Annotated in this window: 185 protein-coding genes, 1 tRNA gene and 18 pseudogenes (1 of these 204 running past the window's edge); 102 read left to right on the top strand and 102 right to left on the bottom strand. The window is 69.3% G+C overall.

Annotated features, from left to right (window positions below; translation table 11 throughout):
* Positions 1-983 precede the first annotated feature (983 nt).
* Positions 984-1,607, top strand: coding sequence for a response regulator (locus ACN28I_RS38805; RefSeq protein WP_420946929.1), 624 nt, complete (start codon positions 984-986; stop codon positions 1,605-1,607).
* A 93-nt stretch (positions 1,608-1,700) separates the two neighbouring features.
* Positions 1,701-2,453, top strand: coding sequence for an SH3 domain-containing protein (locus ACN28I_RS38800; protein ID WP_420946928.1), 753 nt, complete (start codon positions 1,701-1,703; stop codon positions 2,451-2,453).
* Positions 2,454-2,523: 70 nt separating this feature from the next.
* Here ACN28I_RS38800 and ACN28I_RS38795 read toward each other — a convergent pair whose 3' ends face one another.
* Positions 2,524-3,258 carry an Imm52 family immunity protein gene (locus ACN28I_RS38795; protein WP_420946927.1) on the bottom strand — a complete coding sequence of 245 codons (735 nt, stop codon included), beginning with the start codon at positions 3,256-3,258 and terminating at the stop codon, positions 2,524-2,526.
* Between the two features lie 12 nt (positions 3,259-3,270).
* Positions 3,271-4,692 (bottom strand): Tox-REase-5 domain-containing protein, encoded by a 1,422-nt coding sequence (locus ACN28I_RS38790; RefSeq protein WP_420946926.1) that lies wholly within the window; start codon positions 4,690-4,692, stop codon positions 3,271-3,273.
* A 782-nt stretch (positions 4,693-5,474) separates the two neighbouring features.
* Here ACN28I_RS38790 and ACN28I_RS38785 point away from each other — a divergent pair.
* Positions 5,475-6,452 carry a hypothetical protein gene (locus tag ACN28I_RS38785; protein ID WP_420946925.1) on the top strand — a complete coding sequence of 326 codons (978 nt, stop codon included), beginning with the start codon at positions 5,475-5,477 and terminating at the stop codon, positions 6,450-6,452.
* 94 nt (positions 6,453-6,546) lie between these two features.
* Here ACN28I_RS38785 and ACN28I_RS38780 read toward each other — a convergent pair whose 3' ends face one another.
* Positions 6,547-6,843, bottom strand: a complete 297-nt coding sequence (locus ACN28I_RS38780) for a hypothetical protein (RefSeq protein WP_420946924.1) — start codon at positions 6,841-6,843, stop codon at positions 6,547-6,549.
* Positions 6,844-6,943: 100 nt separating this feature from the next.
* Between ACN28I_RS38780 and ACN28I_RS38775 the strand changes: the two genes are divergently transcribed.
* Together ACN28I_RS38775 and ACN28I_RS38770 are read left to right on the top strand one after the other, a co-directional pair.
* Complete coding sequence (locus ACN28I_RS38775) at positions 6,944-7,450, top strand: hypothetical protein (protein ID WP_420946923.1); 507 nt, start codon at positions 6,944-6,946, stop codon at positions 7,448-7,450.
* A 286-nt stretch (positions 7,451-7,736) separates the two neighbouring features.
* Entirely contained in the window at positions 7,737-8,123 is a 387-nt protein-coding gene (locus tag ACN28I_RS38770; protein ID WP_420946922.1) for a VOC family protein, read from the top strand.
* 71 nt (positions 8,124-8,194) lie between these two features.
* Here the strand turns inward: ACN28I_RS38770 and ACN28I_RS38765 are convergent, their stop codons facing one another.
* The 3 genes and pseudogenes from ACN28I_RS38765 to ACN28I_RS38755 form a co-directional block, all read right to left on the bottom strand.
* Positions 8,195-8,983, bottom strand: coding sequence for a hypothetical protein (locus ACN28I_RS38765; RefSeq protein ID WP_420946921.1), 789 nt, complete (start codon positions 8,981-8,983; stop codon positions 8,195-8,197).
* A gap of 150 nt (positions 8,984-9,133) precedes the next feature.
* Positions 9,134-10,081, bottom strand: a complete 948-nt coding sequence (locus ACN28I_RS38760; RefSeq protein ID WP_420948913.1) for a toxin-antitoxin system YwqK family antitoxin — start codon at positions 10,079-10,081, stop codon at positions 9,134-9,136.
* A gap of 102 nt (positions 10,082-10,183) precedes the next feature.
* A pseudogene (locus ACN28I_RS38755) lies at positions 10,184-10,279 on the bottom strand (mononuclear molybdenum enzyme YedY); the annotation flags it as partial.
* Between the two features lie 163 nt (positions 10,280-10,442).
* On the opposite strand from ACN28I_RS38755, the gene ACN28I_RS38750 reads away from it, so the two are divergent.
* The 3 genes and pseudogenes from ACN28I_RS38750 to ACN28I_RS38740 all read left to right on the top strand — a co-directional run.
* A complete protein-coding gene (locus ACN28I_RS38750; protein WP_420946920.1) occupies positions 10,443-11,408 on the top strand; it encodes an HNH endonuclease in 966 nt (321 codons plus the stop codon).
* Positions 11,408-11,854, top strand: a complete 447-nt coding sequence (locus tag ACN28I_RS38745; protein WP_420946919.1) for an SMI1/KNR4 family protein — start codon at positions 11,408-11,410, stop codon at positions 11,852-11,854. Before ACN28I_RS38750 ends, ACN28I_RS38745 begins: the two co-directional genes overlap by 1 nt.
* Positions 11,855-12,016: 162 nt before the next feature.
* Positions 12,017-12,225, top strand: a pseudogene (locus tag ACN28I_RS38740) (transposase); the annotation flags it as partial.
* Between the two features lie 123 nt (positions 12,226-12,348).
* Here the strand turns inward: ACN28I_RS38740 and ACN28I_RS38735 are convergent.
* The 4 genes from ACN28I_RS38735 to ACN28I_RS38720 all read right to left on the bottom strand — a co-directional run bounded on the left by ACN28I_RS38735 (position 12,349) and on the right by ACN28I_RS38720 (position 16,522).
* Positions 12,349-12,972 (bottom strand): sulfite oxidase heme-binding subunit YedZ, encoded by a 624-nt coding sequence (locus tag ACN28I_RS38735; protein ID WP_420946918.1) that lies wholly within the window; start codon positions 12,970-12,972, stop codon positions 12,349-12,351.
* 5 nt (positions 12,973-12,977) lie between these two features.
* Positions 12,978-13,964 carry a protein-methionine-sulfoxide reductase catalytic subunit MsrP gene (gene msrP / locus ACN28I_RS38730; protein WP_420946917.1) on the bottom strand — a complete coding sequence of 329 codons (987 nt, stop codon included), beginning with the start codon at positions 13,962-13,964 and terminating at the stop codon, positions 12,978-12,980.
* Between the two features lie 33 nt (positions 13,965-13,997).
* The gene (locus tag ACN28I_RS38725) at positions 13,998-14,735 is read right to left on the bottom strand and encodes a fatty acid desaturase (RefSeq protein WP_420946916.1); all 738 of its coding nucleotides are present in this window, start codon (positions 14,733-14,735) and stop codon (positions 13,998-14,000) included.
* Positions 14,736-14,809: 74 nt separating this feature from the next.
* Positions 14,810-16,522 (bottom strand): dipeptidyl-peptidase 3 family protein, encoded by a 1,713-nt coding sequence (locus ACN28I_RS38720; protein ID WP_420946915.1) that lies wholly within the window; start codon positions 16,520-16,522, stop codon positions 14,810-14,812.
* 266 nt (positions 16,523-16,788) lie between these two features.
* Here ACN28I_RS38720 and ACN28I_RS38715 point away from each other — a divergent pair, with 266 nt between their 5' ends.
* Together ACN28I_RS38715 and ACN28I_RS38710 are read left to right on the top strand one after the other, a co-directional pair.
* The gene (locus ACN28I_RS38715) at positions 16,789-17,271 is read left to right on the top strand and encodes a hypothetical protein (protein WP_420946914.1); all 483 of its coding nucleotides are present in this window, start codon (positions 16,789-16,791) and stop codon (positions 17,269-17,271) included.
* Positions 17,272-17,307: 36 nt separating this feature from the next.
* On the top strand, positions 17,308-17,709 hold the full coding sequence (locus tag ACN28I_RS38710) for a hypothetical protein (protein WP_420946913.1): 402 nt from the start codon (positions 17,308-17,310) through the stop codon (positions 17,707-17,709).
* A 321-nt stretch (positions 17,710-18,030) separates the two neighbouring features.
* Here the strand turns inward: ACN28I_RS38710 and ACN28I_RS38705 are convergent, their stop codons facing one another.
* Both ACN28I_RS38705 and ACN28I_RS38700 read right to left on the bottom strand, forming a co-directional pair.
* Positions 18,031-18,624, bottom strand: coding sequence for a CPBP family intramembrane glutamic endopeptidase (locus ACN28I_RS38705; protein WP_420946912.1), 594 nt, complete (start codon positions 18,622-18,624; stop codon positions 18,031-18,033).
* Positions 18,625-18,688: 64 nt separating this feature from the next.
* Complete coding sequence (locus tag ACN28I_RS38700; protein WP_420946911.1) at positions 18,689-19,939, bottom strand: NAD(P)/FAD-dependent oxidoreductase; 1,251 nt, start codon at positions 19,937-19,939, stop codon at positions 18,689-18,691.
* A gap of 202 nt (positions 19,940-20,141) precedes the next feature.
* On the opposite strand from ACN28I_RS38700, the gene trpD reads away from it, so the two are divergent.
* From trpD to ACN28I_RS38660, 8 genes are all read left to right on the top strand, one after another.
* Positions 20,142-21,158, top strand: coding sequence for an anthranilate phosphoribosyltransferase (trpD, locus tag ACN28I_RS38695; RefSeq protein ID WP_420946910.1), 1,017 nt, complete (start codon positions 20,142-20,144; stop codon positions 21,156-21,158).
* 75 nt (positions 21,159-21,233) lie between these two features.
* Positions 21,234-21,944 carry an indole-3-glycerol phosphate synthase TrpC gene (locus ACN28I_RS38690; RefSeq protein ID WP_420946909.1) on the top strand — a complete coding sequence of 237 codons (711 nt, stop codon included), beginning with the start codon at positions 21,234-21,236 and terminating at the stop codon, positions 21,942-21,944.
* On the top strand, positions 21,941-22,576 hold the full coding sequence (locus ACN28I_RS38685) for a phosphoribosylanthranilate isomerase (RefSeq protein ID WP_420946908.1): 636 nt from the start codon (positions 21,941-21,943) through the stop codon (positions 22,574-22,576). The genes ACN28I_RS38690 and ACN28I_RS38685 overlap by 4 nt, the downstream gene beginning before the upstream one ends.
* 8 nt (positions 22,577-22,584) lie before the next feature.
* A complete protein-coding gene (trpB, locus tag ACN28I_RS38680) occupies positions 22,585-23,790 on the top strand; it encodes a tryptophan synthase subunit beta (protein ID WP_420946907.1) in 1,206 nt (401 codons plus the stop codon).
* Positions 23,787-24,578, top strand: a complete 792-nt coding sequence (trpA, locus tag ACN28I_RS38675) for a tryptophan synthase subunit alpha (protein WP_420946906.1) — start codon at positions 23,787-23,789, stop codon at positions 24,576-24,578. Before trpB ends, trpA begins: the two co-directional genes overlap by 4 nt.
* A gap of 164 nt (positions 24,579-24,742) precedes the next feature.
* Positions 24,743-27,481 (top strand): hypothetical protein, encoded by a 2,739-nt coding sequence (locus ACN28I_RS38670; RefSeq protein WP_420946905.1) that lies wholly within the window; start codon positions 24,743-24,745, stop codon positions 27,479-27,481.
* A gap of 58 nt (positions 27,482-27,539) precedes the next feature.
* Positions 27,540-30,257, top strand: a complete 2,718-nt coding sequence (locus ACN28I_RS38665) for a hypothetical protein (RefSeq protein WP_420946904.1) — start codon at positions 27,540-27,542, stop codon at positions 30,255-30,257.
* Between the two features lie 71 nt (positions 30,258-30,328).
* Entirely contained in the window at positions 30,329-30,925 is a 597-nt protein-coding gene (locus ACN28I_RS38660; RefSeq protein WP_420946903.1) for a histidine phosphatase family protein, read from the top strand.
* 92 nt (positions 30,926-31,017) lie between these two features.
* On the opposite strand, the gene ACN28I_RS38655 is transcribed toward ACN28I_RS38660, so the two are convergent.
* From ACN28I_RS38655 to ACN28I_RS38635, 5 genes are all read right to left on the bottom strand, one after another.
* The gene (locus ACN28I_RS38655; RefSeq protein WP_420946902.1) at positions 31,018-31,581 is read right to left on the bottom strand and encodes an anthranilate synthase component II; all 564 of its coding nucleotides are present in this window, start codon (positions 31,579-31,581) and stop codon (positions 31,018-31,020) included.
* On the bottom strand, positions 31,578-33,068 hold the full coding sequence (locus tag ACN28I_RS38650) for an anthranilate synthase component I family protein (RefSeq protein ID WP_420946901.1): 1,491 nt from the start codon (positions 33,066-33,068) through the stop codon (positions 31,578-31,580). The genes ACN28I_RS38655 and ACN28I_RS38650 overlap by 4 nt, the downstream gene beginning before the upstream one ends.
* Positions 33,069-33,260: 192 nt before the next feature.
* On the bottom strand, positions 33,261-33,902 hold the full coding sequence (locus tag ACN28I_RS38645) for an alpha/beta hydrolase (protein WP_420946900.1): 642 nt from the start codon (positions 33,900-33,902) through the stop codon (positions 33,261-33,263).
* A 461-nt stretch (positions 33,903-34,363) separates the two neighbouring features.
* Positions 34,364-35,017, bottom strand: coding sequence for a type 1 glutamine amidotransferase domain-containing protein (locus ACN28I_RS38640; protein ID WP_420946899.1), 654 nt, complete (start codon positions 35,015-35,017; stop codon positions 34,364-34,366).
* A 108-nt stretch (positions 35,018-35,125) separates the two neighbouring features.
* Entirely contained in the window at positions 35,126-35,572 is a 447-nt protein-coding gene (locus ACN28I_RS38635; RefSeq protein WP_420946898.1) for an RsbRD N-terminal domain-containing protein, read from the bottom strand.
* A gap of 107 nt (positions 35,573-35,679) precedes the next feature.
* Between ACN28I_RS38635 and ACN28I_RS38630 the strand changes: the two genes are divergently transcribed.
* Positions 35,680-36,162 (top strand): GreA/GreB family elongation factor, encoded by a 483-nt coding sequence (locus ACN28I_RS38630; protein ID WP_420946897.1) that lies wholly within the window; start codon positions 35,680-35,682, stop codon positions 36,160-36,162.
* A 24-nt stretch (positions 36,163-36,186) separates the two neighbouring features.
* Here the strand turns inward: ACN28I_RS38630 and ACN28I_RS38625 are convergent, their stop codons facing one another.
* The gene (locus ACN28I_RS38625; protein WP_420946896.1) at positions 36,187-36,996 is read right to left on the bottom strand and encodes an SDR family oxidoreductase; all 810 of its coding nucleotides are present in this window, start codon (positions 36,994-36,996) and stop codon (positions 36,187-36,189) included.
* 58 nt (positions 36,997-37,054) lie between these two features.
* Here ACN28I_RS38625 and ACN28I_RS38620 point away from each other — a divergent pair, with 58 nt between their 5' ends.
* The 19 genes and pseudogenes from ACN28I_RS38620 (at position 37,055) to ACN28I_RS38530 (ending at position 54,936) form a co-directional block, all read left to right on the top strand.
* Positions 37,055-37,411 (top strand): HNH endonuclease, encoded by a 357-nt coding sequence (locus ACN28I_RS38620; RefSeq protein ID WP_420946895.1) that lies wholly within the window; start codon positions 37,055-37,057, stop codon positions 37,409-37,411.
* Between the two features lie 382 nt (positions 37,412-37,793).
* Positions 37,794-38,456, top strand: coding sequence for a cytochrome c3 family protein (locus ACN28I_RS38615; RefSeq protein ID WP_420946894.1), 663 nt, complete (start codon positions 37,794-37,796; stop codon positions 38,454-38,456).
* Complete coding sequence (locus ACN28I_RS38610; RefSeq protein WP_420948797.1) at positions 38,453-41,647, top strand: TAT-variant-translocated molybdopterin oxidoreductase; 3,195 nt, start codon at positions 38,453-38,455, stop codon at positions 41,645-41,647. Before ACN28I_RS38615 ends, ACN28I_RS38610 begins: the two co-directional genes overlap by 4 nt.
* Positions 41,648-41,650: 3 nt before the next feature.
* Positions 41,651-43,099 (top strand): NrfD/PsrC family molybdoenzyme membrane anchor subunit, encoded by a 1,449-nt coding sequence (gene nrfD / locus ACN28I_RS38605; protein WP_420946893.1) that lies wholly within the window; start codon positions 41,651-41,653, stop codon positions 43,097-43,099.
* 3 nt (positions 43,100-43,102) lie between these two features.
* Positions 43,103-43,366 (top strand): annotated as a pseudogene (locus ACN28I_RS38600) (DUF3341 domain-containing protein); the annotation flags it as partial.
* 7 nt (positions 43,367-43,373) lie between these two features.
* A complete protein-coding gene (locus ACN28I_RS38595; protein WP_420946892.1) occupies positions 43,374-43,658 on the top strand; it encodes a quinol:electron acceptor oxidoreductase subunit ActD in 285 nt (94 codons plus the stop codon).
* Positions 43,655-44,215 (top strand): c-type cytochrome, encoded by a 561-nt coding sequence (locus ACN28I_RS38590; protein WP_420946891.1) that lies wholly within the window; start codon positions 43,655-43,657, stop codon positions 44,213-44,215. Before ACN28I_RS38595 ends, ACN28I_RS38590 begins: the two co-directional genes overlap by 4 nt.
* A complete protein-coding gene (locus tag ACN28I_RS38585) occupies positions 44,215-45,429 on the top strand; it encodes a hypothetical protein (protein ID WP_420946890.1) in 1,215 nt (404 codons plus the stop codon). Before ACN28I_RS38590 ends, ACN28I_RS38585 begins: the two co-directional genes overlap by 1 nt.
* A gap of 51 nt (positions 45,430-45,480) precedes the next feature.
* Positions 45,481-45,909: a hypothetical protein gene (locus tag ACN28I_RS38580; RefSeq protein ID WP_420946889.1), complete on the top strand. Its 429-nt coding sequence runs from the start codon at positions 45,481-45,483 to the stop codon at positions 45,907-45,909.
* Positions 45,910-45,978: 69 nt separating this feature from the next.
* A complete protein-coding gene (locus tag ACN28I_RS38575; RefSeq protein WP_420946888.1) occupies positions 45,979-46,809 on the top strand; it encodes an SCO family protein in 831 nt (276 codons plus the stop codon).
* The gene (coxB, locus tag ACN28I_RS38570) at positions 46,806-47,852 is read left to right on the top strand and encodes a cytochrome c oxidase subunit II (RefSeq protein WP_420946887.1); all 1,047 of its coding nucleotides are present in this window, start codon (positions 46,806-46,808) and stop codon (positions 47,850-47,852) included. Before ACN28I_RS38575 ends, coxB begins: the two co-directional genes overlap by 4 nt.
* Complete coding sequence (locus tag ACN28I_RS38565) at positions 47,836-49,509, top strand: cbb3-type cytochrome c oxidase subunit I (protein WP_420946886.1); 1,674 nt, start codon at positions 47,836-47,838, stop codon at positions 49,507-49,509. The genes coxB and ACN28I_RS38565 overlap by 17 nt, the downstream gene beginning before the upstream one ends.
* Positions 49,499-50,167: a cytochrome c oxidase subunit 3 family protein gene (locus tag ACN28I_RS38560; RefSeq protein ID WP_420946885.1), complete on the top strand. Its 669-nt coding sequence runs from the start codon at positions 49,499-49,501 to the stop codon at positions 50,165-50,167. The genes ACN28I_RS38565 and ACN28I_RS38560 overlap by 11 nt, the downstream gene beginning before the upstream one ends.
* A 15-nt stretch (positions 50,168-50,182) precedes the next feature.
* The gene (locus ACN28I_RS38555; RefSeq protein WP_420946884.1) at positions 50,183-50,614 is read left to right on the top strand and encodes a cytochrome C oxidase subunit IV family protein; all 432 of its coding nucleotides are present in this window, start codon (positions 50,183-50,185) and stop codon (positions 50,612-50,614) included.
* An 88-nt stretch (positions 50,615-50,702) separates the two neighbouring features.
* Complete coding sequence (locus ACN28I_RS38550; protein ID WP_420946883.1) at positions 50,703-51,662, top strand: GNAT family N-acetyltransferase; 960 nt, start codon at positions 50,703-50,705, stop codon at positions 51,660-51,662.
* Positions 51,663-51,682: 20 nt separating this feature from the next.
* Positions 51,683-52,825, top strand: coding sequence for a hypothetical protein (locus tag ACN28I_RS38545; RefSeq protein ID WP_420946882.1), 1,143 nt, complete (start codon positions 51,683-51,685; stop codon positions 52,823-52,825).
* 8 nt (positions 52,826-52,833) lie between these two features.
* A complete protein-coding gene (locus ACN28I_RS38540) occupies positions 52,834-53,124 on the top strand; it encodes a YkgJ family cysteine cluster protein (protein WP_420946881.1) in 291 nt (96 codons plus the stop codon).
* Positions 53,125-53,137: 13 nt separating this feature from the next.
* Positions 53,138-54,124, top strand: a complete 987-nt coding sequence (locus tag ACN28I_RS38535) for a hydrolase (RefSeq protein WP_420946880.1) — start codon at positions 53,138-53,140, stop codon at positions 54,122-54,124.
* 341 nt (positions 54,125-54,465) lie between these two features.
* Positions 54,466-54,936, top strand: coding sequence for a hypothetical protein (locus ACN28I_RS38530; protein WP_420946879.1), 471 nt, complete (start codon positions 54,466-54,468; stop codon positions 54,934-54,936).
* 25 nt (positions 54,937-54,961) lie between these two features.
* Here the strand turns inward: ACN28I_RS38530 and ACN28I_RS38525 are convergent, their stop codons facing one another.
* A complete protein-coding gene (locus ACN28I_RS38525) occupies positions 54,962-55,369 on the bottom strand; it encodes a DNA-binding response regulator (protein ID WP_420946878.1) in 408 nt (135 codons plus the stop codon).
* Between the two features lie 333 nt (positions 55,370-55,702).
* Between ACN28I_RS38525 and ACN28I_RS38520 the strand changes: the two genes are divergently transcribed.
* Positions 55,703-57,088: a DEAD/DEAH box helicase family protein gene (locus tag ACN28I_RS38520; RefSeq protein WP_420946877.1), complete on the top strand. Its 1,386-nt coding sequence runs from the start codon at positions 55,703-55,705 to the stop codon at positions 57,086-57,088.
* Positions 57,082-58,267: pseudogene (locus ACN28I_RS38515) on the top strand (DUF790 family protein). The gene ACN28I_RS38520 and the pseudogene ACN28I_RS38515 overlap by 7 nt, the downstream one beginning before the upstream one ends.
* Positions 58,268-58,281: 14 nt before the next feature.
* Here the strand turns inward: ACN28I_RS38515 and ACN28I_RS38510 are convergent.
* Positions 58,282-58,575: a helix-turn-helix transcriptional regulator gene (locus ACN28I_RS38510; RefSeq protein ID WP_420946876.1), complete on the bottom strand. Its 294-nt coding sequence runs from the start codon at positions 58,573-58,575 to the stop codon at positions 58,282-58,284.
* A 203-nt stretch (positions 58,576-58,778) separates the two neighbouring features.
* On the opposite strand from ACN28I_RS38510, the gene ACN28I_RS38505 reads away from it, so the two are divergent.
* Positions 58,779-59,147 carry a response regulator gene (locus ACN28I_RS38505; protein ID WP_420946875.1) on the top strand — a complete coding sequence of 123 codons (369 nt, stop codon included), beginning with the start codon at positions 58,779-58,781 and terminating at the stop codon, positions 59,145-59,147.
* A 15-nt stretch (positions 59,148-59,162) separates the two neighbouring features.
* Here ACN28I_RS38505 and ACN28I_RS38500 read toward each other — a convergent pair whose 3' ends face one another.
* Both ACN28I_RS38500 and ACN28I_RS38495 read right to left on the bottom strand, forming a co-directional pair.
* On the bottom strand, positions 59,163-59,378 hold the full coding sequence (locus ACN28I_RS38500) for an MbtH family protein (protein WP_420946874.1): 216 nt from the start codon (positions 59,376-59,378) through the stop codon (positions 59,163-59,165).
* Positions 59,379-59,557: 179 nt separating this feature from the next.
* Positions 59,558-62,680, bottom strand: a complete 3,123-nt coding sequence (locus ACN28I_RS38495; protein WP_420946873.1) for an AAA domain-containing protein — start codon at positions 62,678-62,680, stop codon at positions 59,558-59,560.
* Positions 62,681-62,954: 274 nt separating this feature from the next.
* On the opposite strand from ACN28I_RS38495, the gene ACN28I_RS38490 reads away from it, so the two are divergent.
* Positions 62,955-63,779, top strand: a complete 825-nt coding sequence (locus tag ACN28I_RS38490; protein WP_420948796.1) for a metallophosphoesterase family protein — start codon at positions 62,955-62,957, stop codon at positions 63,777-63,779.
* A 168-nt stretch (positions 63,780-63,947) separates the two neighbouring features.
* Here ACN28I_RS38490 and ACN28I_RS38485 read toward each other — a convergent pair whose 3' ends face one another.
* The 4 genes from ACN28I_RS38485 to ACN28I_RS38470 form a co-directional block, all read right to left on the bottom strand.
* On the bottom strand, positions 63,948-64,934 hold the full coding sequence (locus tag ACN28I_RS38485) for a hypothetical protein (RefSeq protein ID WP_420946872.1): 987 nt from the start codon (positions 64,932-64,934) through the stop codon (positions 63,948-63,950).
* Between the two features lie 58 nt (positions 64,935-64,992).
* A complete protein-coding gene (locus ACN28I_RS38480) occupies positions 64,993-66,120 on the bottom strand; it encodes a hypothetical protein (RefSeq protein ID WP_420946871.1) in 1,128 nt (375 codons plus the stop codon).
* 84 nt (positions 66,121-66,204) lie between these two features.
* A complete protein-coding gene (locus ACN28I_RS38475) occupies positions 66,205-67,248 on the bottom strand; it encodes a hypothetical protein (protein WP_420946870.1) in 1,044 nt (347 codons plus the stop codon).
* Positions 67,232-67,702: a hypothetical protein gene (locus tag ACN28I_RS38470; RefSeq protein ID WP_420946869.1), complete on the bottom strand. Its 471-nt coding sequence runs from the start codon at positions 67,700-67,702 to the stop codon at positions 67,232-67,234. Before ACN28I_RS38470 ends, ACN28I_RS38475 begins: the two co-directional genes overlap by 17 nt.
* Before the next feature lie 156 nt (positions 67,703-67,858).
* Between ACN28I_RS38470 and ACN28I_RS38465 the strand changes: the two genes are divergently transcribed.
* The 3 genes and pseudogenes from ACN28I_RS38465 to ACN28I_RS38455 all read left to right on the top strand — a co-directional run bounded on the left by ACN28I_RS38465 (position 67,859) and on the right by ACN28I_RS38455 (position 70,552).
* On the top strand, positions 67,859-68,797 hold the full coding sequence (locus ACN28I_RS38465) for a TraB/GumN family protein (RefSeq protein ID WP_420946868.1): 939 nt from the start codon (positions 67,859-67,861) through the stop codon (positions 68,795-68,797).
* Positions 68,798-68,832: 35 nt separating this feature from the next.
* Positions 68,833-69,750, top strand: a pseudogene (locus ACN28I_RS38460) (serine/threonine protein kinase); the annotation flags it as partial.
* 37 nt (positions 69,751-69,787) lie between these two features.
* Complete coding sequence (locus ACN28I_RS38455; RefSeq protein ID WP_420946867.1) at positions 69,788-70,552, top strand: serine/threonine-protein kinase; 765 nt, start codon at positions 69,788-69,790, stop codon at positions 70,550-70,552.
* Between the two features lie 199 nt (positions 70,553-70,751).
* Here the strand turns inward: ACN28I_RS38455 and ACN28I_RS38450 are convergent, their stop codons facing one another.
* On the bottom strand, positions 70,752-73,322 hold the full coding sequence (locus ACN28I_RS38450; protein ID WP_420946866.1) for an NACHT domain-containing protein: 2,571 nt from the start codon (positions 73,320-73,322) through the stop codon (positions 70,752-70,754).
* Between the two features lie 486 nt (positions 73,323-73,808).
* On the opposite strand from ACN28I_RS38450, the gene ACN28I_RS38445 reads away from it, so the two are divergent.
* From ACN28I_RS38445 to ACN28I_RS38435, 3 genes are all read left to right on the top strand, one after another.
* On the top strand, positions 73,809-74,000 hold the full coding sequence (locus ACN28I_RS38445; protein WP_420946865.1) for a hypothetical protein: 192 nt from the start codon (positions 73,809-73,811) through the stop codon (positions 73,998-74,000).
* Between the two features lie 104 nt (positions 74,001-74,104).
* On the top strand, positions 74,105-75,256 hold the full coding sequence (locus tag ACN28I_RS38440; RefSeq protein WP_420946864.1) for a sensor histidine kinase: 1,152 nt from the start codon (positions 74,105-74,107) through the stop codon (positions 75,254-75,256).
* A 63-nt stretch (positions 75,257-75,319) separates the two neighbouring features.
* The gene (locus ACN28I_RS38435) at positions 75,320-76,330 is read left to right on the top strand and encodes a zinc-dependent alcohol dehydrogenase family protein (RefSeq protein ID WP_420946863.1); all 1,011 of its coding nucleotides are present in this window, start codon (positions 75,320-75,322) and stop codon (positions 76,328-76,330) included.
* A gap of 23 nt (positions 76,331-76,353) precedes the next feature.
* On the opposite strand, the gene ACN28I_RS38430 is transcribed toward ACN28I_RS38435, so the two are convergent.
* On the bottom strand, positions 76,354-76,962 hold the full coding sequence (locus ACN28I_RS38430; RefSeq protein WP_420946862.1) for an MsnO8 family LLM class oxidoreductase: 609 nt from the start codon (positions 76,960-76,962) through the stop codon (positions 76,354-76,356).
* Between the two features lie 37 nt (positions 76,963-76,999).
* A pseudogene (locus tag ACN28I_RS38425) lies at positions 77,000-77,371 on the bottom strand (MsnO8 family LLM class oxidoreductase); the annotation flags it as partial.
* A gap of 139 nt (positions 77,372-77,510) precedes the next feature.
* Between ACN28I_RS38425 and ACN28I_RS38420 the strand changes: the two are divergent.
* The 4 genes from ACN28I_RS38420 (at position 77,511) to ACN28I_RS38405 (ending at position 80,772) form a co-directional block, all read left to right on the top strand.
* Positions 77,511-78,533: a pirin family protein gene (locus ACN28I_RS38420; RefSeq protein WP_420946861.1), complete on the top strand. Its 1,023-nt coding sequence runs from the start codon at positions 77,511-77,513 to the stop codon at positions 78,531-78,533.
* Between the two features lie 192 nt (positions 78,534-78,725).
* Positions 78,726-78,869 carry a hypothetical protein gene (locus ACN28I_RS38415; RefSeq protein WP_420946860.1) on the top strand — a complete coding sequence of 48 codons (144 nt, stop codon included), beginning with the start codon at positions 78,726-78,728 and terminating at the stop codon, positions 78,867-78,869.
* Positions 78,859-79,962, top strand: coding sequence for a hypothetical protein (locus ACN28I_RS38410; RefSeq protein WP_420946859.1), 1,104 nt, complete (start codon positions 78,859-78,861; stop codon positions 79,960-79,962). The genes ACN28I_RS38415 and ACN28I_RS38410 overlap by 11 nt, the downstream gene beginning before the upstream one ends.
* A gap of 18 nt (positions 79,963-79,980) precedes the next feature.
* Positions 79,981-80,772 (top strand): HalD/BesD family halogenase, encoded by a 792-nt coding sequence (locus ACN28I_RS38405; protein WP_420946858.1) that lies wholly within the window; start codon positions 79,981-79,983, stop codon positions 80,770-80,772.
* 111 nt (positions 80,773-80,883) lie between these two features.
* Here ACN28I_RS38405 and ACN28I_RS38400 read toward each other — a convergent pair whose 3' ends face one another.
* From ACN28I_RS38400 to ACN28I_RS38340, 13 genes and pseudogenes are all read right to left on the bottom strand, one after another.
* Complete coding sequence (locus ACN28I_RS38400; RefSeq protein ID WP_420946857.1) at positions 80,884-81,867, bottom strand: cupin-like domain-containing protein; 984 nt, start codon at positions 81,865-81,867, stop codon at positions 80,884-80,886.
* A gap of 91 nt (positions 81,868-81,958) precedes the next feature.
* Entirely contained in the window at positions 81,959-83,146 is a 1,188-nt protein-coding gene (locus ACN28I_RS38395; RefSeq protein WP_420946856.1) for a thioesterase domain-containing protein, read from the bottom strand.
* Positions 83,071-86,157: a condensation domain-containing protein gene (locus ACN28I_RS38390; protein WP_420946855.1), complete on the bottom strand. Its 3,087-nt coding sequence runs from the start codon at positions 86,155-86,157 to the stop codon at positions 83,071-83,073. The genes ACN28I_RS38395 and ACN28I_RS38390 overlap by 76 nt, the downstream gene beginning before the upstream one ends.
* 43 nt (positions 86,158-86,200) lie before the next feature.
* Positions 86,201-87,898: pseudogene (locus ACN28I_RS38385) on the bottom strand (non-ribosomal peptide synthetase); the annotation flags it as partial.
* Positions 87,899-87,945: 47 nt separating this feature from the next.
* Entirely contained in the window at positions 87,946-88,632 is a 687-nt protein-coding gene (locus tag ACN28I_RS38380; RefSeq protein ID WP_420946854.1) for a condensation domain-containing protein, read from the bottom strand.
* Positions 88,622-89,044: pseudogene (locus ACN28I_RS38375) on the bottom strand (condensation domain-containing protein); the annotation flags it as partial. The gene ACN28I_RS38380 and the pseudogene ACN28I_RS38375, both read right to left, overlap by 11 nt.
* 58 nt (positions 89,045-89,102) lie before the next feature.
* Positions 89,103-89,438, bottom strand: coding sequence for a phosphopantetheine-binding protein (locus ACN28I_RS38370; RefSeq protein ID WP_420948795.1), 336 nt, complete (start codon positions 89,436-89,438; stop codon positions 89,103-89,105).
* Positions 89,439-89,477: 39 nt separating this feature from the next.
* A pseudogene (locus ACN28I_RS38365) lies at positions 89,478-90,803 on the bottom strand (amino acid adenylation domain-containing protein); the annotation flags it as partial.
* Positions 90,688-91,167: a hypothetical protein gene (locus ACN28I_RS38360; protein WP_420948794.1), complete on the bottom strand. Its 480-nt coding sequence runs from the start codon at positions 91,165-91,167 to the stop codon at positions 90,688-90,690. The gene ACN28I_RS38360 and the pseudogene ACN28I_RS38365, both read right to left, overlap by 116 nt.
* A gap of 100 nt (positions 91,168-91,267) precedes the next feature.
* A pseudogene (locus ACN28I_RS38355) lies at positions 91,268-95,386 on the bottom strand (amino acid adenylation domain-containing protein); the annotation flags it as partial.
* A gap of 178 nt (positions 95,387-95,564) precedes the next feature.
* A pseudogene (locus ACN28I_RS38350) lies at positions 95,565-98,558 on the bottom strand (non-ribosomal peptide synthetase); the annotation flags it as partial.
* 210 nt (positions 98,559-98,768) lie between these two features.
* Positions 98,769-100,085, bottom strand: a complete 1,317-nt coding sequence (locus ACN28I_RS38345; protein WP_420946853.1) for an MFS transporter — start codon at positions 100,083-100,085, stop codon at positions 98,769-98,771.
* A gap of 17 nt (positions 100,086-100,102) precedes the next feature.
* The gene (locus ACN28I_RS38340) at positions 100,103-100,804 is read right to left on the bottom strand and encodes an FkbM family methyltransferase (RefSeq protein WP_420946852.1); all 702 of its coding nucleotides are present in this window, start codon (positions 100,802-100,804) and stop codon (positions 100,103-100,105) included.
* A 152-nt stretch (positions 100,805-100,956) separates the two neighbouring features.
* On the opposite strand from ACN28I_RS38340, the gene ACN28I_RS38335 reads away from it, so the two are divergent.
* Positions 100,957-101,784: a cupin-like domain-containing protein gene (locus ACN28I_RS38335; RefSeq protein ID WP_420946851.1), complete on the top strand. Its 828-nt coding sequence runs from the start codon at positions 100,957-100,959 to the stop codon at positions 101,782-101,784.
* A 45-nt stretch (positions 101,785-101,829) separates the two neighbouring features.
* On the opposite strand, the gene ACN28I_RS38330 is transcribed toward ACN28I_RS38335, so the two are convergent.
* The 4 genes from ACN28I_RS38330 to ACN28I_RS38315 form a co-directional block, all read right to left on the bottom strand.
* Positions 101,830-103,893 (bottom strand): spermidine synthase, encoded by a 2,064-nt coding sequence (locus tag ACN28I_RS38330; protein WP_420946850.1) that lies wholly within the window; start codon positions 103,891-103,893, stop codon positions 101,830-101,832.
* Positions 103,894-103,946: 53 nt separating this feature from the next.
* Positions 103,947-104,678 (bottom strand): TenA family transcriptional regulator, encoded by a 732-nt coding sequence (locus ACN28I_RS38325; RefSeq protein ID WP_420946849.1) that lies wholly within the window; start codon positions 104,676-104,678, stop codon positions 103,947-103,949.
* A 113-nt stretch (positions 104,679-104,791) separates the two neighbouring features.
* Positions 104,792-107,089, bottom strand: a complete 2,298-nt coding sequence (locus tag ACN28I_RS38320) for a M28 family peptidase (RefSeq protein ID WP_420946848.1) — start codon at positions 107,087-107,089, stop codon at positions 104,792-104,794.
* On the bottom strand, positions 107,083-109,653 hold the full coding sequence (locus ACN28I_RS38315; protein WP_420946847.1) for a DUF5916 domain-containing protein: 2,571 nt from the start codon (positions 109,651-109,653) through the stop codon (positions 107,083-107,085). Before ACN28I_RS38315 ends, ACN28I_RS38320 begins: the two co-directional genes overlap by 7 nt.
* A 160-nt stretch (positions 109,654-109,813) precedes the next feature.
* Here ACN28I_RS38315 and ACN28I_RS38310 point away from each other — a divergent pair, with 160 nt between their 5' ends.
* Positions 109,814-110,473 (top strand): hypothetical protein, encoded by a 660-nt coding sequence (locus ACN28I_RS38310; RefSeq protein WP_420946846.1) that lies wholly within the window; start codon positions 109,814-109,816, stop codon positions 110,471-110,473.
* A gap of 31 nt (positions 110,474-110,504) precedes the next feature.
* Here ACN28I_RS38310 and ACN28I_RS38305 read toward each other — a convergent pair whose 3' ends face one another.
* The 7 genes from ACN28I_RS38305 to ACN28I_RS38275 all read right to left on the bottom strand — a co-directional run bounded on the left by ACN28I_RS38305 (position 110,505) and on the right by ACN28I_RS38275 (position 118,635).
* On the bottom strand, positions 110,505-111,233 hold the full coding sequence (locus ACN28I_RS38305; protein ID WP_420946845.1) for an ATP-binding cassette domain-containing protein: 729 nt from the start codon (positions 111,231-111,233) through the stop codon (positions 110,505-110,507).
* Between the two features lie 10 nt (positions 111,234-111,243).
* On the bottom strand, positions 111,244-112,740 hold the full coding sequence (locus tag ACN28I_RS38300; RefSeq protein WP_420946844.1) for a peptidase domain-containing ABC transporter: 1,497 nt from the start codon (positions 112,738-112,740) through the stop codon (positions 111,244-111,246).
* Positions 112,730-113,671, bottom strand: a complete 942-nt coding sequence (locus ACN28I_RS38295; protein WP_420946843.1) for an efflux RND transporter periplasmic adaptor subunit — start codon at positions 113,669-113,671, stop codon at positions 112,730-112,732. The genes ACN28I_RS38300 and ACN28I_RS38295 overlap by 11 nt, the downstream gene beginning before the upstream one ends.
* Positions 113,672-113,682: 11 nt before the next feature.
* Positions 113,683-114,582 carry an efflux RND transporter periplasmic adaptor subunit gene (locus ACN28I_RS38290; RefSeq protein ID WP_420946842.1) on the bottom strand — a complete coding sequence of 300 codons (900 nt, stop codon included), beginning with the start codon at positions 114,580-114,582 and terminating at the stop codon, positions 113,683-113,685.
* A gap of 46 nt (positions 114,583-114,628) precedes the next feature.
* Positions 114,629-117,862: a type 2 lanthipeptide synthetase LanM family protein gene (locus ACN28I_RS38285; RefSeq protein WP_420946841.1), complete on the bottom strand. Its 3,234-nt coding sequence runs from the start codon at positions 117,860-117,862 to the stop codon at positions 114,629-114,631.
* 92 nt (positions 117,863-117,954) lie between these two features.
* On the bottom strand, positions 117,955-118,176 hold the full coding sequence (locus ACN28I_RS38280; RefSeq protein ID WP_420946840.1) for a mersacidin/lichenicidin family type 2 lantibiotic: 222 nt from the start codon (positions 118,174-118,176) through the stop codon (positions 117,955-117,957).
* 237 nt (positions 118,177-118,413) lie between these two features.
* Positions 118,414-118,635, bottom strand: a complete 222-nt coding sequence (locus ACN28I_RS38275; protein ID WP_420946839.1) for a mersacidin/lichenicidin family type 2 lantibiotic — start codon at positions 118,633-118,635, stop codon at positions 118,414-118,416.
* Between the two features lie 231 nt (positions 118,636-118,866).
* On the opposite strand from ACN28I_RS38275, the gene ACN28I_RS38270 reads away from it, so the two are divergent.
* A complete protein-coding gene (locus tag ACN28I_RS38270; RefSeq protein WP_420946838.1) occupies positions 118,867-120,285 on the top strand; it encodes an MBL fold metallo-hydrolase in 1,419 nt (472 codons plus the stop codon).
* Positions 120,286-120,301: 16 nt separating this feature from the next.
* On the opposite strand, the gene ACN28I_RS38265 is transcribed toward ACN28I_RS38270, so the two are convergent.
* Positions 120,302-120,670, bottom strand: a complete 369-nt coding sequence (locus ACN28I_RS38265) for a DUF952 domain-containing protein (RefSeq protein ID WP_420946837.1) — start codon at positions 120,668-120,670, stop codon at positions 120,302-120,304.
* A gap of 138 nt (positions 120,671-120,808) precedes the next feature.
* Between ACN28I_RS38265 and ACN28I_RS38260 the strand changes: the two genes are divergently transcribed.
* A complete protein-coding gene (locus ACN28I_RS38260) occupies positions 120,809-122,500 on the top strand; it encodes a polysaccharide deacetylase family protein (protein WP_420946836.1) in 1,692 nt (563 codons plus the stop codon).
* 146 nt (positions 122,501-122,646) lie between these two features.
* On the opposite strand, the gene ACN28I_RS38255 is transcribed toward ACN28I_RS38260, so the two are convergent.
* Positions 122,647-123,354 (bottom strand): cytochrome b/b6 domain-containing protein, encoded by a 708-nt coding sequence (locus tag ACN28I_RS38255; protein WP_420946835.1) that lies wholly within the window; start codon positions 123,352-123,354, stop codon positions 122,647-122,649.
* 215 nt (positions 123,355-123,569) lie between these two features.
* On the bottom strand, positions 123,570-124,706 hold the full coding sequence (locus ACN28I_RS38250; RefSeq protein WP_420948912.1) for a hypothetical protein: 1,137 nt from the start codon (positions 124,704-124,706) through the stop codon (positions 123,570-123,572).
* Between the two features lie 59 nt (positions 124,707-124,765).
* On the opposite strand from ACN28I_RS38250, the pseudogene ACN28I_RS38245 reads away from it, so the two are divergent.
* Positions 124,766-124,873, top strand: a pseudogene (locus ACN28I_RS38245) (transposase zinc-binding domain-containing protein); the annotation flags it as partial.
* Positions 124,874-124,990: 117 nt separating this feature from the next.
* Here ACN28I_RS38245 and ACN28I_RS38240 read toward each other — a convergent pair.
* The 5 genes and pseudogenes from ACN28I_RS38240 to ACN28I_RS38220 all read right to left on the bottom strand — a co-directional run.
* Positions 124,991-126,973 carry a glycoside hydrolase family 16 protein gene (locus ACN28I_RS38240; RefSeq protein ID WP_420946834.1) on the bottom strand — a complete coding sequence of 661 codons (1,983 nt, stop codon included), beginning with the start codon at positions 126,971-126,973 and terminating at the stop codon, positions 124,991-124,993.
* 17 nt (positions 126,974-126,990) lie between these two features.
* Positions 126,991-127,728 carry a glycoside hydrolase family 16 protein gene (locus tag ACN28I_RS38235; RefSeq protein WP_420946833.1) on the bottom strand — a complete coding sequence of 246 codons (738 nt, stop codon included), beginning with the start codon at positions 127,726-127,728 and terminating at the stop codon, positions 126,991-126,993.
* A 19-nt stretch (positions 127,729-127,747) separates the two neighbouring features.
* Positions 127,748-128,626: an RICIN domain-containing protein gene (locus ACN28I_RS38230; RefSeq protein WP_420946832.1), complete on the bottom strand. Its 879-nt coding sequence runs from the start codon at positions 128,624-128,626 to the stop codon at positions 127,748-127,750.
* Positions 128,627-128,836: 210 nt separating this feature from the next.
* Entirely contained in the window at positions 128,837-130,264 is a 1,428-nt protein-coding gene (locus tag ACN28I_RS38225) for a tetratricopeptide repeat protein (protein WP_420946831.1), read from the bottom strand.
* 835 nt (positions 130,265-131,099) lie between these two features.
* Positions 131,100-131,636, bottom strand: a pseudogene (locus ACN28I_RS38220) (serine/threonine-protein kinase); the annotation flags it as partial.
* A gap of 404 nt (positions 131,637-132,040) precedes the next feature.
* Here ACN28I_RS38220 and ACN28I_RS38215 point away from each other — a divergent pair.
* Positions 132,041-133,354, top strand: a complete 1,314-nt coding sequence (locus ACN28I_RS38215; protein WP_420946830.1) for a sigma 54-interacting transcriptional regulator — start codon at positions 132,041-132,043, stop codon at positions 133,352-133,354.
* A gap of 36 nt (positions 133,355-133,390) precedes the next feature.
* Here ACN28I_RS38215 and ACN28I_RS38210 read toward each other — a convergent pair whose 3' ends face one another.
* Positions 133,391-134,629: a matrixin family metalloprotease gene (locus tag ACN28I_RS38210; RefSeq protein ID WP_420946829.1), complete on the bottom strand. Its 1,239-nt coding sequence runs from the start codon at positions 134,627-134,629 to the stop codon at positions 133,391-133,393.
* A 296-nt stretch (positions 134,630-134,925) separates the two neighbouring features.
* Between ACN28I_RS38210 and ACN28I_RS38205 the strand changes: the two genes are divergently transcribed.
* Positions 134,926-135,315, top strand: coding sequence for a helix-turn-helix domain-containing protein (locus tag ACN28I_RS38205; protein WP_420946828.1), 390 nt, complete (start codon positions 134,926-134,928; stop codon positions 135,313-135,315).
* Between the two features lie 221 nt (positions 135,316-135,536).
* On the opposite strand, the gene ACN28I_RS38200 is transcribed toward ACN28I_RS38205, so the two are convergent.
* The 3 genes from ACN28I_RS38200 to ACN28I_RS38190 all read right to left on the bottom strand — a co-directional run bounded on the left by ACN28I_RS38200 (position 135,537) and on the right by ACN28I_RS38190 (position 137,375).
* Positions 135,537-136,319 carry an IS630 family transposase gene (locus ACN28I_RS38200; protein ID WP_420940705.1) on the bottom strand — a complete coding sequence of 261 codons (783 nt, stop codon included), beginning with the start codon at positions 136,317-136,319 and terminating at the stop codon, positions 135,537-135,539.
* 22 nt (positions 136,320-136,341) lie between these two features.
* Positions 136,342-136,611, bottom strand: coding sequence for a helix-turn-helix domain-containing protein (locus tag ACN28I_RS38195; RefSeq protein ID WP_420940706.1), 270 nt, complete (start codon positions 136,609-136,611; stop codon positions 136,342-136,344).
* A gap of 212 nt (positions 136,612-136,823) precedes the next feature.
* Positions 136,824-137,375 (bottom strand): uracil-DNA glycosylase family protein, encoded by a 552-nt coding sequence (locus ACN28I_RS38190; protein ID WP_420948793.1) that lies wholly within the window; start codon positions 137,373-137,375, stop codon positions 136,824-136,826.
* Between the two features lie 270 nt (positions 137,376-137,645).
* Between ACN28I_RS38190 and ACN28I_RS38185 the strand changes: the two genes are divergently transcribed.
* From ACN28I_RS38185 to ACN28I_RS38175, 3 genes are read left to right on the top strand one after another with little or no spacing between them, the layout of a single operon-like run.
* Positions 137,646-143,225, top strand: a complete 5,580-nt coding sequence (locus tag ACN28I_RS38185) for a transposase (RefSeq protein WP_420946827.1) — start codon at positions 137,646-137,648, stop codon at positions 143,223-143,225.
* A complete protein-coding gene (locus ACN28I_RS38180) occupies positions 143,222-144,295 on the top strand; it encodes a hypothetical protein (protein WP_420946826.1) in 1,074 nt (357 codons plus the stop codon). Before ACN28I_RS38185 ends, ACN28I_RS38180 begins: the two co-directional genes overlap by 4 nt.
* A complete protein-coding gene (locus ACN28I_RS38175; protein ID WP_420946825.1) occupies positions 144,270-144,824 on the top strand; it encodes a CHAT domain-containing protein in 555 nt (184 codons plus the stop codon). The genes ACN28I_RS38180 and ACN28I_RS38175 overlap by 26 nt, the downstream gene beginning before the upstream one ends.
* Here the strand turns inward: ACN28I_RS38175 and ACN28I_RS38170 are convergent.
* Together ACN28I_RS38170 and ACN28I_RS38165 are read right to left on the bottom strand one after the other, a co-directional pair.
* Complete coding sequence (locus ACN28I_RS38170) at positions 144,796-146,310, bottom strand: hypothetical protein (RefSeq protein WP_420946824.1); 1,515 nt, start codon at positions 146,308-146,310, stop codon at positions 144,796-144,798. The genes ACN28I_RS38175 and ACN28I_RS38170 overlap by 29 nt on opposite strands.
* A gap of 13 nt (positions 146,311-146,323) precedes the next feature.
* On the bottom strand, positions 146,324-146,527 hold the full coding sequence (locus ACN28I_RS38165) for a hypothetical protein (protein WP_420946823.1): 204 nt from the start codon (positions 146,525-146,527) through the stop codon (positions 146,324-146,326).
* A gap of 367 nt (positions 146,528-146,894) precedes the next feature.
* Between ACN28I_RS38165 and ACN28I_RS38160 the strand changes: the two genes are divergently transcribed.
* Both ACN28I_RS38160 and ACN28I_RS38155 read left to right on the top strand, forming a co-directional pair.
* Positions 146,895-151,097, top strand: coding sequence for a hypothetical protein (locus ACN28I_RS38160; RefSeq protein WP_420946822.1), 4,203 nt, complete (start codon positions 146,895-146,897; stop codon positions 151,095-151,097).
* 195 nt (positions 151,098-151,292) lie between these two features.
* A complete protein-coding gene (locus ACN28I_RS38155; RefSeq protein WP_420946821.1) occupies positions 151,293-151,568 on the top strand; it encodes a transposase zinc-binding domain-containing protein in 276 nt (91 codons plus the stop codon).
* On the opposite strand, the pseudogene ACN28I_RS38150 reads toward ACN28I_RS38155, so the two are convergent.
* Positions 151,545-152,716 (bottom strand): annotated as a pseudogene (locus ACN28I_RS38150) (IS3 family transposase). The gene ACN28I_RS38155 and the pseudogene ACN28I_RS38150 sit on opposite strands and share 24 nt — an antisense overlap.
* A gap of 2,281 nt (positions 152,717-154,997) precedes the next feature.
* Here ACN28I_RS38150 and ACN28I_RS38145 point away from each other — a divergent pair.
* A complete protein-coding gene (locus tag ACN28I_RS38145; protein WP_420946820.1) occupies positions 154,998-158,969 on the top strand; it encodes a hypothetical protein in 3,972 nt (1,323 codons plus the stop codon).
* A 612-nt stretch (positions 158,970-159,581) separates the two neighbouring features.
* Entirely contained in the window at positions 159,582-160,298 is a 717-nt protein-coding gene (locus ACN28I_RS38140) for a hypothetical protein (RefSeq protein ID WP_420946819.1), read from the top strand.
* Between the two features lie 215 nt (positions 160,299-160,513).
* Here the strand turns inward: ACN28I_RS38140 and ACN28I_RS38135 are convergent, their stop codons facing one another.
* The 5 genes from ACN28I_RS38135 to ACN28I_RS38115 form a co-directional block, all read right to left on the bottom strand.
* Complete coding sequence (locus tag ACN28I_RS38135; protein ID WP_420946818.1) at positions 160,514-160,795, bottom strand: hypothetical protein; 282 nt, start codon at positions 160,793-160,795, stop codon at positions 160,514-160,516.
* A gap of 97 nt (positions 160,796-160,892) precedes the next feature.
* Positions 160,893-165,578 (bottom strand): helicase-related protein, encoded by a 4,686-nt coding sequence (locus ACN28I_RS38130; protein WP_420946817.1) that lies wholly within the window; start codon positions 165,576-165,578, stop codon positions 160,893-160,895.
* Positions 165,497-166,723, bottom strand: coding sequence for a DEAD/DEAH box helicase (locus ACN28I_RS38125; protein ID WP_420946816.1), 1,227 nt, complete (start codon positions 166,721-166,723; stop codon positions 165,497-165,499). The genes ACN28I_RS38130 and ACN28I_RS38125 overlap by 82 nt, the downstream gene beginning before the upstream one ends.
* Entirely contained in the window at positions 166,720-167,982 is a 1,263-nt protein-coding gene (locus tag ACN28I_RS38120) for a hypothetical protein (RefSeq protein ID WP_420946815.1), read from the bottom strand. Before ACN28I_RS38120 ends, ACN28I_RS38125 begins: the two co-directional genes overlap by 4 nt.
* A 197-nt stretch (positions 167,983-168,179) precedes the next feature.
* Positions 168,180-170,063, bottom strand: coding sequence for an STY4851/ECs_5259 family protein (locus tag ACN28I_RS38115; RefSeq protein ID WP_420946814.1), 1,884 nt, complete (start codon positions 170,061-170,063; stop codon positions 168,180-168,182).
* A 345-nt stretch (positions 170,064-170,408) separates the two neighbouring features.
* Here ACN28I_RS38115 and ACN28I_RS38110 point away from each other — a divergent pair, with 345 nt between their 5' ends.
* Positions 170,409-170,786 (top strand): helix-turn-helix domain-containing protein, encoded by a 378-nt coding sequence (locus ACN28I_RS38110; RefSeq protein WP_420946813.1) that lies wholly within the window; start codon positions 170,409-170,411, stop codon positions 170,784-170,786.
* Here the strand turns inward: ACN28I_RS38110 and ACN28I_RS38105 are convergent.
* The 5 genes from ACN28I_RS38105 to ACN28I_RS38085 form a co-directional block, all read right to left on the bottom strand.
* On the bottom strand, positions 170,783-171,178 hold the full coding sequence (locus ACN28I_RS38105) for a helix-turn-helix transcriptional regulator (protein WP_420946812.1): 396 nt from the start codon (positions 171,176-171,178) through the stop codon (positions 170,783-170,785). The two genes, ACN28I_RS38110 and ACN28I_RS38105, sit on opposite strands and share 4 nt — an antisense overlap.
* Before the next feature lie 2 nt (positions 171,179-171,180).
* A complete protein-coding gene (locus tag ACN28I_RS38100; RefSeq protein WP_420946811.1) occupies positions 171,181-172,362 on the bottom strand; it encodes a serine/threonine protein kinase in 1,182 nt (393 codons plus the stop codon).
* A 217-nt stretch (positions 172,363-172,579) separates the two neighbouring features.
* The gene (locus ACN28I_RS38095; RefSeq protein WP_420946810.1) at positions 172,580-173,110 is read right to left on the bottom strand and encodes a DUF1643 domain-containing protein; all 531 of its coding nucleotides are present in this window, start codon (positions 173,108-173,110) and stop codon (positions 172,580-172,582) included.
* A 191-nt stretch (positions 173,111-173,301) separates the two neighbouring features.
* Complete coding sequence (locus ACN28I_RS38090) at positions 173,302-174,225, bottom strand: DUF2381 family protein (RefSeq protein WP_420946809.1); 924 nt, start codon at positions 174,223-174,225, stop codon at positions 173,302-173,304.
* A gap of 119 nt (positions 174,226-174,344) precedes the next feature.
* The gene (locus tag ACN28I_RS38085; RefSeq protein ID WP_420946808.1) at positions 174,345-176,306 is read right to left on the bottom strand and encodes a serine/threonine protein kinase; all 1,962 of its coding nucleotides are present in this window, start codon (positions 176,304-176,306) and stop codon (positions 174,345-174,347) included.
* A gap of 234 nt (positions 176,307-176,540) precedes the next feature.
* On the opposite strand from ACN28I_RS38085, the gene ACN28I_RS38080 reads away from it, so the two are divergent.
* The 3 genes from ACN28I_RS38080 (at position 176,541) to ACN28I_RS38070 (ending at position 178,539) form a co-directional block, all read left to right on the top strand.
* The gene (locus ACN28I_RS38080; RefSeq protein ID WP_420946807.1) at positions 176,541-176,918 is read left to right on the top strand and encodes a hypothetical protein; all 378 of its coding nucleotides are present in this window, start codon (positions 176,541-176,543) and stop codon (positions 176,916-176,918) included.
* A complete protein-coding gene (locus ACN28I_RS38075) occupies positions 176,915-177,340 on the top strand; it encodes a hypothetical protein (RefSeq protein WP_420946806.1) in 426 nt (141 codons plus the stop codon). The genes ACN28I_RS38080 and ACN28I_RS38075 overlap by 4 nt, the downstream gene beginning before the upstream one ends.
* Before the next feature lie 221 nt (positions 177,341-177,561).
* The gene (locus ACN28I_RS38070; protein WP_420946805.1) at positions 177,562-178,539 is read left to right on the top strand and encodes a DUF932 domain-containing protein; all 978 of its coding nucleotides are present in this window, start codon (positions 177,562-177,564) and stop codon (positions 178,537-178,539) included.
* Positions 178,540-179,329: 790 nt separating this feature from the next.
* On the opposite strand, the gene ACN28I_RS38065 is transcribed toward ACN28I_RS38070, so the two are convergent.
* Positions 179,330-179,617 (bottom strand): hypothetical protein, encoded by a 288-nt coding sequence (locus ACN28I_RS38065; protein WP_420946804.1) that lies wholly within the window; start codon positions 179,615-179,617, stop codon positions 179,330-179,332.
* Positions 179,618-180,560: 943 nt separating this feature from the next.
* Between ACN28I_RS38065 and ACN28I_RS38060 the strand changes: the two genes are divergently transcribed.
* From ACN28I_RS38060 to ACN28I_RS38030, 7 genes are all read left to right on the top strand, one after another.
* Positions 180,561-181,259 carry a hypothetical protein gene (locus tag ACN28I_RS38060; protein WP_420946803.1) on the top strand — a complete coding sequence of 233 codons (699 nt, stop codon included), beginning with the start codon at positions 180,561-180,563 and terminating at the stop codon, positions 181,257-181,259.
* Positions 181,260-181,356: 97 nt separating this feature from the next.
* A complete protein-coding gene (locus ACN28I_RS38055; protein ID WP_420946802.1) occupies positions 181,357-181,590 on the top strand; it encodes a helix-turn-helix domain-containing protein in 234 nt (77 codons plus the stop codon).
* An 86-nt stretch (positions 181,591-181,676) separates the two neighbouring features.
* Entirely contained in the window at positions 181,677-182,339 is a 663-nt protein-coding gene (locus ACN28I_RS38050; RefSeq protein ID WP_420946801.1) for a hypothetical protein, read from the top strand.
* Positions 182,339-184,090: a DNA polymerase gene (locus ACN28I_RS38045; protein ID WP_420946800.1), complete on the top strand. Its 1,752-nt coding sequence runs from the start codon at positions 182,339-182,341 to the stop codon at positions 184,088-184,090. Before ACN28I_RS38050 ends, ACN28I_RS38045 begins: the two co-directional genes overlap by 1 nt.
* 125 nt (positions 184,091-184,215) lie before the next feature.
* On the top strand, positions 184,216-184,479 hold the full coding sequence (locus ACN28I_RS38040; protein ID WP_420946799.1) for a hypothetical protein: 264 nt from the start codon (positions 184,216-184,218) through the stop codon (positions 184,477-184,479).
* Positions 184,479-184,733, top strand: a complete 255-nt coding sequence (locus ACN28I_RS38035) for a helix-turn-helix domain-containing protein (protein WP_420946798.1) — start codon at positions 184,479-184,481, stop codon at positions 184,731-184,733. Before ACN28I_RS38040 ends, ACN28I_RS38035 begins: the two co-directional genes overlap by 1 nt.
* 39 nt (positions 184,734-184,772) lie before the next feature.
* Positions 184,773-186,086, top strand: coding sequence for a tyrosine-type recombinase/integrase (locus tag ACN28I_RS38030; RefSeq protein ID WP_420946797.1), 1,314 nt, complete (start codon positions 184,773-184,775; stop codon positions 186,084-186,086).
* Here the strand turns inward: ACN28I_RS38030 and ACN28I_RS38025 are convergent.
* Positions 186,087-186,163, bottom strand: a tRNA-Pro gene (locus ACN28I_RS38025).
* Between the two features lie 251 nt (positions 186,164-186,414).
* Between ACN28I_RS38025 and ACN28I_RS38020 the strand changes: the two genes are divergently transcribed.
* Positions 186,415-186,798, top strand: a complete 384-nt coding sequence (locus ACN28I_RS38020; protein ID WP_420946796.1) for a response regulator — start codon at positions 186,415-186,417, stop codon at positions 186,796-186,798.
* 9 nt (positions 186,799-186,807) lie between these two features.
* Here the strand turns inward: ACN28I_RS38020 and rpe are convergent, their stop codons facing one another.
* Entirely contained in the window at positions 186,808-187,461 is a 654-nt protein-coding gene (gene rpe / locus ACN28I_RS38015; RefSeq protein WP_420946795.1) for a ribulose-phosphate 3-epimerase, read from the bottom strand.
* Between the two features lie 141 nt (positions 187,462-187,602).
* On the opposite strand from rpe, the pseudogene ACN28I_RS38010 reads away from it, so the two are divergent.
* A pseudogene (locus tag ACN28I_RS38010) lies at positions 187,603-189,118 on the top strand (HD domain-containing phosphohydrolase).
* 75 nt (positions 189,119-189,193) lie between these two features.
* On the opposite strand, the gene pyk reads toward ACN28I_RS38010, so the two are convergent.
* The 5 genes from pyk to dusB all read right to left on the bottom strand — a co-directional run bounded on the left by pyk (position 189,194) and on the right by dusB (position 195,147).
* On the bottom strand, positions 189,194-190,624 hold the full coding sequence (gene pyk, locus ACN28I_RS38005; RefSeq protein WP_420946794.1) for a pyruvate kinase: 1,431 nt from the start codon (positions 190,622-190,624) through the stop codon (positions 189,194-189,196).
* 102 nt (positions 190,625-190,726) lie between these two features.
* Positions 190,727-191,617, bottom strand: coding sequence for a hypothetical protein (locus ACN28I_RS38000; RefSeq protein ID WP_420946793.1), 891 nt, complete (start codon positions 191,615-191,617; stop codon positions 190,727-190,729).
* 302 nt (positions 191,618-191,919) lie between these two features.
* Positions 191,920-193,380 (bottom strand): NFACT RNA binding domain-containing protein, encoded by a 1,461-nt coding sequence (locus ACN28I_RS37995; protein WP_420946792.1) that lies wholly within the window; start codon positions 193,378-193,380, stop codon positions 191,920-191,922.
* A gap of 85 nt (positions 193,381-193,465) precedes the next feature.
* Positions 193,466-193,666, bottom strand: a complete 201-nt coding sequence (locus tag ACN28I_RS37990; RefSeq protein ID WP_420946791.1) for a hypothetical protein — start codon at positions 193,664-193,666, stop codon at positions 193,466-193,468.
* A 467-nt stretch (positions 193,667-194,133) separates the two neighbouring features.
* Positions 194,134-195,147 (bottom strand): tRNA dihydrouridine synthase DusB, encoded by a 1,014-nt coding sequence (dusB, locus tag ACN28I_RS37985; RefSeq protein ID WP_420946790.1) that lies wholly within the window; start codon positions 195,145-195,147, stop codon positions 194,134-194,136.
* Positions 195,148-195,238: 91 nt separating this feature from the next.
* Here dusB and ACN28I_RS37980 point away from each other — a divergent pair, with 91 nt between their 5' ends.
* The 12 genes from ACN28I_RS37980 to ACN28I_RS37925 all read left to right on the top strand — a co-directional run bounded on the left by ACN28I_RS37980 (position 195,239) and on the right by ACN28I_RS37925 (position 207,323).
* Complete coding sequence (locus ACN28I_RS37980; protein ID WP_420946789.1) at positions 195,239-196,696, top strand: metalloprotease; 1,458 nt, start codon at positions 195,239-195,241, stop codon at positions 196,694-196,696.
* A gap of 81 nt (positions 196,697-196,777) precedes the next feature.
* Positions 196,778-197,803 carry an acyl-CoA desaturase gene (locus ACN28I_RS37975; RefSeq protein ID WP_420946788.1) on the top strand — a complete coding sequence of 342 codons (1,026 nt, stop codon included), beginning with the start codon at positions 196,778-196,780 and terminating at the stop codon, positions 197,801-197,803.
* A gap of 157 nt (positions 197,804-197,960) precedes the next feature.
* Entirely contained in the window at positions 197,961-198,485 is a 525-nt protein-coding gene (locus tag ACN28I_RS37970; protein ID WP_420946787.1) for an RNA polymerase sigma factor, read from the top strand.
* A 66-nt stretch (positions 198,486-198,551) separates the two neighbouring features.
* Positions 198,552-199,253 carry a DUF1109 domain-containing protein gene (locus tag ACN28I_RS37965; RefSeq protein ID WP_420946786.1) on the top strand — a complete coding sequence of 234 codons (702 nt, stop codon included), beginning with the start codon at positions 198,552-198,554 and terminating at the stop codon, positions 199,251-199,253.
* A 94-nt stretch (positions 199,254-199,347) separates the two neighbouring features.
* Entirely contained in the window at positions 199,348-201,441 is a 2,094-nt protein-coding gene (locus ACN28I_RS37960) for a chloride channel protein (RefSeq protein ID WP_420946785.1), read from the top strand.
* Positions 201,442-201,642: 201 nt separating this feature from the next.
* Entirely contained in the window at positions 201,643-202,149 is a 507-nt protein-coding gene (locus ACN28I_RS37955) for an RNA polymerase sigma factor (RefSeq protein WP_420946784.1), read from the top strand.
* Positions 202,146-202,898 carry a hypothetical protein gene (locus ACN28I_RS37950; RefSeq protein ID WP_420946783.1) on the top strand — a complete coding sequence of 251 codons (753 nt, stop codon included), beginning with the start codon at positions 202,146-202,148 and terminating at the stop codon, positions 202,896-202,898. The genes ACN28I_RS37955 and ACN28I_RS37950 overlap by 4 nt, the downstream gene beginning before the upstream one ends.
* Positions 202,895-204,475 carry a hypothetical protein gene (locus tag ACN28I_RS37945; RefSeq protein WP_420946782.1) on the top strand — a complete coding sequence of 527 codons (1,581 nt, stop codon included), beginning with the start codon at positions 202,895-202,897 and terminating at the stop codon, positions 204,473-204,475. Before ACN28I_RS37950 ends, ACN28I_RS37945 begins: the two co-directional genes overlap by 4 nt.
* 133 nt (positions 204,476-204,608) lie before the next feature.
* Complete coding sequence (locus ACN28I_RS37940) at positions 204,609-205,301, top strand: MEDS domain-containing protein (protein WP_420946781.1); 693 nt, start codon at positions 204,609-204,611, stop codon at positions 205,299-205,301.
* Positions 205,252-205,620, top strand: coding sequence for a sensor histidine kinase (locus tag ACN28I_RS37935; protein WP_420946780.1), 369 nt, complete (start codon positions 205,252-205,254; stop codon positions 205,618-205,620). Before ACN28I_RS37940 ends, ACN28I_RS37935 begins: the two co-directional genes overlap by 50 nt.
* A 25-nt stretch (positions 205,621-205,645) precedes the next feature.
* Complete coding sequence (locus ACN28I_RS37930; protein WP_420946779.1) at positions 205,646-205,966, top strand: sensor histidine kinase; 321 nt, start codon at positions 205,646-205,648, stop codon at positions 205,964-205,966.
* A 91-nt stretch (positions 205,967-206,057) separates the two neighbouring features.
* Positions 206,058-207,323 (top strand): hypothetical protein, encoded by a 1,266-nt coding sequence (locus ACN28I_RS37925; protein ID WP_420946778.1) that lies wholly within the window; start codon positions 206,058-206,060, stop codon positions 207,321-207,323.
* Positions 207,324-207,331: 8 nt separating this feature from the next.
* Here the strand turns inward: ACN28I_RS37925 and ACN28I_RS37920 are convergent, their stop codons facing one another.
* From ACN28I_RS37920 to ACN28I_RS37900, 5 genes and pseudogenes are all read right to left on the bottom strand, one after another.
* Positions 207,332-209,518 (bottom strand): PAS domain S-box protein, encoded by a 2,187-nt coding sequence (locus ACN28I_RS37920; protein WP_420946777.1) that lies wholly within the window; start codon positions 209,516-209,518, stop codon positions 207,332-207,334.
* Between the two features lie 121 nt (positions 209,519-209,639).
* Positions 209,640-210,299 carry a CgeB family protein gene (locus tag ACN28I_RS37915; RefSeq protein ID WP_420946776.1) on the bottom strand — a complete coding sequence of 220 codons (660 nt, stop codon included), beginning with the start codon at positions 210,297-210,299 and terminating at the stop codon, positions 209,640-209,642.
* A complete protein-coding gene (locus tag ACN28I_RS37910; protein WP_420946775.1) occupies positions 210,286-210,726 on the bottom strand; it encodes a hypothetical protein in 441 nt (146 codons plus the stop codon). Before ACN28I_RS37910 ends, ACN28I_RS37915 begins: the two co-directional genes overlap by 14 nt.
* Positions 210,727-210,792: 66 nt before the next feature.
* Positions 210,793-211,971: a glycosyltransferase gene (locus tag ACN28I_RS37905; RefSeq protein WP_420946774.1), complete on the bottom strand. Its 1,179-nt coding sequence runs from the start codon at positions 211,969-211,971 to the stop codon at positions 210,793-210,795.
* Between the two features lie 372 nt (positions 211,972-212,343).
* A pseudogene (locus ACN28I_RS37900) lies at positions 212,344-213,099 on the bottom strand (peptidoglycan-binding protein); the annotation flags it as partial.
* Between the two features lie 330 nt (positions 213,100-213,429).
* Here ACN28I_RS37900 and ACN28I_RS37895 point away from each other — a divergent pair.
* The 3 genes from ACN28I_RS37895 to ACN28I_RS37885 all read left to right on the top strand — a co-directional run bounded on the left by ACN28I_RS37895 (position 213,430) and on the right by ACN28I_RS37885 (position 215,318).
* A complete protein-coding gene (locus tag ACN28I_RS37895) occupies positions 213,430-213,948 on the top strand; it encodes a hypothetical protein (protein ID WP_420946773.1) in 519 nt (172 codons plus the stop codon).
* Positions 213,945-214,763: a hypothetical protein gene (locus tag ACN28I_RS37890; RefSeq protein ID WP_420946772.1), complete on the top strand. Its 819-nt coding sequence runs from the start codon at positions 213,945-213,947 to the stop codon at positions 214,761-214,763. The genes ACN28I_RS37895 and ACN28I_RS37890 overlap by 4 nt, the downstream gene beginning before the upstream one ends.
* A gap of 96 nt (positions 214,764-214,859) precedes the next feature.
* The gene (locus tag ACN28I_RS37885; protein ID WP_420946771.1) at positions 214,860-215,318 is read left to right on the top strand and encodes a hypothetical protein; all 459 of its coding nucleotides are present in this window, start codon (positions 214,860-214,862) and stop codon (positions 215,316-215,318) included.
* Between the two features lie 266 nt (positions 215,319-215,584).
* Here the strand turns inward: ACN28I_RS37885 and ACN28I_RS37880 are convergent, their stop codons facing one another.
* Positions 215,585-215,758 carry a hypothetical protein gene (locus ACN28I_RS37880; protein WP_420946770.1) on the bottom strand — a complete coding sequence of 58 codons (174 nt, stop codon included), beginning with the start codon at positions 215,756-215,758 and terminating at the stop codon, positions 215,585-215,587.
* 43 nt (positions 215,759-215,801) lie between these two features.
* Entirely contained in the window at positions 215,802-217,376 is a 1,575-nt protein-coding gene (locus ACN28I_RS37875) for a hypothetical protein (protein WP_420946769.1), read from the bottom strand.
* Positions 217,377-217,797: 421 nt separating this feature from the next.
* On the opposite strand from ACN28I_RS37875, the gene ACN28I_RS37870 reads away from it, so the two are divergent.
* Genes ACN28I_RS37870 through ACN28I_RS37860 form a run of 3 tightly spaced genes read left to right on the top strand, consistent with a single transcriptional unit; the run spans position 217,798 to position 220,422 of the window.
* Positions 217,798-218,502: a DUF2381 family protein gene (locus tag ACN28I_RS37870; protein WP_420946768.1), complete on the top strand. Its 705-nt coding sequence runs from the start codon at positions 217,798-217,800 to the stop codon at positions 218,500-218,502.
* 17 nt (positions 218,503-218,519) lie between these two features.
* A complete protein-coding gene (locus ACN28I_RS37865) occupies positions 218,520-219,851 on the top strand; it encodes a serine/threonine-protein kinase (protein ID WP_420946767.1) in 1,332 nt (443 codons plus the stop codon).
* Positions 219,852-219,858: 7 nt separating this feature from the next.
* A complete protein-coding gene (locus ACN28I_RS37860) occupies positions 219,859-220,422 on the top strand; it encodes a hypothetical protein (protein ID WP_420946766.1) in 564 nt (187 codons plus the stop codon).
* Between the two features lie 14 nt (positions 220,423-220,436).
* On the opposite strand, the gene ACN28I_RS37855 is transcribed toward ACN28I_RS37860, so the two are convergent.
* Positions 220,437-221,246, bottom strand: a complete 810-nt coding sequence (locus ACN28I_RS37855) for a hypothetical protein (protein ID WP_420946765.1) — start codon at positions 221,244-221,246, stop codon at positions 220,437-220,439.
* Here ACN28I_RS37855 and ACN28I_RS37850 point away from each other — a divergent pair.
* Positions 221,215-221,547: a hypothetical protein gene (locus tag ACN28I_RS37850; RefSeq protein WP_420946764.1), complete on the top strand. Its 333-nt coding sequence runs from the start codon at positions 221,215-221,217 to the stop codon at positions 221,545-221,547. The genes ACN28I_RS37855 and ACN28I_RS37850 overlap by 32 nt on opposite strands.
* Positions 221,548-221,854: 307 nt before the next feature.
* Here ACN28I_RS37850 and ACN28I_RS37845 read toward each other — a convergent pair.
* The 4 genes and pseudogenes from ACN28I_RS37845 to ACN28I_RS37830 form a co-directional block, all read right to left on the bottom strand.
* Positions 221,855-222,401 (bottom strand): annotated as a pseudogene (locus ACN28I_RS37845) (peroxiredoxin family protein).
* A gap of 45 nt (positions 222,402-222,446) precedes the next feature.
* Complete coding sequence (locus ACN28I_RS37840; RefSeq protein WP_420946763.1) at positions 222,447-223,727, bottom strand: amidohydrolase family protein; 1,281 nt, start codon at positions 223,725-223,727, stop codon at positions 222,447-222,449.
* 114 nt (positions 223,728-223,841) lie between these two features.
* A complete protein-coding gene (locus ACN28I_RS37835; protein ID WP_420946762.1) occupies positions 223,842-224,078 on the bottom strand; it encodes a hypothetical protein in 237 nt (78 codons plus the stop codon).
* A gap of 65 nt (positions 224,079-224,143) precedes the next feature.
* The gene (locus ACN28I_RS37830; protein WP_420946761.1) at positions 224,144-224,347 is read right to left on the bottom strand and encodes a hypothetical protein; all 204 of its coding nucleotides are present in this window, start codon (positions 224,345-224,347) and stop codon (positions 224,144-224,146) included.
* 41 nt (positions 224,348-224,388) lie between these two features.
* Here ACN28I_RS37830 and ACN28I_RS37825 point away from each other — a divergent pair, with 41 nt between their 5' ends.
* The 4 genes from ACN28I_RS37825 to ACN28I_RS37810 all read left to right on the top strand — a co-directional run bounded on the left by ACN28I_RS37825 (position 224,389) and on the right by ACN28I_RS37810 (position 229,255).
* The gene (locus tag ACN28I_RS37825) at positions 224,389-226,140 is read left to right on the top strand and encodes a protein kinase domain-containing protein (RefSeq protein ID WP_420946760.1); all 1,752 of its coding nucleotides are present in this window, start codon (positions 224,389-224,391) and stop codon (positions 226,138-226,140) included.
* A 13-nt stretch (positions 226,141-226,153) separates the two neighbouring features.
* Positions 226,154-227,212, top strand: coding sequence for an alpha/beta hydrolase family esterase (locus ACN28I_RS37820; RefSeq protein ID WP_420946759.1), 1,059 nt, complete (start codon positions 226,154-226,156; stop codon positions 227,210-227,212).
* A gap of 127 nt (positions 227,213-227,339) precedes the next feature.
* Positions 227,340-228,506, top strand: a complete 1,167-nt coding sequence (locus ACN28I_RS37815; protein ID WP_420946758.1) for a hypothetical protein — start codon at positions 227,340-227,342, stop codon at positions 228,504-228,506.
* Complete coding sequence (locus tag ACN28I_RS37810; RefSeq protein ID WP_420946757.1) at positions 228,503-229,255, top strand: carbohydrate deacetylase; 753 nt, start codon at positions 228,503-228,505, stop codon at positions 229,253-229,255. The genes ACN28I_RS37815 and ACN28I_RS37810 overlap by 4 nt, the downstream gene beginning before the upstream one ends.
* Here ACN28I_RS37810 and ACN28I_RS37805 read toward each other — a convergent pair.
* From ACN28I_RS37805 to ACN28I_RS37790, 4 genes and pseudogenes are all read right to left on the bottom strand, one after another.
* On the bottom strand, positions 229,239-229,937 hold the full coding sequence (locus tag ACN28I_RS37805) for a hypothetical protein (RefSeq protein WP_420946756.1): 699 nt from the start codon (positions 229,935-229,937) through the stop codon (positions 229,239-229,241). The two genes, ACN28I_RS37810 and ACN28I_RS37805, sit on opposite strands and share 17 nt — an antisense overlap.
* A gap of 9 nt (positions 229,938-229,946) precedes the next feature.
* Positions 229,947-230,129, bottom strand: a pseudogene (locus ACN28I_RS37800) (hypothetical protein); the annotation flags it as partial.
* Complete coding sequence (locus ACN28I_RS37795) at positions 230,116-230,277, bottom strand: hypothetical protein (protein WP_420946755.1); 162 nt, start codon at positions 230,275-230,277, stop codon at positions 230,116-230,118. The pseudogene ACN28I_RS37800 and the gene ACN28I_RS37795, both read right to left, overlap by 14 nt.
* A gap of 25 nt (positions 230,278-230,302) precedes the next feature.
* Positions 230,303-230,686, bottom strand: partial view of a DEAD/DEAH box helicase gene (locus ACN28I_RS37790; RefSeq protein ID WP_420948792.1) — the 3' end only. Its footprint extends 1,035 nt past the window's final position; the window shows 384 of its 1,419 coding nt (coding positions 1,036-1,419); its start codon lies off the right edge, out of view; its stop codon occupies positions 230,303-230,305.

Raw genomic sequence — 230,686 nt, 5'->3', positions numbered from 1 at the left:
CCCGGACTTCATCCCCTGGTACAGCATCACCGGCGAGCCCAACGCCGGAGACGTGGGCGGCGCCGCGGTGGACCCCGTCACCCGCGTGCCTCGCGTGGTGGAGGTGGCCGCGGGCCCGGACGGCGCCCTCCAGGCCGCCACCGGCGTCATCGTGAGCTTCAGCGACTCGAGCACCGTCCCCACCGAGCGGCCCGCCTTCCGCGTGGAGGGAGACTCCCGGTTCGATCCCTCGGCGGGCACCAAACGGCTCGACCTCTGGTCCCTGCGAATCCAGGAGGGTGTGGTGTCCGCGGGCCATGCCGGCCTGGTCGTGCGCTGCGTGGACGACAACGGCGACGGCGTCCCCGACGACGCCAACGGGGACGGCGTGCCGGACCTGTGGCCGCGCGTGCTGGTGCGCAAGCTGACGAGCTGGCCGGGCCTCACCGAGGCGCAGAAGCTCGCCGACGAGAACGACCTGGACCGGGATGGAGTCCTCGATCCCGTGGGCGCCGACTACCCCCGGGCCGATGGCACCAGCGACGGGCTGCCGGACCAGGTGGTGCTCGCCGCGGGGCTGGCGCCGGACCCGGCGTTGATGGACGCCCTCCTCGAGCGCGATGAATCCCCATGTGTGGAAGTGGTGCCTTCACTGGGAGTCCTCGTGCAGCCCCTGGCGCTCGACGTGCGCGACCCGGCCAACCGGCAGCCCCTGAAGTCGGTGCCCTCCGGACGCTACGCCGTCACGCTCGTCCAGTTCACCGGCCAGACGTGGCGCGTGCCCAACGAGCTGTCTCCCACCCTGGCGGCCGAGGACGGACTGCCTTCGGTGGAGAGCCAGTCGTTCGTCCTCGACGTGCCGTGAAAAAGGCTCATCCGAGCAGCGCGAAAAACTCCGGGGCCGGACGGCGGGCCGCTTTGACTTCGAGCTGTCGGTCGGCCAACATACAGTAGGAATTCCCGGACAGGGATGTGGAGGGGGGACAGTGCAGGGAGACTCTCCAATGAAGCCGGCAACCGTTGTGCCCGAAGCAGCGGCGACCTCGTCGCCCCGTCCGACGACGGCTCCCACCGAGCCGGCGAGGACCGCTGCTGTCTCCGCCGGGCCGGTGCGGACCCCAGCGTCACCCTCCGAGCCGGCGCGTCCCTTCGGCGTGCTCAACGCCGAGACGGCCAAGGCCTTCGCGGCCGCGAAGGATCCCGAGACGCGGCCCTTCGCCCGTCCGGAGCCCGGCGTGCAGCCGCAGCGCGTGCTGCTGGTGGATGACAGCCGCTCCATCCGGACGCTGCTGAAGATCTACCTGATGGCGCGCTCCTTCGAGTACATCGAGGCCGAGTCGGCCGAAGCGGGCTTGAAGGTGCTGGAGACGCAGCCGGTGGACCTCATCCTCACCGACTTCCACATGGACGGGATGAACGGCGCGGACTTCGCGGCGACGGTGCGGGCCAGCCGCGACGTGAAGGTGGCGAAGATTCCCATCCTGATGATGACGGGTGACGCGAACGCCGCCGAGGTGCGCAACAAGGGCCAGAAGGCGGGCATCAACGCCTTCGTGCGCAAGCCGGTGAGCTGCGCCCAGCTCATGACGCTGGTGGACACCATCCTGCCGCCGCCCAGGAAGGGCTGAGCGGCCGGGCCCGGAGGAGCGCGTTCCGCACCCCGGGTCGCTTGGATTGGCGGTGGACAGCCACGTAGAAGGCCCTCCTCACCCGGAGGACCCATGCGTTCGCTGTGCACCGCTCTCTTCCTCAGTCTCATGCTGGCCACCGCCGCCCACGCCGCGCCCGCGGTGGTGAAGGTGTTCGAGGCCAAGGCCCACGCCCAACCCGATGTGACGTCTCCCGTGCTCCACACCTTCGTGGAGAAGGCGGAGGTGTCCGTGTCCGAGGAGGCCGAAGCGGGCTGGCGCCGGGTGCGGCTGCCCGACGGGAACGTGGGCTACATCCAGGAGAGCGCGCTGCGGCTCGTGACGGCGGAGGCCGCTCCTCCCGCCGCGCCGGCCCCGGCCCCGGCGGCTCCCCCGGCGGCGGCGCAGGCTCCGGCGGCGGATCGCCCGGAGCGTGAGGCCACCGCGCCCGCGCCGAAGATCTACGTGAAGGACCTGGAGCACCTGGCGGAGCTGGTCAAGGAGGACCCGCTCGTGGGCCCCAAGGCGCAGCAGTTGGCCGAGCGCAGGAAGGCCGGCCTCGCCTTGGGCATCGCGGGCGTCGCGGTGGGCGTGGTCCTCACCGTGGTCGGCATCAGTTCCAGGAGCACGGAGGACTGCGAAAGGCCCGGTGGCTCGTTCTGCGTGCCGAAGCCCAACTTCGGAATGATGTACGGCGGCCTGGGCGTCGCGGCGGGCAGCGGGCTGATCTCCTACGCGATCATGCCCAAGTCCGGGGACCTGCTCGACGTCATCAACGAGTGGAACACGCGCCACCCGGCCAACCCGTTCGAGCTCACGGGCGCTGGCGCTCCAGCGAGCCGCTGAGGGCTACACGGAGCGGGCGGGGGCCGGGGCTGAGGCGCGAGCCCGGCGCTTGCGCACGGCCTGATGCCGATCACGCCTTCCGCCTAGAAGCCGGCTGGACCATCAAACGGAACAGCCCCCGCTCCTCCAGCGTCCTCTGCGTTCGCCAAGCGAGCGCGACGTGCTCCGGATTGCTCGGGGTGAGTCGCTCGGACGTGAGGGTGACGAGCGTTCCCTTGTCGCCCACAGGCTCGACGCACACGGGCTCCGGCAGCGCCGGCACCTCGCCCCGGTCCCGCGAGAAATACGTCATCCAGCCCACGAAACAGCCGAGCTGGCTACCGCCGGAGAGCTCGTCCCACAGTCCGTCCGCCGTCGCCACCGCCCATTCCGGCTCCCAGGCCATCGCCATGGCACGCATGGCGCCAGCGACAATAGGTGCCTTGACCAGGCGCTCGTGCCCCAGAGCCTCCTTCGGAAGGGAGAGCCAGAGGAAGTTCAGCGAAAACTCTGCCTTCGACCCACAGGTGAGCGTGACCCCTCCACCCTGGCCCTGCTCCACGTGTCCTGTCCAGGCGCCGAACGCAAACCCGTCATCCAGAATCTGGTACTTCTCCCGTCCGAAGAACCTTCGGAAGGTCTCGCGGGTGGGCTCAAAACCGAGCTGCAGCGCCTCCCGGGCGGAGTTGCCCTTCTCGTACCATTGGGTGAAGTCGGGATGGCACGCAGCTAGGAGGCGGAAGAACGTCTCCGCGCGCCGAGCGCATTCATCGGCCGACTCCGGCCGGCGTCCCCAATACGCTTTGATTCCGTACCTCTCGCTCATGGGCAGCACTCCTCACTTCACCGGCGGGGTGTAAACGACCTCTATAAATCCAAGGTCCGCCTCGTCGAAATGCTTCCGAAGCACGGCCACCATCCGAGGCTCGGCGACGTGCCAGCGGATCGGCCTCCCGGCCGCCATCCGGTACTGACGTGCAGCTTGCTTGAGCATGTCCTCCAGGCCACCGTAGAACTCGTGTGCAGGATTGAGGTCCTTGTCGAACCACTGCTCGTACCCGCGAGCCTTGCCCTCAAGCAGCACGCCCTCGGTCGGATCAAAACCGTCGTACTCGACGCACTTCCCATTTCGGCACACCGTGTAGCACCAGCCTTTGGGGGCGCCAGTCACCTGGGCCTGGTAGGCCCGAGACTGCTCGGACATGCTCGAGGTGTCCTCAACCCACTGCCCGGGCCCGCCAACCGGAGGCCACCCCGCACCGCCTCCTGCGCCCTGTACGCTCGTGTTGGCCATGTGCAGGACGTAGGTGGCACTCAACGCTGGCGCCGCCGCAGTAGCGACACGTCCAACGGGGACGGCCACCAGGCGCACCGCCAGGAGTCCGTCACCCGAAAGCGACAGCAGGGGCATCGTGAGGCTTCCCAGCTTGCCGCCCCAGGCCGCCACCTTCGCAGCTCCAGCCCCCGCCGTTCCCACTGTCAGCACCACGCCCGTCGCTAGCCGCGACACGGTGCGCACCTTCTCGGCGTAGGGCTTGTGGCGGAACTCCTCCCACAGTTGTGGCGAGTTCTCGTAGAGCTGCCGCACCGCGCCCGGCAGTTGCGCCAGCCCCTCGAGTGTCTCCCCCGTGTAGAAGACCAGCCGGTAGAGGCCTTCCACCATGTCTACCACTGCGAGCACCGCCCCCTCCGTCACCGCCAGCGCCGGGTTGTCGTCGGGCTCATAGAGGCCCGCTGGACGCGCGCCTCTCGGAACCTCGAGTCTCTGGTCCACCGGGAAGAGGCGCTCGCCCTCGATGGCGTAGAATGGACCCACCTCGAAGCGCCCGGCCCGTAGCGTCCCATCCTCGGCGAGCACGACCTGCCCGACCTTCTGGACCGCCACTCTCGAGGTGGCCCTCACCAGGTATCCGTCCGGACGAAGCACCAACAACCGCGAGAAGCGCCGCATCCGCGTGTGGAGCTCGTCTCTCGTCACGACCTGGCCCCCAGCGGCCACCTCCAAGAGCAGATGTGCCGCCATTCGGCGGAGCCCGAAATTGCCCAATGTCAGCGGCGTGGAGAGCAGAGGTGGCACCAGCTCCAGCGCCTGCTGAGGCGACAGCGAGCGCCCGTCCTTCGGCAACGCAGTGCTGGGGACCCCCGCCTGCGCGAGGAATCCCTGGAAGTAGTCGAGCGTCATCGGCACCCCGAACGGCCGCCCGTCGCCCACTCCATCCGGCCATCCAACGCCCTTTCCCTCCAGGTCCTCCTCGTCCACCACACTCGCACCGCGCGCCCAAGACCGCGGCCGCTCTGCCGCCACAGCTCCCTCGGCCGCGCCCACCACCGGGACACCGGCCTCGCGATCCTCGGCGTCCGCGTCAGCGCCCTCAAAGTCCTCGAAGGAGTCCCCGGTCCTCGTTGCCGACCCCGCCTGGGATTGGTCCGCGCTCTCCTGTGGCCTGGGACTCGTGCGCTGCACTCGCCACCGATGGCGCGAACCGCCAACCAGCATCCCGCCCATGGGGGAGCCCGTCGCACACGCGGTCTGCAGCCCGAGGAGCAGCAGAAGCACCACGCGCGACGCCCACCACGGCCCGCGCCGCGAGTTCCGCCGAGCCTCAAGCTGCGTACCACCGCCCTCCCCCGCTCCAGGACTTCGGTATTCGTTCGCCATGACGCTGGCCTTTCCCCCAGGAGCAACAAGCCCTGAAGGATATACGGGCTGTGCGCCAGGGCGGTGCAAAGGCCGTGCAGCCCCCTTTGGGCACACGTCTGCCCCGCCTTCCCCTGTGGCGCTCCGCACGTGCCAGCGCCTCTGTGCCTCGTCCCACGTCGTGCGACACCTGCGAAGGGACTGGACGTACGTGCCGACGGGCTTGAAGGTCGAGACACCCCGTTGAGTCGCAGGCATGCGCCCTCATCTCTGTGCTCTGTGTCCCTCACCCCCACTCAGGCCCAAAGGGTGAGTGGTCAATGAGCCAGCCCTCTGCTACATGGCGGGCTGCAGGAATAAGGGAACTCCCAGCCAACAACGAGACTTCCGTGTGACTACGCGACATGAAGCACATCCTGGACGCGGCGAATCTCCCCCTCCAGGTCGAATACTCCAGAGAAACAGGCCTATCCGCAGAGCACCCTATGAGCGGAGCAATAGGCAACGGGAATGCCATTCGGAGAGCGCTCGCCACCCTTTCCCAAATTCCGGCCTTCGCCCCCCTTGTCGCGCCGATTCTATCCCATAAAGCAATAGCATCCCAGTACAGCAACCGATTGGTTGGGCCGCGCGCCGAACTCGACCATGTGACAACCCAAATTCATGCCTTAAACAGCGCGGCATTAGCGTTTCGCGCTGCGCTCGACCACGCACTGCCCGACGAGGCCCCAACAACGCTGGCCGTCAAAATTCCGGACCCGCACTCCCTCGACAACCTGGAAGCGTTGGTTGGGGACCTTCGCCGGTTCTTTGACATCGTCTCAAAGATTGACGACGCCGACAATCCCGAGCGAGTCGAAATGAGACCTGCACTGCAGGCGTTCGACTCAGGATCGTTCTATCTTGAGTTGGCGTTTTCAACAGTGACTGCGCTCGGGGTTGTCGGCGTTATCACAAGGGCCGCATACAACGCTCTCGCAATATGGGAGCAATACAAGCAGGCGCAGGCACGAATCACGTTGACTGGCCTCGCCGTCCAGGAGATGGGATCCATCACCAAGCACAATGATGCCTTGCGGACCGCTCTCATGGAAGGCGCTGTTAATGAGTTGAAGAAAGGGCGCTTTTCAAAACTTCGAGGTGAAGGAGAGGCAGCACTGCGCGCGGCGCTCCAACAGAAAACCGAGATGTTTGAAAAGCACATTGTATTCCTCCCGCCAGCAACCGCGCCAAACGAGATTCACGCCGCGTTTCCGACCTACAAGGAAATCATGCACCTACTCTCCGGCGATCCGACAAAGCTGATAGAAGCAACCAATCAGAACAATGGTACGACTGAAAAGCCGACCGCCAAACCGCCCAAGCAGAAGGACGACGCGTAATCGTCGGAGCGCGACGTGGGTTTGCGCGCTGTACACGAAGGGCCCGAACTCCACCCCGGAGCCGGGCCCTTCGTGTTTCAGGAAATGGCGAGGGTCAGCGGGCGGCGAGCTTCGCGGCCGAGCTCGCCGCCTTCAGCTTCGTGCCCCAGCTGAACAAGCCCGAGGCCCCCGCGGCGGTGGACAGGATGCCCAGCACCACGGAGAGCGTCACGAGCTTGCCAGCCGCCAGCGCGGCGGACAGCTGCAGCATGGCCGCCGTCACCACGGTCAGGGTGATGACGACCACGTCCGAGCGCAGCCAGGGCACCCGGGAGACTCCGAAGCGCCGCACCGCGTACACCGCGCCGAGCATCAGGGCGCACGCGAGCAGTCCCCAGTTCCGGGAGGCCACGAGCGTCACCACAAGCATAAGACTAATGGAGCCCTGTAAGGGGGTGGAGGGTGCCGTACGAAGTCTCTGACACCTTTTTCGGGAGAGCGCACTGCGGCTCGTGACGGCGGAGGCCGCTCCGCCCGCCGCGCCCGCCCCGGCCCCGGCGGCTCCCCCGGCGGCGGCGCAGGCTCCGGCGGCGGATCGCCCGGAGCGTGAGGCCACCGCGCCCGCGCCGAAGATCTACGTGAAGGACCTGGAGCACCTGGCGGAGCTGGTCAAGGAGGACCCGCTCGTGGGCCCCAAGGCGCAGCAGTTGGCCGAGCGCAGGAAGGCCGGCCTCGCCTTGGGCATCGCGGGCGTCGCGGTGGGCGTGGTCCTCACCGTGGTCGGCATCAGTTCCAGGAGCACGGAGGACTGCGAAAGGCCCGGTGGCTCGTTCTGCGTGCCGAAGCCCAACTTCGGAATGATGTACGGCGGCCTGGGCGTCGCGGCGGGCAGCGGGCTGATCTCCTACGCGCTCATGCCCAAGTCCGGGGACCTGCTCGACGTCATCAACGAGTGGAACACGCGCCATCCGGCCAACCCGTTCGAGCTCACGGGCGCCGGCGCTCCAGCGAGCCGCTGAGGGCCCATGAGGCACCGCCTCCCTCGCCTGGGGGAGGCGGACCCGGTCCGCGCCACACGGAGCGGGCGGGAACCCCGCCGCGCATCACGCCGGGATGCCGGCACATCGGAGCGTTCCTGGCTCTGATGAACTCAAGTACCCTGCCGAGCGGCGCCCCCCCTCGTCAGTCCTGGAGCACCCCATGCTTCGAATCCTCAGCGGCATGCTGCTTGTCCTCGCCCTAAGCGGCTGCGCGGCGGCGCCTGCTCGCCCACCCGCCATCGCCCCGGCCTCAGGAGCCGCCCCCATGCACCTCGGCAACTTTTCCGTCAGCCTCGCCGTCAAGGACCTCGCCGCCTCCCGCGCGTTCTACGAGAAGCTCGGCTTCCGTCCCATCGGCGGTAACGAGGCCCAGAACTGGCTCATCATGCAGAACGAGACCAGCACCATCGGCCTCTTCCAAGGCATGTTCGACAAGAACCTCCTGACGTTCAACCCGGGCTGGGACCGCAACGCCCATCCACTCGCCGGCTTTGACGACGTCCGCGAGATCCAGCGGACCCTCCAGGCCCGCGGCCTCACCCTCACCTCCGCCGCCGACGAATCCTCCACCGGCCCCGCGAGCCTCATGCTCATCGATCCCGATGGCAACCCCATCCTGATTGATCAGCACGTCCCGAAGCCGGCGCGCTGAGTCCAGCGCCCTCCATCGCGGGCACCGCCGCGGCGGGAGCTGGCATCGGCCGCCCCCCGCCGCCGCGTCACTCACTGCCCGAGTGACTGGGGCGGTGGCTTCGCGCTGACGGCGGGCGTGTAGCACTCCCCCTGGTACTCGTAGAGGACGTCCGGGCAGGGGGCCTTGAGCTTGTGCGGCAACCAGCAGGCGCCGACCAACTCGACCTCGGCGTAGCGGGTGCACGGAGGGCGCTTCTGACCCTTGAAGGGCTTGCTCGGCAGCGGAGCTGCGAGCACGGGCTCCCCAGCATCCAACGTGTCCACGAGCCCCCATGGGCGGGCGGGTTGGTCCGGCGTTCCACCTGCCGTGGACTCCTCGTGGCTCATGAGGGCGGGGGGGGTGCTCGTCACGGCTTGCTGGCCACTGGACGCCTGGCGCCCCCACGCGAAGAACAGGCCGCACACCACGGCAGTGCCCGCCAACGCCAGCCCCACTCTCCACCGGAGACCCGGCTCGGAGGGGCCGGAGAGGGCGCGGGCCATGCGCCGCACTCCCGCGCGGACACCCTCCAACAGGAACACCAGCGCCTCCACCGAGTGCTTGTCGGGGCCGACGGACCAGCGAGAGTCCTCGACCTCCATGGCGATGTAGCTCGGTGTGATGGAAGAGATGATGCGCACCCGCCAGTCCTTCAACTGCGCCACGTCCTCCTCGGCGGCGGGTTTGAGCACCAGGGCCGTGGCCCCGCTCTTCTCGTGCCTGGCACGATAGAGCTCACCCGGGCTGTGCGCTGGCTGGGGCACCTGCTCCTCGAGTCGATAGGGCCCCAACTGCGTCCGCTCCTCCCAACTCCTCTCGGACTTCTTCTCTTCGTCCATGCGTGCTCCTCGCTGGCCGCTGCGCCCACCGCGGGCCCGAGACGCTTGTTCGCATGGAGCCGAGCCCTCGATCCAGGAGTTGCCCGGTGCGACCCGGACATCCTACCGCCCAGGTGCACTGGCACTCCGTTCAACGGATGCCCTCGCGACTCAAGGGGATGGGCAAGGTTGCGAGCGGCCCTCCGCGTCGTAGACGGCGACGCACTGATGCGCGGAGCCGCTCACGCTGTTGACGATGCGGCCCTCCCTCGTCTTCGCCCCGCTGGGGCTGTACTGGATCCAAGAGCCGAGGTCTCCCTTCATCGTGACCCGGGACGCGACCACGCCATTGGGGTGATAGGTCTCTTGGCGGGTGTAGACCCCGTTGACGAACTCGGCGCTCGAGACGAGCCTTCCCGAGGCATCGAACTCCTTCCGTGTCCCGTGACGCTTGTCATCGACGTAGGGGGTCTCGAACCGGGTATCCCTCAGCCACTCGGTGACGACGCCGGAGAGCTTGCCGTCGCGATACGTGCCACTCCACACGACCTTGCCATGCACGTCGTAGTTCCGGGCGGGGCCGTCCAGCACACCATTCCCGCGCGTGTTCTCGGAAGAGAGGAACCCGTTGTTGCCGCACGCGGAACGAACACCGGTTCCATCGGGGAGCTTCAGGTCCATCGGGTCGGGGACATAGCCGGCGCGCCCGCCGGCAAGACAGGTTGGGACCTGGCCCTTCGGGGGCGGTGGCAGCATCACGTCCAGGCAGTGCTTCTCCGAGACACTGACGTGCTGGCACTCCGAATGGCCCTGGACGGTGGCCATCGCGAAGTAGTCGCCCTCGGCGAGGCCCAGTGACACCCTCTCCCCCGTGGGAACGAGCGTCAGCGATTGCTGGGCACGCTTCGGGACGGAGACAGGCTGCCAGGTGCCGCGCTCGTCCAGCCGCCAGAGCTGGCGCAACTGGTACGTCACCGGCGAGCCGACCCAGGTGTATACCGAGCCGTTCTTCGCATAGTACACGGCCCGCTGGTACTGCCGCGCCGGCTCGCCCGCGGAGCAGCTCGTGCTGCAAGCAACGGCAATCCCCACGGCGACGGCGAGTGCCCGTCTGTGCATGGAATTCATCAGAGCACGCGGGGGCGGAGCCAGGGAAGATCCAGCCCCCGGCCAGGAGGGCTGAGCGGCCGGCCCCCTCAGGTGGCCGAGACCGGGGGGGGCCGCGGACCGCGCCCGCCGCTCGTTGAAGGGCAGCGTGGGGCGGCGGCGCAGTTCGCCGATGCGGCGCTCGGAGGCCTGGCTCCAGCGCGGGTGCTCTTCGTCTTGAACTCCGGGAGCGCGTCCCCTGGAGGCCCATCTCCAGTTCCACCGTCTCGAACGGAATCCCGAGGCGGTGCAGCAGGAGGCGGACCTTGCTTGTAGCCCAGGTATTGCTCGCAGTGCTCGGTCCTGACAGGCTCCCGAGCTCCAGGAGCCCTTCATGCGCAATGGGTACATGCTGGCAGCGCTGCTTGTCACGCTTTTCATCCTGGCCTGCGGAGGAGGTGCGCCGTACCGCAAGCCGCCCTCCGCGGAACAAGGGGGCCCCAGCGGCAGTGCGATGAGCTCGACCCCGCAGGTCCTGGCGGAAGAGGAGGAGTGGAGCGCTGTTGTCTATGTTATCGCGGACGGCCTGGACGGTATTCCAGGGCCTGCTGGCATATTTTCTGGTGATGGGGACGTCGATGCGGGCGGCGAAGCTCCAGAGCCAGAACCTGCATTCTCATGGCATCAAGATGGCGAGGCCACTCACTGTTATCAAACCTCTGATGGTGATGCATATTACTGTTGTCGCTACCAATTGGCGACTGATGTCTCCATTGGAGGAAGGGGAAGGATCCTAAAAAGGCTATTCGAAAAGGTCTTTGATAGACTCTCCAAATCGCGACAAACAGCCCGGACGCCTGCCCCAACAAGGCACCTGTTGGGTTCTGTCGAAGCCTGGCGCAAGCCCATGCTCGCGCCCGATAAGCGAATCTACCCCTACCGCAAGACCCGGGATTCCGCTTCTCCCATCCCAAACCTCGGACTCAATCGCGCCGGGAAGACGATCTCGGATGGCAGGCACACCATCAGCTTCGACACCAATGGATTTCCCAGGTTCAATACCAGGTTCGAGACTCTCCTGGATGACGTGCATATCGGAACAGGAAATCGTCAGGCTCACATCAAGGCATCCAACGAAAGCCTTGCCAGGGCCGTTCGGAAGGATCCCGGATTGGCAAAGGAGCTCGGGCTGAGCGCGGATGATGTTGCTGTACTTCCGAAATCCCATCAGGCGCCAAACGGCTACCGCTGGCATCATCATCAATACGTGGGAAGAATGCAGCTCGTCAAGTTCGAGGAGCATCGGCTCGCTACTCCTCATACAGGTGGTATGGCAATCTGGGGAGGAGGCTATCCGTAATGACTGTTCAGTGGATTCCTCGTGTCTGGAAGATTGCCCGGCATGCTACAGCTCATGAGGTGGAGGCGCTCGAGAGAGCGTGGGGCGTGGAGTTGCCCGAGGATTACAAGCGCGTTGCCATGATGCATCAGGGAATGGCACCCGAGCCATGTGTGCTCGACACGGACAGAGGCAATGTGGTGATGTCCGAGCTCCTGCTCATCAGTGAGAGCGAGGAGTTTCGAGCCTATTCCATGTCCGACACCTACAAGCTCATCCATCCCTATGTGCCTGTGGGAGTCTATCCATTTGCATCAACGGCCAATGGGGACTTTCTTTGCTTTGACTACAGGGGCTCGCCATCTGCTCCAAGAGTTGTATTCTACTTCACCGAAGCCTCGGGTGAGGAGGCCATCGAGCCGGTCGCGGAGGATTTCACCCATCTCCTTTCCAGGCTGCATGACTGACCGCTGACTTCATGCTGCTTGGGCCCCCCGCACCGCGCTGCTCCCAATCGCTGGATCGTCGAACTCGTCGCCACACAGTTCCCAGAGGCGCCTCCCCGCCGGACAGCGCCCCTTGTGAGCCTGCCCCGACTCCGTGAACACTTACCCCGCCTATTCGAGTCCATGGTGGTCGGCATGGGCCGCGCCGAGCGATGGAGCTGTACCTCACAGGGCTGCTGCTGGACGGAGAGCGCAAGAGCGTGGAGCCCATGCGCCAGTGCCTCCAGCAGTGCGTGTCGGTAGCTGACTGGAGTGATGCTGAGATGCGACGCCGGTTGGCGCTGAAGCTGGAGGCGGAGATGCCGGGACTGGAGGCCTTCGTGGTGGACGACGCGCATAGGCGGAGTGGGGCCATGTGCCATGTTGAGGGGGTGGGCTGGAGCAAAGGGGTCGCTGATGACGCGGGTGGACACCCTCCTGCCACCGGCCAGGAAGGGCTGAGCGGCCGGCCCCCCTCAGGTGGCCGAGACCGGAGCCGAGGCGCGCACCCGCCGCCTGCGCACCGCCTCGGCCCCGCGGATGGCGAAGAGCAGCAGCAGCACGCCGCCGTAGATGAGCGGCTCGGTGAGGTCCTTCTTCACGCGCCAGACGAAGTGCACCACGCCCAGCGAGGCGGCCACATACGCCAGCCGGTGCAGCCGCTGCCAGGCGGGGAAGCCCATGCGGCGCACCATGCGATTCGTACTGGTGACGGCCAGCGGCACCAGCAGCACCAGCGCCATGAAGCCCACGGTGATGAAGGGCCGCTTGGCGATGTCCTCGAGGATGACGCCGAAGGCCAGCCCCTGGTCCAGCACGGCGTAGGTGAGGAAGTGCAGCACGGCGTAGGTGAAGCCCAGCAGGCCCAGCAGCTTGCGCAGACGGATGGGCCACGTCCACCCGGACACCACCTTGAGCGGCGTGCACGCGAGCGACGCCACCAGGAGGATGAGGGCGAGCAGCCCCGTCTGGTTGAGCACGCGCTCGATGGGATTGGCGCCCAGCGTCCCCTGCGCGAACTGGAGCGCCAGGAAGACCGCCGGAAAGAGGCCTCCCACGAGGACGGCGGGCTTGAGCCAGGGGTGCGGAGGGGCGGCCATGGGCGTCAGTAGTTCTTGCGCAGGTCCATGCCCGAATAGAGGCTGGCCACCTGCTCGGCGTAGCCGTTGAAGGGCAGCGTGGGGCGGCGGCGGAACTCGCCGATGCGGCGCTCGGAGGCCTGGCTCCAGCGCGGGTGCGCCACCTCGGGATTCACGTTGGCGTAGAAGCCGTACTCACCCGCGTTGGTGCGGTTCCAGGTGGTGGGCGGCTGCTTCTCGGTGAGCGAGATGCGGACGATGGACTTGATGCCCTTGAAGCCGTACTTCCACGGCACCACCAGCCGCAGGGGCGCGCCGTTCTGGTTGGGCAGGACGCGGCCGTACATGCCCACCGCCATCAGGGTGAGCGGATGCAGGGCCTCGTCCAGGCGAAGCCCCTCGACGTAGGGCCAGTCGAGCGCGGGGTACTTCTGGCCGGGCATCTGCTCGGGGTCCTCGAGGGTGGTGAAGGCGACGTACTTCGCCTTGCCGGTGGGCTCCACGCGCCGCAGCAGGCCCGCCAGGGGGAAGCCGAGCCACGGAATCACCATGGACCAGGCCTCCACGCAGCGCATGCGGTAGACGCGCTCCTCGAGCGGGAACCAGGACTGCAGCGTGTCCATGTCCACGCGCTGCGGCTTGTGCACCTCGCCGTCGATGACGACGGTCCACGGACGGGGCTTGAGGGTGTGCGCGTTCTCGGCGGGCTCGCCCTTGTCGAGGCCGAACTCGTAGAAGTTGTTGTAGGTGGTGGCGTCCTCGTAGGAGGTGGCGCGCTCGTCGGTGTCGTACGGGCCGCGGGGCCGCACCACCTTGGGGGCCTCGCCCGGGGTGGCCAGCAGCGGGGGGCCGCCCGAGCCGGTGGGCCGGTTGCTGAGGAGCTGGAGCCCGGTCCCCACCGCGGCGGCGGTGCCGGTGAAGAGGGCGGCGCTCTTGAGGAACTCGCGCCGGCGCAGATACAGCGACTCGGAGGTGATTTCGGACCCCAGGGGCTCGGGCAGCTTCTGGCGCATGGTTCCCTTCAGTACGCCCGAACCGGAATCCAGTTACAACCGGGCCACCTCGGCGGGGGAGGACTGGCGCGCGTCCCGCAGCTTCCACAGGCGCCACCAGGGGGTGGAGGGCGACTGGTGGTGCTCCCAGTGGTAGCCGAAGAAGTAGCAGGAGAGCATGGCCCACAGGTGGTTGCGCGGCAGGGAGCGCGCGTGGTGAGGAGCCATGTCCGGGGTGTCCGGGCGCCGGTGGGGCAGGAAGGTGCCGAAGTAGAAGAGCTGCACCGTGCCGAGCAGCGCGGGCACCACCCAGAAGGCGAGAATCCGCCACTGCGCCACGCCGAGGAACAGCAACAGGTTGAACTTGGCCGCCATGACCAGGATCTGGAGCCAGGTGGTGTAGCGCACCATGAAGGTGGCGAACCACGGCCAGAAGGACTGGGTGCGGGTGGAGAAGTCCGGATCGTCCGGGCCGGTGGGGTCGGTGTGGTGGGCGCGGTGGTTGACCACCAGGCGCCGGTAGGAGAGCCCGGCGAAGAGGAAGCAGGCGGCCGTGCCCACGGCCTGATTCACCCACCGCGAGCGGCTCACCGTGCCGTGCATCGCGTCATGGCCGGTGATGAAGAGGCCGGTGCTCAAATAGGCCTGCACCGCGATGTGCAGGTACGTGAGCGGCGAGGCGAGGGTCAGCCCGGCCGCCACCAGCAGCCAGACGAGATGGCCCAGCCACGCGCCGAGCACGGTCAGCGCGATGAGCACACCCCGGGGATCTGGAGGAACGTGGTTCCGCATCCACCTCTCCTCTGCATGCCACCCGGCCCGCCGCGCACGGGAAAACGCACGCGGCGGGCGAGCGGACGGCGCTGTTACTTCCCGGCCGGGGTGGAGAAGCCGCCGAGCTCGGCGGAGAGCTTCTCGGCGGTGACGTAGCGCGGCTCGATGTCCACGGGGACCTTGCTCAGCCTGTCCAGGACGCGCTTCACCTCGGGGCGCACCACACCCATCTTCTCGAGCAGGGACTCGGCGGTGGCGCGGTTGCCGCTGGCCTGCAGCTCCATGAGCTGCTTCGTCAGGGCGTTGACGGACTCCTTGATCTTCCCGGGCACCACCGTGAACGTGCCGTCCTTGTTCACCACCACGGCGCCGGTATCGAGGAAGTGGTTGAGCTGCAGGGCGATGCCCTTGCCGTGCGCCTCGTTGATGCCGAAGCGGATGGAGCGGAACGCGGAGGCCAGGAAGGTGGTGTACATGGTGCGCTCCAGGTCCTTGGAGATGACGCCCTTGTCCACCAGGTGCTGCAGGGCCCACAGGCCGGAGATGTCCGCCTTGGCCTCCTCGATGGCGCTGGAGGACGCCTGGAGGGCCTGACGCACCGTGGTCTGCTTGCCCTCGATGGTGATGTTGTGGGGCCCCAGGCCGTGCATCAGCTCGTGCATGAGGATGTGCGTGAAGAAGGCGTCGAAGGAGACGTCCTTGCGGTCCTTGGCGGGGAGCGCCACCTGGGCGATGGGCAGCAGCACGCGCTGGAACTTGGCCTCCTGGATGTTCTTGAGCATCACGCGCTTGGTGCCCTTCTCGGCCGCCACGCGCTCGTCATTGGGCAGGTTGAAGGCCGCGGTCTGCACGCCGCGGTAGCCGTCGCCCGAGGAGAAGATGCTGTTGACCACGCGGATGGGGGCGAGCGCGCCCAGCTTCGGGTTGCGCAGCTTCGGGTCGATGGGGAGGTTGTTCTCCAGGCCCTGCAGCTCGCCGCTGAACTTCGCGAGCTTCTGCGTCTCGGCGTCGTCGCGCAGGCCGATGAAGGCCTCGAAGGCGGCCTTGTAGTTGAACCACTCGTCCTCGTAGACCTCGTAGGGCCCGACGGTGGGCTCGATGCTGGCGTCGAGCTCCATCCAGGCCACCTCGCTCGGGTAGTAGTCGTTGCTGAGGAAGGCGTCGGCACGCGTCGAGAGGAAGGCCTTGAGCGTGGGCTGGGTGGTGAGCTCGGCGGCCTCGCGCAGCAACCGGGCGGCCACGGCGAGCTCGCCCTGGTACTCGATGCTGTAGGGGACGGCGACGAACTTGCCAGCGGTGTCGCGGCGGATGGTGGTGAAGAAGCCGGTGGCCTCGCGCTGCTGGGCCTCGGGGAGGGACTTCACCCAGGCCTCGATGTCGGCCTTGGAGGCACCGGCCGGGTAGAAGTTGCCCTCGGCGGGCTTGGCGGGGACACCGGGGACGAAGGGCGCGTTGTGGTCGAGCCGGGACCAGGGGCCCTTGTTGAGGAGGAAGGAGTGCAGCCGCTCGCGGCCGAGCGGGGAGTTGTCCTTGATGAGGTCGAGCAGGAGCGTCTCGTTGCCGGCCCAGACCTGGCGCAGGAAGAGCGGGTCCATGATCTTCGCGGCCTGGACGATCTTCGCGAGGGCGCGGCGCTCGTTCTCGGGGAGCTTGGAGACATCGGCCTGGATGTCGACGGGGGCGAAGCGGGACGTCATGCGCTTGAGCTCGGCGGCATTGGGCAGACGGGAGGGGGGCTCGGCGGCGGCCGCGGAGCCCGAGAAGAGCAGCGCGGCGGTGGCGAGGGAGAGGAGTGTGCGGGTCATGGCCGCCCTTTTAACCGGCGGACACCGGGCTGGACAGCACGCACCACTCCCCTCGCCCTCCGGGAGAGGGACGGGGTGAGGGTATCGGACATCCCGGGTTGATGAAGAACACGACGCTTGCCACAACAGCCGGTACAGACGATGGTGACCAGTTCGCCAGTACGCAATTTACAGCCTTGTAAACAGGCACGTGGCCGCTAATATACTGGTTCGACGCCTTCTTACGATGCAAGTGAGCAGCAAACCGACCATTTGGCCCCAAAATCTTGAGCCCGTTCTTTACAATAGATTTTTGGAAAGATCAGTACGGCAACATGGCCAGTGTTGTCGGGCTTGTAATATCACTAGTTGGCTTTTTCATCACCATCGTTGGCGTGACCAAAGCCAAGAACTCGGCAGAGCAGGCGAAGGAGATTTCAAATAATCTTTTGCACCAACTCGGGACACGACTTTTCCTTGGAAACATTGGAGAGGCAATCCGCCTGCTTAATGATCTTCGCGCTGATTGTCGGTCCAAGTCCTGGGAAAGAGCAATCTATCACGGGGAGCATCTACAGCGACTTCTCATCTCGCTAATAGAGAGCCCCTATTTGATACAAGTCGAGCAAACGCAAATAACCTCGGCGATTGACGACTTGACTCTGCTTCTTCGCCGAATCGAGAGCGACATAGACAAATCAAAGACCACTCAATTGACAAGCGCTCACAAGCGTTTTTTTGGGATTTATCAAAATTCCTCATCCACCTAGACAGTCGCTTTAAGAATCCAGCTAACGAGACAACAGATGGCCGTCAACAGCGAGTTTTTGGGACTTCTCAAGGCGCTTCTGGAAAAAACCCAAGCCAAGAAAGTTAAATGGATCCACACGACTGAGTCGTCAGCCTACAGAATCGCACTTGGCGATGGTGTTGTGCGAATTGAGAATTCTGTAGATGAAGATGGAGATCGGTATTGCTCGGCAACCCTCCTTAATCGAAGAGGGCAGATGCTAGATGAAATCACTCAGTACACCGGCGCCAACAATCCACACTGGCCGCTTTTATATGACCTTTTCTCGGCTGCTCGTCGGTCGGCTCTAGCCGTCGATGACGTCCTGTCTTCAATGATTAAGGACCTGAGCGAAGGAAAGACCCGACCACTGCCTGAAGACGAAAAAGAAGAAGACGACGACGGCATCCCATTCTAGCCACCATCCAAAGGGGGTTTAGAGGCTTGTCAACCAATAGCTCCATGAAACCCGCCCTGAGCGATGCACAAAGCAATAGCTTAGCCTCTACTGAGCATGAGGAACCCGATCAGGCGAAGACGTCCACTGTGACAATCGACCCTGAGTCCGGATTCTGCCGCCGCAGGTTGCTTGAGCTAAATCCGTGCGCCTGGATGATCTAGGTAAACGACATCACCAAATCGCGAGAATGATGCGCCAGCAGTTCGAGTTGGAGGTTCGAAGTAAGAGACTGGGGATTGGTCTAGACCTCCCCTGGGAGAAATCGCACTGAGCCGAGCCTCAAACAGCTGGCAGCAGGATGACGATGAGCAGGTCCCACAGCGAGTGACTCACCATCGAGGCCACGAGGCTCCGTCTCCACTCCGCGAACAGCCCCCACGCGAGTGACGTGGGGAACGCGGCCAGCGCCAGCAGCGGCTCACGGAAGGCGAACAGCACGAGGCTCGACAGCACCGCGGCCACCACCGGGCCGCCAACGCGTCCGAGCCTCGGCCGCAGTGCCTGTTGCACCGCGCCGCGCCAGAACAGTTCCTCGGCCGGGGCAATCACCAGCGCCAGTGCCAGCGCCGCTCCGAGTGAGCCCGTGCCGAACGTCGCGTAGACGTGCTTCAGCGGCTCGCAGAGGACATCCGTGAAGCCGCCGCACATCGCCCACAGCACCGCCCGCGAGCCCACGTACAGCACTCCCGCCAGCGCCACGCCCCACAGCACATCCGCGCGCTTCGGCAGGAGAAGCGCTCGGCCTTCATCCCCCAGCGCCTTCCACGAGAGCACGTTCCACACCGCGCAGTAGAGCGCCGCCCAGAGGAAGAAGCGCGGCGGGTGCACGTGCACCAGCGCGGTCCACGGGAGCACCGCTACGGACGCAGCCACGAACCAACCCGGGTGACGGATACCCTCACCCCGACCCTCTCCCGGAGGGCGAGGGGATATTGACTCAGTCGAGGCCACGGTCCCTCAGGAGTGCTTCGGCCGCACGGCGTCCGGACACCATGGCTCCCTCGATGGAACCGTTCTCCCGGTAGTCCCCACACACGTACAGCCCCGGAGACAGCCGCACCTTCCGGTGGGGCTCCTCGAACGACTCGGGCGGCTGCGCCGGCACTGCATTCGGAATCGCGTACGTGCGCAGGTGCCTCCACTTCGCCACCGCATCGCCGAACCACTCCGTGAGCTGCTCGCGCACCCGCGCCTCCAGCGTCTCCGAGTCCTCCGCCGTCTCCAGCACCGACACCGACACCAGCGCCTGCCCCTCCGGCGCGTACGAGGGCGCCACCTCGCTCATCACCGCCAGGTTGTTCACCGGCCCCCTCCCCTCCCCGTTCAGCACCAGGTAGGGCCCTCGCACCGGCGGCTCCGGCGCCGCGAAGTACAGGCACGTCACCGCGTTCATCTTCCTCGGCGGCATGCCCGGCAGCAGCTCCTCCGCCGCGGTCGCGTCCGTGGCCACCACCACCGCGTCGGCCTCCTCCCTCGCTCCCGTGACCAGGCGCACCCGGTGGCCCCAGACCTCCTCCACCGGCGTGTTCAGCTTCACCACCCCGAAGGGCAGCTTCGCCGCCAACTGCTCGGAGATGGCCCCCATGCCCCGCGCCGGCACCGCCGTGGCCCCCGTGGCGAACATCCGGAACACGAACTCCAGCACGCGGCTCGAGGTGCGCAGCTCCTTCTCCAGGAAGATGCCCCCGAAGAAGGGCCGGAAGAACGTGTCCACCATCCCATCCGAGAAGCCCACGTCGCGCAGGTACACCCGCGACGGCCGCTGCCTGCGGAGGAACACGTCCTCCACCGAGCCCGCCAGCGCCTGCTGGCGCAAGTCGAGCACGAGCATCTTGTCGGCGAGCGAGCCCACCGGGTTGAAGGCGTGCGCCGCGGCCTGCAGCGGCCGGCGGAACGGATCCGCCACCTTGTGCAGCCGCCCCGCGCGCCACACCAGCGCTCCCGGGAAGAAGCGCTGGAAGTCGAGCGCCTTGTAGTCCAACCACCGTTGCGGCTCGGGGTAGGCGGTGAGGAACACCTGGAAGCCCCGGTCCAGCAGGAAGCCGTCCACCGGGTCCGTGCGCACGCGGCCTCCCACGCCGTCGCTCGCCTCCAACACCCGCACCTTCACCTTGGCTTGATGCAGCAGCCGGGCACACGTCAACCCCGCCAACCCGGCCCCCACCACGATGACGCTCGGCCTCGTCAAGGTGCACCCTCCGTAAACGCGAAATCTCCGCTCCTACATTGATTCCCACGCACCGCCCAGCGAGACTCTTCGGGAATTTTGGGAAGAAGTGGACACCTTTTCTTCCTGCGAGGCGCCCCCGGTTCTTCTTGGAAAAGGCAGCGCCTCGAACCGGCCGCCCCTCAATCCGGCGGCGGACCACTTCGGAGATCCGGGTAGGCACATGACGCTCAAGGAAGCGCTGGGCAGGGTGGTGGGTCGGCGCGACCTGACCCGCGAGGAGATGGCCCGCATCATGGGGCAGATGCTCGCGGGAGAGGCGACGCCCGCGCAGGTGGGTGCGTTCGCGGTCGCGCTGCGGATGAAGGGTGAGACCGAGGAGGAGATCCTCGGGGCGGCGGAGGCCATGCGCGCCTGCGCCACGCGCATCCACCCCAGGGCCGAGGTGGTGTTGGACACCTGCGGCACGGGCGGAGACGGAGCGCACACCTTCAACATCTCCACCGCCGTGGCCTTCGTGGCCGCGGGCGCGGGAGTGACGGTGGCCAAGCACGGCAACCGGGCGGTGTCCTCGCGCTGTGGCAGCTCGGACGTGCTGGCGGCGCTGGGCGTGCCCATGGACCGGGCGCACGAGCAGGTGACGCGCGACGTCGACGAGCACGGCGTGGGTTTCCTCTTCGCCCCCTCGCACCACAGCGCCCTGCGCCACGTGGCGCCCGCGCGGCGCGAGATTGGCCTGCACACCCTCTTCAACCTGCTCGGACCCCTGACGAACCCGGCGGGCGCGCGCTACCAGTTGCTCGGCACCTTCGCGGGCGAGCGGCTGGAGCAGACGGCCCGGGTGCTGTCCAAGCTGGGCAGCAAGCGGGCGTGGGTGGTGCACGGCCGGGACGGGCTCGACGAGCTCTCCCCGTGCACGACCTCGGACGTGGCCGAGCTGCGCGAGGACGGCTCCGTGCGAACCTTCTCCCTCAACCCGGAGGACGCGGGGCTGGAGCGCGTGCCGCCCGAGGCCATCGCCGGCGGGGACGTGGAGGAGAACGCCCGGCGCCTCAAGACGCTGCTGGCCGGTGAGCGCTCCGGCGTGCGCACGGCGGTGCTGCTCAACGCGGCGGCCGCGCTGGTGGTGGTGGGCAAGGCCAAGGACCTCAAGGAAGGCGTGCTGCGGGCGGTGGAGTCCATCGACTCCGGCGCCGCGGCGGCCAAGCTGCAGGCCCTGGTGAACGGAGGCGCCTCATGAGCGCGCCCGAGCCGGACAAGCTGCTCGCCATCTTCGAGCGCAAGCGCCGGGAAGCTCGCCGCGCGCAAGCCGCTGGTGGCCCGCACGCCCCGCCCGCCCTCGCGCGACTTCGCGGCCGCGCTCACCCGGCACCGGGCCGGGCTGCCCGTCAACGTCATCGCCGAGGTGAAGCGCCGCAGCCCCTCGGGTGGCGACTTCCCGCACCAGGATCTCGTCGCGGTGGCGAAGGCGTACGAGGCCGCCGGGGCGAGCGCCGTGAGTGTCCTCACGGACGACGTGGACTTCGGCGGCAGCATCGAGGATCTGCTCCAGGTGCGCGCGGCCATCTCGCTGCCGGTGCTGCGCAAGGATTTCCTGGTGGCGCCGCAGGAGGTGGAGGAGAGCGCGGCGCTCGGCGCGGACGCGGTGCTGCTCATCGCGGATGCGCTGGAGGACGGGCCGCTCGCGGAGATGGTGGCGGCGGCGAAGTCCTGCCGCGTGGCGGCGCTCGTCGAGGCCCACACGCAGGAGCACGCCGAGCGGGCGCTGAAGGCGGGCGCGGAGCTGGTGGGCATCAACAACCGGAACCTCGCCACGCTGCGCACCGACATCCATACCGCGCTGAAGGTCATCCCCACGCTGCGCAGCCGGGCCAAGGTGCTGGTGGCGGAGAGCGGCCTCAAGACGCGCGAGGACTTCGCGGCGGCGCGGGCCTCGGGAGCCGACGCCGTGCTGGTGGGCGAGTCCCTGCTGCGTGACGCGGAGCCGGGCCGTGCGCTGGCGCGGCTGCTCGCGGGGGCGGCGTGATTGCGCGGGTGAAGATCTGCGGCGTCACCCGCGTGGAGGACGCGCGGATGGCGTGGGCCGAGGGCGCGGACGCGCTCGGGCTCAACTTCTACCCGCGCTCGCCCCGGTACGTGACGCCGGAGACGGCGGCGGCCCTGGCGCGCACGCGGCCGGCCCTGGGCGCGTTGGTGGGCGTCTTCGTCAACGAGTCGCCGGACGTCATCCGCGCGCGGGTGCGTGACTGCGGGCTGACGTCGGTGCAGCTCCACGGCGACGAGCCGCCCGAGGCCTGCGCGGGCTACGGCGTGCCCGTCATCAAGGCGATGCGGGTGCGGGGCCCCGAGGACGTGGAGAAGGCGCGCACCTACGTGGGCGCGGGCGACGTGGCCACGCTGCTGCTGGACGGAGCGGCGCCGGGCTATGGGGGCGGCGGCGTGGGGTTCGACTGGTCGCTGGTGGCACGGCTCGCGGACGCGGGAGTGCCGGTGCTGGTGGCCGGTGGGCTCAACCCCAACAATGTGCGGGAAGCCGTGCGGGCCACCCGGCCCTACGGCGTGGATGTGGCGAGCGGGGTGGAAGTCAGCCCCGGCGTCAAGGATGCGGACGCGGTGCGTGCCTTCGTGCGCGCCGTGAAGACCCTGGCTTGGGAGTGATGGAGAACATGGACACGCAAACCGTCCCGGGCCGCTTCGGGCGTTATGGCGGCCGTTATGTGCCGGAGACGCTCGTGCCGGCACTGCAGGAGCTGGAACAGGCCTATGCCGAGGCCCGCGAGGACCCGGCCTTCGAGGAGCAGGTGGCGCAGGTGCTGCGCGAGTTCGTCGGGCGCGAGACGCCCCTGACGCCCGCGCGCCGGCTCACCGAGCTGTGGGGAGGCGCCGAGGTGTGGCTCAAGCGCGAGGACCTCGCGCACACGGGCGCCCACAAAATCAACAACACCATCGGCCAGGTGCTGCTCGCGAAGCGGATGGGCAAGAAGCGCGTCATCGCGGAGACGGGCGCGGGCCAGCACGGCGTGGCCACCGCCACCGCGTGTGCCCTGTTCGGCCTGACGTGCGAGGTGTACATGGGCGCGCTGGACGTGGAGCGCCAGGCGCTCAACGTCTTCCGCATGAAGGCGCTCGGGGCCACGGTGCGCCCGGTGGAGTCGGGCTCGCGCACGCTCAAGGACGCGATGAACGAGGCCATGCGCGTCTGGGTGTCGCAGGTCGAGGACACCTACTACGTCATTGGCAGCGCGGCCGGTCCGCACCCCTACCCCACCATCGTCCGGGACTTCCAGTCCGTCATCGGCCGGGAAATCCGCACGCAGTCGCTGGTGGCCTTCGGCAAGCTGCCGGACGCCATCATCGCGTGCATCGGCGGCGGCTCGAACGCCATTGGCGCCCTCCACCCCTTCCTCGGCGACACGAGCGTGCGGCTGGTGGGCGTGGAAGCCGGTGGCCACGGCCTGGACTCGGGACAGCACGGCGCGTCCCTGACGCTGGGCACCGAGGGCGTGCTGCACGGCTCGCGCTCGCTGGTGCTGCAGGACGAGCACGGGCAGATCATCGAGGCGCACTCCATCTCCGCGGGCCTGGACTACCCGGGCGTGGGGCCGGAGCTGGCGCACATGGCGAAGACGGGACGGATGGAGGTGCGCACCGCCACGGACGACGAGGCGCTGGCGGCCTTCTACCAGGTGTCCCGCACCGAGGGCATCCTGCCCGCGCTGGAGTCCTCGCACGCCTTCGCGCGCGCGGGCGAGCTGGCGCGTGAGCTGGGCAAGGGCAAGTACCTGGTCATCAACTGCTCGGGCCGCGGAGACAAGGACGTGGCCACCATCGCGGCGCGGGGCATTCCCGCCGCCATCCAGGAGAAAGCATGAGCGGCGAGATCGCGGAAGCGTTCGCCCGGGCCAAGGCCCGCGGTGAGGGCGCGCTGGTGGCGTATGCCATGGCGGGAGACCCGGATCTCGCCCGCTCGGTGGACGTGTTCGCCGCGTGCGTGGAAGGCGGCGCGGACATCCTCGAGATTGGCGTGGCGTTCAGCGATCCCATCGCCGACGGCCCGGTCATCCAGGCCGCGTCCGAGCGGGCGCTGAAGGCGGGCTCCACGCTCAAGCGGGTGCTGGACGAGGTGGTGCCGGCGGTGCGCGCGCGCTGCCCGAATACGCCGCTGGTGGTGATGACGTACGTCAACGTGGTGATGGCCCTGGGCGAGGAGCGCTACGCGAAGCTGGCCCGGGAGCGCGGGGTGTCGGGCACCATCCTGCCGGACCTGCCTCCCGAGGAGAGCGAGAGCCTCCGAGCGGCCTTCGACAAGGAGGGGTTGGAGCTCATCCCCCTGTGCGCGCCCACGACGTCGCCGTCCCGGGCGGAGAGCATCGCGAAGGACGCGCGGGGCTTCGTCTACTGCGTGTCGGTGGCGGGCGTGACGGGCATGCGCTCGGAGCTGCCGGCCAACCTGTCCGAGCGGCTGGAGATGGTGCGGCGCGTGTCGCCGGTGCCGGTGGTGGCGGGCTTCGGCATCTCCACCGCCGAGCAGGCGCGGGTGGTGGGCGCCCACGCGGATGGCGTGGTGGTGGGCAGCGCCATCGTCCGCGCGGCGCAGGCGGACGGGCCCGCCGCGGCCCGGCAGGTGTGCGCGGAGATCAAGCGCGGCCTCAAGCGCTGAGCCGTGCCCTCCCTCATCCTCCCTCTCCCGCTGGGAGAGGCCGGGGTGAGGGTCAGTGACCCTGTCGCCTCCTCCCCAGGGGGCACGGCATGGGCGGGAAAGAGGCAGGTGCAGGCCCCTCGCCCCCGTGTCCAAGGTTCAGAAGGAATGAAGAGGGGGCCGACATGGCAAGCCTGGAGGGCAACCTGGGGGGGTTTCCACGGCCTCTGCCCGAGAAGCAGCCCTACAAGTGGCAGGAACTGACCGAGCACCAGAAGCGGGTGGCCCGCTGCGTCCACGAATGGATGGTCCACTTCGTCAACGCCTCGCCCGCCAGGGTCGAGCCGCACGACCGGGGGCCGTTCTCCTGGAGCGCCGAGGAGGTCTACCGCACTCCCAACGTCGTGCTGGTCGATGGCGCCCGGGGCAGCGGCAAGACGAGCGTGCTGCTCACCCTGCTGGAACTCTGGCGCAGGCCCATCTGGGAGCGCCTGGACCTCGGCCCCTGGGGCGAGCGGCAGAAGGCGAGGGACGCCTACGCGCCGGAGAGTGACCTCTCGCCGGACAAGGGCAGGAGCCACTGGGAGGAGGAGTGGCTGGAAGAGCCTCGGTGGATTGGCTGGCAGCTCATTCCGCTGAGGCCCCTGGACCTGCACCCCCTGCCGCGGGACGTCTCGCTGTTCGCCTGGATTGCCAGCCGCCTCCTCAAGTTCGTCGAGCTGGACGAAGAGGTGGAGGGGGAGTCCGGCGACCGGGCGGAGTACATCGGCCCGTCGCTGCCCATCGCGAGCTGGAACCCGGACGTGGAGCACGAGCCGAAGTCGAAGCGGGCCTGGCGCGAGTTCATCCGGGACGCGGCGAGCGGCTGGGACAGCAACCTGGAGCAGCGCAAGGCCAGCCTGGACCCCGAGGCCTACGCGGTGGAGCTGGAGCAGGCGGAGCTGGCCCGGCACACCATCGTTGAGAGCTGGCAGCGCTTCGTGAATGCCGTGCTGGAGGACACCCGCGCCCGCTTCGGGGGGCTCGTGCGCAAGGACGCACGGCTCGTCATTCCCATCGACGACGCGGACATGAACCCGGAGCGCTGCGTCGAAGTGCTCAACGCGGTGCGCGTCCTCTGGCATCCCCGCGTCGTCTTCCTCCTCACGGGCAACAGCCGCCTGTTCATCAAGATGCTGCGGCTGCAGCAGTACGGCGCCCTGCGGGAGAAGCTCCACGCGGGCAGCCTGCAGGACATCGAAATCCAGTCCATCGAGTCCCGCCCCACGGCCCAGGAGCTCGCGGTCCAGGCCTACGACAAGGTCATCCCCCCCGGACAGCGCTTCTCCCTGGAGGATCTGCTCCCCTCGGAGCGGCTGAAATATCTCCGGCGCTTCCTCCACCTGTCGCTCAAGCCTCCCGAGGTGCGCAACCCCGAGGCCGAGGCCCGGGAGCGGGCCGAGTGGATGAGGCGTCAGAAGGAAGCCGGCGGGGCGTGCGGCCAGGAGGAGTGGGATGAGCACGTGAATCACGAGGTGGAGCGCCTGGGTGTCCCCGCGCTGAGCGAGTTGCTCCGGAAGTTCGACGTGATGCCTTTCCTTCGGGAAGGACTTCCGCTCCATCTGCGCCGCATCCGGAATCTCGCCTGGTCGATGGCCATGCGCACCCAGGAGAAGAAGCTGGAGGCGCACAGGGAGCTGGAGGAGAAGCAGCTCGAGAGGCAGCTCGACCTCATCCACATGCTCTGGTGGGACGCGGTGGAGAACTGGCCGCTCTCCCGCACCTCGGACAAGGGGCTTCGAAATGCCATCCGGCTCGAGGCCTATACGCCCAACGATGCCCGGGCGGTGGACGCCCCCCCGTTACGTCAGCTCCGGATCTCCTCGCAGGCGCCCGTGAAGTGGCATGAGTTCCCCGTCGAGCGCTTCCCTTCCCTGGACGGGCGCTTCTCGTGCGAGGTCTGCATCACCGGGCATTTCATCTGGAGGATGCGCGCGTCGGACGAGCGCGAGGCCCCTGACTATCTGACGATGCTGTTCCTGCTCGCGCTGGAGAGGGCGACGGCGGAGCAGGCCGGGTCCTCGGCCGCCGCGTTCATGCCCCGAGGGCTCCAGGCCCCCTTCGTGAGGCTCGCCCATCCCCTCGAGGCCTCGGGCCAGCACGTGGTCTTCTCCTGGCCGCTCCCGGACTGGAGCACGCTCCGGCAACTCGTGGAGTTCGAGACGCGCTGGAGCGAGCGGTGGCGGAAGGGCTGGAATGGGGAGTTGGGGCGGATGATGCTCGGGGCTTCGGCGCAGTCCGAGTCCCGGGAGCATCAGGAGGAGGCCCTGGAGCATCAGGAGGAGGAGCTCTTCAGGACGCTGGTCCAGAGCTTTCTCGCGGCCGTTCTCGACGCCCACGGGACGAGCGGCCAGGAGCAGGGGCACACGCCCCTCGCTCAGGACATCGAGCTGGAAGAGGTCGTGAAGGAGCTCACGACGGAAGTGAGGCGGCTGCTCTTCGAACCGGCGCAGGCGAGGAGCAACGGGACGGCAGGCGGCATATGGGGGCCCTCGGAGGCGGAACAGCGCAACCGGGCCCTCGCCGAGTGGTTCCTGGAGCGGGCCATCCTGCTGGCGGCCCCGGAGTCGGGCCTCCCGGAAAGGCTCGCTCGGGAGCTCCTCCTCCTCTGGATCAAGAACTCGCCCGGCCCAGGCCCGGTGGACCCGAGCCGGAAGAAGCTTCCCCCCTGGATGCGGCAGAAGGCCGAGCAGGGCCGCCTGAAGCGCGCCGGACAGGTGCTCGAAGCACTGGCGCCGGACTCCTCACCAGAGAGCCCCGAGGAGCTGCTGCGCGAGCTCGATGGGGCGTGGTGGAAGCGGCACGGGCATCTGCATCCCTGGATGAAATACGTCGAGGCGGGCATGGACATCGAGGAAGGCGACAAGACCTACTCCCTGCATTGAAGCCAGCGGGGTGAACCAGGCGGGGGGCAGTGCCTACCCTTACGAACGGGGGAAGCCCATGCCCTTGGATGTGAACCTGCTGCAACTGGAGGGAGAGATCCGGGCCTGGCCCCTCGTGTCGGAGAGGGCGTTCCGGCTCTCCCTCTGCCATCTGGAGCGCAAGGGAGGCACCGCCTCCGGAGCGACCCGGCAGGTCTGGGACGAGCTCGTCACCTACCTGCGGCCCCGGGCCCGGGGCCTCTCCATCGAGGTGCTGCGGCAGATTCGCAAGGAGTGCTGGTTCTCCGCCCTGACACGAGGCTCTCCCCTGGGCCGCGAGCGGCTCTCCCTCACGGACTTCCTGCTGTACACGATGAAGGACCGGCTGCTCTTCCTGGGAAACCAGGCGGCGCTCCGGAGTGATGCCCGCATGCCCATCGAGCAGCAGGCGGCGCGCTGGCGCTGGCTCTCGCTGATGCTCCCGCCAGACCTGCTCATCGCCGCCCATGCCGCGCATCTGTGCGCCGAGCCCGTCTCCGACTACGTCAGCCTCGGCGCGTCCAACCTCGCGAACTTCTTCGAGGAGGCCGGGGTCGCCCAGGCGCACCTGCACGTGGGAGCGGCCGTGCCCTTCGAGTGGCTGTGGACCCACCTCATGTCCCGCGTCGGGCGCACGCGGCCCCATCACTCCGAGCTGTCCGCCTCGGGGGAGTCGCCCTTTGGAAGCACCTGGGAGTTCCTCGCCTGGATTGTCACCGCCGCGCTCGCACGGCTGACCCTGGCCGCCTTCCTCAAGTACGCGGAGGCGGGCCGGGTCTCCACCTTCAACGACTTCGGCCGGTTCTTTCCCGGGCTCAGAGGAGATGCCGTCACCTATCGCGCCGCGCTCCAGGCCCTCATGCGCGGCGAGCACCCCATCCACCCGCTCCGGGTGTCCATGCTCCTGCGCCACCTGGGCGGCGTGGCCCCGAACGCGCCGTTGCCCATGTCGCTCCACGACGTGCGGCGGTTCGATCCGCTCTCCGTCTGGTTCCCCGCCACCCACGGCGCGCTGCCGGAGACGCGGCTGATGACGCGCGGCCTGCGCTTCCTCCACCAGCACCCCCGGGACGAGGACTTCGCGCGCCTCTTCTGGCAGTACCTCCGCGTCCGCAACAGCACCTACCGCCACCTGGTGCACGAGCCGGGGACGGCCGGGCTCGACTGGTTCTCGGTGCACTTCCGGCGCATCTCCGCGCTGCGCGGCGACCTGCCCCAGCGCAGCCTGACGGCCGCGGCGCTGGCGCTCGAATCGCGGGGCCCGCCCCTCAAATCCCTGGAGGTGCGCTCCTCGCCCTGGTCGCACTGGCATGAAATCCGCTCGCTGGTGCGCGACGTCGCGAGCGCCCCGGGGCCCGACGGCTGCGAGGCCGAGCGCGGGCTCGTCATCCACTTCCTCAAGGACCGGCTGCCCCGGGGCCAGGGCCGGCTGCTCTATGGGGATCCCCGCCAGCGCGCCCATGGGTGCCGCTTCGGCAGCTACTTCTACGAGCGGCTGCGCGAGACGCTGGCCATCGAGAAGGCGCTGCGCCGCCACCCGGAGCTGCTCGTCATCCTGCGCGGCATCGACGTGTGCAACCTGGAGATGTCGGTGCCCCTCTGGGTCTTCCTGCCGCTGCTGCGCCGGCTGCGGCGCGCCTCGGAGGCGGTGTCCCGGGCGCTGGAGCCCCATGGCCGCATTCCTCCCCTGCAGCGCACGTTGCACGCGGGCGAGGACTTCCGGCGCCTCGTCGAGGGGTTGCGCTTCGTCCACGAGCCCATCGAGTTCAACGTGCTCACCGTGGGAGACCGGGTGGGCCACGCCATCTCCCTGGGGCTGCGGCCGGAGCGCTGGGCCCAGTCGGCGCTCTGGGTCGAGCAGCCCGCCGAGGAGCGGTTGGATGATCTGCTGTGGGAGCTCGCCCGCTACCGCAACGTGGAGATGCCGGTGGAGGCCGCGCGGCTGGAGTACATCCACGGGGAGATCGAGCGGCTCGCGCATCACATCTACGGCCCCGCCCTCTGTGCCCGGCCGCCGGGCGAGCCCCAGGCCTCCAGAGGCTCCAGCGCTCCCAGCCTCGAGGATCTGCTGCTGGCTCGGCGGCTGCGCCACGACCCGGATTTCCTGGAGGCGCTCGGCTACCCCTTCCTGCGGCGGGAGAACCCCTTCCTCCGAGGAAAGCACCACCCGCGGAGCGACACCGCCGTGTGGCTGACCTGGCTCTACCTGACGGACTTCGGCGTCTACGCGCGAGGCCGCATGCCCGAGCCGGTCGAGGTCACGGACTCCGAGGTGCGGATGCTGCACCAGGCGCAGCGTTTCGTGCGGAGTGTCTTCTCGCGGCTCGGCATCACCGTGGAGGCCAACCCGTCGAGCAACATGCTCGTGGGGGACCTGCCCCTCGAGGAGCATCCCGTCTTCCGCCTGCAGCCGCTGCCCGGCAACGAGGCCCCGGACGGAGCCACCGTCCAGGTCGCGCTCGGAGATGACGACCCGGTGACGTTCGCGAGCAGCCTGCCGGATGAGTTCTCGCACCTCTTCTACACGCTCATCCGCAAGGGCGTGTCCACCCAGGACGCGCTCTCCTGGCTCGATCAGGTCCGCAGGAATGGGCTCCGGTCCCGCTTCACCCTGCCCGGAATCTCCGTGGCGCCACGGGGCCGGCCGCGGCGGCGCCCACGCCAGAAGGAGGAGTGCATGCGGGCCAGGGATCTGCGCTTCCCCAAGCCTCGCCCGCGAGAACAGGAGCGCGAGGACTGGCTGGAGGAGGGGGAGTAAGGACTTTCCCGGGGGGTGTTCCGCCGGGCCCCCGGGCGGTGGCAGAGTGCGCCCGTCCCGAGAGGAACACCATGAAGCCAGCCTCCCCCGTGCTCGTCCTCGTCCGCCATGGAGACACCGCCTGGAGCCGCAGCGGCCAGCACACCGGCCGCACGGACATTCCGCTGTTGGAGGAGGGGCGCCGCATGGCCACGGAGCTGCGCGAGCCGCTGCGTGCCTGGGACTTCTCCGCGGTGTGGACCAGCCCCCTGAGCCGCGCCAGCGAGACGTGCGCGCTCGCCGGTTACGGTGACGTGGCCCAGATGCGCTCGGACCTGATGGAGTGGGACTACGGCACCTTCGAGGGCAAGACGAAGGCGGAGATCCGCGCCACCAGTCCGAACTGGACGCTGTGGGCGGATGGCGTGCCGTGCGGCGAGTCGGCGCGGGACGTGGGAGCACGCGCGGACCGCATCATCGCCGAGGCCCGCTCCGTGGAGGGCAACGTGCTCCTCTTCGCCCACGGTCACCTGCTGCGGGTGCTCGCCGCGCGCTGGCTGGGGCTGCCTCCCACCGAGGGCCGCCTCTTCACGCTGAACACCGCCTCCATCAGCATGCTCGGCCTGGACAGCGACGGGGACCAGCAGGTCCTCCAGCTCTGGAACGACACCACCCACCTGCGAGGTTGAGAGCGGGGCCGTGGGACAGCGTCGCGAGGGAGAGGATGCGTGGGTCTGTCTACAGCGGCCACCGATGAACGATGGCCGCCGACGGCCTTCGGCTACAGCTTCCCGTCGAGGAAGTTGCGCACCAGCCGGGGGCCCTCGGGCGTGAGGACGCTCTCCGGGTGGAACTGCACGCCCACCACCGGCCGCTCACGGTGCCGCAGCCCCATGATGAGCCCGTCCGGCGTCCACGCCGTCGCCTCCAGCTCCGCCGGCAACGTCCCCGCGTCCACCACCAGCGAGTGGTAGCGCGCCGCCTGGAAGTTCGCCGGCATGCCCTCGAAGAGGCTCCGGCCCTCGTGGCGGATGGAGGCCGTCTTGCCGTGCACCGGCTCCGGCGCCCGCACCACGTTGCCTCCGAAGACGGCCCCGATGGACTGGTGGCCCAGGCACACGCCGAGCACCGGCACCTTCGCGCCGCGGATGGCCGCCATGCTCACCCCGGCCTCGTGCGGCGTGCACGGCCCCGGCGACACCACCAGGTGCGAGGCCCCCGAGGCCTCCACTCCCGCGGCGTCGATCTCATCGTTGCGAACCACCTTCACCTCGGCGCCCAGCGTGTACAAAAGCTGCACGAGGTTGAAGGTGAACGAGTCGTAGTTGTCGATGACGAGGATCACCGCACACCTCCCTCACGCGCCTGCTTCAGGGCCGTGGCGAGCACCCGCGCCTTGGCCTCCGTCTCGTCCGCTTCCTTCGACGGTACCGAGTCCGCCACCAGTCCCGCGCCCGCCTCCCACAGCGTGCGGTCCCCGTCGATGTAGAAGGTGCGCAGGGCGATGGCCAGGTCGAGCGCGCCGCAGAAGGACAGGTAACCCACCGCGCCCGCGTAGGGGCCGCGGCGCGTGGGCTCCAGCTCGTCGATGATCTGCATCGCGCGGATCTTCGGAGCCCCGGACACCGTGCCCGCCGGGAAGGTGTACGCCAGCGCGTCGAGCGCGTCGTACTTCGCGTCGAGCTTGCCGCGCACCTGCGAGACGATGTGCATCACGTGGCTGTAGCGCTCGACGACCATCAGGTCCTCGACGCGCACCGAGCCCGGAGCCGCCACGCGGCCCACGTCGTTGCGGCCCAGGTCCACCAGCATCATGTGCTCGGCGCGCTCCTTCTCGTCGGCGAGCAGCTCCTTCTCCAGGGCCAGGTCCTCGGCCTCGGTGGTGCCACGGCGGCGGGTACCGGCGATGGGACGCACCACGACGTCGCCGTCACGCACCTGCACCAGCAGCTCCGGAGAGGCGCCCACCAGCGCGCGCGCCTCGCCCAGCTCGATGTGGAAGAGATACGGCGAGGGGTTGATGCGGCGCAGCGCCCGGTACAGCGAGAGCGGCGGCGGCGCTCCCCGTGCCTCGAAGCGGCGGGCGAGCACCACCTGCATGCAGTCACCGGCGCGGATGTACTCCTTCACGCGCTCGACGGCGGCCTCGTAGCCGGCGCGGTCCCAGTTGACGGAGACCTCCGCCTCGCCGCGCATGGGCGGATTGGGGACATAGGCGTCCACGGGGAGGGGCCGCAGCAGCCGCTCGGCGAGGGCCTCGGCGCGGGCCTCGGCGTCGGCGAGCGCCTGGGCGACGCTGCCATGACGGTTCGGCCGGGCGATAGCGGTGGCATGCAGCGTCTGGGTGCGCGAGTCGTGGGTGACGAACTCATCGCACAGCAGCCACTCGGAGTCGGGGAAGGAGATGTCGCTGGGGTGCCGGTCGGGCACATGGCGCTCGAACCAGGACATGCAGTTGTAGCCGAGGTAGCCCACGAGGCCGCCGACGAACGGGGGCTCGCCCGGGAGCTTGGCGACGGCGTGGTCGCGCCAGACGGAGCGGAGGACGTCGAGCGGAGCGCCCTCGAGACGCTGCTGCTGCTCACCGCGCCAGAGGGTGCCGCCGGTGCGGTCGAGCCGGAGCCGGCCGGAGGGAGCGGTGCCGATGTGGCTGTAGCGGCCGAAGCGCTCGCCACCGTGGCAGGACTCGAGGATGAAGCCTCGTGCGCCACCGAGCTTGAGATAGGCGGACAGCGGGGTGTCGAGGTCGGCGGGGAGCACGACCGAGACGGGGACCGCCTCGCCCTTCTCCGCGCGTTGGCGGTAGGCCGCCTTGCGCTCCTGAGCGTTCATCACGTTCCTCTGAGTAGGCCCCCTCTCCCTCTGGGAGAGGGCTGGGGTGAGGGTGTTCCGGACGGTCACCCCGTCACCGGGGGATTGTCCCTGTTATCCCCCGGCTGGGAAAGGGCCACGGACGTCCGATACGGCCCTCCCCGCCCGCTTGACAGGACCGTCACCTCGGCTCCTGTGCGAGCAGGCATCGGCTCACCCCCCGAACAACCACTCCAATCCCCGCCACACATCATCGCGCCAGGCCGAGTAGTTGTGGCCGCCGTGGTACTCGCGGTACTCGGCGCGGTGCCCGGAGGCCTGGAGCACGGGGAGCATGCGCTCGTTGCCCTCGGCGAGCGCCTCGAAGTGGCCGCAGTCCATCCACACCTCGAGCGGCCGGGAGGGAGCGCGGCGGGCGAGGTCGAACACGACGAAGTCGCGGTTCCACACGCTGAAGGCGCCCGACTGGGAGAGCACGCGGCCGAAGACGTGGGGTGCGCGCAGTCCCGTGTACAAGGCGATCAGCCCGCCGAGCGACGCGCCGAGGACACCATGGACGCCGGGCTCGCGCTTCTCATCCACGAGGCGCAACTCACTGCGGGCGAGCGGCAGGACCTTGTCGAGCAGGAAGGCCAGGGTGGCCTCGCTGCAGGCGTACTCGACGGTACGAGCGGGGCCGCCGTTGGCCACCATCGCCAGGGCGATGGGCCGGATGCGGCCCTGGGCGATGAGGTTGTCCACGAGGGTGGGCAGCTTCGCGCGCTTCAGGAAGTCCGGCCCGTCGAACACCACCACCAGGGGGCAGGGCTTGGAGGAGGGAGGCGCGTAGAGGTGGACCGCGCGCTGGCGGCCCACACAGAGGCTCCTGCGTCTCCACCATGTGGCGGGTGACGGTGCCACGAGGCACGCCCCGCTGCCGCTGCGCGAGGGGCGTGGGCTGGGACTCGGGCATGTGGAAGAAGTGGTTGAAGTCCCCGAAGCCGTTGGAGGTGAGGCGCTCGTTGAGCGGATCCTTCACCCTCCGGCCCTTCGCGTCCTGGAGCGCATACTCCACATAGGTGTCGCGCGGCAGCTTCAGCGTGTGCGTCCACAGCCCGGGCGAGACCTCCTTCAGGGGAATGGGCTCGCCCGTCCAGTCCTGGAAGTCCCCCGCCACGGACACGGGCTTGCGCCCGCGCCACACGAAGGTGGCCTTCTCTCCGTCAATGACCGGCGTGCCTTCCGCGCGGGCCCGCTGCTCCAACGTCGTGGTGTCCATGGTTCTCACGAGGTGGGCGGACGGTAGCCGCCCCGGGAGCGCGCTGCCAACCTGGCCTCTAGCGCGCGAGGGCGGCGCGCGCCGGGCGGATGGCCACCAGTCCCAGCAGGGCGGCGAACAGCCAGCGGCCCCAGTGCGAGCGCTTCTCCACCGGGTGGTTGCGAGGGGCGTGCTCCTCGAAGAGCGTCACCATGCCCTTGAGGAAGTGGCGCATGTCGTGGGGCCCCCGGCTGGAGAACCAGCGGTCATCGCGGACGCCCGGCTCATCCATCCACTGGGCACCGGCGTTGCGCAGGTCGTCCTTGATGCCGGGCCACGAGGCCAGCTTGCGCCCGCTGGCCAGACCCGCGGACACGAGCACCCAGGGACCGTGACAGAGCGTGGCGATGGGCCGGCCGTGGCGGTCGAACTCGCGGACGAAGTCGAGCACTTCCTCGCTCTGGCGGAGCTTGTCCGGGTTGACGAAGCCTCCGGGGATGAGCAGCGCGTCGAAGTCGGTGGGCCGGACGTTGTGCACCGTCTCGTCCACGCGGACCTTCTTGCCCGGCCACATCAGGTTCATGCCCCGGATGCGCCCCTTGTGGAGGGAGATGATGTCCACCTGGGCACCCCGCTTGCGCAGCGCCTTCACCGGGATGGTGAGCTCCACCTGCTCGAACCCATCCGCGGCCAGCACGCCCACCCGGATGCCCCTCAGCGTCTTCCTCGCCATGCCCGCGCCTCCCGGTTTTCTTCCCCGCGCAATCGTCGGCATCCCTCCCGCGCGCGGCATGTCACGCTCCCTGGACTGGAGGGCAGCCAGGAGAGCGGCAAGCAGGTGTCACGGGCCCATGGCCTGGGTTGCCTCCCGGGGGGCGCCATACTTGGTGAGGATCTGCCGGGCGAACTCCGTCGTGCAGACGGCCACCACGTCATCCAGGTCCCGGTTGAGCTGGACCACTTCGGCGGGCGTTACCTCGCCTGGTTGCTCCACCCAGATGCCCAGCACCACGTCACGGAGCACCGCGAGCTCCGCGAGGACCTCCACGAGGTCGAAGTCGTCTCCGACCCGCTGGAAGGCATGCACCCGGGAGAGCATCTGGCTGCCGTAGACATCCGCCGCATCGCGCTCGCGCAGCCGCACCACCAGCCAGTCGATCAGGTCCGGCACGTGGTTCTCCAGGTGCTCCTCGGAGAGGTGCCGCGCGTCACTGAGCGTGCGCACAATCTCCTTCCAGCGGACGAGGACCTCCTGCCGATGAAGCTCGATGAGTTGAGAGAGTCCCATGGTCATTTGAATTTCGATGTGCCAGCGCGTGCCTACAAGGCCCCCCTGTCCTCCAGGACAGGGCATGAGCATCCAGGCAGGATGCTGACCATCCGGGAGGGAGCACCATGTCGAAGGCCTTCACGAAGGAAGACGCGGGTGGAGAGGACGTTCTGCTGCCTCCGCGCCCCCGCTCGGCGACCGGCGAGACGCGGTACATCACGCCCGAGGGTTACCGGGCCCTCCAAGAGGAGCTCGCGGCGTTGATGGCGCTCCCGGGGGAGGCGCGCCCCCCGGACTGGGCGCGCCGGACGCGGCAACTGGCCGCCACACTGGAGGAGGTCACGGTGGTGGACTCGGAGCACCCCGACGAGGAGCACGTCTACTTCGGAGCGTGGGTGACGCTCGAGGACGAGGAGGGCGAGGAGACGGCGTACCGCATCGTCGGCCCGGACGAGGCGGACGTGAAGGCGGGCCGTCTCAGTGTCGAGTCACCCCTGGCGCGAGCCCTCCTGGGCAAGGAGCCGGGCGAGTCCGTCCGGGTCGAGCGTCCACGCGGCGCCATGGAGTACACCGTCACCAGCGTGTCCTACCAGCCGCCCCACTCCTGAGCACCGCGGGCGGCCCCGGGTAGCTCAGGGCCTGTGCTTCAGCATCCGCGAGGCGAGGCGGTCGATGACACCCGGCACGAGCGCCTTGACGGCCAGCAGCAGCTTCGCGGCCGGCATCATCACCAGCTCGCGCTCGCGGCGCTCCATGGCGCGCAGGATGAGGTCCGCGCAGGTGCGCGCGTCCATCAGCCGGTTGCCCTTCTCCTCGGCGATGTCCGTATGGCCCGTCGAGCCGTCGGGGCCGAGCGCCCGCGAGCGGATGTTGCTGGTGACGAACCCCGGCGACACGACGAGCACGTCCACGCCGGTGCCGCTCAGCTCGATGCGCAGCGAGTCGAAGAACCCCTGCATGGCGTGCTTGGTCGCGGCATAGCCGCTGCGGGTGGGCGCGCCACTCTTGCCCGTCAGGGAGGACACGGCGACGATCAGGCCCCGCCGCGCCTTGAGGTGCGGGAGCGCGGCGTGCGTGCAGTAGACCGCCCCCAGGTAGTTCACCCGCATGACGCGCTCGAAGATGGAGAGGTCCGTCACCTCCTCGAAACGGCCCCGCATCCCCAGCCCGGCGTTGTTCACCAGGGAGTCGATGCCGCCGAACACCTCCACGGCGCGCGCCACCAGGCGCCGGCAGGCCTCCGGGTCGCACACGTCCGTGGGGACCACCAGTGCGCGGCCTCCCGCCCGCTCACAGCGCTGCTTCACCCGCTCCAGCTCCGCCTCGCTCCGCGCCGCGAGCACCACCTGGGCCCCGCGCTCCGCGAGCGCCACCGCCAGCTCCTCACCGATTCCCGAGGACGCCCCGGTGATGACCACCGTCTTTCCTTGCATGGGCGCCATGCTCGCTCCACCCCGCCCCCCATGGCACCCGGCGCCCCTTCCCTCTATTAGAGGAGGTGTGAGCTCCTCCAAGCGCCGCCGCATCCTCGACATCGTGGCCACCGACGCCACCTTCGAGCGCACCGACCACCGCGGGCGCGAGGTGTGGCTCGGAAAGTGCTTGCACTGCAACACGTATCTCGCCATCAGCCTGGAGGGCGAGCCCATCAGCCGCGCCACCATCGAGCACATCATCCCCCGGGTGCACGGCGGCACCGATGCCCTGGAGAACCTCGGCCTGGCGTGTGCCCGCTGCAACCAGGGCAAGGGCAGCCGGCATGATCGCCACTTCGATCGGGATCCCCGGGTCCGGAAGCTGGTGGACCGGCTGCTGGAGCGCCGCCGCGAGCGCTGGCGCGATCCGGAGGACGCCTGAGCGGCCTCGGATTCATGCCCCCTTCCATCTCGTAGAAGAGAACATCATCCGGACAAGTTTCCAATCGCGCCACAACGTGGCGGGTCGTGGTATCCCGCCGCTCGCGGACACAGAAAGGTTGACACCCGGATAATGATGCTCGATGGTCACGCGCCGCGTTGGGACGGGACGAGGAGGAGGGACCCCGCCCACCGCACATCTTCATTCGGATGGGGTCGGGCGTGTCCGCATGTCTCCTGCCTGGGCAGGAGCCGTCGCAGCCACAGCAACGCCGTGCATGAGCTTCTTGTTCCAGTCTCCCTGCGCTGTCTCCGGTCCGGCCGCACCGTCCTCCCGGTTGCGTCCTCTGGAGCTGCCCAATGACTAGCCCCCGGTCCTGGATATGAGCGGTCCTCTCTTCCCACGCTGGACGAACACGGTGTCGCGAGCCTCGGCCGCGGCGCTTCTTGCAATCCCCGCGATCGCGCTGGGCGGTCTGATGGCGTACGTGCGTTCCCCGTTCGTCACCAACCAGAACCAGCCCATCGAGCAGCCGATCGAATTCGATCACCGGCACCACGCCGGTGACGAGCAGATCGACTGCCGCTACTGCCACTTCTCCGTGGAGAAGTCGCCGTCGGCGGGCATCCCCTCCACCACCGTGTGCATGTCCTGCCACGCGCAGGTGTGGAACAAGAGCCCGTACCTGGCGCTGGTGCGGCAGGCGTACTTCACGGACCAGCCCATCCCCTGGGTGCGCGTCCACAACCTGCCCGACTTCGTCTACTTCAACCACGCCATCCACGTGGCCAAGGGCGTCGGCTGCGTCACCTGCCACGGCCGTGTGGACCAGATGGCCGCCATCGAGCAGTACCAGACGCTCACCATGCAGTGGTGCCTGGACTGCCACCGCAACCCGAAGCCCAACCTGCGCCCGCAGGAGTTCATCACCAGCATGACCTGGCAGCCGCCGGCCGACCCCGCCGAGGCCACCAGGCTCGCCGACACGCTGGCGCAAGAGTACGACGTTCACGCGCGCACGAGCTGCTCCACATGCCACCGCTGAAGCCCAAGCTCGACGGAGCCCCCATGAAGGACACCCCTACCTCCTTCGCCCTGCCGGTCGTCTCCGACAAGGCCGAGGCCGCACACGATCACGACCACTCTCATGACGTCGTGGCAGAGGCGTTGGATCACGCCGCCGCGCACGCCGTGACGTCCGAGGGCGCCTACGGAAAGACGTACTGGCGCAGCCTCGAGGAGCGGCTCGGCCAGTCCGAGTACCTCGAGGAGACCCGCCCCGAGTTCCCCACGGGCGCGGACCTGGCGCCCACCGGCGTGGCCCGCCGCGAGTTCATGCAGCTGCTGGGCGCCTCGCTGGCGCTGGCCGGTGCCACCGCCTGCTCCACCCGTCCGGTGGACGAGCGCCTGGTGCCCTACACCCGCACGCCTCCCGAGATGGTGCCGGGCAACCCCCTGCACTACGCCACGGGCATGACGTTCGGCGGCCACACCTCCGGCCTCCTCGTCACCACGCGTGAGGGCCGCCCCATCAAGGTGGAAGGCAACCCGCAGCACCCGGTGAACCTGGGCGCCGCCGGTCCCTTCGAGCAGGCCTTCCTGATGTCGCTGTACGACCCGCAGCGCGCCCGCGTGCTGCGCCAGGGCAAGAACCCGCGCTCGCTGCGCACCTTCGGTGAGCAGATCGGCACGGTCATCGCCCGGGCGGCCCAGGAGAACGGTGGAGCGCGCGTGCGCTTCCTCACCGAGCCGAACACCTCGCCGGTGCTCGGGGACCTGCGCTCGCGCGTCCAGCAGCGCCTGCCCAACGCGAAGTTCATCAGCTACACCTCCGTCACCCAGGATCCGGCCAGCGAGGGCAACCGCGCGGTGTTCGGCACCCCGGCCACCGCGGTGTACGACTTCTCCCAGGCGGACGTCGTCGTCTCCCTCGACGCGGACTTCCTGGAGAGCCGCCCGGCCAACCTGGCCTACGCCCGCGCCTTCGCGCGCCGGCGTGACCCGGCCGAGGGCAACCTCAACCGCCTCTACGTCGCCGAGCCGCGCTTCACCATCACCGGCGGCATGGCGGACCACCGTCTGCGCGCGAAGTCCCAGGAAGTGCTCGCCATCGCCGCCGCCCTCGCCTCGCGCGTGGGCCGTGGGGCCGAGGGTCTGGGCGCCGCCGCCGCCGCGAAGGCCCAGCTCAACACCAACCACCAGAAGTGGGTGGACGCCGTCGCCGCCGACCTGACGGCCGCCGCCGGCCGCTGCGTGGTGGTGCCCGGCGAGCGTCAGCCCGCCGCGGTGCACGCCCTGGCCGCCGCCCTCAACTCGGCGCTCGGCAACGTGGGCCAGACGGTGCGCTACGTGGCGCCCACCACCGCCGAGAACACCGGTGACGCCGCCCTCCGCTCGCTGGTGCAGGAGCTGAACAGCGGCGCCGTGGACCTGCTCGTCATCACCTCGTGGAACCCCGTCTACCGCGCCCCGGTGGACCTGGAGCTCCAGAAGGTGCTGGGCACGAACCACCCCAACCGCGGCAAGCTCACCGTCGTCTACACCTCGCTCTTCGAGGACGAGACGAGCGCGTACGCCGACTGGTTCATCCCGGCCGCGCACGAGCTGGAGGCCTGGAGCGATGGCCGCTCCATCGACGGCACGGTGTCCGTCGTGCAGCCGCTCATCCAGCCCCTCTACAACGGCGTGCCCACCGCGGAGCTGCTCGCCCTCTTCCTGGGTGAGCCGTACCGCACCAGCTACCAGATCGTCCGCGACTTCTGGCGCGGCCGTTCCGCGGCCATCGCCGACTTCGAGACGGCCTGGGAGACGTGGGTGTCCGTGGGCATCGTCCCCGACACCGCCTCGGCGGCCGTCACCGCCACCGCCAACCTGGACGCCGCCCGCGCGCTCGTGGACGCCTACACCCCGCCCACCACCGGCGGCCTCGAGGTGAACTTCGTCACGGACTACAAGGTCTACGACGGCCAGTTCGCCAACATGTCCTGGCTGCAGGAGCTGCCGGATCCCATCTCGAAGATCACCTGGGACAACGCGGCCTACGTCAGCCCGGCCACCGCCGACGCGGAGAAGCTGCAGCCCGGTGACGTGGTCAAGCTCACCAACCGTGGCGCCTCGCTCGAGGTGCCGGTGTGGATCATCCCCGGCATCGCCGACGGCGTGGTGGTGCTGCCGCTGGGCTACGGCCGCACGGGCATCCACGAGACGGTGGCCAAGGAGATCGGCTTCAACGCCAACCTGGTGCGCTACTCCGACGCGCCCTGGTTCGAGGGCGGCGTGACGCTGGAGAAGGTGAAGGCCACCCACAAGTTCGCCCTGACGCAGAGCCACTGGCGCACGGAGGGCCGTCCCATCGCCCTCGACATGCCGGTGGAGCAGTTCCGCCAGGAGCAGGCGAAGGAGAAGAACAACGACAGCCCCCTGCTGGCCCGCGTCCGTGGCGACGTCGACAAGGTCAACCTCCTCCCCGACTTCAAGTACGAGGACTACAAGTGGGCGATGGCCATCGACCTCTCCCGCTGCACCGGCTGCGCCGCGTGCGTGGTGGCCTGCCAGTCGGAGAACAACATCCCCGTCGTGGGCAAGGAGCAGGTGTCGCGCAGCCGTGAGATGCAGTGGCTGCGCATCGACCGCTACTTCTCCGGCCAGGAGCTGCACGACCCGGAGATGGTCATGCAGCCCGTCGCCTGCGTGCACTGCGAGAAGGCCCCCTGCGAGTACGTGTGCCCGGTGAACGCCACCGTCCACTCGGACGAGGGCCTCAACGACATGGTGTACAACCGCTGCGTCGGTACGCGGTACTGCTCCAACAACTGCCCGTACAAGGTCCGCCGCTTCAACTACCTGCACTACACCGCGGACAAGACGCCCACGCAGAAGATGATGATGAACCCGGACGTCACGGTGCGTAACCGCGGCGTCATGGAGAAGTGCACCTACTGCGTGCAGCGCATCGAGCGCGTCCGCATCAAGGCGCGCGTCGAGAAGCGGCCCATCTTCGAGAAGGAGCTGCAGACCGCCTGCCAGCAGACGTGCCCCACCGAGGCCATCGTGTTCGGCACCCTGAGCGATCCCAACGCCCAGGTGACGAAGCACCACAACGACGAGCGCGCCTACAAGCTGCTGAACGAGCTGGGCACCAAGCCGCGCACCGCCCACCTCATCCGCCTGCGCAACCCCAATCCCGCCCTCGCGTCCGCCCAGCCCGCCGGTGGCACGCCCGAAGGAGGCCACTGAGCCATGGCCGAGACCGCTGCTGCTCATACCGCCGCTTCGCTCGATCCGCTCGAGCCGCGGCTCCTCGTCGCGCCGCACCACGACGACAAGTCCCTCAACGAGACCCTGCTCGACCATGTGTGGGCCAAGCCCGGTAAGGGCTGGTTCATGCTGTTCGGCCTGGCGCTCGCCGCGCTCGGCCTGCTGGTCGTGGGTGTGACCGTCACCCTGGCCCGCGGCATCGGCATGTGGGGCAACAACCAGCCCAACGGCTGGGCGTTCGACATCGTCAACTTCGTCTGGTGGGTCGGTATCGGCCACGCCGGTACGCTCATCTCCGCCATCCTCCTGCTCTTCCAGCAGAAGTGGCGCACGAGCATCAACCGCTTCGCCGAGGCCATGACGCTCTTCGCCGTGTGCTGCGCGGGTCTCTTCCCGCTGCTGCACACGGGCCGTCCCTGGTTCGCCTTCTGGCTCTTCCCCTACCCCTCCACCCTGGGCGCCTGGCCGCAGTTCCGCTCGCCGCTCGTGTGGGACGTGTTCGCCATCTCCACGTACCTCACCGTGTCCGCCCTCTTCTGGTACGTGGGTCTCATCCCCGACCTGGCGGCCCTGCGTGACTCGTCCAAGGGCAAGCTGCAGCGCACCATCTACGGCCTCTTCGCCCTCGGCTGGCGCGGCTCCGGCCGCCACTGGCACAACTACAAGATCGGCTACCTGCTGCTGGCCGGTATCTCCACCCCGCTCGTGGTCAGCGTGCACACGATCGTGTCCTTCGACTTCGCCACCTCGCTCATCCCCGGCTGGCACGCCACCATCTTCCCGCCCTACTTCGTGGCCGGCGCCGTGTTCTCCGGCTTCGCGATGGTCATCACCCTCATCGTGCCCGCCCGCAAGTACCTCAAGCTCCGGGACGTCATCACCGACCGCCACCTGGAGAACATGAACAAGGTGATTCTGGCGACGGGTCTCATCGTCTCCTACGGCTACCTGATGGAGCACTTCATCGCCTGGTACTCCGGCAGCGAGTTCGAGATCTGGACCTTCTACGTGAACCGCGCCCGCGGTCCGTACGCCGGGGTCTACTGGCTGATGATCGCCTGCAACGTCATCACGCCGAACATCTTCTGGTTCAAGAAGTGCCGGACCAGCATCCCCATCATGTGGGTGGCGTCCATCCTGGTGAACATCGGCATGTGGTGCGAGCGCTTCATCATCATCGTGACGTCGCTGACGCAGGACTTCCTGCCGTCCTCGTGGGACCTGTACAGCCCGACCTGGGTGGACTGGTCCATCTACGTGGGCACGCTGGGCCTCTTCAGCACGCTGTTCCTGCTCTTCCTCAAGTTCGTCCCCGCCGTCGCGGTGAGCGAGGTGAAGGAGCTCCAGCTCGAGCTCAAGCACGCCGCCCATCACGGCGCCCACGGCACGGAGACCGCCGCCGCCGGGACCCTCACCCACGGAGCGCACTGACCCATGTCCGCCGAAATCAAGGTTCTGGATAGCTGGGTGCTCGCCGAGTTCGCCACCCCCGAGGCCCTGGTGGATGCCACCCGGCAGATGCGGGAGAAGGGCTACGAAGGCATGGACACCTACTCGCCCTACCCGCTGCACGGTGGGTCCGAGGCGCTGGGCCTGCCGCCCTCGCGCGTCCCCTTCATCGCCCTGGGTGGCGCGCTGACGGGCATCGTCACCGCGCTGGCCTTCCAGACGTACATGAACACCATCGACTACCCGCTCAACGTGGGTGGCCGTCCGACCTTCAGCCTTCCGGCCTGGGTGCCCATCACCTTCGAGGCTCGCGGTGCTGCTGACGGCGTTCGGTATCTTCTTCGGTCTGCTGGGGCTCAGCCGCCTGCCCCAGCCGTACCACCCGGTCTTCGAGAGCGAGGAGTTCCGCAGCGCGTCCACGCACGGCTACTGGCTGAGCGTGCCCACCGCGATGACGACCGTGAAGGCCGATGACATCAAGAGTCAGCTCACGACCCTGGGCGCGACCCATGTGACCGTGGTCACGGGAGAGAAGGAATGAAGTGGCTCATCCCCGCGGCCGGGCTCGCCCTGGCCGGCTGCAACGTCCCGTCCGAGTTCCTCCAGCGCATGGAGGCACAGGCCAAGTACGAGTACTACGAGACGAGCGAGTTCTGGGCGAATGGCATGGCCATGCGCACCCCGCCCGAGGGCACCATCCCGCGTGAGCGTCCGGTGGGCAGCCCCGGCATCGGCACGGGCCGGGTCAACGGCACGCTCGTCACCGGCATCCCGCTCGAGCTCAACCGCGAGGTGCTCGAGCTGGGCCAGAAGAAGTACAACATCGTCTGCTCGCAGTGCCATGGCCGGCTCGGTGACGGCAACAGCGTGGTGGCCGAGAACATGGCCCTGCGCCTGCCTCCGTCCCTGCTGGAGATCGCCAACAAGCCGGACGGTCACTTCTATGTCGCCATCAACGAGGGGTACGGCGTGATGCCGTCCTTCTCGGGCGAGCTCAACACCCAGGAGCGCTGGGCCGTCGTGGCCTACGTCCGTGCGCTGCAGCGCGCCCGCAACACGCAGGTGGGCGGCCAGCCCCTTCCGCAGGAGAACCGGTGATGATTGCCGTGGATCGTTTCAACGGCGGCTCGAAGACGATGACCATGGCCGGTGCCGTGGGCGTCCTCGGCCTGGTGCTGACCGCCGTGGGGTTCTTCACCGCGCCCCAGCCGACGATGTTCAGCTACCTGTTCGGCTTCACCTACTGGGTGGGCATCTCGGTGGCCTCCATCATCATGGTGGCCATCTTCCACACCGCCAAGGCCAAGTGGATCACGATCCTGCGCCGCACCATGGAGACGATGGGCTCCAGCGTGTTCGTGTTCGCACTGCTGGTGATTCCCGTTCTGCTCGGCGCGAAGTACATCTTCCCCTGGGTGAACCACGGTGAGGGCTGGGTGTTCCCCGGCACCGACGGCGTGACGTTCACCCCGGTGGAGCTGCACCACCTGCACCACAAGGCGCCCTACCTCAACCTGCCCTTCCTCTATGTCCGGCAGGCCATCTACTTCGGGGTGTGGATCTTCGTGTCCTGGCGGCTCCGCACCTGGAGCATGGCCCAGGATGCCGGCGGCGAGCTGGAGTACACGGTCAAGCAGCGGCGCTTCTCCCCCGGAGCCCTCCCGTTCCTTGCGCTGACCATTACTTTTGCTGGTTTCGACTGGCTGATGACGCTCACGCCGCTCTGGCAGTCCACCATCTTTGGCGTCTATTACTTCGCCGGAAGCTTCCTGGCCGCCTTCTGCGTGCTGACGATCGCCACGGTGAACGCCCAGGGCAAGGACGAGTACGGGACTCTGGTGACGACGGCGCACTACCACAACCTGGGTAAGCTCATGCTGGCCTTCACGGCCTTCTGGGCCTACATCGCCTTCTCCCAGTTCCTCCTCATCTGGATCGCCAACATCCCGGAGGAGGCCGGCTGGTTCAAGCTGCGCCTCGAGGGCGGCTGGAGGCCGATGTCCATCTCGCTCTTCGTGATGGGCTTCGCGGTGCCCTTCTTCATCCTGCTGTCGCGCAACCTGAAGCTCAAGCCGCGGCTGCTCGCCATCATGGCCGTCTACCTGCTCATCATGCACGCGGTGGACATGTACTGGCTCATCTGGCCGGCGTACTCCCCGGCGGGCCCGTCGTTCCACTGGACGCTCGTCACCGCCTTCATCGGCGTGGGCGGACTGTCGGTGGCCGCGGCCATGTGGCAGGCCCGGGGCCGGTACACGCTGCCGGTGAAGGATCCCTACATCTCGGAGTCCCTGAGGTACGTGCAGCCATGAAGAAGACCGAGTCGGAAGCTCGAGTCGCGCGTCATCCGTGGCGCGCATGGCGTGGCGGCCGAGGAAGACCACATCATCACCGGGAAGGTCGTCCAGGTGGGTGTCATCTCCCTCGTCATCTTCATCGTCGGTGGTATCTGGGCCTGGCGCATCCAGGTGGCGACGACGCGGGAGTTCGCCCCCGAGGGTGCGGCCAACATCCCCGTCCTCATCACGCCGGACGAGAAGGGCCAGACGGCCTATGAGATCGGCATCGTGAACCAGCGCATGTTCCAGCTGGACACGCACGCCGAGCAGAAGATCGACTCCCAGCAGAAGGCGCTGGAGAGCGGCTGGGGGGACGAGCCGGGCGTCGTGGCCCGTCCCACCATCTCCACGGCGATGGATCAGATCATCGCGGAGCAGGCGGCTGGCCGTCAGCAGCAGCAGGCTCCCGCCAATCCCACCCCGGCGCCGCAGCCCGCGCCCCAGCAGCCGTAGGTTCGCGGTAGAAGAAGAAGCGCGATGTACACCCCCTCCTCCTCCTCTTCCTTTACTGTCCGCGCCGCGATGGCGGCCCTGCTCCTGGCGCTGAGCGCCGGGCAGTCGGCGTCCGCCCTCCCGGGTGGCGGCAAGACGCCCAAGAGCATCATCGACGCCCAGTCGGACGCCCCGCCGCAGGTGCGCGGGGTGGACGTGGAGGAGCACCTCGGGGACCTGGCTCCGCTGGAGGCTCAGTTCACCGACGCCTCCGGCAAGCCGGTGCGCCTGCGGGACGTGCTCCCGCGGACCCGGCCGGTGCTGCTGACGCTCGTGTATTACAACTGCCCCCTGCTCTGTAACCTCGTCATCAACGAGCAGATCCGCACCATGCGCGAGCTGGGGCTGGAGCTGGGCAAGGACTACGAAGCGGTCACGGTGAGCATCGACCCGAAGGACACGCCGGCGCAGAGCCACGAGCGGCGCCGCAAGCACCTTCAGTCCATGGGACTGCCGGAGACGGCGCCCTGGCACTTCCTCACCGGCACCGAGGAGAACATCCGCCAGCTCGCGGACACGGTGGGCTTCAAGTACGCCTACGACACGGGCACCCAGCAGTACGTGCACCCGGCCGTGCTGATGGTCCTCACTCCCGAGGGGGCCCTCTCGCGCTACCTGTACGGCACGTCCTTCCCCGCGAAGGACATGAAGCTGGCCCTGCTCGAGGCGGCCGGTGGCCGCGTGGGCACCAGCTTCGACCGCATCGTCCTCACCTGCTTCAAGTATGACACCGCCACCCGGCGGTACGGCTTCTACATCTTTGGATTCCTCCGGATAGGCGCGCTCATGGTCTTTGGCGCGCTCGCTACCATGCTCGCCTACTACTGGAGGCGTGAGCTGAAGAAAGGCGCAGCAGCATGAACGAGTTGCTGAACAACATCCTGTTCCTCCCGGAGCAGGCGTCGACCTTCGCGGAGCGGGTGGACAACCTGCACTACTTCGTCGTCACCGTGACGATGCTGAGCTCGCTCGCGGTAGGCACGGCGGCGGTGTTCTTCTTCTTCCGGTACCGCCGCCGCAAGCCGAACCAGACGACGGAGTACGTCGTCCCGTCGGTGAAGACGGAGTTCCTCTTCGTCTCGGTGCCGCTCATCTTCTTCCTCACCTGGTTCGTCATCGGCTTCCGGGACTTCGTGTTCGTCTCCACTCCGCCCAAGGACGCGATGGACGTCTACGTCATGGGCAAGCAGTGGATGTGGAAGTTCTCCTACCCGGAGGGCCCCAACGGCGTGAACGTGCTGCACGTGCCGGCCAACCGCCCGGTGCGCCTGCTCATCACGTCGCGTGACGTGCTCCACTCCTTCTTCGTGCCGGCCTTCCGCATCAAGATGGATGCCATTCCGGGCCGCTACACGCAGACCTGGTTCGAGGCCACCAAGCCGGGCACGTACCAGATTCTGTGCACCGAGTACTGCGGTCTGTCCCACTCCAAGATGCTGGGCGAGGTCGTCGTGCTCTCGCCCGAGCAGTGGGACGAGTGGGTGAAGGAGCAGCGCAAGGGCGCGCTGCAGAACCGTCAGGACGCGCTGGCGGACCTGAGCCTGGAGCCGCACCCGGCCCGCATGGCCGAGCAGGGCCAGAAGGTGGCCGCCGAGGTGGGCTGCTTCAAGTGCCACACCGTCAATGGCGAGCCGCACATCGGTCCCACCTTCCTGGGCATGTACGGCCGCACCGAGGCGCTGGACAACGGCCGCAATGTCCGCGTGGACGAGGCGTGGATCACCCAGTCGATGATGGACCCGGGTGCCCACCTCGTGGCCGGCTACCCCAATGTCATGCCCACCTTCCAGGGCAAGCTGACGGGGCCCCAGACGGCGGCCATCGTCGAGTACATCAAGACCCTGCGCGTTCCGGACATCCGCACCGACGCTTCTCAAGGACCTGTCTATGAGCCCATCCAGTAGCATCGCAGCCGAGCCGGGCGCCGTTCCCGCGCCGGATGAGCATCACGAGCACCACCCGAGCTACCTGGTCGACGGCACCACGCTGAAGTCGTGGCTGCTGACGCTCGACCACAAGCGCATCGGGGTGATGTACCTCATCTGGGTCCTGCTCTTCTTCCTCATTGGCGGCATCTACGCGCTGGTGGTCCGGCTGGAGCTGCTGACTCCGGGACCGACCATCATCGACGCGATGACGTACAACCGCGCCTTCACCATGCACGGCGTGGTGATGATCTTCCTGTTCATGATTCCGGCCATCCCGGGCGCCTTCGGCAACTTCATGCTGCCGCTGATGCTGGGCGCCAAGGACGTGGCCTTCCCCAGGCTGAACCTGCTCTCGCTCTATCTGCTGCTGATCGGCGCGGCCATCGCCATCTGGGGAATGATCAACGGCGGCATGGACACGGGCTGGACGTTCTACACCCCGTACAGCACGCACACGACGACGACGGTGGCGCCCATCCTCTTCGGCGCGTTCATCATCGGCTTCAGCTCCATCGCCACGGGCCTCAACTTCATCGTCACCACGCACACCATGCGGGCCCCCGGCATCACGTGGTTCAAGATGCCGCTGTTCGTGTGGGCCATGTACGCCACGGCGTGCATCCAGGTGCTGGCCACGCCGGTGCTGGGCCTGGTGCTGCTGCTGGTGGTGGGTGAGCACCTGTTCCAGTTCGGCATCTTCGACCCGGCGCAGGGCGGAGACCCGGTGCTCTTCCAGCACCTGTTCTGGTTCTACTCGCACCCCGCCGTGTACATCATGGTGCTGCCGTCCTTCGGCGTGATGTCCGAGGTGGTGGCCACCTTCAGCCGCAAGAACATCTTCGGCTACCGCGCGGTGGCGTTCTCGTCGCTGGGCATCGCCTTCGTGGGCTTCTTCGCGTGGGGCCACCACATGTTCGTGTCCGGCCAGTCCACGTTCAACGCGGGCGTGTTCGCGGTGCTGACGATGCTGGTGGGCGTGTTCACCGCCATCAAGGTCTTCAACTGGGTGGGCACCGTCTACAAGGGCGCGGTCGACTTCAAGACGCCCTTCGCCTACTTCTGCGGCTTCCTCTACTTCACCGTGTTCGGCGGCATGACGGGCGTGGCCTTCGCCACGGCGTCGCTGGACGTGCCCTGGCACGACACCTACTTCGTGGTGGCGCACTTCCACTTCATCATGGTGGGCGCGACCATCATGGCCTTCATGGCCGCCCTCCACTACTGGTTCCCGAAGATGTTCGGGAAGAGCTACCACGAGGGGTGGGGCCTGGTGTCCGCAGCGTTCATCATCCTGGGCTTCAACGCCACCTTCATCCCCCAGTTCCTGCTGGGCAACGCGGGCATGCCGCGGCGCTACTACGAGTACCCGGAGCGCTTCCAGACGCTCAACGTGGCCTCCACGGCCGGGGCCTCGCTGCTGGCGTTCGGCTTCCTCATCAGCGCCATCTACCTGACGTACGGGCTGGTGTACGGCCGCCGCGCCGCCTCCAACCCGTGGCGCAGCCGCGGCTACGAGTGGATGACCGAGTCTCCGCCTCCGACCCACAACTTCGTGGGCCCGCAGCCCACCTACTCCGAGGAGCCCCACTTCTACGTGGAGCCCAAGAAGGCCGAGGTGCCCGATGCAGTCTAGTACCGCCACCGCCGGCGTGGCCGGCGTGCCCCACCGGCCCCAGGTGGCCGCGCACTTCGCCTCGCTCGAGGTGCAGAACCACGCGGCCCGGCTCGGCATGTGGCTGTTCCTGGCCACGGAAATCCTGCTCTTCGCGGGCCTGTTCGTCATCTACGCGAACTACCGCTTCCTGTTCCCGGATGCGTTCCGCGGCGCCAGCAAGCTGCTCAATCTGAACATGGGCACCTTCAACACCCTGCTCCTCATCACCTCGTCGTTCACCGCCGCCATGGCGGTGCACTACGCGAAGGAGGCGCAGAACAAGAAGGTGGTGCTGATGTTCGTGCTCACCCTTCTCATGGCGATGGGCTTCCTCGTCGTGAAGTACTTCGAGTACACCCACAAGTTCCACGAGTTCCAGCTCCCCGGCCCGTACTACGCCTACAAGGAGTTCAACGCTCCGGGTGTGTCGGCGTACTTCACCATCTACTTCCTCTCGACGGGCCTGCACGCCTTCCACGTCATCATCGGAATGATCGTGCTGGCGTGGGTCACCCTCAAGGCGATGAGGAACGAGTTCAGCTACCACAACTACACCGCGGTCGAGCTGGGCAGCATGTACTGGCACCTCGTCGACCTGGTGTGGATCTTCCTCTTCCCCATGCTGTACCTCATCTAACGGAGCCTCCCGCTCATGTCCGCCATGGCCAACGAGTCGTTCAAGGAAGACCGTGAGATGCGCCAGGAGCACCACTCCGGGCCCTTGAAGTACGTCATCATCTGGGGAGCCCTGATGGCCCTCACCGTCCTCACGGTGTGGACCGGCAGCATGGAAATCAAGCGGGGTGCACTGGCGCTCGCGCTGGTGATCGCCTCCGTGAAGGGCGCCCTCGTGGCGCTGTACTTCATGCACCTGGCCGAGCATCAGGGCGCCAGCCGCATCGTGTTCGCCACCTCCATGCTGTTCGTGGCGCTGCTGCTGGTCTTCACCCTCTTCGACATCGGCACCCGCTTCCGCCCCGCCCTGCCCTCCTACTCCACGCCGGAGGAGTGGCCCGTGTCGACGCCCGGCCAGTCCGGCCGCTACGGTGGTGGGCTGAAGGCGCCCGGCACCAACCCGAAGTAGGCACGTCTCCACGACGTCCCCCACGCGGCGCCGCGGCTCACTGCCCGGCGCCGCGTTTCCTTTGCGGGCATCCACAGGGAGTCGACGCATGCACCTCGTTGCCGCCACCGATGAGCAGAGGGTCCAGCGCGATGCGCTCACCTACTCCGAATGGGGCAAGCTGCTCTCCCCCGAGGGCTATGCCGCCCGGGAGCAACGTCTGCGCGCCCACCCGTGGTCCCGCTCGGACATGCGCACCTGGTTGCTGTGCGGCGAGGACGGCGGCGTGCTCGCCTCCTGCGAGACGTTCCGCACCTCCAGCTTCCTGCGCGACGCCGGGGGCTCCCTCGTCCCGGGCGACAGCTTCGCCATCGCCAGCGTCTTCACCGAGGAGCGGCTGCGCGGCCACGGGTACGCCACCCGGTTGATGGACCTGCTCGCCGCCGAGCTGGAGCGCCAACCCCGCGCCCACGCCGCCCTCCTCTTCTCCGACGTGGGCCCCCGCATCTACGCGCGCTCGGGTTACCAGGCGCTGCCCGCCTGGGACTGGCACCTGTCCCCCGCTCCCGGCGACCCCGCCGCGTCCGTGGACTCGCTCCTGCGCGAGGACGAGCTCGGCCCGGCCCTCGGCCGCCTGCGCCAGCCCGAGGTGCCCTTCTTCTTCTGGCCCTCCCCGGCGCAGCTCGACTGGCACCTGGAGCGTGGCCGCATCTACGTCGAGCACCTCGGTTGCGCCCTTCCCGCCTCCCTCGGAGCCACCGCGGGTGCGTCCACCATCCTCTGGGGACTCGTGGGCCGGAGCCCCGAGCTGACGGTGCTGATGCTCGACGCGCGCGCTCCCTCGGAGGCCCGGGCCCTCCTCGAGGCCGCCCGGCGCGAGGCCTCGCGCTCCGGCCTTTCCCGCGTGGTCCTCTGGGAGGAGCCCTTCCACGCCCCGTTCCTTCCGCTCCTCCAGGGAGAGGGAGCCACCCGCGTGGCCCGGGACGGCTCGCTGCCCATGGTGCGGCCCCTGCGCCCCGGCCTGCCCCTCTCCCCCCTCCTCCCGGCCCCCCGTGGGCTCTGGGTGTGAGAAACCGCTAGGATGCGGCCATGGCCGAGCGCACCCGCTTCATCGAGGGCACGTGGAACTGCACCTCCTGCGATACCCGGGACATCCTCGCGAGACACCGCAGCTGCCCGAGCTGCAACAACCCGCGCGAGGAGACGGGCCAGGAGTCCGAGTTCGACTTCGGTGACGTGGACGCCTCCACCGGCAAGTCCCTGCGCGAGGGCGTCACCGACGAGAAGGCCCTCTCCGCCGCCAACGCGGGCGCCGACTGGTTCTGCGACTACTGCTCCGCCTCCAACCGCGGCGACACGCCCATCTGCCGCCACTGCCGCGCCGAGCGCTCCTCCACCTCGCGCGCCCTCTTCGAGGGGTCCGAGGAGCCCCTCGAGCCCCAGGCCCCGCCTCCCGCGCCGGCGCAGCCGGGCTCCCGCAGGTGGCTCTACGTGGGCCTCGGCATCCTCGCGTTCTTCGGCACCTGCATGTTCTGGGGCTCGCGCACCCACGGCGTCACCGGCCAGGTCACCACCACCGAGTGGACGCGCACCGTGCACCGGGAGACCTTCCAGCGCGTATCCCGCGAGGGCTGGCGCGGCGAGCTGAGCACCCGCGCTCCCCGCATGCCCGTGAGTGGCTCGGGCGAGGTGGCCGGCGTGGAAAACATCCGCGGCTGCTTCCCCCGCCAGCGCGGCACCCGCCAGGTGGCCGATGGCACCGAGCGCGTGTGCACCACCAAGACGCGCCAGGAGAAGTGCGGCACCACCGAGAAGTGCACCCGCCAGAAGATGGCCAACGGCTACATGAAGGAGACCTGCCGGGACGAGCCCAAGTACTGCGGCAAGTCCTACCAGGACTGCGACACGCGCACGCGCTACCGCTCCGAGCCCGTCTTCGACGTGAGCTGCACCTACAACACCTACGTCTGGCAGCAGGTGGACACCCAGGTGGAGTCCGGCCGCGACAGCTCCCCCCGCTGGCCCGAGCTCCGCCCGGGAGTGCACGACCGGCTGCGCCGCGAGGAGAAGTACGCCGTGCACATCGGCTACGACGACGGCGGCGACAAGGAGCACGTGCACGAGCCGAAGAGCGAGGCCGAGTTCCTCTCCTGGAAGAGGGGCCAGTCCGTCCCCCTCCAGGTGAACAACTTCGGCTCGGCCGACATCGTGGCCGGCGACGCCGTGCGCTGAGCGTGCCCATGGAATGCACCCGCTGTGGCGCCTGCTGCGTGGCGCCGGACATCGCCGCCCTCGACAAGCCCCTGGGCGTGCGCTGCCCCCACCTCACCGCCGACAACCTCTGCTCCGTGTATGACCGGCGCCCGGACGTCTGCCGCAGCTACCAGGCCGACGAGGTCTGCCGCCTCATCGAGGCCCCCACCCTCGAGGAGCGTGTGGGCAAGTACCTCGCCCTCTTCGAGCTGTCCGATGAGGCCGCGTCCGCCCAGGCACGTGGCTGTTCCTCCATGCGCAAGGCCCGCCGCGGGTGATATCCCCCCGCCCGTGTCCTTCCAACCCTCCGAGCCCTTCGCTCCCGCGCGCGGCCTCGCCTCGCCCCACGCGCAGACCATCTTCGCCTCGCTCGTGCGCCCCACGCACGCGCCTCCCCTGAAGCGCGAGCGCTGGGAGCTGCCCGATGGGGACTTCGTCGATCTCGACACCTTCGACGGCCCCCAGGGCGCCCCCCACGTCGTCACCCTCCACGGCCTGGAGGGCTCCTCGCGCTCCGGCTACATCACCGCCATCCTCCGCGGCGCCGCCGAGCGCGGCTGGGGTGCCACCGCCATCAACTTCCGCTCCTGCAGCGGTGAGCCCAACCGGCTCGCCCGCTCCTACCACTCGGGCGACATCGGCGATGCGCTCTCCGTGCTCAAGCACCTGCGCGCACGCCTCACCGGCCCCATCTACGCGGTGGGTTTCTCCCTGGGCGCCAACGTGCTGCTGCGGCTCATGGAGGAGACGGGAGAGAACTCGTTCGTGGACGCCGCCGCCGCCGTGAGCGCCCCCTTCAACCTGGGCGTCTGCGCCGACACGCTCGACGGGCCCGGCCCCTTCCAGCGCCTCTACCGCGGCCGCTTCCTGCGCACCCTCAAGAGCAAGGCGCGCGAGAAGCTCCGCCGCTTCCCCGGTGTCTTCGACGGCGCCGCCATGGAGCGCGCCACCACCATCCGCGGCTTCGACGACGCCGTCACCGCTCCGCTCCACGGCTTCCGCGACGCCTCCCACTACTACGCCGAGGCCTCCTCGGGGCCGCGTCTCCACGCCATCCGCCGCCCCACCCTGCTGCTGAGCGCCAAGGATGACCCGATGATTCCCGCCTCCACCCTCCCGAGGAACGTGGAGGCCAACCCCGTGCTGCACGCCGCCGTCACCGAGCACGGAGGCCACGTGGGCTTCGTCGCGGGCAGCCCCTTGTCCCCGTCCTACTGGGGCGAGGCCCAGGTGCTGGCCTTCTTCGCCACCCGCAATGCGAACACCCGGCCGGTGTGACCCGGCCGGGCTTCCACACAGGGCGACCCCTCGCCCTCCCCACCCACCTACCCCGCGACGGGCGGTCCATCCGCCCCCAACCCCCGCACCACCGCCCCGTCGCGAGGCCCCCCACGGTACCGCCCACCCAACCCCGTCCCACCCCGTCCAGCAGCACCGCCCCGTCCTGCGCAGGGAGGCATGAGCACATGCCGTGCCGACGCCCTCGCACGGGCGCGCTCCTCGTGATTCCAGGGGGTTGAGCCACCGTCCCGGAGGCGGGACTCGGAGGGGGGCTCCGGGGGCCGGAAAAAACTCCGTGGAGAGGGAAAAACCTTTCCCAACCGCACTACAACCCGGCCATGAACCTCCCACCCTGTGGCCTGTACCGCACCCGCAGCGCGCTCGGCACACACATCCCCGCGGGGCGGCTCGTCTACTTCCACAACCATGGGGATCCGGGCCCCGGCCTCTACCTGCCCAGCGGCTGGGCAGCCAACCGGGCTCGCTGGCACGCGCGGGGCACGCCGCTGCCGGACGCCACCTGGGCCGAGCACCTCGAGCCCCTGCCTCCCGAGGGCCTCTACCGCGTCCTCTCCTCCTTCCCCTGCTGCGCCAAACGCTGCCGCATCTTCGAGCCGGAGCAGCTCGTCCAGCTCGGCTACACCGGCGACGCCCAGGCCCTCCTCTTCCTGCCCGAGTGGACCGAGCAGGGCCTCACCGTGCCCACCACCGGCGCCCGCGTGGAGCGCGAGCACCTGGAGAAGCTCGCCCTGCTGAAGGTGGCCCGCAGTGAGTCCGCCCCGGCCGCGGGCGACGGTCTGCTGCACTGATACGGGCCCCCGGCGGCGTGCTGGCTCAGGCCTCGCCGGTGGGCGGGCGGAGCATCCGCAGCAGGTGCTGGGCCAACAGGTCGCGCGTGGCCCGCTGCAGCTCGCTGAGCAGCACGTGGAGGCCCTCGGCCGAGCCGTCGCGCACGTCGCGCACGCGCTCCTCGCTGCCGTCGAAGACGCGCAGGCGTCCCGGCACCAGGGTGATGAGCGGCTGGCGCGGGTGGCGCCGCTTGAGCAACCCCAGCAGCAAGGGCTGGTCCTCGTCCGGCCGGCGCGCGTCCACCACCACCAGGGCGGGCTCCTCTTCGGCGATGGAGTCCAGGGCCTCGTCCGCGTCCGCCATGGCGATGACGGACAGGCCCGGCTCCGCCAGGAGGCGGGAGATCAACTCCCGGGAGGGGCGATGCGGGCTGAGGATGACGATGCGGCGCATGGAGATGAAGGAAGGGTAGGCGCTTCAGCCAAGGCCCGCCACGCATCCTTCTCCCGGGAATGACCTGAGACGGTGAGGGGTTGTCCGGGCCCTCGCCGCCTCGCCCGCACCCCACCTCGGACGGCGGGCCAGGAGGGACACCCTGGACGTCCCGAGGCGCAAGGGCCGGGAATGTCCGATTCCGGACATTGTTGCGCCTCCCTGCCTGTAAAGCCCCTGTCAGGCTCCTCCCCGGGCATCCTGCGGACCGAGACTGAACCAACCTCGAAAGTCACACTCTGGCGTAGGCTCGGAGATCGGGTTACTCCCGCCTATTCCCCCGTTCCCGACCTGATGGCCACCGAGCTCCACTTCGACTGCGGCACCCTGGTGGCGCCCACGCTGCCGGACGACGACGCCCTGCGCGCCGTGTTCCAGCGGGACACGCGCACCGGGGTGTACCGGGCCGCGGCGCGGCACTACCGGCAGGTGGTGCTGCGGCTGCGCGAGCTGGGCCAGCCCTACGAGGACCGGGCGAAGCGCTTCGAGCCGCTGGAGGTGGCGCTGGCCACGCCCATCGAGCCCTTCCCCCACCAGAAGGCGGCGCTGGAGGCGTGGAGCGGCGCGGGTGGGCGGGGCCTGGTGGAGCTGCCCACGGGCGCGGGCAAGACGCTGCTGGCGGTGCTGGCCATCGCCCGGGTGAAGCGGCCGACCCTGGTGGTCGTCCCCACGCTCGACTTGATGACGCAGTGGCAGGGCGTGCTGTCCAAGCACCTGGGCCTGCCGGTGGGGATGCTGGGCGGCGGGGTGAGTGACCGGCAGCCGCTGACGGTAACGACGTACGACTCGGCGGCGATGCAGACGGAGTTCCACGGCAACCGCTTCGGCTTCCTCATCTGCGACGAGTGCCACCACCTGCCCGCGCCCAGCTACCGCTTCATCGCCGAGGGCTCGCTGGCGCCGTACCGGCTGGGCCTCACCGCCACGCTGGAGCGCACCGACGGCGGCGAGCGCGTGTGCGAGGAGCTGCTGGGGCCGCTGGTGCACCGCACGGACATCCGCGAGCTGCAGGGCCGCTACCTGGCTCCGTACGAGGTGCGCCGGGTGGAGGTGCCGCTCACGCCCGGGGAGCAGGCGCGGCATGACGAGGCCCGCGCGCGCTACCTCGCCTTCATCCGCCAGCGGGGCATCCGCTTCGACGTGCCGGAGGGCTGGGCGCGCTTCCTCGCGGAGAGCCAGCGCACGGAAGAGGGCCGCGCGGCGTACCGGGGCTACCGGGAGCAGCGCCGCATCGCCCTCACCTCGAGCGCGAAGCAGGACGTGCTGTGGCGGATCCTCCTGGAGCACCGCGAGGACCGCGTCATCGTCTTCACCGACGACAACGAGACGGTGTACACGCTGGCGCGGCGGCTGCTGCTGCCGGCGCTCACGCACCACACGCCCGTGCCCGAGCGCAAGGCGCTGCTCGGCGCCTTCGCCAGCGGGGAGCTGCCGGTGCTGCTCACCTCGCGGGTGCTCAACGAGGGCGTGGACGTACCGGAGGCGCGGGTGGGCGTGGTGCTCAGCGGCAGTGGCAGCGTGCGCGAGCACGTGCAGCGGTTGGGACGAATCCTCCGCCAGCGCCCGGGCAAGCGCGCGCTCCTGTACGAGGTGTGCTCGGCGCAGACGGCCGAGGCCTCCATCAGCGAGCGGCGGCGCCAGCACCGGGCCTACCAGGACGAGGAGGGCGAGGCGTGCTGACGCGCGAGCTGCTCCTCTTCCGCGTGCGTGACGGGAAGCTGCGCCCCTCCTTCGTGAAGCGGGAGGACGCCGCGCTGCGCACCCTCGCCACGGAGCTCGATCGCCGAGGTGGCGGCGGGCGTCGGGCGCTCTCGCGACGAGGTGGAGGAGACGCTCGCGCTCCGGGCCGGCGCGCACACGCGGCCCAAGGTGGCGCGGGGGCTGGTGAAGCTGCTGGTGGACCGGATGCTCTTCGACGAGCCCTCGGAGGGCATCTCCGAGGCACGCGCCGCGGCCTTCCGCGAGGCGGCCCGGGTGCTGCGCTCGCTGCCCGCGGACGCGACGGTGGAAACCTACGAAGCCCGGCTGTCGGAGGCCTTCCCGCGCCCGTTGCCGGAGCTGCGCGAGGCCCTCTACGCCGACCTTCCCGGTCATCGCCGGCTGAACGGCTGGGAGGCACTGACGGCCCCGGAGCTGCTGGATCGCTACAACCTGGCGCTGGCGCAGGGCCCCCTCTTCGAGGCGCGGCGGCTGACGCTGCGGGCGAAGGCGCCGGAGTTGCTGCGGGTGCGCAAGGTGCTGCGCTGGCTGAAGTTCTGCCGGCTGGTGGCCGAGGTGCGGCGCGAGGGCGAGGACTGGCTGCTGGAGGTGGAGGGCCCCGGGGCCATGCTCGCGCTGCAGAAGAAATACGGGCTGCAACTGGCGAGCTTCCTGTCCGTGGTGCCGGTGCTGAAGTACTGGCAGCTCACCGCCTCCCTGGAGAGCCCGCGGCGCCGGGTGACGCTGGTGCTGGACGAGAAGGATCCGCTGGTGTCACCGCACGGCACGGCGCTGGGCCACATTCCGCCCGAGGTGGCCACGCTGGCCGAGGGCTTCGACGACGAGGACTGGGAGATGGACCTGCTGCCCCTGCCCCGCCATATGGGAGCGGCCGGGTTGTGCGTGCCGGATCTCACGTTCCGTCACAAACAGACGGGGCGCGAGGTGGCGCTGGAATTGTTCCACGCGTGGCATGCGGGCCCGTTGTCGAGGAGAATGGAGGAGCTGCGCTCGCGGCCGGATGCGGGACTGCTGCTGGGGGTGGATCGGGCGCTGGCGAAGGATGCCCAGGCACGCGCGCTGTTGGAGGCACACCCGCAGGTGGTGCTCTTCCATGGATTCCCATCGGCGAAGCGGCTGCGCGCGAGGCTCTCACCGTGAGACAGTCACCTTCCCTACCCGTTCTTCTGCCCCAGGTGCGCGGCCACGAGGCTGAGCACCCGGAGCGAGTTGCGATCCAACTGGCGGGCGCGCCGCAGCAGGCGGCGCAGCTCCGCGGGCTCACTGACCTCCGGGGAGGGAGGCGGAGGCGTCCAGGGAATGGGGTTCTCGGTGGTGAGGCCCAGGGCCTCGTCCGCGGAAAGGGCGAGCACGGCGCACAGCTTGCGGAAGGTGGGGACGCTCGGAAGCATGTTGCCTCGCTCCAGCCGCCCGTACACCTCCGTGGCGATGCCTATCCGCTCCGCCACGTCTTCCTGTGTAAGGTTGAGGCGCTGCCGGGCTGCGCGAGCGCTCTCTCCCAACCTGGTTGCGAGCTTTTTTGCCATTGTCCCGGGACCCGAGTGGTTCACCGGTGGCAATATGACTCGGGAGGTTGGTTTCCCAGGACGACTGGGGTAGTATCTCCGTCCGAGGACCCGTCACGTTACATACCGGCTGCTGGAGGTCCCGGATGACCGTGGACGCCCTTCCCTCCTACCTTTTCGTCGACGAGGATCCGCTGCAGCTCTCCGCGCTGCGCAGGCTCCTGCGGGACATGCCCGGCACCAAGCGCGTGGCGACGAGCGGTGAAGAGGCGCTGCGGATGGCGGAGGAAGAAGCGCCCTCGGTCGTCATCGCCGCGTATATCCTTCCGGGCATGGACGGGCTGTCCTTGTTGGCGGCGCTCCGGGCCCGCACCCCGCATCTGCTGTGCGGCCTGCATACCACCCAGTTCCCGTCGCGGGACATCATTCCGCCCCATGTCACCGTGCTGCTCAAGCCCTGCCCGCCCGAGCGGCTGCGCGCCTTCCTGATGTCGGGCCCGGCCGCTCCGAAGTGAGCGGGAGCGGGCCCTTCACGAGCCCTTCGCCTCCTCCATCTTCTTGCGCAGGCTGAGCGGACGCATGTCCGTCCACACCTGCTTGATGTGCTCGAGGCACTCGGCCTTGGTGCCCGACTTGCCAGCGTCCTTCCAGCCGGGGGCGTTGTCCCGATCGGCCGGCCAGATGGAGTACTGCTCCTCGTGGTTCACCACGACCTTGTACTGCTGCGTGTCCTCGGTGTCGCTCATGCCTCCAATTTCACCCGGCGGGCCCGGGGGGGTCAATGGGGGCATGAGGGGTGGTTGCAGGGGACACCCCGCCAACCTCGGAGGTTGGGCCGGAAGCGCGGAGGGCGGCGAAATCGTAGGACCCAGCAGGTTGGAAACCGGGCGGATGACCCAGCCGCACCTGGCAGGTCTTGTCCGGCTCACCGGGAGCCGCGGGCGAGCGCCCGCGCGTACTCCAGGGCGGCGCGGGTGAAGCGGGCCCCGGAGAGCCCGCTCACGTACTGGCGCACCATGGCCCGCGTGGCGCCCACGTAGAAAAGCGCGCGGCGCGTGCGCTCCAGCTCTCGCTCGGTGCGCCCCGGCCGGGCCTCCATCCACGACATGTCGTCCAGCGCGTCCACGCCGCAGAAGAACACCACCGGGCTCTCGTGCCCCTTGCACGAGAAGGCCGTCGTCACCCGGAAGTAGTCCACCTTGCCCACGCTGAAGCCCGAGACGTCCTGCCCGTTGCGCCCGCCGAAGGCCACCGCCTTCAGGCCCTCGCGCTCCAGGGCCTCGGCCAGCCGCGCCGGCCGCACCGGCGCCACCACCAGCACGTCCGAGGGCCGCACGCCCTCCTCCTGGCCCAGCCGCTTCACCTCGCGCACCAGCCACGCCTCCTCCGCCTGCGCCGAGTCGAAGGCCCTCACCACCGGCGCCACGCCCTCGCGCTCGGTGGCCTGCAGCCGGTACAGCCCATCCACTCCCGGCACCGGCTCCTCCAGCAGGCCCTGCTCGCGCAGCTCGTGGGCACGCATGAACTCGCGCATGCCGGGGTTGGCCACCCGGTGCAGCCCGAGCGGATCCAACACCACGTTGAAGGCCAGCTCGGACACCTGGCGCGTGGAGCGGAAGGCCTCGTGCAGCACGCGCACCCGGCCGGTGAAGTCGAGCCCGTCCGGCAGCTCCTTGCGCAGGGCCTCCACGGCGCTGTTGCCGTACACGTTCTGCGAGTCGTCCGCGAAGAGCAGGAAGGCCTTGAGCCGGGGCCCCTCGCCGCGCGAGAGCGGACGGGCCAGCGCGTACAGGTGCGCGAGCTCCGGGGCGCTCAGGTCCTGCGCCTCGTCCACGAAGACGGCATCGAAGCTCTCCGGCGCGAAGGAGCCCGTGCCCGTCACGTGCATGAGCGTCACCCGCTGTGTCATCAGCGGCGCCCGCTTGCCGAGCCGCTGCCGCATGGCCGCCACCAACAGCCGCGAGAGCAGCGGTGTCAGCGCCTTGTTGAAGAAGGACACCAGCACCCGCGCGTCGGGGTGCTCGGCGAGGTAGCGCGCCACCCACTGCGCCATCACGTACGTCTTCCCGCTGCCGGCCACTCCGCGCACCAGGTGGTGCCCGTCGTCGAAGCGGCGCTCGAAGAGAGCCACCTGCTCCTGGGTGAAGAGCGGCCCCATGCTCCGCAGCGAATCAATCTCCTGGCCGAGGGCCTCGGGCCGCCGGGCCGCCTGCGCGCGCACGCCCGGCATCACCAGCAGCGGCTGCAGCGAGAAGCGGGGCTCCAGGGTGGGCGCCACGGGCGTCAGCAGCTCCAGGAGCTGCGAGGGAATGGCGGCCTCGGACTCGGCGCGCGAGGAGAGGACGAAGAGGTACTCGCGGGCGCGGCTGGCGGCCACGTTGAGCATGGGGGTGAGCTCGCTCGGGGCGAAGGGACGCCCGGCGGCCACGGTGTCCACCACGACGACGTCGTACTCGGTGCCCTGCTGCCGGTGGATGGTGGAGGCCTGGAAGCGCGACTCGCTCCACCCCTTCTGCTGTGCCAACGCACGCAGCAGCGCCGCCTGCGCCCGGTACGGCGTCACCGCCAGCACCTTGAGCCCCGCCTTCAGCGCGGGCGCGGCCAGCGCCACCACCATCTCCGCGGAGAAGGGCCGCCGGTAACCCCGGCCGGACTCGCCCCGCTCGTGGCAGATGCGGCGAGCGTCCCGCGTGGCCTCGTCCAGCACCACCCAGCAGGCGCGCGCCGCCGGGTACACGTCCACCGTCTTCGGCTGGCGGGTGCGCGGGCCCTCGCCGTCCTCCAGCATCCCCGCGTAGCAGAAGTGGCTCACCACGGAGCCGATTTGAGGGTGCATGCGGTGCTGCGTCCGCAGGAGCAGCACGTGCGAGGACTCCGTCGCCGCCTTCGCGTCCTCCAGGTGCGACAGCGGGGAGCTGCGCATCCACGTCTGCACCGGCCGCTCCACGCCCTCCAGCGCCTGGCTCACCGGGCCGATCTGCTTCGGGTCTCCGCCCAGCAGCACCTTGCGCGCCATCGGCGCCAGCAGCCCCACGGCCGCGCGCGACACCATGCCCGCCTCGTCCACCACCAGCCGGTCGAAACGCTCGGCGCCCTCCAGCTCGGAGACGAGCCGCAGCGCGCGGTGCACGGTGAGCACCATGAGGGTGGCGTGCCCCTCCCGGGCGACGAACAGTGTCTCGTCCGTGAGGCCGTCGCGCACCTTGCGCAGCTCCGCCTTCACGGTGGCCAGCCGCGAGGGAGGCGCGCCCTCGAGGTACTCGCGGCGCACGCGCTCCTCCATGTACTCGATGCGCGCCGCCTGCTTCTGGTAGCGCGAGTCCTGGAGGACGGCGGGGAAGGCGTTCGTCAGCTCGGGGCCCACGCCGATGCCGCCCCGGAAGATGCGGCACGTGGTGTCCGGTGCGTGGAGGGCTCCGGCCTTGGACAGCATGCGCGCCACGCGCAGCGCGAGCGTGTCGGCGGCGCGGTTGGTGGGCGCCACCGCGAGGATGCGCTCCTTGGGATTGCGCTGAATCGCCTGCGCGAGCAGCCGCGCCACCGTCTCCGTCTTGCCCGTGCCCGGAGGCCCCCAGAGGAGCGCCCAGGGCTTCTCCCAGAGGTCCTCGGGCCCGGGCGAGGGGCCCGCTCCGTCGTCGGGGATGATGCCGCGGACGCGGTCCAGGGCCTCGCGCACCCGGGAGCCACGCGCGTCGTAGGCCCGCGAGGCCGAGAGGAGCGCCTCGGAGAAGTCATAGGGCTGGAAGGCCCACCGGTCCGCGGAGATGACCTCGGGCGGGATGTGGCTCAGCGAGCGCGTGGAGAGGAAGACCCGTCCATTCGTGGGGTCCACGTGGACGATCTCCCCCACGAATCTGCGCTCGTCCGGGAGGAAGCCGATGAGCTGGCCTCCACCCCAACCGGCATCCGCGGCGGGCCTCGGGGTGAGGCCGAGCATCGACTCGTCCTCCAGCCGCACGTCCTCGGCGCCCTTGAGCATCACCCAGCGGTACAGAAGGCGCTCGCTCTCCAACGCCGACAGCAGATCCTCCGGCAACACCGAGCGCACGACGAGGTCGGCGGGCTCCTGGGTGGGAGCCGGGGATTGGGGAGCCTGGGGAGCAGGCTTCCGGGCATGACGTGCCTGGGCTGACTCGTTCGCCATTCGGAAGGCCGGAGCGGAAGCCCCATGGTGCCTGGAGGACGCGCGAAGGAAAAGCCGGGGGGCTCCGCGCCATCACGCCTGCTCGGGCAAGGGATCGCCCCCGCTTCTATTCTTCCTTCATGCGCAACGGAGACACGGCTTGGGAGTCCAGTATTGTGGACGGTCCGTGCCCCCCACCATGAAGCTCTACGCCCTCAGTGATCTCCACGTGCGCTACGAGCACAACCGCAAGGCGCTCGAGTCGATCGCCCCCCATCCGGAGGACTGGATCATCGTCGCCGGGGACGTGGGCGAGACGCTGGAGCACATGGACTTCGCCTGGCGCACGCTGACGGAGCGCTTCCAGAAGGTGGTGTGGGTGCCCGGCAACCACGAGCTGTGGACGCTGACGCGCGAGCAGCCCGCCCTCCGAGGCGAGGCCCGCTACCAGCGGCTCGTGGAGCACTGCCGCTCGTACGGCGTGCTCACGCCCGAGGACCCGTACGTCCGCTGGCCGGGCGAGGGGCCGCACCGGGTGCTGGTGCCGATGTTCCTGCTCTACGACTACTCGTTCCGCCCGGACCACGTGGCCGAGCAGGACGCCATCGCGTGGGCGATGGAGCACCACATCCTGTGCACGGACGAGGCGGTGCTGCACCCGGACCCGTACCCGAGCCGGTCCGCGTGGTGCGCGGCGCGCGTGGAGCAGACGCTCGCCCGGCTGGAGAGCCTGCCGGCGGACTGCTCCACCATCCTCATCAACCACTTCCCGCTGCGCTACGAGCACGTGCGCCTGCCGCGCATCCCCCGCTTCTCCATCTGGTGCGGCACGAAGAAGACGGAGGACTGGCACCTGCGCTTCCGGGCCGAGGTCGTCGTCAGCGGCCACCTCCACATGCCCGCCACGCTGTGGCGCGACGGGGTGCGCTTCGAGGAGGCCTCGCTCGGCTATCCCCAGCAGTGGAGCTGGCGCGGCGACATCTCGCGCTGCCTCAGGGAAGTCCTCCCCGGCCGCACGAGCTAAGCCAGCGGAAGTAAGTTCTTTCAGGGGTGCTCTTGCAGGAAAGCACGGGGCGCCTTCCGGCCGCGCGGTGTGCCGACTGGTCCAACAATCGGACCAGTTGCTCCCCATCGCGGCCGGAACCTCTGCCCCTGACAGGACTTACCCCTCCTGGCTTAGTGCGGAGAGCGCTCAGCGGCGTTTGCCGGCCTTCTTCGGCGCGGGCCAGGCGAAGCTGTACTCGTACTGCTTGACCTCCTCGCGCTCCTTGTCCGCGATTACCACCTTCGACACCTCGGACCTGCGCGCGCTGAAGGGGCGCATCGTGGCGGTGTCCATCACGACCTCCATGCTGGAGACGCGGCGCGCCGACTTGACCATCTCATCGAAATCCGGCGGCTCCTTGTCCTGCGTGCCCGCGGCCTGAAACACCTGCGCCATGGTAGCCACCATCGCCTTGCGGAAGGGCTCGCCGTCGAGCACCGACTCGAACTCCAGGCGCACCGCGCCCTTGCGCTCCGCGTCCGGGCCGCGGTTGCGCACCGTCACCGCACTCTCCACGGGCCCCGAGGGCATCTGCACCTCCATCGCGGCCGAGCGCTCCTCGCCAGCAGGCAGGTCCAGGCCTACCCACGCTCCCACCCACGCGTTCCAGAATTCGCTCGTGATCTGCTTCATCTGCTGATCCATCCCCGACCGCGCGAACATCGTGCGCATCTGCTCGCGCTTGTCCTCGGGATACATCTTGTAGAGGCGCTCCATGAGCTCCTCCATTCCCACCACGTCCACCAGCACGCCCTCGGCCGAGAGCACCAGCGTGGGAATGGCACCCGCGAGCGCCGTGGCCTCCTTGAGCCCCGGGGGGGGCGGACCCTTCGTGAGGTCGCGCCCATCCATCTCCAGGAGCTGGTAGTTGTCGATCTTCAACTCGTACCCGCCGCCCTTGCGCGCCGACAGCACCGCGTCGTAACGCGCCGCCGCGCGCTTCCCCTTCTTGAAGGTGCGCTCGGTCACCGTCACCCGCGACGGCACGGGCCAGGCGAAGCGCAACGCCGACGCGGGCGCGGAGGCGGGGGCCGCCGCGGGAGTCCCCGCGTCGGGGGCGACATCGGACTGGCGGGCGGCGAGGGCGGGGCCGGCCGTGAACAGCAGCACGGCCAGGGAGAGCACGAAGCGCATCGGGACTTCCTCGGGAAATGCCGGGTGAGCGCGCGGATATAGCACCTGGCCTCGAAGATCAGGACTGCTCTCCGCCCAGCATTCGCGCCCAGGGCGGAGGGCCCGGGGGCGGCGCTTCCTTGTCGGACTCCTTGATGAGCCTGCCGAGCACGCTGTCCATCATGGAGCTCAGCACCCGGTCCGCGGAGAAGCCGATCGCCACCGAGAGCACCATGCGTGCGAAGAAGGCGGCCTGCTCGGAGTTCACCACGATCTGGATGAGGGCCGGGGAGATCCGCTCGGCGGGAGCGACGACCACGGCCAACAACAGCCCGGCCTGATCGAGCATGACGAAGAAGAGGGCCGCGAAGGCCCCGATCTGGGGTTTGACGAACAGGTAATAGACATAATACCGGGCGGTGGCCCCCATCGAGACGACGAAGCGCTCCTTCGAGAGCATGTTGGAGAGGATGGCGCCCGCCATTCCGAACATGATGAAGGCGCTGAGATCCCCGGGCCGGAAGCGCGTCAGCTCCTTGGAGAACAGACCCTGTTGGAAGAGGAGGGCCACGAGGAAGAGCCCCAGCAGCAGCAGGGCACTCAGGATCTGGATGGAGATGTTGAGGGAGAGCTGCCGGAAGCTCTTGTCGGACTGCACGTTCAGCAGGTTCAACGCGCCCCGGAGGACGTGCCTGCAACGCAGGAGCTGCTCATCCGTGAGCCCCTGCGTCACCGGGGGGACCTCCGTGGGCATCAGGTAGAGCCCGAGCATTTGGACCGCCTTGCGCAGGGGGCCTGGCTCCTGGCTCGTGCCCAACCAGAGCTCTTTCAGGAGCGGATTGGAGACCTTCTGCTCGAAACGTTGCCGCACCTCCAGCGCCCGGGTGGCCAGGAGCTGCTCGGGTAGGACGAGCAGCAGCAGCGCGTCGACATGATGGATGAGGGCCCAGAAGGAGAAGGGGCGCTTCACCCGCCGGTCGAGGCTGTTCCTGGCCAGCTCCAGCTCCTGGCGGCACTGCTCGAGGATGACCTGGTCCTGCGCCGTCAGGCCGGGACGGTTGGCGCACAGCAGGAGCAGGGCCGCGTTGCCCTCCAGCTTGTCCCAGAGGAACTGGGTGGCGCATAGGCCCCCCTTGCGCTTCCGGAAGCGGGCGAGTTCGAGGAGCGGGACTTGTCCCAGTGGGGGAGTGCTTTGCACGGTGGCCATGAGGGTGACGTGACCATGGCCGCGGAAGACAACAAGGCCCTTGCTCCCACCCACGGGAGTGCGGAAGCACCACCGTGGGGCCTGCTACCGCCGCGAGGCCCGCGAGTCCCCCTGCTCCACGGACGGCTGGAGCGAGTGCTCCCGGGCACCGGGGCGGTCCAGCCCCCGGCTCACCGCGGGCAGCGACGCGGTGACTGCGCCCACGTAGAAGATGCCGTGGTAGCCCTCCTTGTTCCGCTTGTCGAAGCAGTGCACGAAGAAGCGGTCTCCGTTGTCCTTGCCGCGCGCGGGCCGCACGCCGCAGTCCAGCTTCTGCTTCTTGCCCTCCACCGAGCAGATCCACGCCGTGCCGCTGTCGTAGGCCATGTCCAGCGCCAGCACGCTCTCGATCTTCCCGGACAGCAGCAGCCCCATGGGCCGGTAGATGGGGTCCCACGGCAACCCGATGAGGGTGCGCGGGTGGATGTTGCCGGACACCACCAGGAAGAAACGTCCCGGCGCCTGGCGCACCTGCGAGAGGACCGTGGCGGCCATGGCGTCCTCGTGCTTCTGGCCCTGCAGCCCGGGATGGTCGTACACGAAGGCGTCCACGTCCAACCCCTGGGCACGCAGCTTGCGCAACTGCTCCAGCAGGTTCGCCATGGCCTCGCTGCTCCGCCCATCCTGATAGGGGTTGCGCCAGAAGGGCGCCTCCATCAGCTTCATCCAGTCCTCCTGCGTGCCGCCACCGCGGATGAAGGCGGCCACGCGCTGCTGGCTCTCCACCGGCAGCTCCAACCCCACCGTCACGGGCGTTCCATTGGCGGCCGTCTGGCAGGCGCTCTGCGCGAGGAAGCGCGGCACCTCCTGCGTGCCGTGCAGCTCGCCCAGCAGCAGGACCCGCCCGGGCTTCACCTCGGGTGGCAGACCGATGATGGGCGCTCCGCACTCCACCGCCACCGCCGGGACGGGCGCCGCCTCCGGCACCACCGCCTTCGCGGCCTCCGTCTCCTTCCCGGACTCCTTCTTCGCCAGCCTGGGCGCCACCGCCTGGAACAGCTTCCACTCCATCACCAGGTCGCGCGAGCCCTGCGCCGAGCCGCTCGCGATGGCGTTCTCCCCTCGCGGGCGGTCATTGAAATCGGCCATGCCCTCGATGTCGAAGGTGGGCGTGCCCCCGTTCTGGTTCTGCCTGGACCACCCATCCTCCGACCCATTCCGGTTCGCTCCCTCCCCGTTGTCGCCCACCGTCGGGTCCATGCCCCAGGAGAAGCTCATCCCCCGCGGAGGCCAGCGTCCTGTTGGCGCTCCGGGTGATACGGATGATCCACACCTTGCCGCGCGTGGGCGTCTCGCGTTTGCCCAGCACCAGGTAGCGGTGCCAGTAGCCCGCCACCTTCGAGCCCCCGAACTCCTCGCGCCACTCCGTCTGCAGCACGAAGCTGCCCTTGTCCTCGCGGAAGGGCAGCTGGTTGTCCGTGAAGAACCGCCGGACGGAGGGCCAGAGCTCCTCCAGCGGAGCGTCGTAGATGGCCTCCTCGTTCGGAATCCCCCACCCATTCAGCCCCGCGGCACAGCCGGCCAGCAGGAACAGGAGCCCCATTGAAACAAGCCTCACCAGGCGCATCCGAAGTCCCTCCGTTGGAACGACCTGCTTTCGCCAGATGAACGGGCCAGCAGGGGGGGCATATCGGCGGGACTTCGCGTGCGCGGCCGTCCGCTTCCAGCCATGATGCGCGGAACCTTCCACGGACTGAACATGCGCCCGACCCGACTGCTCCTGCTCTTTCTCTCCCTCCTCGGTACCGCCTGCGCCACGACCACCGCGGAGCGCCCCGCCTCCACACCGGCCTCCGGCGCCGTGGCCGAGCGCCGCGCCTTCCTCTGGGAGGTGACGCGTCCCGGCGCTCCGGACAAGCCGCTCTACCTCACCGGCTCCGTGCACCTGGGCAGGCCCGGCCAGTTCGTCTTCCCGCCGTCCCTGGAGGCCGCGTTCGCGCGCTCGCAGACGCTGGTGGTGGAGCTGGACCCGGACAAGGCCGACAAGGCGCAGACCCAGCAGCTCATCCTGAGCCTGGGCACCTACGCGCCTCCCGACGGGCTGAGCGCGCACCTGAGCGCCGAGACGAAGGCTCTCCTGCCCAAGGCGCTCGAGCAGGTGGGCATCCCCGCGGCCGCCGTCGAGCGCATGCGGCCCTGGCTGCTGTCCATCACCCTGTCCGTCCTGGAGATGCAGAAGGCCGGCTATTCGGAGGGGGGCGGTATCGACCGGATGCTGCTGAACAAGGCGCGCGGCACCCAGCGCATCGTGGAGCTGGAGACGATCGACTCGCAGATGCGCATGCTCGCCGGCCTTCCCGAGACGGTGCAGGATCTCATGCTGCGCGATCAGCTCCAGCAGGGCTCGCAGACGGCCGTCAGCATGGCGACCGTGGCCACCGCCTGGGAAGGCGGCAACCCCGACGCCCTGGCCCATGTCCTCTTCGAGCGGGCGGACGACCCCACCTACCAGCCCTTCTACGAGGCCCTCTTCTACACCCGCAACCGGCAGATGACGGACAAGGTGGCCGCGATGCTCGACCTGCCCGAGACGCACTTCGTGGTGGTGGGCGCCGGGCACCTGGTGGGAGAGGAAGGCATCCTCTCGCTGCTGACCCGCGAGGGCTTCCAGGTGCGCCAGCTCCCCCGCGAACCCTGAGACAGGATTCGCCTTGCCGCCACGGCTGCAAGAGAATGAGGCCGCCCATGCCTCACTCGGATCCTCCAGGTAGCGCGGCCCCCCTTGGCACGCAGTTGCTCGCGGAGCACTTCCGGGCGGACGCCGCCGCCCGCGAAGCCACCGTGACGCGGTTCATCAGCCTGGTGGCCTGTCTCTTCACCTGCTCCACGCTCGGATTGGGAGCCATGATTGGCTGGCCCCGCGCCCTGTCCGTCGCGGGGCTGTGTGCCTTCTTCGCCATCTACTACGGGTGGCTCTCCCGGCGGCTGCGGCGCGGCTGGTTCCACCCCGCCATCCTCTGGGTCAACGTCGGCCTGGAGACCACCACCGGCGCGTTCCTCTTCGTCTGCGACGTCCTCTTCGGGAATGCCGAGCAGGCGCTGACCAACCCCATGGCCGTCCTCTGGACGGCGGCCATCGTGCTCGCGGCCCTGCGCGGCAGCCGCGGCGTGGCCCTCTTCGCCGGTGGCCTCGTGGCCGCCCAGACGGTGCTGCTCTACTTCCTGCTGGCCTGGCCCCGGCTCGCCGAGCCCGTTCCCATGATGCTCACCCCGCCGCTCGTCCTGCTGCGGGCCGTCTACTACTTCGTCATCGGATGGCTGGCGGCGCTCGTGGCCGGCTACCTCACGCAGAGGGCCGAGGAGGCGCTGCACGCCATCCGCGCGAAGGAGCTGCTGGGCAAGTACTTCCTCCACGAGCGGCTGGGGGTGGGGGGCATGGCGGAGGTGTTCCGCGCCACCTACAGCCCGGAGGGAGGCTTCGAGAAGGGGGTGGCCATCAAGCGCATCCTCCCGGCCTACGCGGAGGACGAGGACTTCGTGACGCTCTTCCGCCGCGAGGCGGAGCTGGGCTCGCTGCTCAACCACCCCAACATCGTCCAGGTGCTCGACGTGGGCCGGTTCGGGGACACCTACTTCATGGCCATGGAGCACATCGACGGCATGTCCCTGCGCGAGCTGCTCAAGAGCCATGGGCCGCTCCCGCCCGCGGTGGTGGCCTACCTCGGAGCCGAGCCTCGGCGAGGCGCTCGACTACGTGCACCGGCGCACCTCGAGCGAGGGCCTTCCGCTGAACCTCGTCCACCGCGACGTGAATCCCCCCAACATCCTCCTGTCGCGCATTGGCGAGGTGAAGCTGGGGGACTTCGGGGTGGCCCGGGCGGCCATCCACGTCCGGCTCACCCAGGCGGACCGGGTGCGCGGCAAGCTGGGCTACCTCGCCCCGGAGCAGGCCCGCGGCCAGCCCTTCGATGGGCGCGCGGACCTCTTCGCGCTCGGCCTCACGCTGCACGAGGCGCTCACGGGACGGCGCGTCTTCCAGGACGAGGATGTCTCCGACTCGGTGCGCAGCGCCCCCCCTCCCTTCCTCGTGCCGCCCTCGGTCCAGCGCCCGGAAGTCCCTCCCGAGCTGGATGCCGCCATCATGGAGCTGCTCCAGTGGCGGGTGGAGGACCGCACGCCCCGGGGCCAGCGGCTGCGCGAGCAGCTCTGCGCCATCACGGGAGCACTCGCGCCCCATCCTCACGGGCAGAGGGAGCTGGCCCGCCTCGTCCAGGAAGCCCTCGCGCGCAAGGGGAGCCACGCACCGGTGCGGAGCACGGAGCAGAAGACCCGGCTGGAGCGCACCCCGCTGCGCGCCCCGGACGAGGAGCCCACGGCGGTCCTGCCAGGCGGAGGAGCGCTCGCCCCCGGGCTGATGGGGGCTCCCGCCAGGGAGGAACCCAGGGATGACTAAACGTTCCTGACAAAACCGGTATAGCGCCCCGGCGTCTAACGGGCTCAACAGCGGTCGAGGCGGTTTTGTTAGGGACTAAGGCTATCCCCGGAGCATGGTCATTCCATGGCCGGGAGACTGGATTTGAACCCTGAGCCTATTGGATCCCGCTCCCATGCGCTGGGGCTGCCAGCGGGAATCAACGGTTCGCATCCTATCGTCATCCCTCAGCCGAGCCCGTAGCCATTGGAGCCCTTTCCCTGACAAGCCGGATCCCCTCCCATTCGGGCAGTACGCCTGTCTCGCGAGCCAACAACACTTGAAGTGCGCAGTGGGCTCTACGCACCACCTCGTCTTCCACACGAAGCCGTTGACCGACAGCGATTGCCAGCGTAGCCAGTCGATGTGTGTACTGACGCCAAGCCTGCCGGACTTCAAGCGGTGTGCACGCCTGCCGGACACCAAGGAGCATGGTGAGTAGGGTGAGCGTCCCATCTATCTTGCCCGAAGGCAACTCTTTGGCCGATGCCACGACACTCGCGACCTTGGTGAAATCATTTTTCTCGCCAGCCGCCACAAGCGAATCCAGGTGCTCGGACCAATCCTTTCCGATGTATTTATGCATTACCTTACTTGCCTGTTTAGTATTATCCCAGAAGGAGCCGAACACGCTCAAAACGGCACTAATGGCCTCTTCATTAGCAGGTGAAGATAAGGTTCGGTCTAGGGAGCAGATATAGGCAACGCCAAACGTATTCACCAGAAATTCAACAAGCCTCATATCGAGCAATAAATCCGTCTTGTCGCGCCATGCCCCAGACTCGTGTTGCACGGCAACGAGAAACAATCTCACGTATTTTGTAAGACCGAATCCCCTACTAGTGACCAGTCTCTCCAGAGGCCCTGCATGTCGGTGTTCCTTTTCAATTTCCGCCATCAACTGCTCAGGAGCTGGGAGGTCGAGTGCAGTGAGAGCATCAGAGGGAGTGGGCACTACCAGCACATGGTCCAGCAATGCAGTTGGAGTTGGACCCACCAAGCTGAAGATATTTCCATCCCTGCACCAAGTCATCAGCCCGGCGCCCTCCAGCGGAAGATATTCTTGAGCCTCGGCGACAGTCGGGAGGCGGAAGATGCCTCCTCCCGCCCGGCGGGAGTTCAACCACCCAGCGAACGCTTGGGCATCCTCCGCTCTGATGCCGGAGATGGGAGTCGTGGCTAGCCCTGGTGGATGGTGATGAGCGATCCAGTGGTCCGGCTGGTGATACCGGCGCTGAAGGCGCATGTCGTCCAGGAATGCCTGGTATTCAGCGCAGCTGATATATTGCAGATCAATGGCGCGCCGGTCATCAATTCCTTTCATCCGTTGGATGCGGCGAGTCAAGCTCGCTTCAGCGGCGAGGCGCTTGCGCTCAGGGCTTGGAGACTCGATGGCGGCGTTCAACGTCTCCTCTGCTTCGCGGCGGATAGCGGGTTCAATTTCGCGGGCCTCCTCCAGGAGTTCGCTCGCGAGTGCAAGTGCTGGAATGCTGTCATCTTGCAGGCAGGTCTTCAGCAGCGCGGAGGCGTCGCCCTGCGCGGCATAGAGGCGCAGGACTTCATGCCGCCAACTGTCCTGAAGCATGGAGGCCCAATTCTGGACGCCTCCCTTGGTTCGAAGATGGGCGGCAGCCAAGTACTCTTGGAAGGTCAGGTGAGCAAATCCCCAACGGTCGTTTTCACGCTCAACGACGAGCCCACTCCTAGCCTGCAGGTCCGTGAGAAAGTTCTCGGCGTACTTGGCGTTAACACCCACGCGAGCAAGTGGGGCGCGCACGACCTTCATGATCTCTGCCTGCCGCAACTCCGTTACTCGCAGCTCCATCATGTGGGCGGCGAGCGGCTCGAGCACTACGCGCAGCTGCGATGCGGTCAGGGGGCTGGAGAGTCCCTTTGCAGCGTTCCAATGCCCCAGAAGTACATCACAAATCTCCGCGTACAGCTCAACTCTGCGATCCGGGAGCGCGTTTCGTGAGCTGTGGACAACTGCGACCATCGTCAGAAGCAGTGGATTGCGAGTGAGCACATCGAGGGCGGGACGCATCCTCAGGTGTTCAAGGAGTTCATGGGCCTGGGCTCCCGCACGTCGTTTCACGCCCTCATCCACATAGTTGCCAGACCTCGCGATCTCATTGGAAAGGTACCAATTGCGGATGAAGATGGCGACCTGTTCGGTCCCAAAGGGCTGCGTCTCAAGGACATGGGCCCGGGTGAGCGGTGCATCCCGATAACCTTGAGGCCGAGACGTGACGATGAAGAAGGACTGGGGATAGGCGGTAATCTGTTTATCTACCCATGCGGAAACTTGAACCCGGTCCCGCTCATTGGCGACTTCGTCTAGCCCATCGAGAAGGACGATGCACCTGCCCGAGGAGAGTTGACGTTCGAACCACGCAGGAGGCGGTGATGGCAATCCCTCCCGCTTAGAGAAAAGGCTCTGGGCCAGCGATCCCAGCGTGGGGGGATTCTCTGAAGCGATGACTTTTGCGTGGTCGCGAAGAAACAGCAGCAGAGGTGTGTAGGCCGGTAGGCGATACCGGCGCTGGCGGTTGGCAGCGAAGGTCAGTGCGACGTTCTGCAGTAGGGTGCTTTTTCCCGAGCCTGGAGTTCCGATGATTGCCAACCCCACGGCCTGCTCCTGTGCTGTCTCCCGGATGAAGTCCCAAACGGAGCGTCCAAGGGAAGACTCCGTCTGGGAGAAGGGGTCGAGCCGCGCCTGATGAGTGCTGTTGGGTGCGACGCGGAGTTCCACGAATACACGCTCCAGCCAGAGGGCATGGGATCCCTGGCTGCGCAGGCCGCGCACATTGAGCACTCGATGCTCATAAATAACGTGTCGGGTGTACCGGCGGCGGTACCGGCTGAAGAGGTTCAAGGCCCCGGCGCGGATTGTATCGGTTGCAGCGGTAACGACCCCCGGTTCCAGGTTGGCCCAGACCTTTTGTGTCACCCGGAGCGCTACGAGCAGAAATTCATATAAAGCCAGGGTGGCAAGGGCACGGACGGGTCGGTCCCGTATCTGCGACAGAAGCGCATCGCTCCCCCCTGAAGTGAGGAGCGCTCCGCCAAGTAGCGGGAGTTGTGCGAGAGCCCAGATGAGGGGACCTTTGATCTGAGAATCCATATGCTGACATGCCAGGGCTTACCTGGGTGCTGTCGGAACCCCGTGGAAGATTGATCGCTCGGTAACGGATACGGTGGGAGCATATCGCTGGAACCGAGCGACTTCTCCTGAGTCGTGGACCCTGACCAGGAAGCCCTCGCGCGCAAGGGGAGCCACGCGCCGGCGCGGAGCACGGAGCAGACCCGGCTGGAGCGCACCCCGCTGCGCGCCTCGGACGAGGAGCCCACGGCGGTCCTGCCAGGCGGAGGAGCGCTCGCCCCCGGGCTGATGGGGGCTCCCGCCAGGGAGGAACCTCGCGAGGATTGAGCCGAGGGGCGGGCGGGCGCCGCCGGGCCACATGGCCACGGAGGACCCGGCCCTGGTATCATCGCACCGGGGGGCGGCGTTGACTTGACGGGAGTCCCCACGAGATGTCCGCGAGTGAAGTTCCTCACCCTGGAGGGCCCCCTCCTCCTTCACCCTACGAAGCGCTCGAGGAGCTGCTGCGTGTGGTGCTCGGCCTCACCGACAGCCTCGTCTTCGAGTTCGATGCCGAGGGCCGCTACCTCTCGGCGTGGACCCCCTCCGACTCGCTGCTGGTGCTGCCCCGGGATGCGTTCCTGGGACGCCACATCTCCGAGGTGATGGATCCCCAGACGGCCGCGCTGACCCTGGAGAGCATCCAGCGCGTGCTGGCCCGGGGACAGCCGGATCGTTTCGAGTACTCGGTGGAGGTGGAGGGCGGGCGCCGCTGGTTCAGCGCCGATGCCATGCAGGTGCCCCTCCGTCCGGGCGTGGCCTTCCTGGTCCGGGACATCACCCGGCAGAAGACGCTCGAGCTGAGCCTGGTCCAGGCGGACCGGCTGGCGGCCCTGGGGACGCTGGCCGCGGGGGTGGCGCACGAGGTGAACAATCCCCTGGGCTACATCTCCTCCAACCTCAACTTCATCGAGGAGGGGCTGGCCGAGTTCCGGCAGGCCCTGGCGGGAGAGCCCGGCCTCGCCCGGCTGGCGCGGACGTTGGAGGAGTGCGCGGAGGCGCTCGCCGAGGCGCGGCAAGGCACCACGCGCATCCACAATGTGGTGGGGGACCTGAAGACGTTCGCGCGGGGAGAGGACACGGGCCCGGAGGAGGAATGGGCGGATGTCCGCCGGGCGCTGGAGATGTCGATCAAGATGGCCATGCCGGAGCTCCGGCACCGGGCCCGCGTGGTCTGGCAGCCCGCGGAGGCGCCGCGGGTGCGAGGCAGCGAGTCGCGCCTGGGTCAGGTGTTCCTCAATCTGCTGCTCAACGCCGCCCAGGCCATCCCCGAGGGCGCACCGGGGGAGAACACGGTGGAGGCCCACCTGAAGGCCGAGGACGGCAAGGTGGTGGTGGAGATCCGGGACACCGGCCACGGCATTCCGCCGGAGAACCTCAAGCGCATCTTCGAGCCGTTCTTCACCACCCGGCCCGTGGGTGAGGGGACGGGCCTGGGGCTGGCCATCTGTCACAGCCTCATCATCGCGATGCGGGAGAAGCTCACCGTGGAGAGCACCGTCGGCCAGGGCACCTGCTTCCGCGTGGTGTTGCCCACCACCTGACGCCCGCCCGGCGCCCCTTCGGATTGGGTGGAGATGGCCGGCGGCCCTCGCTAGTCTCTTCCCATGAAGGCTTACGAATTGCACAAGACGGGCGGCCCCGAGGCCTGGGTGCAGGTGGAGCGGCCCGAGCCCAAGCCCGGCCCGGGCCAGGCCCTGGTGCGCATCCGGGCGGTATCGCTGAACTACCGGGACCTGATGATCGCCAAGGGGGGCTACATGCAGCCCTCGACGCGGCCCATCCTCCCCGTGTCGGATGGAGCCGGTGAGGTGGTCGCGGTGGGCACTGGCGTCACCCGCGTGAAGCCCGGCGACCACGTGGCCCCGACCTTCTTCCAGAACTGGACGGACGGCGAGGCGCCGCGGGGCCAGCTCCGGGCGCTCGGCGCGGGGGACATCGACGGCGTGCTGGCCGAGTACGTCACGGTGGACGCGGAGGCGCTCGTGCACCTGCCGGAGGGCTACAGCTTCGAGGAGGGCGCCACCCTGCCCTGCGCGGCCCTCACGGTGTGGCACGCGCTGGTGGCCCAGGGGCACATCCAGAAGGGGCAGACGGTGTTGGCCCAGGGCACGGGCGGCGTCTCCATCTTCGCGCTCCAGTTCGCCCGCATGCTGGGCGCGCGTGTCATCATCACCTCCAGCCAGGACGAGAAGCTGGAGCGCGCACGGGCGCTCGGCGCGGACGGCCTCATCAACTACAAGAAGGTCCCGGACTGGGAAGCGAAGGTCCTGGAGCTGACCGGCGGCAAGGGCGTGGAGCACGTCATCGAGGTGGGTGGCGAGCAGACGCTCCCGAAGTCCGCCCGCGCCGCGGCGGCCGGAGGGCACATCTACCTCATCGGTCTGCTCAGCGGCTCGTTCGGCAAGCCCGACCCCGCCCTCGCCGGGTCCAAGCCCGTCCACTTCGATCAGATCTACGTGGGCAGCCGCGCCATGTTCGAGGACATGAACCGGGCCCTCACCCAGCACAAGGTGAAGCCCGTCATCGACCGGACCTTCCCCTTCGAGCAGGCGCGCGAGGCCCTGCGCTACCTCCAGGACGGCGCCCACTTCGGCAAGGTCGTCATCAAGGTCTGAACCGGCCGTGACGATCTCGAGGGTCACCTGAGCCGTGATGGGGCGAGCAGGTCACGCGCCTCCGCTGCGATCTCGTACGAGCGCAGGCGCGCGGCATGGTCGAAGATCTGGGACGTCACCATGAGCTCGTCGGCGCCGGTGCGGGCGATGAAGGCCTCCAGCCCCCGGCGGACGGTCTCGGGCGAGCCGGCGACCGAGCAGGACAGTGCCTGCTCGAGGCCCGCCTGCTCCACGGGAGACAGCCGCTGCTCGAAGCCGTCCACCGGTGGCTGCAGGGGACCCGGCTGGCCGCGGCGCAGATTGAGGAAGGCCTGCTGGATGGAGGTCATCAACCGGCGGCCCTCCTCGTCCGTATCGGCCGCGAAGACGTTGAAGCCCAGCATGACGTGGGGCCGTTCGAGCTGCTCCGAGGGGCGGAACCGGCTGCGGTAGATGTCGATGGCCTGCATCATGTGGCCCGGCGCGAAGTGCGAGGCGAAGGCGTAGGGCAGGCCCAACGCCGCGGCGAGCTGCGCGCCGAAGAGGCTGGAGCCGAGGATCCAGATGGGGACGTTCAGGCCGGCGCCGGGGACGGCCCGTACCCGCTGGCCGGGCTCGGCGGGGCGGAAGTAGTTCCTGCAGCTCGACGACATCCTGGGGGAAGGTGTCGGCGTCGCTGGCCAGGGTCCGCCGGAGCGCGTGGGAGGTGACCTGATCGGTACCCGGCGCGCGGCCCAGGCCCAGCTCGATGCGTCCCGGGTAGAGCGACTCCAGCGTGCCGAACTGCTCGGCGATCACCAGCGGCGCATGATTGGGCAACATGATGCCTCCGGCGCCGACGCGAATCGTCGAGGTGCCACCGGCCACGTAGCCGATCACCACCGAGGTCGCGGCGCTCGCCACGCCGGTCATGTTGTGGTGCTCGGCCAGCCAGTAGCGGCGGTAGCCCAGCCGCTCGGCGTGGCGGGCGAGGTCGAGCGTGTTGCGCAGGGCCTGGGTGGCGTCCCCCCCTTCGACGATGGGAGAGAGATCGAGGACGGAGAAGGGGATCTTCACTGGCATGGGAGCGTCCCTCGCAGGGAGACCAGGGGAGCGGGCAGAAAGACACGCGATTCCATTGCACCCAATATACGGATGGGCAGGGCGCTGGGCTTCCTCCCGCGTGCGGAATAGAAACGAGCGCGTTACCTCTGGAGCCACCATGAAGAGCCCCCTCCTCGAGACCCGTCCGCTGGGCTTCCCCTGGGTGACCGCGGATCCCTTCCTGTTCTGCGTGCACCACAACGACGCCTACCCCGCCGGCAACGAGCACCTCGGGCCCGCGGCGCCGCTCACGGGCCGCAACCTCGGCCAGGACTTCGACGGCAAGGACGGCTGGAACATGTACCACGGGGAGGTCGTCCCCGGTTTCCCCGGGCACCCGCACCGGGGCTTCGAGACGGTGACGCTGGTGCGCAAGGGCCTCATCGATCACTCGGACTCGCTGGGGGCCGCGGCGCGCTTCGGCCACGGCGACGTGCAGTGGCTGACCGCGGGGGCGGGCGTCGTGCACTCGGAGATGTTCCCCCTGGTGGACAAGAGCCGCCCCAACCCGACCGAGCTGTTCCAGATCTGGCTCAACCTGCCCGCCGAGGACAAGCTCGCGCCGCCGCACTTCGCGATGCTCTGGGGCCAGGACATCCCGCACGTGGCCTTCACGGACGAGGCGGGCCGCCGCACCGAGGTGACCGTGGCCGCGGGGCAGTTGGAGGGCCGCCGTGCGCCGCCGCCTCCGCCCCGCTCGTGGGCCTCGCGCCCCGACACGGACGTGGCCATCTGGACCCTGCGCCTGGAGGCCGGTGCGGTGTGGACGCTGCCGCCCGCGGCGAACCCGCGCGCCAACCGCACGCTCTACTTCTTCGACGGCGACGCGCTGAAGGTGGCGGACCACGTCATCCGCGCGCACCAGGCCCTCGTGGTCCGGAGCGACGCGGCGGTGCGGCTCGAGGCCCAGGGCAGCGCGTGCGAGGTGCTGATGCTCCAGGGGCGCCCCATTGGCGAGCCGGTGGTGCAGTACGGCCCCTTCGTGATGAACAGCCGCGCGGAGATCCAGCAGGCCTTCAACGACTACCAGCGCACGGGCTTCGGGGGCTGGCCGTGGAAGTCCGGGGATCCGGTCCACGCGCGGGAAGAGGGGCGCTTCGCCCGCCACGCGGACGGCCGCATCGAGCGGCCCTCGCGCTGAGCCCCCCGGGGTGGGACTGCTCCAGACACGCGGCCACACCGCGTCGTCAATGAGCGACCTCCAGGTAAGTCCTGATTTGTCAGGACCCGCGCGACTCGGATATATGGTTGTTGCCTGATCAACTCCTTGGTGGAAGCGAGTGCCTCACCTCGTCCAGGTGGGCGCTGCACGGTGCGGACAGCGGCAGTGGACATGAGTTTCTCCGACCTGGCACGCGCCCCCGGCCCCACCCGGAAGATCCGGCAGCAGCAGCCCCTCCTCGCGCCAGCCCTCTTCCCCCCTTCCCTCTCGCGGCGCCGCACCACGCGCCTTCGAGGCATGCCCCATGAGTCCTGAGCCCTTGAATCTCAAGCTGGCCCCGCCCCCCCAGCCAGCCGTCAGCTCCTTCAACGAGTGGGACCCGCTGGAGGAAGTCATCGTGGGCATCATCAAGGGCGCCTCCATCCCGGAGTGGGATGTGACCCTGCGCTCCACCATGCCCGAGGAGCACTGGGACCTCTACAAGAAGCAGGGAGGCCAGCCCTTCGCCCAGGAGCTGGTGGACGCGGCCAGCGCGGACCTCGAGGAGTTCGTCCACATCCTCGAGGCGGAGGGCGTGACGGTCCGCCGCCCGCAGGTGATCGACTTCTCCAAGCCCTACAGCACGCCGGACTGGAGCGCCCCGGGTGGGCTGTATGCGGCGATGCCCCGCGACGTCCTGCTCGTCATCGGCAACGAGCTCATCGAAGCGCCCATGCCCTGGCGCTCCCGCTACTTCGAGATCAACGCCTACCGGCCGCTCTTGAAGGAGTACTTCCGGCGGGGAGCGAAGTGGACCGCCGCTCCCAAGCCGCAGCTCTCCCGGGAGCAGTTCAACGAGTACTTCGAGGACCCGATGCCCGGCGGGCCCATGCACTACGCCATCACCGAGTTCGAGCCGACCTTCGATGCGGCGGACTTCACCCGGTGCGGGCGCGACATCTTCTACCAGCTCAGCAACGTCACCAACGAGTTCGGCGTGGCCTGGCTGCAGCAGCACCTCGGCCCCACCTACCGCTTCCATCAGGTGGAGGTCACCGACACGCATCCCATGCACATCGATGCGTCGTTCGTGCCGCTGGCGCCGGGCAAGCTGCTCATCAACCCGGAGCGGGTGAAGACGGTGCCGGCCATGTTCAAGGGCTGGGATGTGTTCGTCGCGCCGAAGCCCTGGATTCCCGACAGCATCCCCTTCTACATGAGCAGCAAGTGGCTGACGATGAACGTCGTCATGCTCGATGAGCAGCGGGTGATGGTCGAGCGGCAGGACGAGCCGATGCAGCGCGCGTTCAAGAACTGGGGCTTCAAGCCCATTCCCTGCAGCTTCCTCAACTTCAACAAGTTCGGCGGCTCGTTCCACTGCGCCACCCTGGACGTGCGCCGACGCGGGGCACTCCAGTCCTACTTCTAAGCACCGGTGGAGCCCTCCATGACCCAGGCAGCCAGACAGAATCCCCCTGCTTCGAGCCCGGCCCCGGCCATCGAGCCGCTCGAGTCCTTCGCCCTCACCTTCTTCGACGCGAAGCGCTACCCGATGGACGCCGCCTCCGCCGAGGCGTACCGGCAGCACTACGAGACGCACCACTACGTGAAGTTCCCGGGGCTGTTGCTCGGCCCGGGCTTCTCCCTGCTCCAGCAGGAGATCTTCCGGCTGCGCGAGTGCGCCTTCCGCCGGCAGTTCCGCATGGAGTGCATGAACAACAGCCCCCGGCAGATGAGCACCCTCGGGGGAGATGGCATCGAGGAGCTCTCGACGCTGGTGCCGCTGCTCTACAGCCACCCCGCCCTGCTGCGCTTCCTCACGCACGTGGCCGGAGCCCCCGTCCTGCCGCTGACGGACATCGACCGGTACGTCGTCAACGACCTGCACCAGAGCGGAGACACCTTCGGCGCGCACTACGACGACTACCCCATCTCGCTGGTGTTCCTCATCGAGGGGGCCCCGCCCGAGGCCGGCGGGAACGTGGAGATGGTGCGGAACGCGAAGTCCCTGGACGAGCTCGAGGGGCCGGACGTCACGCGCCTGTCGCTCGCCGCGGGCGACGCCTACATGCTCAAGTCGGACACCACCGCGCACCGCGTGGCGCCGCTGAAGGGTGACTTCCGGCGCACCGCCATCAACCTCGCCTACAGCACCGAGGGCTTCGTCCCGAAGTTCACCGAGTCGGCCTCGCTGCTCTACAAGAAGGGCTACAAGCGCCGCAACGAGAGCAACGAGTAGGCCTTGTGGCCCTCAGTGTGGACAGGGGGTTGAACCCGGGGCCCTGGCACCCTCACCCCGTCCCTCTCCCGAAGGGAGAGGGGAAATGTTCGTGGACTGACCCGAGGGAGACTAGCGGGCGCCCGCCTCGCGAACGGCCGCCTGAAGGTCCGTGGTGAAGAGCTGCGCCACCAGCGGGCGCGCCTCCTCGGGAAGCTTCGAGAGCGCGATGGCGACGCCCTGCACCCCACCCGGGAAGCCCGCTTCGATCTGCTCGCGCGAGACCGTCTCGCTGTGCTCCTGCACGAGCGCCAGCGGATCCGGCGACTTGAGGATGCGCGTCACCAGGTCCGCGAGCGGATCCTCGACCCAGTCATTGCTGATGGAGATGCACGGCTCCATGGCCTGCACCAGGTGCCACCAGCCGCCGGGGATGAGCAGCAGCTCGCCGGGCTCGAGGATCGTCTCCTCGAAGCGCGCCTGGCGCAGCAGCGGGAACTTCTCCAGGTCCACCTCCTCGGGGTCCACGAGGCTCGCGTTGGAGTCCACCGGCGAGGGGTAGAGGAACGGGGCCTGATCCGGCGCGGCGAGCACGAAGTGCTTGCGGCCCTGGAGCTGCGCGAACAGCGTGCAGATGGGCAGGACGCCGGCGATGCTGTCCTTGTGGATGGCGGTGAGCGTGTTCGCGGGCCCGAGCCAGAAGCGCCTCGTCATGATGCGCTCGGGGGGCGCGTACCGCGGAGCCGGAGCGGCGCTGCCCAGCTCGGGAAGCTCCTCGAGGATGGAGGACTCGCCCAGGTAGAGCCGGCAGTCCGGCTTCTGCTCGATGATGGAGAGGTACTCCGCGACCGTGATCGTCCGGGGACCGGAGTTGTTCAGGTTGTCGAGGTACGGGCCTCCACGCGCGAAGTACGCCATCACGGGATGAGCGCCGTGCTTCTCCTTGAAGTAGTCGAAGGACCACTCCTGGAGGGCCCGCCACTCGGCGACGCCATCGGTGACGACGACCGGCTTCCCCGGCTGCCGGTAGAGCCGATTGAACTCCTCCACCGACAGGTTGGAACGGCGCTCAATCGGCGAGATGGAGAGTCCCTTCTCCGGTCGCGTGATTGACAAGGGCTTGGCCAGCATGCGTCTCCCCGCTGCGATTTGCGTGCGGTTCATCGTATCGCGCGCTCTCTTTGCTTGGCAACGAATGGCCGGGCGGCTACCGCGCCGCGGCCTTCCCCAGGTGCTCCCCCAGACGCTCCGCCAGCAGGCGGGCCTTCTCCGTCTCGAGCACGATGGAGTGGTGCGTCGCATCCACCGCGTGCACCTCGAGCTGGGGGCAATGCTCCACCCACTCCGAGACCTCGCGCACCTGCGTCTCTCCCGACTGGAAGTAGAGGGCGCGTCCCTCGAAGCGCGTGGAACCCGCACGGTAGGTCCGCATCGCCTCCAGGTGGCACCGGTAGAGGTGCAGCATGCGCTCCACGTCCTCGACGCCCTGGAGCAGGGACTTCGCGCTCGGAGAGGACTCGAGCAGGGCCGCCACGTCTTCGTGGTGATCACCCGCCTCGGTGGAGGGCGCCGGCGCGTCGATGAGCACGAGCAGCTCCACCTGCTCACCGGCGCGGAGCAACTGCTGCGTCATCTCGTAGGCGATCAGCCCCCCCATGGACCAGCCGCCCAGGGAATAGGGCCCCACGGGCTGGACCTTCCGGAGCGCAGAGATGTAGAGGGCCGCCATGTCCTCGATCCGCCGCAGCGGCTCGGCGGCCCGATCGACGCCCCGCGCCTGCAGCCCGTAGAACGGAACCTCGCTCCCCAGGGCATTCACCAGCTCCCGGTAGCAGAAGACGGAGCCCTCCCAGGGATGGACGCAGAAGAACGGCGGGCGCGAGCCTCCCGTCCGCATCGGCACCAGGACGCCCTCCTCCTCCCCGGACTCCTGCCGCAGCGCCTGGCACATGTGCGCGAGCGACGCGTCCCGGAAAAGCGAGGCGAGCGGCACCGACCGGTTCAACCGCTCACGAATCCGCGTGAGCAACTGAATGGCGAGCAGCGAGTGGCCACCGAGCTCGAAGAAGTTGTCGTGCAGCCCCACCCGCGTGACCCCCAGGACCTGCTCCCAGATGGCCGCCACCTCGCGCTCCAGGCCGTCGCGCGGAGCGACGAACCGCGCGCTCAGCGGCCCCACCTCCTGGGCCGGCACCGGCAGCGCCCTGCGATCCACCTTCCCCGTATCCGTGACGGGGATGGCCTTCAGGACGACGAAGGCCGAGGGCACCATGTACTCGGGTAGCTGCCTGGAGAGCGCCTCCCTCGCGCCTTCACTCGTCAGGGTCTCGCTCCCGGCCGGCACCACATACGCCACCAGCCGCCGGTGACCCGGCACATCCTCGCGCGCGAGCACGACGGCATCGCGGACAGAGGGCAGGGCACGAAGCGCCGCCTCGATCTCCCCGAGCCTCGATGCGGTAGCCCCGGATCTTCACCTGCGTATCGGCGCGGCGGACGTACTGCAGGCTCCCATCGGGCAGATACCGGGCGACATCTCCGGTCCGGTACATCCGCGCTCCGGGCGTGCCGGAGAACGGGTCGGGGACGAAGCGTGTCGCGGTGCAGCTCCGGCTGGTGCAGGTACCCGCGCCCGAGCCCGAGCCCACCGATGTAGAGCTCGCCCGGTACACCCACCGGCACCGGCTCGAGGTCCGCACCCAGGACGTAGATCTGACTGTTGCGGATGACCCGGCCCAGGGAGACCTCGCGCACCGGACGCCCATCCGGGTGGGCCGTGGCGACGAGGTCGCCGAGCACACTCACCGAGGCCGCCTCGGACACGCCGTACGTATTGACCAGCCGGACCCTGGCCGGGACATGGCGCGCCCACGCGAGGGCCCGCTCGGGGATGGCCCGCTCGCCACCGGTGACCATCAGCCGCAGGGACTCGGGGACCACGAAGGCCGCGTCGAGATTGGCGGCGACCTCGTGCCAGAAGGCCGTCGGGAGGTTCACCGCGGAGATGCGCTCCTGGCGCAGGCGCGCCCAGAAGTTCGTGTGCGCGTCGAGCATCTCCGGCGTGCGGACCACCAGCGTGGCACCGCACGTCAGGGCGGGGAAGATCTCCTCCACCGTGCTGACGTCCCAGCTGATGGACGAGAACTGCAGCACCCGGTCCGCCGAGGTGAAGCCGTAGTCCTCGCGCGTCACGTAGGCGTAGTTGAGCAGGGCCCGGTGCTCGACCATGGCCCCCTTGGGGCGGCCGGTGGAGCCCGAGGTGTAGATGACGTACGCCAGGTTCGACGAGCAGACGCCGCTCTCGGGGTTGTCATCCCGCTCGGACTCCAGCCGCTCGCCATTGTCGCCGAGGACGAGGACCCGGGCGCCGTGCGGAGGCAGCCGCTCCAGCAGGTGGGACTGCGTGAGCAGCAGCGCCGTACGGGAGTCCTCCAGCATCATCCCCACGCGCTCCTTGGGGAACACGGGGTCGATGGGGAGATAGGCCCCGCCCGCCTTGAGCACACCCACCATTCCCACGTACAGCTCGAGGCTGCGCTCCATCACCACCGCGACGACACTGTCCGGCCCCACGCCCAGCGCGCGCAGCCGGTGCGCGAGCTGGTTGGCGCGGCGATTCAACTCGCCATAGGACAGCTCCTGCTCGCCGAACCGGAGGGCGGGCGCGTCCGGCCGTTGGGCCGCCTGCGCCTCGATGAGCTGGTGCACGCACGCATCCTCGTGCGCGGCCGGGGTCGTGTTCCAGGTATGCAGGAGCTGCGTCCTCCGCTCCGCCGGAAGCCAGGAGAGTGCCGGAATGGCCCGCTCCGGGCCCTCCAGCGCACTGCCGAGCAGCACCTCGAAGCACTCCATCCACCGGACCACCGTTTCGGGCTCGAAGAGGTCGGTGTCCAGCTCCGCGCGAAGCTGGAAGTCCGCGTCGGACTCGATGACCGTGAACGTGAGGTCGAACGTGGACGTCGCCCCCTCGATGTCGAAGGTGCTGGCGCGCAGCTCGCCGAAGCTCGCCGGTACGGCGCCATGCGCATGGTGCACGAGCATCGCCTGGAAGAGCGGTGTGTGCTGGGTGGAGCGGACGGGCTGGAGCGCCTCCACGAGCTTCTCGAAGGGCACGTCCTGATTCGCGTACGCATCGAGACAGGCATCCCGCACGCGAGCGAGCACCGCGCGGAAACCGTCGCCCGGGCGGATGCGCGTGCGGATCACGAGCGTGTTGATGAAGCAGCCGATGAGCCCCTCGGTCTGCCGGGCGGTGCGGCCGGAGATGGGCGTTCCCACCAGCAGCTCGTCCTGGCCCGACAAGCGGTGCAGCAGCACCTGGTAGGCGGCCATCAGGGTCATGAAGGGCGTCACCCCCGCGTCCCGGCTGAAGGTGGCCAGGCGCTCACGCAGCGCCAGCGGCAGCGTCCGGGAGAGGGTGGTCCCCCGGTAGCGCTGAACGGCCGGACGCGCTCCATCCTGGGGAAGCTGGAGGACCGGAAGCTCCCCCTCGAGCTGCTTCTTCCAGTAGGCGAGCTGGGCATCGAGCAGCCCGTTCTCCGCGTTCCGCCGCTGCCAGGCCGCGTAATCCGCGTATTGGACGGGCAGCGGCTCGAGCCTCGGCGCACGCCGGGCCACCTGCGCCTCGTACAACTCCGCCAGCTCCCGCGTCAGGATGGGCAACGACCACCCATCGCACACCGCGTGGTGCATCGCGACGAGCAGCACCGCCTCCGTCTCCGACAGCTCGCACAGGTGCGCGCGCAGCAGGGGCCCACGCGCGAGGTCGAAGGGAGCCTCCGCCCACTCGCGGCACACCTCGAGCAGACGCGTCCCACGGGCCTCGGGGCTCAGCGCGCGAAGCGAGACCACCTCGAGGCGGGTGTCCCGGGCATCGGGAGCAATCACCTGCTGGAGTTCGCCCCCGGCGGACGCCACCAGGCGCGTGCGGAGGACCTCATGACGCCCGGCCAGCGCCCTCAGCGCGGCCTCGAGCGCGGCGTGGGAGACCTGCCCCTCCAGGCGCACGCTCACGTGCATGTTGTAGAAGGCGCTGTTGCTCTCGAGCTGATCCAGGAACCAGAGGCGCTGCTGCGCGAAGGAGGGCAGCAACGGCCCCGCCCGGTCCACGACGGTGAGCGCCTCGGGCGCCGGACGGGTGGCCTCCGCCTTGAGCCTGTCGATCTCCTCCGCCAACTGCCCCAGGGTGGGAAGCTCGAAGAGGGCCTTGAGGGACAGGCTGATGTCGAAGGCCTCCCGCAGCCGGGAGACCATCTGCGTGGCCAGGAGCGAGTGGCCGCCCAGCTCGAAGAAGCTGCTCCCGGTGCCGACGTTCGTCACGCCCAGCAGCGCGGACCAGATCGCCGCCACCTTCCGCTCGGTGTCCGTCGCGGGCGGGACGTAGTTCGCCCCTTCGAGCTTCCTCACCCCGAGGCTCCGGAAGCGCGTTGCGGTCCACCTTCTTGTTCGACGTGAGCGGCAGCTCCGACAGGAAGACGAAGGCCGAGGGCACCATGAACTCGGGAAGGCTCTCGCGCAGGAACGCGCGCAGGTCGGTCGCGTCCGGCGAACCGCTCCGCACCACGACGTAGGCGACCAGGCGCTTGCCACCACCGCCCAGGTCGTCCCGCGCGATGACCACGTTCTCCCGGACCCGCTCGTGACGGGCGAGCACGGCCTCGACTTCGCCCAGCTCGACCCGGAAGCCACGAATCTTCACCTGATGGTCGGCCCGCCCGAGGTACTCCAGGTTCCCATCCGGCATCAGCCGCGCCAGGTCTCCCGTCCGGTACATCCGGCTGCCGGGGGCGCCGAAGGGATCCGGAATGAAGCGCTCGGCGGTCAGCTCGGGGCGGGCGAGATAGCCACGCGCGAGCCCTTCGCCGGCGCCGTACAGCTCGCCCGCGACGCCCACCGGCACCGGCCGCAGCATGGAGTCGAGGAGATAGACACTGATGTTGGGCAGCGGGCGCCCGATGGGCGGCAACGCGGGGGACTCATCGATCGCCACCTCCTGCCCCCACCAGCTCAACGCGTGCGTCTCCGTGGGCCCGTAATGGTTGAGCAACCGGCAGCGGGGCAGCCGCCGCAGCATCGTGCGGACGTCCTCCGTGACGCGAAGCTGCTCGCCGGCCACGGCGATCTCCCGGAGACACAGCTCCACGTCCGGTGCATGCGCTGCGGCGGACGCCAGGCTGTGCAGGGCCACCACCGGCAGGAAGAGCCGCTCCACCCGCTCGCTGGCGATGAGCCGCAGGAGCGCCTCGCCGTCACGCCGCTGGTCCTCCGACGGCAGCAACAGGACGCCGCCGGTCGCCCACGTCGAGAAGATCTCCTGCAGCGACACATCGAAGCTGGGCGAGGCGAACTGCAGCGTCTTCGTCCCCTGCGTGGCCATCGAGTGCTGCCGCTCCCACTCGATCAGGTTCGAGTGTGCGCGGTGGCTCATCGCCACGCCCTTGGGCAGGCCCGTGGACCCGGACGTGTAGATGACGTAGGCGAGATTCAGGGGGTCCACCCGGCGGGAAGCCTCCCCCGTCCCGGAGCTGTCGCCCGGCTCGTCGGCGAACACGAACACGCTCCCGCCGAGGCCCTCGGCCGGGAACGAGGACTCGTGCCGGCGGGCGGTGACCACCACCGGGCTCCGGCTCTGGGAGATCATGAAGGTGATGCGGTCCGCCGGATAGCCGAGGTCCACCGGCAGGATCGCCCCACCCGCCTTCAAGATGCCGAGCATCCCCACGAGCATGTCGAGCGAGCGCTCGATGCAGAGCGGAACCGCGACATCGGGGCCGATGCCCGCCGCCCGCAGACGCCGCGCCAGGCGGTTGGCACGCGCATCCAGCTCGCCATAGGTGAGCTCGACACCGTCGTGGCGTGCGACGATCGCCTGGGGATGGCTCCGAACGGTCTGCTCGACCCACTCGTGGACACCGCGCTCCGCGGGGAAGGGGGTGGGCGCGGGGGTGCTCAGCGCGAGCAGTTGCCGGCGCTCGTCACTGGAGAGCAGGTCCACCTCGGACACCCTCGCCTCGGGGTGCCGGGCCATCGCCTCGAGCACCTTCGTCCAGTGGGAGGCGAGCCGGTCCACCGTGGCGCGCTCGAAGAGGTCGGTGCTGTATTCGATGGTGCAGGCCAGCCCGTCGGCCGTCTCATCCACGGAGAGCACCAGCTCGAAGGTGGCGATCCGCCGGTCCACCGCGGCCGGCGACACCTTCAGGCGCGGGAGCTGGAGGCTCCGGCATGGGCTGGTTCTGGAGGATCAGCATCGCCTGGAACACCGGCGACGTGCCGAGCTTCCCGAGGCAGCTTGAGCTGCTCGACGATCCGGTCGAAGGGAACGTCCTGGTTGTCGTACGCCGCGAGCGTGGTGGAGCGGACGGCGCGGAGGACCTCACGGAGCGAGTCATCGCCATGCACCCCGACGCGCAACGCGAGGGTGTTGACGAAGAAGCCGATCATCCCCTCGAGCTCGGCGCGATTCCGGTTGGCGATCGGCGTACCGACGATCACGTCCTCGGAGCCGCTGTAGCGGTGCACGAGGACATCGAAGGCTGCGAGCAGCACCATGAAGAGCGTCGCCCCCTCCTCCTGCGCCCGGGCCTTCAGCTCCCGCATCAGACTGGCGGGCAGCAGGCAGGCCGTCGTCGCGCCGCGGTACGTCTGCTGCGCCCGGCGCGGACGATCCGTTGGAAGCTGCATCACGGGCAGCGTCCCGGAGAGCCGCTCGCGCCAGTAATCGGCCTGCTTCTGCAGGGCCGGCTCGAGCAGCCACTCGCGGTGCCATTCGCTGTAGTCCGCGTACTGCAGCTCGAGCTTCCGGCAGGGGCGAGGGCTGGCCCGCCAGGAACGCGCGGTACAGCTCGACCAACTCGCGAGCGAAGACGCCCATCGACCACCCATCGAAGATGATGTGGTGGACGACCAGCAGGACGAAGTGCTCGGTCTCCGAGAACCGGAGGAGGGTGACGCGAAGCAGCCAGTCGCGCTCGAGATTGAACGGCCGGGCCACGCGCTCGTCACACAACCGGCCGAGCTCCTCCAGCCGCGCGCTCACGTGCTCGAGTGGCAGCTCGAACGGCGGATGCACCACCTGCATGACGCCTTCGGGCTGCTGCTCGAAGCGGGTGCGCAGCGACTCGTGACGCCGCACCAGCTCGCTCAGGCTGCGCTGGAACGCCTGGATGTCCAGGTCCCCCGTCAGGCGCATGCCGAAGCTGAGGTTGTAGGCCGAGGTGTCCGGGCTCAGCTCCTCGAGGAACCACAGCCGCGCCTGAGCGGGCGAGGCGGAGAGCTGGAAGGTCTCGTCATCCATCTCGAGCTGCGAGGCTTCATCGATGCGGGCAGTCAAGCGTTCTCCTGAAGGTGAGGCGTCAGCCACGTGGCTTGCGATTCTTGAGGTCCGCGCGGGAGATCCGGCGGAGCTGCGGACCGGCGTTGGCTTTCTCCCGCCGCTCGAGGTCTTCCGCCAGCGAGGACAGCGTGGGTTTCTCGAACAGCAGGGTCAGCGGAATCTCGACGTTGAAGGCCTGCCGGATGCGCGAGACGAGCTGCGTCGCCAGCAGCGAGTGGCCGCCCAGCTCGAAGAAGTCGTCGCTGGCGCCGACACGCTCGACCTGGAGCACCGCCTGCCAGATCTCCGCGAGCCGCCGCTCCCCCTCGGTGCGGGGGGCGACGTACTCGCGCTCGTCGGAGGCCAGAGGGACCACGGGCAGCGCCGCCCGGTCGATCTTGTCCGAGGGGCCGACGGGGAACGACGGCAGCAGGACGATCTGCGAGGGCAGCATGTAGTCGGGGACGCGTCCGCGGAGGTGATGCTTCAGGGCCGCGGTGGTGACCGAGGGGTCCGCCAGCACCGCGTACGCGACCAGCCGCTTGTTGCCCTGGGTGTCCTCGCGAACGACGATGACCGCCTCGCGGACCGCGGGATGCTCGTTGAGGACGGTCTCCAGCTCACTGGGCTCGACCCGGAAGCCGCGGATCTTCACCTGCTCATCCAGGCGCCCGAGGTATTCGAGGGTGCCGTCCGCCCACCACCGGGCCTTGTCTCCGGTGCGGTACAGGCGCGCGCCCGGTATGCCCGAGAACGGATCCGGAACGAAGCGCTGCGCGGTGAGGTCCGGCCTGTCGTGGTAGCCGCGGGCCACGGTGAGCCCTCCGATGCAGAGCTCACCGGGCACGCCACAAGGCGTCCGGTTCCCGTCCGGGTCCAGCACGAACGTCCGAACGTGGGAGAGGGACGCCCCGAGCGGGACCTCCCCCTTCGACAGCCGCGCCTCCGGCATGGCCGTGATGTCGCACGCGGTCACCATCACCGTGGTCTCGGTCGGCCCGTACTCGTTGAAGAGCCTCACGCGCGGGTCCACCACGCGATTCCACTCGATGGCACGGCTCGGCAGCATCTTCTCTCCGCCCACGCCCACCAGGCGCAGCGACGGCGGCAGCTTCAGGCCCCCCAACGTGAGCGCGAACGTCAGCTCGGACCAGTAGGCGGTGGGCGGCTTGATGAACGTGACGCCCTGACGCTCGCACTCGTCGAGGAACGTGCGGACCGAGTCCAGCATCTCCTCGGTCCGGAGCACCGCCGCCCCGCCCACCAGGAGCGGAGGGTAGAGCTCCATGATGCTGGTATCCACGCTCAGGGAGGCGAACTGCAGGACACGCGAGTCCGGTCCGAGCTGGTACAGGGCGACGTTCGCCTCGAGGAAGGCCGCGAGGTTGCCGTTGGAGATCATCACGCCCTTGGGCAGGCCCGTGGAGCCCGAGGTGTAGATGATGTACGCGAGCGACTCCGGGGGCCGCGCGCAGCTCACGTTCGACCGGGGCTCGCACGCCAGCTCGCCGCCCAACTCCTCCACCAGGAGCGGCTGGAGGCCCGGAGCCTCGACCGTTCCCACCAGGGCCCGCGTGGTGATGACGAGGGAGGCCCGGCAATCCCGGAGGATGGCGCCTTGCCGTTCACTCGGATGGGTCGGGTCCAACGGGACGTAGGCACCGCCCGCCTTGAGGATCGCCAGGAACGCCACCACCGCGTCGATCGAGCGCTCGAGGCACACGGCGACGAGGACATCGGGACCGACGCCCCTCCGGACCAGGAGGTGCGCGAGCTGGTTGGCGCGCGCATCGAGCTTCCTCGTACGACAGCGCCTGCTCGCGGTGGAGGAGCGCGAGGGCCCGTGGCGTCCTCGCCGCCTGCCGCTCGAAGGCCTCGATGAACGAGGTCCCCATGGAGTCGCGCGCCGGCCCCGGCTCGAAGCGCTGGAGCCCCTGCTCCTCCTGCCCGGTGAGCAGGGGAAGCGCGCCGATCCGGGCGCCCTGGTTCCGGACGGCGGCCCGGAGCAGTGTCTCGAGGTGGCCCCGCATCCGCTCGATGGTGGAGCGGTCGAAGAGGTCGGTGTTGTACTCGAACGTCAGCGCCAGCCCCTGCTCCCGCGGCATCACGCTCAACGCGAGATCGAACTTGGCCGTCCCCGTGTCCAGCTCCAACTGGGAGAAGCTCGAGGCCCGGGAGCGAGGCCCGGAACTCCGGCACGTTCTCCAGGGAGAACAGCACCTGGACGAGCGGCGAGCGGCTCGGATCACGGTCCGGCTTGAGGTGCTCGACCACCTTCTCGAACGGAACATGCTGATGGGCATAGGCGTCGAGGGTGACCTCGCGAACCTGTGCCACGAGCTGCTCGAAGGTCATCGCGCCATGCAGCCGCGTCTTCAGCGCCAGCGTGTTGACGAAGCACCCGAGGAGGCCCTCGGTCTCGGCGCGGGTGCGATTGGCGATGGGCGTACCGACGATGAGGTCCGCCTGCTGCGTGTAGCGGAACAGGACCGCCTTGAAGCCGGCGAGCAGCGTCATGAACAGGGTGCTGCCGGTCTTCCTGCCCAGCTCGACGAGCGCCTGCGTCAGGTCCGCCGGGAGCGAGTCCTGGAGCAGCGCGCCATGGAACGTCTGCACGGGCGGCCGGGGACGGTCGGTCGGAAGGTCGAGCACGGGCGGCTGCATCCCGAGCCTCCCCTTCCAGTGCTCCAGCTCGCTCTCGAGCCGCGGACCGCTCAGCGCCTCGCGCTCCCAGGCGGCGTAATCCAGGTACTGGACCGCGGGCGGGGCGTCCAGGCCGGCGGGGTTGGCGTAGAGGACACTCAGCTCGCGCATCAGCACGCCGAGCGACCACCCATCCGAGATGATGTGGTGCATCACCATCACCAGCAGGTGTTCCTGGTCACTCCGGCGGATCAGCGTCGCGCGCAGAAGGGGCGCCCGCGAGAGATTGAACGGCCTCTTGCACTCCTCCGCCACCGCCGTATCGACGTCCTTGCCGGACGCCTGCGACAGGTCCAGGCACGCCAGCTCGAAGGCCGCCTCGCCGCGGACGTGAGCGCGGGCACCGCCCTCCACCGTGGAGTAGCTCGTCCTCAGCACCTCGTGCCGTTGCACCAGGCGCTCGAAGGCCTGTGTCAGGGCAGCGGCGTCCAGGACACCGCTCAGGCGCGCCACCCCCGCGATGTTGTAGAGCGGGCTGCCCGGCTCGAGCTGCTCGAGGAACCACAGGCGCTGCTGAGCGAAGGACAGCAGCTCCCGAGCGCCGTCCGGGGCGCGCACGATGCGGCTCGCCTTCACGGCCGCGCCGCTGTCGATCCGCTCCGCCAGCGCCTGGAGCCTGCCGTGGTCGAACAGCGTCCGCAGGGGCAGCTCGACCTCGAACGTGGTGCGGATCCGCGAGGCGAGCTGGGTGGCGAGCAGGGAGTGGCCGCCCAGCGCGAAGAAGTCGTCGTCGCGGCCAACGCGGGAGACGCCCAGCAGCTCCGACCACAGGGCCGCGAGCCGCTCCTCGGTGGCTCCGCGGGGGGCCTCGTAGGCCTCGTGTTCGTCCTCGGGCGCCGGGAGCGCCGAGCGATCCAGCTTGCCGTTGGGCGAGAGGGGCAGCGCGCTCAGCACCACCCACGCGCCCGGCACCATGTGCGCGGGCAGGCCCTCACGGGCATGCGCCTTCAGGGCCTCGAGCGAGAAGGTGGAGCGGTCCCCCGGCCGCACGTAGGCGGCCAGTCTCGGCTGGCCCGGGACGTCCTCGCGCGTGATGACCGCACACTCCTCGATGGACGGATGCTGGGTGAGCACGGCTTCGATCTCCCCCAGCTCGATCCGGAAGCCGCGGATCTTGATCTGCCCATCCATGCGGCCCAGGTAGTCGATCGCCCCATCCGGGAGCATCCGGACACGGTCTCCCGTCCGGTACAGGCGCGCCTCGGGCTCGCTGGAGAAGGGATCCCCCAGGAACCGTTCCGCCGTCAGCTCCGGGCGGCCCAGGTAGCCCCGCCCCACGGCCACCCCTCCGATGTACAGCTCACCGCGAACCTCGGCCGGCACCGGCTTCAGGTACCGGTCCAGGTTGTACAGCCGGACGTTCGCGATCGGCCGGCCGATGGGAACGATGGGCCGGGAGGGCTGACGCTCGCACTGCCAGAAGCTCACGTTGACCGCGGCCTCCGTCGGTCCATACAGGTTGTGCAGCTCCACGTGCGGGTGCGCCTGGGCGAAGAAGCGCTGCTGCAGGCTGAACGAGAGCGCCTCGCCACTGCAGATGACGCGCCGGATGCTGGGGCAGCGCGACATCCCCCGCTCGCCGACGAAGGCCTCGAGCATGGACGGAACGAAGTGCAGCGTGGTGACGCCCTGCCCGCCAATCAGGTCCGCGAGGTAGGCGGGATCCTTGTGTCCCTCGGAGCGGGCGATGACGAGCCGCGCGCCGGTCATGAGCGTCCAGAAGAACTCCCACACCGACACGTCGAAGCTGAAGGGCGTCTTCTGCAGCACGGCATCTTCCGCGCCGAGCCCATACTGCTCCTGCATCCACAGCAGCCGGTTGCTGACGCCGCGGTGGGCATTCATCGCGCCCTTCGGCTGTCCCGTGGAGCCGGAGGTGTAGATGACGTACGCGAGGTGGTCGAGGCCGGCCCGCGCGGGCGGACGCGCGGTGGACGCGGAGGCGTAGGTCTCCCGCACATCCACGGAGAGCATGGCGCCCTCATGGGCCGTGAGCCGGGACCGCAGCCGCTCCTGCACCAGCAGCACCCGGGGCCGCGCGTCCTGGACCATGAACGCCAGGCGCTTCTCCGGATAGGTCGGGTCCAGGGGCACGTAGGCGCCGCCGGCCTTCACCACCGCCAGCAGCGACACCACCATGTCCAACGAGCGCTCGAGACACACGCCGACCAGGACATCCGGGCCGACGCCCAGCTCGATGAGCCGGTGCGCCAGTTGGTTCGCCCGCTCGTCCAGCTCCCGGTAGGTGAGCGTCTCGCCCTCGAACCAGAGGGCCGGGGCGCCCGGCGTCCGATCCACCTGGGCCTCGACCATCTGCGCGAGCGGCTGGAGCGGATACTCCACCACCGGCCCCCGGCAGGCGCCCAGCGCGTCGAGGTCTCCCTGGGTCAACATCGCCGCCGCGTGCAGGGGACGCGAGAGGTCCTCCACCAGCGCCTCGAGGAGCCGCAGGTAGCGGGCGGCCATGGCCTCGATGCGAGCGCGCTCGAACAGGCACGTCCGGTACGTCCAGCGGAGCGTCCATGCCGAGGTGGCGGAGACGGCGGCGGTGAGCTCGAGATCGTACTGCGCCGTCCGGGCGGGAATCGGGAGCCGCTGCAGCGTCACCCCGTCCGCGGCCTGGAGCGGCGCGTCGTGCTCCTCGGCGAGCGTGAACAGGAAGTCGCTGAGGCCCCGCCCCGCGCTCCCCGGTTCGAGGAGCTGCTCGAGCGGGAAGTCCTGGTGGTCGAGCGCCTCGCGCGTCTGGGAGGCGAGCCCGGCCAGGAACTCCCGCACCGGCTGCGCCTCATCAATGGCCGAGCGCAGGGCCACCGTGTTGACGAAGAGGCCGACGGCGCGTGCGAACGCCGGGTGGGAGCGGCCCAGCACGGGGGTGACCACGACGATGTCCGCCGCGGCGGCGTGCCGCGAGAGCAGCAGCTTGTAGGCGGCGAGCAGGAAGGTGAACGGGGTGACGCGCGCCTCGTGGCAGCGCTCCAGCAGCCGCCGCGCGACGGAGCCGGGGACCGGCACGCTCAGGGTGTCGGCGTCGAACGAGGGAGCGCGGGGACGAGGCCGGTCCGCTGGCAGCTCCAGGGGCAACGGTGGCTGCGCGAACCGGGTGTTCCAGAAGGCCGCCGCCGCCGTGCCCACGGACGAGCCGCGCACCTGCGCCTGCCAGGCCGCGAACTCCTTGTGCTGCACGGTGAGCCCGGGCAGCGCCTCGCCCGCGAGCAACGCGGCCAGCTCGTCGAGCAGGACGCCCACCGAGGCCCCATCGGCGACCAGGTGGTGCAGGTCCACGACCAGGGCCGCCTCGTCCGCCGAGACCGGACACAGGCCCGCGCGGAAGAGGGGCGCGCGGCTCAGGTCGAACGGGCGGACGAACCCCGAGACGATGGCCTCGAGCGAGCCACCCGTCGCGGCCAGGTGCTCGAGCGCGAAGGGGACCTCGGTGTGCACGCGTTGCACGACCTCGCCGTCGAGCACCTCGAAGGAGGTACGCAGGGCCTCGTGGCGGCGGACGAGCTGCTCGAGGGCGCGCTGCAGCCGGGCCGGCTCGAGGCGGCCCCTCACCCGGAGCGCACCGGTCATGTGGTGGCCGGTGTTCTCCGGGCCGGAGCGCTCGTGGACGACGTACATCACCTTCTGCAGCGGCGTCACGGCGTAGGACGGCCGCGGCGGCAACGGAGCGGGCGCGGGCACCCCGCTCTCCGGCTGGCCGGAAGCCGTGACGAGCGTGGCGAGCTGCCGGATCGACGGATGGGCGAAGACGGCGCTGACGGGGATGCGCCGCCCGAGCTTCCGCATCGATGCGATTCACGAGAGAGATAGCCCCCAGCGAATGGCCGCCCAGGTCGAAGAAGCTGTCGGTCACCCCGAAGCCACGGACGCCGAGCACGTCCTGGCAGATGGCCAGCAGCCGCGCCTCGGTCTCGCTGGCCGGCTCGACGCTCTCGTGCGCGAGGTCATCCGGCAGCTCGATGTTCGCCAGGGCCTTGCGGTCGATCTTCCCGCTCGCCAGCACGGGCATCGCCTCGAGCGCGACCCAGCGCGCCGGCACCATGTACGGCGGGAGCACCGAGCGCAGGGCGTCACGCGGGGAGCCCGCCGCTCCGCGGGGCACATAGAACGCGACGAGTGCGAGCGCTCCCGTCTTGTCGGGCTTGCCGAGCACCGCGACCGCCGACACCTGGCCCGTCTGGAGGATTTGCGCCTCGATCTCTCCGGGTTCGATCCGGTACCCGCGGACCTTGAGCTGCGCGTCGACGCGCCCCAGGAGCACCAGCTCGCCGCCAGGCTGCCAGCAGCCGAGGTCGCCCGTCCGGTAGAGCCGCCCCTGCGCGAAGGGCGGCGTCCGGAAGCGCTCGGCGTTCAGCTCGGGGCGGTTCAGGTAGCCGCGTGCGACGCCTTCACCGCCGATGCACACCTCTCCGATGACGCCGGGCGGGAGGAGCTGCCCCTGCTCATCGACGACGAAGACCTCCGTGTTCTGGATGGGACGCCCGGCATGGACGCGCCCGCCACCGGTCAGCTCGGCGCAGGTGGACCAGACGGTCGTCTCCGTCGGGCCATACATGTTGAAGACGCGGGTGTTCTTCAGGGCCCCGAGCCGCTCGAGCACGCGGGGCGGAAGCGGCTCGCCCCCCACCAGCAGCAGCGCGACCCCCCGAAGCGCTTCGAGGCCACTCGGATGCTCGAGGAGGAGCTGCAGCCGCGAGGGCGTGAGCTGCACCAGGTCCGGGCGGGCCTGGGAGATCAGCCCGGCCAGCAACCCGGGGTCGCGCTGCTCCTCTTCCGAGGCCAGCAGGACCTCACGCCCGAGCGCCAGGGGCAGCAGCGTCTCGAGCACGAAGATGTCGAACGACACGGTCGTCGTGCACAGGACGCGGCGCACGCCCTCCAGCGGGAGCGCGTGCATCATCCCGGTCAGGAAGTTCACCACGGAGCGATGCTCGAGCATCACCCCCTTGGGCAGACCCGTGGAGCCGGACGTGTAGATGATGTACGCGAGGTCCGCCGAGGAGCCCTCCCGGGGAGGCAGGAGGCCGTCATCACCCTGGGCCTCGGACGTGCGCACGAGTTCCACCCCGAACGCACCCTCCGGCACCTCCATCCGTGCGTCCACCACGAGCGCCCGCGCGTTCGCGTCCCGCAGCATGAAGGCGATGCGCTCGTGCGGGTAGCCCGGATCGATGGGCAGGTAGCAGGCCCCGCTCTTGAGGATTCCGAGGAGTGACACCAGCAGCTCCGGCGTGCGGCCGGTCAGCAGGCCCACGCAGCTCCCGGGGCCCGTTCCGCGCGCCACGAGCCTGCGTGCGAGCGCGGATGCACGGGCGTCGAGCTCGCCGTAGGTGAGCGTCTCCTCTCCGTACCGGACGGCGATGAGGTCCGGGCGGGCGCGAGCCGTCTGCTCGAAGAGGGCCTGGGCCTGGAGGTGCTTCGGGAACTCCGCCCCGGCGGGATTGTGTGCGCGAAGCGCGGCCCACTGACGCGGGCTGACCAGGGACAGGCTCGAGAGGGCCTGCTCCGGGGAGCCTTCGATGGTGGTCCGCAGCAGGTGCAGGAAGCTCTCGACCAACTGCTCGGGGACGCCTTCCGCGAAGCTGTCGTCGCGGAAGTCGAAGTCCAGGGTCAACCGGCCCTCGTCGACCCGGTCGCTGACATGGATGGCCAGGGCGTGGGCTTCGTAGCCGTTGAACAGCCACTGGATGCTCACCGGCGCGCCGTCGAGCGTCTTGTCGTACTTGAACGTCTGGTGGGAGATGACGACGTCGAACAGCGCCCCCCGCTGTCCGAGCTCCTGGAGCAGGCGGTCATAGGGGTAGCGCGCGGCCTTCAACGCCTTCTGGACGGTGAGCGCGCACCGGCCGAGCGCCGCGGAGAACGTCTCGGCCGGGTCGAGCTGAAACCTCAACGGGAGCGTTCCGACGAACATGCCGAACATCCCGAGCTGCTCGCGCGAGAACCGGTTGTGCGTGTACGTGCCGATGCAGACGTCGCGCTTCGCGCTCACCCGGCCCACGAAGACCGCGCAGAGCGTGGTGAACAGCCGCGCGAGGGTGGTGCCGTCGCGCCGGACGAACGCCTGGAGGGCCCTCGTCGCCGCCGCATCCAGCTCCCGCGAATGGCGCGTCGCCTTCGCGCTCGGCTGGCGGCCTCCGGGGCGCCCGAGCAGGGAGGGTGTGTCGAAGGACTCGAGCTGCCGCAGCCACGCGGCGCGGTCCGCGGCGCCCTCCTCCGACGTGAGGTAGCGCTGCTCCTCTTCGATGAAGCCGGGGTAGGAAGCGCGCGGCCCCTTCACGCCCAGGCGCTCGTAGATGCGCGAGACCTCCCGCCCGAAGAGCCCCAACGAGACGGCGTCGCTGATGAGGTGATGGACGTTGGCGAAGAGCACGACCTCATCGGCGCTCTTCCGGAGGACCGCGAAGAGGTAGAGCGGACGCTCCAGGAGCTCGAACGGCGTGGAGACGGCGCGCTGACACCAGTGCGAGAAGGCCTCGTCCGGCCGGGGGGCCGCACTGAAGTCGGCGACCTCGACGGGGACCGGCGGCTGCGAGGAGAGCCGCTGAAGGGGAACACCGTCACGCAGGAAGAACTGGAGGCGCAGCGACTCCGTCCGCGCGATGAATGCCCGGACCGCCTCGGCGAGCCGCTGCTCGTCGATCTTCCCCCGCGCGGAGAGCACACCGGCGACGTTCCCCAGACACGTCCCGGGCTCGAGCTGCTCCATCAACCAGATGCGGCGCTGAGGGTGGGAGAGCGGCCACTCCCGGTCCGCTCCGGGGCTTTCGACTGACGGGGCGGCGGTCACGTTGTCCAGCGAGTCCACGGGCCGATTTCTCCCTCGTTTCAGGCCAAACCCATTGGCGAAAAAGAGGGGCGAATAGAGCACGTTGCCTGCCCTGCGGACAGGGGACGCCACCCCGACGGAGCAGCGAACGGCCGAGGCCCGATGCGGAGGGTGCCAGGGGCGAGCGGCCAGGCGGAACGCGGGGGCGCCCACACCCGCGGTGAAGCACCGCTACCTGGACTCGAGCATGGCCGGAGCAGGAGCAGGCGGGCTCCCGTCCTCCACCCGGTAGAGACGCCGGGAGGCCCGTCCCAGCGCCATGGTGATCACCAGGCCCAGTCCGAGCAGGACGAAGAGCAGGCCGATTCCCCGGCCGCGCCCGATGCCGAGGAGCAGCCCCATGCTGCCGGAGAGCGCCCCGCCCGGAGCCATCGCCGGCTCCAGCACATGGTCGGTCAGGGGCCCGGCGCCGAGCAGGCCCGTGAGCGCCGCGGCCTCGCCCACCATGCGCCGCAGGCCGGCAACGCGGCCCTGCAGCTCGAAGGGAAGCTCGAGCTGCCAGATGGTATGGGAACAACCCCACACCAGCGGCACGCAGAACATGGCGGCCCAGCCCGACACGGCCAACACCAGCGGGGAGGACGTGGCGCCCGCCACCATCAGCATGAGGCCCAGCAGCGCGCCCGCGCCGAGCAGTCCGTCCATCTTGCGGCGCGGTCCTCCCCAGGCGCTCATGGCCACACTGCCGCACACCGCGCCGAGGCCCGCGGCGGAGAGGACCCAGCCCATCACCGTCGGGGAGTACTGCGCCAGCAGCATGGGAGGCACGAGCACCTCCACCGCGACGACGCACAGCGCCACCGAGGAGGACAGCACCAGCAGCGCCAGCAGCCCGGGCCGGGAGAGCACATAGGAGAGGCCCGCCCCGATCTCACGCCAGACGGTGCCCGCGGTGGGAGCCGGTCCACTCGCGGTGGGCTGGAGGGGAAAGCGGACGAGCACCAGCACCGAGGCCCCGATGGCGAAGGTGGCGAAGTCGAACAGGAGCGCGCCCATGATGCCGGTGGCCGCCAGCAGCCCTCCGGCCAGCGCGGGAGCGAAGATCGCCGCCATGCCCTCCGAGGCCTGCACCATGCCGACCGACCGGCCCACCTGCTCGCGCGAGACGAGCTGCACCATGGCCGCGGACCAGGCGGGGCTCTGCAGCGCGCTGGCGCTCGCGCCGGCCAGCACCGCCAGGTACAGGTGCCAGTACTGGAAGCGTCCGGAGGCAATCAGCCCGGCCACCGTCAGCATGCACAGCGCGGAGACCACATCCGCCAGCAGCATGACCTTGCGCTTGTCATACCGGTCCGCCACCGCTCCGGTGAAGGGCATGAGCGCCAGGACGGGCAGGGCGTCGCACAACGCGATGAGCGCGAAGTCCGTCACCGCCCCCGTGCGCTGGTAGAGCCACACGCCGAGCGCCAGCCTCGACACGCGCGAGCCCAGCAGGGAGATGGCCTGACCGAGCCAGACGGCCAGGAAGAGTCTGAAGCCGCCGGCCACCTGGGCTCCAGGGCCGCTCAGCGGTTCTCCAGCAGCTCGTTGACCGGATCCACCTCGACACCGGGCCTGGGGAGCGAGGAGATGCGCCGGTAGAGCGCCTCGCCGTGCTCCCCGCCCGAGGAGGGGAACTTCTCCAGGTACATGAGCCGGAAGCCGGCATCGCGCAGGAACCCGTCCACCTCCTCGAAGAGCGCGCAGCCCTCGTAGCGGCGCTCGAAGTTCAGCTCGGTGAAGACGGTGTCGATGGACTCCAGCGTGCGCACCGCGCCCCGCAGGGCGAGCAGCTCTCCGCCCTGGATGTTCATGTAGAGCACGTTGTACTTGCCGGCCAGCCCGTGCCGCTCCATCAGCGTGTCGAGCCTGAAGCTCTCCACCTCGAGGCGGCTGGGGGCGTACTGCTCCACGAGCGCCGGCCCCACCAGCTTCGTCCAATAGCCCATGTCCGGCGCGAGCGTGGAGTTGAGGGTGGGGATGCCCGGAACCATGAAATAGGAGGAGGTCCCATCCCGGTCCGACACGGCCGCGTTGATGCACACGACGCGCTCCGACGCGTTGCGCTTCAGCAGGGCGAAGTCCTCGGGGTTGGGCTCCAGGCAGAGCACCGACTCGAAGCCCGCATCGAGGAATCCGCCGATGTTCTCCCCGATGTGCGCCCCGGCATAGATGACCCCCCGAGGCTTCACGAGGTGGGTCTGGAACAGCGTGCGCAGGGTGTACATGAACGGGTTCCTTCAGCGATGGGGGGCGTGGAGCCGCAGGCTACACGATGCAGCCGGGCCGCCCAATCACTCCGCGTGTGCCCGGGCCATGCCTTGACGATGTCCAGGGGCTGCGGCAAGACATATCCTCGTCCCCCGGAAGGATTCATCCCATGTCATCTCGGCCCATCGATGTCCGCACCCGGCTCAGCCCCGAGGAGTTCAAGCAGAAGTACGTCCTGGGCAACCGCCCGGTGATCGTCACCGATGCAATGGAGGGATGGGCGGCACGCAACTGGACGCCGGAGGGGCTGCGTCACGTCTTCGCGGACGCGCCCATCGGGGTGTCGGACGACGGGCCGTACGCCATCGCCACCCTGTCGTACGACGACTTCCTCCAGCACCTGCGCGAGGCGGAGGCCAACGACGGGCCGGAGGATGGGAGCATCGCCCACCTGCGCTACCTGCGCGCCCGGGAGCAGTACGCGTTCGACCGCATCCACGGCCAGTGGAGCAAGCCGTACTTCATGCCGGAGGGTGGCTATTGCGTCCCCCTGGCGCCCTTCCGCGCCGATCCCGCGCAGGAGCGCTTCCCGGGCTTCAACCTCTACGTCTCGCCGCGTGGCGCCGCCAGCAAGCTGCACGTGGATGGGCTTCGCACCAACTCCGTCCTCTGCCAGCTCCACGGCGTGAAGCGCTGCTTCGTGATTCCGCCGGACCAGGGACACCTCGTTCCGTCCCGCGAGCAGCGCAACGTCCGCAAGGGCAAGCACCTGTCGCGCTACCCCACTCCTGACTTCGGCGGGGCGAACGCCATGGTGTTCGACCTCCATCCGGGGGAGATCCTCATGTTCCCGCATGGCTGGTTCCACGAGGTCCACACGACGAGCACCAGCATCTCGCTCTCGTGGAACTTCGTGCTCTCCGACGAGGCGCGCCAGTTCATCCCCTGGTACGTGAATGCGCTGGTGACGGACCGCAAGAAGCTCAACGTCGGCTGAGGCCGCCGTTCACGCGCCGGCCTGCGCCAGGAGCCGGATGGGGCGTCAGCCGCCCCGCGCCATCAGGCCGTTCTGCTCGATGAAGTCGCTGAGCAGCGGCAACGCCCCCCGGCTGTCGTTGTCCGCGAGCTTCTCCACGGCACTCAGGTACGTGCGCAGCAGCCTGGCACCCCGGCTCGTGCCGTCGAGCGAGCCCGCATGCTCGTTGCAGTACGAGGCGGAGCTCGCATGGAAGTAGCGCGCCAGCTCGCGGTCGAGCGGCCCCGGGTGTGCGTCGGCCCAACGGAACAGCGCGTCGCAGTACCGGCGGCCCCCGTCGGACTTCATGTACGTCTTGAAGCCCTCCCAGCCCGGCGCGAACGCGCCGGCGAGCTCGGCGTAGTGGCGGGCGGTGAGCAACCGGAGCGAGACCGGCTCCGCCTGCTCCACCACCTGCTTCCACTCGGGATGGCGGCTCGCCGTGGCCAGCATTCCGAGGTACTGCTCGATGTTCTCCTTCAGGTGCAGCTCGTGCTCGGGAACCCACTCGTCGGTGATGGGCCGGTATTCCGCCCGCTCCGCCGCGACGGGGACGACGCCGAGCCAGGCCGCGGCCGCCGAGGCACGAAGGTCCGTATCGGCCGTGGCCTCCCGCACGAGCCCCAGCAACGCCGCGCGCAGTTCCTCCAGCCCGGTGGGCCGCTTGAAGGCGTACACCTCGCCGTGCTCGAAGAAGTCATTGTGGAAGACCGAGGCGAAGCCCGCGTGCAGCAGCGCGGAGTGCAGGTGCCGCACGGACGCGAAGGGCTTCTGTTCCTCGAGCCCCGTGTCGATCTGGAAGTCCCACAGGTTCGTGTTCAGCACGGCCACGCCGTCCGGAGTCAGCCGGGAGTGGACCAGCGCGAAGAACTCCTGGGACGCGCAGTGCGCCGGAATCTGCTGGCCCGCGAAGACGTCGACGATGATGTAGTCGTACTGTCGGGTGTTCTCCCTCAGGAAGATCCGCGCGTCCTCCGTGACGAGGTTCACGTTCGGGTGGTTGAGACGGGGAACGAACCGTCGGGCGAGGCCCTCCAGCGCGGGATCGATCTCCACGGCGGTGACGTGCGCCTCGGGATCCATCGTGACGATCGACGCCACGACGCCCCCCAGCGCCGTCCCGAGCACGAGGTAGTTCTTCGCCTTCCGGGCGTACCCGAGGCTCACGTGCAGCGTGGTGAACTGCTCCTTGAGCGGCCGCTCGGGGTACACGTACGTGTGCACGTAGTTGCGCGACGGCATGAAGGCGAACACCTCATCGCCATCCGCGTCCAGCGACCGCAGGATCTTGATGTTCCCGTAGGTGGACTCCCCGGAGTACGCGACGGTCGAGTCCTTGAGAATGCCCCGGGTGGCGGAATCGGCGTGCCAGCGGCCATACGCCGTGACGGAGAGCAGCAGGACCACGGCGAAGGCCACCGCGCGCTTCGCCCGCCCCATGAGCACGGCCCCCGCGAGCACCGCGATTCCCAGCGAGGACATGAACACGTAGAGCGTTCCCTCCACGCCCACCCGGGGGATGAGCACGAACGTGGGAAGCAGCGTCCCGGCGATGCTGCCGATGTTGGACACCGCCATCAGGTTGCCCGCCACCGAGCCCACGCGCGCATCGGCCGGTCCCGAGGCGATCAGCTTGATGAGGAACGGGGACGTCTGGCTCAGGGCCAGCATCGGCAGGAAGTACAGCGCCACCGTCGCCACCGCGGGCGGAATCCCGTTGACGGAGCTCGGGCCGCTGAAGGCGCCGCGCAGCCCGAAGCAGAAGTCGAGAATCGCCCCCGCGAACACCATGTTCACCAGGAACACGTAGACCGCCGCGCCGCCCAACATCGTCAACAGGTAGCCGGCCGAGGCCACCCGCGTCGACGCCTTGCCCCCCACGTAGTAGCCGAAGGACAGCGCGATCATCACCAGCGCGAGCAGCACGCCGGTGACGTAGATGGACGAGCCGAACTCCGTCTCCAGCACTCGAAACGCACACATCTCGAGCAGCATGACGTTGAAGCCGCTGATCCACGCGAGCGCGTAGTAATACCCGCTGCGCAGCGCGGCCTCCCGCTCGAGGAGGGGGGCAGTCGAGGACGAATTCATGCTGGGGGCTTCCGGGGGGAGTTGTGGGTTCGGCGAAACTGCGGACCGCGGGATCAGCCCGCGGCCCTGACCTTGCGCGCCACCTTGGCGGCCTGCGGCGCCGCCTCGCGGAACATCGCCTGCTCCAGCGCGGAGAAGAACGCGATCCACAGCGTCCACATCTCCTCGGCGCCGCGGACGACGGCGGCCGAATCCTCGGTGGCCTTGCCCTTCTTCTCGGCCTTGCCGGACTTGAGGGTGGCGTTCGCGCTGCGCACGTGCTCCGGCTCCTGCAGCGCGTGGATGGTCACCCACGGCAGCTCCTTGACGCCGGTGACCCGCTTCACGGCGCGGCCGATGCCGCTCACCATCGGGTAGTCCGCCACCTCGGTGCCGTAGAGGAAGCCCAGTCCCTGGAGCGCCTCACCCGAGGCGACCGCGTACCGCTCGATCAGCTTCGCCGTGGCGGGGAAGGGCTCCACGTCGACGAACTGCTCCCGCGCGAAGCCGACGTCCACCATCGTGCTGATGTAGATCCGCTCGTGCGCGCGCTCGACGTCTCCCTCGCCCAGCTCCTGCCACAGGATCTTCGAGATGGCCGTCTTGTCCTCGAGCTTCGGCGTCACCGAGATCAGCCGGGACAGGAACGTGGGGAAGTAGTGCAGCGGATGCCACCACTGCGAGAGGAAGATCGCGACCTGCTCCTTGGAGAGCGGCTCCTTCTTCACGGCCTCGAAGAACGGATGCTTCACCAGGTCGTTACGAAGGCTGTTCTCGAGCAGCTCACGCGTGATGCTTTGGGACATGGCAGTCGCCTACGTGGAATTACGGGGAAAGGAGATTAGTCGAGTAAGAGACCACAGTGTCCGGGCGTAATCAACCGAGGCGGACGCCCCGCGCAAGCGCCCGGAGGCGGCGTTCAAAGAGACTCGACGCGGGTGCTGGAGGCGGCGAACGAGCCGGTGCTCTCGGCCGGTAGGCTGTCACGCAACCGCACGAGTTCCGGGAGCACGGCCCCTTCCTGGTGGGCCGTGACACGGACCGGAATGGGCTCGCTGCCTCGCAGCCGCAACGTCACCTCCCATCCCCGCGCGGGAACCTCGAAGGCGAAGGCCCGGTAGGTGGACATCCCCTCCTGTGTGCGTGGCAGCGTGTCCCCCAGGGACCAGCCGATGAGCGCGGAGACGGGAACCTCCAGGCGCACCTCGGACTGCGCGGGCGCATGGATGCGCACGGACACCTCGCGCGCTCCGTCGGACTCCGTTCGCCGGAGCACCTCGAGGCGAGGCCCCTCCAGGACGTCTGTCTCCAGAGGTGTGCGTCGCACCTCCGCCTCCACGCGCTGCGCGGGGGTGAGTCCCGGCACCGCATCACCCAGGCCGAGCCCATCCAGGCTGAAGAGGGACAGGTGGCGTCCCTCGGGGGTGTCTCGCAACACCGCGCGGAGCCGCCGGGGCCGCTCCGCCGTGGCCGGGGGGACCAGCGCGAGCGCCAGGGCTCCGGCCAGCCCCAACGCCAGGAGCGGGCCCGTCCCCTTCCAGCGCCAGGACTCCCAGGGGAGCGCCAGCGTCCCGAGCGAGGCCCCCGCGGCGACGGGCAGCGCCACCAGGAGCGCGAGCACGGCATCCAGGGGCACGGCGGCGTACAGGTGCCCCGTCATGGGGATGAACAGGGAGAGCAGCAGGGAGCAGGCCTGCGCCGAGAGGAGCGCGCCCGGCAGGAACGACAGCACCAGCGCGGCCCCCTGCCAGCGCGGGACGAGGAGGACGGACAGGAAACCCAGGGCCGCGCCGAGGCTCCAGAACGCCGGCAGGTAGCTCACCCCCAGCCCGCTCCAGGTGGACACGCCCAGCACGGCGCAGGCCCCGAGCGCGACGCCGGCCCAGCGTTGGAAGGCCCGGCGCTCGGGCGTTCCCCCGCGGCGGTGGTGGAGCCGGGCCCAGAGGGCATCGCCCAGCAGCACGCCGGCGAACGACAACACCCCGAAGGTGACGACGCCCAACGCCGGCCAGGCGTACCAACCATGAGGGCGCCCCGCCCCCACGCCCAGACCCAGGGCCACGACGGCGGGAAGCAGCAGTCCCAGCAGCGTCCCCCACCCCACGCCCAGCAGCCCGGTCCCCAGCTCCCTCACGCTCAGCGCCCCCCGGCGCACGGCCAGCGCGCAGGCCACCGCCGTCAGCACCACCGACAGGACGGCGAGCCCCACGGCGGTGGAGCGGCCGTAGACCACCATGCCGAGGCCCGCCACGTCGAAGAAGATGACGCTCCCGGAGTCTCCGGGTGACTCCAAGGGTCCGTTCGCCAGCTCGCGGACCAGCGCCAGCGTGTTGGCCCCCAGGTGCTGCAGCGTGCCCCGGCCCAGCCGCTCGGGCCGGTCCAGCGCCGTATGGTAGGTGTACCCGCCCTCGATGGGCGCCTGGTCCAGGCCTGGCAGCCCCGCGGCGGTGTAGCGCTCGAAGTCCGTGAAGAACGGCGTGAGCCCTCCGCCCAACAGGTCCTGCCCCAGCACCGTCGCCGCCGGAAAGGGCACGGCCCGCGCGTACGCCTCCACCAGCGGCGCGCCCTGGCTGGCGGACGCCCGGAACAGGATGGCCCGCCCGCTCGAGCCCGCGGCCTCCAGGTTGATGAAGGCCTTCACCTCCCGGGCCCACGGGTGCTCCAGGAAGCCATCCGCGCCGAGGACGCCCGTCTCCTCCGCGCCGCTGAGGTTGAGCACCACCGGGTGCCGCAACGGCGCCTGGCTCGCCAACGCCCTCATCACCTCCACCGCCGCCGCGACCCCCAGGCCATCATCTCCGGCACCGGGGCCCTCGGCGGCCGAGTCGTAGTGAGCGGACAGGAGCACCGCTCCCGGCTCCGTCCCCTCCAGGCGCGCCAGCACGTTGCGGACCCGGTAGAGCGTCACCGTCCCGGGCTCCCCCACCCCATCGAGCGTCCCCTCGATGTCCTGCCGCTCCACCTTCACCCCGGGAATCCGGGCCAGCCGCTCGGCGAGGAGGTCCGCGGCCCGATGCGCGGCCGGCGAGAAGGCCGGGCGCGGTCCCAGCGCCGTCAGCGAGGTGAGCGCCTCCATCGCGCGGGCCTCGGAGAAGGACCCGGGGGGCGCGTCCGCTGGCACCGGCGCCACGGGCCACCCGGCCCGCACCACGCCCAGGGCCACCGCCAGCACCGCGCCCAGCAGCCCCAGCGCTCGAGGCACCCGGTCCTTCACCACGCGAAGCTCGCCTTCACCAGGAAGGACTCCCGGCGCGGCCCTTCCAGCAGGCCCCGGGGCAGCGGCGTGAGCCGCCCGAGCAGCCCGGGCCCGCGGTCCGGCAGCTCCTCCTGCGCGCGCGAGTACACGAGGAAGAGCGTGGAGCCCATCGCGTACTCCCAGCGCAGCACGAGGTTCAGGTTCAGCGCCGTGGTGTGGAACGACGGGCCCTCCCCCTCCACCCGCTCGAGGTCCGCGAAGGTGATCTCCCCATCCGTTCCAGCCGAGGCTTGATAGAGGGCGCCGTAGAGCCCGTAGCCGCTCAGCATCTGCGCATAGGCCTGGAACGTGAGCGTCGGGCCGAGCACGACGAGCTGCCGCAACGACAGCGTCAGGAACCGCGGGGCGAACTCGCCGAAGAGGTGTTGCCCGTTGTCCAGGGACTCCACCCAGCGCGGCCCATCCAGGAAGGCCTCCCAGTGGACGCCGAGTTGGGTCTCCAGCCGCGGCAGGGGCCGCCACGTCGCGTCCACCCCATAGGACTGCCCCACCGGTCCGAGCCGCACCCGCGGGCCCGTGTTCACATCGACATAGGCCCAGATCAGCCCGGAGAGGGGGCGGCTCGGGTTGGTCTCCACCTGGCAATCCACGAAGTAGTAGGTGGGACGCTCGAAGGCGACGCCCGACTGGGAGATCTCCCGGAGATCCCTGCGCCGCAGCGAGCCCCCCGCCTGACAGCCGAAGGTGTGAAACCCCGGCGAGACGAGGTTGGCCGTCAGGGAATAGCGCTGCTCCAACCCCATCCGCCGGGAGTCCGTGGACCAGCGCCCCACCGCCTTGGCCCCGAGCTCGACCGACAACAGCGAGCCCCACTTCGTCCGGAAGTACTTCGGGTGGACCGTGAGCGTCTGCTCGTTCTGGAAGGGCTGGTAGCCCGCCGGGTTCAGATCCAACCGGGGCGAGGTGTAGCCGTAGGAGATGTCCAACCGCCACGGCTCTCCGCCGATCTTCCCGCCGCGCACGAAGGCGCCGAAACCGAGGTCTCCCGGACGCAGCAACGTCCCGTCCTCCAGCAGTGCCCCCTCCCGCGGCCCCCCCGTCACCCGCGAGGCATCCACCTGCCCCACCAGGGTGTACTCGCCAGAGTCGTTGCGCAGCGAGAAGTCCATCGCCGCGGCCTGCCCGGCCCGCGGAGGGGCGCAGGTCTCGCCGGAGCCAGGGGCACAACCCGACTGGAGCGGGTTGACCGAGGTGAGGATGAGCCCCAGCGTCGAGCCCTCCGCGGGCTGCATCCGGGCCACGCCCGCGAAGAAGTGGGTGGGCGGGGCCACCTCCCTGGGCAGCGAGTGGTTGGGCCCCAGGTGGAAGGGGCGCAAGGGGTGGAACTGGAAGCGCCCATCCGGTGGCAGGCGCTCCGGGTCTCCATCTCCGGCCAGGGGATGGGGCGGCGCCTGCGCCCCGGCCACCACGGCGCTCAGCAGTCCCACCTCCAAGCCCCGCTTCACCGTTCCCGTCAGCCGGAGCGCGCCCAGCATCGGCACCTCCAACCCCATCCGCCGCGAGTACACCAGCGTCTGCTGGGCATCGCCGTCCACGGGCGAGAAGAGCTCCAGGCCCTCCAGGAAGAAGGGACGCTTCTCCGGAAAGAAGAGCTCCGCGTTGGAGAAGTTCGTCGTGAGCTGATCCGCCTCGACCTGGCCGAAGTCCGGGTTGAGGGTACCCGCCAGGGAGAGATCGCTGGCGAGCGTTGCGTGCACATCCAACCCCACGTCCAGGGAAGGACTGGAGATGCGCGGCCGGGGCCGGGAGGCATCCTCGAAGAGGGGGGAGCGGCTGAAGCGCCCCGCCACGTACGGGGTCAGGGTGAGCTGCCGGCGGGGCCGCAGGCCGCGCATTCCGCCGAGCCGCCGGAAGCGGGAGACGAGGGCATTGGCGTCGCGGGGGATGGACACCGAGTCGAGCTGCTCGTGGCTGCGGGCAATCGTGCGCCGGACGTGGAAGCCCCACAGTTGCTCCTCCACGTCCGGGAAGCGCAGCAACTTCAGCGGCAGGCGCAGCTCGGCCACCCAGCCTTCCGCGGTCACCGCCGCCGCCCCCTCCCACGCCCCATCCCAGTCGGTGAGGATCTCCGTGTCCCCCGTGATGCGCGCGTCCTCCAGCGTTCCGCCCGCGTTGATGGAGAACATGTACCCCGTGCGCCGATCCCCCAGGCTGTCGATCATCACCCGCACCACGTCCGACGAGGGGATGCCATCCCGCCGGCCCAGGCTGGCGATGATCGCCGAGGGCTCCCGATCGAAGCAGGTGACGGCGATGTAGAGGTTCTGATCGTCGTACGTCAGGCGGACCTCGGTCCGCTCGCTGGGAGGCGCCAGCGGCTGGGGGTAGCTCTGTTCGAACGCGGAGAACGGGGGGGCCGACACCCAGGCCGCATCATCCAGCACGCCGTCGATACGGGGCGGCTCGGCGATGCGGCGCGTCTCGAACGCCGGGGAGGGCAGCCCTTCCGCCAGGACCTGGCCCGGCAACAGCAGCAGCCCCAGCGCGGCCACCCACCTCGATACCCACTGCTCCACGGCGAACATGCGGCCTTTCTATCCGATGTTGGCGGATGCGGGAGCCCCCCTGTCCAGGAGAGGAGGCGTGCCACGGGCGGAGGAGAGCGGCCAGCCGGGCAGCGGGTGGCTTGAATAAACGGGCTCCGTCCGCGTCGGGGTTCCGTCCCTCGCACCCTGCGTGTGTTCCATGCTCCTCACGATTCTCGGCCTCACCCTGCTCGCCTCGACACCCTCGGCTCCGCCCGTCTCGTGTCTGTCCGCCAATGGGAAGACGGCCTGTGGCTACTCCTGCCGCCGCAGCGCCGACGACGTCCGCTGCGCCAGCACGCCCTATGGGACGTGCGGCGTGTTCAATGGCGAGGTGTACTGCTTCGATCCCCCGCTCTCGGCCATCCACCACCCGCCCGACGAGGGCCTGCGCCCCGAGTGCAAGGGGTTGGGGAGCGAGGCGGCCTGCGGCTTCAACTGCCTGGTGGCGCAGGGGAAGATCGCCTGTGCGAAGACACCCTATGGCGTGTGCCGGGAGCACTTCGGCGAGCTGAAGTGCTGGGACCCGCCGGAAGCCACCGTCCATGAGCTCGGCGCGGAGACGCCGCGGCCTGAGTGCCTCACGGCGTCGACGGCCATCGAGTGCGGCTACGACTGCGAGAACAACCGCACGGAGGTGAAGTGCGCGGCGACGCCGCGTGGCCGGTGCGAGAAGAACGACTTCCGGATCCAGTGCTTCGATCCGCCGTCGCTCCTGCATTGCGCGCACACCCAGCCGCCCGACCCCGCCGAGGTGCGCAAGCCGAAGCACCAGCGGCGGGAGGAGAAGCCGGCGGAGGCCGGGCAGGCGGTGCGCTGAGCCGGCACGGCCCGCCCGCCCCGGCGCCCACTCACGAGCCGGTGGCGCTCAGGGGCTCCTGCCCCTGGAGCTGGGCGTGGATGAGCCGCGCGTAGACGCCATCGCGCGCGAGCAACTCCTGATGCGTGCCCTGCTCCACCAGCCGGCCCTTGTCCATGACCAGGATGAGGTCCGCGTTGATGACCGTGCTCAGCCGGTGGGCGATGACGATCCGCGTGCAGGACAGCGAGCTGAGCGCCTGGTGGACCTTGCTCTCGGTGATGGAATCGAGCGCGCTCGTCGCCTCGTCCAGCAGCAGCATGGCGGGCTTGCGCACCAGCGCTCGCGCCAGTCCCAGCCGCTGCCGCTGTCCGCCCGACAGCCCCGTGTCCTGACTCGAGAGGAGCGTGTCGTACTTGAGCGGCATGGCGGCGATCTCGTCATGGATCTGCGCGAGCCGGGCCGCCTCCATCACCGCTTCCAGTGGGACGTCCGGGTCGTTCAGGGTGATGTTGGAGCGCAGGGTGCCGCTGAAGAAGGAAGGTGTCTGCAGCACCACCCCCATCTGCTGACGCACGGCGTGCAGATCCAACCCGGACAGGTCCATGCCGTCGTAGCGCACCTGGCCGGAGGTGGGCAGGTAGAGCCCCAGCAGGAGGTTGGCCAGGGTGGACTTCCCGGCGCCGGACTTGCCCACGATGGCCACCATCTGCCCCGGGCTGATCCGGCTGCTCACCTCCTGCAGCACCAACGGAGAGCCGGCCGAGTACCGGTAGCTCACCTGCTCCAACTCACAGGCCCCGGTGAGAGAGGGCGCCTGGCCCGTCTTCTTGTCCCCGGAGAGGCTCCTTGGGCATGTCCAGCACGTCGGACAGACGCTCCATGTAGCTGCCCATCATCTGCAACTGCGCCCCCGTGACGACGAGGTTGGAGAGCGGCACGAGCACCGAGGCCGCCAGCGCGTTGAGGCCCAGCATCTCTCCCGTGCTCAGCTGGCCCTGGAGCACCTGCCACGTCCCCACCATCAGCAGCAGCAGCGGCGAGGCCAGCCGCAGCATGCTCGTCAGCGCCTCCACCCAGACGCCCAACAGGCCACGGGCCACCGCCACGTTCAGCACGTCCACGAAGACGTTCGCGTAGTTCTGCACCGCCCGGCCCTCCACGCCGAAGGCCTTGAGGGTCTGGATGCCGGAGATCATGTCCATCAGGTACGTGTAGTTCTTGCCCTCCAGCTCCAGGTTCTGGGACATGAGCTGCCGCTGGCGCCTGCCCGACAGCAGCAGCACCAGGATCTGCATCGTGCCCAGGCCGAGCACGAGCAGGCCCATCCACCCGTTGATGACCAGCAACGCCGACAGGTAGATGAGGACCAGCACCCCATCGATCAGCGTGGAGATCATCCCCGAGGAGAGCATCTCCCGCAGCGTCGAGTTGGTGCTCACCCGCTGCATCAGGTCGCCCGCCGGGCGGAGCTGGAAGAAGGGGAAGGAGAGGCTGACCATGTGGTCCAGGAAGCCCAGCGTCAGCTCCGAATCCATCCGCACCCGCACTTCGGTGAGCAGGAAGCCGCGAATGAGGGAGGCCAGGAACTGGAACACCACGATGGACATCATCCCCACGCCCAGCACCATCAGCAGGTGCTGATCTCCGCGGGGTATCACCCGGTCCACCACCATGCTCATCAGCAGGGGCAAGGCGACGGCGAAGAGCTGGAGCATGATCGACAGGGTGAAGATCCGCCCCAGCGTGCGCGACTGCTTCAGCAACGGCGCCAGGTAACGGCCCCAGCCCTTGCGGGGGGAACGGCCCGGCTGGAAGTCGTCGGCCGGCTCCAGCTCCAGCGCGATGCCGGTGAAGCACTGGCTGAACTGCTCCATCGACACCCGGCGGCGGCCGTGCATGGGATCGCGGATGTCCACGTACCCCTTGCCCAACCGCTCGAACACCACGTAGTGCGTGAAGCGCCAGTGCAGGATGGTCGCCGGTTGGAGGAAGGCCAGCCGGTCCAGGTCGATGGAGATGCCCCGGCCCCGCATGCCCAGCCGCCGTGCCGCCTCCAGCAACGCGCGCGCCGAGGTGCCATCCCGGGACACGCCCGTCACGGCCCGCACCTCTTCCAGCGTCATGTGCCGCCCGTGGTAGCCCAGCACCATGCTCAGGCAGGCCGCCCCACAGTCCATCAGGGTCATCTGCCGCACGTCGGGGATGCGGCGCGCCCGCGTCATCTTCCAGAGCCGGCGCAGGGCGGGAAAACGCTCGCCCAGCGGCGCCTGGTCCTCAGTTCCCATGGCGGAACAGTCCCTTCAGTCCGGGTATCAGCGTCATCAAGATGCTCTCGCTCCTGACCCGTGCCTCCGCCCGGGCGGGCATTCCATCGAAGTAGTTGTAGACCTGCTCCTTGCTGGTGAAGCGGTCCGCGGGCAGGCGCGCGCGGACCAGGACGAAGGAGCCCTTGAGCTCGAACGCACCGGCCAGGCCGGGGCCGAGCTGGCGGCCCACCTCGGCCGGGCCGATGATCTGCTCGTCCACCTGCTCGATGAGGAGCTCCTGGTACTCGTAGCGGAAGCCGTCCAGCTCGAGGCGCAGCGGCGTGCCCTTGCGCAGATAGGGACGGTAGGAGCCGGGCAGGAACGCCATCAGCACCGGGGAGACGTCATTGGGAACGAGCGAGAGCATGCCCACGCCGGGCGCGAGGTACTGGCTGGGTTTGACGCGCACGTCCATGATCACCCCATCGCGAGGTGCCCGCAGCACGCGCGTCTCCAGCCGGGCCTCGGCCAGCTCCCGCTCCGCGCGCAGGGAGGTGAGCGCCTGGCGGGCCGCGTTGTCCGAGGGCTCCCGGAGGTAGCGCACGAGCTGCAACTCGAATTCGTTGCGCAGCCGCTCCACGCTGGCCGTCTCCTCCTCGGAGATCAGCGTGATGAGCTTCTGCCCGGCACTCACCCGCTGCCCGGGCCGCACCTCCACGGCGGAGACGAGCCCGGCCACCTGGCTCGTCAGCTCCACCCGGCCCTCGAACTGCACCACCGCGGGACCGGCGGCGTACTCGTCCACCGTGCCCAGGCAGCAATAGAGCAGCCCCATGCCCAGCACGGCCACCAACAGCCAGTACAACCACTGGGCCCACTCGGGAGCGATATGAAGCACATCGCCCTCCTCGTGCGGACTGTTGTGGTGATCCAACGCCTCTTGCCGGTAGATGGACTTGTTGGCTCGCACGTGTGGGCTCCCTACGGGACGGGGCGTTGGCCCACCCGCTCCGCGTCCTCCACGAACACCTGCACGACGGAACCGAAGGGCAGCAAGGCGCCGTCCTCCTGAGTCACGCTGGCGATGGCCAGCACCATCCGCGAGGCGGCATCCACTTCCGGGGCCACGTTCTCCACCCGGCCGCGCAGCTCCCGGGCCTGGCCGCGCGCACTCAGGCGCACCGGCGTGCCCACCGTCACCCGGGCGGCCTCCTCCTCGGGGATGGCCAGGCGCACCAGCTGCGGCCCCTCGCTGATGAGGTGGAGGATGGGGCTTCCCGCGGCCACCATCGTGCCCGGATCCAGGTAGCGCCGGGCCACCCGTCCGTCGAAGGGCGCGCGCAGGGAGGCCTCGGAGATGCGCAGCCGGAGCTGCTCCACCCGGGCCCGTTGGTTCTGCACCTGCGCCTGGGCGGCGTTCAGCTTCGCCGCGGCCGTCTGCTCCGCGTAGCGCAGCCTGGCCCGCTCCTCCTCGGAGATGGCGCCCAGGTCCACCAGCTTGGAGCCCGCTCCTCGCTGGAGCGACTCCTGGGCCGAGACGAGCGCGAGCCGTGCCACCTCTTCATCCGCGAGGGCCATCTGCAGGCCCGCCTGGTTGATGGCCAGCTCGTGCTCGAGGGCGCGCACGTCCTGCTGGGCCAGGACACTGCCCTTGCGCACCCGGTCCCCCACCCGCACCGCCACCTTGTCCAGGCGGGCCGCGAGGCTGGCGGAGAGCTCCACGCTGCCGTCGGCGACCACGACGCCGATGAACCCCGCTCCCGCTGGAGCCGCCGCGGGGGCTGGCTCCGGGAGGTGGCTCACCGTGGGCGGAGGAAGTGCTTCGCGGCGCACCGAGTCCCGGTTCATCCACAACAGACCCGCCGCCAGTGCGAGGGTCATTCCCACTAGCAAGAGTCGTGGAGACATCGGCCCGTAGCCTACCGGATCACTTCGTGCTTGGCACCGGGGACTCGAGCATCAGGATGTTGGGCACACGGTCAGGCGCCGCGGCGCGCAGCAGCCCCCAACCGATGCCCGACAGACCGAGCATCAAGCCGGGCGTCTCGATTCCCAGAGGCACCGCGCACCGCCAGGTCCGCCGCTGGACCCGTGCGAGCACCGACTCCAGGGTGCTCGCCACGAAGGCATCCAGGCTGGCGGGCCCCTCGCCGAGTGCCTGGGCTTGCAGGAGCAGCTCCAGGTTGCCGAGGTCGCCGTGGCACAACGACTCGTTGTAGCCAAAGCCGCGCTCCATCGAGCCTTCCACCGCGGCGCGCAGCTCCTCGCGCAACGCGGGCTCGTCCAGGTGCCGCAGCGCGTGCGCCCGCGCGAGGCCAATGCCCGGGGCGCCGTAGCACCACGCGCAGGTGAAGGCGCTGGAAGCCGAGGCGGTGCGCGGATCCCTCCAATTGCGCCGCTCGGGCGAGAAGAGCGTGCGCTCATAGGCGAGGGCCTCACGGGCCGCGTCGCGGAAGCGCGGCTGCCCCGAGGACTGGGCGAGCTCCAGCAGGGCCCAGGCCATGCCCGAAGCGCCATGGGAGAAGCCGCTGAGCGGCTGCTCCGAGGCAATCTCCGTCATCCACGCGGCTCCGCCCTGGGGTTGAGGCCGCTGGTGGGCCAGCAGGTGTTCCCCGCAGCGCACCGCCAGGGCGAGCGTGGAGGCCGAGCCCGTCACCCGGTGCAGCGCGAGCAGCCCGCCGATGCACCCGGACACGCCCCGGATGACATCCAGGTGGCGGTCCTTCTCGATGGCCGGGCCCAGCGTCTCGGCGATGGCCTCCGCCTGGGTGAAGAGCGACGGCTCGTTCCAGAGCGAGCCCAGATGCGCCAGCGTGTGGATGACGCCGCCCCAGCCCTCGAAGCCACCCACGGCCTCGCGCGCGGGGGACCAGTCCACCATCCGCAGCATGCTCTCGGTGGCCTGACGCGCGGCCTGGGTGAAGCGCGCCTCGCCGCTCACCTGGCCCAACCGCGCCAGGAAGTGGGTGAGGCCCGGCATCCCGCCATACAGGTCGAGCTTCATCAGGCTGAAGGGCCAGCGGTCCTTGTCGCCCTGGCGCGTGCCCATCCAGTACAGCACTCCCTCATGAGAGAAGGACAGGGTGAGGAGCCGGTCGCCGATGACGCGCGCCGCCTCGACGAGCCGGGAGGGCTCCACCGGCCCCGGGGCGCTGGGGGCATGGGGCTGCCGCGGCTGCTCCAGCGCAACGCCATTCATGGTGGACAGGAGCGAGGCGCGGATCCACCACAGATCGCGCTCCACGGTGGCCTCATCCAGTGCCCGGATGCGGGCCAGGGCGGACTCGAGCCCCGTGGTCCACAGCATGCCGGGGAAGCACTCGCCGGGGCCACTCCAGAGGTCCTTCGTGTCCGGACGCGAGGCGTAGCGCGGAATGTCTCCGCAGTGCAGGGCCATGCGCTCGGCGGCCACCACGCGGTCCAGGAAGGGCCGGACCGTGACTCCCGTCCACAACCCGTCGAAGTACCGGTCCCGCTCCACGGCATCGCGCAGCAGGTCCGGGTGATAGCTCTCCTGGAGGAGCACGTAATAGGTCTGCGTCGAGCGCAACAGCACGCGGATCTCATCCTGGGCGAAGCGCTGGACGGGCCCGCCGGGGGCGAGCAGCGCGTCGCGCTCGCGCATGACGAGGCGGCACATGCGCGCATAGCCCTCGCACAGCGCGTCGTAGTAGCGGGGCAGGTCCACCGCCTCACCGCGCAGCGTGGGGAGATTGGCGGCCCCCTTCATCACCACGCGCTTGCGGCCATGGTGCATGGTGTCATGGCCCTGATCCTCCCAGTAGAGCATCTTGCGCGGGGAGAGCTTTCCCTCCGGGGAGCCCATGCCGCCCACGTCCACCCCCTCATGATCTTCCCGGATCCAGGAGATGAGGGGCAACAGGGCGATGCGGGTGACGGAGTAGTCGATGGCCTGGTTGAAGAGCCGCTCTTCCCCGGTGCGGAAGTCGAACCGGTCGGTGAGATGGGGGTGGAAGAGCGTCTCGAGATCCACGACCACCGGGTGCTCCCCCTCGGCGATCAGGTTCTCGTAGTGCATGTCCATGCCACCGAGTTGATGGAAGAGCGCCAGGTGCGCGCCCAACCGCAGGTAGAAGTGCTCCACCTCCTGCTCGGAGCCGCAGGGCCGGGCCTCCACGAACTCGCTCCACCCGTAGCCGTCGCGCGGCAGCAGCCGCAACAGCCGGAAGGGCGGCAGGGACTCGTGCGTGTTGCACCAGGCCAGCAGTTCCTGGAAGTGCGCGTCCACCGCGAGGGAGCGGGGCTTGTAGACGAGCTTGACGCCCGAGGAGAACGTGAGGGTCAGCACCGAGCGGCCCTCGTGGTGCGAGTCCCCCGCCGCTCCGGAGATCGACTCGAGCAGGCCCGGCGCGCCCGTCAGCAACGTCTGGCGCAGGGCGGGCCCGTCCACGGCGAGCCGCGTGAGGAGCTCGATGGTGTTGGTGCTCCACTGCTCGATGATGGTCGAGCACAGCCGGGCCAGGGCCGCGTACTCCTGGAAGAGGGTGAGGACGGTCTGGGGGTCGCGCAGGGACTGGACGAAGTGGCGGAAGCGCTCCTCCCCACTCTCTCCGCTCAGCCGGCCCTGGAGCCGGGCGACGTTCATCTCCAGCACCATCGTGCGGTTGATGCGCTCCAGCAGCCGGGGAGGCAGGGTGGAGAAGAGGAGCGCCTCGATGGAGTCCGGATCGAAGAGCAGGGCCTGATGGGCGCGGGCCAGCTCCCGCACCTGGGCCTGGACGCGGGCTCGCGCCCGCTCGATGAGCGGCCGCAGCGCTTCCAGGAAACCCACCACGGGCATCTTCTGGAGACTGGCCTGAACCGGGAAGGGCTCCGGGGTGGACGAGGCGGGCTGGGAGAAGGCCTCGCGCCAGGCGGAGAGCCACGGCAGGTGCCCCTGGAACCGCTGCTGGAGCTGCTCCGGTGATTCCGTGAGCAGGTAGCGCAGTTGCGCCTCGCTCAGGCCGTCCTCTTTCAAGCGCTGCTCGAAGGCCAGGGCTCCGGACTTGAAGGGCTCCTTGTCGCGCCACTTCTCCAGCAGCCGGTCCGCCTCCTGGGCCCTGGCGCCCTCCGGGGCCGGTACCGTCCCCAGTTTCTCCTGGCGCTCCCGAAGCGTCATCGCGCGGAACCACGCGGGTGAGGCGAAGGCGGAATCGATCACGGAATATCCCTGGGGCCAGAAAGCAAACGGCGCACGGATGCATGATAGCAGTCCGCGCGCCTGGTGATTTCAACCAACGGAAGACGTTGGGCCTAGCAGCAGGCCGTCGCCACCGTGGAGGTGCAGCAGGAGGTCTTGCCGATCGAGGTGTCGATCACCGCGTCGCGCTCCAGGCCGCCGGCAACGCCGTCGAGGTCCGCGTCGGTCAGCTCCACCATGCCCGCGGGGTTGGCCGGCAGGTTGGCCCGCTCGGACTCGGTGAGGCTCATGCGGTACTGCTCATCCTTCCACGCACGGACGATATCGACGCTCATGGGCAACTCCTTGCACTACGGGGGGTGGAGACAGCGACGGCATGCAAACCCGGAAGTCCTGCCAAGATGCTCTTCCGTGTTTTGCAGGACTAACGTGCCAGCAAAAGTAATGGGTGTCAACAGCACGGCACTGAATTCAGCGAAGTCCCAGCAAACCCAAGGAACCTGGAACTCGCCTGACAACTCGAGGACCGGAGGCTGGAGGCCTCCGGTCCGGACAGCGGACGAGGGTGAGGCCTAGCAGCAGGCCGTCGCCGCCGTGGAGGTGCAACAGGAGGTCTTGCCGACGGAGACGTCGATCACCGCGTCGCGCTCCAGGCCGCCGGCAACGCCGTCGAGGTCCGCGTCGGTCAGCTCCACCATGCCCGCGGGGTTGGTCGGCAGGTTGGCCCGCTCGGACTCGGTGAGGCTCATGCGGTACTGCTCATCCTTCCACGCACGGACGATATCGACGCTCATGGGCAACTCCTTGCACTACGGGGGTACGAAAACCCGGAAAGCAGGATGCATCCGCTTGCCGCGCTTTCGATTGAAAACGTATAAAATTCCGTAACAGCCGTCAAGGGGGGGTAATAGATAGAGCGGGGAGACGGGGAATCACGGGTCCAGGAAGGAGGGGGCCGTGGTAGTCTGGCGAGGACGGCGGCGAGCCGCTGCTGAGCGGTGCGCGCACCTTGCTTCGGAGTTCCCATGCCTCTGTCTGGCAGCACCGTGGTGAATCTGCGGCCCACGTTTCCAGCCATTCCGGCCGATGTCCTGTTGAGGCAGTGGATGGATGCGAGGTTCGAGCCGGGGGAGTGCCGGCGCCGGCTCGAGGCCCTCATCGAGGCGAAGAAGCTCCCCGCCGCCTTCTTCCGCCCGGAGGAGATCGAGAAAGGGGGGCGTCCCGCGACGGATGCCCTGCTCTTCGAGTGCTTCACCGCGCCGATAGGCGAGTGGACCTTCTCCGTGCAGGCGAAGCGAGGCCAGGGCGTGGTGCAGGCCGGAGCGAGGATGCCCGTGGCGTCCGTGCCGTGGGTGGCCCAGCTGCTGCGGGCCGCTGGCGCCAGCGACGATGTGGAAGGGCTCCGGGCCATGGCGGCCGCGGGATTGCCGCCCCGGCTGGCCGCGGCCTTCGGAACCTGCCTCGAGCCCGCCGAGGACGAAGCGGCCTACGGCACCTGGCCGGCGGTGGACGCGCCCGGCATCTACCGCCGGGAGCACGCCAGCCTGGCCATCCGCTCACAGACCACCACGCTGCTGTTCGATCCCCAGGTGTATACCCTCGGAGAGAGCACGAACTTCTCGCGCTACCCCCGGGAAGCGGCGCCGTTCGAGCCGGACGCCATCCTCATCACCCACCCGCATGAGGACCACTGGCACCTGCCGTCCATCCTGCGCTACGTGGGCAACCGGAGCATTCCCATCCTGGTTCCCGAAGTCCCCCGGCCCAACCTGCTCAGCATGGAGGACTTCACGCAGTCGCTCCAGCGCGCCGGGCTCCAGCAGGCCCGGGCCGTGGCCTGGCACAGCACCGTGCGCGTGGGGGACATCGAGATCGACGTGCTGCCTTTCTATGGCGAGCAGCCCACCCGGGGCGCGCCCGGGCCGGCCGAGGGGGTGCGCAGCTGGGGCAACTGCTACCGCATCACCTGTCCCCAGTTCAGCGCGCTGCTGCTCGTCGACAGTGGCGTGGATGCGATGGGGGACATGGTGGAGGCGGTGCGCCAGAACACGGCGCGGCGAGGCCCCGTCGACGTCGTGCTGAGCAACTGCCGCTCGTTCCCCGAGGGCATCAACGTCGGACTGCCGCAGTACGCGCTGACGCTGCCGTTCGAGCGCCTCCAGGCCATGCACCAGCAGGCCCGGGAGGGGGCCTTGCCGTCGATGACGCTGGGCACCCGGGGCGTGGCCCAGGCCTGCGCCGCGGCCCAGGCCCGCTATTTCCTTCCGTACGCGCACATGTTCCAGGGCATCGGGCAGGACGCGGATGCGGACCTGCTCGCCGAGGTTCGCGCGGGGCTCCTGCAGCAGGGCGCCTCGACGGAAGCGCTGGCCTGGAATCCCGGTGACATCGCCCGGTTCGACGGGAGCCGGCTGCACCTGCGGCACCTCCCGCCTCCGGCCTGAGCCACCGTCTCCTGGCTTAGACGATCCCGGCCGGGAAGGTGTGCGTCCCGTCCGGGTTCAACCGCAGCGGCGTGACGCTCCGCACGGCCCCGAGCGGAAGCGGGCCATGGAGGTGAGGGAACAGGCCGGGGCGGGAGCCGCTGGCGGCCGGTTCCCAGCGCAGGGCATCTCCGAGCGCGGCGGCGTCCACCTCGACCAGGAACAGGTCCGGCTCTCCGGCGCGGTGCCTGGCCGCGCTGGCACGCACCTGAGCGGCGGTGGAGAAATGCAGGAAGCCGTCCCGCGTGTCGTCGGCGCTGCCGCGGTACTCGCCCATGGCTTCGGCGGCCCGCCAATCCTCGCCACGCACCAGGGTGTAGATGGGGGTGACGGATTCGTTGCTCATGATCATCGACCTCGCTTCATGGGGTGAGTGGGCCTGCCATGGTGAGATTGAAGGAATAAAGGTATTCCTTGTTTTTCCTTCGCATTCTCTATGATGGCCGCCGTTCGGATGAGGGGGATCCATCACATGAGGGTGCAGATGAACGGATTGACCGGGTTGCATCGAGTGCTGTGCGGGCTCGTGTTGGCATTGCTGGTGGGAGCGGGACCCGCGTGGGCCTCGACGCCGTTCCAGCAGGGCATGGTGAGCATCACGCTGGATGACGGCTGGCCGTCGCAGTTCACGGGAGCGCGCCCGGCGCTCAACGCGCGCGGCATCCCCGCCACCTACTTCCTGGTCACCGAGGGCATCCGCAACGGATGGACCGGCTACATGACGGTGCCGCAAATCCAGACGCTCATCGCCGAGGGCAACGAGATCGGCGCCCACACGATGACGCACCGGGATCTCACCACCCTGTCCGCCACGGAGATGGAGACCGAGCTGCGCGACTCGCAGGCGTGGCTGAAGACGCAGTTCGGCCTGCAGGCGGTGCCCTCGTTCTCCTCGCCCTATGGCGCCTACAACGCGAGCGTGCTGACCACCCTCCAGAAGTACTACGGCAGCCACCGCACGGTGAACGGCGGGCAGAACTTCAAGGACTCGAACATCCTCCAGCTCCGCGCCTACGACGTGAACAGCGCCGTCACCGTGGACACCGTGCGCGGGTGGATCGACAGCGCCGCCGCCGATGGAAGCTGGCTCATCCTCACCTTCCACCAGTTCGTGAGCGGCACGCCCACCCAGTCGACGGAGATCAACCAGGCCAACTTCGAGGCCATCCTCGACTACCTCCAGACGAAGAACCTCCAGCCCGTCACCGTCGCGCAGGGCGTGGCGCTGATGGATGGACTGACGGGGGACACCTCCGGCAACGCGATCGTCTATGACGACGCCACGGGCGATGGCTTCGCGGACTGGAGCTATGCCACGCACAGCCTCGCCCACCGCACCGTGGTGCACAGCGGCCTGACGTCCATCTCCGCCGAGCTCGATGGCTGGAACGCCCTCTTCCTGCACCACAACACGGGGCTGGCCGCGAACCAGTTCTCGGCCCTCGAGCTGTGGGTGCACGGCGGTACGACGGGGGGCCAGGGCGTGCGGCTGGCGTTCTACGACGGCTCGCAGCTGCTCGGCTCGGTGCGGCTGGACGCGGTGCTGGGCCACCCCATCCTGGCGGGCACGTGGCAGAAGGTCGTCGTTCCGCTGAGCACCGTGGGCCTGTCCACCGGCACCGTGCGCGACATCTACCTCCAGGACGCCACGGGCGCAGACCAGGCCACCGTGTACTTCGACGACATCCGGCTGGTGAAGGCCAGCACGCCCCCGCCTCCCCCGCCGCCGTCTGCCTTCTCGCTCTACGCGGATGGCCTCGCCGCCGGCTTCGATGACTGGAGCTGGGCCACGCACAACCTCTATGCGAATGGCATCGTCCACGCGGGCACGGCCGCCCTCTCCGTCGAGCTGGATGGCTGGTCGGCCCTCTACTTCCACTCCAGCGCGGGCGTGGACCTGAGCCGCTACAAGACCCTCTCGCTGTGGGTGCACGGTGGCACCTCGGGCGAGCAGATCGCGCGCATCCTCCTCACCAACGGCTCGAGCTCCCTCGGGGAGATCCGCCTGGACCAGGCGCTGGGCCACGCCATCCAGCCGGGCACCTGGCAGCAGCTCGTCATCCCGTTGAGCACGCTCGCGGTGAGCGGCGGCACGCTCCGCGAGATCTACATCCAGGACCAGTCGGGCGTCGATCAGGGCACGCTCTACATCGACGACCTGCAACTGATTCCCTGAGAGGCCACGGCGGCTCGCCGCCGCCTCCCGGTCCACCCCGGTGCCACGCGGGCCGGCTGAACGCCCCGCGTGGCCCGGTGCGCGCCCTCCTGCGGCCCCTCCCCGGCCTTGAACGCCGAGCCACTGGCGCTCCAATCCGCGGTCCCTCACCCTTCGAGGAACGAGGCCCACCTCACCGCGAGCCGTCCTCCGGCTTGGGACCCTTGCCGATCATGTCCGAGACCAGCCCGGGTGAATGGGAGAAGCTCCGCCCGGATGACCCCCGCGAGGTGCGCCACCGCGTACACCACGATGAACCAGGCGACCAGCTCGTGCGCCTCCTTGAGCTTGCCGACCAGGTCCTTGCCCAGGCCCAGCGTCTCCTTGAAGTAGATGCTGAGGCCGCTCACGGCCATCCCGCAGATGACGGCATAGAAGAGGGCCTGGCTCACCTTCGCGGCGCGGTACTCCCAGGAGGAGGCCTTCAGCGCGCGGAACGGCAGGGGCTCACGCACCACGAGGCGCAGCACCAGCAGCGCCGCCAGCGTGAAGCCGAAGTAGTAGTGCCACTGCCACATCCCCGCGCGCAGGCTCCGGCCAAGGGCGAGGGCCTTCTCGTCATCCAGGGTGATGCCGGACTCCAGCAGCTTCTGTTGAAGGAGGACGGCGTTCCCCTTGTAGCTCAGGAAGGTCTTGCGCAGCAGCCAGGTGGAGGCGAGCCCCGTCACCGAGAGCGCCATCAGCCAATGCCAGAGCCGGAGCAGCCCCGAGCGGGCTCCGCGGAAGCGCGGCGCGTCCCCCGGGTGCTCCGGTTCGGCCGTTGGATTCGGGTGAGCAGCACTGTCCTTCGTGAGATGCACGGCGGGAGAAGCCACGGATGCAGCCCTCTTCAGACTTCGGGGTTCCGTGCACCACATACCCCGGCCTCCGCCCCGCGTCATCCGCCGGAGGGCCGACCGGGGTGGAGACACCCGCCGCCACACCGTCAGACCAGGCCCGGTGCTGGCGCGGGACGGCAGAGCATGACCTTCAGGTGTACCCCGTGAACGGCCTCTCCTCTCGACACTCGGGAGGAGAACGCACACGGACATCACCGATGGAGGTGGTAGTCCCAGGCGCGGAACCACAGGACCCGCGGCGCCTCGCCGGGCAGCGCGTAGACGCTGGTGCGCGCCACCGCGCCGTCCGCGTACCGCAGCTCCAGCATGTTCGCTCGGATGACGTACCACCCCGTTCCACCCGCGCGTCCGCCCGGCGCCAGGTCCAGCTCGCGCGCGAAGCCGCGATCCTCGAAGGTACCGTCCTTGCGGAAGATGATGAAGCCGGTACGGTACTCGTTGCCCACCGACTGGTAGCGGCCGTCGAGCAGGAGCCCATCCAGCGGCTCGAGCCGCACGAAGTCCACGCCCGCGTGCTGGAGCGCGCCGCCCTTCTGCCGCGTGAACCGCTTCTCGAAGCCGGAGGTCCAGGTCACGCGGATGTCGTCCCCCTTCACCGAGTAGGTGGGGCACCAGGTGAATCCCTCCCCGCATAACGACCAGTCGAAGGGGACGGCCAGCCCATGGGGCGGCAGCGCGGCGTATACCCGCCCATCCGGGAAGAAGGTGATCCAGTCCTGCTGCGGCATCCAGGTGATTCCCTGCTGCACGGAGCTGCCCGGCCCGGGCGCCACGAGCTGCCGCTTCACGCCCAGGTAGATACCCGACAGCCCCCCCTTCCCCGGCGCCACCGGCCCCTTGGCCATCGGGGAGGGAGCCGGCGCGGGCGCGGGCGGTGTCCCGGAAACCGGGGGCGTGCCCCCAGCCGGCGGCTTCTGCCCCACCACGGAGAGCGAGATCTCCACCCGCTCGCCCACCTGCACGATCCGCGGCGAGCCGTCCGCGGCGGCCACGTGCCCGGCCCAGTCGCCGGCATCTTCGCCGCCGCTCCCGTTCACGTCCCGGAGCGCGATGACGAGGTACTGCCCAGCCACCAGCCCCCCCACCTCGAAGGCGGCTTCGGGCCCGCGGGAGTCGACCACGATTGCCTTCGTCTGTGGCGCCTTCTGCTGGCATGGCCCCTGCGGCGCCCAGCACGCCACCACGAAGGTCTTCTGCAGGGTGCGCTGCCCGGCCGGGGCGCGGACCGTCCCGGAGATGCTCCCCCCGCCAGAGGGCGCCGCCAGGCCCGCTCCCGCCCAGAGCAGCAGCCCCAACCCGGACATCCCCACCCACCAGTGTCGGCTCATCGCGCGCCTCCCGGAGCCCGCTTCATGCTGGCTCGCCGGAGGAGGATACTTCACCCTTCCGGGTGCGCTGCGAGAGCTGCAAGGACGAACTGCTCGTCGCCTTCTCGTGCAAGGGGCGAGGGGTGTGCCCCTCCTGTAACGCGAAGCGGGCGCAGGTGACGGCGGCGCGGCCGTGATTCGAGCACGGCCGCGCACCCCGTGAGTCCTGGATGGCCAGCGTCTGGATGACGCGGGCCAGCTTCGTGGCCACCCGCTGCTGCGTGGCCTCGCTGGACATACGCGAGTTAGTCGATGGCCGACGCCGCCGCGGAGGACCTGAACTGCCAGGCGCGGACGTAGTTGACCTCGAAGGAGTTGCCCTCACCGGTGGGAGTGGTGCTGTCGGGGGTGCCGCTCGCGCTGCCGAACCACAGGTCCAGCATGATGTACATCGGGTCGGCCATGCTGACGTTCACCGTCCAGAATGGCTGGCCGTCGAAGTAGAACGTCTGCCGCCCCGGCTCCCACTTCACCGCGTACGTGTGGAAGCCCGCCGACAGGTCCACCGTCTGCAGCGTCTTGTGCCCGGCGCTGGGATTGCTCGCGCCGTTGGGCCAGACCGTCGCGGCGAAGGCGACCGGGTGCAGGTTGGCGTCACCCCAGCCGGAGTTGGGGCCCCCCCCCGGATAGGCTTCCATGATGTCGATTTCGGGGCGGCGGTCGCCCGGGTGATTGAACAGCCAGAACGCCGGCCATACGCCACGGCCGACGGGCAGCTTCGCCTCCATCTCGAAGAAGCCATACGTCTGGTAGTACTTCCCGTCCGTGTCGATGGTGCGGTTGAAGAAGCGCCCACTCGCGTCGCGCTGCGGCCAGATCTTCAGCACGCCGTTCTTCACCGCGTAGTTGATGGTGGGGTTCGGGCTCTCGTACCAGATGTGGTTGTTCCACTTGCTGGTGTCGAAGCCGCTGTTGAACTCCTCGGAGAACGTCAGCACGTACTGGCTCGCGTCCTGGCCCACCGGCCCGCCCGGGGTCGTCGTGACGCCGGTGACGTCGAGCGTGCCGACGATGTAGCGCGTCTCGTTGTCCACGGTGACGCCCGGCCCCGCCGCCAGCGTGACGCGGTTGTTGGGGGCGGACGTGGGGTAGAGGCCCACGCGAATCGTGTACTTCCCCGCCGGGAAGTTCGTGGGCACCGTCACCGAGCGGTTGTAGGAGATGGCCCCGCTCCAGACGGAGGTGTCCACCGGCGGCAGGTGGTCGCCGCTGAGGGGCATCTGCACGCCGCTCGCGTTCACGAAGTGGACGAAGGTGTAGTAGTTCTGGGACATGGGCACCGCGTTCCACCGCATGCCCAGCGTCACCGTCTGGCCCGCCTGCGCGGACAGGGCCGGGTTGGACAGCTGCAGGACCTGGGTGGTGGTGGGCTGCGTCTGGCCCACGGTGAGCGTGCCGACGGTGTAGCGCGTCTCGCCGTCCACCGTGACGCCGGGCCCGGACCGCAGGGCGATGCGGGTGTTCGGCGCGGCCATGGGGTAGAGCCCCACGCGGATGGTGTACTGGCCGGCAGGGAAGTTGGACGGCACCGTCACCGTGCGGTTGTAGGAGACGGCGCCATTCCACGTCGCCGTGCTCACCGGCGGCAGGTGGTCACCACTGAGGGGCATCTGCGTGCCGCTGGCATTCACGAAGTGGACGAAGACGTGATAGTCCTGGCCCTGCGGCACGGCGTTCCACCGCATGCCCAGCGTCACGCTCTGCCCGGGCTGCGCGGAGAGGCTCAGGGTGGCGAGCTGGAGGATTTCGGACGTGGCCGAGCCCACGGTGAGCGTGCCGACGGTGTAGCGGAGCTGGTCGTCGACGGTGACGCCCGTGCCCATGCCCAGCGAGACGCGGCCCCAGGGCGAGCGCGGCTGGTAGAGGCCGACGCGGATGGAGTAGGTGCCGCGCGGCATCGTGGACGGCAGCGCCACCGTGTGGTTGTAGGCGACGGTGCCGCTCCACCGGGAGGTGGCGACGGGCGGCAAGTGGTCCGCGCCGGCCGGGACGTGGTTGACGCCGCTGGCGTCGACGAAGATGACGAAGACGTTGTAGTCCTCGGGCAGGGGCGCGGCGGTGAAGTGCATGGCCAGCGTCACGGACTGGCCCGGCGCGGCCGTCAGACCCGGCGTGCCCAGCCGATGCACCGTGGTGCCCTGGGCCCACGCCTCCGGGCTCAGCGCGAGGAGGAAGAACGCAAGCAGGACGCCGTACGAGAACTCAGACAGTTTCTGGAGCGATTTCATGGAGACCTTCCAGGGGTTCACTTGAACCGCCAGGCGCGGACGTAGTTGATTTCGAAGGAGTTGCCCTCGCCGGTGGGCGTGGTGCTGTCCGGCGTGCCGCTCGCGCTGCCGAACCACAGGTCCAGCATGATGTACATCGGATCAGCCATGCTGACGTTCACCGTCCAGAACGGCTGGCCGTCGAAGTAGAACGTCTGCCGCCCCGGCTCCCACTTCACCGCGTACCGGTGGAAACCCGCGGACAGGTCCACCGTCTGCAGCGTCTTGTGCCCGGCGCTGGGGTTGTCCCCGCCGTTGGGCCAGACCGTCGCGGCGAAGGCGACCGGGTGCAGGTTGGCGTCACCCCAGCCGGAGTTGGGGCCACCACCCGGGTAGGCTTCCATGATGTCGATCTCGGGGCGGCGATCGCCCGGGTGATTGAACAGCCAGAACGCCGGCCACACGCCGCGGCCGATGGGCAGCTTCGCCTCCATCTCGAAGAAGCCATACGTCTGGTAGTACTTCCCGTCCGTGTCGATGGTGCGGTTGAAGAAGCGCCCGCTCGCGTCGCGCTGCGGCCAGATCTTCAGCACGCCGTTCTTCACCGCGTAGTTGATGGTGGGGTTCGGGCTCTCGTACCAGACGTGGTTGTTCCACTTGCTGGTGTCGAAGCCGCTGTTGAACTCCTCGGAGAACGTCAGCACGTACTGGCTCGCGTCCTGGCCGTAGGGGCCGGAGGTGGTGGGGCCCGGGGGCGGCGTGGTGGGCGTGCCCACCGTCCACGTCTGGTTGGCCTCACCGGTGCAGTCCCAGAAGCTCCATCAGCACGCCGTCGCCCGTGGCGGTGGGGCCGCCCGTCACGTCCAGGCAGCGGCCGCTGGGGACGTGCACGAAGCGGTACTCACCCGCCGCGCCGATGGGCTGCATGCTCCAGAGCTGGCGGGGCAGGCCGTTGCAGTCCCACTGCTGGAGGCCCGTCAGGTTGGCGGTGCCGCCGTTGATGGTCTCCAGGCACTTGCCGCTGTGCCGCGCGATGAGCTGGTACTGCCCGCTGCCCACGTCCTTCAGCGTCCAGTCCTGGTTCGCCTGGCCGGTGCAGCTCCACTGGTCGATGCGGTCGCCATTGGCGAGGGCCGTCACGCCGCCGCGCACGTCCAGGCACTTGCCGGAGTGCTTCGCGACCAGCGGCTTCGCGGTGGACTGCGGCGGCGCGGTGGGCGCCGTCAGCGCCCAGGACTGGTTGGCCTCGCCGGTGCAGTCCCACAGCTCTGTCAGGACGCCGTCCCCGGTGGCGGTGGGGCCGCCCGTCACATCCAGGCAGCGCCCGCCGTTGACGGCGACGATTTCATAGCGGCCACTTCCCTTGCTGTTGAGCGTCCACAGCTGCCTCGGCTGGCCCGAACACGTCGCCTGCTGGATGCCCGCGCCGTTGCCGGTGGCGCCGTTGATGACCTCCACGCACTTGCCGCTGCTGGCGGCGGCGAGCTGGTACTGGCCTCCGCCCCGGTCCGTCAGCGTCCAGGCCTGATTGGCCTGGCCCGTGCAGCTCCACTGCTCGATGAGCGCGCCGTCCTGGGTGGCCGTCGGGCCGCCCCGGACGTCCAGGCACTTGTTCGAGTGCTGCGCGACAATGGTGGTGGTCGCCGCGAGCGCGGGGGAGGCCGCGAGAACCACGGCCAGGGCGCCTCCTCGCCACAACACTCTTCTGATTTCTTTCACGGGCAATCCTTTGCAGGGGGAAGGGGGGACTTCGCCCCACGCACTGGCAACCGCTGTGCCAGCATCCGCCACATTCCAGGAAAGCCCGAATGCCTTGAAATCCGCCTACTTACGGGGACGTGTCATTTCCTGACGGCTGACACGTGACGACACACCTGTGTCAGCTCACCGGCGCGCCTCGCCCCCGGAGCGGGCCGTGGCGGCCGGGCCCGGCGCGGCGGTGCGCCGCTCGTGCCGGGCCAGCCACGCGCGCACCTGGGCGAGCGAGTGCTGGCCAGACTCGCCCACGGACTCGAGCTCCGCGCGGGCCTGGTGGGCTCCGGCGAGCGCCTCCGCGCGGCGGCCCGTGGCATACCGCCCCCGGGCCAGGGCGAAGCGCGCCTCGGCGATGTCCTGGGCCGTGGCGGGAATGGACTCCAGCAGCGTCAGGGCCTCCTCGAAGAGGGCCACGGCCTCGGGGCCGTGCCCGCGTGCCAGGTGCACCTCGGCCATGCCGCGCAGGGGCGCGGCCATGGTGGAGATCTTCTCCCGCCCCAGCGCCTGGTAGATGCGCAGGGCGCGCGCGTAGTCGTCCCACGCCTCCGGGAGCCGGCCCAGCGCGCGGTACACCTCGCCCCGCTCCGCGAGCGAGTACGCGACGTCGTCGTGCCGCTCGCCAAAGGCCTTCAGGCGCAAGTCCAGCGCACGCTGATGCCATGCCAGGGCCTCATGGCCGCGGCCGAGGCGGTGCAGCACGATGGCGATGTTGCAGACGGCCAGGGCGACGCTCAGGTGCTCCTTGCCCAGCGACTTCTCCTTGATGGCCAGGGAGCGCTGGAAGTAGCGGAGCGCCTCCTGGTTGTCGTGCTGGAGGAAGGCGAGCACGCCCAGGCCGTTGAGCGCGGTGCCCGTCTCCGGGTGCTCCGGCCCCTGGACGCGCTCGCGGATGGAGAGGGTGCGCAAGAGCAGCGGGCGGGACTCCTCCAGGCGGCCCAGCTCCGTGAGGATGACGGCGGCGTTGTTGGCGGAGGAGGCGACCTCCGGGTGGTCGGGCCCCAGGGCCCGCTCGCGCAGGCCGAGGGCCCGCTGGGTGAGGGCGAGCGCCGTGGGCAGCTCGTCCATCTGCCGGACGGTGGCGCCCAGCACGTGCAGCGAGGCCCCCACCTCCGGGTGCTCCGGGCCGAGCAACCTCTCGCGCAGCGCCAGGGCGCGCTCGGACGTCTTGCGCGCCTCGGCCAGCCGCGTCTGTCCGAGCTGGACGACGGCCATCGTGTTCAGCGTGAGGGCCAGGTCCACATGCTCGGGGCCGAGCTCCTTCTCCTGCAGGGCCAGCGTGTGCTCCAGGTACCGCAGCGCCTCCACGGGCTTGCCCGCGCGCCAGGAGAGCTGGCCCAGGAACATGGACAGCGCCATCTCCTGCCGGGCCGGCCTTCCGAGCGACTCGAGCACCGCGTCCGCGTGGCGCGCGTAGCGCTGTCCGTCCTCGACGCGCCCCTGCTGCACGCCCACCGCGTTGATGAGGTGGATCCACGCCCACGCCTCGAGCTTCCCGCTGCCGCGAGCGCGCGGCCGCGAGCAGAGCCTCGTCGAGGCTCTTCTCCGCCGCCCGGGCATCGCCTCCCGCGCTCCACAGCACGCCGAGCCACAGCAGGGCCTCCGCCTGGAGCGGGGAGCCCGGCGCGGCCCGCTCCGCGGCGTCCTTCGCCAGGGCGATGCCCTGGGTGTAGCGGCCCGCGGCGCGCAGCACCCGCGCCCGCGCCACCTGGGCCCACAGCGTGGGGGCGGAGTCCCCGGGCTCCTGCACCGCGGCGGGGGCCCCTGCCGCGCCGGGGCCGCACTGCGTGACGGGGCTCAGCGACTGCACGGCCTGCATCACCTTGCCCGCCACCTCGTCGTCCGCCTGGGCGAGCAGGTCCCCCAGCGCGCGCAACTCGTCACGCCGCCGCTGCAGGCAGGTGTCGCGCAGGTGGTAGTCCGCCTCCGGCTGCGTGGCGCGCACGCGCGTGGCCTCACAGTTGTCCCGGGTCTGCGCGGCCCAGGCCCGGGCATAGGTGTCCAGCAGGGGCCCGGCGCGCTTCCAGGCCTCCAGCGCGAAGGGGCGCCCGAGGGCCGTGAAGGCCCGGGCCGCCGCGTCCCTGCGCGCGCCGTCCCACAGGCCCGCGAGGCTCGCGGACTCGGCGCACCTGCGCTCCTCGCGCCAGCGCTTGTAGGGGAAGAGGCCCACGCCGGTGAGCACCGCCAGCGCGAGGGCCCCGAGGCCCAGCCGGCGCGCGTGCGTGGCGCTCGCGTCCCGCGTCAACTCCTGCAGCAGCGCGTCCAGGGAGGGGTAGCGCTCGCGCGGCTCCAGGGACAGGCCGCGCCGCAGCACCCGCCGCACGCGGGCGGGGATGCGGAGCGCGCTGGAGGGGGCGGGCGGCCTGCGCCCGTGGAGCGCCTCGTACAGCGCGACGCAGAAGGAGAACTGGTCGGCGCGTGCGTCCGCGGGGCGGCCCGCCAGCACCTCCGGCGCCTGGTAGCCGCGCGTGCCCACCACGGGAGCGCCGCCCGCGCCTTCGCGCTCCGCCTCGGCGTGGAGGAGCGCGAGCCCGAAGTCGGTGACGCGCGCGCGGCCGTCCCCGCCGAGCAGGACGTTGTCGGGCTTGAAGTCGCGGTGGACGAGCCCCGCGGCGTGCGCGGCCGCCAGCCCCCGCCCCGCCTGGAGGAAGACCTGCACCGTGTCGCGCCAGGCGCGGGGGCCGTCCTTCAGCCAGTCGCGCAGCGTGCCGCCGTCGACGAACTCCATGGCCAGGAACACCTGGTCCCGGAGGTAGCTGCCGGCGTCGTGCACGGAGACGACATTCGGGTGGGAGAGCCGCGCGAGCGCCTGCGCCTCCTGGAGCAGCCGCTGCTGCCGGGCCGCCCCGGGCACGTCCGCGTCCGTGCGCACGAGCTTGAGGGCCACCTTGCGGTCGAGCTTCGGGTCATACGCCGCGTACACCACGCCCATGCCGCCGGAGCCCACCGGCTCCAGCACGACGTAGCGCCCCACGCTCGTGCCCCGCATCAGCGGGCGCGACACGGGCCGGAGTCCCTCCCCCGTGGCCGCCGAGACGTCATCCGCCGTCGCGGCGCCCGGGCCCGGGCCGAGGAGCCGGCACCGCGCGCAGCCCTCGCGATGCGACGCGAGCTCGCGCAGCGTCCGTGCCGGCAGCGTGCCAAGGCTCCAGGCCCGCCATGTCTCCAGGTCCGGGCAGTCCATGCGTCCCCTCCTCAGGGAGTTCCACCCCCGGAGGCTGACACGGAAGCATCGTCCCGCGACAGCCCTGCCCGGCCCCGCTCCGGGAATGGGGCCGGGCGGGTGGCCTGCATGTCACTGGCGGGGCCCGAGCCGCCTGTGCCAGCCTCCGCGGGATGCGAACGGGTCTGGAGACACAGGAGGACAGCCAGCTGGAGCCGGCCGCGCCGGAGCCGCCCCGGCCCGGGCTCGTCTTCGTCTTCTCCGGCGGCGCGCCGCTGTTCCGCCCCGTCCCCCTCACCCGCGGCCGCCGGGTGCTGGGGCGCGAGGGCGCGGGCGAGCTGCCGCTGCCGGACGAGCGCCTGTCCCGCCAGCACGCGGAGGTGTGCCGCGAGGGCCCGCACTGGCACGTCGAGGACCTGGGCAGCCGCAACGGGACGTTCGTGGACGGCGAGCAGGTAACGGGCCGCCGCACCTTCACCCACCCCCGCGTGCTGCGGCTGGGCAACACGCTGGCCCTCTTCCGGGACGACGTGCGCCCCCTGGCCGGCGCGGACGTCGTCCGCGGTCCGGACGTGGTGCGGGGCCCCATGTTCCACGGGGTGCTGGAGCAGGTGGCCCCGGCCGCCCTGGCCGGAGAGACGCTGCTCATCACCGGAGAGAGCGGCACGGGCAAGGAGCTGGCCGCGCGCGCCTACCACCAGTCCGGCCCCAACGCGCGAGGGCGCTTCGTCGCCATCAACTGCGCCGCCGTCCCCGCCAGCGTCGCCGAGCGGCTGCTCTTCGGTTCGCGGCGCGGCGCGTACTCGGGCGCGGAGGCGGACACGGAGGGCTACGTGCAGGCCGCGGACCGGGGCGTCCTCTTCCTCGACGAGGTGGCGGAGCTGTCACCCGAGGTCCAGGCCAAGCTGCTGCGCGTGCTGGAGACGCGCGAGGTGCTGGCGCTGGGGGCCTCGCGGGCGCAGCCGGTGGACGTGCGGGTGTGCTCGGCCACGCACCGGGACTTGCGCGCCGCGGTGGCCGCCGGCCAGTTCCGCGCGGACCTCTACCACCGGCTGGCCCAGGCCCGCGTGCGCCTGCCGCCCCTGCGCGAGCGGCTGGAGGAGGTGCCATGGCTGCTCGCGCATGCGCTCCGGGACGCCCCCATGCCCGCCCTCCACGCCACCTTCGTCGAGGCCTGCCTGTTCCGCCCCTGGCCCGGCAACGTGCGCGAGCTGCTCGGGGAGGCCCGGCGCGCGGCACGCGAGGCCACCGCCTCCGGCACCCGCTCCCTGCGCGCGGAGCACCTGGACGCGGAGGCGGGCCTGCCGCTGGAAGGCCCCACCGAGGCCGCGGCCGCCTCCCCTGCCCCGGCGGCTCCGGACCGCGCGACGCTGGAGGCCACGCTGGCCGCGCACGGCGGCAACGTCAGCGCGGCGGCGCGCGCGCTGGGGCTGCACCGGACGCAGGTGTACCGGCTGATGCAGCGCTGGGGCCTGGACACTCCGTAGACAGCGGTCTTGGGTCCACCTCTCAGCAGCCTGCGCTCAGTACGGGTAGAGCTCCGCTGCCGCCTGCGCGTCGCAGGACGTGAGGGCGGCCGCACACTGCGGGGGGTTCGTGTACATGATGGAGTTGCAATCCGTGTGGTGGCCGATGCCGAGGGTGTGCCCGATCTCGTGGAGCGTGAGGGTCTTCGCGTGGTGCGCGCCCGTGTAATAGGTGTTGTTCAACTTCAAGTTGCTTCCGGTCATGCAGGAGCCTGACCAGGAATTCGTCCCGTACGCGTGCCAGCCGGTGTAGCCGTAGTAGCTCTCGTGCACCGTGACGTCCGAGGTGCCGCTGGAACGCCAGGAGAGAGACAAGCTGTTCGGGACGCCCGTGTTCATCCACGCGGTCAAGGCGTCGCCAACAGGCCACCGCGTACTCGTGTAGTCCGTGTAGGTGACGGTCGTGGGCTTGCGGCACCACTTGTAGCCCAAGAACTTCACCCCGCACCAGGCTTGGGCGGTCACCCCGTCGGAGCCCGCCTTCAACACGGTCTCCTCGCGCGTGTCGGGACCCAGGTACTGCACGGCCTGCGCGCGGGCCTCCACCCGGTCGAGCAGCGCGGCGGCCGGCTCGCCCTGCACGCGGTCCTCCTTCACCCGCATGCGGCCCAGCGGTCCGCCCGTCACGGAGTAGAGGCCCATCGTGGAGCTCGCCGCCAGCGTCCCGGAGCCTCCCTGCGGCGTGAGGAAGAAGATCGCCTGCTCGCCCACCTTCGGCAGCGGGTTGTCCCGCGGCTCCAGCGTGCATCCGTCGGAGAGCAGACCGCCGGGGAACATGATGTCCACCGTGGCGCCCTGCGCGAGCGCCCCACCCGAGGCACTCTCGAGGCCCAGCGAGGAGCGCGCCAGGCCGTTGATCCGCACGGTCGCGATGGTCACCGGAAGGTCGCTGTAGATGCCGCTCGCCTCTCCAGTGGGCTGCCCCTCCACCTTGGACTGCGCGTAGGCGCGCATGACGTCGAAGCGCGTGGACTCCACCCGACCACCGATGATCAACGCCGAGTGGTCGGTCAGGTCCTCGATTGAGCCCTCATGGCGCACCCAGTCCATCTCGAGCGTGTGCGTCGTTCCGTCGGCGTGCGCGTGGGTGGGCAGCGGCGTCCCGGGCACCCACGCCTTCACCTCAGCGTCCCGCGGAGTGGACTTGCTCGACTCATCGACCTCAGCGCTGGTGCAACCCACCACGCTGAAGAGCGCCAGAGGAACAACCCAGGAACGCGCCTGCTTCTTCGTCACAATCATCTCCTTGGGCAAACGCCGGAGTCCGGCGCCCGCGTCGATGGGAACAACAAACGCATCACCTCAAGGACGAAAAACCGCGGCGCGTGTCCCATGCGGAGCCGAAAAAGTGACTTCGCAAAGGCCTCGCCGACTCGACTTCGCAGCGCCCGAGCCAGCCCCAGCCGAGTCATCCCAGGGGCCGCCGGAGGTGAACCCTCGCCGCTTGCCGCGGGTTTGCCGCTGGCCTCCTGGCCCCGGAAAGACGAAGGGCGCGGACCCGAGGATTTCTCCAAGGATTCCGCGCCCTTCTAATGGTCGGGGAGACAGGATTTGAACCTGCGACCCCTTGGTCCCGAACCAAGGCCGGGGAGCGTCCAGGCGTTACCAGCGGTTCACAACCCTACGTAAATACTCGGGTTTCTGAAGCCGGGTCTGTCCAGCCGTCCCATCCAGTACGCGCGGGCACCAAGGATTTTGCTGCTACCTTGCTGCTGCACCCTACCCCGGTGCCCCCCAGGTCCAGCGAGCCGGAGCGATTGCTGACCGTCCGGGAGGTCGCGGAGCGGTTGGGGGTGTGCCGGGCCACAGTGTACCGGCTGTGCGCTCAGGGCACATTACCCCACATCCGCATCTCCAACGCGGTGCGTGTCGAGGCCCAAGCCCTGGAGAGATTCCTCCGAGAACGTGCGCTACAGGAGTGAATGTCGGAATCTAGCCACCAATCACCTACCCTCTGCTTCAGCTCCCGGTCGAGGCGCCCTGGCGCACCCGTCAGCAGCCCTCCCATGCTCCCTCCCTGTTCCAGCACTCCACCCGCAGCAGGGCCCCCATCCCGCCATACGCCTGATAGCTGGTCTCACCGCGACCCTGTTTCAGGACAGCGCGTTGTCTAGTGGAGTGTCCGACAAGTTTTTCAACATAGTCAGGACAGGTGCCGGTCCACCCACGAACGCATCTTGGCGCGAGTCCAGGACCAGGTGAAGGGGTGGGCGTAGAGGCGGTTGTACTCGGGCCAGCTGGCGTCGAGGTGCTTGATGAGCTCGTCACGGCTGGCCCAGTCCCCTCGTTGCAGGTAGCGCTCGGTGAAAGCGCGAAGCAGCAACTCCGCCTGATTGAGCCAGGAGGCATGAGCTGGAGTGAAAATCACCCGGACGTGCGGGTAGTGGGTGCGAAGGAAGTCGAGCGTCTGCCTGGCGGTGTGACTGGAGCCGTTGTCCCAGATGAGGTGGATGCGCCTGGCGTCGCGATGGTCCCCAAGGAGTTGCGGCAGTACGGCTCGCAAGCAGTCCCCGTTGTTTCTCTCCAGGTCCCAGCTGCGCATGCGGCCGGAGTGCACTACCAGCTTGGCCAGGAGGTTCACCGTACCGTGCCGCTTGTACTCGAACTCCCGGTGCTCGATGAGGCCGGGCTGCATGGACCGCACGGGCTGGTCGCCGTGCAGCACCTGGATGTTGGGCTTCTCGTCCACGCACAACACCACTTCGCCCTTCTGGGCCAACTGCTGCGCTTGCTCATAGCACCACAGCACCTGGGCCGCTTTGTGACGGAAAGTGTCGTCCAGGGTGGGTGTCTTCCAGTAACGCGTGCGGTGCGGCTGCAAGTCAGCGTCGTGCAGGATGAGCGCCACCGTGGAGTGAGAGATGGTGGGCGCAATGCCACGCTGACGTGCCACCAGGGCCAGGCTCCGGGTGGACCAGTGCGTCATCTCCAAACCGACGCCCGCCGGCTCACAACATGCCAACTGCTCCACCTCCACTCGCTGCAGGGGGGGAAAGCTCCCGCGGACGGCCGGAGCGGGGTGCATCCAGCACCACATCGACACCGTATGCTTCGTAGCGACGACACAAGTTCCAAATGGTGGTGCGCTCCAGTTCGAGTCTGTCGGCCAGCTCCGACACGACGATGTCCGGGGCGGTCATGGCCAGCAGGATGCGCGCTCGACGCGCGACGCGCTGCTCGGTACGTCCGTCCTCCACCAGCGTCTTGAGGTAGGCCACTTCCCCAGGCGAAAGGTGGAGGAGATGCGGCGGTCGTCTCCTCATCCACCCAACTTACCCGGTCTCTTCGTCCACCCAACCTACCCGCTGGCCCGATTATGTTGAAAAACTTGTCGGACACTCCACTAGTGGAGTGTATTGCAAATCCTTGGACATAGTCCTGGGGCCGGTGCCGTTCCCCAAGCGGGGCTCCGGACATAGGCCCTCGGCGACTATGTCCAAAAACTTCGCGGACACTCCACTAGCGCACTGTTGAACAGCCTGCCCGATGACGGGTGCGGGACAGAGACGACATTTACGCCGGATGGCAGCCCACAGGCCACAACCGCAGCACGAGCCTCATCTCCAAGCGTTACGATTTTCCGGTAGCGTCCGGAATTGATAGTCCCCTGAAGCCAATGACGGCACTGCACCAGCGCCACTGCGTCGGGGGGATTGTCGCGGGGCGGCTTTCCATCCGGGCTACTCGGTGGCTTGCCCGGATAGCAGAGTACCGCGTTGGTGATGTCGTAGTCTTGCCGGTTCTTTCCGATCCTGAGCCACGACTTCCGTAGCCGGTGGGCCGCCGACTGAGGGTTAGGCGAAATCAATGGGTGGCCGTCCTCCCATTCATCGACGCCAGGCGCCCGGGCGACAATCAGGACGTCTGAGCCGCGCTGCTCGATGGCGAGCGGCTGATGGGCACGTGTGGTCGGGGGCAGGGCCAGGGGCCCACCGGGATGGTACGGACACTGCCGGCAGATGGTGCTGTTGTAAGTCGGCATCGTCATGTGTGTCATGTGTTCCTGCTGCTCCTCAAATGGGGGGCAGAGCCGAAGCCGGAAGAGGCGAGCCGGCCGTTAGAGGCAACGGCGAGGGTGGAGCAGAACTCCAGCGCGGGCCTGCTGTAGCAATGTAGCAAGGCACGTCGCAGCGGCCCTGGCGGCCCTGGAAGGGGGCAATCCGGTGCGGGCCGCGACCCTCCTGCGCCTCCAGCGCTCGTAAGCATCCAACCACACGAACAGGCAAGGGACGAGGGGGGTGCCCATCCTGCAATGCGAAGCGGGCATGCGACGGCGGCGCATCTGACGAAGCAGGTGCTGCCGTACGTGCCCTATCGTCAGTGGACGCTGTCCTTTCCTCACCGAGTACGGTGGGTGCTGCTCAAGGACGTGGGACTCGTCTCGGACGTCCTCACCCTCTTCCTGCGCGCGGTGTTCGCCCTGCAGCGCCGGAGGGCACGGCGGCAGGGCCTGCGTGGCGGGCAGGTTGGGGCCGTGTCGTTCATCCAGTTCTTCGGCTCGGCGTTGCAAGTGACGCCGCACTTCCACTCGCTGGTTCCGGATGGCGTCTTCGTGCCACGAGAGGGCGGAGTGTGCTTCGAGCCGTTGCCCCCGCCCACGCAAGCAGAGGTGGAGCGGCTGCTGAGGGTGGTGCGCCACCGGGTGCTACGCCTGCTGGAGAAAAGAGGGGCCCTCCCCGCTCAAGGGCCCGAGGACGCGCGGCAGGCCTACCAGGCACACTCGCTGCGGCAGCGGCTGCGCTGGACGGAGTTGGACGTCCGGCCCCCTCCCAGAAAGCAGCCCCGGTGCGCCTTCCTGGAGGGATTCTCCCTGCATGCCAACACGCACCTTCACGCGAACGACTGGCAGGGGCTGGAGCGGCTGTGCCCCTACGGGGCACGCGGTGCGCTGGCGCTGGAGCGTTTGTCACGAGCGGAGGATGGCCGCATCGCTTACCGAATGAAGCGCCCGCTGCCCGACGGCACCACGCACCTGCTCTTCACCGAGCTGGAATTCTTACGGCGTGTGGCGTCCCTGGTGCCTCCGCCTCGGGCAAACCTCACGAGGTTTCACGGCGTCTTCGCTCCAGGCGCACACCTGCGGCCATTTCTGGTCCCCCAAGCAGGTGAGGAGGAGACGAGGCAAGGTGCTAGGCCACGGCATCGAGGCGAACGGCACCTTCTACCGTTGCGCCCATTGCGCCCAAGCCGACGGAGCGCGCTCCGTCGTCGACAACGAGGATCACGCCCCCGTACAGTAGGCGGAGAGGCGGGGACCTCTCGCCCCGTCACGACGCACGACGGTGCGGAGGGGCGAATGATCCGGGAAGCCGTGGAGCAATTCCGTACGCGTGCCGTGGAACTGTCCCGACACGTGGGGGGTCCCCATCACGTCACGTTCGAGCCGCTCTGGGAAGCCGTCTCGCGGGAGCCCCCGATCCCACTGGAGGTGGAGGGGCTCACGGAGGTCCGTGAGGCGCTTCGTGGACTCGAGCCACTCCCGAGGCTGCTCTCCTGCCTGCTCCTGCTCCGATGGCTGGGTGGAGCGCCTGGAGCCGCGAGCTGGCCGGCGACGTTCACGCGTGATGCGGCCACTGCGATCTACGATCTGGGCCGCGCGGAGCTGTTCCCGTTCCGGATCTTCATCCTCGATGGACTGCTCTCGACGGTGACCCATCCCGTCGAGGGGGCCGAGTTGCTCTTCCTGCGCGGCAATACGGCGCTGCAGCTCTCCTCCTGGGATGCCACCTGGCACGAGCACGCGGTCCGGGATCTTCGCGCCGCCGCCGAACTGGGCCGGAGCCTGGGCCATGTCCTCACCGAAGTGCAGGCGGAAGGTGCCCTGGTGCGTGCCGCGCTCGTGCGGAGGATGGGCGGTCCACCCGCGTCCCTGGAGGAACTCGAGCAGAAGGTGGCCGCCCTCTCCTCTCTCCTGCCTCGCGCGGAGCCCATCGACCTGGCCTCGGACATCCACGAGCTGCTCGCCGACCTGGAGGCGCTGCGCGCCCAGCAGGGACAACCGCAGGCGGGAAGACGCGCCATCCAACACGCCCGTCGGGCGCTCGAGGACGCACGGAGCCCCAGGCTGAAGACCGCTCGCCTGGCCACGCTCGCGCAGATGTTGCTCCTTCATGGCACTCCCGATGAGGCCCCGGAGGCCATGCGCCTGGCCCGTGAGTCCGTCGGCACCCTGCCCGCGGAGGCCGGTCCCCTCCTGGCCGTTGCGCCCTTGATGGGCCTGGGCCTGGTGCTCCTCCGCTCCAACATGGCCGCCGAGGCCGTCCAGCACCTGGAGCATGCCCTGGCGTTGCAAGCGCGCCAGCAGCCCAGCGCCAACCGCGACCTCTGCCGCATCCATCTGGCGCAGGCGTATCTCGCCCTGGCACGTCCCTCCGATGCCGCCCACCAGCTCGAGCTCGGCCTGCGAGACGCGCGCGCCATCGGAGATCTCGCCTCCGTGCTCGATGCCACCCGGCTCCTCGTGGAACTGGACTGGAAGGGGGGACGTGACGAGCTCGCGGAGGCGCGGCTGCGCGAGGCCGAGGCACTGCTCGAGGGAACCGCTGGACAGACGCTCCTGGCCCTGGAGCGGCTCCGCCCCCGACGTCATGGGGAAGTGCCCTCCGCCGAGCTCCTCCAGCTTCTTCGTGACCGCCTCTCGGGCCGGGTCCGCTCGAACGCCGTGGCCGATGAGCTCTTCCAGGGCGTGGTGGCGAACCATGCCACGGAGTTGCCTGGGGACCTCCGCCGCCAGCTCCTCGACGAGGGAGCGCGGCTCGTCGTCCACCCGTCCATCCGGGCCCGGCTGCTCGCCGCGGAGGGACGAGCGGTGGAGGCGGTCGGGCTCCTGCGCGACCTCCTCTCCCAGAGCACCGAGCCCCGGGAGCGGCTCCAGGCCGCAGCACTGCTCCTGGTGTTCCTCCCACGGCAGGCGGATGAGGAACGGCTGCGTTGCTGCGACGTGGTCGAGGAGCTGCTCGAAGGCCCCTTGGATCATGCGGCGACGCGCTACGATCTGGCCGCCGCGTTGACCATGTGCTCGCAGGATCGGCCCGAGTTGATCGAGCGCGCCATGCGCCACGCCGATCGGGCCGCGCCTCAGCTCGAGGGCGACCCGGGTACTCGCGAGGTCACGACACGGCTCCGGGCGAAGCTCCGGTTCAACCAGATCGTGTTGGGAGTCGGTGGTTCCTCGGTGGCGTTGGCCGGGCAGGCCACGTGGTTCGAGAACCGGCTGTCCCTGCCCGGGCCCGAGCTCGCGGAGCTCCGGTGTGATGTGGCGCGGGGCCTGCTCGCGTCTGGTCCGCTCGCGCACCCGGAGGCGCTCTCCGTGGCCGAGCGGCTGCTCGGGCTCGTTCCACCCGACGGCGATGCACCCGGGCTGCTCGCGAGGTTGCGCTGGATTCGCGCGCGCATCGCATCGCCGGAAGCGTCCACGCAGTCACTCCCACCGCCCACGCTCCGAGGTCCATTCGACGAAGTCCCCGCGTGGGCCATCTCCCTCGTGCAGGGCACCGCGCCCCAGGGGCTCACCGCCCCCGAGAGCCGAGGGTTCGATGCCGTATTCGTCATCGCCCGCGTAAGGCCCGACAGGGCCGAGGCGGTGTTGATCTGGCTCACCGGACTGGACGCCAGCGAGGAAGTCCTCGAGGCCATTGCCTCCGTGGCCGGGAGTGCACCACGGGCGTCGGTCCAGCCGCTGATGGATCTGGTGGAGAAGATGGCCGGGCGGAACACCACCTTTCCGCTGCTGCACCTGCGGGTCCTGCTCTACCACCACTCGCTCGAATGGGGAGAGGGCTCCCGCTACCAGCGGGCCGCGGATGCGCTGCTCGCGGCCGCGCGGACTCCCGAGGAGCGCATCGAGGCGCTGGTGCAGAAGGGCATCGAGCGCATGAATGCCTTCCGCGCGCATCCTCATGATGATGAACAAGGCCGCGCGGTGACGCGGGCCGCGCGTGACGCCATGGCGGTGGCGCTCGATGAGGCGCGCCGCCTCCAGTTCGATCGGAAGGAGTTGTTCTCCCTGCTGGTGTTTGCGGGCAATGCCTTCCGGACCGGAGTGGAACCGGACGTCGCGCGGGCCCTGGCGCTGTACGAGGAGGCGGAGAGATTTGGGGCTCCATCGCCCTGGGAGGAGGCCCGCCTGGGACGGGTACTCGCGGAGACCCTGCTCGAACGGGGTGGGTCCGGAGATGCCCGGCGGGCCCTGGAATGGGTAGAGCGTTCGCTGAAGGTCCGCAAGGAGGGCTACCTGCGCGTCGAGTCGTTGCTCACGGCGGCGCGCGCGGAGCTGTTGGTGGCGGAGGGCAGTGAGCCCGTCCGCCTGCGCAGGTCGCTCGAACGGCTCGATGAAGCCGAGCGGATCGCGGAGAAGCACCAACTGCGGGACATCACCCACAAGCAGGTCATCGTGCTCGCGAAGCTCGTCCGCTGCAGTCCCGGGGAGACCGCCTTGAAACGGCGTCTGGAGGAGCTCGCCCGGCGCCACCCGGAGTTCGCGGAAGACATCGAGCGCGCCATGCACGGCGTCGAGGGCCCGCTCCCCCGGGACATGATGGAGGACATTGGACATGCGATGAGCCATCCCGCGCTTCGACGCCTCACCGAGGCCATCGGTCCCCTCTCCCCCCGTGACCTGAAGATGATGGAGGAGATGGGCCGCCGGTTGAACGCCGATCCCGCCACGATGCGCAGGCTCCTCGAGCAGTACGCGAAAGAGGATCGCTCCCCGCAGGCACTCCGCAAGCACGCCGATCGGTTCATCCAGGTCCAGGATCCACAGGAGCGTCCCGGGGCCGCGGTGGGGCGGGCCCGCCTCCTGGCGCATGTCGTGGAAGACGGACTGGCCCGTGCGGAGGAAGTGCGCACCGCCGCCGAGGAAGCCGAGCAGCTCGCGCGGCAGGTCAAGGACCCGCAGGTCCGAGGGAGGCTCCTGGTCGAGCTGGCCCCGGTCTGGGCGCCCCGGGATCATGCGCGTCACCCCGTCCGGGATTTCCGCCGGGCCGCGGAGATGGCCCGTGAGGTCAGGGAAGCAGCCGCTGCGGGGAGCGAGACCTCCCGCCTCGCCCTGCAGATCCTGGCACGGGCGACCCACTACCGCACGGATGGGGACATCGCGGCGCACTGGCGGGAAGCCGAGCAGCTCTACGAGCAGTGCGTGGCGGAGTACGAAGCCGCGGGCCTGCTCGACGTGGCGGCCAATGCCCGAAGCAACCTCGAGGAGCTCCGGACCGCGCGCCGGGGTGGAGATCAAGAGGCGTCCATGCGCGACGGCCTCGCTGCGGCCAGGGAACGGGTGGCACGCGCCGGCTCTCCAGAGCAGGAAGCCAGTGCCCGGCTGAATCTGGCTGTCACCCTGACCATCCAAGGGGCCCAGATTCCCGGTGAACGGGGGCGGGCGATGCTCACCGAGGCCCGGACCGAGTTCGAGCGCATCGACAGATCCCTCCTGTCGCGCTCCGACAAGGAAGCCGCCGACAACTACGGAACCATCTGCCGCGCCGATCTCGCCGAGCTCAGGGGCCAGAGGCAGGAGGCCATCGAGCTGTGGCGTGCACGGCTGGACTCGCTCGCCCCGGACGCTCCCGACCTGGACAGGGCCTATACCCTCCACAACCTCGCGGACATGTTGATGCGGCCCGGCTCGTTCCTGCCCCAGGTGCTGGAGGGGTTGGACCTCTCGGAACGCTCGCTCCAGGTCCGCACTCTCGCGGAGTATCCCCAGCACCATTGGGAGACCTGCGAGAACATCGGCAGGACGGCCGCTGGATTGCTCGCCCCCCCCCGGAAGGAATCTCCTGGGATCCTCCCTTCGCCCGGGCGCTGTGGGCACGAGGCAGGACGGCCTTGAAGTCGGCGCTCAAGGCCGCCAGGCGTATCGGCAGTCACGATCGGCTCATGCAGTCCGCGAGTCACCTGCTCTCCCTGTCCCGGCTGGCGCCCTCGGTGACCGAGCTCGAGGAGTCGGCGGAGGAGGCCTGGAAGACCATCGACGAGGCCCGGCCGTACCTGCTGCTCGAGGAACGGGCCGGTGAGGTGGAAGCGACGCTCGGTGCCGAGGTGGCCGCTACCCTGGCGGTCCGCCTGGCCGATACCGGGCTGGTGGGACTCTCGGAAGGCAGTGGCTTCGTGCTCTCGGGCGAGCGGGCGGAGCGGGTCCTGCGCTGGATGGTGCGTGCGACGGGCGCGGCCCAGCGCCGCCTCGCCGGCCGGATGGCTCGTCCGGAAGGAGTCCCCTACCCCACGTGGGGCACATGGCTCTCCGCGGTCCGCGCGGGCGACGCGCGGGCCATCGGACGCGCGTTGGATGCCATCCGCCAGGGCTCGTCCTCCTTCCTCCGCGGTGAGCCCGAGCTCGAGGGCACCTGGAGATGGCTCCGCGAGCGTCCGGGCTCCGCCACCCTCGCTGTGATGCAGACCTCCCGGGGGATGCTCGCCGCGATCCTCGAACATGACGGCAAGCCCCGGGTGCTCGTGGCGGAGCTGAAGGTCCCACCGCCTCCCCGTGAGGAAGACGCGGTGTCCCGGAGCGTGACCGTGGATGGGCCCGGCGAGGCCTACCGTGCGTTGCTGGCCTGGGCGGAGGCGGGCATCGTCGCGCCCCTGCGGCGTCTGCTGTCGTCGGAGAGCCCCGCGCAACTGCTGTGGATCCCCACGGGGGCGTTGCGGATGCTGGCTCCCGGGGACCTGTGGCCTTCGGTTCCCGTCACGTGCGCGGCGAGAATGGACCTGGAGACGCGGCCCGCGCTGGAGCGCCCCCGAAGCACCTTCCTGGCGGTGGCCGATCCCGGGCGGGGGACCCCGGCGCCACATGGTGAGCTTCCCCGGGGCCATCGAGGCGGGAGCACAACTGGCCCGGCTGCTCCCCGAGGCCATGCGGCCCCTGCGCGTTCGTATGAGCCGCGGGGCCGTCTGGGGTAAGGCGCTCGGAACCTCATGCCCGGAGCTGGTCGAGGGCCCCGCCTCGCCCGACGACATCCTGCGCGAGATGGCGGACGCCGATGTCGTCGTGTTGCTGTGTCATGGCGAGGTGGACGGGCCCCGGCAGGCCCGGCTGATGCTGCTCGACAGCTCCGGGACGCTGGTGCCCCTGGAGATGGAGCAGGTCGCCGAGGACCCGAGGCGTGTGGCGGGAGCCACCGTCATCCTCCTCTCGTGCGAGACGGGACGGGTGGGCGATTGGCTCCATCAGGCGGCGGGACTGTCGGGCACGCTGCTGGCGTGCGGAGCCCGGAATGTCGTGGCGCCCTTGTGGCCCGTGCGGATGGATCCCGCCATCGCAGTCGGTGAGGCCGTCCTCGCGGCCCTCGCCGCACGCGAGGATGTCTCCGTGGCCCTGCGGCGGCTGAGCCCACCGGAGGGCGGAGCCACGCTGGGCCGGGTGGATCCACGGCAGCGGGCCCAGGAGCGCGCCTGGTCCGTCAAGGCGTTCGTCCAGTGGACGGGGTGAGGAGCACCGTCGCCAGCCGCGTCTCAGTGGACGAGGCGGTCTCCTCCAGGAGCCGCTCCAACTCCACCGTCTCGGGCAGCATGGGGGCCGCGATGGCCATGACGAGCGCGGTGGCGTCCTCCCCCTGGAGCCGCCACACCATCTGCTCGAGCCGCCAGCCATTTCCGTGACGAACATAGTCCGTGCCCTCGTGCAGGAGCGCACCCGCCGGATTCTCCGCATCGATGATGAAGAGCCGGAGCCCCCATCCAGCGGGGCAGTGCCCTTCCGCGACGACGAAGAACCCGGGGACGCCCTTTCCGAGTACGGCCTCGGGCTCCAGCGCCCCCGTGATGGCGAGCCCTTCCAGCGCGTGGTGGACGCGTGCCGTCCAGGACTCCAGCGACTCCCGCCACGCCTGGAGGAATCCTGGGAGCGGAGGAGCCGTGGCCGCCGTGATGACGGTGTCCCAGAACCGCCGGGCAGCGGGCCCCGAGACCTCCTGGCGATCACGCGCCCACGACTCGAAGCCGGCCAGCGAGGACCGCCACCACCGGGTGAGGCGCGACAGCTCGCCGAGGAGGTGCCCGAGCTGCTCGTCGAATCCGAGCACCTCGGCCACCACCAGGAGATCCTCCAACGCCAGCAATGCGTCCTGGGTCTCCTCGGACTGCGCGCCCGCGAGCGAGGACTCGAGGTGAGCCAGGAGCGGCTCGACGCGGAGGCGTCCCTTCAACAGCCGCACGGCGTCCGGGCGATGCCGTGCCAGCGATTGCTCGGCGGCCTGGAGCGGCAGGGCCACCTCCGGCTCCCGGGCCACGAGCCCCCGGGCATGACCGATGGCGCGGATCCACGCCCACGCCTCCCTCGTTCGCGAAGGAGGCTGCCCGCGGGGTTCCTCGATCTCGCGGAGGACCTCCGCCTTCCATGCATCCTGTTCGGACATTGTGTTGACCAACGTGTTGACCAACCTGCTCCAGCGGCTACGGGCTTCCTGGTAATAGTCTTCATCCCGAGGTTCCGAACCATCGCCGCCGGACAGGTCGGCGGGCAGATCGGGACGGAAGGCCGTCACGACGGACACGGGCGGATCCATCCCCACGGACACCAGCACACCGCGAGGCGTGCAGAACATCAGGCGCCTGAGCTCCTTCTTCTTCTGGATACCTTCCCTGCTCTCCGGGTGTGCCAGCTCCCGCATGTAGGCGGGCCCGTACCAGGTGTCGTGGTGCCGGCGGAGCAACTCCGTGCAGGCGGCGGGAACACCCTGGGGCAGTTGGGGTCTGGGCCTTCCCGGTCCAGAAGTCTCGGGAGGTGGAGGACAACCTTGCCCCTCGGCCTCTCGAACCAGCGTCTGGATGTCGGTGCCCACCAGGCCGTCCCAGCGCTCCATGGAGTTGTACAGGTGCTGCCAGACCTTGGTGGCCCGGAGCGACCATGGCAGGGGATGGATCTCTCCCCAGGGCGGACGAGAAACAGGACCGGGTACCTTGTTCCTGGGTTTCACTTCCCTCTCCTCTCTACGTCTCCGGCGCCACGAGCACCGCGCGCACCAGTTCCCAGTACCGCCGTTCCTCGGGGGGTTCCGGTTTCTCCCCCGGCACGGGGGGCCTGTCGGTGACTCGCACGCGGACCACGTCGTCCCCGGTAGGGGACACGGCGATCACTTCGGGGTTGTATCCCTGGGTCCGGATGATCGACCAGCCGTCGTTCGAGACCACCACCCATGGGGTTGCTCCGTCCCGTGTACCGGCGCGGCCCGCAGCCTTGCTGGCCCCGGCAGCGGCCCTTCTCGGCCCCTCCGCGCCAGCCCTCACCCTCAACATGGCTTCTATCCCACTTATACGCAGGGCCGCGGGTCGGGAGAGAGTGACGCCACCAATGGTCTGCCAACAAGCGACACCGAAGGCGCTCACTGCCCCAGCGACCTCGGACCGCGTCTCGGCCCTGATCGCATCGATGCTCGAAAGAGCCCGCGGCGCTGAAGAGCGTGCATGGGCCTCTCGGTCATGACGCGCCGCCCCTCGTCGAATGCCCGATGGGCGCGGTAGGATTTCTCCCCACACGCGGCACATTCGAACAGGAGGCTGCATGGCGGCGACGACCGAAGAGCGGAGCAAGCTCGATGTCACCGAAGTGAGGAAGGCGATCCCCGCCGTCGTGAACGACTTCGGAAAGAAGCCGGCACCTCGGCATCTTGTCCTCCTGACCACCGCGTTGACTGAGCTCCGCGCCGCCCAGGGCGCGCGCTCCGAACGCATGGATTGTCCTGGCTGCGGTGGCCCGGACCTCGAACTCGCGTATGTGAATGAGCACCTGAGCACCTGCCCGGGACACCCAGCGGTGATGCGCCTCCGCGTCGCACGCGAGGCGCTCAGGTTGTTGCCGACGGTGCTCGAGGAGATGGGCCTCCCTGGCGCGGAACTCCCGCCGCCGCTGGCCGCCGCGCTCGCCGCGGCCGAGGCCAGCGCGACGTCCCGTCCGCCCGGTCGGCGCACGCGGTACCTCGACAGTTACATCGAAGGGTGCCTCGACTTCTTCTGCTCACCCGAAAAGGTCGCGAAGCATCCGACGCTCATTCCGAAGTACGACGAGGAGCTGAGAGGCGCGTTCGAGCTGTGGGAACGCCTCACGCATCGCGAGACGGACCCCTGCCCTTTCTGCGCGACCGTCGTCCCGCTCGAAGGAGTTCTCGCGCACAATCTCGAGTGCGCTCGGCACCCGGCGCGCGCCGCGGCAGATCGCGGCGAGATGGAGCTCCGCGCCAGCCTCGGCAAGCTCGGCGCGGACGTCCTTCTCGCGCAGGTCGCGGCACGGCACGAGGTCGTGACCGGCCTCGCCGCGCTCATCGATGCCTGCGAAGCGTTCGACAGCGACCTTGGCTACGACGGCTCCGACTACACGGCCGAGGGATGGCTGGAGAAGCGGCTCGACCGCGCGTGTGCTAGCGCGGACAAGCTCATCAACCTGCTCCCACGCGAGTACCGGCCGAACTTCGACCCGGTCGCTCAGGCAGCCTCGGGCCCCGACTTCGCTCGCCCGGTATGGGCGGCGCTGCTTCGGGTGCGCGAGAGCGGTCCCATTCCTGGCAGCCACGCCGGCACGGACGACGACGCGAAGCTGCTCCGACGCGCCGCCGCCGAAGGGGAGGCGCTGGAGGCCGAAGCCGGCGACCGCCTCACATGCCCGGCCTGCAAGCGGGACGGCGTGTGGATCCACAACCTCGGGCCGCACGTGCCGACCTGCCCTCTCCATCCGGCCATCCTTCGCGAGCGGCAGACGCACGCTCGCCTCTTGCTCGCCGCTGCCGTGATGCGCGAGCGCAAGCCGGGCGTCGCTCCCCTCAAGGTACCGGAACTCGAGACGACGCTGGTTCAGCGGTTCTGGCCGAGCGCGCGCGCCCCCGGGTCGACCTACGTTCGAGACCGGGACCGCGACGCCCTCGAGTTTCTCCTTACGCCGTCCAAACGGGCTGATTCTCCCTTCCTCGTGGAGGAATACGCCCGCGACGTCACTGGCATCCTCTCCAGCTGGCAGCGGCACCGCATGGCGCGCGAGAGCTGTTGCCCATTCTGCGGCGAGGACGCTCGCCTGAGTCGCTTCCCCGCGATCTACTTCCACATGGCGGACTGCCCGCGCCACCCGGCGCTCGCGCGTGCGGACACGAACGAGCAGCGGCTAGCAGAACTGGGCGCCTCCAAACTTCTCGTTCCCGGCGTCTTGCAGCGGCAGACGGACACGGCGCGCGTCGCCATCGCGAGGCTTTCCGAGTTCGTCGACAGCTTCACCGGCTCCTTCGGCGACGACGACCGGGGGCACGGCCTCGTGTCCGCGAACCTTCTGCCGAGGTGGAACGACGAACGGAGGCGCGCGAGAGAGACCGTGTCCGCGGTTAAAGCTAAAAAGATTGTCATCAGCACCCCTCGGAGGGCAGAACCCGCGCAGGTCGTCGGCATCTTGAAGGAGGTGCTGCCGAAAGGCTTCGGCTTCGCGCAGCCGCTGACTGGACAGACTGCCCACACCGTCTTCCTCAACGAGGGCAGGATCGCCGCGCTGCGCGCCGCGCGCGCCGACAGCGAAGGAACTCTGCTCTCGCTGCTCGTGGTCGAAAAGGTGGACGGGAAGCGCGCAGCCGTTCGCGCCAGCCGCCTCGACTTCGCGGATGCGCGGTCGGCGGAACTTCTCTGGGAACGAGTTGCACGCGTTCAAGACCGCGCGATCGAGATCGCGCATCTGAAAACACTGCTGCCCGACCTTCCGGTTGTTCTGCCGCTTCTGTTTGTCCTTCTCGACGAACGCCCGGCTGACGTCGGCCTACTCAGAACTTTGGGCTCCCATCTACCCGGTGCGGCCTGGGACGACCCGGCGGTGCGGTCAATTCTGCACGTCGCACCGCCGGCGGACCGTTCGCGCGTAGTCCTCAAGAACTTGCGCGAGGATCCGGGAGCGGCGCTGTCGCTCTTCATCGACTGGCACGCGAAGCGCCAACTGTCGGCAGACGCCGGTTGGATAGAGTCCCTATGGCACCAACTCCCGGCGCAGCGCGCGCCCCTGGTGGAACTCGCACGCGAAGCCATTCAAAACGCTTCGCATGAGGCGAGGCTCCGGTGGGGACGCCGTGGCATCGACCTCCGTATCGGCCCACGCGAACTCTGGTGGGAATGGATCGCTGCCGCGCTCGATGCGCCCGGCGGTCGGGTCGAGCTTATGGACGCTCCGATGGACGATTGGGCGCCGCTGGCAGACGCGCCCCAGTCCGTTGTTCGCGCGCTCCTCCGGCGTCGGCATCCGGCGGTCGCCGCGGCCTTACAAACGCTGGAGTCGGTGGCCGTCTGGACTCGCGAGCGCGCGGCCACGCGAGCTAATGACCTGCTGAAAGACTTAGACGAGGATGACCGCGAATTGGCTGCCCGGTGGGTGGAAGCGCGCGCAGTCGACGAGCACACCGAAGGGCCCATCCGCGCACAGATGCTGACGGCTCGTGCCGCCGAGAAGTGGGCCGCGCGCTACCTGCGGTCGCTCGGGCTCGAGGTGCGTGACGTGTCGATCGAGCAACTCCGACCCGCGCACCACAATTGGAAGGTGATGGACCTGCAACTCGAAGGACGCCACGGCGTCGATGTGAAGAACTGCAGGCGAACCGTGAATGGCGGCATGCGCAGCGGCCGCTGGAAAGTGAAGGCGTTCAAGGCCGACGCCGCCGGGCAAAAGGTGACGCTATGCGGCGTTAGCAGTCCTCACACCCAGTTGGAAAAGGACGGCGCGGTAACCGTTTTCGGCACGGCTACGAATTCCGAACCGGTCGTCGTCTTGGGCGTGACTCACGCCGCCGAAGTAGAGCAATTGCTGCGCCTCTTTCGAGACGTGTTCGAGATGTCGACTCCCGCGCGCACTAGTCTGAGGGAGATGCCGGCTTGGGCTTGGGACTACCCGCTCGCCCATTACCGTCAGCGCAACGATGCGCTCGCAGCGCTGCGGAATGCCGCCGGTGACAGCGCCTCCGTGCTCGCGCGGCGCTGGCAAGACGAATTGCCGCCCTTGCTGTGGACGATCTGGGGCTTGGAGCCGCCCGGCTTCGCGTCACTGAACGAGCAGCAGCAGGCCTTCCTGGGCGAGTTCGAGACGGCCTGGCGCAGCACATCGAGCGGCGACGCGCGCGGGACAGCCGTTCCGCGCCTGCCGTGGCTCTATCTCTTCATTCTGCACGCCTGGCTGCGGCGACGGGCATCAGGCCAGCCGTCTGACGCGAGCAGCTTGAAACCGCTGTTCCGACCACATCCGCCTGCCGAAGCCCGCGCGAAGCAGGACGAAGAAGAAGAGCAAGACGACGAGAGAGACGACAACGAGAACCGCGACTACTCATCCGGGACCGGCAGCGCTCCGCTGGCCCCGAGCATCGGTATTGCCGATCCCGCTCAGACCATAGACCGCCTGATGGATGTCCTAGCCGTCATGGACCGCCACCTACCGCCGGCCGAGTTCCGCCTCATCGAACGCTTCACCTTTCATCCGAACGGCGTGCTGACGGGCACGTACGCGAATGGCGATCGGCGGACGCTTCTGGCGCACTGCGGCGGTCTGCTCGAGGACCGAATGGTCGACTGCGGCGAGTGGCCGCTCGTGTACGGACGCAACGGAAGCTGCGCCTGCGGTCGGCTCATCTGCGGCAAGTGCCACTGCTGCACACAAAGCGGTCAGCCACCCTGCCCACACGAGCTCGAACGCAAGGAGAACGCGCGCAAAGCTCGGAACCGCGTTGCTTCACCGGGCTTCCGTCGACGACGTAGACGATGAACTGAACGTCCGCCAGCTCGGAGGCGTTCAGCGGTAGGGCGGAAGTCCCTCCGGACCATAGGATTCGACGCTTCGGTTCGGGGGCCACCAAGCCCGACGACCAACCGCCCCACCCCGGCGGAGCCGACATCGCCGCCCGAAGGAGGCGCGAGCAACTCCACCCGCTCCGCTCAATTCGCGCGGCAAGCTCAGCTGGTGGAGGCGAGTGAGGTGGGGAGAGGCCTGCCCCGGTATGTGGAGCGGGACTTCGCCAGGTACCTGGAGTGCGGTGTGCTGGCGCACGGTTTCGCGCGGGTGCGCTGTGAGAGTTGCAAGGACGAGCTTCTCGTCGCCTTCTCGTGCAAGGGACGAGGGGTGTGTCCCTCCTGTAATGCGAAGCGCGCACATGTGACGGCGGTGCACTTGGTGGAGCGGGTTGGGCTTGCCCCGGTTACGTGGATAGTAGGGTTAAGATGCCAACTTCTGCGGTAAGGCTGCAAGCTCAAAATCCACTGGACTCACGTAGCCCAGCGAAGAGTACCGACGCTTGCGATTGTAGAAGACCTCGATGTACTCGAAGAGCGCCGTGCGAGCCTGCTCGTGCGTGACGAAGTCAGCCTCGTGGACGAGCTCCATCTTCAAGCTGCTGAAGAAGCTCTCGGCCACGGCGTTGTCCCAGCAGTTGCCCTTGCGCGACATGCTGCATTGAATCCCGCGAGCAGCCAGCGCCTTCTGGTAGTCCTCGCTGGCGTACTGACTGCCCCGGTCCGAGTGGTGCAGTAGGCCTCGTCCTGGCTGCCGGCCCTTGAGAGCCATGTCGAGCGCGTTGAGCACCAAGTGCCGGTCGATGTTCTCGCTCATGGCCCAGCCGACAATCATGCGCGAGAAGAGGTCCATGACGACGGCTAGGTAGAGCTAGCCCTGCCTCGTCCACACGTAGGTGATGTCCGTAGCCCAGGTGCAATTGGGCTGGCCGGGGGAGAAGTCGCGCTCGAGGAGGTTGGGGGCCACGGGCTGGGTGTGGCGTGAATCCGTTGTCTGCACGAAGCGGCGCCGCTTGCGAGCGCACAGGCCCTGCTGGCCCATGAGACGCGCCACGCGCTTGCGGCTCACGCGGCAGCCCAGGGCACGCAGCTCCGCATGCACGCGCGGGCTGCCGTACCTGCCGCGGCTCTCCTGATGCACCGCCGCCACTTGCTGGGCCAGGGACCGGTCCGCCTTGTGCCGCTTGGACTCCGGACGCTCCTTCCAGGCGTAGTAGCCCGAGCGCGACACGCCCAACTGTTGGCACATGAAGTCCACGGGGAAATGGGCCTTCTGCGCCTCGATGAACTCGAACTTCACGTCGAGCCCTCCTTGGCGAAGAAGGCCGCTGCTTTTTTTAGGAAGTCGCGCTCCATCTGCAGCTGGCGGTTCTCCTTGCGCAGCCGCACCAGGTCATCCCGCTCCGCCGTGGTGAGAGTGCCTGCTGGACTCTTGCTCTCGCCACCGTCGGCTTCGCGCACCCAATTGCGCAGGACTGACTCGGTCAGGTCCAGGTCCTTGGCCACCTGGGGCAGGCTCTTGCTGCCCTCGCGCACCAGCCGGACCGCATCGGCCCTGAACTCCGGGGTGAAACTCCGCCTCTTCCTTCTCTCCATGAACACTACCTCCCGTGTAGCCAACTTATGAGGTGTGTCCACAAAACCGGGGCAGGCTCACGGGTGCTGCCCCACGTGAGCCTGAGCATAGGGGCCACGAGCTTCGGCGAAAAACACTATTGCGGAGGTGCTGTCAGGACGACGAACATGAGCGCAATGGTGACCGCTGACGGTGCCCCGCCCCTCGCAGCTGGTAAGGACTGCGCGACGATCGCGCAAACGATCATCCGGAGTCTGGATGACCGGTTCCTACACTTCGTGGTGAAGCACGTCATGGAGGGCTACCGTAAGGTGGCGATCCCTGACCTTCGCGCCGCGCTTGAGGCCTACGTCTCCTTGGTCCGCGTGCAAGGTTTCCGGCCTGGGAAGGCCTCAATGGCGCGGGCCGTGCCCGTTGTCGCCACTAGGTGCCGGAAGTACCCCGAGATCGCACGGCTTTTCCTCAGTGGCTGGAGCGACCTCCATCGTCCTATCGTCGAGCGCGCGCGTGCGCTCGGCATTCCCAAGCGGCATGCGGCCAGCGAGTCCCTTCTCTTGCCGTATCCCGAATTGGAGGCGTTCGTCGAGCAGTTCGGGCCGTTCCTGGCTCCTCAGGCGCGGGACGAGGCGCAGCTCGCAGTGCTGCTTGAGGCTTTTCGCTTCGGGGAGTGCGAGTTCGCACTGCACGCGAAACCCGGACATTCGGAGCAGAATTCGGTGGACGCGCAAGGCATGGAGGAGCCCGCAGACGAGGAGGGGAAGAGGCTCGATCCACTGTGGGAGCGGCTCCTCAGCGAGCTGGATGCGCTCGCGCTGGACCACCCCGCCTTCGCTCAACTGGATGCATTCGTGGAGGAAGCGCGGACCCGCTATGCGCTCCGACTGGAGGAAGAGGAGGCCGCTCGCAACAACAAGGAGGCGAGGCAGGCCATTGAGGATCAGGTGGCGGCCATCCGGCGAGACCACTCCGATTCTCTCGAGTACCTCGAGCTGGACTGCGCGCGCTGGAGCGCGGTGTCTGTTCCCGTCACGCAGATGGCTCATGCACGCGAGTTCCTCACAAGCCTGGATGCGCTCCTGGTGCAGTATCGTGCCGCGCGGCAGCGCGTCCAAGGCGCAAGGACCAGAACCGAGCGCACGATATCCGAGCGCGAGGAGGGCGCCGTCGCTCAGCAGATGCGGGAGCTGCACGAGACCCTGTCAGGGCTCCTCTCCGGGGAACCTGCGGCCACATCCACGGAGTCCCCTGGCGTCCTGACGGAGCTGCAGCAGGATCCACCGGTTGTCGCAGCCCCCCCCACCCCCTTGCCGGTTATTGCGCCCCCCGTCACGCCCGCTCAGCCCGTGGCGCAACCTGCCGAGCCGACGCGCGTGGTGTCCCAGGCGGCCGAGGCACTCGTGCCCCCCCAGCCCTCCCCGGTCGGCACCTCCTCCCGGGAGGCCCCTGCCGGGCCCGCCGCGCAACCGCACCTCGCGGACTCTGCAATGATGCGTCCGCCGGCCCCTCCCTTACCCTCCGTGGCGGCGCCCCATGCACCCGTACCTCCTGCAGCCGTAGCCCCGGCGCCCTCGCCCGCAGTGGCCGTGTCGGCTGGCACCGGGCCCGTGACCGCGCAACCCCCCAGGGAGGTGTCACCGCCCCCCGTGTCCCCGCCAGCGGCCGAGCCCCTCGTACCCGTGGTCGTTCTGCCGGGCTTGGCGCAGGACATCTCCTCCTGGGCATCCTTCCGCGCGTCGCGTTGGGTGCGCCCCGGAAACACCCGGTCCGAGCCAGCGCCGTGGCGTCGGGGGGATTTCGGCGAGCGCCTGAAAACCGCTTTCAGCGGCGAGCTGCTTGCTCCGCAGCCGCGATTCTGGATGCTGCACCTGCTCGCGGCCGCAGCGCACGACGCGGGCCTGCGCAGCCTGCCCGCTCCCGAGGAGGTGCGGGAGCTCGCCATGCTGTGGAGCGAGCCCGCCATGCGGCCCGCGATGCGTAAGCTCCAACGAGGCCCAATCCTCGTGAAGGCGCTTGAGGCGGGCGAACTGGCGGAGGCCCTCTCATGGCGCGCGCGAGTGTTCCTTGAGGCCGCCTGTCCCGGCCTGGAGGCGCCGCTGGCCCAGGGAGAGGCCGCCCTGCTCGTGGAGTCTGCGGGGTTCACGAGCAAGGACCTGGAGGTGGTCCTCACCGCGATGCTGGACTTCGCCGGGTACGGAGAGGACCCCATCGACCGCTTCCGCACCCTCGTCCCGCGCGAGGCGGTCACCCCAACCGATCCACGCGTGGAAGCTCGAACAGCGGCGGCGCGACTTCAGGGCACTGGTGAAGAGACACTGGAACGCGGGCGGCGGGAAGATTCAACGCTCGCATTGCCGCAAGGCATGGAGCGAGTTCATCCAGAAGGTCTCCCCGCTCCTGCACCAGCTCTACCCGGTGCCCGACGGCGGGCGGGAGCAGTGGAAGCCCGGCGAGTTGAGCGGTGACATCGCGCGCATCACGGAGGTCCACGCGGAGTGCGCGAATCGTGCCGGCGCCCTGCGCGAGGATCGGGGGCACATGGACAAGCTGGCGGCAATCTTCGCGCGCGAGGCTACGGAGATCGACAACCTCATGCAGCGCCTGCACCGCCGCCACATGGCTGTGGATGTGAGCCCGCGCGGGGACAAGCTCCCAGCGGAAGCCCTGCGCCGATTGCTCTCCGGAGACATGTTGTCGGGTGACGAGGAGTTCTTCCGCACGCTGCTCCTGCGGTCGATTCACCCCACGCCGCGGGAGGAGGGGACGGACTCGCTCGTACTTCCCTTCCAGGCGCTCTGCGGCTGGCCGGAGCTGTTGCTTGCACTGCCTCCCGTGGAGGGCCCTCCGGGCGTGCCGGCCATCAGTGTCCTGGATGTGACGGATCCGCAGCTCGCGGCCTCGCTCCTGATGGAGCCGCCCTCGCCGATTGAGCCCGGGGAGGGCATCGAGCCGCTGCTCGAGGCGCTCGAGGAGCCCTCGCGTCAGCACCTCCTGCCCCGGGTGGTGGCCCTGCTGCCCAGCTCGATGCGGGAGCGCGCGCACGCGCAGGGAGTCCGCACCATCGAGCAGCTTTACGAGGCGCTTAGCCGGGTGCGTAACGTGAGCCACGACCTGAACGAACTCGCCTCGTCCATGCGCGAGCCGTTGGGCCGCATCTGCCACGAGGCGGAGGCACTGCTGGAGCCATCCAGCGCCGGACCCAACCCGGGGGCGGCAACCCTGGACCCCGTGCGCATGAGGCTGTGGCTGGAGAGCGTGGAGCACGAGGCAACCCAGGCGCGCGACGTGCTCGTCGAGCGCTTGCGCGCCGACGCGCTGGCCCACGGCGGCGAGGAGGGGGAGTCCGCGCTGCAGGCTCTGGAGATGCGCCGCTATGCGATGGCGCTCGGCGCCCTGCGGGGAATGCCGGTCGCGGCCGTTTCCGAGCGCCGGGTGACACTCTGGCGGCATGACGCAAGGGTCCGCTTCCCCGAGTCGTCACGCACCTTGCGTGAGGCAGGCGCGCAGTTGCTGTCGAGGTGGCTGGAGGGCATCCAGGGCTCCGGCCAAGCCACCAACCAGGACCGGGCCGTGCGCGCCGAGTTCGCCCGCCTCTTCTTGGGGGAGCTGTACGAGGTGTCCACCAAACACCAGAACGAGGTCTCCCTGCTTTGCGCGGACATCCGCCGGGAGATCGACCGGCGTGGCCTGAATCCCTCCTACGTCCCGCAGCTCAGCCGTTTCCGCGCGCTCGTGGTGCCGAGCGTCAACGTCAGCCCGGCCGCCACCCACTTTGTGCAGGCCGCCGCCTCCTCTGCCGCCACACACCGCGACAACCTGGTGGTGCTCCTGGCGCCGGGCATCACCGAGAAGGTGCGCCAGTCCCTCATCGAGGAGTTGGCGAGCCGGAAGCTCACCGCAGCCGTCTTCGATGACCTGGACATATGCCGGCTGCTCAATCCGGGCGGCCAGCGCCCCAACGGTATCCTCGGCGTGCTCGAGCTGCTCCTCGAGCAGCAGCGCTGGTCCGCCGTCACCCCGTTCGGCCGTCACGAGGGCCAGCACGTCCATTTGGAGATGTACGTAGGGCGTGGCCAGGAGGCGCGCGACCTAGCCTTCAGCGCTGATTACTCACGCCTGTTCTCCGGCCGCAAGATGGGCAAGAGCGCGCTCCTGCGCTTCGTGGAGAGCCGATTCGACGGCCAGTCCCTGCCTGACGGCTCGCGCCTGCGCGTCATCTACGTGTCCGCCGTGGGCATCGAGCAGGCGAGCGCGATGGTGGACCGCATCATCGAGGCGCTCGCCACCCGGGCGAAGGCCACGTGGCTGTCCAGCGAGGGCGGATCGGCGGAATCGCCCGGTGTCCGATTGGACCGGGTCATCCGGCGCTACCTGGAGGAGAACCCGGACATCAGCCTGCTGCTGGTGCTCGACGAGGCGGACACCTTCGTGGAGCAGGAGTTGGAGGAGTACGAGGAGCACAAGGAGGCCTGCCTCAGCTTCTTCATGCGCAGCCGCCTCATGGAGGGGGGCGCTTGGCAGGGGCTACCGCGCGTGCGCTTCGTCTTCACCGGTTACCGGGTGACGAACACCAACGAGGGGGCGTGGGGCAACTGGGGCAAGGCCCTGCGGCTCGAGCCGTTGCAGTTGGACGACGCCGCAGGCCTCGTGGCCGGTCCCCTCGCGCGGCTCGGCATCGATGCCACGGAGCAGGCGGCCGTCATCGCGCACCGCTGCGGCTATCAGCCCGCGGTCATCCTCCAGTTCGGAGAGCGCCTGCTCGCCAAGCTTGAGGAGCGCTACCCGGCCAAGCTGCGGTTGCACCAGAAGCCCGTGGTCACCTCCCAGGACGTGGTCTCCACGTTCGAAGACGTGCAGGTGCAGGAGGAAATCCGTGCCGTCGCGAAGAATAACTTCCAGGGCAATCAGGCCGGCCGGGTCGTCTTCTATGCGGTGCTCAACGAGTTCCTGCTGCGCTCCCCCACGGAGGCGCTGACAGACGCGGAGGCACGGCTGCGCCGCCGGCTGGAGAAGCTCGAGGGCGATGACTGGACGTGGTTGCGGCCGGAAGGGGAGACCGTCGAGGGCGAGCTGTCCCGGCACCTTCGTGACATGGTGGACCGACAGCTTTTGCTGTCGCGCCGCGGGCCGGGCGGGCAGAGCGAATACCTCCTCCGGTTCCCGCACCACCTGACGGTGCTCGCGCCCCTGGCGCGCGAGGAGGTGATGCGGGCGGACATCCGGGCCCTGCGTCAGGCGCGCACGGCCGAGAGGGAGAGCCGCGCGACCCAGGCGCTCCTCGGACGCCATAGCCTGCAGGCGGTGCGCGCGCTGATGGAGTCTACTCCTGATCCGGAGATGCTGGGCGTACCGGTCGTGGCCACACTGTGGCGGCCCGAGCTATTCGCTGGCAAGGGACGTGAGGGGGCGTTGCTCGCACGCGGCCTCTTCGACCGGCTCGGCATGGATCAGTCCATGGTGCTCGACGCCCGGTCCGGCGCCGCCTTGCACGAGGAGCGGCTGGAGCGCTCCGGGAAGCTGGCCCTCCTCGGCGTCTCTCAGGCCGAGGTGTCCCGGCTCCTAGCTCTCCGTGGTCCCTCTCGGACGCCGCCGCTGCTGGTGGGCGGCGTGGACTTGCTGCGCAGCACCCTTCAGCCCTTCGTCCCGCTTCAGGGCTCCCCGAGCACCGAGGTCCTTTTCGACCTGCATCCTGTGGGCCGGTTGGGGCGCGGTGCGCTCTCCTGGTGGTTCGAGCGCGCGCGCGGCTTCAACTTCTCGGAGGCGGGGGCTATGGGGCTCATCCTCGAGCGCACGAGCGGCATTCCCCTTCTGGTCGCGGAGCTGGACCGCCTTCTCATGCGTAGAGACCCGGAGGGCAGTGGCCTAGACGTGAATGACACGCTGCTGCGCGAAGCGCTCGGAGAGGTCGACCAGGTGCTGCCCGTCCTGGCGCGCCAGCTGTATAAGGGCCCGCCCTCCATGCAGCTCGAAAAGCGCGAACTCGCCCTGCTGCAGATGGCGTGTGCGGTGACCCGGGTGTCGCCGGGGGGCAACCTGGGGGAAGACCTGAGCGAGTACTGGTCCATCCACAGCGAGGAGCTGAACCCCTCCTGGCGCAAGGACCGCAATTTCCGCGCGGTTGATGCGGAGGACACCCCGGCCCTTGCCGTGTTGCAAGGTGCTGGGTTGCTGCCCGTCCGCCCGGATGTGCCGCAGTCGGACCCGCTCTCCCGGCTTGCGCCCCTGACTTCCGAGGACGCGCTGCAGCGGCTGGTGAACACGCTCCAGGTGGACTGATGGACCTCCCCGTCAGTTTCGCCCAGTTCGAGACGCACTGGCGCTTCGTGGATTCGGGGCGACTGGAGGCGTGGCTCACCAGCCGGCCATGGGTGGATGGTGGTGGGGTACGGCTACTACGCGCCAGCGGCCCCGCGCAGGCGGACCTGATCACTGCGGCCCTCCCAGCACGGGTGCACGCGGTGGACCAGGGGCGCACCAACGTGGACACCACCTTCCTGAGCAGTTTCGAGGCCGGGGGGGACGTGCGCGCACTCGCTAGGCTCGCCTTCGACATCCAGCTCCCCTCCACACGCCGCGTGCTTGAGCTGACCGCGGATCTGCTAGGCCACCAAAGGACGCTGCTGGTGCTCGAGGGGACGCGGCTGCCGGACGGCGCCGTGCGCGCCTTCATTGAGGCGGCCACGCAGTTGGCGAGCGATGTGGCGAAGCTGCGCCCCTCGGTGGCGCTGCCCGTGCTTGTGCTCCACGCACCCGGATTCCGCCACGCGGAGGAGAGCTGGAGCTTCACCTCGGGCGGTCCGCTGGGCGAGGTGCTCGGCCGTCCCGATGCCCCGCCGAGCGCCCGCTGGGCCGCCTACGTCCACACGCGTCTGGCCTGGGAGGCCGCAGGTGAGCCTCGACGTCGCGCTCGAGTGGGCAGCCCCTGCGGCGGGGCTCGCCATCGGCGCGGACGATCAGATGGAGAGCGTTCTCAACACCTTGGCGGACGATGCGTGGCAGCGGTTGGACACACCCCGGCAGGAGCTGCTGCGCGGCTACCTCGCCATGCTGGGGCAGCGCAGCTGGGACCGCATAGAGTACGCGCGCCGCACGGAAGAGCTGCAGGCGGCGCAGCTGGCTTGGCGCCCCTCGGGGGTGGCCCACGCGCGCCCGGTGCCTTGGGCCGCGCGCGCTCTGGCCCGCCAGGTCCGGATGCCCGCGCACGCTGGGACGCTGCTACGCAGTTGCATGACGTGTGCACCCATCGCCAAGGAGGTGGTCTCTCGCTGCCTTGACCTGGAGGCATACCTGCGCGCGCGGCACGCCCCTGCGCCAGTGCCGCGCCCGCTCGGCAAGCCTGACGAGGCGCTCCGGGACTTCCAGGGGCGTGGAGCCGAATCCTTCGACCGGCGCTTCTACCCCAAGGACAGCCCGGCTGCGGCGCTCGTGGACACCTCCGCATTCATGCCGTTCGGCGAATTCCTCGAGCGCGTCTCCGTGCACGGCTGGCGCCGCAAGTCCCTCCACCAGCTACGGCAGTTGCGCAACAGCGTGGCGCACGGCCACTACGTGGGCTGGGAGTCGCTCCGAATGCTCGAGGAGCTGGAGGGGCAGCTCACGTCCTGAAGGACAGGCCGCAGCAGGCGCTCACGCTGGTGCTGCCCTCCAGGAATACCCTCAGCGCCGGCTTCTCTTGATACGGGCTTGATCCGGTTACGTGGCTCGCCCCCCCGGGACAGGCCCCGGGGCGGCACACGCGGGCGCACGGAAAAAGCCCGCGCTCGAAACGGACGAAGGACTGACGCCCGGCACGGCGCGAGCGGCGGTGGTGGACCTCGCGCCTAATCCTGCAACACCCCAGTGATGTACAGCGGCACAGCACCGTTTTCGGACTGCACGACCCGGAGGGTGGCCGTCCGGATGGCCTGGGTCTGGGCGGCGGGGGGGCTCCAGAAATCATGCCGGAGCGAGGTTTCAGATCTCAGGAAGCCCAGACCCTGGTCCAACCGGATGATGAGGTACTGGTCATCCGGCCACTGCAGGCGCATTTCGCGCATGTGGATGGCGTCCCTCCGGTTGCGGACGTCGACCGTGGCCGCTGTCCCGAGCAGCGAGGAGAGCACGTCGCGCTGGGTGTCCCTGCTCTGCCAGTCATGGTTGAAATACGCGGGCGGCGTCCTGCCGGGGTGCTCCTGTTCGGTGACCTGGACATGGAGCCGGCTATTCGCCTGGACCCCCCCGGGGAACCGCTGCAGTCCGCGGAGCACCTCGAAGAGGATGCGTGCCGTCAGGGGCGAACGCACATACCGGTCGGTGTAATGCACCGCCACGAGGGGCGTGCCGGCCCGTAGCCGCGCTCCGAGCTTCTGGTAGGGCAGCCACCAGCATGGCCCAGAAGCGCTCGCCCAGGGACGTGAGGGGTCCATTCAGCTGGTTTTGGATGCTCAGCTCGCGGTACTCGCCGGGCTTCGCCTTAGCCACTTCTTCCGGACGGGGTGCACGGGCCTCGGTGGCTGGTAGCGCGCTGGCCACCGTCTGCTTGAGGCAGCGGCCTGCGTCCCCCAGTCCCCCCCAGTCCGGGCCCGGGCACAGGGCTTCCTCGGAAGTGCAGGCCCAGCGCGTGCTGCGGCGGTTTCCACTCACCTCGGCCACCATCCGCGCTCCTGCTACCTGCACGCCTCGCGGGGGACTGATGAGGAGCCGGATACCCGCCCCCTGCGCGCGCGCCACGAGCGCCCGCCCTTCATCCCATTTGAGCTCGGCCGCGCAGTCCTCGGGAATCAACAAAGAGATCTGGAGCCCCTCGGCGGCCCACCGGACCAGGTGTGGCCACAGGCGCCAATCCTGGAAGTCCCAATCGGCCACGGACCCCCCGAGGTGGATCCGGCACTCCCGCATCTCCGCATGCCGCAACTCCGAGATGAGCCCCGTGAGCAGCGGAGAGGTTTCCAACCGGGTGCCGGGGCCGAAGACCGCGAGCTCCGCCGGCAGTGACAGGGCCTGCAGGAGCTCGTCGGTGAGGACCCTCCAGCCCTCGTGCCGGTTCAGCTTTCGCAGCATGTGTTGCGTATCGAAGGACAGCAGGCACGCATGGCAGACCCCTGTGCAGTTCTTGGGGCACTCGAGGATCTTCCGGGCGCGCTCCAGCAGCTCCGTCAGGTGTTCCGGAACGCTCGCGACATAGCCGGCGCCACCATCCGCGATGTCGAAGAGCAGGATGGAGCGGCGTGCGGCGTTCTGCTCCGAGTGGGCCTCCAACGTCCCCCAGCCGAGCTCATCGGGTTTCACGCCGAGCTTCTCTGCGAGTGCCTGGCGCAGGGCCACCGCAATCGAGGCGCAAGCGACCTCGTCGGTGATGGGAATCCGGGTGACGGGATCCTGGAGCTGTAGCTCGAGGACATCCGTATGCGCCTCTCCCCCGAGACGGATGTTGCGTTTGATGGCATGGGGCCGGTTGTTGCCCGTGCACATCCGACCCTTGGCGCCCCGGAGCCGGTGGTGGTTGACCAGCTCCGCCGGGACCGGGGACTTCCGGCCGTCCGCGACCTCTGATGCGGCCCACCCACACTCCAGGCAGATGGCGTACCCATGATTGGACAGACCCGCACTCGAGTGAATGATGATGCCGTTCGGGTCGTACCGGATCCGTCCTGCCTCGGGATGGGCCAAGGCCTGCCACGCTGCCTGTCCAGCGGAGATCCACGGCTCCTGGATGGGGATGAACCGCTGGCGCGAGAAGTCGTTGTGCGGCTTGCTCTGGATGTCCACTGCGAAGCCCGAGGGCCGCATCAGCTTCATGAAGGACAGGGTGTCCGCTCCACAGGTACGGCAGCTCTCGACCTCTGACGCCGACGTATCGCACGCGCCGCAGCGGCGGCACTGCCACGCCGTGCGGATGACCTGCACCTCCTTCTGCTCTTCATCGCCTGGAGGCAGCCGCCAGTGCAGTGTGAGCCCAGAGGAGTCATAGACCATACCGTCCATGACCACACTGCTGCCCGGAGCGTACTCGCGGATGGCGGTGGCCAGGTGCCGGGCTGGATAGCCGCGGTTCTGCCCGTATCCATCCTCTCGCGCTTGGCCCTTCTCCTCCTCCTCGCGGCGCTGCTCGAGCTCCTCGGCCGTTGTCGTGACGAAGGGCACCACGTGGAGGGGGAACCCGTGCGCGGGCAGAAAGCCCGCGTTGGCCAGGCTCCGCAGCAGGTACTCCTGCAGCAGCCGTTTGAGCTGGGCCCAGATGGCCCACTGCACCGGATCGACCTTCTTCCGGCCTTTCTTGTCTGGCACTCCGCCCGCTGCCTGGAGTTCGTCAGCGAGGGCCTGGTGCTCCGCGGACCAGCGATCGAGGATCTGCCGCAGGTTCGTCTCCGCCGTCTGGAGCAGACGCAGCACCTCCACTCCTTCGAGCGAGGAGCGCGCGGTCAGCTGCTTCAGCCCTTCGGCGATCTCGGGTGAACGCAGGGCGTCATCCAGCAGCCAGGAGGCGAAGTTCTCCGCTTGAGGTGCCGCCCCTTCGGGCGAGGGCAGGAAGAACCACTCACACGTCAACCGGGAGCTGTCCGCGTCGAACCGCCGCAGGAACCGGGCGAGCAGCAGGGACTGGATGTGCCGCTGGACGATCCGCTCGCTTTGCAGCGATACGGTGGGCACGTGGATGGGGGTGGTGAACGGCCACAGGGGCGATTGGAAGATGGCCTCAGCGTGCGGGACGCTCTGGCAAAGGGTGAGGGTGACTGCCCGGGCTTCTCCGCGGCGGCCGGCCCGTCCGGCGCGTTGGAGGAAGTTGGCCGGCCCCGGAGGCGCATTGGTCATCGCCACCGCGGCGAGCTGACCGATATCGACACCCATCTCCATGGTGGTTGAGCAGCTCAGGACGTTGATGCGTCCCGCCTTGAAGCTGCCCTCGAGCTGCATCAGCCGGTTCTTCGACTGTTGCGCGGAGTGCTCGTCCACCTGGTAGTAGTCCGCGAAAGCCGCGATCCGGTCGCAGAACTCGGTCCACACGCCCTGCTGGCGCGCCTTCAACACCTGGGCATTGGTTGCCAGCCACCGGGCCGTCACCTCCGGAGCGCGGAGCCCGTTCTGATCCCGTCCGTGGCTGAAGGGGGGCTGCGGGAGCACCACCTTCTCACAGCGGGCGACACCCGCGGCCCAGCGCTCCGTCTGGTAGGGCGATATTCCCCGGAGGGTCGTGTCGATCACCCGCCGGGTGATCGGGCAGATCCACCCCTCGCTCATCAGGGTGAAATGGACCTGCTGGTCCAGGTGGAGGATGAAGCCGTCCTCCTTCGAGGCCAGCAGATTCACGCGCCGCAGTTGTTGCCAGGCATCCCGCAGCAGCTCATCGACGAGCGCCCGGTGCTCCGGCTCCTGGTCATTGAGCTCAAGCGCCAGCATCAGGACGCGCGCCATGCGGGGGAGCCGCTGGCCCATCGCCGCCTTGGGCCAGGGGTAGCGAACGTTCTTCTTCCCTGGCGTACCCGGGCTCACCACCACCGAGCCGCGAATCTGTGTCCCCAGCAGACGCATGTAACCCGGGGGCACCTCGACCGCCGTGTGGCCGCGCACGAAGAAGTCGACGCACATCTTGAGGAAGTCCCGCCACTCGCGCAGACCGAGTCCGGCCGACTTCCAACTGCCAGGAACGTCGGGCTCGGTGATCCGCTCCAGCGCGGGATAGACCACGGCGACCAAGCCCAGGGTCTCCAGCGAGTTCTGCCGCCTCGGGCGGCGGACGAACTCGCGGTACAGGCAGAGCGAGGCCAGGTCTTGTCCATCCAATGCGGCGGGGGCATAGCGCTGGCGCTGCCGCTCCGGCATCCACTCCCGGATCTTCCCCTGGTTGGCAAGCCGCTGGGCCATGTCACGCCAGAGCAGTGACGGCCGCTGGGCCTTCGCCTGCTCGGCGGCGAGCTCCTGCCGCTTCTCGTCCAGGAAGCCCTGAAGGTCCGGGTCCGCCTTCGCCTTGGGCTCGAGCCTAGCGATTTCGCTCTGCAGCTTGTCGATCCGGTTTTGATCGGCTGCACCCCGGAGCTCCAGGAGTTCGTGGTAGATGAGGCTGCGGACGTAGTTGCGGTCGGACTCCATCTGCAGGCGCGCCGCCAGCCGGGCCGTCCCCTGCCGGCTGTCGCTGAAGGTGATGAGCTTGCGGCCGCCCACGGGCAGGACCTCGGGATCCTTTTCCGCTGGCGGCAGATGCTCGAGCAGTGCCGGGATGGCGGCCCCCAGGAAGAAGGGGGCCCCCAGCCGTACCGGGCGGAACTGCTCTTCTCTCTCTTCGGCGCGCTGCCCGCACGAGGCGCATTGCAGCCGCCCGTCCTTCCATAGGACGAGGGCAATGGACACCACGCCCTTGTCCCCATCGGGCTCCAGCTCGCCCGTGAACGGGGAGAACTTCAGCCGGGCGGACGTCAGGTGGTTGGGCGCCCGCCCGCTGATCAGAGCCGTGCGCTCCCGCATGGGGCCCGCTGCTTCCTCGGTGTCGTCCTCTTCCTCGCCTTCGTCCGTATCCAGCTCGAAGGAGCTGGAGGACAGCGGCTCCAGCCGGTTGCCCTGCTCCTCGGCGCACAGGTACTCGCTCCCGCAGCCCCAGCAGAAGACGAGGTCATACACGCGTCCGTCACATGCGTCGCAGGTGTCCCGGCGCGTCAGGAAGAGCTTGCCGAAGAGCCAGTCTGGGCTGTCCAGCGGGGTGTCCTTGCGCCCCGGGCAGGCGGTGTTGCTACAGGCCCAGAGCCCCGCCTGGGTGCGGTGGAAGAAGTGTCCACGGAGCGGGAGCAGGCTGCCCTGCGCGTTCTTCGCGAAGCTCAGCAGGTCCATCCACTTCAAGGCCGTGGGGCCTGGCGCCTCCGCCACGGGAGCGTCCTTTGTGCCCTCCAGGGTGGCGGCGAGCTGCGCGAGCTCCATGGGCTTCTTGGCCAGCGTGTTGCGCAGCTCGCGGACCTGGGGGACGGCGGCGAGCCGCTCGAAGAGCCCGTGGGCCCCATGGCTCCGGCCTCCTCAAGGGAGGGGAGGGGCTCGGTGCGCTCGCTGAGCTTCTCGTCCAGCTCGGGAACGGAGCGTTTGCCGCTGATGACCACGACCCGGGCGGGATCCACGCCAGCCAGATCGGCCAGGTAGCGGCTCAGCGCCTCACTGGCTTCGTCCCCACCGATGGTGGCCGACGTGGCCACGAAGCGGATCCGCTCCGCATGCGCGCCGAAGGCATTGAGGACACGCCGCAGCAGCAGGGACAGCTCCGCGGCTTGCGAGCCCACGTAGTTGTGCGCCTCGTCGAGCACGATCCAGCGCAGCAGGCCCTGCGACTGCTCGATGATGCAGGCATCCGCCGCCCGGACCAGCATGTACTCAAGCATGGTGGTGTTGGTCACCAGGATGGGCGGTGGCGACTTGCGGAGCTCGGCGCGCGAGAGAACCTGGGCAGGACTCCGGACCTGGTTGACCGTGGGCTCGCTCTCGGGGGTAGCCCCGTTGTAGAGGCAGAAGCGCATGCGGTCCTGGAAGCCCGAGGTCCACGCCAGGAGCCGGTCACGCTGGCTGTTGATGAGCGCGTTAAGCGGGTAGAGGAAGATGGCGCGCACGCCCACCAGGGGGGCCTTTCGCTTCTGTTCCCCCAGCTCCCTGGCGAGGTCGTTCAGGATGGGCACCAGGAAGCACTCGGTCTTTCCGCTGGCGGTACCGGTGCTGATGATGGCCGAGCGGGCCGGCTCGCCCGAGAGGGCCTCCCACGCACGAACCTGATGCAGGTAGGGACGGCGGTCGCGCGGGAAGCGGTACTCGCTCAGCTCCTTCGGCGGCTCGTCCATCGCGTCCACCAGCGTGGAGGCGAGCAGCGGCAGCTCGTCCATTCTGCGGGCTTGCCGCTCCCACTCGAAGAGTGCCTCGAAGACCGGAGGGGCGACGAAGCTGCCGCTCTCACCCGGTGGCCGCTGGAGGGTGGCCTGCAGATGCTGGTGCAGCGCGCGATTGGCTGGGCCGAGCTGGCTCACCATGGCTCTCGCGGCCCGCTCGGTGAACTCGTGGCTGAGGGTGTTGTAGAAGCTCTGGGTCATTTGAACAGTTCCGGGTTCTTCTGCAGCGCGCTTCCCAGCAGACAGGCCAGCGTGCTGCCGTACGCCTCATCGAACCAGCGCTCATCGAAGGCACGCAACCGCCGGAGCTCCAACACGCGCTCGGGGGGAAGGGAAAGGTCACGAGCGCTGGCTACGGCGGCCACAACGGGCGCCCTCAGCACCGCGGTCTGGAAGAGTTGGGTGGGCTCGAGCCAACACTCCCGGGGAACCTCGCGGTAGAGGCCCATCCAGTCCGGGCGTTGGAAGTCGACCTCGGGCCATGGATCCTCGGCATGGGCGCGGATGAGCTCCTGCTGGGCCGGCTGCAACTGCTGGCGCAGGAAGCGGCGGCCAGCCTCCGTCCTCGCCAAGTGCACGAATGGACTGGGCGCGCTGGGTTTGCCTCCCAGTGTCTCGCTCCATAGGCTGAGGATGCAATGCATCCAGGAAGCCCGGAGCGGGGCCTCCTTGAACAGCGGTTTCAGGAATGCCCGGGGATCCACGGGGATGCCTTCGCTGGCCAGCTCCGCAGCCTTCTTCTCGCGCCAAGCCAGTTCCCGGCGCACGGCGCGCACCCAGACCTGGGCTGGCACCAGGGCCCACATGAAGGGAAGCTGCTCGAGGCCCGCCCACAGCACGCCGGACATCTTGTCCTTAATGAGGGCGAGCACTGCGGCTTCGGGGTCACCGGCCACGCGCCGTACCACCTCGTAGGTGGGCGATGGCAGCGAACTCATGGTGGCCAGGAAGTCCATCAGCCGCGGCCACTCCGCGTGACTGGCCTCGGTTGCGAGCTCACGCACCAGCTCGCCCAGCTGCTTGTGGCGCGCGGCTTGGGGGTGCGCGTGGATGGCCCGCTCGAGCTTCAGCTCCGCCGGGGCCGTCCCATTGATCGTCACCCGCAGGGGCCGCAGGGGGGAGAGCGTCCCGATCCAGGCGGTCAGAAGCCAGACGCCTGAGGCGCAACCCGCCAGATCGAAGATCCAATCGCCCTCTGGCCGCTCGCGCAACAGCCTAGCCGGCTCCTTCGGATTCCAGAGTGGCCGGGCCTCCAGCCGCAGCCGGGCACGCTCCTCCTGGCTCAGCGCCTTGATGGCGGACTCATTGAGCCGGATCTCCACCGCTTCGGAGTTCTCCCTGCCCTTGTCCAGGTTCCCGTCGTAGCGGGCCACGGGGAGCCGCTTAGGCGAGGCGCGTCCGTTGACGACGAGCCGGAGGCACACCTGGGCATCAAGGCCTTCCGAGGCGGCGAGCAGCACGCTGAGCTGCTCCGCGACACAGTCCAGCGAGAAGCTCGAAGGTCCCTTCCTCCCGGCGGGGAAGCTCGGTGAGGACCACCCAGTTCCGGTTCTGCTGCTGGCACTCGAGGAAGCATCCACCGCGGAGCCTGGGATCGAACACCCGGGCCCGGATGGAACCCAGCCGGTGGAGGGCCACTAGCGAGTCCACGGGCTGATCATCGCGGCCCACGAAGCAGGTCTCGCGTGCCGGGAACGTGGCATTCACGCTCAGGGCCCTGCGCTGGGAGAAGCGGAGCTTCAGCGGCACGCTGCGCGGGTGGCCGTGCGCGGCGCTCAGGTGGACGATCATGTTCGCCCCCTCCACGTGGCGCTGCAGCGTCACCTCCGGGGACGTCGTGCCCACGTCCTCCACACGCGCGTCCCGGAAGATGAGCTTCTCCCTCGCCATCTTCCTTCCCAGGAACGATGTCGCAGTGCGCGTCCCGCGGAAGGCAGTCCACCCGCGTCCGGAAGCACACCTCCCTGTCCTGCACGACCCGGAGCGCGACACTTCCAATCGTGTTGGGACCCAGGGGTTGCCACGGTTCGCCCGCGGCATCCCAGGGCCTCCACTCCGCCTTGACCTCCCGCTGGCTCCCGCCTTCCCGGCACTCGAAGACACGGGGTGCTCCGCGGAAGACCTCGGAGCCCCAGGGGCCGAGGGTGAACAACTCCCCCCGCACCGCATAGGTCCGGATGTCCTCGGCCGGCTGCCGGGTGCGGATGGTCATCGAGTCTTCGCCATGCTGGACCCGAAGCGTGCCCTGGAGCCTCACCACGCGCCGGCCCAGGCGCTCCAGCGTCCCCAGTTCCGTGGCGGCCTCAGGAGGCTCGGCGCGCCAGCTCGCCTCGGAGGGCAGCACCACCAGGGCCTCCTCTGCCCGGGTACAGACGGGCCCATAACCGCGCAAGACATAGGGGGCCGTGTCCTCGGTGCGCGTGAACACCCAGGGGAGCTCGGGGGGCAGCTCCGCGCCATCGAGAGGGACCGCCTGGAGCTCGTGGGTGCCCACCACCGCGCCGAGCCTGACCGGGGCCAGGAGTGTCTCCAACGAGAGGGGTGGACAGAGGACCTGTCCCGAGGTGTGGAATCGCTCTTGGGTAAAGGCGCGCGTTGCCGAGCCGAGCGGCTGCCGCGTGCCATCGCTCCAGAGCAGGTACAGGGAAAGCCGGGAGGGGAGCTTGTCGCTGGTGACCCGCAGCTGGGCCGCCAGGGTTGCCGCGGCGATATCAGGGGGCACCACGGGTTTCCGGATGAGCCGGAGACCGTTGTCGACCAGGAGCCGAGTTTCCAGGCGGACCCCCGTCCCCGGATTGGAATCGGAGGTGCGCGGCTGCCGCATCAGCCCCTGCAGCAGGTCTCGCGCAACCTCATCCTCCAGGCGGAGGGGAATCCACGTCTGCCAGCCCGGCTGTTTGACATCCAGCTCCCGCAGCGGGTCGCTCGCGTTTCCCACCAGGGTGCGCAAATGCGCGACTGCGTCGATGAGCGTCGCGCTGAGCCCGAACACGACATCCTGGCGCAACGAGCCCGGAAGCTCTTCCTCCAGGCGCTGCGCAAGCTCTTCGGCGGGTGTGTCCTGAAAGCATTCCCGGGCTGACAGGAGCTGTTCGAAGTACCGGCGGAGCCGGGTTCCTTCCTGGGTGATCAGCGCGCGCGGGAGCCCTCCCTCGCAAGCGAGCGTGACCAGGAAGGCGCGTCCGTGGTTGGACTCGAGGACCCGGCGATTCCAGTGGCCAAGACCCCTAATGACCAAGTCATACAACGTGGACGGACCCAAATGGGTGCCCAGGGAGTTGAAGATGGGCTCCCAGCTCCAGGTTCCGCCTTCGTGTGCGCGGCAGAAGTGCTCGGCAGCAAAGAGGCAGAATCCGGCGGCCTCAATGGCGGTCAGTTTGCCAACACCGGAAGCAGCCTGCTTCAGAGCCCCTACGACCGCACTCCGCAGCACGGCGCGTTCATCGTCCGATGTGCGGTAGGCGTAGAGCGGGTAGCCAGCCTTCGGATCAAGCCCGCTACGGGCGATGATCCCAAGAACAACTTCACTGGTGCTCGGCATGCAGTACCCCCACCTTTCTAGTAGCACCCCTTTGCGCTGAATTCGAGTTACCGGTGGACTTCACTAGGAGTATGATCCGCTGCTGCATGCGAGGGACAAGCACCCTCAGCGCTCGTGGGGCAGGGACAGAGTGAAGCAGGCGCCCTGGCCGGGCTCGCCGCCCATGTCCAGCTTGCCGCCGTGCTCCTAGAGGGTGGCCCCACGAGCCCCTGGCATTTTGGCATCAAGGTGCAATCGCGCAGCTACCATTGAGTGAGGGACAGGCGCTCAGCATCGTTCTCCGCGAATCACTGCTCCACCAGGTTGGGTATCGTGCTCCCCTACTCTTTCCGGTAGACGGACACCATGGACGAGAAGCTGCGACACGCGCTGGGGGACGCGGCCCGGGCTGCTCGCCTGCGGCTGGGCCTCACGCAGGCGGAGGTGGCCAAGAGGGTGCGCCTGAAGTCCGGCGTCTACGGTCGGGTCGAGCGGGGCGCCATGGTGCCCAGCGTGCCCACGCTGCGGCGCATCTGCGAGACCCTGAGCATCTCCTCGGACGTGCTCCTGTCCCTGGGTGCCCAGGCTCGCAGGGAGGCGGCACCAGCTCCTCCGCCTAGGACCGGCGAGCATCCGGAGCTGAGCCGCATCATCCACATCTTGCAGGGATGGCCGCCGGAGAGGTTGGTGCTCATGCGCAAGCTGCTGGAAACGGCCGACACCCTCCTTTCGGACGAGAGCTAACGGGCCTCGGGCGACACGAGGCTGCGCGCCATGTAACCGACAGCGGAGAGCTGCTTGTCATCCAACTGGCGCAGGGTGCGCAGCAGGCGGCGCAGTTGTGGCGATTCCTCCGGGGTGCTCTCGGACTCCTGCAACCAGGTCGCCGCCTCGTGGCCGGTGAGGTTCAAGACGGCGTTGGCGTCTACCCGGAGCGCCACGCACAGCTTGCGCAGACTGGGGACGCTCGGCGTCAGGTTGCCCCGCTCTATCCGCCCGTACACCTCGGTGGCCACTCCCACGCGCTCGGCCACGTCCGCCTGGGTGAGTTCGGCCTTGAGCCGGGCCTCTCGCAGCACCTCTCCCAGGTGGACGGTCATCTTCTTCTTCGTCATCAGGTGGGTGGTCTTCTTCATGGTCACTCACTCCGGTCCTTCGTCTCTTCCTCGATGGCTTCCTCCTCGGCCGTGGCTTCCTCCTCGGGAGTGGGCAGCACGCCCTTCTCAATGGGGAATGCGTGCGTTTCCTGGGGGGCGGGCTTCTCGCGCAGAAGGGCTCCCAGCTCCGCCTCCGCCTCGGAGAGTCCGAATCGTTGGCCCTGACCGTTGAGCCACGCGCGCAGCTCGTCCCGCATCTCACCGGCGGTCTGGTAGCGGTCGTCTGGGTGGGCATGCAGGGCCTTGTGGAGGATGCACTTGAGCGGCTCGGGCACCTGGGCGGCCACCCGCTCCACGTCATCGGGACCGAAGCTCAGGATGCGGTTGGCCAGTTCCCCCGGGCTCGTCCAGGAGGGCCGCTCGGGACGGACGCGGGCGTTGTACCGGCTCACCTCCGAAGACCCGCTGAAAGGCACGTTCACGTCCGGCGGATCCAGCGGATACTGACCCGACAGCATTTCCAGCAGCACCATGCCCAGCGAGTAGAGGTCCGCCCGCCCATCTGGCTTCTGGCGGCGCATCACCTCGGGGGCGGCATAGGCCAGATCCGCACGCAGCACCTTGGAGGGCGTGTCCAACCGGCCCACCATCCGCGAGTACGCCACGCCGAAGTCGGTGAGCGTCACCCGGCCGCTGAGTTCCAACCGGATGCTCGTAGGGCTCACGGCCCGGTGGACGAAGTGCAGCGGGCGGCCGTCCTCCCCCTGGCTGTTCCAGGCATAGTGGAGCGCGTCGGCCACCTCGGCGGCGATGTAGACGGCATGAGAGGGTGCGAGCGTCCTGCCCAGCAGCAACGCCGTCTCCATAGCCGTGGTCAGGAAGATGCCCTCGGTGTGCGCCATCACAACGTAGGGTGCGCCCTGGTAGTCCTCCAGTCCGTACACCTGGACAATGCCGGGGTGACGCAGACGAGTGGCGAGCCGCACCTCCTCCACCGCTCGCTGGCGGCGCTCGTCCTCGGGGGGCATCTGCACCCGCTTGAGGATGACGCGGCAGGCAGCGCCCTCCCCCTTCACGGGAGCGCGCTGGGCGATGGCCATGGGGTCCGGCGAGTCCAGCAGCGGGGAGACAAAGGTGTAGCGGTACGCGGGTCCCTCGAAGAGAAGACCATCAGGACCCGTGGGGTGGATGGGGAAGCTGTCGTTGGTCGATGGCTCGTTCACGGGGGCACCTCCTGAACCTTTCAAGAACTCATCTCTAAAAATGAGTTCCTCTCAGGTAACATGGGAGGCAGTCGAAAGAAAGCACCGGCCAACCAAGCAGGTCAGCGCCCAGACTCAACCTGTTGGAGCGGGGGAGCGTCTATGAACCATCCGAAGCGCACTTGGAACTGCCCTCGCAGCCTCCGAAACGGTCCCCAGCGCAGGAGCCACCGGAAGCTCAGACGTAGGGCTTCGGCCAGGTCGAGCGCGGCACGTAGAGCGGGTGGCCCGGCACCTTGGTTATGGGCGTCACGCGCACCACGTGCACCGGCTTGATGGCCCGCAGCATCGCCAAGAGATGGGCGTGCCGGCTCATGATCTTTTTGGCATGGGCGCCCCAGGCGGCGATGGTGAAGGCCGACCCGGCATGGATGCGCATCAAATGGGCGTCGTTCTTGGGGCCTATGGGGTCGATCCCGGCCTTGATCGCCGTATAAAGGCCCTTGGGCTTGGGGTCGATCAGCGCGAAGGCGTTGCCAACCACCACGCCGCCACAGCCCCAATTGATCGCGAACTCGATGCAGCCGTAGACCGTGGTGTCTTCCGCCACCAGGTTCGCCACGCTGGGATTGAGCATGATGAAAGCCGCAATCGGCAAGCTCGGGTTCCAGATGCGTGACAAACGGTAGCGGTACAGCGCGGGCTGCTGCGGGTCGAAGACTGCATCCCGCACCATTCCCGGCTGGGGGTGAACCAAGAGTCGTCCCATCAGACCTCCCGTCGTGCACTTGGGCCTGGCGCACCCGTTCCAGGCACGCCACCCGGCTATTATACCCTCAGGGCTGGTGGCCTCGGCTGCGATGCGGCTCGCGTGTTCGGCCCAGCGGTCCAGCTCAGTTGGCCGCTGCCCCCTCAAACGAGGAAGGAGGTGGGGCCGGAGCAGGCGCATCCGGTCCGCCACTATGGGAACGTCACGCCATCGACGTTCACACCTCCGGATCCAGCCTCTCCAGCCCACAAGTTGAGCGTGTAAGTTCCTCGGGCCTCGCTCTCCGCCGCATTCAGCTCCACCACGATGCGCTGCGACCTCCCTGACGGGATGGGCTCCAGGGAGCGCACCGTCAGCCCCATCAGCTCCTCGCGCTTGGAGCCCACCAGGGCCGCCCCCATGGGCGTCCACGTCACCGTACCCCCGTTGCGCAGCTCCAGCTCCACGGCCACCCGGCCCCGTTTGGGTCCAACGGCCCGGTAGCTGATGACGTCCCGTACTTCGAGGGGATCTGCCGAACGTGAGGTGACGCCCTTGAGCACACGGGCAACAACGCCCGTTTTGCCGAGCCATCCGTTCTCGATGAGGCCCGTGAGCCCACCCTGGCCGCTGCACTCGGCCTGGAGACGCGCTTTCTCCTCCCGGCACTGCTGGGCCTCGGCTCGGGCCTGCTGCTCTCCCTGTCGGTAGGACGCCAACGTGCGCTCGTGGCGGGATACCTCCACCTGCCGCTCCGCCTGGGACGGGTGGACCACCAGCATGAAGGTGGCACTTGTCGGGGCCCCGTCGTCCTGGAAATACACCGTCACCGACACGCGCTCTCCGTCGTGCAGCGCGTCCGAGGCCACGAGCGTCAGGGATGCCGTTGCCAGTTCCACCCGGCGGAACCGCTCCCGCCCCTCCACGTCCACGCGTGCCAGCTTCGCGTCGAAGAGCAGGGTGATGGACAGCTCCGGCCGGATGCACACCTCCGGCGTCCTGATGGGGGCACTCGCGTCCAGCTCAATGTGGCGCGTGCCCGTCTCACATGTGGGGAGTGGAGCTCGCTCAGCGGCCTCTGCGGGGGCAGTGAGCAGGGCCAGTCCGAGCAGGGCGGTGGAGGAGAAGGCGAACACGGAGCGGGAACCTCCACGAAGGCGAGGAAGAGACTGGAGACGTGGGCCTCTAACACACCTTCCTGCCCGGTCATGCGCGCGCCACCTGGGCTTCCAGCCCACCAAGCCCCGGCATGGCGCTACTCGAAGCGGTCCACCGCCCTCACATCCGCGATGGGGTGGACCTTGACGGCTCCTCCGTCAGGCTCGATCTCGAGACCGCGGTCGCCGTGGTCGTACAGCTCCATGCAGACGGTGAACGTGTCTCCAGCGGGCGTGACGGCCTGGGTGATGCGTCCATAGACACGCTTCTCCCCGATGCAGAGCTGCCCGGAGAGCCGCGTGCCGTCCGGCAGTGCAATGCGCCCACCCCGGCCCATGGGGTCGGTCCCCACCGCGAAGTGACCCTTCAACTCCAGGGAGATGGGGCCGTCCTTCACGGGTACGGACTCGTTACTGCCCTTCTTCTTGCCGGGAAGGTCGACGCTTCCCCTATCCCCGAGGATTCCCCTATCCCTATCCCCCAGGTCCATCCCGAGCTGGCGGGTCATGGTCTCAACAGCACCGGCCGGGCACGCCTGGGGCGCGGGCTCCTTGCGAACCTGAGCACCGGGACACGCCATGTTGGCGGCGGCGGCCACCGCGAGCAGCACATTAGCCCCGGTGGAGCCGTTGCCCTTCTTCTCCTTCTCCTCCTGTGAGCCGGGGGCCTTCTTCTTCATGCGAGTTGTTCCCGAGCTGAGCGTCATGGTGGTGACGGGCGCAGGGGTGTCCGCCTTCGGGGGCGTTGCGCCTGCATCAGCTTCGGGCGGCTTCCACGGTGGCGCTACTTCATGGACGTGCGTGGCCCATGGCGCAGGGTCATCGAGGGAGAATTCCCCAGGTAGGGAAAGCGTGAGCACCGGTTGGCCTGGAGTCGGTGAGGAAGGCGGCGGCTGGCGTTGGCCGAGGACGTAGCCTAGCCCCACCCCTACTACCGCGAGGCCCACCACCGCCACCAGGACTGGAGCGGCCCGCCTCACGCGGGTGCGAAGCGTGGGGACCGTTGACGTGGCGGGCGGCTCGGGCGGGGCGGGAGCTACGACGGGAGGAGCAGGCGGCCTGCCGCGTTTCGGCTTCTGCCGGATCCACTTGCGCAGCCACGCCTCGGGGTCGTGGCCCACCAGCTCCGGTGCGTCCTCGGTGGTACGGCCGTCCACCGTCCAGCCGTAGCACAAGGGCACCTCCCACCGGGGGTCCGCCTTCGCCTCCACTAACAGCTTCTCCAGCGCCACGCACAACGTCTCTGCATCCGGCACGCGGGCGGGCGCCTTGGCCAGCAGGTGCAGGCACAGCTCACTCAAGGCCCGGGGCACACGGGAGTTGCGCACGTGCGGGGGCTTGGGGTCGCCGTCCAGAATCTCCCCCATCAGCTCGTCATCCGGGCCGTTGAAGGGGTACACGTCGGTGGCGAGCACGTAGAGGATGACGCCCAGGGCGTACAGCTCGTCCCTCACCGAATAGTCGTAGCTCTCCCCCCGCTTGCGGTCCTCACGCAGGAAGAAGGCCACGGCTTCGGGGCTGCGGTAGCGGAGGTTGGCCGGGGCCAGGGCTCCGGTGACGCGAGGTGCGCCCGGCATGGCACCAGCTCCGAAGTCCACCAGCACCGGTGCTCCGTCCGCCTCACACACCAGCACGTTGTCGCCCTTCAAGTCGCGGTGCAGTACCTCCCTGGCGTGGACTCCCTTCAACGCCCGGGAAAGCGGCAGCAGCTTCTCCACCAGCTCGCGGGCACACGGGTTGCTGTCCCGGGCCCACTGATAGAGGGTCACTCCCGGCACGTACTCCATGACGAGCACCAGGTACTCGGGCTTTTCCTCCGGCCACTTGAAGTGACTCAGCAGCTTCACCACGTTGGGGAACTCGTGGCGGAGCATGATGAACAGCTCCCGCCAGCCCCACTCCCCGACGCTCTCCAGGTGGATGAACTTGAGGGCGCACGGGCCACCGTCGCGCCACGCGAGGAACACCTTGCCGAAGCCGCCAGCTCCCAGCTTCTTCTCGATGCGGTAGCCGCCCACCACCATGCCCGGCTGCACCACGTCCTCCAGCGTGGTCTTCATGGTGTCCCTCCAGCGTGGGCACCAGCCTGTAACGGTAGGAGTTCAGTCACGCGCTCAACCTCGGGAGTGGGGAGGCTACCAGAACCCGGGGGCTCCCGTGCCTGGGGGCGTGTCCGGCTGGCTGGGGTGGTGGCGGAGCTGCGCCACACCGGCAACTCCACGGCGAGCGGCGGCATAAGCCGCAGGACGTGGGGCCTTGGGTGCCCTCCGTCCGCGTACCCACTGGAGGACACCATGAAGAACCTGCTCGCCATGTTGAACGCCGTTCGCCGTCCGATGACGTGCGAAGAGACGAAGTCCATCTGCCTCGTCATGTTGCGGCCCCTGGTCGAGGAGCAGCAGCTCGCGCTCAAGGCCGCCTTCGATGACGAGGACTACCGCACCGCCGCCCGACACTTCGCCCGGATGCACCTCCACTCCATGAAGGCGAGCCTGACGCGCAGCAACCTGCGCATGACGTTCCGCTTGTTCGTTGGCACCCGCGAGGAGCGGGAAGCCATCATCGCCGGATGCCTGGAGGCCAGCTTCGAGCTGACGGTGAAGATGCGCCCCGAGGGCAAGCCGGACCACGGGGCTGGGCTGCGGGTCCTCACTGGGGGGAGGACGCCATGACCGGCAAGAACACGCGCACCCTCCGCTCCGAGTCGAGTGCCGTCAGCCTCGGCCTGGAGCTGTCCACCCTGGAGCACGCCCTGCGCGGGGCCTCGCTTCTGGCCGAGCTGCTCGCCAACAACGATCTGCCGGATGAAGAGACGCAGCGGATGGCCCCCTACTGCATCAGCGCCCAGCTCGCGCTCGTCAATGCCCGGCTGCGCCATGTGGGCCGGGTCATCCGGGGGGAGGAGGGCGCGGAGACGCTGTGGGCTCCGCATAACGCCACCAGCCCCTCGCCCCTGCCTGGGGATGACGGAGACGTGCGGCTGGTGTCGAAATCACCCGCCCCCTTCGCTCGGAAGCTCGCGGAAGGCGGCCGAGCGCAAGCCCCGGGCAAGGCGGGCGATGAAGAAGAGGCCGGAGAAGCCGCCCACGGATGAGGAATCGCCACCAGCGCCATGAGCCCGGCACGTCAAAAGCAGCGTGCTCCTCGGCATAAGGCTCATGGCGGAGACGTGTCCGCCGACGCGCTGGCAATCCGGCCAGTGCGCCTTCCTCCAACAACCACAGCTCGGTGCACCGCGAGGTGACGGACTCGAGTTTTCATGAACCGGGCCCGAGCACCCGAGGTGCGCCTTCTTCAACGAAGGGAAGGAGCACCATGTCGCACGACATCAGCAAGATGGTCTACGTCGGAAAGGAGCCCTGGCACGGGTTGGGCACCGCGCTCCCGGCCAACGCCGACTACGACGCCATCATCCAGGCCGCCGGCTTCTACGCGGCGGTGGAACGGCCCGTCTTCTCGCCGCCCATGGTGGAGGCCATCCCGGACAGGAAGGCCCTCTTCCGGGAGGACACGGGCGAGTACCTGTCCACCGTCTCCAAGGGCTACGAGGTGGTGCAGTTCGCGGAGGTGGCCCGCACGCTCGTGGAAGCGGCGGGCGGCGTGCGCTGCATCTTCCACACGGCGGGCACCTTGGGCCGCAACGGCGTACGCGGGTGGCTGCTCGGCGAGTTGCCCGAGCCGCTGCTCGTCCGGGGCGACAAGAGCCCCATCAAGCGGTACGTGCTGGGCTACTGCGGCCATGACGGCACCACCGCCATCACCCTCAAGAACGTGGCCACGCGCGTGGTGTGCCAGAACACCCTTGGCGTCGCCCTCTCGGAGCAGGACGGGGCCGAGTGGCACATCCCGCACACCACCAGCGCCAAGGTCCGGCTGGAGGAAGCGGGGCAGGCCTTCCGACTCCTCGTGGAGGGCTACGAGCGGTTCGGCGAGCTGGCCAATCACCTCGCCGTCCAGCCCTTCAGCGAGCACCAGCTTCAGCTCGTGCTCAACCGGGTGATGCCGCTGCCCGAGGACGAGGCCAGGCACCCGCGCATCACCAACGCACGCAACAAGGTGGTGGAGCTGTTCCACACGGGCACCGGCATCGAGGGCGACATCCAGGGCACCGCCTGGGCGGCCCTCCAGGCGTTCAGCGAGTGGGCCGACCACCACCGCCACACCCGAGCCGTGCAGGGCAAGAAGGTGGAGACGATGCGGTTGGAGAGCATCTGGATGGGCAAGGCCGCCGCCATGAAGCGCCAGGCGCTCGCGGCCATCGCGGACACCGCCCAGCTCCGGCTCGCGGCGTGAGTCGGGGCGAGGAGGTGTCCCATGAGATGGCTCGGAAAGGTGCTGCGCGCGCCCCTCGCACGGGACGTGGCCGCCGCCATCCTCACGGTGCTGGCCCACGCACTGAGTAGGCAGCGGCACGCGCAGTAGCGGTCCAGGGGGCGAACTTCCAGTCCACAATGGGAGTTCGCCCTCTTCTCTTATGTTTCACGCTGGTGGCTGCGCCAGCCCTTCCCGGCACAGGGCCTGGGTTTCGAGGGCCAACCTGTCCCCCGCCTCGGAGGCTTCGAGCCGCGCTGGCTCACGTACGATGCGAGCCGGGCGATGCGCCTACCGCGTCACCATCCGGGCAGGTGTGCCTGGTCTCGTCCGGATGGTGCAGGGGGTCCAGCCCGCCTTCACGGTGCAGCCTCCCTGGCGGTGCTGGAGCTGGTGCAACTCCACCGCCGGAGGTCCGCAGTTGCTTCCCGAGGCACCCCACGAAAATTTGAAGTGCCGGAGGGGCACTCCACCCCTTGTGCGCGAGGAGCGAGAGGGCGAACACAGGGTACGGCCATCAGTAACCCCTGGGCGAAGCCCTCCAGGGCGCGCGTACCGGGAGCATCCCGCTGGAGAATCCCCCAAAAAAAATCTTGAGAGCCCCCCATCCCCCGGGGGCTCGAAGAAGACCGGGGGGCTTGCAGGTGGACCTGCGACAAGGGAACCCCTGTCCCCCCATTCCGGGGGTACTCACCCAGGTTGGATAGGGCTACCAATTAGCGAGCCAGGGCGGAGAGGGCCCGGGAGAGGCGTCAGAACGAACCCGAGGACTTCACTTCACGAGCCGCAGGCGCACGCGCAGCTCCTTGGCCTCGGCTGGGTTCTGGGCCTTCACGGCGGCCACCTGGGCGCGGAGCTGGTCGAGGAGCCCGAGCTGCCGCTGCATGGCGGTCTCCAGCAGCTTGCGGTGGCGTTCCAGCTTCCGCAGGTCCGCGTCGTCCAGCAGCAGCACCTCGGCGGCCAGCCGCTCGCGCACCGGCGCCAGTGCGCCCTCGTCCTCGGCCAGCTTCACGGAGAGGGCCCCCTTCAGCACCTTGGCGGCGTTTCTTTCCCAGGGCACGGTAGGCGTCCGGGTGCATCCGTCCGTCCTTGGAGGTCTCCCGGGCGTGACCGAGCGAGAAGGCCAGGGGCTGGCTCACCGCCTCCGGCAGTTCCGGCACCTCGTGGACGATCTTCATGGAGCCCTCCACTGCGGTCAGCAGGGCGTCGGTCTGCGCCGCATCCTGCGGCGCCGGGCAGGCGTCCGCGATCTCCACGAAGGCGCTCACGGCCTGGAGTGCCCGGCGGGCGAGGACGAACCTCTCGAACTCGGGCGTCTTCTCCAGGGCTTCTTCCAGACTGGCGAGGCTTCGCCCGCTCTCCAGCTTGCTCAACCGCTCCAACTTCCAGGCTGTGTCTCCGAGCTGAGCTACCAGGGTGGCCTCGGGCAGGGTAGTTGGTGCAAAGGTGACGAAGTACTCATCGAGGTGGCGCTCGTACTGGGCAGCATCTTCTCCGGGCAGAAGCAGGTTGCTCGCGCTCAGCCCGTGCCGAAGGGCGTTCATCGCGCTGCGTCTCTTACCCTCGGGGCTCACGGGGCCCTTCGAGTGAGCCCCGTTGATCGCCGCCTGCGCGGCCTGCACGGCAGTTCTGATGGCACTGTTCATCCCAGGATTGTGAGACCTCCCGAGTGCGGGTGGGAAGCACAAGATGCCCCCAGCTAAGCAGTAGGTAGCCCATGTGCGGAGATGCACCAACACCTGTGCACCAGTGCTCATCCGCTCTATCTCTTCATTATCTGGGAAGAGGATTTGTTCGAGATGCCACGCAAGAAAAGCCCTCGTCCAAGAAACTCCTCACAAGAGAAGAATCGTGACCCGTCGGCCCGAGCGGGCAGGAGTACAGCGAATACGCCATCTACCGGGCGCCCGCCGATCCCTTCCTCCAAGATTTACGTTGCACCCCCGCCAGCAGCTCCGCCACCACGGCAGCCCCACGATTGGGACTCGGTTGGGATCGTCCCGGTGGACGAGAAACGAACGTACTTCCGGTTCAGGCGATACGAGTTCTCGTTCAACGAAGCTGGGCCATGGTCCGACTTGCAGCCCGAGGAGGTTGTTGAGAACGACTTCCCCAAAGAGCCCAAAGACGGTGGCATCCGGGCCTACTTGGGCTACGTGGGAATCACCAAGGACAGCTGGGAACGACTTACCCCAGAGGCTCGAGTCACGCTCCGCGATGCCCTCCGTGTCCTGCTTCCAGTCATGGAAGCGGCCGTCTCCATCGCAGCAGACCCAGACCAAGCAGAGGTCGATCCCGAGCTTCAACGTCGAGCTCTGCGTCTTCTCGACCAACTGGGCCAAGAGGTCAGGTCAGACCGCACGCGCAATGCTGGCTTCCAGAAGGCAGTGGCGATGCGAGATCGCTGGAGATTCAACCGCTCTACGCTGAAGACGATCGAGCAGGTGCTGGCAGACGTCCAGAGGCGGGGCCGAGCAAAGCAGCGGGCGACCTTCCTCGATGAGACCTGGGCCGCCAGCGCTGCCGGCGAGGTGAACGCCCGTTTGAGCGAGAAGCTGTACGTCACCATCACGGCCTGCACCACCACGCATATCGAACAGCTCCAAGCTGAGCCTGCCCGCTCGGTGGCCTTGCAGCTCGCCGAGAAGCTCGGTGTCGATGAAGACGTGGCGCGGCGCGCGACCCCACGCCACCGACGTTGATGAGCCCGCTGGTGGGCGGATGAAGCCCACCATGCGCCCACCCCGCGCCTTCGAGCGTCGCAGTAGTACTGGCGGCGAACCGAAAGGAGCCGCGTGGATGCGTCGTCCCCCTCGCACTCGAATTCAAGCTGCCGTTGCTGTGGAACTGGCCCGAGCCGGGCTGTCGCAGGTCGAGCTGGCTAACCGGATGGGGTTGCCCCCGACCACCCTGTCCGGCTGGCTGACGGGAAGCTCTCCTGCCCCGGCCGATCTCGTTGATGCCATTGAGAAGGCGCTCGGACTCACGTCCGGGACGCTGCGCAAGTCCGAGGAGGTGAATCCCTCCAATTAGCCGCTCACAGGCCAAGGCACCGGCCCAGGCGGGCTGCCACCCGCCCAGACCGGCTACTTCCACGCCCACCCCGGAAAGAAGCAGGCATGTCCAACATCGAGAAGGATAACGAGAACCCCATCGTCCAGGAAGCTGCGGCCAAGGAAGCTGCCCCCATCGAGGGCACGCACACTCCGAGCGGCGGGAAGGTCGCGCCCGTCCCCGACTTCACCCTCGAGACATTGCGCCTCAGGCAGGACTTCGGGGCGACCACCCTGGTGAAGAAGGCGCTGCTCACGGTGCCGGTGCGCAAGCCGAACAAGCAGGACTTCATCCGGACGCGCCCTGGCGCGGAATGGCGGGCGGCCCTCGCGCTTATCGAGCTGAAGGAGGAGCGCGAGGTCTACGTCGTCACCCCCAATCTCGTTGGCGAGCTGGGCGGCGAGGTCGTCCCGAAGCTCATCATCACCGCCGTCAACCGACAGGGCGTTGCCTTCCTCTGGCCCATCCGCCTGCCCAGTGAGGATGGCCGTCACGACGAGTGGAACCGCTCAGCGATGGAGGCCGCCGACATCGCCGCCAAGAAGTGGGTGCGCGTGAGCGCCAACATGAGCCTCGGCGCCTACGACGTCTTCACGGCGCAGGCGGAGATGCCCGAGCCGGTGTGGCCTGACGTGCCGTTCTCGGAGCTGGTGCGCATCGCCTTCAAAGGCCGCGTCATCGACACGCTGGAGCACCCCGTCGTGCGCCGCCTGCGGGGAGAGCTGTGATGCGGCTCGCCGGTTACGAGTTCCGCGAGGTGACGGCGGTGGACTTCGAGTTCATCGCCCCCCCAGGTGAGCGCCCCCGTCCCGTTTGCATGGTGGCTCGCGAACTGAGCAGCGGGCGCGTCCACCGGATGTGGCAGGAGGAACTCAACGCCTGCCACGAGGCGCCCTATCCCACCGACACCCGAGCGCTGGTGCTGGCCTTCTATGCGAGCGCGGAGGTGGGGTGTCATCTGGTGCTGGGCTGGAGGCCGCCGGCCAACGTGCTGGACCTCTACGTCGAGTTCCGGCGCCACGCCAACGGCCTGGTGCCGCCGTGCGGCTGGGGCCTGATTGGAGCGCTCACCTACTTCGGGCTGGACGCGCTCACCGCCATCGAGAAGGAAGGCATGCGCCAGCTCGTCCTTCGTGGCGGCCCCTGGACGATGGAGGAGAAGCAGGCGCTGCTCGCCTACTGCGAGGAAGACGTACTCGCGTTGCAGCGGCTGCTTCCAGCCATGGAGGGAAGCCTCGACCTGCCCCGCGCGCTCCACCGTGGCCGCTACATGGTGGCCGCGGCCCACATCGAGCACCAGGGAATCCCCATCGACGTTTCGGCCCTCGCGCTTCTGCGCGAGCACTGGACCTCCATCCAGGATGACCTCATCGCCGAGGTGGACAAGGCGTACGGCATCTACGACGGGCGCTCGTTCCGGCAGGAGCGGTTCGAGCGATATCTCACCGCACACGGCATCCCGTGGCCGAGGACTGACGGTGGGCAGCTCGCCCTGGATGACGACACGTTCCGGCAGATGGCCCGCAGCCAGCCAGCACTCGCCCCACTCCGCGAGCTGCGCTACGCCCTCTCCCAGATGCGCCTCGCGGACCTCGCCGTGGGCTCCGATGGCCGCAACCGCGTCCTGCTGTCCGCATTCTCCAGTAGGACAGGACGCAACCAGCCCTCCAACTCGAAGTTTATCTTCGGACCTGCGGTGTGGCTGCGCGGTCTGATTCGTCCCCAGCCGGGCCGCGCCATCGCCTACATCGACTGGAGCCAGCAGGAGTTCGGCATCGCCGCTGCACTGTCTGGAGACGAAAAAATGATGGAGGCGTACACCTGTGGCGACCCCTATCTGCGCTACGGGCAACAAGCTGGGGTGATTCCGCCCAACGGCACGAAGCAGACGCACAAGGCCGAGCGCGAGCAGTTCAAGCAGGCTGTGCTTGCCGTGCAGTACGGGATGGGTCACGAGGCGCTCGCCATCAAGCTCGGTGTCTCTCCGGCCCACGCCCGCGAGCTGCTGGAAAGCCACCGTCGCACCTACCCGCGCTTCTGGGCGTGGTCGGACGCGGCAGAGGTCTTCGCGATGTTGCACGGGCACCTCTACACCGTCTTTGGGTGGCAGGTGCTCGTGGGCGCCAACGTGAACACCCGCAGCCTGCGCAACTTCCCCGCGCAGGCCAACGGGGCGGAGATGCTGCGGCTGGCGTGCTGCTACGCCGTCGAGCGAGGCATCAACGTCATTGCTCCTGTCCACGACGCGCTCCTTGTAGAGGGCCCGGAGGGCGAGATCGACGAGGTGGTGACCAGGACGCAGGGCGCGATGGCCGACGCGAGCAGAATGGTGCTCTCCGGTTTCGAGCTCCGCTCCGATGCGAAGGTGGTGCGCCACCCGAACCGGTACATGGACGAGCGCGGCGAGCGCATGTGGAACACCGTGTGGGAGCTACTCCAGCATCAGGTGAGTCACGCCCAGCAGGAGGTGTCGGCGTGAGCACCCCCTTCGATCTGGAAGCGCTCCGAGTGCAGGCCGTACCTACTACGCCTCCTACGGCGGTTCACCCTCCGCGCCACAATCCCGGTGAGCTGTTCCTCAAAGGACCCATTCCCTGGAACTGGATGTCCAGGGCGCTCGCCCTGAGCGGCAAGGCCCTGCACGTCGGCGTCGTCCTCTGGTTCCTGGCCGGGCTGAAGAAATCAGCCGAGGTCTCCCTGTCGCTGAAATCTCTGGAGCGCTACGGCCTGTCGCGGTGGGCGGCAGCCCGTGGGCTCCAGTCCCTGGAAGAACAGGGCCTCGTCCTGGTGAACCGGGGGCGTGGCCGCAAGGCCAAGGTGCTCCTGTTGAGCACCACTGCCCCCATCAATGGTGAGGAGTCCCCGTAATGGATGAATGCAACAACGGCAGCATGGTCCCGGGCCTCACCGAGGACTCTCTGTGGGATGCCAACGACGTAGCCAGGTTCCTCAAGACGAGCAGAAGCTGGGTGTACCAGCGGGCACAAGCCGGTCAGCTCCCGTGTTTGAAGATTGGTGGGCTCCTGCGCTTCGAGCCAGCGGCCATCCGCTCCTTCATCAAGGGCCAGGGGGCGAACGGCCGGCGAGTGGTGCCCTTCCCCACCAACAAGAGCAACCCGTGAGGCTCCACCTCGGAGCATCACGCCGTAGAGGAAGTCGCGATGGCGAGCATCTACAGGAAGAACAACAAGTGGTACGTGCGCTTCAAGGACGGCACCGGCCGCTGGCGTGACACCGCCACCATGGCCACCACGAAGACCGAGGCCAAGAGCCTCGCGCACGACCTGGAGCTGAAGGCCGACCGCCAACGGCGTGGACTGGAGCCCCTGCCCGAGCACCAGAAGCCGGTGACCTTCGGGGAGGTGATGGACCTCTGGAAGAGCGAGATGGGAGGCCGCCTCCGCTCGACCACCATCATCGGGTTCGCGGAGAAGCACCTGCGTGAGGAGCTGGGTCCGCAGACGCTCAAGGACATCACCGCCTCGCGCCTGGAGGTGCTGCTCAACTCGAAGATCGCGGAGCTGGCCCCCAAGTCCCTCAACCACCTGCGCGCCCATGTCCACCGCCTCTTCGAGCTGGCCATCCGGCGCGGGCTCTACAGCGGCCCCAACCCCGCCAAGGCCGTCCCCACCTTCAAGAAGCCGAAGAAGTTGCCGATGTACCTGCGCACCGAGGAGGTGCCGCTGATGATCGCGGCGCTGGAGCGGCGCTGGCGTCCCCTCTTCGCCACGGCGGTCTACACCGGCATGCGTAAGGGCGAGCTGCTGGCGCTGCGCAAGGAGGACGTGGACCTCGGGGCCGGCACCGTCCGGGTGGGGCGCTCACACGCGAGCGATACCACCAAGGGCAACCGCGAGGACCTGCTGCCCATCGCCGAGGGGCTCCGCCCCTACCTCACGGAGGCGATGGCCACCTCCCCGTCGGCCCTGGTGTTCCCCCGGAAGGACGGCACCCAGCACCCGCCGGACATTGCCCTGCACAAGGTGCTGCGCCGGGCCCTCGGACGTGCGGGCTTGGTGGAAGGATACCGCCACGTCTGCCGGCGCAAGGGGTGCGGCTACGAGGAGCGGCAGGCCCACGCGGTGCCGGGCGCCTGCCCCCGCTGCGGCATGAAGCTCTGGCCCAAGGCGCTCCCCCGCCCGCTCCGCTTCCACGACCTGCGGCACACGACCGCCACCCTGCTGCTCAAGGCGGGCGTCCCGCTGGCCACCGTGCAGCGCATCCTCCGGCACTCCGACCCGGCCATCACCACCGAGGTGTACGGCCACCTCGATCTGGACGACATGCGCAAGGGGCTCAACCAGCTCGCCTTCCAGGGCGCCACCGCCAGGACGACCGAGGCGCCGGAGCTGGCCGCGCTGGCCGCCGGGGACGAGAATCCTCCGCTTGCTGCTGGTTTGCTGCTGGAGGGCTCCGGGGGAAAAACAAAAGCCCTGGAGTTTCTGCGGAAGTCCGCGAAACTCCAGGGCTTTTAATGGTCGGGGAGACAGGATTTGAACCTGCGACCCCTTGGTCCCGAACCAAGTGCTCTACCAGGCTGAGCCACTCCCCGATACCGCTCTGCGCTTCGCCGGAACTGCTCTCGGGCCGTCGAAGTGGGCGGGGATGTACCCGACCCGCCCGGCCTAGTCAACGCCCATGGATCAGCTTTTCATTCCTCAATCCCTCCTGGGGTTCACAGGGACCCGTGGGGCTCCCATGACCCGGGCCCTCCGCTCGTAACCCCCCCATTTCACAGGGGGAGCCCTCGGGAACATGACTTGCTTGGCTCCTGCCCGAACAGCGCAGGCACCCCGGGGTCCCATGCTTCCTCCGGTCGTACTCATCTCCGATGACGAGCCGCTCGTTGTGTCCGCGCTCACCCGGGAGGCCCGCCGTTCCGGGCTCGCCTCGGTGGCGGATACCACTTCCGAGCATGTCCTCTCGCTGGCCCGCAGACACCGGCCCGCGGTCATCATCCTGGACATCCACCAGCATCAGGACGGCCGCGACCTGCTCGCCCAGCTCAAGCAGGACCCCGAGACGCGCGACTGCAAGGTCATCATCCTCAGCGGCGTGGAGGACCAGTTCACCCGCCACGTGTGCTTCGAGCTCGGCGCCGAGGCCTATGAGGTGAAGCCCTTCGACCACACCTTCATGACCCGGGTGGCACGGATGGCCGGAGTCCGGGCCGCCGCCGCGCTCTGAGGCTCGCCCTCAAGGCCGCAGCGAGCGGATGGCCGCGGCGTAGTCCTTCGAGCCGAACACGTACGAGCCGGCCACCAGCACGGTGGCCCCGGCCTCCACCACCCGCCGGGCCGTCTCGGCGTTGATGCCCCCGTCCACCTGGATGTCCGTGGACAGGCCCCGCGCGTCCATCATGGCGCGCAGCCGGCGCACCTTGTCCACCGTGGGCGCGATGAAGCTCTGCCCCCCGAAGCCGGGGTTCACGCTCATCAACAGCACCATCTCCACGTCCCCCAGCACCTCCTCCACCGCCGACAGCGGCGTGGCCGGGTTGAGCACCACCGCCGGCTTCGCCCCCGCGTGGCGGATCTGCTGCAGCACCCGGTGCAGGTGCGTGCAGGCCTCCACGTGTACCGTGAGGATGTCCGCCCCCGCCTTCGCGAAGGCGTCGATGTACTTCTCGGGCTCGACAATCATCAGGTGAACATCGAGCGGCCGGGTGGCCGCCTTCTTGATGGCCTCCACCACCACCGGACCGATGGTGATGTTGGGGACGAAGCGCCCATCCATGACGTCCACATGGACCCAGTCCGCCCCGGCGGCTTCCACCGCGCGCACCTCCTCGGCGAGGCGGCCAAAGTCGGAAGACAGCAGCGAGGGGGACACGAGAACGCGGCGGGTCATGGGCGCTACATAGTCACTTCCGCCCCCAGGTGGTACCCGCTTGGGGGGGGAGCGAGCGGGGGGGAGGGGCGGGCCGCTCTTTTCCCGTGCTAAGAAGATTCCTCCCAGGCCGTGTGCCGTCCTCATTCGGAGCCATAACCGGTGCTTCCACAGACCCCGCCCGATCCTCCCGACCTCACCCGGCGCCTCAAGAAGCTCACGTCCATCCTGGACGTCACCAAGGCCATGAGCGCCGAGCGCGACCTGGACCTGCTGCTGCCCCTCATCCTCTACGAGGCCAGCAAGGTGGTGGAGGCGGACCGCTGCTCGCTCTTCGTGCTCGACCGCGAGCGCAACGAGCTGTGGAGCAAGGTGGCCCAGGGCTCCAAGAACGAGATTCGTCTGCCCGTGGGCAGCGGCATCGCCGGCCAGGTGGCCCAGACGGGGGAGATCATCAACCTCCCGGACGCCTACGCCGATGAGCGTTTCAACCGGACCTTCGACACCCTGAGCGGCTACCGCACCCAGAGCGTGCTCTGCGTGCCCATGCGCGACGCCAACGGCGAGGTCACCGGCGTCATCCAGTCCCTCAACAAGCTCAGCGGGCGCCCCTTCGATTCCGAGGACGAGGAGCTGCTGCTCGCCCTCGGCGCCCAGGCCGCCGGCGCCATCGAGAACGCCCTCCTCCACGAGGAGATCAACCGCCTCTTCGAGGGCTTCGTCTCCGCCTCGGTGGTGGCCATCGAGTCGCGGGACCCGACCACCGCGGGTCACTCGGGCCGCGTGGCCGACCTCACCGTGTCCATGGCCCGCGCCCTCGAGCACGTGCACTCCGGGCCCTACGCCCACACGCGCTTCACCGCCACCGAGCTCCAGGAGGTGCGCTACGCCTCGCTGCTGCACGACTTCGGCAAGGTGGGCGTGCGCGAGCCGGTGCTCGTCAAGGCCGAGAAGCTCTACCCCCATGAGATGGAGGGGCTGCGCTCCCGCTTCCAGCTCGCGCGCAAGGACCTGCAGTTGCAGAGCTACCGCCGCCGGCTCGCCGCCGTGAAGCTGCGCGGCGTGCACCACATGGCGGAGATCGACGCCGAGGAGGACGAGAAGCTCCTCCAGGAGCCTCCAGCACCTGGACGAGGTGCTCGAGTTCGTCCTCACCTGCAACCGGCCCACGGTGCTCGCCCAGGGCAACTTCGAGCGGCTGCACGAGCTGCGTCACCTGCGCTTCCAGGACTCCTTCGACCAGGAGCGCCCCCTGCTGCTCGACCGGGAGATCCACTCGCTCTCCATCGCCAAGGGCACCCTCTCCGAGGAGGAGCGCCGGGAAATCGAGAGCCACGTCGAGCACACCTACCGCTTCCTGTCGCAGATTCCGTGGACGCGCACCCTGCGCCGCGTGCCGGAGATCGCCTACGCGCACCACGAGAAGCTCGACGGCACCGGCTACCCGCGCGCCATCCCCGATACCACCATCCCCGTGCAGTCCCGGATGATGTCCATCGCGGACATCTACGACGCCCTCACCGCCAGCGACCGGCCCTACAAGAAGGCCGTGCCCCATCAGCTCGCGCTCGACATCCTCAAGCGCGAGGCCCAGAGCGGACAGCTCGACCTGGAGCTGTTCCGCATCTTCGTCGAGGCCGAGGTCCCCAAGCGCGCCCTCAAGGACTTCCGCGGGTAGGCACGCGGTAGACCCTCACCCCGACCCTCTCCCGGAGGGAGAGGGAGGGGAGTGACGGAGAGGGAGACGAAGACCTCAGCTCCCGATGGTGTGCAGCCGGAGGCTGTTGATCTTCCCCGGCTGTCCCACCGGCGCGCCGTACACGATGACCACGCGGTCACCCTTCTGCGCCAGGCCCCGCGCCAGCAACTCCTCCTCCACGCGGCGCACCATCGCCTCCGTCTCCTGGATGGGCTCCAGAATCCGCGGCACCACGCCCCACAGGAGCGCCAACCGGCGGCGCACTTCCTGGTTCGGGCTGAACGCCACGATGGGCACCGGCGGCCGGTAGTGCGCCAGCAGCCGCGCCGTCACGCCCGACAGCGTGAACGCCGCGATCAGCGACGCCCCCGCCTGCTTCGCCGCGTAACACGCGCTCGCCGCGATCACGTCCGGGAAGTGCGACGGCAACCCCACCGGCGACTCCGTCGGCGCATTGAGCCCCTGCGCCCGCATCGTCGACTCGGCCGCCAGCACGATGCGCTCCATCATCTCCACCGACTCGCGCGGGAACTTGCCGCTCGCCGTCTCGCCCGACAGCATCACCGCGTCCGCCCCGTCGAACACCGCGTTGGCCACGTCGCTGGCCTCCGCTCGCGTGGGCCGCGGGTTGTCGATCATCGAGTTGAGCATCTGCGTGGCCACGATGACCGGCAGGCCCCGCATGTTGCAGCGGCGGATGATGTCCTTCTGCACCGAGGGCACCTCCTCGGGCGGAATCTCCACGCCGAGGTCTCCGCGCGCCACCATCACGCCGTCCGTCTTGTCCAGGATGGCGTCCAGCCGGGCGATCGCCTCCGGCTTCTCCAGCTTGGCGATGATGGGCACCGTGCGGCCCACCTCGGCCATCGCCGAGCGCGCCATGTCGATGTCCGCCGGGTGCCGCACGAACGACAGCGCGAGGAAGTCCACCCCCGCCTTGATGCCGAACACCAGGTCCTCCCGGTCCTTCGGCGTCAGCGCGTCCGCGCGCACCGCCACTCCCGGCAGGTTGATGCCCTTGTTGTTCTTCAGGATGCCGCCGTGGATGACCTGCGTGCGGATGAGCTGCTTCTTGTCCGTCTCCAGGACCTTCAGCTCCAGCAGGCCGTCATCCAGCAGGATGCGGTCTCCCGGGTTCACGTCCGCGGCCAGGAACGGGTACGTGGTGGACACGATCTCATCCGTGCCCTTCACGCTCTCGTCCGTGGTGATGTGGAACTCGCCACCTTCCTTCAGCTCGGTGCTGCCCGTGATGAAGCGGCCGGTGCGGATCTTCGGGCCCTGGAGATCTCCCAGGATACCCACCGCCTTGCGGACCTTCAGTGAGGCCTTCCGCAGCTTTTCGATGTTCTCGGCGTGGTTCTCGTGGCTGCCGTGAGAGAAGTTGAGCCGGGCCACGTCCATTCCGGCTTCAATCAGGGCCTCGAGCATTTCCTGACTCTGGCAGGCCGGACCAAGGGTGCAGACAATCTTCGCGCGTCGCATGGGCAAAACAGGATTGGGTCGGGCCACGCGCAGGGTCAAGCAGCGTCCGCACACGGCCTTCGATTGGTAAATTGGTAAAGCAGCGAGCAGGGAAGCCGCGTCTCAGCCCCGCAACAGCAGGTTCAGGTTCTCGCGCTCCCAACGCAGTGCGGCAGCGTAGAGCGGGAAGGCCTTCTCCCTGTCGCGGAAGGCCCGCGGGTGGTGCACCCGGCGGCCCGTCCCGTTCGAGCTGGGGAAGAGCTGGTGCAGCATCTCGTGGAAGATGATGAATTCCACGAAGTACGAGGGTACCTCGGGGCGATCCAACCCGGGATGGATGCGGATCTCCCGCGTCTGATGGTCGTAGACCCCCAGGCGGATGGACTTGCGCCGCCGCCGGGGAGGCATGCGGCCCCAGCCAATGCGCGCCTGGATGCTCTCGTGGAAGTACACCCGGTTGAGCTGATCGAAGAGGACTTGCAGATCGAAGCAGCGGCCCCGCGGCTCCAGGTCCGCCTCGGCCGCATGGCGCTCCTGACGGATGCGCGGCTGCTGGCCCCGGATGTAGTCGTCCAGCACGCCGCCCGCCAGGCGGTTGCCACGGCCCGCGTACTCCGCCACCGCGCGCACCACCGGCTCCGGCGCGTCGAGGAACATGTGGTGCAACCGCAGCTGCAGCGAATGGGTGCTGCGCCGGAAGGACACCATGGTGGAGCGGTTGTCCGTCACCGCCAGCCGCACCGGCATCCGCAGCTCCGCCGACAGCCGGAAGGCCAGCGCCTCGGCCCGGGCCCACAGCTCCTCGCGGGTGGCCGCCGGGACGTGGTGCTGATTCCGCTCGGCGCTCTCCCGGTGGAAGTTCTCCGCGACCGGCACCTCCTCCTCGTGGAGGGCGGTGGACAGACGGTTGGAGGACTCCACCGCGCGAGTGCGCGTGGGCAGGGACGTGCCCCCCTCACGAAGGGGAGGGCGCGGGAAGAGGTGCATCTGGTGGTGGGGCGGAAGCGACGACACGCGGACGGCATCGTACCCAGTGGCCTCCCGGACTCAAGGCCGGCGCAAGCCGCTCGCCTGCCCACCGTCTTCTGCCCGTCAACCCCGCCCGTGAGCCCTCGTCTCCTCTGCCAGTCGCTCTCCAGAGCAACTCCACCGACTCCCGCGTCGTGCCGAAGGCCGCCAGCACGTCGTCCATGGCCTCGGCCTCCTCCACGCCCAGGCATGCTCCACCGCCCGCTCGCGCCTCGGCCAGGTTACCGTAGCGGCTCACCTGCACGCTCCAGCTCCCGTCCGGCCAGCGCTCAAGGGGAATCGCAGGCTCACAGGGCGGGCGGCGCCTCGCCTCCGCGCGTCTTCAGCAGCCGATCCAACCGCTCCTGCTCCAGGCGCACCACCAGCGTCTTCTCCCGCGTGTACTGCACCCGGCCCGGCGCCCCACCCTTCACCTTCTTCACGAACTTCACCGGCACCCAGCTCACCTCGCCTCGCGGCTCGCCCTTGGCCCCCGAGTGGTGCAGCGCCAGGTGCGCCGCGTCCAATAGCACCTCCTGCGCCACCTCCACCCCCTTCTCCAACGGCACCACCACGTGGCTGCCCGGCAGCCCCCTCGCGTGCAGCCACAGGTGGTACGGCCTCGCCACCTTGAAGGTGAGCGTGTCGTTGTCCTCGCCCCCCTTGCCCACCCAGATGCGCTGGCCCCCGTGCCCCACGTACTCCTTGAAGGGCCTCGCCTCCGGGGGGCCTTCCTCGGCCGCCGTCAGTTGCAGCACCTCCGCCTGCGCCAGCAACGAGGCCTCGTCCAACGCCTCGAGCTGCTTCAGCGCCGCCTCCGCGTGCGCCACCTCGCGCGCCAGCTCCGCCTCGCGCTGCCGCGCGTGCTCCACGCCCCTCAGCAGCCGCCGGTACTGGTGGAAGTGCCAGTCCGCCTCCTCCTTCGGCGTCCGCTTCGGGTCCAACTTCACCTGCACCTCCTCCATCCCCGACTCGGTGTACGCCGTGAGCGTCACCTCGGTGACGCCCCGCTTCAGGCGGAAGAGGTTCTGGGTGAGCAGCTCGCCCAACTGCCGGTGCCGCTCGGCCTCCGGGCCCCGGGACGCCTCCGTGCGGACCTTCTCCAGCGTGCGTCCGGAGCGCTTGAGCCGCGCCCGGTACGGCAGCGCCAGGCGCCGGCGGATGGCCTCGGCGCGGCTCGTCTTGTCCTTCGGGCCGATCAGCCGCTCGGCTGCTTCCGCGTACACCAGGAAGTCGCCCGGGAAGGGCAGCAGGCGCGACGTGGCGGCCCGCGCACGGGCGAGGGCGTCGGCGGGCAGCGGCTCCGGAGGCGTCCACTGCGCGCCCGGGTGCAGGGAGCGCCGCTGCGCCAGCCCCTCACCGGAGAGCATCAGCACCCGGCCGGACTCCGTCAGCAGCATCAGCCCACCGGGCGAGCCCAGTTCCAGCACCAGCCGGCGCCGCGTGTCCTCGCTCTGGAAGTCGAGCGTCACCACCCGCTCCGCCTCCCGCCACGCGGCCGCGGCCAGCTTGAAGCCCACCAGCTCCTGCCGCAGCCAGCGCTGGAAGGGGGCCGGCTCTCCCGGCGTGGGGAAGCGATCCTCCGCCACCGAGAGCCGCGAGAGCTCTCCTTCCGCGCACAGGCACAAGAGGACGGAGCGCCCGGGCACCCGCAGCTCCAGGTAGGCCAGGCGCTGCAGCGGGCACCACGCCTTCTGCACCACCGCGCCCGCCAGTTGCGCGGACACCTCCGCCACCACCTGCTCCAACTCCGAGGATCGCAGTGACACCCCAGTCCTCCTGGCTCCAAAAAAGCGAACGGCCCGGCGGATATCCGCCGAGCCGTTCAAACTGCGCGAAGTCACTGGCCTACGTCTAGCCCTCGTTGGGCGTGGCCTCGGGGGACTTCGCCGCCGTCTTGCGGCGGGTGCTCTTGCGGGCCGGGGCCTTCTTCGCCGCGCCCTTCTTCGCCGCCGCCTTCTTCGCGGTGCGCGGAGCAGCGGTCTTGCGGGTGGTCTTCTTCGCAGCGGCCTTCTTCGCCGGCGCCTTCTTCGCGGTCTTCTTCTTCGCGGCCATCTAAACCCTCCGGTTGGTTCGACTTCACCACCACTCATCGAGAGTGGGGCCTGCACTCGCATGAGGAGTGCTTGTGGTGAATGGTAGAGATGCCTTGCCAGTGTGTCAACGCATGGTGATGTAGTGCAACGCGTGGCGCGCCGATTTTTCGGCATCGCGCGCGTCCGAAGTGCCGGAAACGGCCTCCCCGCCCACCTGCACCGACCTCGCGCGAGCCGATTTCTCGGCCTCCGCCGCGTTTCGCTCCGCTCAGAGGGAAAACCACTGCCGGCTCACGCGCACCCGACATCGCGCGGACGCACGCAACGGAGCCCTCGCGCGCACCCGCACCGCCGCCATGGCGCACGTGCTCGAGGAGTGCTCACGAGATGACCTTCTCCGCGAAGAATCGTCATCGCGGTGGCCTCGTGCACGCACGGAACGCCAGGCGCTACAGGGGTGTCGCAGGAGTGCGAGGACGCTGAAGCTCAGCCGAGCGCGGCCCGGTAGTCGACGTCCTGCTCGCCCTCGGAGGCATTCGGGTCCACGTGGGCGGAGACGAAGAAGCGCCTCACCGCGTCGCGTACCGCCTCGGCCGTGTCGAGCTGGTTCACCTCGGAGCGGAAGAGCGCGGCGCCGTGCAGGCCGTGGCCGTACCAGGCCAGGTGCTTGCGGAAGGAGCGCACCGCGGCGAGCTCCTCGCCCACGAACTCGATGTGGGCGGCGAGGTGGCGCAGCACCAGCTCACAGCGCTCCTGGGGCGTGGGCGGCGGGCCCCCGAGCAGCTCGCGGAAGATCCACGGGTTGCCGAGCGCGCCGCGGCCAATCATCACGAAGTCGCAGCCGGTGCTCTCCAGCATCCGGCGGGCGTCGGCCGGCGTCTTCACGTCCCCGTTGCCGATGATGGGCCTGTCCGGGAAGTGACGCTTGAGGTCCGCGATGACGCTCCAGTCCGCCTGGCCCGAGTAGCCCTGGGCGCGCGTGCGCGGGTGGATGGCGAGCGCGGCGCACCCGGCCTCGAAGAGCTTGCCGGCCACCTGGAGGTAGTTGCGGGTGTGCTCGTCCCAGCCCGAGCGGATTTTACAGGTGACGGGCAGGCCGGTGGCCGCGTGAATCTCCCGCACCAGCTCGGCACCCCGGTCCGGCTCGCACAACAGGGCGCTGCCGGCGCCGTTCTTCGTCACCTTCTTCACCGGGCAGCCCATGTTGATGTCGATCATCTGCGCCCCGTACTGCTTGCCGATGACGGCGGCGCGGGCCATGGACTCCGGCTCGCCCCCGAAAATCTGCAGGCTGTAGGGCCGCTCCACCTCCGCGTCGTACCGGAGGTACTTCAGGGTGCGCTGGTTGGTGCGCATGAGGCCCTGCGAGCTCACCAGCTCGGTGGGGCAGAGAGCGGCCCCCATGCCGAAGGCGATGACGCGGAAGGGCTTCTCGCTCACCCCCGCCATGGGCGCGAGGATGAAGGGGTTGGGCAGCGTGTAGGGACCGATGCGCGGCATGGCGGCGGGGGAACCTAGCGAATCACGGGGATTGTTCCAGGGGACAAGCGACCGCCTGCACGGCCGCCCTCCTTTGGTTAAGGTCCGGTCCATGTTGCGCTTCCGGTTCGGGGGCATCCCCGTCGAGATCCACTTCTCGCACCTGCTCTTCTCCTCCCTGCTCGGCCTCCTGATGGTGCTGGTGGTGCGGGGGAGTCCGGCGGCGGCGCACCTGGACTTCTGGCCCTACCGCCAGCTCGTCCGGGAGCCCGGGAGCCCCGAGGCCACGCAGGCGGCCCTGCTCGTCGTCCTCGTGTGGATGCTCATCGTCTTCGTGTCGGCGCTCGGCCACGAGGCGGGCCATGCGCTGATGCTCCGGGCGTTCGGCCACCGGCCGAGCATCACGTTGCTCTGGATGGGGGGCTCCACCCGGCACGACTCCTCGTTCCCCATCCCCTGGCACCAGCGGGTGATGATCGCCGCCGCGGGGCCCCTCGGCGGGTTCATGCTGGCCCTGGCGGGGTTGGGGCTCCGGAACTACGGGCTGCCGGAAGACGCGCAGTCACCGCGCATGCTCCTCCAGTGGTTCTGCGTGGCCAACCTCTTCTGGGCCCTCTTCAACCTGCTCCCCGTGCCGACGTTGGATGGGGGCACCATCGTGAGCACCCTGGCCACCCGCTTCTTCGGACAGGCGGGCTTCATCGGAGCGCAGCTCCTGGCCCTCGTGCTGTGCCTGGCCGTGATGGCCTTCGCCTTCGCGGCGGAGAAACCCATCCCCCTGCTCGCCGTGCTCTTCGGCATGTACGGGCTGCACGCGCTGCGGCTGCTGCTCGCCGTGCAGCGGGGGGACATCAAGGTGTCCTCGGGCGTGGCGCCCCCGCCCCTCCTGACGGAGCTGCAACAGGCCGAGGCGGCCCTGGCCGCTGGACGGCTGGACGAGGCGCGCCAGCAGGGCCTCGCCCTCCTCGACTCCAAGGAGTGCACCCCGGAGCTCGCCTCGCGCACCCACCACCTGCTCGGCTGGGCCGCCCTCAAGAATGGCCAGGGCCGCGCGGCGCTCGATCACTTCTCCCAGGTGCGGCGCCGGCCCGTGGAGACCCACGCCCTCGCCGCGGCTTTCTCCCTGCTGGGCGATGAGCGCCGGGCGCTCGCCCTCTGGGAGATGGCGTGGGTGGAGACGCGCGACCGCACCGTCCTGCACGAGTACGCCGGCTCGCTCATCCGCTCGGAGCGGGTGCAGAAGGCGCTGCGGCTGCCCGACGTGGACCCGGAGGCCGCCTTCCTGTGTGCCCAGCGCCCCCTCTTCATCCGCGGCGCCTACTCGGAGGCGGCGGCCCTCTCCGAGGCGGGCCTCGCTCACGTCCCCTCCGCTCGCCTGGCCTACGACGCCGCGTGCGCCCATGCCCGCGCGCGTCACCTGAATGACGCGATGCGCATGCTGCGGCGCGCCAGGGAACTCGGCTTCCACGATGCCCACTACATGGCATCCGACGAGGACCTCGTCCCGCTGCATGGCCACCCGGACTTCGAGCAGTGGCTGGAGGACCTCCAGAAATCTGCGTTGGCCTGACACGGCCATGACATGGGGGGGTGTTGATGCGGGGTGAGACTGAGCACCTTCGCGCTCGGTCTGATTCCAGCCGAGGCTCCCGTGACTGCTCAAACCTCCGCGCCGGCCCAGCAAGAGAAGATCAACTGGCTGTCGTCCATCCCGTTCGTCGGCGTGCACCTGATGTGCCTCTTCGTGTTCTACACGGGAGCCAGACCGGTGGACGTCGCGGTGTGCGTGGGCCTCTACATCTTCCGGATGTGGGGCATCACCGCCGGCTTCCATCGCTACTTCAGCCACCGCGCCTACAAGGCCGGCCGTGGCTTCCAGTTCTTCCTCGCGCTGGCGGGTACCCTGGCGACGCAGAAGGGTGTTCTCTGGTGGGCGGCCCACCACCGGCACCACCACCGCTACTCGGACCAGGAGCAGGACATCCACTCGCCCCTGCAGAAGGGCTTCTGGTGGAGCCACGCCGGGTGGATCCTCTGCGACAAGTACAACGAGACGCGCTACGACAGCATCAAGGACTTCGCGCGCTTCCCGGAGCTGGTGTGGCTCAACCGGTTCTCCATGGTGCCGCCCGTCCTGCTCGCCGTGGCCCTCTACTTCATCGGCGGCTTCTCGATGCTGGTGTGGGGCTTCTTCGTGAGCACCACCCTGCTCTACCACGGCACCTTCACCATCAACTCGCTCAGCCACGTCTTCGGCAAGCGCCGCTACAAGACGACCGACACCAGCAAGAACAACTGGCTGCTGGCGCTCATCACCCTGGGCGAGGGCTGGCACAACAACCACCACTTCCACCAGAACACCGCCAACCAGGGCTGGTTCTGGTGGGAGGTGGACCTCAGCTACTACTCGCTCAAGGCGCTCTCCTGGGTGGGCTTGGTGAGTGACCTGCGGCTGCCCTCCGAGCAGACGAAGTACTCCTACCTGAAGTACTCGGCGGAAGACCGGGCGGCACTCAACCCGCCGAGCCGCTGGTTCGCCCCCCTGGCCGCCCAGCGCAAGGCCGCCGAGGAGAAGATGAAGGCCGCCGAGGGGAAGGTGCGCGAGGCCCTGGCCAACGCGGCCGACAGCCTGCCCTCCTCCGCGCCCTCGCCCCAGGCGCTGCTCAAGCGCCAGTAGGGCAAGCAAGGAAGCACCGGAAGGCTCCGGGCTGGGGTAGGGTTTCCCCCCGACTCCGCCCGTGACGCCTCCTTCGTTGAAACCAGGAACCGCCCCCGCGCGTACCGCTGATGAACCGGCGCCTTCTCCGGCCGCCGGTGAGTCGGACGAGGTATTGATGACGCGCTTCTGTCAGGGGGATGCCCGGGCCTTCGATGCCCTCTTCCAGCGCTACGCGAGGCCCATCCACGGCTACCTGGCGCGGGTGACGGGCAGCCCCGCCGCGGCGGAGGACCTGTCCCAGCAGACCTTTCTGTCCCTGGTACGGGGACGCGGGCGCTTCCAGGAGGGGGCGCGGGTGAAGCCGTGGCTGTACGCCATCGCCACCAACGCGGCGCGGGACTGGCAGCGGCGCAAGCGCCCCGAGGACCTGACGGACGAGGGCGAGCTGCCCACCAGCGTGCCCGTGGAGGAAACGGGCCCCCGGGACGCCGGGCTCGAGCGCGCGGTGCAGCGGGCCCTGGAGCAACTGCCCGAGGGCCAGCGCATCCCCATCGTCCTGCACCGCTTCGAGGGGATGAGCTTCGCGGAGATCGCCGAGTCCATGGGGCTGACGGAGAGCGCGGTGAAGGTGCGGGCGCACCGGGGCTACGCGCGGCTGCGCGAGCTGCTGGCCACCCTGCGAGAGGAGACGAACGGATGAGCCCCGAGTGCTCGCGCGTGCTGGACAGTCTGGGCCACCCCCTCCCGCCGGAGGCTCGCCGCGCATGTGGCCTCGTGCGCCGAGTGCCGCCCGCTGGTGGAGGGCTTCGGCGCGCTGGAGGACCTGGCCCCCGCCCCGAAGCTGGCGGCGCCGGCGATGGAGCGGGTGCGGACCCGGACCCACGAGGAGCTGGCGGCCCACCCGAAGCCGCTCCCCTGGTGGCGCGAGGTGCTGGTGCTGATGGGCGTGTACGTGGGCCTGACGGCGCTCGGGGCGCTGGCGCTCACGCCGCTGGGACTGGTGCTGAACTCGGCGCCGCCCGGAGTGGTGGTGGGGCTGTCCCTGCTCGTGCTGCTGACCATGGTGGGCGGAGCGGTGGTGGCGCTGGCGCCCGTGCGGCAGGTGGCCTGGAGCCTGATCGGCCTGTGCACGGCCGTGGTGGCGCTGTCGGTGGTGCTGGGAGGCTCGGGGCTGGCGGTGAAGGGCTTCCTCGCGGGCGCCATCGGGTGCGTGCGGACGCACATGCTGCTGTCGGCCCTGCCCCTGCTGTCGGCGCTGGTGATGCTGCGGCGCTCGGCGTACCACCCGGCGCGGGCCGTGGCCGCGGGGCTCTCCGCGGGCGCCGTGGGCCTGCTGCTGCTGCACGTGCACTGCCCGGACGGGAGCGCCGCCCACCTCGCCGCCTCGCACGTGGGCCCCTGGCTGCTGCTGGGCGGGCTGGCCCTGCTGGTGCGCTCGCGCCTGCCCACGTACAACCACGCGCCCTGAAGCACGAAGGGCGCGCCCGGACTCGCCGCCCGATTGTTGAGTCCTCAAGCACCTTGAAGTCCTCCCGCTCACGGGGAGATAGTAGGGGCTCCAAATGAAGGACGAGCCTCCGCCCCCCACCCGCGCTTCGCTTCGCGAGGCCCTGCGGCATTTCATCCATGCGTGCCTGCAGGCCTCCAACCGGATCCACCTCCCGGGTCCGTCGGTGCTACCGGTGGCGGGCGCCATCGTGGGCCTCTACAGCGGCCTGGCCGCGGGCATCTTCGTCAACCTGATCGGCCTGGTGAGCGGGCTCACCTTCAACAGCGCGTGGCTCATCGAGGCCCTGCGCCGTCCCGGCTCGCGCACGCTCGTGTCGGTGTGGCAGACGCTGCGCACCACCAACTGGCACCTCGAGCTCGCCATCATCGGCATCCCCCTGGCGCTCGGGGCGCTGCTGCTGGTGCGGGTCATCGAGCCCGGAGGCCCGCGCGACGAGGTGAAGCGCCGGCTGCGCCTGCTGGCCCTGCTGGTGCTGGGCGCGCTCGCCCTCTACTACCCGCTGGTGGCCCTCACGGCGCTCAACCGCGTCTTCGGCGAGGCCCACCAGGTGACGGAAATCCTGCCGCACCTGCCCTGGTGGATCTTCCTGCTGGCGCCGCCCCTGGGCGGAATGGTGGTGGGACGGCTGCTGCGCGACTACCCCAACACCCACGGCCACGGCGTGCCCGAGGTGGTGCGCTCGGTGAAGGGCAACCAGGACCTGCCCGGACAGTTCGGCCTGCTCAAGCTGGTGGCCAGCGCCATCACCATCGGCAGCGGCGGCTCGGCCGGGCGCGAGGGCCCCATCGTCTACGGAGGCGCCGCCTTCGCCTCCACCGTGGGCCGCACGCTGGGCTTCTCCCGCCGCGAGCTGGCCATCCTGCTGGCCTGCGGCGCCGGGGCCGGCATCTCCGCCTCCTTCAACGCCCCCATCGCCGGCGCCGTCTTCGCGATGGAGATCATCCTGCGCGAGTTCGAGCTGCGCGTCTTCTCGCCCATCATCCTCGCCAGCGTGGCGGGCTCGCTGGTGAGCCGCGGCACCATGGATGCGGCGCCCATGCTCCACCGGCTCGACTACCAGCTGGTGAGCAGCTTCGAGGTCGTCTTCTACGGAGGGCTGGGGCTCATCTGCGGGTTGCTCGCGTACGCCTTCGTGCGGCTGCTGCACCACGCGGAGGACTTCTTCGCCGGGCGGATGGCGGGAGAGCGGCTGTCGGCATGGTTCGGCCGGCGCTCCCTGTCGCTGCGCGCGGGCTTCGGCGGGCTGTGCGCGGGCGTGCTCGCCTTCCTCAGCCCCACCGTGTGGGGCAGCGGGCACGACTACATCAACCTCGCGGCCATCGGGCAGCTCAGCTTCGTCTTCCTCGTCACCGCGTGCGGGGTGAAGCTGGTGGCCACCGCCCTCACACTGGGCTCGGGAGGCTCGGGAGGCACGTTCTTCCCCTCGGCGGTGATGGGGGCCATGGCCGGCGGCGCCTTCGGCACCCTGGTGCACTACGTCTTCCCCGCCAGCACCGGGCCCAGCGGCGCCTACGCGATTGTCGGCATGGGCGGCGCCGTGGCCGCGCTCACCCGAGGGCCCCTCACGGGCATGATGATGCTCTACGAGCTGAGCGGGAACCACGCCATCATCCTGCCGCTCATGGTGACGTGCACCATCGCCTCCGCGCTCTGCCACTACCTCACCGAGCGCAAGGCGCCCAAGCCGCAGACGGACGCGGAGCTGCTGTCCACCACCCCCGTGCGCGCGCTGATGCGCGAGCTGGCCCCCGTGCCCGCCGGCATGCACCTGCGCCCCCTCATGGACCAGGTGCTCACAACCGAGAGCGGTACCCTGCCCGTGCTGGATGGGAACGGGAAGCTCTACGGCATCGTCCAGGTGGACCAGTTCCGCGACATCTGGCGCGACGAGGAGCTGCACCCCATGCTCGTGGCCAGCGACCTGGCGCGCAAGGTGCCCCTGCTCACCCCGGAGACGAACCTCGCCCAGGCGCTCGTCCTCATGGACCAGGAGGACGTGGACGCGCTGCCCGTCCAGGCCACGGCGGAGAATCAGACGTGCGGGCTGCTGACGCGCTCGCTCGTGCGCCGGTTCCTCTCCTCGCACCACGCCCGTCAGCACGCCCTCGGTGAGCACCTGGTGGCGCCCACCGAAGCCCATAACTGAGTACGGGGTGAGGGTTTCGGGTGAGCCCGGGTTGCTCCCCTGGGAGAGCGGTTACAGTGCGCCGCCTGCCGGGCGGGGGGGCTCACCGGCATGGCCGCACTTCGCGGTTCCCATTTTCCGCCCCTCGTCCGGTCTCTTCCTGGAAGGAGCGCCCCCTGAGCCCGACACACCCCCAGCACCGAGCACGTGGAGGGCCCCGGCATGGATGACGCCTGGCTGGCGCAGCTCTACGCGCAATACGGCTACCTCGTGCACCGCCGCTGCAAGCAGTTGCTGCGCCGCCCCGAGGACGCGGAGGACGCGTTCCAGGAGACCTTCCTGCGGGTGAAGCGCTACGGCGCGCCCCGCGAGGGCGGTGCCACGCTGACCTGGCTCTACACCATCGCCCAGCGCTGCTGCTTCGACGTGATGGAGCGCGGCGGCCGCGAGCCCCCCGCCGAGGAGTCGCAACTGGCCGCCCTGGAGCAGCGGGGCGAGGGCTCCCCCGAAGACGCCGACCGGCGGGCGATGCTCGGCCTGGCGCTGCGCCAGCTCGACGGCAAGACACGCACCATTGGCGTGCTGCACTTCCTGGACGGCTACACCCAGGAGGAGGTGGCCGCGCAGACCGGCTACTCGCGCCGCACCATCGGCAAGAAGCTCCAGCAGTTCGAGCACCGCATCCGTCAGCTATGGCAGTCGCGCGCCAGCCTCGAGGAGACACGATGAGCCCCACTCCCCTGCCCCCCTCCCCGCGCGGGCCCCACTGCCCGCCCGCCGCCGTGCTCGAGGCGATGAGCGCTGGCGAGGCCACGCCCGAGGCCACGCGCACCCACGTGGGGGACTGCCCCGACTGCCGCGGCCAGCTCCAGGCGCTCACCACCGCCCGCGAGGCCTTCGTCCGCGCCAGGCCCCCCGACCTCTTCCTGCGCCAGCTCGAGCGGCGCGCCGCCTCCCAGCCCCGGCCGGTCCGCCGCTGGCTGCTGCCCGTGCTCAGTGCCTGCGTGCCGCTGCTGGCCCTGCTGGTGCTCGTGCCCCGGCTGGGACAGGAGGAGGGCGTGCGCATGAAGGGCGGGGCCTTCCGCGTGGCCGTCTCTCGTGAGGGCAGCGCCCCGGAGCTGCTCGGCCCCGATGCCCAGGTGCGGCCGGGGGACGCGCTGCGCTTCGCCTACGAGACCCCGGAGGCCGGACACCTGCTCGTGCTCGAGCTGGATGGCCGGGGCGCCGCGAGCGTCTTCCATCCCTACGGCTCGGCCACCTCCGCGCCCCTGCCGGCCGCACAGCGCGACTTCCTCCCCGGCAGCGTGGTGCTCGACGACGCGCCCGGCCCGGAGTGGCTCCTCGCCGTCTTCTCCCCCCGCCCCCTCGAGGCCGCGCCCCTCCTCGAGTCCCTGCGCGCCCAGGCGGGACGCGCCGAGCCCACCCTCTCCTGCTCCGATTGCAGTGTGAGTACGCTCCGCCTCCAGAAGCGCCCATGACTCCGCCCCGCCCGCTCTGGCTCCTCCTCGCCGCCCTGCCGCTGCTCCTGTGCCCCCCTCGGGCCACCGCCGCCACCGCCCGTCTGCTGGTGGCCATCGGCGCCAACGTGGGGGACCCGGACGACGCCGTCCTCAGCTTCGCGGACGACGACGCCGGGCGCGTGCGGCAGCTCTTCGTCGAGCTGGGCGGGGTGCGCGCCGATCGTTCCTACCTGGTGGTGGATCAACCCGCCTCCGTGGTGCGTCAGCGGCTGGCCGAGGTGACGGGCCGCATCGCCGAGCTGCGCGCGGCCGGGGATGACGCGGTGCTCATCGTGTACGTCTCGGCCCATGCGAAGGGCGGCGTGCTGCACCTGGGCGGCACCCACCTGCCCCTCGCCGAGCTGCGGGACACCGCGCGACAGGCCGGGGCCCGGCTCAGCGTGCTCCTGGTGGACGCGTGCGAGAGCGGCACCCTCGCACGGCGCAAGGGTGGCAGCGCCGGCCCCGAGTTCGCGGTGTCGCTGGAGCAGATTCCCCTGCACGGCCAGGTCGTCATCTCCTCCAGCGGCCCGGGGGAGAGCTCCGAGGAGTGGGACTCGCTCAAGGGCTCGCTCTTCACCCACCACCTGCTCACCGGCCTGCGCGGAGACGCGGACGTGGAGGACGACGGGCGGGTGTCGCTCGCCGAGGCGTATGCCTATGCCTACCGGCGCACGGTGGCGGGCGCCGCGGGCGCGGGCCAGCATCCGGCGTATGCGTGGGAGCTGGCGGGCACCGGGGAGCTCATCCTCTCCGAGCCCCGGATCGCCCGCAGCGCGCTCGTCTTCCCCGCGGCGCTCGCCGGCCGCTACGTGGTGGCGAGCCAGCCCCGGCCGGACGTGGTGGCCGAGGTGGAGAAGGCCCCGGGGCGCCCATTGCGGCTGGCAGTGCCTCCGGGCCGCTACCTCCTGCGCAAGCGCGCGGGCGCGAGCACCGGCCTGCTGGAGCTGGAGCTGCCCTATGGCGGGGAGCGGCAGGTGCGCGAGGAGGAGCTGACGTGGCGCCGCTACACGGAGGTGGCCCTCAAGGGCGGCCACGTGGAGCTGCGCGGCTCGGCGCTGCTGGGGCTCGTCCGGCTGGAGAGCGCGGCGGTGCGCGGCACGGGGACACGCCTCGTGGGCGGGCTCGGCTACCGGCATGCCTGGGGCTCCTGGTGGGCCCTGGGCACCGCCGGCTTCAGCCAGGCGGCCTACCGGGGCGTGGAGCTCGACATCCGCGAGCGCGCGCTCGGCGCCGGAGTGGCGGCGGGCTACCGCTGGCTGGAGTGGGCGCTGGTGCCGTACGTGGGACTGGGCGTCGAGCTCACCGTCCTGGAGCAGCGGTTGCGGCACGAGCGGGAGGAGGAAATCGAAGACACCTTCGGCGTCGAACCCCTGCCGCCCCGCCGGACGCTCGGCGTGGGCCTGGGCCCGATCGCGGGTGTCGAGGTGCCCCTGCCCGGCCGGGCCTTCGCGCTCCTCCAGGGGCAGTTCCTCCTGCGCTACCTGCCCAGCACGGAGCAGCCCCTCCTGCGCCCGGCGGGGCTCGTCTCCGCAGGCGCGGGCTGGCGCTTCTAGATTGTCCCTGGTGAGCAGGCGGGCTGGCGGCGCCTGTCTCATCGGCTGCCTTTCCCACGGGCGAATGAACGGTTCCAGATGAAGGCCTGTCTAAGCTGTTGTAGGCCGGCCCCGTTTGACCCTAGAGGATTCCATGTCCGAACAACTCCGACCCAGTGGACTCCCCGCCGTGGGCTCCCTGCCCTGGGGGACCCATTTCTGCCAGTTCTACGGAGAGCAAACGGACCTCGTGGACTCGCTCGTGCCGTTCTTCAAGGCGGGCCTCGACAGCCATGAGAAGTGCCTCTGGGTGGCCTGCGAGCCGCTTCCGGCCAGGGACGCGCGGACGGCCCTTCGCCAGGCCGTTCCGGACCTCGAGGAGCGCGAGCGGCGCAACCAGATCGAAATCATCGACCACCACGAGTGGTACATGTCGACGGGGAAGCCCGACCCGGACTCCACCCTGCGGGGATGGGTGGAGCGGGAAGAGCGGGCCCGGGCGGACGGCTTCGCCGGGCTGCGGCTGACGGGCAACACCTACTGGGTCGAGCGCTCGGATTGGAACGGCTTCGTCGATTACGAGGCCCGTGTCTCGAAGACCTTCCAGGACCGCCACATCATCGGTCTCTGCAGCTATTGCCTGGGGCGCTGCCAGCCCCACGACATCCTGGACGTGGTCGCCAACCACCAGTTCGCCCTCACGCGCAGGGCGGGCGACTGGCAGGTGATCGAAAGCGCCGCGCTGAGCATGGCGAAGGACGAGCTGCACCGCCTCAACGCGGAAGCTCGAGCAGCGGGTGCTCGAGCGGACCGCGGCGTTGGAGCACGCCGTCCACGCGCGCGATGAGTTCCTCTCCGTCGCGTCGCACGAGCTGAAGACCCCCATCACCTCGCTCCAGCTCTACGTGCAGGGGATGCTCCGCGCCCAGGCGAAGGGAACGCTGACGCCGGAGCAGCTCAACGCCCGGCTGAACCGGGTGCAGGTGCAGTGCGGCCGGCTGGAGCGGCTCATCAACAACCTGCTCGATGTCTCCCAGGCCGAGGCCCGGGAGCCGGTGCTCCAACGGGAGTCCTTCGACATGTCGGAGCTCGTGGCGGATGCCACGGAACGTTTCGCGGAGGAGCTGCACACGCGCGGGTTGCCAGGTCACGGTGGAAGCACGTGAACCCATTGTGGGGTGCTGGGACAGGATGCGCCTGGAGCAGGCGCTCACCAACCTGCTGCAGAACGCGGCCCGCTACGCCCCGGGCGCTCCCGTCCACGTCCGGGTCCAGAGCGAGGGCCCCTGGGCGCGAATCGTCGTCCGGGACGGCGGGCCGGGCATCGCCGAGAAGGACCACGCCCGGATCTTCGAGCGCTTCGCCCAGGCGGGAAGCGAGCAGTTCGCGGGGGGCTTCGGCCTGGGGCTGTGGATCGTGAAACAGGTGATCGAGGCCCACAACGGCAGCGTGACGCTCGCCAGCCGTCCCGGAGCGGGCGCGACGTTCACCCTCATGTTGCCCCGCGACTGAAAAAGCGGTTCCCATTTTCCGGCGCCGGGCCGGTCTCCCTTCCAAGAGCGCCCATTCCGGCCGCTCCCCTTGATTCCCCTGGAGGGGACACATGCTTCGGCGACTTCTCGGTCTTCCCGTCCTCCTGCTCTCCCTGCTGCTCACCCTCGCTGGCTGCGACGGCGTGGTGACGCCCCAGCACGAGGGAGAGCCCCTCGTCACGCTCGAGGGGCAGATGAACCCCACGCCGGATGCCCGCATCGACGGGCAGGTGCGGCTGGCGCTGGTGTGGTACCCGCAGTGGATGGCCGCGGAGGACACGGGTGGCACCCAGGAGGGGCCCCTGGAGATCGTCACCGAGGACGTCGTCTACCAGGGCAGCTTCCCGGCCAACTACCGCTTCCACATCTACCGCCCGCCGCCAGCGGAGGCGCTCGCGCCGCTCGGCGAGGGTCTCCAGGGCAAGGGCGCCTTCGGCGTCCTCCTGGCGTACCAGGACGGCAACGGCAACGCGAAGCTCGACATCATCGCCAGGAATGGCACGGCGGCCGACCGGGTCATCGGCTCCTCGCTCCTGGGTGAAGCGCGCTCCAACTTCGCGCTCGTCTACACCGACACGGCGCAGCCCGCGAACACGGGCCTGAAGTCCGGCTTCAACATCATCCAGGCGGTGGATGGCGAGTCCGGCACGGTGGTGCCGCTCAACACCCGCCTGCCGATCAGCCTCACCCAGGGCGGCCCCATCTTCGACGCCCTCGTCTGCGAGGCCGGGTGGCTCACCTTCCTGTTCATCGACGTGTGCGGCCTGGACGGGGGTGAGGTCTTCGAGCCGGCCCCGCTCGCCATGCAGGGCCGGGTGGCGCTCGAGGACACGAAGGCGGTGGTCGAGCTGACGGTCTCCTCCGAGAATGTGCCGCTCCAGGACGCGACGGTGAAGCTCGCGGGCCGCACCATCCCCTATGACGTGGCGCGCGAGGCCTATGTCCTCGAGGAGGAGGACTCGGCACTGCTGACGGCCGGTGGCGGCTTCGAGCTCGTCGCGGAGGCCGGAGGCAAGTCGGTGCGCCACACGTTCCAGGTGCCCGGCGGCTTCGACATCACCACCCCCGCCGCGGGCGAGCCGGTGGACGCGAGCCAGCCCCTGGAGCTGCGGTGGACGGCCTCCCGGGGAACCACCGGGTACTATGTGGGCTTCTCCTCCAGCAGCGCGGGCGGCAGCACCCTGGCCGAGGAGGGCGCGCTCTCGCAGACCTTCGACGCCGCGGGCGCGGAGGGCGAGGGCGTCGTCCGGGTGGAAGCCCGCGCCGTGCCGATGGACATCGACGCGTATGTGACGGTGGCCCTGGTGCGCGAGCGGACCTTCACCTTCGCGCCGTAGCCGTGCCTTCAGGACGCCTCGGGCACCGCCCGGGGCAGCTCCACCCGGAAGGTGGCCCCGTGGCCGGGCGTGCTCTCCGCGGAGATGGTGCCCCCCATGGCCTGGAGCACCTGCTGCGTCACGTACAGCCCCAGCCCCAGTCCGCCGTAGTGCCGCTCCGACACACCCCGCTCGAACTTGTGGAAGATGCGGGGCAGCACGTCCGGCTCGATGCCGATGCCCTCGTCCCGCACCACCAGCCGGGCCTCGGCCCCGGCCTCCTCGACGCGGATGGCCACGGGATGGCCCGCCCCATACTTGAGGGCATTGGACAGCAGGTGCGAGACGACCTGCTCGAGCCGCAACCGGTCCCACTGCCCCACCACGGGCCCGTCCGCCTCCAGCCGCAAGGGACTCCCGCTCCGCTCCGCCTCGGCCTGGAAGCGCGCGGCCACCTCCCGCACCAGCTCGGACAGGTCCACCGCCTCCCGCTCGATGCGCAGCCGGCCCGCGCTGAGGTGGGACACGTCCAGCAGGCCGTCCACCAGCTCCGACAGCCGCCTCACCTGGCGGCGGCACACCTCCAGGTGCCCGAGCAGCCCCCGGGCCAGCCCGGGCGTGTACCGGGATTCCAGCTCGCGCGTGAGCACCCGCAGCTTGAGCATCAGGGGCGTCAGGGGAGTCTTCAGCTCGTGGCTGGCGATGGAGAGGAACTCGTCGCGCAGCAGCACCGCGCGCTGCGCATCCCGGTAGAGCCGGGCGTTGTCCACCGAGAGCGCGGCGCGCCGGGCCAGGTCCTCCGCGGCCTCGAGCTCCACCGCACCGTAGCGCCGGCCCGAGCGCACGGTGGTGAGGAAGGTGAGCGCGCCCAGGGTGCGCCCGCGAGCCACCAGGGGCACGGACAGGATGGAGATGAGCTGGGTGGCCGCCATCGTCCGGGCGTGCTCCTCGTCGTGCGCCTGGGCCGGGAGGCGCTCGGCGGGAACCTCCGGCAGCAGCACCGGCCGCCCCTCGCGTATCGCCTGGGTGGGAGGGTGGGCGGGGTTGCCATCCAACCGGGCCGGGAAGCGGCGCATCCGCGCGGCCAGGGGCGCATCGGCCGGGTCCGCCGACGCCACCTCCACCCGGCGCACCGAGCCGTCCTCCTCCACCAGGTCCACCAGGCACCAGTCCGCCAGCGTGGGGACGGCCAGCCACGCCAGGGTGGCGAGCGTCGTGGCGTGGTCCAGGGAGGAGGCCAGCGCCGTCCCCGCCTCCGCCAGAAAGCGCTGGAGCTCCTCGCGCCGGCGCCGCTCGGTGATGTCGATGACCGAGCCGATGTAGCCGAGGAACTCCCCACCCGGCCCGAAGCGGGGAGCCGCCGCGTCGATGGCCCAGCGGTACTCGCCGTCCGCGCGGCGCAGCCGGTAGTCCACCTGGAAGGGCACCCGCCGCGCATGGGTGTCCACGAAGACGGCCTCCACCGCCGCGGCGTCCTCGGGGTGCACGGCCCTCAGCCACCCGAAGCCCAGCCCCGTCCGCTCCGTCTGGCCGGTGAACTCGTACCACTGCCGGTTGAGGTAGGTGCACACGCCCCGCGGGTCCGTCACCCACATCATCACCGGCGCATGGTCCGCCATGTTGCGGAAGCGCGCCTCGCTCTCCTGGAGGGCGCGCTCGGCGGCCTTGCGCTCCCCGATGTCCATGAGCGTCACCAGCGCCCGGTCCGCCCGCCCCACCACCGCGTCCCAGGTGAAGGTGAAGAGCACCTCGATGCGCCGGCCCTCCAGCGATTGCACCACCGTCTCCGCCTGGAAGAAGGGACGGCCCTCGTCCAGCGAGGCCAGCTCCTCGACGAACACCTCCAGGGTCTCCGGCAGGAAGATGCGATCCGGCGAGCCGAGCAGCTCCTCCTGGCTGGAGGCGCCGAACATCCGCAGGGAGGCCTCGTTGACGCCCACGACGCGCACCCGCTTCACCGCCTCGAGGAGGAAGTCCGGGTGCTCGGCGCACCAGGCGCGCACGTCCCGCATGCCCTGGCGCCGCAGCCCGCGCAGCAGCTCCTGCACCTCCGAGAAGTCCTCCTCCCAGATGGAGACGCCCACCGTCTGGACGATGTGGCGGGCGTGGGCCTCACGCTCCTCCAGCTCGGCGAGCCGGCGCAGGAGGGCCGCCCGCTCGTCCCCGGAGCGAGCGCCCCGACGCCCCTCGGGGCTCTTCCTGGGTGCCTTGGGCATGGGTTTCGGATCGCCCCGCCATGTGTTTGGACGAAGGGGGGCGCATGCTAGGCGCAACCCCCGAGGGGCGAGGGGAATTCGCCCGGAAGTACCACTACCGGACATCGCCGGAGCGGGGGGCTCAGCCCAGGCCCAGCGCCTGCTCCACCCGCAGCGCCCGGTGCGCGTACGTGTGCTCGGCCAGGACGCGGCGGCGCGCCGCCTGCCCCAACTCCCGCACCCCGTCATCCGTGAGACACAGCACCGCCTCGGCCACCTCCAGGCCGTCCTGTGCCACCAGACACTCGCGCCCCGGCTCCAGGAAGAGCTCGATGCCCTCCCACGCGTCCGTGATCAAACAGGCGCCCGCGCCCGCGGCCTCGAAGAGCCTCGGGGCCGGCGCGAAGCCGAAGCGCGCCATGCCCTCGCGGCTGATGTCGAGCACCGAGCGCGCCGAGCAGCGCAGCGCGTTGTGCTCCTTCGGCGCCACGGAGCCCACGTACCGCACGTTGGAGGGCCGGGGCCGGTCTCCCCACCCCTCCCCGCTCAGCAGGAAACGCTTGTCGGGCAGCAGGTCCGCGGCGCGCAGGAAGAAGGACTCCACGCGCCGCTCCAGGTCCGGCAGCCGGTCGTCCACCAGCACCAGGTCACAGTCGAAGCGCTGCTGCGCCTCCACCGGCTGGTGCACGTCCGGGTCCACCGCACTGTAGATGGGAACACACTCGCGGGCCCCGAGGTCCCGGTAGGCCAGCACCACCGGGTCTCCCCCGCCCTGCGTGAAGACGCGGTCATAGCGCGGCACGAGCGCCCGGAAGGGATCCTCCGGATGGCCCGCCAGGCGCTCCAGGGTGCCGGGAGCGTCCAGATCCCAATAGACGACCTGGGTCCGGCCGGACTTCGAGCTCCAGCACGCGGGCGTCCAACCACTCGTCGCAAAAGCCCACGTTGCTGGCCTTCACCACCACGTCCGCGTCCCGGGCCTCCTCCAGACAGCGCTCGAGCCCGCGGGTGCCCTCCACCGAGTACACCACCACCGTCGCCCAGTCCGGGGCCACCGGCAGGTCGCGGTGGCGCTGACGCTCGGGGAGCGCCGGCTCGTAGAAGGTTATCTGGTGCCCCCGGGCATGGAGGGCCTTGAGCAGGCCGCGGTAGTACATGGCGGCCCCGTTCCACCAGGCGGAGACGAGGCTCGCGCCAAAGAAGGCGATCCGAAGTCCGTGGCTGCGCATGCGAAATCCTTTCCCGCTCGAAGCGGCCCCCCAGCCCGGTCTCGACGCCCATCCAACAGCCGCCGCTCAGGTCGCCCGCGCCAGCTGGGGCTGGACGGGAGGCGCCACCCCGGACGCACGGTCCAGGTCGGCATAGACCGCAAGGTAGGCATCCGCCATGCGATCCGGGGAGAACTCCAATGCACGCGTGCGTGCAAGGGTGGACATCCGACTGCACAGCACGGGCTCCGACACCAGCCGGCGCAGGGCGCGCGCGAGCATGTCCGTGTCGTCAGGTGGAACGAAGACGGCCGCGTCCTCCCACACCTCGCGCAAGGAGGGGATGTCTCCCAACACCAGCGCACACCCGGCGAGCGCGGCCTCGAGCGCCGCCAGGCCAAAGGGCTCGTAGCGCGCGGGCAGCACATAGATGGAGGCGCGGCCCATGTACCCGGCGAGCTCCGCGTGGGACAGCCGCCCCAGCGTGCGCACATACCGGGCGCGCACCTCGCCGCCGTCGGGGTGCTGGGAGCTGCCGGCCACGAGCACCGGCCAGTCCAACCGGGGCGCCGCCGTCTCCAGCACCTCCAGGTTGCGCGCCTCGTCCCACAGCCGGCCCGTGGCGAGGATGAAGGGCTCGCGCACCGGGCCGGGCGGGAAGTCCCCGTGGTGGCGCGCATGGGGAATGACACCCGAGGAGCGCAGCGGCCCGTAGTGCCGCGACAGGGACGCCAGCAGGTCCGCGGTGGGCGCCACCACGTGGCCCGCGGCGCGCAGCCCCCGCGTCACCTCCCAGCGGTAGCGCACGTCGCGCTCCAGCGCCGGCTCGCCCTTCACCGATTCCCACCAGGAGAGGGGACACTCGTGCGCCACCACCAGCGGCTCGTGGCGCCAGGGCAGCGCGGCGTGGCAGTAGCCGTTGAGGTGCACCGCGTCCGGCTGGAGACGGGACTCCAGTTCCAGCAGCCACTCGCCCGCCGCCGCCACGTCGTCCCAGGCGTCCTCGGGCCCCTCGAGCCGCCAGGTGCTCTGCTCGATGGAGAGCCCCGGCACGCCCCGCACCTGGGCCCACTGGAGCGCGGTGAGCGGTGCGCCCTGGACGGCCAGCGTCACCTCCACTCCCCGGCGGCCCAGCGCCCGGCTCAACTCCAGCGCATACGTCCACACGCGGCCCGTGGTGCCGGCCGTCATGAGCACGCGGCGCACCTCCCCGGAGGCGCTCGGGCGCACGGACACGGGGGCAGGCAGCGAGGAAAGTTCGCGCATGGATATAAGCGGTAGCACACCCGCGAGGTCGTGCCAGACAGGCCCCCCCCTCCGGGTCCCATCTGCTGAACGGATCACCCCTTCCAATGCCGCCGGGTCAACGCATGCGCCGTACGAAACCGGACAGCGGATCCAGTGCCATGAAAACGTCCTTGTCACCCTTCGGAGCGAAGCGGGAAGCGGCGGACGAAACGCTCGCGGAACCACTGCCGGCTCTCCGCGGAGAGCTGCCAGGCACCCCGCCAGCCCCCACCACCCACGCCGGTTCTGGGCGCCGTCCTCCAGGAGCGGCGGTGACTGCGGGGACGAGCTCGTCGAGACGGGCGCGGAGCGCAACAGCCCGAGCCGGGGAGCCCAAGGCAAAGCCCTCGCTCAGTGGGTGAGGACCTCGAGGGCGCGCCGGTAGTAGGCCTCGCGATGGGCGAGCCCGTTGAAGCCGCCATTGATGCGGCGGGTGATTTCCCGGAAGTCGCCCGCGTCCGCGAGCGGGTTGAGGCCCCGGCTGGTCCAGAACCAGGCGGCGACGCGGAAGCCCACGTCGACATCCGCGGCCCGCTCGGGGTGGGCCTCCAGGTCGAGGCCCAACGCACGGCCAGCGGTCCGGTAGTTGTCCCGGCCGGTGAGCTGGATGGGGCCACGGCCCTTGTAGCGCGTGCCGTCTCCCGGCCGCGTGTTGCCCAGGTCCCGGCGGCCCTCGTAGGCCTCACCGGAGGCGAGCTCCTCGAAGAAGCGCAGCTCCCCGCTCTCGTGGGCGAGCTGGGCGAGGAAGGCCGCCTGGCGCTGAGGGGTGAGGATGTCCGCCTCGACCATCGCCGCATCGAGGTGGGGCAGGCACTCGCTGGCACGGCTGGCCGACAGCCTGGTCATGATGGCCTGGAGCTGCTTCTCGTTGAGCCTCGAGCTGATCGGGATCTCGGGGCGCTCGCCCTCGACATGGATGCCGAGCGCGGTCCACGTTCGCGGCCCGACGATGCCATCGGCCGTCAGGCCCCTCGACTGCTGGAAGCGCTTCACGGCGGTCTCGGTCCCGCGGCCGAAGATGCCGTCGGCCACACCGGGATCGAAGCCGGCTTCCAGGAGCTTGCGTTGTAGCTCGGCGACCTCCGGGCCCCGCGACTCCAGGCGCAGCGCCCGGGGCATGGTGGACGAACGAAGGGTCGACATATCGAGGGAGGGCATCGGAAAGCTCCATGTGGAAAACGCCACACCCCGATGGAGACGGTCCGGCGGATTTGTGAGCAGCCCTCCAGTCGGACCGCGCCGGACATCACCCGCGCTACCGGGAGGCGGAAGAGGAAACGGTTGGACGGTCCACTGGGCGGCACGGATAGTCCCCACGTGAAAACGACATCCACCTGGAGGCTCCTGGCGGTGGGCCTCGGCATCCTCCTCGTCTCTTGCAGTGCGACCCGCGCCTCGCTTCCCACCCCCACGAGCGTCCAGGAGCTTTCCCGCTCCGTGCTCATCCTCGAGAAGACGCCGGACGGGCAGGTCACCCACTCGTGGGAGCCCCTGAGCGGCTTCGACCTGTCGAAGTGGCCGTTGCCCTACCGGGCGAGCGGCGGCACCGTGGAAGGCCCCATCGTCCGCGCGGCCTGGACTCGGGATTGCGAGGAAGAGTCAGACGCCTGCATGGACATGTGCAGGAAATCGTTCGGGAGCCGCAATTGGAGTCACTCGAAGAAAAGATCGAAAGAGGAGACCTGTCGCGGCAGATGCAGACCCGCCTATATTGACTGCTGCGAGCTCCGCGAACAGGCCGAAGCCCTGAAGTTTTCTGCTGCCGATGACGCCATTGCCTGGTTGAAGCTGCACCATGAAGAACTATTGGTGGGAACTGTCGTCGTCATCGCGGGAGTGGCCTTCGTCGCAACTGTCGTGGGATGCGGAGGAACCGCGCTGGTCCTCGTGCCAGCCATCCTGATGGTGTCCTCCGGGACTCCTTTCGTCCCCCAACTCGCGCAGGTGAAGCCATGACAACCCAATCCTTCCTGTACGACACACAAGAAGTCATTGGGAAACTATGGAACAAGTATCCATCACCTGAACACAGACAACTGCTTGGGGTGGCACGAGATGCGCTGTTCTACGTTTACGTGACTGGCAAACGGTACCGTCTCGAGGACTTCCGCAAGGACATTGGGTCTGGCCTACACTGCCCTCCTGATACCCAGGAACGGCCTGGAGATGACTTCACGGGTCTCGATGCGCAATTGAACAGCACAGAATGCTTCTTCAAGAAGCTCCGCGACGAGACTACCTCCGCCAGACAGAGGAACCTGCTCCAAGCCATTCTCGACACGCTGCTCTTCATTTCCTCGACCGGGCAGCACAGCGGGTTCAGCGAGTATCTCGAGCACCTCGAGGCGGACGCGCCTCCGTATGCCATTGCCTCGTTCAATACGAAGGAGGAAGTGGAAGCCTGGCTCAAGAATCACCCCGCTCCTCCCGATTTCGCCCATGTGCTGGTCGCGAATGCCTATCACGACGTGGTGTATGAGCGCGAAAGGAACTTCCGCCGCATGCTGCGCTCTCGCACGCTCGAATACCACCTCGCCGATCTCAAGAAGAGACATCCCCCCGCCGCCGTCGCGTCCTTCGCAACCCTCGAGGACGCAGAGGCCTGGCTGAAGGCCCAACCCACGCCCGCCAGATGGGCCTGGGTCTCCATCGCGGGCGAGCCCTACCTCGCGGTGTATCACCCCAACCTCCAACACCGCGCCCTCTACCCGCTCTCCATGGCCAATGGGTACGAGGTGGAGGATGACGAGGAGGAACCCGGCGAGCCGTAGGGGCGCGGTTGCAGGCGCCCCTCCCGCCCTCGGGGCGAACACCTCCGCGCATTCCGGCTTGACCTCGCAGGTCCGGCGGCAGGAAGGTCCCGGGCCATGCTGCCCACCCTCTGTGGTCACCTCGCCCTGCTCGCCGCCCTGTCCGCGGACCCGCCGGGCCTCCCACCTTCCCAGGTCATCTCCCCGCGACCGCGCTCGACGCAAGGGGGGATTCCAGAGGTCACCTCCCCACCGGCTGCGCGGGGCCACGCCACCTCGGGCGCTCCCCCCACGTTCCGATTCGTCCCCCCGCTCGACCCGACGGTTCTTGGGCAGCGCAGCGGCGAGCCGGGCACGCTCACCGTGACACCCGAGCCCGGGACCGCACACCCCGAGGCCACGCGCACCGAGGAGCCCGGACTGTTCGCGCGGCTGGTGCTCTCGGGACGGCTGGGCCGCGGCGGCGTCACGTCACCTGGTGGAACGACTCCCACGCGCCGGTCGCCGGAGGCGAGTGCCTCGAGTGTGGCGCGCTACGCCGCAAGCAGCGAGCGCACGATACGGACTCCACAATAAACGAGCACCCCTCCGCCTTGGAGCCAGACCGCTACGGAGAGGAGCCCTGGAATCAGTCCTGGCGCTGGACGCAGCCCAAGGTACGACCAGCCGAGCACCGCGAGGATTGATGCACCAGCGCCTGCCCATGGGCCGCCGAGTCCGAGCGAAACGAGAGGACCCGCCATACAGATGACGAACAGCAGCAACAGCACCGTGCACCCGGGGCCACTGCTGTCAGATGACTCGAGTCCTGAAGAGGAAGAGGGATTCGGCATGAACCAGGCCTATCGCAAGAACTCGGAGTAGATGTAGATGGCCGTGCCATCAACAACCACGTTGAAGCCGACGAACGTGATGATGAGGGCCGGCGAGCCGAACAGATTGGCGGACGTCTCCGCCTTGAGCACTTCCAGGTAGGGAAGCCGCCCCACCGTGGACTCCCTCTTCAACATGCCCATGGAAAGCTCTTGGAAGACATGGACGAGCTCATGCTGGATGGCGCTACGTCCGATGATGGGAATCTTGCGAATGAGCCTGCTCATTCCAAGAACCAGCCTTCCTTCGGAGTAACCGGCGTATCCACCGCTCAGAAGCATCTGCTGGACGGTTGCGTACTCTCGGAACTCCGCGGTCTGCACCATCTTGATCAATGCATCCCAATCGATGGGATCCTTGCGGATGAGCTTCGCATAGGCGGACAGCTTGGTCCGGAACCATTTGGATTCGAGCTCCCGCAGGTACAGCTGCTGGAAGCTCAGGACTGAGGGGACCGCTCGGCGCGGGTGATTGCTTGCCAAAGAGCCCGCGTCCCGGAGTGCCTGGGGTGACCTCCTGGTTCGCGGTCCGACGTGCGACCTGTTGGTATTGATGCTCCTGACGGGCGGCACTCAAGATCTGGGTACGCAACTCGCTCTTGACCTGGGGAAGAGCCTTGAGGCCCTTTTCGAGCTGAACGAGATCTCCACTCTTGTTGAAGAGCAAGACGGCCGGCTTCATCGCCTTGATGGCCGCTGCCACGATGGCCAGTTCGCCCCCCGCTCCGAGCACCGCGACGATCACCCAGCCCAAGGAGGGGTCATCCGACAGGAGCTGGGCTCCGTGGGCCGCGGATTGAATCTCGTATTGTCTGAGCGCCATCAGCGCATCGCCCACGCCAATGCCCACGCCCGCGCCCACTGCGAGGACCGCGACCGTTCCCCCACCTGCCGACAACAGGCCAGCGGCAAGGGCCAGGACGCCAAGCGCCAGTGCGATGATGGCCTCTTGACCCTGGATCGACCGGATACGGTCTTGGAGGATGAGATCATAGATGGAGCCGGAAGCGATGCCGATCACCGCGTAGGTGGCTCGCAGAAGCGCATCGAGCTTGAAGACGAGCACGGAATTTCCCGTGAGGTTCTTCCGGGTCTCCGCAACGTCCTTCAAACGTGCCTGGATGTAATCCAGCATCACCGACTGCACTTCCGCAGGAGAAGCGTTGGCCAGACTTTCTCGCTCCAAATCCTTGTTGCGCAGGAGCGGATGCGCTTCCGCGGCCTTGGCGAATTCGACTTCGGCCAGGCGGCGAGCCTCCGAGGCCCTCTGCTGGGAGTCGACCTTCATCTTGAACTCGCCCGGCATGTAGCGGTGCAGGTCGGGATCGGGTCTGATCGAGCGAGCATCCCGCTCAGCCGCAACCGCCTGGCTGTAGTACTCCCTTGCACGGGTATGGCTCAGGGCCTGATGCAACGCCATGGCATTCGAGCGATTCAGGTATCTGCTTTTTTCTTTCTGGAGGACTTGCTCGTAGCTGGCGAGCATGCCCAAGGAAATCGCCAGCGCCGCCTTTTGGAAGGAGGAAAGAAACTCGCTGATGGACCTCTCAAAGTCCTCGACATCCTTGAAGCCAGCACTCCGAAGCTGGGCCAAGACCCTCCTTCGCGTGCTGTCGAGGGTACTCCGGGTGATGTTGTGATTCGGGTCCCGGACGCCAAACTCATCCCGGCTGGGCGTCCACGACGCTGAGTGCTGTAACGAGTAATACGCCTTGAGCTCCCGATACAGGCCCTCCTGATTGTCGAGCCGGGTCTTGAGCATCTCGTCGCCCTCCTACAGGCGCACCTACGATGAGCCTTCGCGTCTTGGCTGAACCCACTGCCGCTCCGCCATCCGCAGCCTACCCATTCCCAGCTTACAGTACCGCGAGTTCCAGCAGGCGCAGGCGCCGCGCCTCGCAGTCCACCTCGGCCCGCACGCGCAGCGGCACGATGAACTGTGGATCCGTGTGCCCACCGCCTCAACCGCACGGGCGACTCGGTGCGCAAGGCAGATGGGAATTCGACCCGGGCCAAGAGAGGAGCGAAGTGAACCCCGGCCAGCGTCGCTAACGGAGGTGCCTGCCTCCGGGCCGCTTCACAAGAAGGGGCGCGGTTGCAGGTCTCCCGCCCGCTTTCGAGGCGAACATCTCCGCGCATTCCGGCTTGACCTCGCAGGTTCGGCGGCAGGAAGGTCCCGGCCCATGCTGCCCACCCTCTGCGGTCACCTCGCCCTGCTCGCCGCCCTGTCCGCGGACCCGCCGGACCGCCCGCCTCCCCAGGTCATCTCCCCTCGGCCCCGCCCCACACAGGAGGTCATTCCAGAGGTCACCTCCCCACCGGCTGCGCGGGGACTCCCCACCCCGGGCGCTCCCCCCACGTTCCGCTTCATCCCCCCGCTCGGCCCAGCGGTGCTCGAACAGCACAGCGGCGAGCCGGGCACGCCCACCGTGACACCCGAGCCCGGGCTCGCACAGCCCGAGGCCACGCGCACCGAGGAGCCCGGACTGTTCGCGCGGCTGGTGCTCTCGGGACGGCTGGGCCGCGGCGGCGTCACCGTCACGTGGTGGAACGACTCCCACGCACCAACCCCGGAGGACGAGGTCTCCATTGGGAAGAGAACCCTCTACCTCGCCGAGACGCTGGCCGTGGTGTCCATGACGCTGGAGCTGTCCCCGGCGGCCACGAAGCCCTGGGGACCGGGCGAGGCGTGGCTGCTGGATGCGCGAGGTGGCGTGGTGGGCCGCTTCCCGGTGTGGATGGAGGGGATACAGCTCGTCCCGGGGGAGAGGCGCACCGTGGCCTTCGAGGTGGAGCGCGTCTCCGGCACGGAGCCCCAGACGCTCCGGCTGGAGCTGCGGGAGCGGAACGGTGGGCACACCGTGCAGGCCGGAGACCTGGAACTGTGAACGGGGAGCGATGGGACATGAACGGGCCGCCCCTGAACGTGGCATGGCTCGAGCCCGGCACGGTGGTGGCCGGCTGGCGCCTCGGAGAGAAGCTAGGGGTGGGAGGCTACGGGGCCGTCTACCGTGCGGAGTCGGTGGAGCAGCCGGGCACCTTCTGCGCCATCAAGGTGTTCCTCAACCCCGCGGACGTGCGGGCCGGGCGCGAGGCGGCCCTGCTCATGGACAAGGCGGTGCACCCCAACGTGGTGCGCTGCCATGGCACCGGCCGCTGGCCCCACCCGGCCCGGGGACACACCTTCCTGGTGCTGGAGCTCGTGCCCGGCCTGCCCCTGCACCTCTGGGTGGAGGAGCACAACCCCGACTTCGCGCGCCTGGCGTACGTGGTCGCGGAAGCGGCCCTGGCGCTGGGCACGCTGCACAAGCGAGGCGTGCTGCACCGCGACCTCAAGCCCGAGCACCTGCTCGTCCGGGAGACGGACACGCGCCCCGTGCTGGTGGACTTCGGCTCGGGTGACTACGAAGGGGCGGGCACGCTCACCGAGACGCCGCTGCCCCCCGGCACCGCCCACCTGCGCAGCCCCGAGGCCGCGTGCTTCTGGCTGGCCAAGGAGGACAACCCCCGGGCGCGCTACACCTACGGCCCGGCGGACGAGCTGTACGCGCTGGGGGTGTGCCTGTACCGGGCGCTCACGGGGCACTACCCTTTCCCGCCCGCGGACCTGAAGTTCATGCTGTACCTGGACATCGCGCACCGGGAGCCGGCGGCGCCCGTGGACGTCAACCCCCGGGTGCCACGCGCCTTCAGCGACGCCGTCATGCGGCTGATGGCCCGGCACCCCGAGGCGCGCTACCGCGATGGCGAGGAAGCCCATGCGGCGCTGCTGGCGGCCGTCACCTTCGGAGGGCGCGAGCCCTGGGAGGCCAGCGTCTTCGAGTGGGACGAGACATCCTCCCCCGAGGTGCCAGAGGGAGCGGCGACGTCCAGGCGGAGCATCCGTCGGCCTTCCCCGCCTCCCGTGCGGGAGCAGCCCCCTCCGCCCCCGCCCCCTCCGTCACCGGAGCGGCCCCAGCGCTGGAGGAAGGCCCCGCTCCGTGGGACTCGCGGCCCTGCTGGCCCTCGCGGCGGCGGTGCTCCTCCTCACACCGCAGGTGACGACGTGGGGCGAGCGGGAGCCCTCTCCTCTCCTGCCCGCCCACCCCACCGCCGAGGTAGCCATCAACCACCCGCCCACAGCGGTTCAGGAAGTGGCGCCCGGGGCAGACGCACCGGACACTGCGCCCACCGCGGCCCCGCCCTCCCCGGCGGGAGTCGCCCCCGCGGCCACCCCTCCGGTGCGACAGAAGGATGATGCGTCGATGAAGAAGAAGAACGGACCTGGAACCCCCCAGCCCGAGCAGCGGCCTTCCCCTCCCCAGACGGCCTCCTCCGATGCCTGGAAGCGAGCGCTGCTGATCTGCCTGGTCCAGGGCGGAACCGCCTGCGCGGGCGCCCAGATCAAACCCCAGCGCGGCCCCTGCCCTCCCGAGGCCCTCGCCGCCATGAAGTCCCTGCGCATCGACCTCTATGACGGCCAGGAGACGTGGCTCGATGTCACCAAGCCCCGTAGGAACGCCCTGGACAACTTCACGGACGGCCCCATCATCAGCAGTCTCGACGACAGCATTGGCGACCTGCCGGAGGGCTCGGTGCTGTACGGCCGGCTGTGGGTGACCGGCAACGGGACGAACAACAAAGGGCGCAAGCAGGTCTTCGGCCGCTGGGACAAGGCGAAGCTGCCAGATGGACGGGAGATGCCCGTGTGCTTCAACCTCATGAACCCGGATGGCGCCTATGAGACCGAGGTGGGGCCACCCGGCTACGCCCGGCTGCCGCGCAGAGTGCCCCTGGTGGCCGTCAAACGCTTCGTCTTCGAGGATTGAATTCCCGAGGTCCTCTAGGGAACGGCGGGACCCGCGACCTCGGACCCGCCGTCCCGGGCCTTGGGCGCGCGCTGCCGCTCGAGCCAGCCCTTGTACTCCGCCGACTCCAGGAAGGCCCTGGCCACGGGTCCGTCCTCGATACGTACCCGCATCAGACTCCCTGCCCACTGGCGCTCCATCGCCTCGAGCAGGCGCACCGCGCCCGCGTGGTCCGCCTCCTCGATGGCCAGGCGCAGCAACTCCACATGGGGCTCCAGCAGCGCCGGCTCCGCCTCGAGCACCTTCTGGAAGGAGCGCTTCGCCCCCTCCAGGTCGTCCTGATCCAGCCTCACCTGGCCCCGCAGGTGGTGCAGGTAGGGGTCCCCCACCCTCCTGTCGAGCCGGTCGATCGCCTCCATCATCGCCGCGCTGTCTCCGCGCAGCAGCGGGTTGTCCAGCGCGAACAGGTCCAGCAGCGGATCCTTGGGGAAGGCCTTCTCGAAGGCCACCAGCCCCAGCGCGTACTCCGCCTCGTCCAGCGACGCGAGCACCTCCAGGCGCCGGCGCTGAATGAACCGATCCCCACGCACCCGCGGCGCGAGCCGGTCCATCTCCTCCACGGCCTCCCGGTCCTGGTCCGCTCCGAGCAGGCGCTCGATGCGCCGCAGCCGCGGCAGCTCCTCCACCCAATCCCGCTCCGGGCCGCGCAGCCTCCGGGTGAGACACTGCCCGCGTTCGGCCGCGGCCAGCAGGAACACCCGCCACATCGACTCGCCGAGGCGCTCTCCTTCCCGGAACGGCAAGAGGTCGACGATGACGGCCTCGTTCCGGCCGTTGCGGCCCAATTCGAGCCTCGAGGTAGTTCAACCCGGAGTCGGACAGGACGCGGAAGAGCGCGAGCGGCGTGCGCCCGCGCATGCGGACCTGGAGCAGCCGGACACGAAGGCCCTGCCCACCCGAGCCCAACAACCGGCGGCCCAGGGGCCATCCGTTCGCACGCGCGTCGCGGGCCAGCTCCTCGAGGAAGGCCCTCGAGACCGGCAGGCCCCGCGTCACGCGCTGGAGGAACTGGTCCCCATCGAGCCGCGCATCCAGGGCGGCCGGGTTTCCTTCACGCAGTGCGGTCTCCACCTCCCGGGCCAATGACAGGAAGGCCGGGTCGACGGGGGAGGACATGCCGGGGGGAGACGCGGGAGCCGCGAGCAACAACCAGAGCAGGGGGAGCATGCCCCATGGCCTATCACAGAAGATGACCGGGGAAGTAGCACGGCCTCCGTGACTTCCCGGGTCATCCCACCGCGGGCTCCAGCAGGCACAGGCGCCGGGCCTCGCAGTCCACGCATGCGCATGGATTCACTCCACCCCTGGAACACGGAGGGTGCCGGAACCCGGGAGTTCCGGCACCCTCACCCCGTCCCTCTCCCGAGGGGAGAGGGGATTGGCGTCCCGGGCGCTACTTCTTCGCGTCCTTGCCGGCGTCCTTCGCCGCCTCCGTGCCCGCGTCCGCCTTCGGCTTGCGGATGGGACAGGACACGATCGCCCCGGTCGGATCGATGGCGTCCTTGCCGGACTCCACCTTGAGCACCTTGCGGTCCTCGCCAATCACGAACGTGTAGCGGTTGGCCAGCTTCAACACCGGCGTCTTCACCTCATAGAGGTTCGTCAGCTTCGCGTCAGGGTCGGGAATGAACGGGAACTGCGCCTTCAGCGACTCCTTGAACTTCGCCAACGTCTCCTTGTCATCGGTACTGACGGCCAGGACCTGGCCGTGGAGCTTCTCGACTTCCGCGTAACGGTCGCGGTACGCCGAGAGGCTCGCGGGTTCAACCACCTGTGAAGGCTTTGGGGAAGAAGGCCAGGATGACCGGGCCCTGCTTCACCATCTCCGACAGCGTGTAGGACTTGCCGGCGGTGTCCTCCACCGTGAAGTCCGGCGCGACGTCCCCCACCTGGGGGGTGGCTCCCGCGAGGAAGCCCGCTACGAGCGTGGGAATGAGCATCCCCCGAGTTAACGGCTTCGCCGGTTGCGGCGCAACCCGGAGGCCCTACTTCTCGCTCATGCGGGCCCACACCGCCGCGGCGGCCTCGCGCGCCTGCTCCGCCACCACCGTGGGGTTCACCGACAGGGGCCGGCGCGCCCACACCCGCCACACGCCGTCCACCATCACCGACTCGACATGGCGCGAGCCCAGGCCGAACACCACGTGCCAGGCGAGGTTCTCCGCCGTCAGCGGGGTGGCCGGCAGGTAGTCCATGATGAGTAGGTCCGCCACCGCGCCGTCGCGCATCAGCCCCACCTGCAGCCCGAAGGCCTGCGAGGCCAGGCGCTGCCCGTTGGCCAGGTAGCGCAGCACGTCGATGGGCTGTCCCGCGTCGCGCGAGCGCAGCCACGCCGCCTGGGCCTCGGCGAACATGTCCGCGCTCACGCTGTCGGCGCCGAGCGTCGCCCGGTGGCCGAACTTCAGCGCGGGCGCGTAGCCCACCTCGGCCTCCATGTTCGAGCGCGGCGTGTGCGCCAGCCACGCGCCCGTGGGCAGCAACTGCGCCAGCTCGGGCCACGCCAGGTGCCCCACGTGCGCCAGCAGCGCCTGCGGCGACAGCAACCCGCCGTCCACCAGCCGCATCACCGGCGAGGAGCCATAGCGCTCCACCGACAGCTTCTCGTCGAGGGGATCTTCCGCCAGCGGCACGTGCAGCCCCGCACTGGTGCTCTTCACGGCCTCGGCGATGCCCTCCAGGCCCTCCTTGCTCACGGTGAAGAGCGGGGCCGCGCCCACCTGCCCGCGCAGCCGCCCGCGCGCCTTGCGCGTGAAGGCCACCGTCTCCTCCAGGCCCTCCTCGCGTCCCAGCGCGCCGCGACGGTCCGTCACCGCGTAGGCCAGCACCCCGCGCAGGCCCACCTCGTGCAGCCCGCGCCCCACCCGCAGCAGCGAGCCCTGCACGGCCTTGGGCGAGGAGTGCAAATCGAAGAGCGAGGTGGTGCCGCACTGGAGGGCCTCGAGGCCGCCAGCGGTCGCGGCCACCTGCACCGCGTCCAGGTCCAGCGCGTCCTCGTAGCGCCAGCGCACCTTCTCGAGGAGCTCCTCGTAGCCGTCCAACTTGGGCCGGGGCATGCCGCGGCCGAGGCTGGCGTAGAGGCGTTGGTGAGCGCTCACCAGGCCCGGGAAGACGAGCTTGCCCGAGAGCGCGATGACCTCGTCATCCGGGGAGGCCTGCAGATCGGGCCCACGGGCCACGATGCGCTCTCCCTCGATGCGCAGGTCCACCCGCTCGACACACGCGGGTTCGAGCTCGACGACGATGCCACCTTTCAGGAGCGTGCCCACCCGTCCCTCCGGTTTGTCCGAAACCATCACGTCAGCGCGCCCCGCCCCCGGACGCCGACCGGGCGGTAGGTTAGCACTCCGGACGCGTCATGGCGCGCCACAGCACGAAAAGGATCAACCCCCCGCGTCCGGTCCACAACGCGGTGCGCAACAGGTGGGTGACGACGAGCCGCCGCCAGGGCGAGGCCCACCCAGGGCAGGGCCGGATTCACCCCGGGTGGGGGGTGAGCGCGGCGGGCCCACGACCCGGGAGAACAGGGGGTAGTGCACCACCTGGACGAACCAGATGAGCCCCACCATGAAGAGCGTGGCCGCCGCGTGGGCGAGCAGGACGAGCGGGGTGCTGGGCATGGGCCTCCGGTGTAACCTGCCCCCATCGTGGTCTCCGACAGCAGCAACGCGTCCTGGTTCGGCCGTTACCGTCTCAGCGCTCGCATCGCGACGGGCGGCATGGCCGAGGTGTATCTCGGACGGCGCATCGAGGAGGACGGCTCGCGCGGTCCGGCGGTGGCGGTGAAGCGGCTGCTGCCCCACCTGCTCTCGGACCGGCACATCGTCCAGATGTTCCTCAACGAGGCGCGCATCACCGAGCAGATCCACCACCCCAACGTCATCTCCATCCTCGAGCCTCGGCGTCGAGGGCACCGAGCCCTTCATCGTCATGGAGCTGCTCGAGGGCCGCTCCTTCGCCGAGCTGCGCCAGGAGGCCGCCGAGCGCGGCCAGCACGTCCCCCTCGGCATCACCCTGCGCATCCTCGTGGACGCGTGCCGGGGACTCGATGCCGCCCACCGCGCCGTGGATCAGGACGGCCGCCCGCTGCGCATCGTCCACCGCGACTTCACCCCGGACAACATCCACGTCGGCGTCAGCGGCGCGGTGAAGGTCATCGACTTCGGCATCGCCCGCGCCGAGTCCATCGGCTCCGGCACCGAGCCCGGCACCCTCAAGGGCAAGTTCTTCTACATGTCGCCGGAGATGATCATCGGCGGCTCGGTGGACCACCGCGCCGACGTCTTCGCCGCCGGTGTCATGCTCTACGAGCAGCTCTGCGGCCGCCGGCCCTTCACCGGCCTCACCACGGACGCGGTGCTCCAGCGCATCGCCGAGGGCCGCCCCCGTCCTCCCACCGAGCTCGACCCGTCCGTGCCGCCGGAGCTGGATCGCATCTGCCTCATGGCGCTCGCGAGAGAGCCCCACGAGCGCTTCGAGAGCCTCCAGCGCCTCACCGAGGCCATCGAGCACGTGGGCGGTGCCGCCGAAGTCGCCTCCTCCGGGCAGGTGGCCGCCTACGTGGAGGCGCTCTTCCCGCTCGACCGAGACCCGAAGCGCCAGGCCCTCCGCCGCGCCCGGCTCGCCGACCCTTCCCAACCCACCACCGGTGCCGCGCCCACGCGCGCCTCGACGAGCCCGCGCACGCCGCCACCGGCCGTCCCCTCCCCCGCTCCCGGAGAGACCCCCGCGTCCCCTCCCGCGAGGAAGCGCGGGCTCCTGCCCGGGGTGGCCGTGCTCGGCGGACTGCTCGTGCTGGGCGGTGGTGCCGCCCTGTTGCTCCCGCGCCAGGGTCCACCGCCCGCCGAGCGGCTCGCCGCCGCCGAGGCCACCACGGACCCCGATGCCCGCGTCTCCGCCCTCAAGGGCCTGGGCGGGGACGAGCGCGCCGACGCGGCCCAGCTCGCCCGGGCCGGTGCGTTGCTGCTCGCCGCGGGAATGCCCCAGGCCGCCCTGGACGTGGCCGAGGCCTTCGTCGAGCGTTTCCCCAAGGACGTGGAGTCCCACCTGCTCGCCGCGCGCGCCAGCACCGAGCTGAGCATGGGCCGCCGCGCCGAGCGCGCCATCGAGCAGGCCCAGGCGCTCGCTCCCGAGGACGTCCGCCCGCGGCTGGCCCTCGCCACGCTGCGCGAGCGCCAGGGAGATCTGCCCGGCGCCATCACGGCCCTCGCCCAGGCGTACGAGAAGCACCCGCGCGACGCCGAGGTGGCGCCGCGCTACGGCCTGCTGCTGTCGCACCACGGGCAGCTCGAGAAGGCCGCGGAGGTGCTGGGGGCGTGGACGCGCCGCAACGAGGACGCGCGGGCGCTCGCGGAGCTGGGCTTCGTGCGCTACCGCCAGCAGAAGCTCGACGACGCGGCGGCCCTGCTTCGGCGCGCGCTGCGCAAGGACAAGGAGCTCGCGCTCGCCCACTACTACCTGGGGGCAGTCCTCTTCCGTCAGGACAACATCTCCGGCGCCGAGCGGGCCTACCGGGAGGCGGACCGGCTCGAGCCCAAGGACCCGCGCGCCCTCGCCGCGCTCTGTCAGGTGCTCGCCCATGCGGGCCGGGTGAACGATGTGGATGCGCTCAAGCGTTCACTGGAGGCTCGATTCCCCGAGAAGGCGAAGTCGCTTGCTGACGAGTGCGCCCCGGCTCCTTAGAGCTGTGGGCGCCATGAACTCTCGCCATTGCCTGCTGAATGTCCTCGGCGCCGCCGCGCTGCTGTTCACGGCGGCATGTCCTGGCCGCACCGCGGGGCCCGAACCCGAGCCTCCTCCCCAGATACCCGACTACGGTCCGCCCGCCGCTCCCGCCCCGGCGCCGCTTCCCGAGCGCGCCTCCTGCAGCGGGCTCACCGTGGGCCCCGGCACCTACAACTGGTCCCTCACGCACGAGGGGCGCACCCGCTTCTTCCACGTCTACGTCCCCCGGGGCTACAACCCGGCGAGGCCCACGCCCGCCGTGCTCTCCTTCCATGGCTACGGCTCCGACGAGCAGGAGCAGGAGGACGTGAGCCGGATGTCCTCGCAGGCCGAGGCCCGGGGCTTCATCGCGGTGTATCCCCGCGGGCTGAACCAGAACGAGATCGCCGGCACCACGGACCCTCAATCCGCGGACACGCGGAGCTGGAACGCGGGCATCTGCTGTGGCCCGGCGCAGCTCGCCACGCCCCGCGTGGACGACGTGGCCTTCGTGGACGCGATGCTCGCGGACCTGGACACGCGCCTGTGCCTGGACACCCAACGCATCTACGCCACCGGCCTGTCCAACGGCGGCTTCTTCTCCTACCGGCTCGCCTGCGAGCGCGCGGGGCAGATCGCCGCCATCGCGCCCATCGCCGGCATGGCGGGCTTCGAGCCGTGCTCGCCCGTGCGCCCCGTCTCGGTGATGCACTTCCACGGCACCGACGACCAGGTCATCCGCTACGGGGGCGGCACCATTCCCTTCCTCGGCGGACCCTACCGCTCCGCGGAAGAATCGGTGGCGCGCTGGGCCCACCTCAACGTCTGTCTCACCGGCGCCATCCCCACGTACGACCAGGGCGACAGCACCTGCAGCACGCTCACCAACTGTGGCCAGGGCACCGCCGTCACGCTCTGCACCGTGCAGGGCGGTGGCCACACATGGCCCGGGGGCCTCATTCCTCCGGAGGCCGGCCTCGGCAACACCACGCAGGACCTCGACGCGACCGAGCAGATGTGGCTCTTCTTCCAGGCCCACCCGAGGCCCTGAGCGCGGCCCGCCGGGCGCCGGGCGATGGGGCCTGCGGCGGAAGGCATGGCCGCTCCAGGTACCTTGCCCGGTGGATGGGGGACCTCCAGCGTTGAAGATGGACCGTCACACGCGGGAGGGCTGAATCATGTCCACGAAGGCCGAGCGGTACCGGAGTCCCTGGCTCCCCTGGCTCCCCTCCTTGCTGGTGCTCTGGGCCCTGGTGCCCGGCATGGCCCTGGCCGCGGAGTTCCGCAGCGGGGACGTGGTGCAGGTGGGCCCCCAGGAGGTCATCGAGGAGGATCTCTATGCCTTCGGCCGCACCGTGAACATCCAGGGCACCATCCGGGGCGATCTCATCACCGCGGGGCAGCAGGTGGACATCTCCGGCACCGTGGAGGGGGACGTGATGTCCGCCGCCTCGAACAACCGGATCTCCAGCGCGGTGCGCGGCAGCCTCCGGGCCGCGGGCGGCGAGCTCACCGTGACCGGGCCCGTGGGCGAGGACGCCGTCCTGGCCGCCGGCAACCTGCGGCTCACCCCCGAGGCCCAGGTGGGGAAGGATCTCTATCTGGCCTCCGGCGATGCCCGGGTCTACGCGCCGGTGCAGGGCGAGCTGCGGGCGGCGGCGGGGACGCTCACGCTGTCGGCCCCGGTGGGCCAGGACATGCACGCGGAGGCGGGCACGGTGCGGCTCACCAACGAGGCCCGCGTCAACGGGAACCTGAGCTACCGCAGTGAGCGGGATGCGCAAATCGCCTCGGGCGCCGTCGTGACGGGCTCGGTGGAGCAGCTCCCCGCCCGGCACGCCGAGAGCCGGGGTCCCTTCCTGGGCGTCTACTTCTGGCTGCGCTCGCTCGTGGGGCTGTTCGCGCTGGGGCTGCTGTTCGCCCTGCTCGCGCCCCGCTTCGCGCGCCGGGTGACGGCCATGCTGCGCCAGCGGCCCCTGCCGAGCCTGGGCTGGGGCGCCGCGCTCTTCGTGGGCATCCCACTGCTCGCCACCCTGATCTTCATCCTGGGCATGCTGATCGGCGGCTGGTGGCTCGGCCTCTTCATCATGGCCCTCTACGCCTTCGCCATCGCCCTGTCCTTCCCGGTGGTGGGCCTGTTCCTCGGCCGGTGGCTGCTCGAGCGCTTCCACAAGACGGGGGCCCACCTCGCCGTGGCGCTGCTGCTGGGGCTGGTGCTGCTGACGCTGGCGGGGCGCGTGCCCGTGCTGGGGGCGCTCGTGGCCCTGGCCACCATCCTCTTCGGGCTGGGGGCACTGCTGCTCAGCGTGGTGAGGGGCCGCGAGCCCGCCGGGGCTCCGGGGTGAGCGGTCCGGGGCGAGCCCTCATCATCAACGCCGACGACCTGGGGTACGACCCGGCCGTCACCCGGGGCATCCTCCGCGCCATGCACGAGGGCATCGTCTCCTCGGCCACGCTGATGGTGAACACGCCCTACGCCGAGGCCGCCGCCCACGAGGCCCGGGGCCTGTCCATCGGCCTGCACTTCAACCTCTCCCGCGGCCTGCCCGTGTGGGCCGCCTTCCCCGGCGAGTCCCTCCAGGGCGGGGCCTTCTCGGAGCCGCTCGCCCCGCACCTGCCGCCGGACGTGGTGGAGGCGGAGGCGCTCGCCCAGTTGGAGCGGCTGGACGTGCTGCTCGGCCAGCCCGCCACGCACGTGGACGTGCACAAGCACCTGCACCAGCACCCCGGCGTCTTCGAGGGCCTGGCGCGTGCCGCCCGCGCGCTCCGGCTGCCCGTGCGCTCCACGAGCCCGGACATGCGCCGCGCGCTGCGGGCCCACGGCGTGCGCACCAACGACCATTTCCTCGGGGAGGCGGGGGCGGAGGCCTGGTGGACGCTGGAGCGCCTGGAGGAGCACCTCGCCACGCTGCCCGAGGCGGGCGTCATCGAGCTGATGTGCCACCCGGGCTACGCCCCCGAAACCGTGAGGAGCGGCTATGCCCGGCAGCGCGAGGTGGAGCTGGCCACCTTCCTCCACCCGAGGGCCCGGCTGGCGCTCACCCGGCTCGGGGTGAAGCCCACCGGCTACCGCGTCCTCACGCGGCCTGGGTAGCGGAAACGGGCTGCTCGCCGCGGTCCAACCGCAACCGTCTCCGCAGCCAGAACACGAGGACCTCGGCCCGGTGTGAATCCACGTAGTGGGCCAGGGGGACGCTCGCGCTCTCGCCGGGGCCCGTGGTGAAGGTGAGCGTGGGACGCCACCTCGACACCGGCTTTCCCTCGGGGTCCTTCTCGATGTGCTCCGCGATGGTGACGGACAGGAGCTGGCCCATCTTCAGCTCGAGCCGCTCCGAGAGGTCGAACATCGCCGGCACCGAGAGCCGCTCCTTCCGCTCATCCAGGATGAGGTCGAACTCGCCCGCGTGCAGCTTCGCCCCATACCACAGGGCGGTGGCCACCCCCGTGAGGCCCACGGCGGCCCAGCACCCTCCGAGCAGCCGCCACGACGACTCGAACCCGCTCGGGAACGCCGCGACGGCCGCCGCGAAGCTGGCCAACATCATGCCATGCAGCGTGGCCCCCAGCGTGCCCGTCACCGCCAGCGACACATGCGTGCGGCCCTTGACGATGAAGGAGCGCACGGACTGGCGCTGGCGCCGGGCCCGCGCCGCCTGGTCCCACCCGATGAGCACCAACAGGTTGAACGGGGTCATGAACAACAGCAGGAAGAGGTCTCCGCGCCGCAGGCCCTTCTGGAGGACGGCGTGGGCGGGATTTCCCTGGCGGTAGAACACCGGGACGGCGGCGCCCTCGGGAAAGCGGTCCCGCAGGGAGTAGGCACTCGAGAACTCCAGGGTGGGGGAGCCGCTGACCGTGGAGCTCTCGAAGAGGAGCCCGTCGACCTCATACCTGTACAGTACCGAGAAGTGATGGCTCGTGGAGCCGTCCTTGCCGTCCGCGCGCTTCTCGACCTCACTGCGGACGATGGTGCCCGTCGTGCCGGGCGTACCGTGCCGTCAGCACCTGGCGGACCATGGGCCCCAGGGCGAAGACGTCGAACAGCAGCACGAAGACGGTCATGAACACCACGAACAGCAGCGGAAAAGAAGGCAGCCGGTGCCATGGGATGCGCATGGCCGGAACGTATCCCGAAGCCGTGTCATCCCGGTGTCATTCCCGTGACATGCCTCGCTCCGTCAGAGCGGGGACGCACGGCGGGTACGGCCCCGGAGGAAGCCTCCCCCTCGGCCCCGTAGCGCAGCAGCCCGAGCAGCTGCTCGGTGGAGAGCGCCGCCGCCCCGTCCGCCTCCGAGAGCAGGCTGTTGGCGAGGTCCCGCTTCTCCTCGTGCAGCGCGAGGATGGCCTCCTCGATGGTGCCCTCGGAGATGAGGCGCGTCACCGTGACGGGCTTCGTCTGGCCGATGCGGTGCGCCCGGTCCGTGGCCTGGTCCTCCGCCGCCGGGTTCCACCACGGGTCCAGGTGCAGCACGTGGTCCGCCGCGGTGAGGTTGAGGCCCGTGCCTCCCGCCTTGAGCGAGATGAG

The organism is Archangium gephyra (assembly GCF_049060025.1).
In the GTDB taxonomy this organism is placed as follows: domain Bacteria; phylum Myxococcota; class Myxococcia; order Myxococcales; family Myxococcaceae; genus Archangium; species Archangium gephyra_A.
Note: the sequence above shows the minus strand (reverse complement) of the source record. Positions and strands in the feature narration are given on the sequence as shown.

Coding starts and splice junctions, on each gene's coding strand:
- ACN28I_RS38670 (WP_420946905.1), top strand. CDS start 24,743: ATGGCAAGCCTGGAGGGCAACCTGGGGGGGTTTCCACGGCCTCTGCCC.
- ACN28I_RS38045 (WP_420946800.1), top strand. CDS start 182,339: ATGCGGCTCGCCGGTTACGAGTTCCGCGAGGTGACGGCGGTGGACTTC.
- ACN28I_RS38520 (WP_420946877.1), top strand. CDS start 55,703: ATGGCCACCGAGCTCCACTTCGACTGCGGCACCCTGGTGGCGCCCACG.
- ACN28I_RS37955 (WP_420946784.1), top strand. CDS start 201,643: ATGGATGACGCCTGGCTGGCGCAGCTCTACGCGCAATACGGCTACCTC.
- ACN28I_RS38635 (WP_420946898.1), bottom strand. CDS start 35,572: ATGGGACTCTCTCAACTCATCGAGCTTCATCGGCAGGAGGTCCTCGTC.
- ACN28I_RS38160 (WP_420946822.1), top strand. CDS start 146,895: ATGGCGGCGACGACCGAAGAGCGGAGCAAGCTCGATGTCACCGAAGTG.
- ACN28I_RS37815 (WP_420946758.1), top strand. CDS start 227,340: ATGTCCACGAAGGCCGAGCGGTACCGGAGTCCCTGGCTCCCCTGGCTC.
- ACN28I_RS38335 (WP_420946851.1), top strand. CDS start 100,957: ATGTCATCTCGGCCCATCGATGTCCGCACCCGGCTCAGCCCCGAGGAG.
- ACN28I_RS38405 (WP_420946858.1), top strand. CDS start 79,981: ATGACCCAGGCAGCCAGACAGAATCCCCCTGCTTCGAGCCCGGCCCCG.
- ACN28I_RS38250 (WP_420948912.1), bottom strand. CDS start 124,706: ATGAGCCGACACTGGTGGGTGGGGATGTCCGGGTTGGGGCTGCTGCTC.
- ACN28I_RS38340 (WP_420946852.1), bottom strand. CDS start 100,804: ATGTACACCCTGCGCACGCTGTTCCAGACCCACCTCGTGAAGCCTCGG.
- ACN28I_RS38710 (WP_420946913.1), top strand. CDS start 17,308: ATGGCCGTCAACAGCGAGTTTTTGGGACTTCTCAAGGCGCTTCTGGAA.
- ACN28I_RS37890 (WP_420946772.1), top strand. CDS start 213,945: ATGACAACCCAATCCTTCCTGTACGACACACAAGAAGTCATTGGGAAA.
- ACN28I_RS38130 (WP_420946817.1), bottom strand. CDS start 165,578: ATGGAGCTCGCGCAGCTCGCCGCCACCCTGGAGGGCACAAAGGACGCT.
- ACN28I_RS37885 (WP_420946771.1), top strand. CDS start 214,860: ATGCTGCCCACCCTCTGTGGTCACCTCGCCCTGCTCGCCGCCCTGTCC.
- ACN28I_RS37865 (WP_420946767.1), top strand. CDS start 218,520: ATGAACGGGCCGCCCCTGAACGTGGCATGGCTCGAGCCCGGCACGGTG.
- ACN28I_RS38360 (WP_420948794.1), bottom strand. CDS start 91,167: ATGCCGCGGGAGCAGGGGCTGGCGCTGACGTTCGAGTACAACACCGAC.
- ACN28I_RS37870 (WP_420946768.1), top strand. CDS start 217,798: ATGCTGCCCACCCTCTGCGGTCACCTCGCCCTGCTCGCCGCCCTGTCC.
- ACN28I_RS38735 (WP_420946918.1), bottom strand. CDS start 12,972: ATGGCCGCCCCTCCGCACCCCTGGCTCAAGCCCGCCGTCCTCGTGGGA.
- ACN28I_RS38070 (WP_420946805.1), top strand. CDS start 177,562: ATGTCGCACGACATCAGCAAGATGGTCTACGTCGGAAAGGAGCCCTGG.
- ACN28I_RS38625 (WP_420946896.1), bottom strand. CDS start 36,996: ATGGCGCCCATGCAAGGAAAGACGGTGGTCATCACCGGGGCGTCCTCG.
- pyk (WP_420946794.1), bottom strand. CDS start 190,624: ATGCGACGCGCGAAGATTGTCTGCACCCTTGGTCCGGCCTGCCAGAGT.
- ACN28I_RS38795 (WP_420946927.1), bottom strand. CDS start 3,258: ATGAGCGAGAGGTACGGAATCAAAGCGTATTGGGGACGCCGGCCGGAG.
- ACN28I_RS38480 (WP_420946871.1), bottom strand. CDS start 66,120: ATGGCCACCGTGCAAAGCACTCCCCCACTGGGACAAGTCCCGCTCCTC.
- ACN28I_RS38215 (WP_420946830.1), top strand. CDS start 132,041: ATGCGAACGGGTCTGGAGACACAGGAGGACAGCCAGCTGGAGCCGGCC.
- ACN28I_RS38085 (WP_420946808.1), bottom strand. CDS start 176,306: ATGAAGACCACGCTGGAGGACGTGGTGCAGCCGGGCATGGTGGTGGGC.
- ACN28I_RS38415 (WP_420946860.1), top strand. CDS start 78,726: ATGAGTTTCTCCGACCTGGCACGCGCCCCCGGCCCCACCCGGAAGATC.
- ACN28I_RS38275 (WP_420946839.1), bottom strand. CDS start 118,635: ATGAGCGTCGATATCGTCCGTGCGTGGAAGGATGAGCAGTACCGCATG.
- ACN28I_RS38260 (WP_420946836.1), top strand. CDS start 120,809: ATGAACGGATTGACCGGGTTGCATCGAGTGCTGTGCGGGCTCGTGTTG.
- ACN28I_RS38565 (WP_420946886.1), top strand. CDS start 47,836: ATGAGCCCATCCAGTAGCATCGCAGCCGAGCCGGGCGCCGTTCCCGCG.
- ACN28I_RS37940 (WP_420946781.1), top strand. CDS start 204,609: ATGTCCGAACAACTCCGACCCAGTGGACTCCCCGCCGTGGGCTCCCTG.
- coxB (WP_420946887.1), top strand. CDS start 46,806: ATGAACGAGTTGCTGAACAACATCCTGTTCCTCCCGGAGCAGGCGTCG.
- ACN28I_RS38540 (WP_420946881.1), top strand. CDS start 52,834: ATGGAATGCACCCGCTGTGGCGCCTGCTGCGTGGCGCCGGACATCGCC.
- ACN28I_RS37910 (WP_420946775.1), bottom strand. CDS start 210,726: ATGCGCAGCCACGGACTTCGGATCGCCTTCTTTGGCGCGAGCCTCGTC.
- ACN28I_RS37970 (WP_420946787.1), top strand. CDS start 197,961: ATGACGCGCTTCTGTCAGGGGGATGCCCGGGCCTTCGATGCCCTCTTC.
- ACN28I_RS38330 (WP_420946850.1), bottom strand. CDS start 103,893: ATGAATTCGTCCTCGACTGCCCCCCTCCTCGAGCGGGAGGCCGCGCTG.
- ACN28I_RS38545 (WP_420946882.1), top strand. CDS start 51,683: ATGGCCGAGCGCACCCGCTTCATCGAGGGCACGTGGAACTGCACCTCC.
- ACN28I_RS38225 (WP_420946831.1), bottom strand. CDS start 130,264: ATGCCCGGGCGGCGGAGAAGAGCCTCGACGAGGCTCTGCTCGCGGCCG.
- ACN28I_RS38380 (WP_420946854.1), bottom strand. CDS start 88,632: ATGGGTGGTCGATGGGCGTCTTCGCTCGCGAGTTGGTCGAGCTGTACC.
- ACN28I_RS38050 (WP_420946801.1), top strand. CDS start 181,677: ATGTCCAACATCGAGAAGGATAACGAGAACCCCATCGTCCAGGAAGCT.
- ACN28I_RS38770 (WP_420946922.1), top strand. CDS start 7,737: ATGCACCTCGGCAACTTTTCCGTCAGCCTCGCCGTCAAGGACCTCGCC.
- ACN28I_RS38200 (WP_420940705.1), bottom strand. CDS start 136,319: ATGACGCACTGGTCCACCCGGAGCCTGGCCCTGGTGGCACGTCAGCGT.
- ACN28I_RS38420 (WP_420946861.1), top strand. CDS start 77,511: ATGAAGAGCCCCCTCCTCGAGACCCGTCCGCTGGGCTTCCCCTGGGTG.
- ACN28I_RS38485 (WP_420946872.1), bottom strand. CDS start 64,934: ATGCGCTTCGTGCTCTCCCTGGCCGTGCTGCTGTTCACGGCCGGCCCC.
- rpe (WP_420946795.1), bottom strand. CDS start 187,461: ATGACCCGCCGCGTTCTCGTGTCCCCCTCGCTGCTGTCTTCCGACTTT.
- ACN28I_RS37820 (WP_420946759.1), top strand. CDS start 226,154: ATGAACTCTCGCCATTGCCTGCTGAATGTCCTCGGCGCCGCCGCGCTG.
- ACN28I_RS38525 (WP_420946878.1), bottom strand. CDS start 55,369: ATGCGCCGCATCGTCATCCTCAGCCCGCATCGCCCCTCCCGGGAGTTG.
- ACN28I_RS38615 (WP_420946894.1), top strand. CDS start 37,794: ATGAGCGGTCCTCTCTTCCCACGCTGGACGAACACGGTGTCGCGAGCC.
- ACN28I_RS37980 (WP_420946789.1), top strand. CDS start 195,239: ATGTTGCGCTTCCGGTTCGGGGGCATCCCCGTCGAGATCCACTTCTCG.
- trpB (WP_420946907.1), top strand. CDS start 22,585: ATGGACACGCAAACCGTCCCGGGCCGCTTCGGGCGTTATGGCGGCCGT.
- ACN28I_RS38315 (WP_420946847.1), bottom strand. CDS start 109,653: ATGTTCGCCGTGGAGCAGTGGGTATCGAGGTGGGTGGCCGCGCTGGGG.
- ACN28I_RS38095 (WP_420946810.1), bottom strand. CDS start 173,110: ATGGGACGACTCTTGGTTCACCCCCAGCCGGGAATGGTGCGGGATGCA.
- ACN28I_RS37950 (WP_420946783.1), top strand. CDS start 202,146: ATGAGCCCCACTCCCCTGCCCCCCTCCCCGCGCGGGCCCCACTGCCCG.
- ACN28I_RS38030 (WP_420946797.1), top strand. CDS start 184,773: ATGGCGAGCATCTACAGGAAGAACAACAAGTGGTACGTGCGCTTCAAG.
- ACN28I_RS37945 (WP_420946782.1), top strand. CDS start 202,895: ATGACTCCGCCCCGCCCGCTCTGGCTCCTCCTCGCCGCCCTGCCGCTG.
- ACN28I_RS38440 (WP_420946864.1), top strand. CDS start 74,105: ATGTCCGCGAGTGAAGTTCCTCACCCTGGAGGGCCCCCTCCTCCTTCA.
- ACN28I_RS38035 (WP_420946798.1), top strand. CDS start 184,479: ATGGATGAATGCAACAACGGCAGCATGGTCCCGGGCCTCACCGAGGAC.
- ACN28I_RS38560 (WP_420946885.1), top strand. CDS start 49,499: ATGCAGTCTAGTACCGCCACCGCCGGCGTGGCCGGCGTGCCCCACCGG.
- ACN28I_RS38240 (WP_420946834.1), bottom strand. CDS start 126,973: ATGAAATCGCTCCAGAAACTGTCTGAGTTCTCGTACGGCGTCCTGCTT.
- ACN28I_RS38785 (WP_420946925.1), top strand. CDS start 5,475: ATGAAGCACATCCTGGACGCGGCGAATCTCCCCCTCCAGGTCGAATAC.
- ACN28I_RS38300 (WP_420946844.1), bottom strand. CDS start 112,740: ATGGGAACTGAGGACCAGGCGCCGCTGGGCGAGCGTTTTCCCGCCCTG.
- ACN28I_RS38555 (WP_420946884.1), top strand. CDS start 50,183: ATGTCCGCCATGGCCAACGAGTCGTTCAAGGAAGACCGTGAGATGCGC.
- ACN28I_RS38760 (WP_420948913.1), bottom strand. CDS start 10,081: ATGCACAGACGGGCACTCGCCGTCGCCGTGGGGATTGCCGTTGCTTGC.
- ACN28I_RS38040 (WP_420946799.1), top strand. CDS start 184,216: ATGTCCAGGGCGCTCGCCCTGAGCGGCAAGGCCCTGCACGTCGGCGTC.
- ACN28I_RS38765 (WP_420946921.1), bottom strand. CDS start 8,983: ATGGACGAAGAGAAGAAGTCCGAGAGGAGTTGGGAGGAGCGGACGCAG.
- ACN28I_RS38115 (WP_420946814.1), bottom strand. CDS start 170,063: ATGCCGAGCACCAGTGAAGTTGTTCTTGGGATCATCGCCCGTAGCGGG.
- ACN28I_RS37905 (WP_420946774.1), bottom strand. CDS start 211,971: ATGCGCGAACTTTCCTCGCTGCCTGCCCCCGTGTCCGTGCGCCCGAGC.
- ACN28I_RS37990 (WP_420946791.1), bottom strand. CDS start 193,666: ATGGCCGCGAAGAAGAAGACCGCGAAGAAGGCGCCGGCGAAGAAGGCC.
- ACN28I_RS38665 (WP_420946904.1), top strand. CDS start 27,540: ATGCCCTTGGATGTGAACCTGCTGCAACTGGAGGGAGAGATCCGGGCC.
- ACN28I_RS38630 (WP_420946897.1), top strand. CDS start 35,680: ATGTCGAAGGCCTTCACGAAGGAAGACGCGGGTGGAGAGGACGTTCTG.
- ACN28I_RS37875 (WP_420946769.1), bottom strand. CDS start 217,376: ATGCTCAAGACCCGGCTCGACAATCAGGAGGGCCTGTATCGGGAGCTC.
- ACN28I_RS38750 (WP_420946920.1), top strand. CDS start 10,443: ATGCGCAATGGGTACATGCTGGCAGCGCTGCTTGTCACGCTTTTCATC.
- ACN28I_RS38530 (WP_420946879.1), top strand. CDS start 54,466: ATGAACCTCCCACCCTGTGGCCTGTACCGCACCCGCAGCGCGCTCGGC.
- ACN28I_RS37835 (WP_420946762.1), bottom strand. CDS start 224,078: ATGCCCAGCACCCCGCTCGTCCTGCTCGCCCACGCGGCGGCCACGCTC.
- ACN28I_RS38310 (WP_420946846.1), top strand. CDS start 109,814: ATGCTCCTCACGATTCTCGGCCTCACCCTGCTCGCCTCGACACCCTCG.
- ACN28I_RS38725 (WP_420946916.1), bottom strand. CDS start 14,735: ATGCGGAACCACGTTCCTCCAGATCCCCGGGGTGTGCTCATCGCGCTG.
- ACN28I_RS38435 (WP_420946863.1), top strand. CDS start 75,320: ATGAAGGCTTACGAATTGCACAAGACGGGCGGCCCCGAGGCCTGGGTG.
- trpD (WP_420946910.1), top strand. CDS start 20,142: ATGACGCTCAAGGAAGCGCTGGGCAGGGTGGTGGGTCGGCGCGACCTG.
- ACN28I_RS38640 (WP_420946899.1), bottom strand. CDS start 35,017: ATGGCGAGGAAGACGCTGAGGGGCATCCGGGTGGGCGTGCTGGCCGCG.
- ACN28I_RS38500 (WP_420946874.1), bottom strand. CDS start 59,378: ATGAGCGACACCGAGGACACGCAGCAGTACAAGGTCGTGGTGAACCAC.
- ACN28I_RS38185 (WP_420946827.1), top strand. CDS start 137,646: ATGCGAAGCGGGCATGCGACGGCGGCGCATCTGACGAAGCAGGTGCTG.
- ACN28I_RS38125 (WP_420946816.1), bottom strand. CDS start 166,723: ATGACCCAGAGCTTCTACAACACCCTCAGCCACGAGTTCACCGAGCGG.
- ACN28I_RS37795 (WP_420946755.1), bottom strand. CDS start 230,277: ATGCGCATCCCATGGCACCGGCTGCCTTCTTTTCCGCTGCTGTTCGTG.
- ACN28I_RS37960 (WP_420946785.1), top strand. CDS start 199,348: ATGAAGGACGAGCCTCCGCCCCCCACCCGCGCTTCGCTTCGCGAGGCC.
- ACN28I_RS38290 (WP_420946842.1), bottom strand. CDS start 114,582: ATGACCCTCGCACTGGCGGCGGGTCTGTTGTGGATGAACCGGGACTCG.
- ACN28I_RS38660 (WP_420946903.1), top strand. CDS start 30,329: ATGAAGCCAGCCTCCCCCGTGCTCGTCCTCGTCCGCCATGGAGACACC.
- ACN28I_RS37880 (WP_420946770.1), bottom strand. CDS start 215,758: ATGGGCATGTTGAAGAGGGAGTCCACGGTGGGGCGGCTTCCCTACCTG.
- ACN28I_RS38020 (WP_420946796.1), top strand. CDS start 186,415: ATGCTTCCTCCGGTCGTACTCATCTCCGATGACGAGCCGCTCGTTGTG.
- ACN28I_RS38745 (WP_420946919.1), top strand. CDS start 11,408: ATGACTGTTCAGTGGATTCCTCGTGTCTGGAAGATTGCCCGGCATGCT.
- ACN28I_RS38080 (WP_420946807.1), top strand. CDS start 176,541: ATGAAGAACCTGCTCGCCATGTTGAACGCCGTTCGCCGTCCGATGACG.
- ACN28I_RS38720 (WP_420946915.1), bottom strand. CDS start 16,522: ATGACCCGCACACTCCTCTCCCTCGCCACCGCCGCGCTGCTCTTCTCG.
- ACN28I_RS38800 (WP_420946928.1), top strand. CDS start 1,701: ATGCGTTCGCTGTGCACCGCTCTCTTCCTCAGTCTCATGCTGGCCACC.
- ACN28I_RS38575 (WP_420946888.1), top strand. CDS start 45,979: ATGGCGGCCCTGCTCCTGGCGCTGAGCGCCGGGCAGTCGGCGTCCGCC.
- ACN28I_RS38455 (WP_420946867.1), top strand. CDS start 69,788: ATGGGCCGCTCCCGCCCGCGGTGGTGGCCTACCTCGGAGCCGAGCCTC.
- ACN28I_RS38325 (WP_420946849.1), bottom strand. CDS start 104,678: ATGTCCCAAAGCATCACGCGTGAGCTGCTCGAGAACAGCCTTCGTAAC.
- ACN28I_RS38805 (WP_420946929.1), top strand. CDS start 984: ATGAAGCCGGCAACCGTTGTGCCCGAAGCAGCGGCGACCTCGTCGCCC.
- ACN28I_RS38465 (WP_420946868.1), top strand. CDS start 67,859: ATGCGCCCGACCCGACTGCTCCTGCTCTTTCTCTCCCTCCTCGGTACC.
- trpA (WP_420946906.1), top strand. CDS start 23,787: ATGAGCGGCGAGATCGCGGAAGCGTTCGCCCGGGCCAAGGCCCGCGGT.
- ACN28I_RS38270 (WP_420946838.1), top strand. CDS start 118,867: ATGCCTCTGTCTGGCAGCACCGTGGTGAATCTGCGGCCCACGTTTCCA.
- ACN28I_RS37930 (WP_420946779.1), top strand. CDS start 205,646: ATGCGCCTGGAGCAGGCGCTCACCAACCTGCTGCAGAACGCGGCCCGC.
- ACN28I_RS38175 (WP_420946825.1), top strand. CDS start 144,270: ATGAGCCGCGGGGCCGTCTGGGGTAAGGCGCTCGGAACCTCATGCCCG.
- ACN28I_RS38590 (WP_420946891.1), top strand. CDS start 43,655: ATGAAGTGGCTCATCCCCGCGGCCGGGCTCGCCCTGGCCGGCTGCAAC.
- ACN28I_RS38490 (WP_420948796.1), top strand. CDS start 62,955: ATGAAGCTCTACGCCCTCAGTGATCTCCACGTGCGCTACGAGCACAAC.
- ACN28I_RS37825 (WP_420946760.1), top strand. CDS start 224,389: ATGGAGCTGCTCGAGGGCCGCTCCTTCGCCGAGCTGCGCCAGGAGGCC.
- ACN28I_RS38550 (WP_420946883.1), top strand. CDS start 50,703: ATGCACCTCGTTGCCGCCACCGATGAGCAGAGGGTCCAGCGCGATGCG.
- ACN28I_RS38055 (WP_420946802.1), top strand. CDS start 181,357: ATGCGTCGTCCCCCTCGCACTCGAATTCAAGCTGCCGTTGCTGTGGAA.
- ACN28I_RS38650 (WP_420946901.1), bottom strand. CDS start 33,068: ATGAACGCTCAGGAGCGCAAGGCGGCCTACCGCCAACGCGCGGAGAAG.
- nrfD (WP_420946893.1), top strand. CDS start 41,651: ATGGCCGAGACCGCTGCTGCTCATACCGCCGCTTCGCTCGATCCGCTC.
- ACN28I_RS38475 (WP_420946870.1), bottom strand. CDS start 67,248: ATGGCCGATTTCAATGACCGCCCGCGAGGGGAGAACGCCATCGCGAGC.
- ACN28I_RS38505 (WP_420946875.1), top strand. CDS start 58,779: ATGACCGTGGACGCCCTTCCCTCCTACCTTTTCGTCGACGAGGATCCG.
- ACN28I_RS37860 (WP_420946766.1), top strand. CDS start 219,859: ATGAAGAAGAAGAACGGACCTGGAACCCCCCAGCCCGAGCAGCGGCCT.
- ACN28I_RS37920 (WP_420946777.1), bottom strand. CDS start 209,518: ATGCCCAAGGCACCCAGGAAGAGCCCCGAGGGGCGTCGGGGCGCTCGC.
- dusB (WP_420946790.1), bottom strand. CDS start 195,147: ATGCCGCGCATCGGTCCCTACACGCTGCCCAACCCCTTCATCCTCGCG.
- ACN28I_RS38190 (WP_420948793.1), bottom strand. CDS start 137,375: ATGCCGACTTACAACAGCACCATCTGCCGGCAGTGTCCGTACCATCCC.
- ACN28I_RS37830 (WP_420946761.1), bottom strand. CDS start 224,347: ATGGAGATGACGTTGGGGTGGTGGATCTGCTCGGTGATGCGCGCCTCG.
- ACN28I_RS38280 (WP_420946840.1), bottom strand. CDS start 118,176: ATGAGCGTCGATATCGTCCGTGCGTGGAAGGATGAGCAGTACCGCATG.
- msrP (WP_420946917.1), bottom strand. CDS start 13,964: ATGCGCCAGAAGCTGCCCGAGCCCCTGGGGTCCGAAATCACCTCCGAG.
- ACN28I_RS38585 (WP_420946890.1), top strand. CDS start 44,215: ATGATTGCCGTGGATCGTTTCAACGGCGGCTCGAAGACGATGACCATG.
- ACN28I_RS38105 (WP_420946812.1), bottom strand. CDS start 171,178: ATGAAGAAGACCACCCACCTGATGACGAAGAAGAAGATGACCGTCCAC.
- ACN28I_RS38110 (WP_420946813.1), top strand. CDS start 170,409: ATGGACGAGAAGCTGCGACACGCGCTGGGGGACGCGGCCCGGGCTGCT.
- ACN28I_RS38265 (WP_420946837.1), bottom strand. CDS start 120,670: ATGAGCAACGAATCCGTCACCCCCATCTACACCCTGGTGCGTGGCGAG.
- ACN28I_RS37925 (WP_420946778.1), top strand. CDS start 206,058: ATGCTTCGGCGACTTCTCGGTCTTCCCGTCCTCCTGCTCTCCCTGCTG.
- ACN28I_RS38075 (WP_420946806.1), top strand. CDS start 176,915: ATGACCGGCAAGAACACGCGCACCCTCCGCTCCGAGTCGAGTGCCGTC.
- ACN28I_RS38470 (WP_420946869.1), bottom strand. CDS start 67,702: ATGGGGCTCCTGTTCCTGCTGGCCGGCTGTGCCGCGGGGCTGAATGGG.
- ACN28I_RS38410 (WP_420946859.1), top strand. CDS start 78,859: ATGAGTCCTGAGCCCTTGAATCTCAAGCTGGCCCCGCCCCCCCAGCCA.
- ACN28I_RS38205 (WP_420946828.1), top strand. CDS start 134,926: ATGGTCGGGGAGACAGGATTTGAACCTGCGACCCCTTGGTCCCGAACC.
- ACN28I_RS38430 (WP_420946862.1), bottom strand. CDS start 76,962: ATGTCGTCGAGCTGCAGGAACTACTTCCGCCCCGCCGAGCCCGGCCAG.
- ACN28I_RS37850 (WP_420946764.1), top strand. CDS start 221,215: ATGACGGCCTCGTTCCGGCCGTTGCGGCCCAATTCGAGCCTCGAGGTA.